Below are 222,348 nucleotides of genomic sequence, written 5' to 3'. Positions count from 1 at the left end.
ATCACGTCGATCGCGCGGACGTCGGCACCCTTGCCGCTGCCGAACGTCACGATGCGTCCCGCATACGGCGTCGCCGCGGCGATCAGCCGGTCGCGATGCGGGCTGTCGAACGGCACGATCGCGGTGCCGCCGGGCATCAGCCCGGTGAAGATCTCGCCCTTGGCATCGGCGATCGCCTCTTCGCCCGAGAAGAAGGCGGTGTGCGCCGGCGCGATCGCGGTGACGACGGCGATATGCGGGCAAACGAGCTTCGCCAGCGCGACCAGTTCGCCCGCGTGGTTCATCCCCATTTCGAACACGCCGAACCGCGTATCCGCCGGCATCCGCGCCAGCGACAGCGGAACGCCGGTGTGGTTGTTGTAGCTCTTCACCGACCAGTGCACCCGGCCCGGATCGGCACGGTTCAGGCAGGCGGCGATGGCCTCCTTCGTGCCGGTCTTGCCGACCGATCCGGTGACGCCGATCACGACTGCATCGGCGCGCGCACGGGCGGCGCGCGCCAAATCCTGCAGTGCCCGCGTGGTGTCGTCGACGGTGACGCTCGGATAGGTCGTCGGCACGCAGACGAGCGCCCCCGCCGCGCCATTCTCGTGCGCGCCGCCCAGAAACCGATGACCGTCGGTTTCCTCCCCAGTCAGCGCGACGAACAGGTCGCCGGGGCCGACTTCCCGCGAATCGAAGGTGACGCCGGTCGCCGCAAATTGGGCGTTGGCGACGCCGCCGGTCGCGGCGGCGATTTCCGCAGAGGTCCAAAGGGTCACGCGGCACACTCGCGCGCGACGGCCACGTCGTCGAAGGGCAGCACGCGGTCGCCGACGATCTGCCCGCCCTCGTGCCCCTTACCTGCGATCAGCACGATATCGTCCGGCCCGGCCAGTTCGATCGCATGGGCGATGGCGGCGCGCCGGTCGCCGATCTCGATCGCGCCCGGCGCGCCGCGCAGCACCGCGGCGCGGATCGCCGCCGGGTCTTCCGAACGGGGATTGTCGTCGGTGACGATCGACACGTCGGCACCCGCCGTCGCAGCCTGTCCCATCGGTTCGCGCTTGCCCATGTCACGGTCGCCGCCCGCACCGAACACGACGATCAGCCGGCCAGCGACATGCGGCCTTAGCGCGGCGATGGCAGCATCCAGCGCGTCGGGCGTATGGGCATAGTCGACATAGACCGGCGCACCGGAGCGCGCGATCGCCGCCCGCTCCAGGCGCCCGCGCACCGGCGCCAGCCGCGCGAGGTTCGCGATCGTCTGCGCGACATCGCCACCCGTCGCGATCACCAGCCCCGCCGCGGTCAGCGCGTTCGCCGCCTGATAGGCACCGATCAGCGGCAGGTTCACCTTGTGCGTGCGCCCGTCGGCCTCGATCGTCAGTCCCTGCCCCAGCAATGTCGGATGTCGGTCGACCAGGCGCAGCGTCTCGCCATGTTCGCCGACCGACAGCATCGTCAGCTTGCGCGCCTGCGCCAGCGCGAACACCGGGTCGGCATGCGGATCGTCCGCCCAGATCACCACCGTGCCGTCGTCGCGCACCACCTCGGCGAACAGCCGCAGCTTCGCGGTCAGATAGTTCGCCATGTCGCCGTGATAGTCGAGGTGATCGCGACTGAGGTTGGTGAAGGCGGCGGCGGTGACGGCCAGCCCCTCGGTACGATATTGCGACAAGCCGTGGCTCGACGCCTCGAACGCTAGATGGGTCACGCCCTCGCGCGCCAGTCCCGCGACGTTGGACAGAAAGGTGACGACATCCGGCGTCGTAAGCCCGGTCGACACGCTGTCGTCGGCGGTAGTGACGCCCAGCGTGCCGATCGAGGCGGCATGATGCCCCGCCATCCGCCACAGCTGGCGCGTCATCTCGACGGTCGAGGTCTTGCCGTTGGTGCCGGTGACGGCGACGCACGTCGCCGGAAATGGCGCGAAGAAGCGTGCGGCCAGATCGGCGAAGCACGCGCGCGGCGAATCGCTGGCGATCAGCGTTGCTCCCTCCACCGCCACGCCGGGCCGAGCGACGACGGCGATGGCCCCGGCGGCGACGGCGGCGGGGATGAAATCCTCGCCGTTGACCCGTGCCCCCTCGAACGCACCGAAGACCGTGCCCGGCGCGACCTTCCGGTGGTCGATCGCGAAGCCGGTGACGACCGCCGCCTCGCTACCGCCGGTCAGGGTGCCGAGCCTCATTCCGCCGCGCCCGTCTTTTCGCCCGGCGCATGCCAGATCAGCGGGGTGATGTCGGACAGGTCGACATCGCGGTGCAGGTCGGGGCGCACGCCAAGCAACGGGCCGGCGCGCATGATGACGCGGCTGACGACCGGGGCGGCCGTCCAGGCCGCGGTGGTCAGGCCGAAGCTTTCGGCATTTCCCTTGGGCGAATCGAGCATGGCGATCACGACATAGCGCGGGTTGTCCATCGGGAAAGCCGCGGCGAAGGTCGAAACGTTGACGCGCTTGTTATACCCGCCCGCCCCGGGCTTCTCCGCCGTGCCGGTTTTGCCGCCCACGCGGAAGCCCGGCGCCTCGGCCTTCTTGCCCGTCCCGTCGGTCACGATGAGCCGGAGCAGCTGGCGCATCCGCGCACTCGTTGCCTCCGAAATCACCCGCCGTCCGGCTGCAGCATGGCCCGGCGCGACCTTCATGATCGTCGTCGGCCGCCAGATGCCACCGTTGACCAGCGTCGCATAGGCGTTGGCGAGATGCAGCGGCGTCACCGCGATGCCGTGGCCATAGGCGGTCGTCATCGTCGTCGTGCGCGCCCAGTATTTCGGCCAGAGCGGACGTGCCTTCTCGATCTCGATGTCGGGGGCGGTGTCGAAGCCCAGCTTGCGGAACATCGCCGAGAGCTTTTCCTGCCCCATTTCGTCGGCGATCCGCGCGGTCGCGATGTTCGACGAATGGATCAGCGTTTCGGGAATATTCAGCCAACGGTTCTGCGCATGGTCGTCCTTGATCTTGAACCGACCGACCTGCAGCGGCTGAGTCGCGTCGAAGCGCCGCGCCATCGACGTCACCACGCCGCTGTCGATCGCCGCCGCCATCGCGATCGGCTTGAACGCGGAACCCAGTTCGTAGACGCTCTGCGTCACGTTGTTCAGGATGCCGCCCTCGCCGGACTGCACCTTGTTCGGGTTGAAGCTGGGCAGCGACGACATCGCCAGCACTTCACCGGTGTGGACGTCCAGCACGATGCCCGCCGCACCCGCCGCCTGGAAGCTCGCCATCGCACGGCCTAGCTCGTTTTCCAGTGCCCCCTGTACGCGCAGGTCGATCGACAGCGCCGCCGGGTCCTTGCGGAGCGCTGGGTCGGTCAGTCGTGCGTTCAGCACCTTCTCGGCTCCGCGCACGCCGCCGCGCTCGGCGTTCAGATAGCCGAGCAGCTGCGCGCCCAGCGTCGACTGCGGATACAATCGCTCGGGCTCACGCGCGAAGGTGATGCCGGGATCGCCCAGCGCGTTTACCGCCGCGACCAGCTCGGGCATCGCGCGATGCTTCAGATAGGTGAAGCGCACCGACGCGTTGAGCATGCGAAAATAATAGGCCGCATCCTGCTCGGGCATCAGCTCGGCCAGCTTCTGCGCCAGCACCGCCTTGTCGCCGATCACATTGTGCGGCTGCACGCCGATCGACCAGGCGTCGATCGTGCGCGCGAGCGGTGCGCCGTTGCGATCGACGATGTCGCCGCGCAACGGCACCAGCGCCGCCGCCCCGTCGCGCGTCGTCGCCGGCGTCGCATTGACCGCCATCCAGCCGAGCTTTCCCACCACCAGGAAATTGGCGAAGGCGAACAACAGCATGAGAACCATCAGCCGCTGGTGGGCGACACTGACGAGCGAATGCCGCCCGGCCTCGCGCCGGCGGTCGCCGGCCTGGGGGGCGACGAGAACGATCACCGCAACGCGACCCGTTCGGCACGGGCGCGCGACGCCAGATCGCCGAGCGTCGATTCGCTCAGCAGGCCGGCATCGAGCATCGCTACCTTCATCCGGCCGCGCGCGGCGGGGCTTGCCGCCGTCTGCATCGGCATGGCGGCGCGGGTGACAACTGGCGTCGCCACGGCGGGCGTCACCACCGCGCGGGTCTGCGCGGGCTCGGCCCCAGCGGGCACGACCGCGGCGACCACGGTCGGCGTCGTCACACCGGTCGGTACTACTAGCGCAGCGACGTTGGTGGCTCCGGCCTGCGTCGGGCGCAGCGCGGCAAGGCCGGTGTCGCTCGCCAGATACTGTTCGGGCCGCGGCGCCGACAGCGCCAGCACGTCGCCGTTCCAGCGCTCCAGCTGGTCGTGGTTGGCGCGCGTGTCGAACTCCGTCTCCAGCCGGCGGATGTCCATCTTCGCCTGCAGGATCGCGCGATCGACCGCCTCGACGCGGCCGCGCTCGGCCGCGACCTGCGACGACACCATGTAGCAGGCCGGCGACACCGTCGCGAAGCACAGCAGATATCCGAAGCCCTTGAAGCCAGTTACCGCCATCACGCCTACTCCTGATTACGCCACGCCGCGGCAACCGTCCGCCGCGCTACCCGCAAGGTCGCCGATCGCGCGCGCGGGTTGCGCGCGATCTCATCGTCACCGGCACGCACCGCGCGCGCCGGGGTCTCGAATGTCGGGTCGTTGGCCGCCGCCACCGCCGGGCGATGCCGCGACCCCGCCGGAGTGCTGCCGCTGCGTTCGCGGAAGAAGCGCTTGACGATGCGATCCTCCAGGCTGTGGAAGGTTACCACCGCCAGCCGCCCGCCCGGCTTCAGCACCCGCTCCGCCGCCGCCAGCCCGTCGGTCAGCTCGTCGAGCTCGCGGTTCAGGTGGATACGGATCGCCTGAAAGGTCCGGGTCGCCGGGTCCTTCTTGTCGTGCGGCTTGTGACCCAGCGCGCGACGCACGACCGCGGCCAGCTCGCCCGTCCGCGTCAGCGGCCGCGCATCGACGATCGCGCGCGCGACGCGGCGCGACCGCGGCTCCTCGCCATACAGGTACAGCACGTCGGCGATCGCGGCTTCGTCGGCGGTGTTCAGGAAGTCGGCGGCGCTCTCGCCCGCCTGGCTCATCCGCATGTCGAGCGGCCCGTCCGACTGGAACGAGAACCCCCGCTCCGCCCGGTCGAGCTGCATCGACGACACGCCGATATCCATCGTCACGCCGTCCACCGGCACGGCACCCCGCGCCGCCAGTTCGCCTTCCATCGCCGAGAACGGCGCGGCAATCAGCGTCAGCGCGCCGTCCGCTTCCTCGACCAGCGCCGCACCATCGCGAATCGCATCGGGATCGCGGTCGAACGCCAGCACGCGCGCGCCCGCCGCCAGCATCGCGCGCGTGTAGCCGCCCGCGCCGAAGGTCGCATCGACATGGGCTTCGCCGGGGGCGATGGCGAGCGCGTCGAGCACTTCGCTCAGCAGCACAGGGATGTGCGGGGCGGCAAGCGTGGTCATGCCCGCGCCTTCCGGTTGGCCATCAGATAGGCGCAGCGGCGACGCGTGACTGCGCTGACGCCGTCCTCCTGCGCCATCAGCACCTCGGGATTCCAGATGTTGAAGGTCTGCGCATCGCCCGCGAAGAAGGCCCAGCCGGGCGATTCGATCTTCGCTTCGCTGCGGAAGAATTCGTCGAGCACGAAGCGACCGCTAGGATCGAACGGGGCGCGATCGACATCGGCGAAGTCCGCGCTCCGCTTCTCGGCGATCGCGCGCACATCGGCATCGGGGCTCAGCAGATCGCGCTGAATCTGGCTGAAATTGATCTTGGACCAGGTCAGGTCATAGGCACGCAGGCAAGGCAGCAGCGGGTGGATGCCGATCACGATGGTGCGTGACGGCGAATTCTTCTCGAACACGGCGCGAAAGTCGGCGGGGATGGCGACGCGACCCTTCGCATCGACCCCCTGCAACGCGCTGCCCTCGTAGAGTTCGAAGTCGTCCACGCCACTGCCCCGTCGAGCGGACAAAGCTCCCCCGCTGTCGAAAACGGCCCCTGCCGTGATCGAATCCGTGCGCCTGCGGGAGAGTGCCCCTCTTGATCTTCGACGTACCGCAACGGGACTGGCCGATCAAGGGATCGAGCGCCTCAAACGGGGATTTTGCGCCTGAGTTCGACGATTGGCGTAATGTTTGCATTTTGTTCTGGAGTTGATCGGGATCAATCGCGCAGGCGGTGAAGCGGCGGGGCGGAATCAAAAGGGCGGCCCCGAAGGGCCGCCCCGATTGGTTCATGCTGATCGCTGCGGATCAGAACTTGAACGATGCACCCGCGCGATACTGGCGCCCGATCAGGCCGGCATAATGCCAGCTGGTCAGGAAGTTCGGCGCCGACGCATAGGCCGCCGGAGCGACCGGTGCGCGGGCATCAAGCGCGTTCTTCACGTTGAAGAAGAAGCTGAAACGGTCGCCCACCTTCTGTGTCGCGTTGAAATCGACGGTGATGAACGAGTTAATGTAGCAGAAGTTCTGATCGAACGGCGACGACGTCGAATAGATGTTGCCGCGGTCGCAATCGAGCTGGCGAACGGCCTGATCCGCCGCAACCGAGCGGAGCTTGCCGGTGTAATAGGCGGTCGCGCTGAACGCGAAGTCGTTCACCTCGATCGTGCTCTGCAGATTGCCGCGCCAGTCGGGCGTGCCGTTGCCCGACGACAGGTCGTACGGCCCAAGCGTACCGGCGTAGCGCAGCACGTCGGTCGCCGTGTGGACGTTGTAGTGGAAGACGTGCGTCACTTCCGCGCGGGTCGTGAAGCGCACATTCTCCGCCAGACGCAGGTTGACCGTCGCCGCGACGTCGATGCCCGACGTGAGTGCATAGTTGGCGTTCACATACGGCACGTTCAGGATCAGCAGGCGTGGCAAGGCGCTCGGGAACAGCGGATCGATCGAATCAACCGTGTTGACCGAGTAGCCGTTGCCGACCGCCGCCACGGCGGCCTGCGCCGCGGCCAGGTTCGCCGCGCCGTAATAGGCGGTGATCGCCGCGCCGGTCAGCGGACCCTGATAGACGAGGTTCGACTTCTTCACGTTGTAATAGTCGGCGGTGAGGCTGAGCCAGCGGGTCGGCTGGAAGATCACGCCGCCGGTGAAGCTGCGCGACTTCTCGGGCTGCAGGTCCGGGTTGCCCGCGTAACCGCGGCCCAGCGAGTAGGCGAGGTTATAGGGGTTGCCGTTCGCGCTGCACGAGGTGGTCGAGCCGGTGCCGCCATGCTGCAGGATGAAGTTGCACGGCGGCGTCGTGGTGACGAAGCCGGCGAACTGGCTGCGCGGGTTCGATTCCGCGAAGGTCGGCGCGCGGAAGCCCTGCGAATAGGTGCCACGGAACGCCAGCGCCCGGATGGGCGTGAACTTCACGCCGACCTTCGGCGAGAAGCGGCCGAAGCCTTCCGAGTAATGATCGTACCGGCCCGACACGTTGACGTCGAGGACGTCCAGCACCGGCGCACCGATCTCGAAATAAGCGGCCGAGACGGTGTGTTCGCCGAACGCCGACGAGGTGGTCAGCGCATAGGTGTCGAGTGCTGCGTTCTGGTTGTTGTTCTCCAGCTTCTCGCGGCGCACCTGACCGCCGATCGCGATCTGCAGCGGTCCGCCCGGCAGGTCGGCCAGACGCTTGGTGATCGACGCGTCGACGCCATACTGCTCCGAATAGGACGGCGTACGCTTGTCCGGAGACAGCGTGTCGCGCACCGACTGCGAATTCTGCGCCGGGTTCACGAAGTTGTACGAACCGGTGTTGATCGCCGTGCGCAGCGCCGCAATGTTGATGAGGCCGTGCTGCACGATCTCTAGGTTGTCGCGGGCATAGACGCCCTCGACACGCCACGACCAGTCGTTGCCGAACGATCCGTTCAGGCCGGCGGTGAAGCGATACACTTCGTTCGTGCGCTCGCTGCCCGCCGCGATGTCGCCGAACAGATAATAGATGCGCGCCGCGCCGTTGGCAGGCGTCGCGGCATTGGCAGCGGCGAACGGGTTATTCGGGTTCAGGCGACGATCGGCTGCGGTCGAGCAATTGATGCCCGCCGAGCAGATGTACACCGGCAGGACGATGCCCGGGTTGCTCGACGCCAGCGCCGGCGCGCCGCCATAGGGCTGGGTGTTGCGGATCGAGGACGGGATGCCGTTGATGCTGACGTAGCTGCGGCTGTAGCTGCCGGTGGCGTAGGCCTCGATATCGTCCGACACGCGGATGCTGACGCGGCCGTTGACCGAGTAGCGCTCCTGCAGCGGCTGGATCTGGCGATACAGGTCGGTCAGGTCGTACTTGCACCCCGTGCCGCGAGCGCCGCCCGACGTCACCGAGAACGTCTCGCGGGCGCAGTTGCCCAAGCCCAGCGCGGTGTAGTTCGAGTAAGGCGAACCGTTGGCCTGCAGCCCGTCGGCGAACAGCGTGGTGCCGCCCGACAGCGGGTTGTTCAGATCGTTCTGGACGACGCGGGCGACGTAGGCGGTCGGCGTGTTCTGCGTCAGCGAACCGTCGTCGGCATTGTTGTCGATGCCGCCGATCGGGGTCAGGTCGCGGGTGTTGTACGGGAAGCCGCGGCTGTGGTTGGTGACGCGACCGTCGCGCTGATACTCGCCGTTGATGTAGACGTTGAAGCCGGTGGCGGCATAGTCGCCGAAGCCGACCGTCAGGTTCGCGCGCTGATGCCCGGCATCGCCACGCTCCGCGACGCCGCCTTCGATCAGGCCGTCGATGCCCTTGTACTGCTTGCGCAGGATGATGTTGACCACGCCACCGATCGCGTCGGCGCCATAGGTCGACGATGCGCCGTCCTTCAGAACCTCGACCCGCTCGACAAGGCTGAACGGGATCGAGTTCAGATCGACATAGGCGTTGTGGCCGTCGTCGTTGATCGGGAAGTTGGTCGAGCGCAGGCCGTCGATCAGGACCAGCGTGGACGACACGCCCAGGCCGCGCAGCGAGACGGCCGAACCGCCCGCCGAGAAGCCGCTCTGGAAGCCGGTTCCGATCGAGCCGGCGCTGTCGGCCGAGATCGAACGCACGGCGTCGGAGATGTTGGTGATGCCGGCGGCGGCCAGCGATTCGGTGCTCAGCACGGTGACCGGCGACGGCGTCTCGGTATCCGTGCGGCGCAGCAGCGAACCAGTGACGACGATGTCCGCGGGTGCCTGCTCATCGGTCGCGGTGTCGCGAGTGGCGCTATCCTGCGGAACCGTGGCGCTGGTCGCCGGCTGCGCCTGTGCGAAGGCGGGTGCGGCGATGCCGGCGCTCGTCAGCAGAAGCGTGGATGCAAGCAGATATCGGCGGAAGTTTGCAGCTGTCATGTCGGTCCCCAATCGCGGCACGTGCGCGAATGGGGCGGATTACGTCGCAAAACTGAAACCTATCAATCCTCAAACCGTCACAGACATGCGTATTGGCACAGGCGTGTTGCTCGCCAGCAACACAAGCTTACAGTCCGTTAAAACTGACAATTGCGCTAAGCTTATATTGTATCTCGATTTTCCGCCGCAGTGCTTAGGACGGTCAAAATCGGCCCCGCCACCGCCGGCGAACAGATCAACAGGTCGGGCAGCCACGTATCAACGCGGTTGTAGACCAGCGGGCTGCCGTCGAGGCGCGAGACGTGCAGTCCGGCGGCGAGCGCGACCGCGGCGGGGGCGCAGTTGTCCCACACGTACTGGCCGCCGTCGTGGACGTAGATGTCGGCCTCCCCCAGTACAACCGCCATCGCCTTGGCGCCGGCCGATCCCATCGGCACCAGCTCGCCGGCGAACGCCTCGGCGAGCAGCTTGGCCTGCGCGGGTGGGCGGCTGCGACTGACGACGATGCGCGGGGGCACGCGTGCCGGCGGGGCCGCGCCGCAGCTTTCGGTCGACAGCACCAGTCCCCGCGCGGGCAGCGCGACCGCGCCGGCGGCGGGCACGCCATCGATGCTCAATCCGATGTGCACTGCCCAATCGGCGCGGCCCGCGGCATATTCGGATGTGCCGTCCAGCGGATCGACCACCCAGCACCGACTCGCGCCGCAGCGGGCGGGATCGTCCTCCGATTCCTCGGACAGGATGAATTCGCCCGGCCGCTCGGCACGCAGGCGATCGAGGATATAGGCGTTGGCGATGCGGTCACCCTCGTCGCCCAGCGCGCGTCCGGTCAGCCCGCCGTGCTGCAACTCGCGCAGGATGCGCCCCGCCCCTTCGGCGATCTCGCGTGCGAGCGCGGCATCACTCATATCGTCGGCATCCACATGCCGACGATGCGGTCGACGATCAGCTCGGCGGCGTCCTCAGGCGAGATGCGTTGCGTATCGATATGGATGTCGGGCGTCTCCGGCGGCTCATAGGGGCTGGAGATGCCGGTGAAGTTCGGGATCTCGCCGGTGCGTGCGCGGGCATAAAGCCCCTTGGGGTCGCGCGCCTCGGCCACCGTCAGCGGGGTGTCGACGAACACCTCGACGAACTCCCCCGCCGGCATCATCGCGCGCACCATGTCGCGCTCTGCCCGGAACGGCGAGATGAACGCGGTGAGCACGATCAGCCCCGCGTCGGTCATCAGCTTGGCGACCTCCCCCACGCGGCGAATGTTCTCGATCCGGTCGGCGACGCTGAACCCCAGATCGCGGTTGAGGCCATGGCGGACGTTGTCGCCGTCCAGCAGAAAGCTGTGCCGGCCGAGCGCGTGCAGCTTCTTCTCGACCAGATTGGCGATCGTCGACTTGCCCGATCCCGACAGGCCGGTAAACCACAGCAGCTTCGGCGCCTGCCCCTTCTGCGCGGCGTGCGCCTCGCGCGTGATCTCGATCGCCTGCCAGTGAATGTTCTGCGACCGGCGCAGCGCCCCCTCTATCAAGCCGGCGGCGACGGTGGCGTTGGTCAGCTTGTCGATCAGGATGAAACCGCCCAGCTCGCGGCTGTCGCGATAGGGGGCGAACGGGATCGGCCGGTCGGTGTGGATATGCGCGAGGCCGATGTCGTTCAGGCCCAGCGTTTTGACCGACAGGTGTTGCAGGCTGTTGACGTCGATCGCGTGCTCGGGCGGGCGGATCGTCGCGCTGACGGTCGTCGCCCCCGACTTCAGGATATAGGCGCGACCGGGGATCATCGCGGTTTCGTCCATCCACACGATCGTGGCGACGAACTGGTCGGCGACCTCGGCGGGGTCTTCCGCCGCGACGATCACGTCGCCGCGCGAACAGTCGATCTCGTCGCTCAGCGTCAGCGTCACCGCCTGCCCCGCAGTCGCCTGCGGTAGATCGCCGTCGAAGGTCACGATCCGCATGACGTGCGATGTGCGGCCCGACGGCAGCACGCGCACCCGGTCGCCCGCACTCACCTGTCCGCCCGCCACCGTGCCCGCGAAGCCGCGAAAGTCGAGGCTCGGGCGGTTGACCCACTGCACCGGCATCGCGAACGGCTGCGCCGCCGCCCGGTCGCGTTCGACCGGCACCGTTTCCAGATGCTCGAGCAGCGTCGGCCCGTCATACCAGGGGGTGTGCCCGGACGTGCTGGCGATATTGTCGCCGCCCAGCCCAGAGATCGGGATTGCGAGCGGCAGCACCATGTCGATCGACTGGGCGAACAGCCCGAAATCCTCGACGATCCGGTCGTAGACCGCGCGGTCCCAGCCGATCAGGTCCATCTTGTTCACCGCCAGCACGACGTTGCGGATGCCGAGCAGGTTGACGAGGAAGCCATGCCGCCGCGTCTGCGTGAGCACGCCCTTGCGCGCGTCGATCAGAATGACGGCGAGGTCCGCGGTCGATGCGCCGGTGACCATGTTGCGCGTATATTGTTCGTGACCGGGTGTGTCGGCGACGATGAACTTGCGCCGGTCGGTCGCGAAGAAGCGGTAGGCGACATCGATCGTGATGCCCTGCTCCCGCTCGGCGGCGAGGCCGTCGACCAGCAGCGCGAAATCGATGTTCTGCCCCTGCGTGCCCAGCCGCCTCGAATCCGCCTCGAGCGCCGACAGCTGGTCGTCGAAGATCGCGCGGCTGTCGTAGAGCAGCCGCCCGATCAGCGTCGACTTGCCGTCGTCGACCGACCCGCAGGTGAGAAAGCGCAGCAGCGACTTCGACTGGTGCCGCGCGAGATAGGCGTCGATGTCGGTCGCGATCAGCGCGTCGGGGGCGTAGGCGGGGCTCGTCATCAGAAATACCCCTCCGCCTTCTTCTTCTCCATGCTCGCCGACTGGTCGTGGTCGATCGCCCGGCCCTGCCGCTCCGATGTGGTGGTCAGCAGCATCTCCTGGATCACCTGCGGCAGCGTCGTGGCCGCGCTCTCGACCGCGCCGGTCAGCGGATAGCAGCCGAGCGTGCGGAAGCGGATCGAGCGATCGACGGGTACTTCGCCCGGCCGCAGGCGGAAGCGGTCGTCGTCGACCATCAGCAGCATGCCGTCACGCTCGACGGTCGGGCGCGGCGCGGCGAAATACAGCGGCACGATCTCGATCCCCTCGCGCAGGATGTACTGCCAGATGTCGAGTTCGGTCCAGTTGCTGATCGGGAAGGCGCGGATGCTTTCTCCCTTGGCCTTGCGTGCATTGTAGAGATGCCACAGCTCGGGCCGCTGCGCCTTGGGGTCCCAGCGGTGCGTGGCGGAGCGGAAGCTGAAGACACGTTCCTTGGCGCGGCTCTTCTCTTCGTCGCGCCGCGCGCCACCGAACGCCGCGTCGAAACCGTGCAGGTCAAGCGCCTGCTTCAGCCCTTCCGTCTTCCAAAGATCGGTGTGCAGGCCGCCGTGATCGAACGGATTGATGCCGCGCGCTTCCGCATCCGGATTGCGATAGACCAGTAGCTCCATGCCCGCCGCCGCCGCCGCGCGGTCGCGCAATTCGTACATCGCGCGGAATTTCCACGTCGTGTCGACATGCAGCAACGGAAACGGCGGCGGCGCGGGATAGAAGGCCTTGCGCGCCAGATGCAGCATCACCGCCGAATCCTTGCCGACCGAATACAGCATCACCGGGCGCTCGGCCTCCGTCACCACCTCGCGCAGGATGTGGATCGATTCGGCTTCCAGTCGGTCGAGGTGCGTAAGGTCGTGCATCGCCGCGCTATCTAAGGCGGATCGTCGCTCGCGCTGCAAACAAATGCTTGGGGAGCCGCTACCCGCGGTGGGGCGTATCGTCTGCGTGCGGCAGAACGGCCATGCATGATCCCCGTCGGGCACAGGTCTGTCACAGTCCTAGGCCATTGATCTTTATCGTAACTTGTCGACGTCAAGTTAGATGATGGTCTATAGCGGCGTCGGCGGGCGCGGTGCCGGATCGCATGCTTCGGCGTCGATGCCGCGACGATCGGTCATGGATCGCAACTCCGGATGCGGGTTATCGCTGGGTGATGTCGCCGGCCCGGACCGACGGCGACGACGAAGAGCCGGAATCTACATGATCCTTATCGACGACCGAGCGGCGGCATGAAGGCGGCTTTCGAACGCGCCCGTAATGCGATGGACTTTCTCGAACACCACCGGCTCGATCCGTCCCCGGCGAACTACGCGCTGGCGTTACGCTATCTGGCTGCGCCCGGCGCGCCGCTGGCACTGCGGATCGCCGAGCTGGTGGACGGCGGCCTGCGTCTGACGGCGGAACAGGCCGGCGAGCTGAACGCGCAGTTTCTGGGCATCACCGATCCCACCCACATCCCAGGCGTGCCCGCCGCAACCGCTGCCGCTGCCGTTGCCGCTACCCTGCCCGCCTCCCACGCGGCGGAGGTCGTGTCCCGCCAGAGCGCCGAACTCGGCGAGCTGACGACGGGGGCGCTCACGCTGACGAGCGAGCTCGGACGCGACGTCGGCGCCTTCGTCGCGGACCGCGAGGCCTGGCCCGTCTCCGCCGACAGTTTCGCGACGCGGCTGAGCGATGCCGAGCGCGAACTGGCCGAGATGCGCAGGGAAATCGCGGCGCTGCGCGGACGCATCACGTCCGGCGACGACACCCGCACGCCGGGCGATGCGTTCGCGCTGGACGACGGCGCCGCGATATCGGCCGCCATGCCGACACGGGGACCCGCCAAGTCGCTGGATCCCAATACCGATCCATTGACCGATGCGCTCAATCAGCGCGGTGCTCGCGCGATTCTGGCACAACTCGCGCACTATGACCGCGGCTTTGCGCTGGTGCTGGTGCGGCTCGACGACCTCGCCGGCCTGAACGAACGCTATGGCCGGGCCGTCGGCGACAATGTGCTGAACGCGTGTGCTACGACGCTGCGCGACGCCTTCGAGGATCAGGAGCTGATCCGCTGGAGCGGCAACGAATTCGTGGTCGTGCTGATGGACATCGCGCTGTCGATCGTCCGGGACGGCGTGCGCGACGCGCTGGACGCGCTGGCGACCCGCCGGCTGCGCCTGCGCGGCAGCGGCGAGCCGATCGGTGTCGTCACCGCCTCCGCCGCCATCATGATAGGCCGTCAGGAAGAGGGGCTGGCGATGATCGAACGCGCGCGCAAGAAGCTGGAAGACAGCATCGAGCGCGGTGTCAGCCGGATCGAGGTGTGATCCCGCGGCGCTGCTATTCGACGGTCACCGACTTGGCGAGATTGCGCGGCTGATCCACGTCCGTCCCCTTGGCGACCGCGACGTGATAGGCGAGCAACTGGACCGGCACGGCGTAGACCAACGGCGCGATCAGCGGGTGGACCTCGGGCATCTCGATCGTCGCGATGGTGTTCTCGCCCGCCTGCGCGATGCCGGCGGCGTCGCTGATGAGCACGACCTGCGCACCACGCGCCTGCGCCTCCTGCATGTTGCTCACCGTCTTGTCGAACAGCGGGCCTGACGGCGCCAGTACGATCAGCGGCACGGAGTCGTCGATCAGCGCGATCGGCCCGTGCTTCATCTCGCCCGACGCATAGCCCTCGGCATGGATGTAGCTGATTTCCTTGAGCTTTAGCGCGCCCTCCAGCGCCAGCGGATAATCCGGCCCGCGGCCCAGATACAGCACGTCGCGCGCGCCGGCGATCGTGCCGGCCATCGCCTTGATCTCGTCGTCGTGGCTCAGCGCGGCGTTTATCGCGGCTGGGCTCTCGGTCAGGTGCTGAACGATCTCCGCCTCTTCATCCGAGGTCAACTTGCCCTTCGCACGGGCGAGATTGACGCTCAGCGCGGCCATCACCGCCAGCTGGCAGGTGAAGGCCTTGGTCGAAGCGACGCCGATCTCCGGCCCGGCATGGGTCGACAGCAACAGGTCGACCTCGCGCGCCATGCTACTGGTGGGCACGTTGATGATGCCGGCGGTTGTGACTCCCGCACCCTTCATGTGACGCAGCGCAGCCAGCGTATCGGCCGTTTCGCCGGACTGGCTGACGACGACACCCAGCGTATTGGGCAACAGCACGGGATCGCGATAGCGATATTCGGAGGCGACATCGACCTCGACCGGCAGGCGTGCGAAGCGCTCGATCCAGTATTTGCCGATCATCCCGACATAGCTGGCCGTGCCGCAGGCGATGATGACGACGCGTTCAATGCTGCCCAGATCGAAGTCCATCTGCGGCATCGCCACCATCTGTTCGACCGGGCGGATGTACGATTGCAGCGTTTGCGCGACGACGACCGGCTGTTCGTAGATTTCCTTGAGCATAAAATGGGCGTGGTTGCCCTTTTCGATCGCAGCCGGCGACACGCCCGACGCGACGATCGCGCGCTCGACGGGGGCATTGTCGCGATCGAAGATCTCGATGCTCTCACGCGTCAGCACCGCCCAGTCGCCCTCGTCCAGATAGGCGATACGCTGCGTCAGGCCGGCGAGCGCATGTGCGTCCGACCCCAGATAGTTTTCGCCGTCGCCGTAGCCGACCGTCAGCGGCGCACCCAGGCGCGCAGCGATCAGCAGGTCCGGGTGCCCCGCGAACATCGCCGCCAGCGCGAACGCGCCATGCAGGCGCGGCAGCACCGCGGCGACAGCATCCTTGGGCGATGCACCGCGCTCGACCTCGCGCGCGACCAGATGCGCGACCACTTCGGTATCGGTCTGCGACAGGAAGGTGCGCCCCTCCGCGATCAGTTCGTCGCGCAGCGGTTTGAAGTTCTCGATGATGCCGTTGTGGACGATCGTCACGTCGCCGACGATGTGCGGATGCGCGTTGTCCTCGGTCGGCGCGCCGTGCGTCGCCCAGCGGGTGTGGGCGATGCCGATCGTGCCGGGCAGCGGGCTTTCGGCCAGCCGCGCGGCGAGATTGAGCAGCTTGCCCTCGGCGCGGCGGCGCTCGATGCGGCCGTCGACCAAGGTCGCGATGCCGGCCGAATCATAGCCGCGATATTCCAGCCGCTTCAGCCCCTCGAACAGGCGCTCGGCAACGGGCGACGTGCCCAGAATTCCGACGATGCCGCACATGTCTGCTAGTCTCCGTGCCCGTCAGTGCGGGAAATTGGTGTCGACGAAGGTCCGGACGAATTCGCCCGAATCGGGATCATGGCCGTTCGCCTCGACGAAACGGACCCGCCCCTTGTCCCAGACCTCGCGAACGGCGCCGGCCATGCCCGCGGGAAAGTTCATGCGGGTCACGACCATGTCGCGCCAGCCGCCGCGTTCGCCGAACAGTGTCGCGAACTCGCCCTCTCGCGCGGTCAGCGCGGCGGCGCGGTCGGCCGGCAGCGCTCCGATCGCGTCGAGCATCCAGGCATCGACCAGTTCCAGGAACGGCTTCGCCGCGTAGCGCTCGCTCATCGTGCCGCCTTCTTGATGCGCATCTGTTCGCGGAACCGCCGCGCCCAGCCGGTCAGCGACCGCTGCGGCTCACGCGCCACGGCCAGCGCGTCGGGATCGACATCGCGCGTTACCACCGATCCGGCACCGATGATCGCCCCCGCCCCGATAGCAATCGGCGCGACCAGCGCACTGTTCGATCCGACGAACGCGCCCTCACCGATGATCGTGCGGTATTTGAAGAAGCCGTCGTAGTTGCAGGTGATCGTACCCGCGCCGATATTCGCGCCCGCGCCGATGTCGGCGTCGCCCAGATAAGTCAGGTGGTTGGCCTTGGCCCCCACGCCCAGCGTCGCGTTCTTGATCTCGACGAAGTTGCCGACCTTCGCCCGCTCGCCCAGCACCGCGCCCGGACGCAGCCGCGCATAGGGACCGACGTGCGCGCCCGTGCCGATGGTCGCACCCTCGATGTGGCTGAAGGCGTGGATGGTGACGCCATCGCCGATCGTCACGCCGGGGCCGAAAACGACATTGGGCTCGATCGTTACGTCGCGACCGACCACCGTGTCGTGCGCGAACCAGACCGTCTCGGGCGCGATCAGCGTCGCGCCGTCCGCCATCGCCTGCGCGCGGCGCACCGCCTGCCAGCGCGCATCGACCGCGGCCAGTTCGGCGCGGCTGTTGATGCCGGCCACTTCGTCGGCCGCCGTCTCGATCACTGCGGAGGTGCGGCCGTCGGCGGCCGCCAGCATCACGATATCCGGCAGATAATATTCGCCCGCCGCATTGGCGTTGCCGACGCGTGCCAGCAGGCCGAACAGATCCTCGCCGCGCACCGCCATCAGCCCGGAATTGCACAGATCGACCGCGCGCGTTTCCTCGTCGGCGTCCTTGAACTCGACCATCTTGGTGATGCCGCCGTCCTCGGTCGCGACGATGCGGCCATAGGCGCCGGGATCGGCGGGGCGGAAGCCCAGCACGACGCTGGCCGGCGCATCCGCGGCATGCAGCCGCTCCAGCATCGCGCGCATCGTCTCGCTGCGCACCAGCGGTACGTCGCCGTACAGGATCAGCACGTCGCCCGCGAAGGAGCCGAGCGCGCTTTCCGCCTGCGCGACCGCGTGGCCCGTGCCAAGCTGCTCCGCCTGATGCACGATCTCCGCCCCCAGCGGCGTCACCGCCGCCTCGATCTGCTCGCGCCGCGCCCCGACGACGACCATCGTCCGCGCCGGCTCCAGAGCGGCGGTCGCGTCGAGCAGATGCAGCAGCATCGGCCGTCCGGCGACCGGATGCAGCACCTTGTGCGTGTCGGATTTCATGCGCGTGCCCTGACCAGCGGCCAGGACGATCGCAGCGAGCGGTCTTTGTATCGTCACGCCCAAGCCCTGCCACGGGCAGGTTTACATTTCCAGTAGCGCGGTTACCCCGGCGCCCATGCTAAAGCTCATCATCGGCAACAAGGCCTATTCCTCCTGGTCGCTGCGCGGCTGGCTTGCGTGCAAGCAGTCGGGCATTCCCTTCGAGGAAATGGTCGTCCCCCTGTACGACCAGGACTGGGAACAGCGGCGCGAGGGCGACGAATTCGCGCCGTCGTCGGGCAAGGTGCCGATCCTGTGGGACGGCGACTGCGTCGTCTGGGACAGCCTCGCCATCATCGAGCATCTTAACGAGGCGAGCGGCGGCGACCGGTTCTGGCCGAAGGACGTGGCCGCCCGCGCGATGGCTCGGTCGATGGCGGCGGAGATGCATTCGGGCTTCGCGGCGCTGCGGCGCAAGCACAGCATGAACATCCGCCACGTGTACGAACCGACGCGCCCCGACGACGACGTGGTCGCGGACCTGAGCCGCATCATGGAGCTTTGGGCAAAGGCCCGCGCGCGCTGGGGCGGCGACGGGCAATTCCTGTTCGGTAAATTCGGCGCGGCGGACATCATGTTCGCGCCGGTGGTGACACGGATCGTCACCTATTCGCTCCCCGTCGCCCGCTTCGCGCCCGCCTATATGAACGCGGTGCTGCAACATCCCTTCATGCAGGACTGGATCGCCGCGGCGAACGAAGAAGACTGGGTGATCGAGAAGTTCGAGCAGCCGGTGGCGGAGAAGTAGCGGTTCGGAGAAGGCACTAAGACGCGAAGGAAATTCGCGCAGAGGCGCGGGGGACGCGGAGAAAGTCTTACGCGCGTCAGCGCTCCGATATTGTCCCCGACTTCGATCAGCTGCCGTAGCCGCGAGCAACACCTCTCTTCGCCTCTGCACGACTAAAATCTTTGCGCCTTCTCTGAACCCACGCTTCCCCAAATCACACAAGCAACCGCGCAGCCTGAGCCCGCGCCTCATCCGTCACCTCGGCCCCGGACAGCATCCGCGCGATCTCTTCGCGCCGCTCCGCCGCACTCAGACGACGCACGCCGGTGCGGGTCACGGTGCCGTCGTGGCTCTTGGCGATCAGGAAATGCGCATCGCCCCGCGCCGCGACCTGCGGGCTGTGCGTCACCACCAGCAACTGCGCATCGCCCGCCAGCCGCGACAGCCGCTCGCCGATCGCGCTCGCCACCGCGCCGCCGACGCCGCGGTCGATCTCGTCGAAGATCAGCGTGCGTGCGCCGCCTTCCTCAGCCAGCGCGACCTTCAGCGCCAGGATGAGGCGCGACAATTCGCCGCCGCTGGCGATCTTGATGAGCGGCGCGAACGGCGCGCCGGGGTTGGTCGAGACGAGAAACTCGACGCGGTCGCGCCCGGACGGCGACCACGCCTCCGCCGGCAACGGCTCCACCGCGGTGCGCAGCCGCGCCGCATCCAGCTTCAGCGGCGCGAGCTCCGCCGCCACCGCCGCGTCCAGCCGCGCCGCCGCCGCGGTCCGCGCCTTCGAGAGCGCGGCGGCCTCCGCCTCGAACACCGCCGCCTTTGCCGCCACCTCGGCCTCCAGCGCACCGATCGACGCCTCGCCGCCGTCCAGCCGCTCCAGCCGCCCGCGCAGATCGTCGGCGAGCGCGGCGAGATCGTCGGGCTGAACGCGATGCTTGCGCGCCATGCCACGTAGCTCGAACAGCCGCGCCTCGTCGTCCTCCTGCGCGCGCGGATCGAAGGCGAGCGCGCGCGCCGATTCGGCCAGCTTGTCCTCGGCCAGCGCCCCCTCGATCACCGCGCGATCGACCGCCGCCAGCGCCTCGGCCAGCGCGGCATGATCGGGCGCGATGCGTTCGAGGTAACGGGCCGCCTGCCGCAACTTCGACAGGCCACCATCGCTGTCGCCCAGCAGCGAGGTGACGGTCGTGAGATCGTCCGAGATCTTCTCCGACCGCTGCATCAGGCGGCGGCGGTCGGCCAGCGTCTCCTCCTCGCCAGGCTCCGGCGCCAGCGCGTCGAGTTCGCCGACCGCATGCTCCAGCCAGTCGCGGTCGCGTGCCGCCGTTTCGATTTCCGCGCGCGCGGCGGCCAGCGCGTCCTCCGCCGCTCGCCACGCGCGATGCGCCGCAGCTACGCCAGCGATGTCGTTACGGCCATAGGTGTCGAGCAGCGCACGGTGGCCGGCCGGCGCCAGCAGGCCGCGATCGTCGTGCTGGCCGTGGATTTCGACCAGATGCTGGCCGATCTCGCGCAGCAATCCGGCGGACGCCGGCTGGTCGTTGACGAAGGCGCGACTGCCGCCGTCGGCCTTCACCTGGCGACGGATGATGAGCGGCTCACCGCGTTCCCATTCCATCGCGCTGCGTTCGAGGATCCCGGCGGCGGGATGGTCGGGGCCCAGCTCGAAACTGGCGGTCACCCCCGCCTGCGCGGCGCCGTGCCGGACGAGCCCGCTGTCCGCCCTTGCGCCCAGCGCCAGCCCCAGCGCGTCGAGCAGGATCGACTTGCCCGCCCCGGTCTCGCCGGTCAGCACGCCCAGTCCGGCTGCGAAGTCGAGGTCCAGCGCCTCGATCAGCACGACGTCGCGGATGGATAGCGCGGTCAGCATATGTTCCGCCTTTGACACAGCGAAGCGCCGGACGAAAGGCGTTACGCGCCGGACCGCGCAGCCCCATCGCTCCGCCGAAAACAACGGGCGGATCGCCGCAGAGCTATTGCCTAGTCCAGAAGTAGGAATATGTTGGTCGTCCAGAAAAGGAGCGTGACTCATGGCATCCTTCTTCGAACGACCGGCGCCGACGATCCTGACCGTGCCCGGCCTCGGCAATTCCGGCGATACCCATTGGCAGACTTTATGGGAACGCGCCCGGGCCGATACGGTACGCGCGGACCTCGGCATGTGGGACACGCCGCACCGCAACAGCTGGGTGACGAAGCTCGACCAGGCGATCCGAACCGCGCAGGCGCCGGTCGTGCTGGTGGCGCATTCGCTCGGGTGTCAGGCGGTCGCATGGTGGGCGGCGCTCTCGGGTCAGCCCTATGGCTGGCCGGTGGCGGGCGCGCTGCTGGTGGCGCCGGCCGATGTCGACCGCCACGATGCGCCGCCTGAACTGGCCGGCTTCGCGCCTGCACCGACCGCCGCCCTCCCCTTCCCCTCGCTGGTCGTCGCCAGCACCGACGATCCGTGGATCACGATCCCGCGGGCAAAGGCGCTGGCGAGCGGTTGGGGCAGCCACTTCGTCGATGCGGGCGCGCTCGGCCACATCAATGCGCTGAGCGGGATCGGTGACTGGAGCGAGGGGCAGGCGCTGCTCGCCGAACTGGTCGACGGGATCGGGCTGGCTCACACGCCGTCGCAAGGCCGTGCACTGCTGGCGGAGCGACTGTCGACAGTGCCGGAGGCTCGCATCGCCTGGTGAGCTGTGCCATCGTGCGGCGGTGACCATCGACCGCCGCACCCTGCTCGCCGCCTCGCTCGCGAGCCTTCCGCTCGCGCATGTCCACGCCGAGGCCGCCACGAGCGCGCCCGAGCGCCTGATGCTCTGGCCCGGCGGGGATGCGCCCGGCCTGACCAATCCCGCGCTGGCGGAGGTGGTCGAGGATCGCAGCAAGGATCCCGTCATCCGCGACCGCGCCATGCACGGCATCCGCCGCCCGCGCATCGATGTCTTTCGTGCGCCCCGCCCCAACGGTGCCGCGATGCTGGTGATCCCCGGCGGCGGCTACGCCCGCGTGGTAGTGGACAAGGAGGGGTATGAACTCGCCGCCTGGCTGAACGCACGCGGCATCACCGCCTTCGTCCTGTTCTACCGGCTGCCGGCGGAGGGCTGGCGCGATCCCGCCAATGCGCCGCTGGCGGATGCGCGGCGCGCGATGCGACTGATCCGCGCGAACGCAGCGCGCTACGGCGTCGATCCGGCGCGGGTCGGGGTGATGGGCTTTTCGGCGGGCGGGCATTTGTGCGCCGACCTCGCGGTCCGACATAGCCGCAACGTGTACACGCCAGTCGACGCCGCCGACCGCCTGAGCGCCCGCCCCGCCATCGCCGCACCGATCTATCCGGTCGTGTCGATGGAGCCAGACCTCGCCCACGCCGGCTCGCGCGCCAACCTGATCGGGGCAGAAACGACCGACACTATGGTCGCCGAACACTCCCCCGACCGACAAGTCGGCAAGGATACGCCCCCATTGTTCATCGTACATGCCCGTGACGACGCGACGGTCAAAGTGGAGAACAGCCTGACCCTTTACGCCGCCGCTCGCGCGGCGCAGGTGCCGGTGGAGATGCACCTGTTCGAAAAGGGCGGGCACGGCTTCGGCTGGGGCCGGCGAACACAGGGCTTGCCGGCGCATCTTTGGCCCGACCTGTTGGTGGCATGGGCAGGCACGCATGGGTTCATGGCGCCGGGAAAGGGTTCTCGATCGTAAGCCGGCCGTCGATGACGAGGCCGTGGTGCATGTCCTCCGAATAGAGGCGGTCGCATCCCGCCGTCAGCGCGGCGGCGACGATCATCGCGTCGTAGATCGAGAAGTTATGGCGCTTCGCCATATCCTTGCCCAGCGCGTGAACCACGGCATCAAGGGGCACGACGCTGTCGAACACCGCGTCGAAGCCGGCCAGCGCAAGATCGATTTTCGCCCAGTCCCACTGCAGCTTACGTCGGGCGACGTTCACGAACTCGTTCAGCGTCTGAACGCCGATGCTTCCACCGCGCTCAAGTAGGGACCGCGCGACTTCGCCCTTATCGGCATCTTGTGCATGGGCGTAGACGAGGATGTTGGTATCGAAGAACGCGCCCGTCACCGCGCGTTCGCTTCCTCACGATCGAACCTGTAATTCGCAGGCAGGGGTTGCGCCATCGTCCGCATCCGCTCGATCGCCGCCAACCTGATCTGCTGGCGTGTCAGGACAGCGACCTGCCCCGAGTCGAGTGCGCAGATGTCGATATCGTCGCCCTCCTTCAGCCCGAGCGTGCGGGCGACGTCGGCGGGGATGCGGACGGCGAGGCTGTTTCCCCATTTCGCAACTTGCATGACGATCTCCGGATATACGTTGGCAGAATGTATATCCGTCAATGAGTCGCGGCAAGAGCATCGCGTCGGCGCTGCATATGGAGCGCCAGATCCTCGACGGTCCGCAGGTCGGGAATGTGTTCCGGAACCTCCCGGATCGGTTCGGGCCGGCCGAGTGCCGTGAACAGCCTTTCCACGATCTCCTCCTGCTCTTCCGAAGAGATGCGCAGCACATCTGCCAGATCGTCGTCGGGCTGTGGTGCGAGATCGGCCATGTAGTAGTCGCCAAGGATGGAGCGCACCGCCTCCGTCACCTCGGGCGACACGCCCGCCGCCGCCATCGCCGAAGAGAAATCGGCCTCGCTCCACCCGCCCCTCGCAGCAGCGAGCGCGCGGTGGCGGAGCCAGAGGGAGGCGTTGAAACCGATGACCGCGACCGTCATCAGCACGACGATCGTGATGGCCGCCGCCCAGCCGCTCATGCGCCGAAGCTCAGGCGCTCACGCTTTCGCTGAGGCTCTCGCTGTTGTGGCGCAGCGCTTTCAGCACCGTGTCGACGATATGCTCGGCGTTCAGCCGCGCCTCGTCATATTGCACTTCGGGCTTGTCCTGGTCCTGGAATACGTCGGGCAGGCGCATCGTGCGCAGCTTCAGCCCCGCGTCGATCAGGCCGTCGTCGCTGGCATATGTCAGCACATGCGCGCCGAGACCGCCGACCGAGGATTCCTCGATCGTGACGGCGACCTCATGCGTGGTCAGCAGGCGGCGGATCAGCGCCTCGTCGAGCGGCTTGGCGAAGCGCAGGTCGGCGACCGAGGTCGACAGCCCCTTCGCCTCCAGCACGTCGGCGGCCTTCAGTGCTTCGCCGAGGCGGGTTCCGAGCGACAGGATGGCGACGGTCTTGCCCTCGCGCACCATGCGGCCCTTGCCGATCTCCAGCCGCTCGGGCGTCTCGGGCAGCGCGACACCGGTGCCGTTGCCGCGCGGATAGCGCAGCGCGATGGGCCCGCTGTCGTGCAGCGCGGCGGTGTGGGTCATGTGGACCAGTTCCGCCTCGTCCGCCGCGGCCATCACGACAAAATTGGGGAGCGTCGCGAGATAGGTGACGTCGAAGCTGCCCGCATGCGTCGCGCCGTCCGCGCCGACGAGGCCCGCGCGGTCGATCGCGAAGCGGACCGGCAGGTTCTGGATGGCGACGTCGTGGACGACCTGGTCATAGGCGCGCTGGAGGAAGGTCGAGTAGATCGCGCAGAACGGCCGCATCCCCTGCGCGGCGAGGCCGGCGGCGAAGGTCACGGCGTGCTGTTCGGCGATACCGACGTCGAAGGCGCGATCGGGGAACGCCTTGGCGAAGCGATCGACGCCGGTGCCCGACGGCATCGCCGCGGTGATGGCGACGATATTGGGGTCGCGCATGCCCTCCTTCACCAGCTGGTCGCCGAACACGTTCTGATACTGTGGCGGCCCCGGCGGCGCCTTCGCCTGCGTACCGGTGATGACGTCGAATTTCTGGACGCCGTGGTATTTGTCCGCCGCCGCCTCGGCCGGGGCATATCCCTTGCCCTTCTTGGTCACGACATGGACGAGGACCGGGCCCTCCTTCGCGTCGCGGACATTCTCCAGCACCGGGATCAGGTGTTCGAGATTGTGACCGTCGATCGGACCGACATAGTAGAAGCCGAGCTCCTCGAACAGCGTGCCGCCCGTCGCCATGCCGCGGGCATATTCCTCGACCTTGGCGGCGGTCTTGTGGACGCGGCGCGACAGCTTGGCGGCGAGCTTCGACGCGAGGCTGCGCAGGCCCATGTATTCGCTGCTCGATACCATGCGGGCGAGATAGGCGGACAGGCCACCTACCGGCGGGGCGATCGACATGTCGTTGTCGTTGAGGATGACGACGAGGCGGTTGCCCGCGGCCTCGGCGTTGTTCATCGCTTCATAGGCCATGCCGGCGGACATCGATCCGTCGCCGATCACCGCGATCGCCTTGCCGTCCGACCCCGACAGCTTGTTGGCGATGGCGAAGCCCAGAGCCGCCGAGATGGACGTTGACGAATGCGCCGCGCCGAAGGGATCGTATTCGCTCTCGCTGCGCTTGGTGAAGCCCGAGAGCCCCCCGCCCTGCCGCAGCGTGCGGATGCGCTCGCGCCGCCCGGTCAGGATCTTGTGCGGGTAGCATTGGTGGCCGACGTCCCACACCAGCCGGTCGCGCGGCGTGTCGAACACGTAATGGATCGCGGTCGTCAGCTCGACCACGCCGAGGCCGGAGCCGAGATGCCCACCGGTCGTGCCGACCGCGGAGATGGTTTCGGACCGCAGCTCATCGGCCAGCTGGCGCAACTGCTTCACGTCGAGTTTGCGCAGATCGTGGGGCGTCTTCACCGTGTCGAGCAACGGAGTCTCGAGCTGCGGCGTCTTGGAAGTATCGGACATCCGGCCTGATTACCCGAGACGGCGGGGCGTGTCGATTGCGGGCGGATCGGAGCAAGGGTCACGCATCCCATCGCTAGCAGGCGCAGCGGCAAAGTTTACCGCAACGCGCCGCATTCGTCCCCTGTTGTCACCTTTGTCACTTTTGCGCTGGGGGGTGTGGTCACTCGACCGGCTAAGCAGATTGGCGCGGTGTAGGACATCGATTTCACGCACTCGTGCTCCCGCGCAGGCGGGAGCACTGAGACTTCGCCAACTCACCGCCGGTGAACCCCGTGGCGCCTTGCCCCATTGCATCCCCGCCCCCGCTGCGCGATGCGGCGGCGATGGAGATCGACGTCGTCACCCTGGCCACCGCGCTGATCGGCGCGGAGAGCGTCACGCCCGCGCGCGGGGACGTGTTCGACGTGATGGAGGCGGCACTGGTGCCGCTGGGCTTCACCGTCGATCGCTTCGTGGCGGGGGAGGCGCCGGACGGGCCGGTCGAGAACCTGCTGGCGATGCGCGCCGGCACCCGGCCCGGCCACCTCGCCTTCGCTGGCCATGTCGATGTCGTTCCGCCGGGCGAGGGCTGGACCAGCGGGCCGTTCGCGCCGGAGGTGCGAGACGGCCTGCTCTACGGGCGCGGCGCGGTCGATATGAAGGGCGCGATCGCTGCGTTCGTCGCGGCCTGTGCCGTGGCAGGGGACGCACCGACGCTCAGCCTTATCATCACCGGCGATGAGGAAGGCCCGGCGACGTTCGGGACCAAGGCGCTGATCGAGCGCATGGCCGAGATGGGCATTCGCCCCGACTTCTGCCTTGTCGGTGAGCCGACCAGCGTCAACCGGCTGGGCGATATGATGAAGATCGGACGGCGCGGATCGGTCAACATCTGGATCGAGGTGCCGGGCCGCCAGGGGCATGTCGCCTATCCCCACCTCGCCGACAATCCGGTGCCGAAACTGATCGGCGCGCTCGCTGCGATCGATGCCATGCTGCTCGACGAAGGCACCGACTGGTTCCAGCCATCGAACATCGAAGTGACCGACATCACCGTCGGCAACCCGGCGACCAACGTCATCCCAGCGCAGGCATCGGCGCGGATCAGCATCCGCTTCAACGACCGGCACGACGGGGCCGGGCTGGTCGAGCGAATTCGCGAAGTGGTGATCGCCCATGCGCCAGAGGCGCGCGTGCGCGGCTTGGTGTCGGGTGAGGCATTTCTAACGCAGCCGGGGCCGCTATCGGCACTCGTCTCCACCGCGGTCGAGCGCGTCACCGGCTTGACCCCGGAGCCCTCCACCAGCGGCGGCACCTCCGACGCCCGCTTCCTGTCGCGGCTGTGCCCCACGGTCGAGTTCGGCCTGTTGAACGCGACGATGCACAAGCTGGACGAGGCGGTGGCGGTCGACGACCTGCACACGCTGACGACGATCTATGCGGAGGTCATCCGCGGCGTCGCGTAGATCGTGGCGTCAGGCTCGCAGTCGTCGGCGCTCGGCGCGCGCCCAGTCCAGGAACGCTGCTTCGGGCATCGGCGCGGCGACGGCATAGCCCTGCACCACGTCGCACCCGATCACGCGTAGCACCGCGATCTGCGCGGCGCTCTCGACGCCCTCGCCGACCGCTTCATAGCCCATGCCGTGGATGAGCCCCACGACCGACTGCACGACCGCGCGCGCGCCGGGGCAGGTCGCGATATTCTCGACGAGGCTGGGATCGAGCTTCACCCGGTCGACGGGCAGGTCGCGCAGGCGCGGCAGGTTCGAATAGCCGGTGCCGAAATCGTCGATCGCGATGGTCGCGCCATCGGCGCGCAACGCCGCGATCGCCGCGATCACCTCGTCCGAACAGTGCATCGCCAAAGTTTCGCTGATCTCCAGTTCCAGCAGGCGCGCGGGCGCCCCGGCGGCGTGGAGCGCATCGCGCAGGCGGCGGAAGAACAGCGCATGGTCGATCTGCCGCTGCGAGATGTTGACGGCCAGCCGCTGCTCGACGCCCGCCCGACTCCAGCGGCGGATGGTGGCGGCGACGGCGGCGACGACCCAGTCGCCGATCTCGACGATCAGCCCGCTCTCCTCGGCACGCGTGAGGAAGCTGCCCGGCAACCGCACGTCGCCCGACGAATGATGCCAGCGCAGCAGCGCCTCGGCGCCCACGATCCGGTCGTCGGACAGCGCGATCTGCGGCTGGAAGACCAGCGCGAAATCGTCGTCGTCGATCGCGGTGCGCAGGTCCGCCTCCAGCTGCGCGCGGTCGGCGATCTGCGCGGCCAGCCCGTCGCTGAACCGCTCGGCCCGGCCGCGCCCGCCGGCCTTGGCATGGTACATCGCGGCGTCGGCGGCGCGCATCAGGTCGGTCAGCGTGCGGCCGTGTTCGGGCCGCTGGGCGACGCCGACCGAGGCGCCGATCGATACCTGCTGATCCGCGACATCGAACGGCTCGCCGAGCGCCGCGAGCACGCCGCGAGCGATGCCATCCGCCGTGCCAAGCTGCGTGGCGGCGGGGATGAAGATGGTGAATTCGTCGCCGGCCAGCCGCCCGATCAGCGGCGCTGGCCCTTCCGGCCCGACGACGCCGGCGACGACCGCGCGCAGGCGGTCCGCCACCATCGCCAGTAGCGCGTCACCGCTGGCATGGCCCATCGTGTCGTTGACGTGCTTGAATCGGTCGAGGTCGATGAACAGCACCGCCGCCGCCGCGTCATCGGTCAGTTGCGCCAGCGCGCCTTCGACGGTGTGGCGAAAATTGGTGCGGTTGGGCAGACCGGTGACGGCATCGAACAGGGCGAGGCGCTGCACCGTGTCGAGCTGGCGGTGCATCTGGCCGAACAGCCCCTCCATCGCGGCCGAGAGCTGCGGCACGTGTTCGCCGACCGTCGGCGGGATCGGGCTCTCCAGGTCGCCGCGCGACGCGCTGGCCAGTCGGTCGATCGCCGCATCCAGTGCCGCTGCCGTGCCCGCCACCGCATGCTCGGCATAGGCCCAGCACATCGCCGCGCAGACGATCGCGGCGATCAGCGCGCGACCGGCCGCGTCCAGCCGCCCGCCCGACGTCGCCGCAAGCGCGAGGATGAACACCACCGCGCCCGCGCCGATCGAGAAGGTGACCGCCCGGCTCTTGAGTGAAACTGCGTCCATCGGCTCCCGCAAGTACGCATCGCGCCCCGCGCGGAAGGGCCGAGCGGAAACTAGCCAAAGGTCTAACGGATCGAGGTTAAGGAATTGACCGGTCGCGGCGCACGATAACGTACAAAGCGCCCGCCCCGCCGTGGCGCGGATGCGCGCCGCGCACCGCGGCGATGCGGTCGCCGTGGCGCGACGCGGCCAGCCAGTCGCCGATCGCAGCGCGGATCGCCCCGCGCGCATGGGGGCGTTCCGATTCGCGGCGTGGCGGCTTGCCGGTGACGAGCAGGATGACGCGCGCGCCGTCGCGGATCGCGCGCTCCAGCGCCTGGTCGAGCAGCGTGTGGGCGGAGTGCAACGTATGGCCGTGCAGGTCGATCGAGCGGTCGGGCGACACCAGTCCGCGCGACAGGCGGCGATCCCAGCCGGCGTCCAGCGTCACGCCGGGGCCGGCGCTGCGCGGGGCGGGCTTGGGCGGCGTGGCGGGCTGCGGCGGCGCCACTATGCGACCGGGCTTGGCCTTTGCGGCGGGCGTCGGACCGGCGGGCGGCGCGGGCAACGGAGCGCGGCCGGGAATCGGCCGCACGCTCGCCATCACGCGGCGCCAGAGCGCGGTCTCGTCAGCGCTGAGGCGGCGTTCCGGCACCCGTGCCCCCCGCTCCACCACCGGCGTTCAGGCGCGCCACTGTGCCGATCGGCAGCAGCAGGAACGCGGTGCCGCGCGCCGCCATGCCCCCCGCGATCGCGCGCGCCTCGTCCCCTGCGCCCCAGAAGGTGTCGAAGCGGTTGGCGCCCTTGATCGCGCCGCCGGTATCCTGCGCGATCCAGATGCCGTTGGCATCGGCGCGGTCCATCGACAGCAGCACGGGTGCGCCGAGCGGCACGAACTTCGTGTCGACCGCGACAGTGCCACCGCCGGTAACCGGATAGCCCATCGCGCCGAGCGGACCCGCCCCGGTCAGCTCGCGAAAGAACACGAAGCTCTTGTTCTCGCGCATGATGTCGCGGCCCTGTTCGGGGTTGGCGCGCAGCCACGCCATCAAGCCCTGCATCGACGTCTGCCCCGCCTGCAGCAGCCCGCGCTGCCGCATGAGCGCGCCGATGCCGGTATAGTCGCGCCCGTTCTGCGTGTCGTAGCCGATGCGCATCACCCCGCCGTCGGGCAGGCGCAGGCGACCCGAGCCCTGGATCTGGAGGAAGAAGATCTCGACCGGGTCCGCCGCCCAGGCGATCACCGGCGCGCGACCGTCGAGCGCGCCCTGCTCGATCGCGGTACGGTCGTCGTACTGGACGAACGACTGGCCCTGCACCTTGCCGCGGATGCGCTTGCCCTTCAGGTCAGTGGAGAACAGGCCGAGGTCGACCTCGATCAGGTCGCGCGGGCGGCCGTAGATCGGCGTCTGGTACGCGCCGCCGCGGCTGCGCGCGCCGGAAATCTCGGGTTCGTAATAGCCAGTGGCAAACGCGCGGCCGTCGCCGATCTGCACCGCCTCGAACCAGCGTGCGAAGAACGCCGCGGCATCGCCGTCCCCGGTCGCGCGCGCAGCGTCGCAGGCGCCCTGCCAGTCCGGACCGCGGGTCAACCCGGTGGTGTCGGCGCGGCGCACCAACCCGGGGCAGGAGATGCGGAAGGCGGCGAGCGCGACAGCGGCATCCTCGCGCGTCATCGGCAGCGTGGCGACTGCAGGGCCGGCGACGACACCGGCGCCGGCCGCGGTGGTCGCGCCGGGAACCGCAATGGCGAGGACCGGCGCGATCGGCGTCGCCGCGGTCGGGCGGCGCACCGCGACACTGGTGGAGGGGTGGACGACTCCGCCGCTGCGGGGCGGTTCGGTGCGCGGCGTCGGACGCGCCGGCGGCGCGGCGCGATTGCCCTCGCCGGGCGGCACCAGCCCGCCGGAGCAGCCCGCGAGCAGCGCGGCCAATGCCGCTATACCGATGATTCGCATGCTCGCTCCAAACTCCTGCCGCACTGTCGTTCGCGTACAGGCGCCGCCGCGCAGGGGCAACGCGGGTAGTGCGACGAACGGTTCGCCTGATGCGTCCGGCGGGCTCGACGATATTGCGAACGATCCGCAAAGTAACTTGCGATTAACTCGCACTAGCTATACATGATCGACAACGCCGAGGGGATTTCGACCATGGTTGTCTGCGTCTGCAATGCGATCCGCGAGCGCGACGTGCGCGATGCCGCCCGGGAGGGCGCACGCAGCGCATGTCAGGCGTATCGGGCGCTCGGATGCCAGGCCAAATGCGGCCAGTGCGTCCCGTTCGCGCGAGCCATTATCGATGCCGAGCGTGCGGCTGCGTAGCATTCGCAAGCATCGAAATCCGCAGAAATCCGCCATTTTTTGACTGTTCGAGATTGCCCTTCGCGGCTATAGCCGACCCGACATTCCAGAACGGGGACCGGCCATGAAGGGTGACGCGAAAGTCATCGACTACCTCAACGAATCGCTCAAGAACGAGCTGACGGCGATCAACCAGTATTGGTTGCATTACCGGCTGTTCGACCATTGGGGCGTCAAGAAGCTCGCGAAGTTCGAACGCGAGGAATCGATCGAGGAGATGAAGCACGCCGACTGGCTGGCGGAGCGTATCCTGTTCCTCGACGGCCTGCCCAATTTCCAGCTGCTCGGCCGCCTGCGCATCGGTGAAAGCGTGGAAGAGGCGCTGAAGAGCGACCTCGACATGGAATATGAGGCGGTCGCCCAGTTGCGCGACGCGGTCGAGCATTGCGAGCGCGTGCGCGACTACGTCAGCCGCGACCTCTTCCGCCGCATCCTCGAGAGTGAGGAAGAGCATGTCGACACGCTGGAACGCCAGTTCGAAATGATCGAACGCATGGGCCTACCCAACTATATCCAGCTGAACTCGACGAGCGAGGCCGACGAGCACTGACCTTTTAGCCGTTCGTGCTGAGCGCAGTCGAAGTACCTTTTGGAGAGGTGCTCTTCGACTTCGCTCAGAGCGAACGGAAGCAGGGGGTAGGCTATCCCTACCCCGCCGCCGCCTTGCGCAGCACGCCGGACAGCTGCTCGACCGAATAGGGCTTGTGCAGCAGGTCGAAGCCGTGCTGCCCGTTTGCCGCCAGCACATGGCTGTATCCGCTGGTCAGCACCACGGGCAGCGCGGGATAGCCGGCACGGATCGCGTTGCCGAGTTCGACGCCGTTCATCCCCGGCATGACGACGTCGGAGAAGACCACGTCGAAGCGCATCGCATCTTTCTCGAGTTCGTCGAGCGCCGCCCGCCCGGTCGATGCGTGGACGCTGTGATGGCCGAGTTCGCGTAGCGCGTCGGCGGCAAAGCGGCCGACCTCCTCATTGTCCTCGACCAGCAGCACGCACAGGCCGCCGCCAGCATCCGCACGGGCGTCCTCGACAACACCGACGATGTCGTCGGCACGCTCCTCCACCTGCGGCAGGTACAGCGCGAAGCTGGTGCCGCGCCCGACCTCGCTCTCCACCATGATGTCGCCGCCGGATTGCTTGGCAAAGCCGATCGCCTGGCTGAGCCCCAGCCCGGTGCCGCGACCGACCTCCTTGGTGGTGTAAAAGGGTTCGAAGATGCGCGCGAGATCGTCCGGGGCGATGCCGGCACCGCTGTCGGCGACGGTCACCGTAACGAACGCGCCGTCGACCGCGGGTTGGGCACGAGCCGATGGCAGGCGCGACACCGCGGCGACCGTGATCGACAGTGTCCCCTCCCCGTCCATCGCGTCGCGGGCGTTCACCGCCATGTTGACGATGGCGTTCTCCAGCTGGCCGCGATCGACTTCCGCCGTGCAGGCGACTTCCGGCAGGTCGAGGTCCAGCGCGATGCGCCCGCCGATCAATGTCCGGATCATCTCGGCGATGCCACGCACCGTGTCGGCTACGTCGATCCGCTCGGGCGTCAGCGCCTGACGCCGTGCGAAGGCGAGCAGTTGACCGGTCAGCTTCGCCGCACGCTCCGACGTCTCGCCGATCGCGGCGATGTAGCGATCGCGCTTGTCGTCAGGCAAGCCGGGCCGGCGCAGCATCTCCACCGAGCCGCGGATGATCGTCAGCAGATTGTTGAAATCATGCGCGACGCCACCGGTCAGCTGGCCGATCGCCTCCATCTTGTGCGCCTGCGCCAGCTGCGCCTCGGTCTCGCGCAGCATCGTTTCCGCTGCCTTCGCGTCCGAGATGTGGCGGCCGATCGCGAAGATGCGATCGGTTTCCGGCGCGCCGACCCATTGCAGCCAGCGATAGCTGCCGTCCTTGTGGCGATACCGGTTCTCGAAACTGGGCAGCGTGCCAGCCTGCGCGGTCTGCAGAGCGGCGATGGTGGCTTCCAGATCGTCGGGATGCGTCAGGTCGAACGCATGCTTGCCGATCACTTCGGACGGATCATAGCCCAGCACCGTCGTCCACGCCGGATTGACGTGGCGATAGATGCCGTCGGGCGACATCACCACCATCAGGTCGGGCGACGTGTTCCACATCATGTCGCGCTCTGCGGTGCGCTCGTCGATCTGGCGCTCGAGCGATTCGTTGAGCGCACGCAGTTGCGCCTGGCTGTCCGACAGCGCGCGGTCGGTCAGCACCCGCGCGGTGGTTTCGTTGGTGAAGATGAACAACCCGTCGACCGCCCCATCGGCGTCGAGGATGCGTGAATAGGAGAAGCTCCACCATGTCTCCGCCGCGCCGCGATCGGTATCGAGCTTCCACGGCAGGTCGACGAAACGCTGGCTGCGCCCCGCGAACGCTGCCTCTACGATCGGCATCGCCTGATCGAGGCCATCGGCCCACACCCGACGGAACGGCGCGCCCATCGCCCAGTCGAGCCGGGGGCCGAGCAGCGGAAAATACGTCTCGTTGAAGAAGAAAAACAGATCCTCGTGCCCCCAGCACAGGATCATCGATTCGGGCGAGTTGAGGACGAGGCTGAGCGCGGTCTTCAACGCGTCCGGCCATGCGGCGGGCTGGCCGAGCGGATGATCGCTCCAGTCGCGCGCCAGAATCAGTCGTGTCGCGGCCTTGCCGCCGGCGAGGAAACCCAGGCCGGGGGTGTCGCGCAAATTATCGGCAGGCTCCATGACCGGACCTGATACACATTAGTCTGGTCAGGACCAGTGGCTCTCCATTACAGCGCGCGACGGCCGAAGGCAGGGCGCCGCTCGACCAGCGGATTCGTCTCGCGCTCCAGCAGCGTCATCGAGTCGCGGAACAGCGCACGCAGCCCGACGACATGCTGCAGCGCCTCTTCGGGGCCGTCGTGACGTTCGACGCAGCCGCGCGCGATCACCTCGATCGCTTCTGCCGCCGTCGCCAGCGCCAGCGCACCGAACTGGTGCGATTCGCCCTTCAGCGTGTGGGCGGGCAGGACAAGCGCGGCGGCGTTGTTCGCGCGCATCGCCGATTCGATCTGTTCGACCGACTTCTCGCCGTCCTCGCGGAAATAGCCGAGAATGCGGACGAAGTTCGCGCCAAGCTCCAGGCGGGCGGCGGCCATCATCTGCCAGTCGATCAGGCTTACGTCAGGAGTTCCGACCGTCATTTCGTTTTCCCTGCCGGTGGCGCAGCGCCGGGGCTTTCACGGCCCCGCCTAACCCGGCATCGGTAAAGGAGATGTTGAGATGCGTTCAAAAACCGACGCGGAACCGTCCGGCTTCGTCACCGCCGGCAAACGCCAGTCCGCGCGCAGCGGCGACCGCGGCTAGCTCGCGAGGGGCAACCGGATCGTCGGCCAACACCTCCACCGGGCCACTCTCCTCGCGCAGCAGCCGCGCCAGCCGCAGCGCCGGCCACGGGCATTTCATCCCGCGCGTGTCGAGCACGCGCGCGGTCACGCGTTCTTGTCGTCGAACGGGTTCTTGGGCGCGCGCATCGTCAGGCGGACGGGCACCGCGCCGAAACCGAATTCCTTGCGCAGTCCGTTGACCAGATAGCGACGATAGCTTTCGGGCAGCATGTCGACGCGCGTGCCGAACAGCACGAAGCTGGGCGGGCGCGACTTTACCTGCGTGACGTAGCGCGCCTTGATGCGCTTGCCGCCGGGGGCGGGCGGCGGATTCGCCTCGATCGCGCGTTCGAACCAGCGGTTGAGCTGCCCGGTCGACACGCGTCGCGACCACGCCTCGCGCGTTTCGAAGGCGACGCGGATCAGTACGTCGATGCCCTTGCCCGTTGCGCCGGAAATGGTGAGCAGCGGGACGCCGCGCGCCTGCGCCAGCCCCTCTTCCAACGCGGCCTTCACGCCGTTGAACAGGCTGGAGGCATTGTCCGCGACGTCCCATTTGTTCAGCGCGATGACGATCGACCGGCCCTCCTGCAGCACGCGGTCGGCGATCTTCAGATCCTGGACCTCCAGCCCGCGGGTGGCGTCGATCAGCAGCACGACGACCTCGGCGAAATCGACCGCGCGCAGCGCGTCCATGACCGACAGCTTTTCGAGCTTCTCCTGCACGCGCGCCTTCTTGCGCATGCCGGCGGTGTCGATCAGGCGCACGGGCCGCACGCGCCCGTCCTCGTCGGTCCAGTCCCAGTCGATCGAAATCGAATCGCGGGTGATGCCGGCTTCCGGCCCCGTAATGAGCCGGTCCTGCCCCAGGATGCGGTTGATGAGCGTCGATTTGCCCGCGTTCGGGCGACCGACGATGGCGAGCTTCAGGATCGCGTTCTCGTCATCCTCGGGCTCGGCCTCGACCTCCTCCTCGTCCTCGCGGTCGACAAAGGGGCGCAACGCCTCGAACAGGTCGACGATGCCCTCGCCATGTTCGGCCGACATCGGGATGGGATCGCCGAAGCCCAGCGCCATCGCCTCGATCACGCCGGTCTCGCCGGCGCGCCCTTCCGCCTTGTTGGCAACGACCACCACCGGCGTCGTGGTGACGCGCAGCCAGCGGGCGATCTCCTCGTCCAGCGGCACGATGCCGGCGCGGGCGTCGACCATGAACAGCGCGACGTCGGCATCGTCGACCGCGGCCTCCGTTTGCGCACGCATCCGGCCCGGCAGGGTGGCGGCATCCTTATCCTCGAACCCGGCGGTATCGACGACGCGGAACGGCATGCCGAGCAGCGAGGCATCGCCTTCACGCCGGTCGCGGGTCACGCCCGGCTGGTCATCGACCAGCGCCAGCCGTTTGCCCACCAGACGATTGAATAGCGTGGATTTGCCGACGTTGGGACGTCCGATGATGGCGACGGTGGGTAGAGGCATGCGCGCGCGATAGCGCGGTATCGCGCGATTGTCGCGGGGTGTCTCACATTGCGCTCTCCCCTCCCTGTCAGGGAGGGGGATCAAATCACCGATAGGCCGAGATCACGCCCTCGTCGCTCATCACGTACAGCGTCGAATTGGCGACCACCGGCGGCAGGCCGAAGCTGCCCTTGGTATCTATCGTCGCGCCGACCGCACCGTCAGCCGGGCTGACCGGGGCGATTTGGCCCAGCGAGTTCACCAGCCACAGCTTGCCGCCGGCCAGCACCGGGCCGACCCAGCTGACCGGATCCTTCGGGTTCTTCTCGCGCTCGACGCGATATTTGCGCAGCTGGCTGATCCAGCGCACGCGACCGCTGGAGCGGGCGAGCGCGATCAGTCGCGAATCGTCGGTGACGACGAAAATCCACTCGCCTGCCACCCACGGCGTCGAGATGCCGGCGAGATTCTGTTCCCACAGCCGCTGGCCGGTCGACACGTCGAGTGCGACCATGCGGCCGCCCTCGCCGATCGCATAGACACGCCCCTGATCGATCACCGGTTCGGCATCAATGTCGGACAGGCTGGAGACCGACGCGACCGTGCTGGTACGCGACAGCGCATCAGCCCAGAGCGTGCGACCGTTCTCGTAGCGATAGGCGTTCAGCTCGCCGCTTGAGAAACCCGCGACGATCGTCTGGCTGGCGGCAGCGGGGGCCGCCACGCCGAACACGCCTTGCGTCTCGAGGCTGCCCGACTGGGTCCAGGTGACCTTGCCGTCAGCCTGGTTCAGAGCGAACAGCTGATTGTCCTGGCTGAGCACATAGAGTTGGCCGTCCGACAGCGTCGGTGCGCCGCGCAGCGGACCACCCGGCTTCGAGCGCCACACTTCCTTTCCGGTGGCCGCGTCGAACGCGACGACGTCGCCGATGCCGTTGGTGGCAAAGGCGCGACCGCCCTCGGCACTGACGCCGCCGCCGAAGCGGGCGCGGGCGTTGGCATCGTCGCTCTTGCTGGTTTCCGAGGTCCACAGCGCAGCGCCGGTGTTGGCGTCGTAGGCGTGGACGGCACCGTTGGAATCGCTGACGAACAGCTTGCCGCCATCGATCGCGGGGGCCGCGGCCAGCCGGACGCGCTTGTCACCGCCCGGAATGCGCGCAGTCCAGGCGAGCGACGGCGTCTCGCGCAGCGCGACATGGCCCATCGACTTGGCGGCATTGCCACCCGGCTGCGTCCAGGCATCGTTGGGCGCGGCCGGCGGCAGCGCGACCTCGACCCCGGCCAGCGCCGGATCGACCTGGATCGAATTCTCCGACATCAGGATCGGCACGCGATCGCCGAGCACCGGGGTCTTGGACGCCGAACCCTTGAAGATGCCGCATCCGCCGAGCGCCGTCGCCAGCGCGATTACGGCGACGGCCGTTCCGAATTTCCTCATCCCGACTTCTTTTCCCCAGTCTGATTCTGTTCGGCCGGACTCTGCCCGTTCGGCGCGCCCGGCTGGTCGACCGCATCGACGCCCAGAACACCCGCCATCTGAACTGCGCGTTGACGGATCGACGCCGGTACACCGTCGTCCTGTGCGATCTCGCCGAACAGCCGCCCGGCAAGGTCGCGGCGCCCGGTGCGCAGCAGCGCGATCGCCTTCATCTCTCCGGCCGACCCGAAATAGGGCTGGCCCTTCACGGCCAGCGGGCCGAGCCGATCGATCACCGCCTGCGGCTGCAACGTGTCGAATTCGGCCGAGGTCTGGCGGATCAGCGCCAGGTCGCGCAGCGGCTGCGCCACCGACGTGTCGGCCGCCACGCTCGCGAACTTAGCCGCAGCACCCTTCAGATCGTCCTTCTTCAGCAGCAGGTCCGCCTGCGCGAAGGTGGCGAGCGTGGCGTAGCCGGTGCTGCCGTCCTTCGCCAGATCGGCCAGGATCGGCTCGGCCGCCGCGGGCTGGTTCGCGGCCAGCGATTCGAGCGCGGTGTTGAACTGCTCGCCCTGCTCGCCGCGCACCTTTTCGCGATGCGACTGCCACCACAGGAACGCCGCCAGCGCGACGAGCGCGAGCACGACCGCGCCGATCGCGATCCGGCCCCAGCGCTTCCACAGCGCCACCGCCTGATCCTTGCGCAGTTCCTCGTCGACCTCACGCAGGAAGGCTTCGTTGTTTTGCGGGGTCAGCGCCAAGGGTCACACACTCCGAAATTCATTGATCGAGCGTCGCCTTACGGTCTGTCCCGACCCGCGGCAATGGTCAGGCCTTCGGGCGATACACCTGATCCGCCGACGGAAAGCTGCGCGCCCTGACCTCCTCGGCATACGTCGCGACCGCGGCGGAAATGCGGCCAGCCATGTCGTCATAGGTCTTCACGAACCGCGGCGTGCGCTCGAACAGGCCCATCATGTCCTCGGTCACCAGCACCTGCCCGTCGCAACGCGACGATGCGCCGATGCCGATCACCGGGCAGCGCACGGCCGCGACGATATCGTCGGCGATACCCTCCATCACACCTTCGACCACCATCGCGAAGGCGCCGGCCTCGTCGACCGCCTTGGCATCGGCGACGATCTTCGCCGCCTCCGCCGCGCTGCGCCCGCGCGCGCCGTAGCCGCCGAGCGCGTTGACCGCCTGTGGCGTCAGACCGACATGGCCGCATACCGGGATGCCCCGCTGCGTCAGAAATTGAATCGTCGACGCGATCGCCGCCCCGCCCTCCAGCTTCACCGCCGCCGCGCCGGTTTCGGCCATGATCCGCGCGGCGCTGGCGAACGCCTGTTCGGGCGAGCCTTCGTAGCTGCCGAACGGCATGTCGACGACGACGACGCTGTGATAGCTGCCCCGCACCACGGCGGCGCCATGCGCGCACATCATGTCGAGCGTGACCGACAGGGTGGAGGGCAGTCCGTAGATCACCTGCCCCAGGCTGTCGCCGACCAGCAGCAGGTCGCAGTGCGGATCGAGCAGCTGCGCCATCCGCGCCGTGTAGGCGGTCAGCATCACCACCGGCTCGGCCCCTTTGCGCGCCTGGATCGCCGGCACGGTCAGCCGCTTCATCGGCGCGGGCGTCGGCGTCGCGCGGCTGGTCGAGGTGTCGATGGTGAAGGTGGAGGACATGCGGTTCGCCTACGCCCGATCGCTCAGCCGATCCACCCCCGCCGCAGGGCGAGGCTGGCGAACCAGATCTGGAACAGCGCCACCGCGGCGATGAAGATCGGGAACGGCAGCGTCGCCCCGGCCCCGCGCACCGCGACGATATCGGTCGTCGCGAACAGCCACCCGAACTGGATCAGCACCGCGATCAGAGAAATGACGAACATCGTCCGCGCCGTCGCCCGGCGCAGCAGCAGCAGGATGGCGCCGCCCAGTCCCGCCAGCGTCGCGACGGCATAGACCCAGTTGTACCACACCGGCAGCGCCGCATAGAGCGCGCGGTAGTGATCGTCCGCCGGCCCCATCGCATCGGCGCCCAGCCGCAGCTGCTGCGCACAGGCAGCCACGCCGGCGAGACCCCAGAGCAGCAGCAGGATCGCGACCGCCCAATACCATAACGGGGGCCTGTTGCGTCCGAACGCCATCCCGTCCCTCCCCTTGATCGTGATTAATGAAACGGAAACTATGCCGGATCGCCACGCGACGCCAGTATCGGATGAAACCGGGGTCAGAAGGCCTCGTCGTAGGCTTCGGGCCGAAACCCCACCAGCACCGCGCCGCCATGCTCCACCACCGGCCGCTTGATGAGCGACGGTTGCGCGATCATCAGGTCCAGCGCCTTTTCGCGATCGATATCGGCGCGGTCCGCGTCGGACAGCTTGCGAAACGTCGTGCCGGCGCGGTTCAGCAGTACCTCCCACCCCACGGCGTCCGCCCATACAGCGAGCCGTTCGCGGTCGATGCCGGCGGTCTTGTAGTTGTGGAAGGTGTAAGCGACGCCGCGAGCGTCGAGCCAGGTGCGGGCCTTCTTGACGGTGTCGCAGTTGGGGATGCCGTAGAGGGTAGGTGTCATCTTGGTCTCGGGTTAAGTGAATGCGGGCGATAGCGGGGTGCAGGCGCAAAACCACGCCGTCCGCTTTCGCGCCAGTAGCGGACACTCCAAGAAACTAAGCGAGCTGGCCGTCAGTTTCTGCTCGGGCCGGATACGGCCCAGGCCGCCAGCGATGCTGGGCCAGGTGGGCCATCCCCGAAGCGGCGTCCCATTCTGGATCGGTCATCGATAGCTGTCCAATTTGGATAGCAAGGGTGTTGCGCAGGTCGAAGCCGTGGTTAGTCGAGGCCCCCTAACGCGACGGTGCACCGCCGAGCGAACGGGGCAATGATAATGAGCTTGAAGATAATTGCGCTGGCGCTGGCTGCCAGCACCGTCCTGGCAGGCGCGGCAGATGCCGCGGTCATCACAAAGACGTATCAGGTCACTTCGAAGTTCAGCTCGGGCCCCTACAGCAGCATCGTCACGACGTTCGACGCAACATATGATCCGGCGCCAATCTCGTCAGGCGGCAACGCGGTGACGCTGTCTAATTTCTCCACTACTGGTGGTGCATCGTTCGGGAACGAGGATGCCGGCTTTTATTACAATCCTGCCAAGGGGTCACGCCCCGAACAAAGGTTGTTGGTTATCGGAGGAGCAGGCCGCGCCAACAGCTTTAGCGAGAACGGCATCGACGACTTTGAGATCGATATTGCAGTCTCGTCTTCGGGGGAAGCTTTGGGAGTGTTGGGAGTCGCTTACACACTCGATTACGTCTTATACCAGGGCACTGGGGCGCTAACGGATGCCTCTATCTCTGCGGCAGTCCCCGAGCCCGCGACCTGGGCAATGATGCTGGTCGGCTTCGGCATGGTCGGTGCAGCATCGCGTTACCGTCGTCGGAGCACCGTCACGGCCTTTGCCTGACGCCCAGACCCCGTCCGGTTCGAGAGAGCCGTCAGCCAGAACGCTGGCGGCTTTTTCGTGTCCGCTTTCCACTCAGTAGCGGCCGTTCGGTCGAGCCGACCTTTGTCTGGCTGTGACCAGAGGACCACGCGCCGTACGTGTAAGCCTCTTCAGCCGTCGGCCTCGAGAAATCGGCCATACGTCGCGACCTTCTGCCGCTCCAGGCCGATCGCCTCATAGAAGGCGGCAGCGGTAGCGTTGTCGTCGCGGACCATCAGCTGGATCTTGGGGCAGCCGCGCGAGCGCAGCCAGTCTTGCGCCGCGGCCATGAGGGTGCGGCCGATCCCCCGCCGGCGGGCGCTGGGGAAGGTGGCGAGATAGTAGACCCAGCCGCGATGGCCGTCGTCGCCGATCATGACGCTGCCGATGATCGCTTCGCCTTCGCGAACAACGAGGATCGTCGATGCCTCGCCGCCCAGCGCGCGGTCGTAGTCGGCGTGCGGATCATTCCACGGGCGGGTCAGGCCGCAGGCGTGCCAGAGCGCGACGACGACTGCGCGGTCGGAGGCGGTGGCGACGTCGATCATTGGCTAAGCAACGCACACCCCACCGGCGGCTTTCAGCCGCCGAATGACCAGGCCGCGATCATGCCCCGCATGATCGTGAGTCTTGGTCATTCCCACTCGATCGTGCCCGGCGGCTTCGACGTATAGTCGTACGTCACGCGGTTCACGCCCTTCACTTCGTTGATGATGCGCGTCGTGACGCGGCAGAGGAAGCCGCCGGGGAATTCGAACGCCTGCGCGGTCATGCCGTCGGTCGAGGTGACCGCCCGCAGCGCGAGCACCGAATCATAGGTCCGCCCGTCGCCCATCACGCCGACGCTGCGCACGGGCAGCAGCACCGCGAACGCCTGCCAGATCGCGTCGTACAGCCCGGCGGCGCGGATTTCCTCAAGATAGATCGCGTCCGCCTTGCGCAGGATGTCGCAGCGTTCGCGCGTCACTTCGCCGGGGATGCGGATGGCGAGGCCAGGGCCGGGGAACGGGTGGCGGCCGACGAAGATGTCGGGCAGCCCCAGTTCGCGGCCGAGATCGCGGACCTCGTCCTTGAACAGTTCGCGCAAGGGCTCGACGAGCTGCATGTTCATGCGCTCGGGCAGGCCGCCGACATTGTGGTGGCTCTTGATGGTCACCGACGGGCCGCCGGTGAAGCTGACGCTCTCGATCACGTCCGGATACAGCGTGCCCTGCGCCAGGAAGTCGGCGCCGCCGATCTTGCGCGCCTCGTCCTCGAACACGTCGATGAAGGTCTTGCCGATGAACTTCCGCTTGGCCTCCGGATCGGTCACGCCGGCGAGGCCGTTCAGGAACAGCGTGGCGGCGTCCACATGGACCAGCGGGATGTTGTAGTGACTACGGAACAGGCTGACGACCTGATCGGCCTCGCCCGAGCGCATCAGCCCGTGGTCGACGAAAACGCAGGTCAGCTGGCTGCCGATCGCCTCATGGATCAGCACCGCCGCCACCGCCGAATCGACCCCGCCGGACAGGCCGCAGATGACGCGGCCCGTGCCGACCTGCTGGCGGATCTCCTCGATCTTGGTGTTGCGGAACTCCGCCATCGTCCAGTCGCCCGACAGCCCGGCGACATGGCGCGCGAAATTGGCGATCAGCTTGCCGCCGTCGGGCGTGTGGACGACCTCCGGATGGAACTGCATGGCGTAGATGCGCCGCGCCTCGTCGGCGATGATGGCGTAAGGTGCGCCGGGGCTGGAGGCGACCGCGCGGAAGCCGGGCGCCAGCTCGGTCACCTTGTCGCCGTGGCTCATCCAAACCTGGTGTCGCTCGTCCTCGGTCCACAGGCCGTTGAACAGCCCGCAGGATTCGGCGACCGTCACGATCGCCTCGCCGAACTCGCCCGAATTGCCCTTCTCGACCTTGCCGCCCAACTGCTTCGTCAGCGCCTGCTGGCTGTAGCAGATGCCGAGCATCGGCAGGCCGGCGTCGAGGATGACCTGCGGAATCAGCGGCGAGCCTTCGTCCACCACCGATGCCGGACCACCCGACAGGATCACCGCCTTGGGCTGCATCCGTTCGAACGCGGCTTCGGCGGCGTTGAAGGGGGCGATCTCGCTATAGACCCCCGCCTCGCGCACGCGGCGCGCGATCAGCTGGGTCACCTGGCTGCCGAAGTCGACGATCAGGATGGATTCTGGATGCTCTGCCATGCGCCCATCTAGCGGGATGGGCGCAGGGAGCAAGCCGCCACGGAATGATCCGCGGCGGCTCATTACGTCACTTCACCGGCTTCACCGTCATCCCCGTCCACTGCGCGCTGAACGCCCACAGGTCGGCGGCTTCCTCGATGATCTTGTCGGTCGGCTTGCCGGAGCCATGCCCGGCGCGCGTCTCGATGCGGACGAGGTGCGGCTTGGGACCGATGTCGGCAGCCTGGATCGCCGCGGTGTACTTGAACGTGTGGCCCGGCACGACGCGGTCGTCGGTGTCGGCGGTGGTCGCGAGGATCGCCGGGTAGGCCTTGCCGGACTGAACGTTGTGATAGGGCGAGTATTTGTACAGCGTGCGGAAATCGGCCTCCTTCGACGGATAGCCGTAGTCGTCGACCCAGTAGCGTCCCGCCGTCCAGCGATCGAAGCGAGTCATGTCCATCACGCCCACCGCCGGCAGCGCCGCGGCGAACAGGTCGGGGCGCTGGTTGACGACGGCACCGACCAGCAGGCCGCCGTTCGAACCGCCCTGGATCACCGTCTTCTGCGGCGATGAGATACCGGCCTTGTCGAGATACTCGGCCGCGGCGATCATGTCGTCAAACACGTTCTGCTTGTTCGCCAGGCGACCGGCATCATGCCACGCCTTGCCGTACTCGCCGCCGCCGCGCAGGTTCGGCTGGGCGATCACCCCGCCCTGCTCCATCCACGCGAGGCGCGTCGCCGAGAAGCTGGGCGTCAGCGAGACATTGAACCCGCCATAGCCATACAGGATCGTCGGCGCCGGACCCTTCAGCCCCTTCTTGTGGACGATGAACATCGGCACCTTCGTGCCGTCCTTCGACGGGTAGAAGACCTGCCGCACCTCGTACTGCGATGGGTCGAACGGCACCCTGGGCGCCGCCCACACGCTCGCCTGCCCCGTGCGAACATCGTAGCGGTAGATCGTCGATGGCGTCGCGAAGCTGGTGAAGGCGAAGAACGTCTCCGGATCCTCCGGATCGCCGCCGAAGCCCCCCGCCGTGCCGATCCCGGGCAACGCGACCTTGCCGATCATCTTGCCGTCGAGGCCGTAGCGGCGGACCTCGCTCTTCACGTCGACCATATATTGGGCGACCAGCACGCCGCCGACGATGCCGCTGCCGTCGAGCACCGCCTGATCCTCGGCCACGACCTGCACCGGCTGCGGGTTCGCCTGCGCGACGTCGAGCGTGACGATGCGATTGCGCGGCGCGTCCTTGTTGGTCTGAACGTAGAATTTGGTGCCGACGTTGCCGACCACCGACCATTCGTTGGTCAGCCCGGCGATCAGCTTGCGCGGCGCCCAGTCGGTTGAGCGCAGGTCTACCAACGTCAGTTCATTGACGTTGTCGGTGCCCTCGCTGGTGTAGATCAGCAGCCAGCGACCGTCGTCGGTGACGCTGGCGTAATGACCGCGCTTGGGCATGTCGGGTGTCGCATAGACCAGGCGGTCGGCCGACTGCGGCGTGCCGAGCTTGTGGAAATAGACCTTGGAGTTCAGCGTCAGCGCCTGAAACTTCTGGCCCGCCGGCGGCTCGGGATAGCGGGTATAGAAGAAGCCGGAGCCGTCCTTCATCCAGTTGCCCAGGCCCCGCACCCACTCCAGCTGGTCGCCGGTATCCTTGCCGGTCGCGACGTCGAGCACCTTCAGCGTGCGCCAGTCGGTGCCGCCATCCTGGATCGAATAGAGCACCTTCGTACCGTCGTCCGACGGCGCATAGCCGCCGAGCGCGGTCGCGCCGTCCTTCGCCCAGGCGTTGGGGTCGATCAGCACGCGTCCCGGACCATCGAGCGTGTCGCGGACGAACAGCACCGCCTGATTCTGAAGACCGGTGTTGCGCGAGTAGAAATACTTGCCGCCCTTCTTGGAGGGCAGGCCGAAGCGTTCGTAATTGTAGAGCTGCTTCATGCGATCGGCGAAGATCTGCCGCCCCGGCAGTGTCGAGAGATAGGCGTTGGTGACCCGGTTCTGCTCGGCGACCCATGCCGCGACCTTCGGGTCGGTGCGAACATCGTTCTCCAGCCAGCGATACGGATCGGCGACCTTTACACCGAACTGTTCGTCGACGGTATTGCCCCGCTCGGTGGTCGGGTAGGTCAGGTTCGGCATGGCATCCTGTGCGAAGGCGGCGACCGGGGCGGTCGCGATGAGAAGGGCGGCGAGGGTCGCGCGGGCGGCCATGAGGAATCTCCGGCGGAAATGAAAAGGAGGCCGCACCCTATCGGGCACGACCTCCTCCACAAGTCCGAAAAGCTGCGAACCGCTCAGGAGCCGCAGCGGGCGCCTCACGCGTCCTCGTAATCGCCCTCGACGTTGACCGGGCCCGAATCCTGCCCCTTGGCCGACACGTCGCGGTCGACGAATTCGATGATCGCCATCGGCGAGGCATCCGACGCGCGGATGCCGGCCTTGATGATGCGGGTGTAGCCGCCGTTACGGTCGGCGTAGCGCGCGCCCAGCGTATCGAACAGCTTCACCAGCTGCGTATCGTCGAGCAGGCGCGCATGCGCGAGACGACGGTTGGACAGGCCACCCTTCTTCGCCAGCGTGATGAGCTTCTCGACGTAGGGACGCAGTTCCTTCGCCTTGGCGACGGTGGTGGTGATCTGCTCATGCTTGATGAGCGCGGCCGACATGTTGCGGAACAGGGCCAGACGATGGGCCGAGGTGCGCTGAAGCTTACGACCGCCTACGCGATGACGCATGGGTATTTCCTTCGTTCGTTAAGGGGCCGTATCGGGCACCCATCAAAGTGCTACTTTGATGGGAACCCCTCGGAACCCCAGAGCTGGTGGCGTTTAGGGCCGCCACCTTCACCCTTTTGAACCGCGAGGGTTCGGTAACCACAGTCGCGCCGCGGCAAAGCCGCGTCGTCAGTCGGCATGAATGCCGCTGGCCGGGCCTGATTTCATCTCCGGCGCAAGCACGCTTGCGCCGGTGTGAAATCAGCCGAGGATCTCCTGCTCCAGCCGCTTGGCCATCTCTTCGATGTTCTCAGGCGGCCAGCCCGGAATTTCCATGCCGAGGCGCAGGCCCATCGACGACAGCACTTCCTTGATCTCGTTCAGGGACTTGCGACCGAAGTTCGGCGTGCGCAGCATCTCGGCCTCGGTCTTCTGGACCAGATCGCCGATGTAGATGATGTTGTCGTTTTTCAGGCAGTTCGCCGAACGCACCGACAGCTCCAACTCGTCCACCTTCTTGAGGAGGAAGCGGTTGATCGTGGCGGTGTCGCCCGTCTCCGCCGGAGCGGCCGACGGAGCCACCACGCCACCGGTCGGGGCCGCACGGGTCACGCTCGAATCGTCGAAGTGGACGAACAGCGCCAGCTGGTCCTGCAGGATGCGGCCGGCATAGGCCACCGCGTCCTCGGGCGTCACCGTGCCGTCGGTTTCGACGCTCAGCGTCAGCTTGTCATAGTCCAGGTCCTGACCGACGCGGGTCGGATCGACCTTGTACGAGACCTGACGCACCGGCGAATACAGCGCATCGACCGGAATCAGGCCAATCGGAGCATCGGCCGGACGGTTGCCGGCGGCGGGCACATAGCCCTTGCCGGTATCCGCGGTCAGTTCCATGTTCAGCGTCGCGCCGTCGTCGAGGTGGCAGATCACCAGATCCTTGTTCAGGATCTCGATATCGCCCGACACGGCGATGTCGCCGGCCTTCACTTCGGCGGGACCGGTGGCGGAGAGCTGGAGGCGCTTCGGCCCCTCGCCCTGCATACGGATCGCGATCTGCTTCACGTTAAGGACGATGTCGGTCACGTCCTCACGGACGCCGGCCAGCGACGAAAATTCGTGCAGCACGTTCTCGATCTTGATCGAGGTGACGGCGGCACCCTGCAGGCTGGACAGCAGCACGCGGCGCAGCGCGTTGCCGAGCGTCAGGCCGAAGCCACGCTCCAGCGGCTCGGCGACGAACGTCGACTTGCGCTTGCCGTCGCCGCCCTTCTTTTCCAGGCCGCTCGGCTTCTTGAGTTCCTGCCAATTCTTTGCGTTGACGGACACGGGCTACCCCTTGCTTTTGGGCAGCGGCCGATCGGAGCCGCTGCCGTTTCAGTTACGGTCCGCGCCGCGCGATCAACCGCGCGCGGACCCCGGTACGGATGTCAGACGCGGCGACGCTTCGACGGACGCACGCCATTGTGCGGGATCGACGTCACGTCGCGGATCGAGCTGATCTGGAAGCCGACCGCCTGCAGCGCACGAAGCGCCGACTCGCGGCCCGAACCCGGACCCTTGACTTCGACTTCCAGCGTGCGAACGCCGTGCTCGGCGGCCTTCTTGCCGGCGTCTTCGGCCGCGACCTGTGCCGCGTACGGGGTCGACTTGCGCGAACCCTTGAAGCCCATCATGCCCGCCGACGACCATGCGATGGTATTACCCTGCGCATCGGTGATCGTGATCATGGTGTTGTTGAAGCTGGCGTTCACGTGCGCGACGCCGGCGGTGATGTTCTTGCGCTCGCGACGGCGAAGACGCTGCGGTGCTTGTGCCATGTGGTATTCCTGACCTGATTTTCAATACGGCCGGCGCCGGGCTGTTTGCCCCATGCCTGCCTTCCGGCGGAGAAGAAGTGGCGCGGAAGTCCCCCTGGACTTCCGCTGCTACTTACTTCTTCTTACCCGCGATCGGCTTCGCCTTGCCCTTGCGGGTGCGCGCATTGGTGTGCGTGCGCTGGCCGCGGACCGGCAGGCCCTTGCGATGACGCAGGCCGCGGTAGCAGGCGAGATCCATCAGACGCTTGATGTTCATCGAGGTCTGGCGACGCAGGTCGCCCTCGACGCTGTAGCCGGCGTCGATGGTCTCGCGGATCTGCAGCACTTCCTGATCGGTCAGGTCCTGCACGCGGCGATCGGCGGCGATGCTCAGGCGATCGGTGATCTCCTTCGCCTTGGCCGGGCCGATACCGTGAATGTACTGAAGCGCGATGATTACGCGCTTGTTGGTCGGGATGTTGACGCCCGCAATACGTGCCATGAAAGATTTCTCCCAGCTCCACGGGTCCGGCATGGCTGCTCGAACCCATCTCATCGCGTTGACTTCCGAAACGCACGACAACGGCGAGCGCAAGCGAGCGCCGCCGGCAGCCGGGGTATTCGGAATGATGTCGCGTTAAGGTCCGGTTACACCTGAGTCAAGCGCCGCGGCACGCCGCCCGGCCCATTTCCGGAGCGCGACGCCCGCCCAGACCAGCTCGACCAGACCGAACGGCCAGGCGCCCTGCAGAAAGCCATAGGCCGATCCCAGTGCGCAGGCACCCGCGAACGCCAGCGTCCAAACAGGCGCCCGATCCTCCAGCATGTAGCAAACCAGCATCGCGGTAACCGCGAACAGGCCAAAGGCGGTCAGCGCGTCCATGCCGCGCCCAATCCCGTCAGCCCTGCGGCCGCAACCCGTCGAGGATCGCCTCGATCGCCGCGGTAACGTGCGCGATGTCGGCCATGCCGTCGACGCGGTGGACGATGCCGCGCGCGTCGTAGATCGGCAGGATCGGTGCGGTCTTCGCGCGATACTCGGCCATGCGCGTGCGCACGGTTTCGGCGTTGTCGTCGGGACGGCGCTTGAACTCGGTCGCACCGCAGACGTCGCAAACGCCCTCGACCGCGGGCAGCTTGTAGCGATCGTGATAGCCCGCGCCGCAATTGGCACAGGTGAAACGCCCGGTGATGCGATCGACCAGCGCCTCCTCATCGACGCCCAGCTCGATCACCGCGTCCAGCTGACGGTCACGCTCGTCCAGCAAGCCGTCGAGCGCCTCCGCCTGCGCGGCGGTGCGCGGATAGCCATCGAAGATCGCGCCACGCGCAGTATCCGGGCTGTCGAGCCGCTCGCCGATCAGCGCCGAAACGATCGCGTCGGACACCAGCTCGCCGGCCTCCATCACCGCCTTCGCCTGCAGCCCGACCGGCGTGCCGGCCTTCACCGCGGCGCGCAGCATGTCGCCGGTGGACAGCTGCACCATGCCGCGATCGGCTTCGAGCCGGCTGGCCTGCGTACCCTTGCCGGCCCCCGGAGGCCCTAGAAGAATGATGTTCACGGCGCGGCTCCCCTGTCGCGTCAATGGTTAGCGCGTCGATGTCTAGCGCAGGCGCCCGCCCTTGAGCTTCGCCTTCTTGATGAGATCGCCATACTGGTGCGCCAGCAGGTGCGACTGGATCTGCGTCACCGTGTCCATCGTCACGTTGACGACGATCAGCAGTGATGTGCCCCCCAGATAGAAGGGGATCGACAGCGCTGACACCAGATATTCCGGCACAACGCAGATGAAGGTGAGATACGCCGCACCGATCACGGTGATGCGCGTCAGCACATAGTCGAAGTAGTTCTCGGTGTTCTTGCCCGGACGAATGCCGGGGATGAAGCCGCCGTAGCGCTTCAGATTCTCGGCCGTCTCTTCCGGGTTGAACACGACGGCGGTGTAGAAGAACGAGAAGAAGATAATGCCCGCCGCGTACAGCCCCATGTACACAGGCGACCCGTGCTGGAGATACTGGTTCAGCGTGATGACAAAGTCGCCCCACTTGCTCTCGCCGACCGTCGCCTGACCGGCGAACTGCGTGATCGTCAGCGGCAGCAGCAGCAGCGAGGATGCGAAGATCGGCGGGATGACACCGGCGGTGTTGATCTTGAGCGGCAGGTGGCTGCGCTCGGCCTGCACGCCGCGCGCGGTCTGGCGCTTGGGATACTGGATCAGGATGCGGCGCTGCGCGCGCTCCATGAAGCAGATCAGCAGCACGAGACCCGCAACCGCGGCGATGATGAGCAGCAGCGACCCCGTGCCCATCGTGCCGGTACGGCCGCCCTCGAACAGCTGCACCAGTGTGGTCGGCAGATGGGCGACGATGCCCGCCATGATGATGAGTGAAATGCCGTTGCCGATGCCGCGGCTGGTGATCTGTTCGCCCAGCCACATCAGGAACATCGTGCCGCCGATCAGCGAGACGACCGCGGCGATGCGGAACGTCAGACCCGGCTCGATCACCGCCTGCATGCCCTGACTGGCGCCGAACGCCTCCAGGCCGACTGCGATGAACCAGCCCTGGATCGCGGTCAGCGCGACCGTTCCGTAGCGGGTGTACTGGTTCAGCTTCTTGCGACCGCTCTCGCCTTCCTTCTTGATGGCGGCAAGCTGCGGCGACAGCGAGGTCGCCAGCTGCACCACGATCGAGGCGGTGATGTAGGGCATGACGCCCAGCGCGATCAGGCTCATGCGCTGCAACGCGCCGCCCGAGAAGGTGTTGAAGAAGTCGAGAACGCCGCCCTGCGTCTGGTTGGCGAGCAGGTTCAGCGCGGTCGGATCGACACCCGGCAGCGGCACGTAGCTCAGCATGCGGAAGACGATCAGCGCGCCCAGCGTGAACCACAGGCGCTTCTTGAGGTCGGTCGCCTTGCTGAACTTCGAAAGGTTCAGGCCGGAGGCCATGGAGTCGGCGGCGGATGCCATGTGCTGTGTGTATCCCGGTAATCGGCGGGATAACCCGCCCCCGCCGCTCATATAGGGGGCCGGAGCGGCTTGTCTAACCCGTGCTCGACTCTGTCTGGCGGCGCAATACCGGGACGAGGCTCAAGCGAAACGCATCGGGGCCCCGGCATCCACCGGGGCCCCGATCCGGGCTCACTTCCTGGCGAACGACGCCTTCTTCTCGGCCTTTGCCTTTTGGACGACGCGGTGCTTGGCCTTGGCCTTGTCGGCTGCCGGGATCAGCTCGGGGATCGTCACCGAACCACCGGCCGCTTCGATCGCCTCGCGCGCGCCCTTCGACGCACCGGCGACCGTGATCGTCAGCTTCGACGTCAGCGTGCCCTTGCCCAGCACGCGCACGCCGTCCTTGCCGCCGCGGGTCAGGCCCATCGCGGTCAGGACCGACTGGTCGATCGGCTGCGACGCGTCGAGGGTGCCGGCGTCGATCGCCTTCTGGATCGCGCCCAGGTTTACCTCGGCATAATCCTTGGCGAAGATGTTGTTGAAGCCGCGCTTCGGGATCCGCATGTGGAGCGGCATCTGGCCACCCTCGAACCCGTTGATGGCGACGCCCTCACGGCTGCCCTGGCCCTTCTGGCCGCGGCCCGAGGTCTTGCCCTTGCCGGAACCGATACCACGGCCGACCCGCATCCTGCGGTGACGGGCGCCTTCGTTATCGCGGAGGTCGTTGAGCTTCATGTTATGCACTCGCTTTCGCTATGTTCGCGCTGGAAAATTAAACGGATGAAATAAGGAAGGGGGCCGTTAGCCCCCTCCCCCGAGTTTGTCACGTGATTCGAGGGAAACTAGTCCTCGACCACCTGCACCATGTGCGGCAGCTTGCGGATCATGCCCCGGACTTCCGGGGTATCTTCCAGCTCGCTCACCTTGTGCATCTTGTTGAGGCCAAGGCCGATCAGCGTCGCGCGCTGATCCTTCTTGCGGCGGATCGGCGAACCGGTCTGCTTGATCTTGATGGTCGCCATGTCAGTTACTCCGCGATCGCTGCGGCATCGGCCTCGGCGGTCTGCGAACCACCACGGCCGAGCAGGTCGGCGATCTTCTTGCCCCGGCGCTGCGCGACGCTCTTGGGCGAGGTCTGCTCGCCCAGCGCCTCGAAGGTCGCCCGAATCATATTGTACGGGTTCGACGTGCCGACCGACTTCGTCACGACGTCGTGGACGCCGAGCGATTCGAAGATCGCACGCATCGGACCGCCGGCGATGATGCCGGTGCCGGCCGGAGCCGAGCGCACCGTCACGCGACCGGCACCGAAGTGGCCGTTGCCGTCGTGATGCAACGTGCGGCCATCCTTCAGCGGCACGCGGACCATCGCCTTCTTCGCGGCCGCAGTGGCCTTGGAGATGGCTTCCGGCACTTCGCGCGCCTTGCCGTGACCGAAGCCGACACGGCCCTTGCCGTCGCCCACGACGACCAGCGCCGCGAAGCCGAAGCGCTTGCCGCCCTTCACCGTCTTCGAGACGCGGTTGATGTGGACCAGCTTCTCGATCAGCTCTTCGCCGCCGTCGTCGGCGCCGCGCGGGCCGCCGCGGTTGTCGCGACCGCGACCGCCGTCACGACCGCCGCGATTGCCGCCGGGGCCACCCGGACCACGACCGCGACCACCGCCGCCACCGCCACCCAGGCCGCCGCGACCGCGACCGCCACCACCACCGCCGGCATAGCCGCCCGACTGCTGCGGAGCGTCGTTGGTCGGAGCCGAAGCGTCGGCCGGCGCGCCCGCAGGCGTGTTGTTCTCGTCGGCCATCTTAGAACTCCAATCCGCTTTCGCGCGCGGCCTCGGCCAGCGCCTTGACCCGGCCATGGAACAGGAAGCCGCCGCGATCGAACACGACCTGCGTCACGCCTGCTGCCTTGGCCGCTTCCGCGACGCGCTGACCGACGGCCTTGGCGGCCTCGATCGTCGCGCCGGTCTTGTCGGCGTTGTCCTTGCCCAGCGTCGACGCGGCGGCGACCGTACGGCCCTCCGCATCGTCGATGACCTGCGCGTAGATGTGCTTGCCCGAGCGATGCACGCTCAGACGCGGGCGCCCACCGCCACGCGCACGCAACGCGGTACGGTTGCGGCGACGCCGCTTCTCGAAGAGGGAGAGACCCTTGGTCATTACTTCTTCTTCCCTTCCTTGCGGAAGATGAACTCGCCGTCGTACTTGATGCCCTTGCCCTTGTACGGCTCGGGCTTGCGCCAGCGACGGATTTCGGCGGCGAACTGGCCGACCGCCTGCTTGTCGTTGCCCGAGATTTCGACCGTGGTCTGATCCGGAGTCTTTACCTCGACGCCTTCCGGCACGTCCAGGTCGACGTCATGCGAATAGCCAAGCTGCAGCTTGAGCTTGCGACCCTGCGCGGCGGCGCGGTAGCCGACGCCGGTGATGAGCAGCTTCTTGGTGAAGCCCTCGGTCACCCCGGTCACCAGGTTCTGGACCAGCGTACGCTGCATGCCCCAGAACGCCCGTGCCTGCTTCGTCTCGTTGGCCGGCTGCACCGAGATGCCGCCGTCCTCGACCGTGTACGAGATCTCGTCACGCATCGCGAGCGTCAGCGCGCCCTTCGGACCCTTCACGCTCAGCGTCTTGCCCTCGATCGAGGCGCTCACGCCTGCCGGTACGGGGACCGGCTTCTTGCCGATGCGGCTCATCAGAACACCTCCGCGAGCACTTCGCCGCCGACGTTCTGTTCGCGCGCTTCCGCGTCGGACAGGACACCGCGGGGCGTCGAGACGATGGTGATGCCAAGGCCGTTGCGGACCCGCGGCAGCTCCTGGCTGCCCGAGTAGACGCGACGGCCCGGCTTCGAGATGCGCGCGACGTGCTTGATCGCGGGCTGGCCCTCGAAATACTTCAGCTCGATGCGGATGCCGGCCGCGGGGCCCATCTGCTCTTCGCTGTAGCCACGGATATAGCCTTCGCGCTGAAGCACGTCGAGCACGCGGGTCCGCAGCTTGCTGCCCGGCGTCAGGACGGAGTCCTTGCGCGCGCGCTGGCCGTTGCGGATGCGGGTGAGCATGTCACCCAGGGGATCGGTCAATGCCATGTCGTCAGACCCTTACCAGCTCGACTTGGTGAGGCCGGGGATCAGGCCCTTGTTGGCCAGATCGCGCAGCATCACGCGAGCGAGACGGAACTTGCGGTAGTAGGCGCGCGGACGGCCGGTCAGCTCGCAACGGTTGCGGATGCGCGTCGGGTTCCCGTTGCGGGGAATCTCGGCCATCTTCAAACGGGCGATCAGACGCTCGGACTCGTCCAGGGACTCGTCGTTCGCGGTTGCCTTGAGCTTCGCATATTTGCCGGCGTACTTCTTCACCAGCTGCTTGCGACGCTCGTTCTTGTTGATCGAACTCAGTTTCGCCATCGGACTTAAGCTCTCTTTCGCTTACGCTGCCTGGGCCTGCTCACCGGTCATGCCGATGAACGGGAAACCGAAGAGACGCAGGAGCTCACGAGCTTCCTCGTCGGTCTTCGCAGTGGTGGTGACGATGATGTCCATGCCGCGGATCTGGTCCACACTGTCGTAGCTGATCTCCGGGAAGATCAGCTGTTCCTTCAGGCCCATGGCATAGTTGCCACGGCCGTCGAACGACTTTGGGTTCAGCCCGCGAAAGTCGCGGACGCGCGGCAGAGCGATCGTGACGAGACGGTCGAGGAACTCGTACATGCGCTCGCGGCGAAGGGTCACCTTCGCACCGATCGGCATGCCCTCGCGCAGCTTGAACTGCGCGATCGACTTCTTCGCCTTCGTGACGACGGGCTTCTGCCCGGCGATGCGCTGCATTTCCGAAGCGGCCTGGTCGACCTTCTTCTTGTCCTGCGTCGCGTCACCCACGCCCATGTTGATGACGATCTTGTCGAGCCGCGGAACCTCCATGTGGTTCTTGTAGCCGAACTTGTCGCTCATCGCCTTGGCGATCGTGTCGTCGTACTGCTTGCGCAGACGCGGCGTATAATTGTCAGCCACTGATGGCCTCCCCGGTCTTGACGGCCACGCGGACCTTCTTGCCGTCCTTCGTCTCGAAACGGACGCGGGTCGGCTTGCCGTCCGCGGTCACGTGCGCGACCTTGGAAACGTGCATCGGCGCTTCCGAACGCTTCAGGCCACCCTGCGGGTCGCCCTGGCTCGGCTTCGTGTGGCGCACGGCGATGTTCACGCCGGACACCACGACCTTGCCGTCCTTCGGCAACGACTGGGTGACTTCACCGGTCTTGCCCTTGTCCTTGCCGGACAGGACGATGACGCGGTCACCCTTCTTGATCTTCGCGGCAGCCATCACAGCACCTCGGGAGCGAGCGAAATGATCTTCATATAGCCCTTCGAGCGCAGCTCGCGGACCACCGGGCCGAAGATACGGGTGCCGATCGGCTCCTCGTTCTTGTTGACCAGCACCGCGGCATTGCCGTCGAAGCGGATCACCGAGCCGTCGGCCCGGCGAATGTCCTTGGCGGTGCGGACGATGACGGCGCGATGCACGTCACCCTTCTTCACCTTGCCCCGGGGTACGGCTTCCTTGACGCTGACGACGATGACGTCGCCCACGCCGGCCACGCGGCGCTTCGAGCCGCCCAGCACCTTGATGCACTGCACCCGCTTCGCGCCGCTGTTGTCAGCGACGTCGAGATTGGACTGCATCTGGATCATCGATCCGGTTCCTTCTCATCTGGCCTGCCGGGACCAGAAGGCCCGGTGGTTCCGTTCAATCCATCCGGTCCGCGCGGGGCGAACCGGAACAGCTCAGGCGGCGGCGTCCACGTCGACGCGCTCGGGCGTCGCGTGGGTGTTCACCCGCTCGACCACCGTCCACGTCTTCAGCTTGGAGATCGGCGCGGTCTCTTCGATCCGCACGGTCTCGCCGGCCTTGTACTCGTTGCTCTCGTCGTGAGCATGATACTTCTTCGAGCGGCGGATGATCTTGCCGTAGAGCGGGTGCTTCACCTTGCGCTCGACGTTCACCACCACCGTCTTGTCGGTCTTGTCCGAGACGATCACCCCGGTCAGCACGCGCTTCGGCATGTCTCTCGTCCTTTACTTGGCATCCGAGCGCGTACGCTCGGACTGCAGCGTCTTGATGCGGGCGATGTCCTTGCGGACTTCCTTCACCCGGGTCGGCTTCTCCAGCTGGCTGGTCGCCGCCTGGAAGCGCAGGTTGAAAGCCTCGCGCTTCAGGTCGCCCAGCTGCGTCGTCAGCTCGTCGTCGCTCTTGGCGCGAAGATCGGTAGCCTTGGTCATCTTCAACCCTCCAGGTGCGACGTGTCGCCGAGACGCGCCACGACCTTGACCTTGATCGGCAGCTTCATCGCGGCGCGGCTGAACGCCTCCGCGGCGAGCGGCCCCTCGACACCGTCGAGCTCGAACAGGATTCGGCCCGGCTTGACGCGCGCGGCCCAATATTCCGGCGCGCCCTTGCCCGAACCCATGCGGACTTCCGCCGGCTTCGACGACACGGCGACGTCCGGGAAGATGCGGATCCACAAACGCCCCTGGCGCTTGATGTGACGCGTGATCGCGCGGCGAGCCGCCTCGATCTGGCGTGCGGTGATCCGCTCCGGCTCCATCGCCTTCAGCCCGTACGAGCCGAAGTTCAGCGTCGTGCCGCCCTTGGCGTCGCCATGGATGCGACCCTTGAACTGCTTGCGGAACTTGGTCTTCTTCGGTTGCAGCATGATTAGTTCCTGCGATCATCGCGCGCCGGGCGCACGCCGGAGGTCTGTGCCTCCATCATCAGCCGGTCCTGCGCCATCGGGTCGTGTCCGAGGATCTCGCCCTTGAACACCCAGACCTTCACGCCGCACACGCCGTAGGCGGTATGGGCTTCGGCATCGGCATAGTCGAGGTGCGCGCGCAGCGTGTGCAGCGGCACCCGGCCCTCGCGATAGCTCTCCGACCGGGCGATCTCGGCACCACCGAGACGACCGCCGCAGGCGACGCGGATGCCATCGGCACCCAGGCGCATCGCCGACTGCACCGCACGCTTCATGGCGCGGCGGAAGGCGATACGACGCTCGAGCTGGTCGGCAATGCCCTGCGCGATCAGTTTGGCATCGATCTCGGGCTTGCGGATCTCGACGATGTTCAGCGACACCTCGGACGACGTCATCGAGCCGATCTTCTTGCGAAGCTTCTCGATGTCGGTGCCCTTCTTGCCGATGATGACACCGGGGCGCGCCGCGTAGATCGAGATGCGGGCCAGCTTGGCCGGACGCTCGATCACCACCTTGGAAATCGCGGCCTGGGGCAGCGTTTTCACGATGAACTGGCGGATCTTCAGATCCTCCAGCAGCAGGCGGCCATAGTCCGCACCCTCGGCGAACCAGCGGCTGTCCCACGTCCGGTTGATCTGCAGGCGCAGGCCGATCGGGTTGCTCTTGTGACCCATTATGCTTCTTCCTGCTCGCGCACGACGATGCGCAGACGGCTGAACGGCTTCAGGATGCGGGTGGACTTGCCACGGCCGCGGGTCGCGAAGCGCTTCATGGTGATCGACTTGCCGACCGACGCCTCAGCGACGACGAGTGCGTCGACATCGAGGTTGTGGTTGTTCTCGGCGTTGGCGATGGCCGAAGCCAGCACCTTGCGCGCATCGACCGCCATGGCCTTCTTCGAGAAGGCCAGGATGTTCAGCGCCTTGCCGACCGGCTGGTTGCGGATCAGCGCCGCGACCAGATTGAGCTTCTGCGCCGAACCGCGGATCTGCGTGCCGACCGACAGGGCTTCCTTGTCGCCGACGCGACGCGGGGCTGCTTGCTTGGACATCAGCGCTTACCCTTCTTGTCGGCGGCATGGCCCGGGAAGAAGCGGGTCGGAGCGAATTCGCCCAGCTTCATGCCCACCATCTCCTCGTTCACGCTCACCGGCACGAACTTGCGGCCGTTGTACACGTTGAACGTCAGGCCGACGAACTGCGGCAGGATCGTCGAACGGCGCGACCAGGTCTTGATCGGCGCTGCACGGGTGGCGTCCTGCGCGGTCTCGGCCTTCTTCAGGAGGCTGAGGTCCACGAACGGGCCCTTCCAGACTGAACGAGCCATGGTTTAGCCCTTCCTCTTCGTCGAGTGACGCGACCGGATAATCATCTTGTCGGTCGACTTGTTGTGACGGGTGCGCGCACCCTTCGTCGGCTTGCCCCACGGGGTGACCGGATGACGGCCGCCCGAGGTTCGGCCTTCACCACCGCCGTGCGGATGGTCGACCGGGTTCTTCGCGACGCCGCGGGTCAGCGGGCGGATGCCCTTCCAGCGGTTGCGTCCGGCCTTGCCCAGGTTCTGGTTCTGGTTGTCGGGGTTCGACACCGCGCCCACCGTCGCCATGCAGGTCGCGTGGATGTAGCGCTGCTCGCCCGAGTTCAGGCGAACGATCACCATACCCTTGTCGCGACCGACGACCTGCACGTACGTGCCGGCCGAACGGGCGATCTGGCCACCCTTGCCCGGCTTCATCTCGACGTTGTGGACGATCGTGCCGACCGGCACCGAGCCCAGCTCCATCGCGTTGCCCGGCTTCACGTCGGTGCGCTTGCCCGCGATAACCTTGTCGCCGACCGCCAGACGCTGCGGCGCGATGATGTAGGCGACGTTCGCCTTGCCATCGGTATCGCCGTAATTGACCAGCGCGATGAACGCGGTGCGGTTGGGATCATATTCGATCCGCTCGACCGTGCCCTCGACATCCCAGGTGCGACGCTTGAAATCGACGATGCGATAGCGCTGCTTGTGACCGCCGGCGATGCCGCGCGAAGTCACGTGACCCTTGTTGTTGCGACCGCCGGTCTTGGTCTTGCCCTCGGTCAGCGCCTTGACCGGACGACCCTTGTACAGGGCCGAACGGTCGATCAGGATCAGGCCGCGGACGCCAGGCGACGTCGGGTTATAATTCTTGAGCGCCATGTCAGTTGACCCCCTGCGTGACGTCGATCGAGTCGCCGTCCTTCAGCGTCACGATCGCCTTCTTGACGTCCGAGCGGCTGTAGGGCGTGCCCTTCCAGCGCTTCGTCTTGCCCTTCTGGACCAGCGTGTTCACGCCGGTGACGGTGACGTTGAACAGCGCTTCGATCGCTGCCTTGATCTCGGGCTTCGACGCATCGTTCGAAACCTTGAACACGACGGCGTTGTGCTCCGACATCATCGTCGACTTCTCGGTGATGTGGGGAGCCACGATCACGTCGTAGTGACGATTGTCGATCGCCTTGCCTGCCTTAGCCATTGAAGCGCGCCTCCAGCTTCTCGATCGCGGCGCGCGTCAGCACCAGCGTGTCATGCTTCAGGATGTCGTAAACATTCGCACCCATCGCCGGCAGGACGTTGATCGTGTGGATGTTGCCCGCGGCCAGCGCGAAGCTCGTTTCCACCTGATCGCCGTCGATTACCAGCGCGGTCTTGCCGACGCCCAGACGCGCCCAATCCGCCAGCAGCGTCTTGGTCTTGTTCTCGGCGACGGTCAGGCTCTCCATGACCACCAGCGACCCTGCCTTGGCATGGGTCGACAGCGCCATCTTGAGACCCAGCGCGCGAATCTTCTTGTTCAGCGACGGGTTGAAGTCGCGGACGCGGGCGCCGTGCGCCTTACCACCGCCGATGAAGATCGGGGCACGGCGATCGCCGTGACGTGCCGTACCGCCGCCCTTCTGGCGACCGAACTTCTTGCCGGTGCGGGCGACATCCGACCGCTCGCGCGTGCCGCGGGCGGTGCCGCGACGCTTCTCGAGCTGCCAGGTGACGACACGGTGCAGGATGTCCGCGCGGGGCTCGACGCCGAAAATGGCATCGTCCAGCTCGGTATCCGCGCCATTCGCGGCGGCGTCGAAGGATTGAACCTTGACCTTCACGTTCAGCCCTCCTGGCCTTCGGTCGCTTCCGGCACGCTCGTCTCAGCGGGCGTGTCGGCGGCGGTGTTGGTATTGGCGGCCTGCTTCAGCCCGGCCGGACGCGGCGCGTCGGCGTTCGGGGCGAGCTTCACCGCATCCTTGACGAGCAGCCAGCCACCCTTCGAGCCGGGCACGGAGCCCTTCACGAAGATCAGGCCACGCTCGACATCGGTCGAGACGATCTCGAGATTCTGCTGCGTGCGGGTGCGGGCACCCATGTGGCCGGCCATCTTCTTGTTCTTGAAGACGCGGCCAGGATCCTGGCGGTTACCCGTCGAACCATGCGAACGGTGCGAGACCGAGACGCCGTGCGTCGCGCGCAGACCACCGAAGCCCCAGCGCTTCATGGCGCCGGCGAAGCCCTTGCCCTGCGTGGTGCCCTGCACGTCGACCATCTGGCCGGCGACATAGTGATCGGCAGCCAGCTCGGCGCCGACGTCGAGGAGGTTGTCCTCGGTCACGCGGAACTCGGCCAGGATCGCCTTGGGCTCGACTTCGGCCTTGCCGTACATGCCGCGCTGCGGCTTGGCGACGTTCTTGGCCTTGGCGCTGCCCGCGCCCAGCTGCACCGCGACATAACCGTCACGGTCCGATTCCTTGCGTGCGACGACCTGGAGCCCATCGAGCTGCAGGACGGTGACGGGCACGTGGCGCCCATCGTCCTGGAACAGCCGGGTCATACCCAGTTTCTTCGCGATCACGCCTGTGCGCATGATGCGTATTCCTTCCAAACAGAGGCTCCCGACCCAGTCAGGAGCGTGCCAACGAAAAGGCCCTCCAGCGTCACCGCCGAAGAGCCAGCCCAAGTACAAGTGCCCCCGTCAGGGCCATCTGGTTTCGCTTCGTCATAAAGCGAAAGACGGGGACTCAGGCGCCAGTGGAACTGGCCGGTATCCCTGCTCTCTCCGCGCCATCGTCACCGACTGCGCAAGCACGCGGGGAATCGCTTCCCCGCGGGAGAGGTGCCTTTAGGCGAGCTTGATCTCGACGTCAACGCCGGCGGCGAGGTCGAGCTTCATCAGCGCGTCGACCGTGTTGGCGGTCGGCTGCACGATGTCGAGCATACGCTTGTAGGTGCGAACCTCGAACTGCTCGCGGCTCTTCTTGTCGACGTGGGGACCACGGTTGACCGTGAACTTCTCGATGCGCGTCGGCAACGGGATGGGGCCACGGATGAGCGCGCCGGTGCGGCGGGCGGTGTCGGCGATCTCGCCGGTCGCGCTGTCGAGCACGCGGTGATCGAACGCCTTCAGGCGAATGCGGATATTCTGCGTTTCCATGACCCTACCGATGCGAAAGAGCGGGCCGCTGTAAGCGGCTCTTGCTGTCTGAAATCAAATCGAGGGGCGCCAATACAGAACGCCCTCATAAAAAGCAACCGCCCGACACCCCTTGTCGGGATGCCGGGCGGCGCCTCGTCTCAAAAAAGGAGACTTACTTCTCGATCGTCGCCACCACACCGGCGCCGACGGTACGACCGCCTTCACGGATCGTGAAGCGCTGGCCGATGTCCATCGCGATCGGAGCGATCAGCTTGATGCCCAGCGAGACGTTGTCGCCCGGCATCACCATCTCGGTGCCCTCGGGCAGCTCGATCGTGCCGGTCACGTCCGTGGTGCGGAAGTAGAACTGCGGGCGATAGTTGGCGAAGAACGGCGTGTGACGGCCGCCCTCGTCCTTCGACAGCACGTACACTTCCGACTGGAAGTCGGTGTGCGGCTTTATCGAACCCGGCTTGGCCAGAACTTGGCCGCGCTCGACTTCCTCACGACCCACGCCGCGGATCAGCGCGCCGATGTTGTCGCCGGCCTGGCCCTGGTCGAGCAGCTTGCGGAACATCTCGACGCCCGTGACCGTGGTCTTGCGGACTTCCGGATGGATGCCGACGATCTCGACTTCCTCGCCGACCTTGACGATGCCGGTCTCGACGCGGCCCGTGACGACCGTACCGCGACCCGAGATCGAGAACACGTCTTCGATCGGCATCATGAACGGCTTGTCCAGCGGACGCTCCGGCTGCGGGATCGACTCGTCGACGGCCTTCATCAGCTCCAGGATCGCTTCCTGGCCCAGCTTGGCGTCCGAACCCGACAGGGCGGCGGTCGCCGAACCACGGATGATCGGAATGTTGTCGCCGTCGAACTCACGCTTGCTGAGCTCTTCGCGGATTTCCATCTCGACCAGCTCGAGGATTTCCTCGTCGTCGACCAGATCGCACTTGTTCAGGAACACGACCATCGTCGGCACGCCGACCTGACGCGCGAGCAGGATGTGCTCCTTCGTCTGCGGCATCGGGCCGTCGGTCGCGGCGACGACCAGGATCGCGCCGTCCATCTGCGCAGCGCCGGTGATCATGTTCTTCACATAGTCGGCGTGGCCCGGGCAGTCGACGTGCGCATAGTGGCGCGCAGCCGTCTCGTACTCGACGTGCGCGGTCGAGATGGTGATGCCGCGCTCGCGCTCTTCGGGCGCCTTGTCGATGTTGGCGAAGTCGACGGCGACGCCGCCCGACGTTTCGGCCAGCACCTTGGTGATCGCGGCGGTCAGCGACGTCTTGCCATGGTCGACGTGACCGATGGTGCCGATGTTGAGATGCGGCTTGTTCCGCTCAAATTTTGCCTTGGCCATTGTTTCCTACCTTCTGGATCAATTTCGCGGCCGGTCAGGGCGCCACGCGAACGCGGCCCCTTACCGAGTGTTTTCATCGAACGCCAGCCCCTGCGAGGGACCGACGGCAGCCTGTCGGCGCCGCGGAGCCGGCCAAGCCGGCTCCACGCGCCTCCCGGCATCAGGCCATCTTGGCCTTCACTTCTTCGGCGACGTTCGACGGCACTTCGTCATAGTGCGAGAACTGCATCGAATATTGCGCGCGGCCCTGCGTGAACGACCGCAGCGCGTTGACGTAGCCGAACATATTGGCCAGCGGCACCATCGCATCGACGGTCTGCGCGTTGCCGCGGCTGTCGGTGCCCTGGATCTGGCCACGACGGCTGTTCATGTCGCCGATGACGTCGCCCAGATAATCCTCCGGGGTGACGACCTCGACCTTCATGATCGGCTCGAGCAGCTTGATGCCCGACTTTTGCGCCGCTTCGCGCATCGCGCCGCGGGCACAGATTTCGAACGCCAGCGCCGACGAATCGACGTCGTGGTAGGCGCCGTCGTACAGCAGCACTTCGAAATCGATGATCGGGAACCCGACCAGCGAACCCGTCGCCGCCGTCTCGCGGAAGCCCTTCTCGATCGCGGGGATATATTCCTTGGGAATATTACCGCCCTTGATCTCGTCCTTGAAGACGATGCCCGAACCGCGCTCGCCCGGCGTCAGCTTGACCTTGACGCGACCGAACTGGCCGGTGCCGCCCGACTGCTTCTTGTGCGTGTAGTCGATGTCGACCGGCTTGCCGAGATATTCGCGATACGCCACCTGCGGCGCGCCGACGTTGGCCTCGACCTTGAACTCACGCTTCATGCGGTCGACCAGGATCTCGAGGTGGAGCTCGCCCATCCCCTTGATGATGGTCTGGCCGCTCTCGGCATCCGAGGTCACGCGGAACGATGGATCCTCGCGCGCTAGGCGATTGAGCGCGACGCCCATCTTCTCCTGGTCGGCCTTGGTCTTCGGCTCCACCGACAGCTCGATGACGGGCTCGGGGAACTCCATCCGCTCGAGGATGATCGGGTCGTTGATCGCGCAGAGCGTGTCGCCCGTGGTCGTGTCCTTCAGGCCCGCCAAGGCGACGATGTCGCCGGCGAACGCTTCCTGGATGTCCTCGCGGCTGTTCGCATGCATCAACAGCATGCGACCGACCTTTTCCTTCTTGTCCTTGACCGAGTTCGTGACCTGCGACGCGGCTTCGAGCTTGCCCGAATAGATGCGCGCGAAGGTCAGCGTGCCGACGAACGGATCGTTCATGATCTTGAACGCCAGCGCCGAGAACGGCTCGCTGTCCGAGGACGGACGCTCGTCCGGCGTCACGCCGTCGAGCTTCAGACCCTGAATAGCGGGAACGTCGAGCGGCGACGGCAGATAGTCGACCACGGCGTCGAGCAGGGGCTGCACGCCCTTGTTCTTGAATGCCGAGCCGCACACGACCGGCACGAACGCCATGCTGAGCGTACCCTTGCGGATCAGCTTCTTCAGGTCGGCGACCGACGGCTCGTTGCCCTCGAGATACGCCTCCATCAGCGCATCGTCCTGCTCGACGGCCATCTCGATCAGCTCGCTGCGATACTTCGCAGCCTTCTCGACCATGTCCTCGGGAATGTCCTGATATTCGAACTTCGCGCCCAGCGACTCCTCGAGCCAGATGATCGCGCGATTCTCGACCAGATCGACCAGACCCTTGAAGCCGCCCTCGATGCCGATCGGCAGATACAGCACCGCCGGACGCGCGCCGAGACGCTCGATGATCGAATTCACGCAGAAATAGAAGTCGGCGCCTGTGCGGTCGAGCTTGTTGACGAAGCACATGCGCGGCACGCCGTACTTGTCGGCCTGGCGCCACACGGTCTCCGACTGCGGCTCCACGCCGGCGACGCCGTCGAAGCATGCGACCGCGCCGTCGAGCACGCGCAGCGAACGCTCGACCTCGATCGTGAAGTCGACGTGGCCCGGCGTGTCGATGATGTTGATGAGGTGCTCTTCGCCCTTGCCCTCTTCAGCCCGCCACTTGCAGGTCGTCGCGGCCGACGTGATCGTGATCCCGCGCTCCTGCTCCTGCTCCATCCAGTCCATCGTCGCGGTGCCTTCGTGCACTTCGCCGATCTTGTAGGACTTGCCGGTGTAATAGAGGATGCGCTCGGTCGTCGTCGTCTTGCCGGCGTCGATGTGCGCCATGATGCCGATATTGCGGTAACGCTCGAGCGGATGGCTGCGGGCCATGTCATGCTTCCTTGAAGATGTGGGGAGCGGGCTCAAGCCTGCTCCCCACGATATAGGTTAGATTACAGGGACTTGAAGACCTACCAGCGGTAGTGGCTGAACGCGCGGTTGGCTTCGGCCATGCGATGCGTGTCTTCGCGCTTCTTCACCGCGTTGCCGCGGTTGTTCGAAGCGTCCAGCAGCTCGCCCGACAGGCGCGCCGACATCGTGTGCTCGCTGCGGTTACGCGCCGCGGTGATGAGCCAGCGGATGGCCAGCGCCTGCGCACGCTCGGGACGCACCTCGACCGGAACCTGGTAGGTCGCACCGCCGACGCGGCGCGAACGGACCTCGATGCCCGGCTTGATGTTGTTCAGCGCGTCGTGAAACACGCCGACCGGATCCTTTTTCGCGCGCTGTTCGACGGTTTCCATCGCCGAATAGACGATGCCTTCCGCGACAGCCTTCTTGCCGTCCAGCATCACGCTGTTCATGAACTTCGACAGCACCTCATCACCGAACTTGGGATCAGGCAGAATTTCCCGCTTTTCGGGACGACGACGACGAGCCATTGATATTTCCTTCTAAACTTCAGCCATGCGAGGATCGGCTAAACAGCCGACCGGCTTACTTCGGACGCTTGGCGCCGTACTTGGAACGCGACTGGCGGCGGTCCTTCACACCCTGCGTATCGAGCACGCCGCGCAGGACGTGGTAGCGAACGCCGGGAAGATCGCGCACACGGCCGCCGCGGATGAGCACGACCGAGTGCTCCTGCAAGTTGTGGCCTTCGCCCGGAATGTAGCTGATGACTTCGCGGCTGTTCGTCAGGCGGACCTTGGCCACCTTGCGCAGCGCCGAGTTCGGCTTCTTCGGGGTCGTCGTATACACGCGGGTGCAAACGCCGCGCTTCTGCGGGTTCTGCTCCATCGCAGGGACCTTCGACTTGGCCTTCTGCGGGTCGCGGCCCTTGCGGACCAGCTGGTTGATCGTTGGCATGAAGCCCTTCACCTTTTCAGTGCCGGAATAGCCCGGCGGTTACTTTGCTGGATACTAAAGCCATGAAACGGCAGAAGGGCCGTGGAGAGGCATATCGCCCCTCCGGGCCCGTCGGTTTCCAGCAACGTTCAGCTCTTTGTCCCGCGTCAGGAGCGCCGGGCGAGACTCGCCGAACGGACCTACGGGACGCGCGGGCCTATACGTGCGGGGGGGTGCGCGGTCAATGGTGGGAGCGCCGGGCGCGGAAAGCCCCTATGCCTTCGACGGGTCGTGCCCCCAGTTCATCAGTGAGTAGCGCCAGTCGGTGTCTTTCACGTCGCCTTTCGGTCGCTGCTTCCCATGGCGGGCGACATAGCCGACCACCTTCTTCATCTGCGCGTAATCGGCATCCGTCAGATCGGCCTTCCTCGTCCGTTTGATTGCGACGATGCGCTTGCCCGATTTGTGGCCGACGCTTTCGCCCGCGCCCTCCCCGTCTTCGCCCTTCCAGCCGACGCGCTTGCTCTCCTCACTGTCGAGCCATTTTTCGAGGCGCGCGGGCGGCATGTTAACGGCCTCCCGGAACGCGGCGAAGGTTTCGGCGTGATCGTCCTTGTCGGCCATCGGTGATCTCCCGTATCTTCCGCGATCAACGCGAGTAACGACCGGAGGTGCCGATGGCGATGTCTAGGCCTGCTTTGCCGATCGAGGGAGGCTGCCGCTGCGACAGGGTGCGGTTTCGAATCATCGAGCCGCCGCTGGTGACAGGCGTCTGCCACTGCACTGGATGTCAGAAGATGACCGCCAGCGCCTTCTCGACGACGTTGACGCTGCCGATCGATGCGCTGCAGGTCGTCGCGGGAGAGACGGTCGTCGGCGGCCTTCATGGTGGCGAGGCTCAGCACCACCACTGCGACTGGTGCAAGAGCTGGGTCTTCACCCGCCTGCCGCCCGAATATGGCGCAGTGAACGTGCGCGCGACGATGCTCGACGACTCGACGTGGTTCGCGCCGTACATGGAAACCTGGACGGACGAGAAATTGCCGTGGGCCCAGACGGGTGCGGTGGAGAGCTTCCCCACCTTCCCCGACGCCGACGACTATCCCCGCATCATGCAGGCGTACGCCGCGCGCTGATTCGCGTCACATCGCGTTGGTGGCGGGGGTCGTCTCGTTCATCGTCATCATGTTGGCGTCCATGGCATTCATCTCGGCCATGTCGTTCGCGGACATCTCGCCATCGTTGGTGACGGCGAAGTTCGCCTGCGCGTCGTTCAACAAGACGTTGTTCTCGTTGGTGACGACGATGTCCTGCCCCCCGCCGCAAGCGGCGAGCAGGAGCGTGGCGGGAACGATGGCGAGGGTCAGGCGGCGCATGGTGTCATCCTTCGGCTATATCGCCGCGACAACCCCGTTTTGCCGCCTGCGTTCCCCCAGCAACACTTTGATTTCTAACGTACCACGATATCAGATGTGCAGCGCACGGCCGTATGCGGCCAGCACGCTCTCGTGCATCATTTCGCTAAGCGTGGGATGCGGGAACACCGTCTCCATCAGCTCGGCCTCGGTCGTCTCCAGCGTCTTGCCGACGGTATAGCCCTGGATCAGCTCGGTCACTTCGGCACCGACCATGTGCGCGCCCAGCAGTTCGCCGGTCTTCGCGTCGAACACCGTCTTGATGAAGCCTTCCGCCTCGCCCAGCGCGATCGCCTTGCCGTTGCCGATGAAGGGGAAGGTGCCGACCTTCAGCTCGTAGCCGGCCTCCTTCGCCTTAGCCTCGGTCAGGCCGACGGATGCGACCTGCGGGTGGCAATAGGTGCAGCCGGGGATGTTCTTCGGATCCATCGCGTGCGGATGCTTGCCCGCGATCGCCTCGGTCGCGATGACGCCCTCATGGCTCGCCTTGTGCGCCAGCCACGGCGGCGCGGTGATGTCGCCGATCGCCCAGATGCCGTCGACGTTGGTCTTGCACATCGCATCGGTTTTCAGGAAACCGCGGTCGTCCACCGCGACGCCCAGCTCCTTCAGACCGATGTCCGCGGTGTTCGGCACGATGCCGATCGCGACGATGACATGGCTGAACTCGGACGTGGTTTCCTTGCCCGCCTTGTCCTTGATCTTCGCCGAGACGCCGTTCGGCCCCGGCTTCACGTCGCTGACGCCGGCGCCGGTCAGTATGGTCATGCCCTGCTTCTTCAGCGCCTTTTCGAGGAACGCCGACACATCGGCATCCTCGACCGGCACGATGCGGTCCATCATCTCGACGACCGTCACGTCTGCGCCCATGTCGTTGTAGAAGCTGGCGAATTCGATCCCGATCGCGCCCGATCCGATGACCAGCAGCTTGGTCGGCATCTCGGTCGGCACCATCGCGTGGCGATAGGTCCAGATGCGCTTGCCGTCCGCCGGCGTACCGGGCAGGTCGCGGGCGCGCGCGCCGGTCGCGACGATGATGTTCTTCGCGGTCAGCTCGGTCGCCTTGCCGTCCTTGTCGGTGACGGTCAGCTTGCCGGGCGCGGTCAGCTTGCCGGTGCCCATGTGCACGGCGATCTTGTTTTTCTTCATCAGGTGCGTGACGCCCTGGTTCAGCTGCTTCGACACACCGCGTGAGCGCTTTACCACCGCGTCGAGATCAGCGCCGATCTTCTCGGCGACCAGCCCGTAATCCTTGGCATGCTGCATGTAATGGAAGATCTCCGCCGAGCGCAGCAGCGCCTTGGTCGGGATGCAGCCCCAGTTGAGGCAGATGCCGCCCAGCAGCTCGCGCTCGACGATCGCGACCTTCAGGCCGAGCTGGCTCGCCCGGATCGCCGCGACATAGCCGCCCGGACCGGACCCGAGCACGATGAGGTCATAGGTGTCAGCCAAGGTGAAACTCCTCAGGAAATGGGATTGCGCGGCAGCAGGCTGAGCCCGCCGGCGAGAATGGTCATGTCGGTCAGCGCGAAGAGCAGGACGGGTCCGGGCGAGACGGGGGCGGAGGTGCGGCCCATGCCGCCCCCGCCCCGCTGCGTCCAGGCGCACAGCGCGACGACGAGCACGCCGGCTGCCGCGATCGTGACGGTGTCCCCTGCCCCCGCCCCGACCAGCGCGACCCCGCGCCCGACCAGCAGCGCGACCAGATTGGCGACCACCGACACGAAGAAGACGAGCGGCACGAACAGGAACACCAGCGCCAGGAACACACTGTCCGCCGGATCCCCGTTCACAACTCTCGCATAGCCGACCCACAGCGCCAGCACCGCCAGCGTCGTCGGCAAAGCGGCGAACAGCGCGATCGGATAGGCGAGGAGGCTCATCCGGCGATCGGTCGCGGCTGGCGGTGTTCGTCGATCGCGACGAAGACAAACTGCGCCTGCGTCACGAGGCAGCTTTCCTCGACATGCCGTCCGCGCCGCCAGGCGGCGACGTCGATCGTCATCGACGTGCGGCCGACCTTCACCAGATTGGCGTAGACCGACACCTCGTCGCCGACCGCGACGGGGGCGTGGAACTTCATCCCCTCCACCGCGATCGTCACGGCGCGGCCATGCGCGTGGCGCGAGGCGACCAGGCCGGCGGCCATGTCCATCTGGCTCATCAGCCAGCCGCCGAAGATATCGCCGTACGGATTGGCGTCCGCCGGCATCGTCGTGACGCGGATCGCGGGCTGCTGGTCGGGCGGCTGTTGCGACGGTCGCTGGTCGGTCATTTGCGCAGGGTTTCCCGATCGATGCGATAGGCGGCGAGCAGCGGCCGGATGCCGAGCAGGACGATGATGACCGCGGCCACCCAACCGGTGGTCTCGATCTCGTGCCGCGCCAGTGGATAGGCCCATACGGCGGTCGCGACGATCAGGGCGGCGGCGGCAAGACCGATCGCGATGTGCAGAACCTCGACCAGGACGCGCATGGCCCGCCGCCGCTCCCGATCAGGCGATCATGCCGAGCGGCGATTCGACCAGCGCCTTGAACGCCTGCATCAGCTGCGCGCCGTCGGCGCCGTCGATCGCACGGTGATCGAAGCTGCCCGTCGCCGACATCACCGTCGCCACGCTCAGCGCGTCGTCGACGATGTATGGGCGCTTCTCGCCCGCGCCGATCGCCATGATCATGCCCTGCGGCGGGTTGATGACCGCCTCGAACTGCTTGATGCTGAACATGCCCATGTTGCTGAGCGACGCGGTGCCGCCCTGATATTCTTCCGGCTTCAGCTTGCCTTCCTTGGCACGGCCGGCGAGCTCCTTCATCTGCGTGGAGATGCTCGACGGCGACGCATTGGCGGCATCGCGGATGATCGGGGTGATGAGCCCGGTCGGCGTCGACACCGCGACCGACACGTCGGCGCGCGTGTAGCTGACCAGCGAATCGCCGGCGTAGGTGACGTTGCACTTCGGCGTAGCTTCGAGCGCCACGCCCAGCGCCTTGATGAGCAGGTCGTTGACCGACAGCTTCACGCCGCGCGCTTCCAGCGCCTTGTTCAGGTCACCGCGCAGCTTCAGCAGCGCATCCAGACGGATATCCACCGTCAGATAGATGTGCGGCACCGTCTGCTTCGATTCGGTCAGGCGGCGTGCGATCGTCTTGCGGATGTTGCTGAGCTTCTCGACCGAATGCGGAATGCTCTCGTCCCACCACACCTTGGCCGGTGCCGCAGGCGCGGCGGCGGGGGCCGGCGTGGCAGCAGCGGCGCCCGGCGCGGCATCGGCGGCCTTGGCGGCAGGCGCCGCCTTCGCGCCCTCGACGTCCGCCTTCACGATCCGGCCGTTCGGGCCCGACCCCGACAGCGCCGACAGCTCGACGCCCTTCTCCGACGCGATCCGGCGTGCGAGCGGCGAGGCCTTCACGCGGTCACCGGTCGCCTGCGGTGCAGCCGCAGCGGCAGCCTTGGGCGCTTCGGCAGGCTTCGCGTCTTCCGCCTTGAGCGCTTCGGCCTTGGCCGGCTCCACCTTGGGCGCCTCCGCCTTCGGAGCCTCCGCCGCCGACGCATCCTCGCCCTCGGCGGCGATCGTGGCGATCACGGTGCCGACCTTCACGCCGTCCGTCCCCTCGGCGACCAGGATCTTCGCGATCGTGCCTTCGTCGACCGCCTCGAACTCCATCGTCGCCTTGTCGGTCTCGATCTCGGCGAGCAGGTCGCCGGCCTTCACGACGTCGCCTTCCTTCACCAGCCACTTGGCGAGCGTGCCCTCCTCCATCGTCGGGGACAGCGCGGGCATCTTGAGGTCAATCGCCATGACGGTTCCTGTATTTCCTGAACGCCGGTTCTTCCTGAATGGCCTTCTCTCTCGCGCCCGCGCCCGTCCGGGTCAAGGCTGACGCTTGCGTCAAACGCACGCTTGCGTCACTCCACGGGGTTGAGGGGGATTTGCCATGCGCACCTATCTGGTGGTGGTCGACGACAGTCCTGAGGCCGAGAATGCGCTGCGCTTCGCCGCGCGCCGCGCTGTCCGCACCGGCGGCGGGATCGTTATCCTCGCGCTCATCGCGCCCGCCGAGTTCGTCCAGTGGGGCGGCGTGCAGGCGATGATCGAGGAGGAGGCGCGCGAACACGCGGACGCCATCGTGCTGCGCGCGGCCGGCAACCTGATTGCGGAATCGGGCATGACGCCCTCGATCGTCGTCCGCCAGGGCGATGGGCCGAAGATCGTCCGCGAGATGATCGCCGAAAACCCCGATGTCGCCGCACTGGTGCTCGGCGCCGCCGCCAGCGGCCCGCCCGGCCCCCTGGTCGCCCATTTCGCCGGCGCCGATGCGGGCAGCCTGACGGTGCCGATCATGATCGTCCCCGGCGCGCTGACGACGGAGGATATTGACCGGGTCAGCTAGGACGCATCGTCCTCGGAAAACGCAGATCCGGGCGGAACCGAAAAGGGAATAACGATCCCGCCCGAAAGTCGCGCCGCTGCGGCGGTGCACAGCGTCGATGCGGTCTCGCGTTTCCGTCGGCCCCCACCGATGCAGCGCTTAACCTGTCGACCTGCATAACCGCGTCGATCGGTAGCGGGAACGGTGAACGAAAGTTAACTCCGTCCCGATCCGGGATGCGCGCTCAATCCACCAGCCGCGGCGCCAGCAGCCGCATCATCGCCTCGCACCCCGCCGCGTCGCCGGCATCGAATCGTCCGGGTATCGGGCTATCGAGGTCGAGTACGCCGATCAGCCGCCCCTGCGTGACGATCGGCACCACCAGCTCCGCCGCGCTCGCCGCATCGCAGGCGATATGGCCCGGAAAGACGTGAACGTCGGCCACCAGCTGCGTCTCGCGCGTCGCCGCCGCCGTACCGCACACGCCCTTGCCAAGCGGAATGCGGATGCACGCGACCTTGCCCTGGAACGGCCCGAGCACCAGCCCGTCGCCGACCGCGCGGTAGAAGCCCGCCCAGTTCAGGTCGGGCAGATACTGCCACAACAGCGCTGCCGCGTTCGCCATGTTGGCGATACCATCGGGCTCGTCCGCGGTCAGCGCGTCGAGCGCGCCCGACAACTCGCGGTACAGCGCGGCCTTGTCGCTCGCCTCGATCGCAAAATCATACATGACATGGTCCTCAGGTCCGCGATCCGGTCGCGCTTTCGCCGTAAATAGGCGATCCGCCGCCGCGGTGACAGATGCCGCATCGGCGACGCTTGACGAAATGCCGACGATGTCGCCACCAGTCGCCGCGACCGGATCGAGGCCGATGCAGCATGACCCAATTTCATGACATATTGATCGTCGGCGGCGGCCACGCCGGCGCACAGGCAGCGATCGCCCTGCGCCATCGCAAGTTTGCCGGCTCGATCGCGATCGTCGGCGACGAACCCGATCCGCCCTACGAACGCCCCCCGCTGTCGAAGGAGTATCTGGCACGCGACAAGCCGTTTGAACGGATGCTGATCCGGCCGCTTGGCTTCTGGCAGGATCGCGACGTGGCGCTGTTGCTCGGCCGCGCGGTCACCGCGGTCGATCCGGCGGCGAAGCGCGTGTCGCTCGCCGATGGCGACCTGCTGGCCTATGGCACGCTGATCTGGGCGACCGGCGGTGCACCGCGACGGCTGACCTGCGCCGGGCACGACATCGCCGGGGTCCACGCGATCCGCGCCCGCGCCGATGTCGACCGGCTGATGGACGAACTGCCGCGCACTCGGCGCGTCGTGGTGATCGGCGGCGGCTATATCGGCCTCGAGGCGGCTGCCGTTCTCAGCAAGCTCGGCAAGCAGGTCGTCGTGGTCGAGACGCAGGACCGCGTGCTCGCGCGCGTCGCAGGTTCGGTCCTGTCGCGCTTCTACGAGGCGGAGCATCGCGCGCATGGCGTGGACATCAGACTCGGCACTGCGGTGGCATGCATCGAAGAAAGCAACGGCACCGTATCGGGAGTCCGCCTAGCCGACGGCGAGGTCCTGCCCTGCGACATGGTGATCGTCGGCATCGGCATCGTCCCCGCGGTCGCGCCGCTGCTTGCGGCCGGCGCCGCCGGCGACACCGGCGTTCTGGTCGATGCCTATGGCCGCACCAGCCTGACGGACGTGTTCGCGATCGGCGACTGCGCCGCCCATGCCAACGCCTATGCCGATGGCGCGACGATCCGCGTCGAATCGGTGCAAAACGCCAACGACCAGGCGACCACGGTCGCCCGCGTCCTGACCGGCGCGGCCGCCCCCTATGATGCGGTGCCGTGGTTCTGGTCGAACCAGTTCGACCTGAAGCTCCAGACCGTCGGACTATCGGCCGGCCACGATCACAGCGTCCTGCGCGGCGATCCCGCCACGCGCAGCTTCAGCATCGTCTATTACCGCGATGGCCGCATCGTCGCGCTCGACTGCGTCAACGCCGTGAAGGACTATGTCCAGGGCCGCGCCCTCGTACTCGCCCGCGCCGCGCTACCCCCCGAAGCCGTCGCCGACGCCGCCACACCGCTCAAGGAACTAGCCGCGCGGTCGCCCGAAGGCACCGAGAAATAGCCCGAAAACATAAAAACCCCGCCAGGCTATCGGCCGGGCGGGGTTTTTAATGGTGGGCGTGGCAAGGATTGAACTTGCGACCCCTGCGATGTCAACACAGTGCTCTACCACTGAGCTACACGCCCACGGCCCTTGCGGGAAGCGGGCCTTTAGCGGGCCGGTTCGGCTTCCGCAACCCGCTTCGTCGTAGCGGCTGTCAGTTGAGGCCGCTGGCGGTGCCGACTTCGAACATGCGGTCCACTTCCATCACCAGGTCGCGCAGGTGGAACGGCTTGGACAGCACGCGCGCCTGCGGCATCGCCTCGCCGGCCTTCAGCGTCACTGCGGCGAAGCCGGTGATGAACATCACGCGCGTGTGCGGCGCGATCTCGGCACAGCGCTGCGCCAGTTCGATGCCGTCCATCTCGGGCATCACGATGTCGGTCAGCAGCAGGTCGAACCGCTCCGCCTCCAGAAGCGGCAGCGCCTCGGTCCCCCGGTCCACCGCCGCGACGGCATAGCCCGAGCGCTCCAGCGCCCGCGTCAGATATTCGCGCATCACCGAATCGTCTTCGGCCAACAAAATCCGTATCATCGCATCCTCGCGCGCCCGCCTCTGCGGTATCCTTTATGCGACCGTCACTTAACAAATTCCAGCGAAGTCGCACGGCGTTGCCCGAAACCTGCGCGGGCGCTAGCGTCGAGGGCGTGGACACAGGTTTCGATCGCTTCGGCCCGGCCGCGCCCGAAACGCCGCTGATCCTGTCCGTTCCCCATGCCGGGCGCGCCTATGCCCCCGATCTGCTCCGGGCGTTGCGCGTGCCGCCCGCCGCGCTGCTGCCACTGGAGGACCGGCTGGTCGACACGCTGGCGCTGGCGGCGCGCGGAAACGAGACGATGATCGTCGCGCGCACGCCCCGCGCGTGGATCGACCTGAACCGCGCCGAGCGCGAGCGCGACGCGCGGGTCGACGACGGCGCGGTCGCCACCGCCACGCCGCATGCCTCGCCGAAGGTCCGCGCCGGGCTGGGTCTCGTGCCGCGGCGCGCCAGCGGCAATGCCGACATCTGGAACCGGCGCTTCACCGGCGCCGAGATCGCCGCGCGGATCGCACAGGATCACCGCCCCTATCACGAAGCGCTGGCGACGATGCTGGCGGCGGCGCGGGCGCGGTTCGGCATCGCGATCCTGCTCGATATCCACTCGATGCCGCCGGTCGCGATGCCGGAAGCGCCACGCATCGTTATCGGCGACCGGTTCGGGCGCAGCGCCGGCGCGCGCTTCTCCAGCCGGATCGAGGGCGTGGTACGCGGCGCGCAACTGCGATGCGCCGCCAACGCGCCCTATGCCGGCGGGCACATCCTCGAACGCCACGCCGCCCCCGCGCGCGGCATCCATGCGATCCAGCTGGAGATCGACCGCACGCTCTATCTCGATGCATCGGGGCAGGAGGCAGGGCCCGGTTTTGCCGCGACCGCCGCGCTGCTGCGGTCGATCATGGATGCGCTGATCGACGAAGCGCTGCCGATCGCCCTGGCTGCCGAATAATCGAACGTGGAATGAAAAAAACCACCCCGGGCGAATGCCCGAGGTGGCCAAGGTTCAGGGAGGAGACACACCCGAAGGCGTGTCATACCGCGCTACGAAAGGGGGGACATAGCGGCGGTACTCATCGAATATAGGGACCGGGCGAACGGGTTCAAGAGTGAAAATATACGGATTTTTGTAGAGCGTTTTCAGCGCCTTGGCGCGCGAACGATCGGCAGCATTCGCACCAACGTGTCGTCGCGCAGCAGGAAATGATGGCGCAGCGCCGCCGCCACATGGAGCAGGATCAACGCGATCATCGCGAACGCCAGCAGCTCGTGCGCATCATGCCCGAACCCGCCTAGGCCTTCCGACACCGGCAGGTACGGCAGCGGGAACAGACCGAACCAGTCGAGCGGTCGCCGGGTCGCGGTGCCCGACACCATCATCCACCCGGTCAGCGGGATCAGGATGGTCAGCGCATACAGTCCCCAGTGCGCGCCCGCCGCGGCCAGCCGCTCCCATGGCGGCGCGGTGACGGGCAGCGATGGCGGTCGATGCGTCAGCCGCCACGCCAGCCGCGCGATCGCCAGCACCAGGATCGTGATCCCCATCGCCTTGTGGACCGGCATCACCTTCCAGTCCTTCGGCAGGCTGTCGTTCGCGAGGCCCAGCCACAGGTTGAACAGTATCGCCGCGGCGATGATCCAGTGGAAGGCGATGGCGACGCGGGTGTAGCGGTCGGTACGGACGGTGCTGCGGGCCATGGGCATCCTCTTGGGTCGAGGTGCGAGCCTATGCGGGCGCGGTGCCGCCTTCAACCCGGGATCAGCTTGCCCGGATTGAACAGCCCCGCCGGGTCCAGCGCCGTCTTGATCGCACGCATCGCCGCCAGCCGGCCGGGCGATTCGAGGCGGGCGAGCTCGGCGATCTTCATCTGCCCGATGCCGTGTTCGGCGGAGATCGAGCCGCCCGCCGCAATCACTAAGTCGTTGACGAACCGGGTGATCGCCGCCGCCTGCTCGGCATAGAAAATTGCGGGATCGGTGCCGGGCGCGGCTCGGACGTGGAAATGGACGTTGCCGTCGCCCAGATGGCCGAAGGCGGTGGCGTGGGTGCCGGGGAACGCCGCCTCGGCGGCCGCCGCGCCGTCGATCATGAAGTCGGGCATCCGCGGCACGGGCACCGATATGTCGTGCTGCACCGCCGGCCCGCTGGCGCGCTCGGCCTCCGACAGCGAGTCGCGGATGCGCCAGAAGGCTTCGGCCTGCGCCTCGCTCGCCGCGATCACCGCATCTTCGACGCTGTCATTGGCCAGCGCCCGCGCCAGCAAACGTTCAAGCAGCGCGGCGGGCGGCTCCTGCGCCGCATCCGACGCGACCGCCTCGATCAGCACATGCCACACGTGGCGTCCGATCAGCGGATCGCGCGTGCCGGGAATGTGGCGCAGAACCTGCGCCAGGCTGTCGCCCGATACGATCTCGAAACTCTCGATCGTGTCGGTCACACCCTGCAGATGTCGCAACAGGGCCAGCGCCGCGTGTGGACTTGCAACGCCACACCACGCCACCGCGCGCGCCGCGATTGCTGGCGCCAGCCGCAGCGCCGCCGCCGTCACGATCCCCAACGTCCCCTCCGCCCCGATCAACAGCTGGTTGAGATCATAGCCGCGATTGTCCTTCTTCAGCGCGGCCGTCCCGTCGACAACGCTCCCGTCCGGCAACACCGCCTCGAGTCCCGCCACCAGCCCGCGCATCGTCCCCCAGCGTAGCACCTGCGTGCCCCCGGCATTGGTCGACACGAGCCCCCCGACCGTCGCCGACCCCCGCGCGCCGAGCGTCAAGGGAAAGCGCATGCCCTCGCCTTCCGACGCCGCATGCAGATCGGCCAGGATCACGCCCGCCTCCGGCACCGCCAGCCGGTCGCCCGCCGACACCGATCGCACCCGGTTCATCCGCCGCAGCGACAGGATCAGCGCCGATCCCTCCGCCGGCGGCGTCGCTCCCCCGACCATCGAGGTATTCCCGCCCTGCGGCACTAGCGGCACGCCCATCTCCCGCGCCCAGCCGACGGTCGCGGCGACCTCCGCCGTGGCCGCGGGCGACAGGATGCCGGGCGTGGTCCCATGAAACCGCCCGCGCCAGTCGGTGGTCCACGGCGCGATGTCTTCGGGCGCGGTCAGGGCGGCGCGCGGCCCGAAACGGGACCGGACCCGATCGATCAGCGCGGCCTGTGCTGGTGTCGTCATCGCGGCTCGACTAGCATGCCATCGTGATGACCGCGAATTCATCCGCCGTTCAAATCGTCTCGCCCATGCGGGCGGCACGATGATGGCCGGCCGCCTCTCCCTCCTCGCGCTGCTGGCGCTGACCCCCGCAGGGTCGGTGGATGCGCAGCGCACTGGCGCGTCCGCGGCCCGCCCACCGGTCCCCGGTGGCGCGCGGATCACTACCGTCACGATCGAACAGCGCATGGTCATCCGCGTGCCGCGCCTGCCGGTCGGCCGTACGCCGCTGGCGGCGAATGCGCAGACCCGGCTGCCGCCGATCCGCTGGGTGGAGAAGCGCGCGGATCGCTGCGTTCCGGCGGGTGATCTCGCGGCCGCCGCGATCGCCGGCGCCGATCGCGTCGATCTCGTGCTGAATGGCGGCAAGCGATTGCGCGCGCGGTTCGATGTCGCCTGCCCGGCGCTCGATTTCTATTCGGGTTTCTACGTCCGGATCCCGGCGGATGGAAAGATCTGCGCTGCGCGGGACTCGATCCGCTCGCGCGCCGGCGGCGAATGTCGCATCGATTCCTTCCGTGCGCTGGTTCCGGCGCGCTGAACACTGGTGCTGACGGGCCGTTTTACTTGACAATTCGGCCCCGATCGGCAACCGGCAAAGGGGCGTACGCGCGGCGGCGGACGCTTATCCTGATCTTCCGGAAATATCCTGCATGAGTTTTGCCGATCTCGGCCTGTCCGACGAGTTGCTGCGCGCGGTGGAAACATCGGGCTATACCGAGCCGACCGCGATCCAGGCGGCGGCGATCCCGTCCGTCCTGATGATGCGCGACCTGATCGGCATCGCCCAGACCGGCACCGGCAAGACCGCCAGCTTCGTCCTGCCGATGATCGACATCCTCGCCCATGGCCGCAGCCGCGCGCGCATGCCGCGCTCGCTGATCCTCGAGCCGACGCGCGAGCTCGCCGCCCAGGTCGCCGAGAATTTCGAGAAGTACGGCAAGAACCACAAGCTCTCGATGGCGCTGCTGATCGGCGGCGTTCAGATGGGCGATCAGGTGAAGGCGCTGGAAAAGGGCGTCGATGTCCTCATCGCCACACCCGGCCGCCTGATGGACCTGTTCCAGCGTGGCAAGATCCTGCTGACCGGGTGCGAACTGCTGGTGATCGACGAGGCGGATCGCATGCTCGACATGGGGTTCATCCCCGACATCGAGGAAATCTGCACGAAGCTCCCGAAGACGCGGCAGACGTTGCTGTTCTCCGCGACGATGCCACCGCCGATCAAGAAGCTGGCCGACAAGTTCCTGTCGAATCCCAAGACGATCGAGGTGTCGCGCCCGGCGTCGACCAACCTCAACATCGCGCAGCATCTCGTCCCCGCGACCTCGCGCGGCAAGCGCGACATCCTGACGACGCTGTTGCGACAGGAGGAGGTGACGAACGCGATCATCTTCTGCAACCGCAAGACGACGGTGCGCGACCTGAACAAGTCGTTGCGCCAGGCCGGCTTCCGTTCGGGGGAGATCCACGGCGACATGGAACAGCCGCAGCGCATCGCCGAGCTCGACCTGTTCAAGGCGGGCGAGATCAACATCCTGGTCGCCAGCGACGTCGCCGCGCGCGGGCTGGATATCAAGGGCGTGAGCCACGTCTTCAACTATGACGCGCCCTGGCATCCCGACGATTACGTCCACCGCATCGGCCGCACCGGCCGCGCGGGCGCGACCGGCGTCGCCTACACCCTCATCACCGATGAGGATGCCGAGAACGTCGCCAATATCGAAAAGCTGACCGGCCAGACTATCCCGCGCCTCGACGTCGCGGCGGAAGGCCGCGGACGCAGCGCGCCGTCACGTGAAGCTCCGGTCCGCGATGCCCCGGTCGAACGCCCCCGCCGCGGCCGCCGTCCGGCAGCGGAAGCCGCCGTCGTCGAAGCAGCACCGGCGCCCGTCGCCGAAGCCGCCCCCGCCCGCCCCCGCCGCGAGCGCGATGCCCCTCGTCCGGTCCGCACCGAAGAGCCGCGCGCCGAGCGTCCGCGCGAGGACCGCTCGCGCGATGCCGAAGCACCCCGTCGCGACGACGCCGTTCGAACAGAACGCCCCCGCGACGACATCCGCCCGCCCCGCCGCGACGACATCCGCCCGCCGCGTCGCGACGACGACCGCCGCCGCCGCGCGCCGGAGGACGATGGGCCCGACGACGGCTGGAACGGCCCGATGCCCTCGTTCCTGAACGTGAAGCTGGGCCGCTGACCGCGGCTCGCGGCGTCGATGGACGACGATCTGTTCGCCTATGAAGCGCCGATCCGGCTCGACAGTCCCTGCACCGGAGTCTGCCGGCTCGACACCGCCACCGGCTGGTGCCGTGGTTGCGGGCGGACCGGCGCGGAGATCGGCGCATGGACCACGCTCGGCGACGAGGGTCGTCATACCGTGCTCGCGAAGCTGCCGGCGCGGATGACGACGCTGGGGGAGTGCAAGGCATGACACTCGACCTGCCCGACCGCACCGGGCTGCCCGACACGATCGCCTATCTGCGCGCTGGCCATCCGCAACCGACGTGGCGCACCCACCGCAACTTCGGCGAACTCGCCGGCTTCTGGCTCCACATCCACGACACGTTGCGCGGCGAAGCCAGCATCCTCATGACGCTGCTGGAGGAGGTGCAGGCCGGTCGTGCCGACCTGTCTCAGGCCACCCCGCGCTTCGTGCCGGCGTTCAACGGCTTCCTCCAGCATCTCGACGCACATCACCGGATCGAGGACGGCGCCTATTTCCCGCGCTTCCGCGCGCTCGATCCGCGCATGGAGCGCGGCTTCGAACTGCTCGAGGCCGATCACGTCCTGATCGACCAGCGCCTCCACGCCACCATCGACACCGCCCGCGCGATGCTCGCCGCATCCGCCAGCGACGACCGCCGCCGTGCGATCGATGCCAGCGCGGCGGCCATTGCCGAGTTGCGCGCGCTACTTGGACGTCATCTCGCCGACGAGGAAGACATCGTCATTCCCGCCCTGCTCGAGCACGGCGAGCGCAGCATCGGCCACTGATCGAACGCGGGCAGCTGACCGCGCTACGACCGACAGTTTCGCGCCCGCGCGTCGGGATGCGCCGCCAGCACGGCGCGATTATACGCCGCCTTGTACGCCATCTCCGCGCGTTCGCAGGCGCAGTCCTCTGCATGGCCGTCACCCACGACATCGCCGCACCCGCTGAGCGTCGGATAACGATGATGCCCCTCCACATCGATCGGCGCGCACGACGCGATACCTGGGGCGATCTCCGTGACCGCCAGCCCGCCGGAGAAATGCGTCAGGAACAGCCGTTCGCCACGCGCCGCATCCGCCCGGCCCCGCGCCGCTCCGTCCTCCACGCGGACGAAGGTCGCGCAGCGCCGCCACTCGCTCTTGCGGCCCTCGACGACGTTGCGCTCCAGATCGACCAGCGCCGCCAGCGCGGCGTTGGCCGTCACCGCGTCAGGTGCAGCCGGGGGTGTCGGCGCCCCGCCGCAGCCGGACAGCAGCAGCAGACTTAGCGCCCCCGTCGCCCTCACCCGCGCTTCATCTCCGCGATCAGCGCGTCGTCGATCTCGCTCGCGCGGATCGCCGCCGGGCGGGCGTTTACGCGTTCCACGAAGGCGACGAAGGCATCGCGTTTCGGCAACGTCCCGAAGCCGAGTCCCCAGCCGAGATGCGCGCCGACATACAGATCAGCCGCGGTGAAGCGGTCGCCGGTCAGCCAGCCATCGCCCGCCGCCGTCACCGCCTCGTCCAGCGTATCGACCACGCGGTCGTAGTTGCCGAAGCCGACCATCCCCTCCTGCTCAGGGGTCGGCGTCCAGCCGAGCGAGCGGCTGGTCACTGCCTGCTCCAGCGGACCGGCGGCGAAGAACAGCCAGCGGTAGTAAGCGGCGCGGTCGCCGGTGTCGGGCGCGAGGCCGGCTGCCGGGAACGCGTCGGCCATATAGGCGCAGATCGCCGCCGCCTCGGTGACCGTCCGGTCGCCGTGGGTCAGCGTCGGCACCTTCGCCATCGGGTTCGCGGCGCGGATGGTGTCGTCACCGAACTGGACGATCACCGTCTCGTACGGCTCGCCCACCTCCTCCATCATCCACCGCGCGATGCGGCCGCGCGACATCGGGTTGGTGTAGAGCGTCAATCCGGTCATCGTCCCTCTCCCGTCATCTTCCCCGATCAGAGCGCGCGCTTGAACAGCGCGAGCTGCCGCGCCCAGGCCTTTTCCGCCTGCTCGGCATTGTAGACCCGGCTGTCGGGCGGGCACCAACCGTGCATCGCCGGATAGACCTCGATCTCGGCCGCCAGCTTTGCCGCGGCGAAGGCAGTGCGCAGCGTCTCCTTCTCCTGCGGATTGCGCTGATCGTCGTTCTGCGCGACCGCGATCAGGAAGCTCGCCTTCATCTTCGGGATCAGCAGGTGCGGGCTGTCGGGCTTGTCGGTCGCCATCCCGCCGCCGTGGAAGGTCGCGGCCGCACGGATGCGGTCCGGCCGCTCGCCTGCGGTGAAGAGGACCAGCGGTCCGCCCATGCAATAGCCGGTGCTGGCCATGCCCCGCTTCGTGTCGACCGATGGCTGGCGGTCGATCCACGTGGTGAACGCACGCGCATCGCTGGCAACGGCGGTCGGCGTCAGCAGCTCGCGCCACGGACTGATGCGCGCCCGCACCTCGGGCTGGTCGAAGCTCTCGCCCGCCTTGATGAACGGCGCCTTCGTCGAGCGGTAGAACTGGTTGACGACGAGCACGGCATAGCCCGATTGCGCCAGCCGATCGGCCATCTGCCGGAACGCCGGGCGCAGGCCATAGACGTCGGGCCATACCAGCACAGCCGGCGCCTTGCCCTTGGCGGGTGCCACGAAATAGGCCTGCGCCTGCCCGTCGGGCGTATCGATCACGACATCGCGGCCGGTGACCTTCTGCGCATCGGCGGGCTGCGGCAGGATCGCGATCACGCCGGCAGCGGCGGTAATCGCCCCGAACCGGCGACGGCTGACCGCGCCATCGGCCAGATAGCGTTCGTTGTCATCGGCGGTCAGTTCGTCGCACACGGGGCACTCTCCTCGACTCAGGTTGGGGAGAGCCTACACCGCCGGGTGCGGCAGGTCATGCGGTGGTTGACCGACATCACGCGCGCGCCGTCCGGGCACGGTCGCGTACAGTATCGTCCCGTCACCGTTCGGGCTGGATAGCCCCATCACCGTTCGGGCTGAGCCTGTCGAAGCCCTGCCCTTTTCTTCGGGCGACACGTGCGGCACGAAGAAGGGTAGCCCCCTTCGACTGCCTGCCTGCGGCAGTCGCTCAGGACAGGCTTCGACAAGCTCAGGGCGAACGGGTGGGGGACGGAGGGATCCAGTCCCCCACCCACCCAAAGCTCAGCTCTTGAACAGCGTCTCGGCGGTATGCTGCACCGGCCCGGTCTCGACCTCGCCGCCACCCTCGGCATCGCGCGCGGCCTGTTCACGCTCGGCGCGCAGCTGGGTCAACAGCGCCTCGCGGTCGCCGGCCAGCCGCTCGTCGGTCGGCGCCTCGATGCCCGCCGCCTTCGCCGCCTTGGCGACCAGCGCGTCCAGCTCGCGCTGCGACGTCAGGCCCAGCGTCACCGGATCCTTCGGCGTGATGTTGGCGATGTTCCAGTGGCTGCGGTCGCGGATCGCGGCGATGGTCGTGCGGGTGGTGCCGATCAGCTTGCCGATCGCGCCGTCCGAAATCTCGGGATGGTTGCGGATGATCCAGGCGATGCCGTCCGGCTTGTCCTGCCGCTTGCTGACCGGGGTGTAGCGCGGCCCCTTGGTGCGGCGGACCTGCTCCGGCCCCTTCAGCATCACCAGTCGATAGTCGGGATCGTCCTGCCCCTTCTCGATCTCTTCCATCGTCAGCTCGTGCGCGCGCACGGGGTCACGCCCGGTCAGCTTCGACGACGCGGTATCGTCGGCGATCGCCTGGATCTCCAGGATATGGAGGCCGCAGAAGTCGGCGATCTGCTCGAAGCTGAGCGCGGTATTGTCGACCAGCCAGGAGGCGGTCGCGTGCGGCATGAGCGGCTGGGCCACGGAAAAGTCTCCAGAAACGAATAGGGCCGCCCCATCGAAGGAGCGGCCACGTCGCCGACCGATCTAATGCGTGTGGCTCCGCGAGGCAATACGCCTCACGCCGCGGCGGCGAATGGCGCGGCCGATGCTTCGCCCTGCGTGGCCGGCGCCAGCGCGTCGAGGAACTGGCGGGCGCTTTCGGCCCAGGTGAAGGTGGCGCCGTGGGCGCCGCAGGCCGCGCGGTCGCGCGTCAGCGCGGCGGCGATGGCATCCTCCAGCCGGTCGGCCATCGCCCCCGTCGCGTCCGTCAGCACGTCGACCGGCCCGGTCACCGGATAGGCGGCGACCGGCGTGCCGCAGGCCAGCGCCTCTATCATCACCAGTCCGAAGGTGTCGGTGCGGCTGGGAAAGACCAGCACGTCGGCGGCGGCATAGGCCCCGGCCAGCGCGTCCCCGAACAGCGGCCCGAGGAAGATCGCTTGCGGGTGATCGCGCATCAGCGCGGCGCGCGCCGGTCCGTCGCCCACCACGACCTTCGTGCCCGGATGATCGCTCGACAGGAAGGCGGCGACGTTCTTCTCCACCGCGACGCGCCCGACATACAACTGGATCGGCCGCGGCAGATGCGCCAGCGCGTCGAGCGGCGTCACGCCGGCATGGAAGGCCGACAGGTCCACACCGCGCCCCCAGTGGCGGACATGATGCAGGCCGTGGTCGATCAGCGTCCGGCGGATCGACGGGGTGGAGGCGAGGATCGCCGACGACGGCGCATGGAACCAGCGGATATAGCGCCAGATCCACGCTGCCGGCACGCCGGTGCGCGCCGACACATAGTCGGGAAACTGCGTGTGATAGGCGGTGGTGAACGCCCGCCCCCGCGCCAGACACCAGCGCCGCGCCGCCAGGCACAACGGCCCCTCCGTCGCCAGATGGATCGCGTCCGCGCCGAACTCGTCGATCATCCGCGCGATCGTCGCAGTGCGCGCGAACGCCAGCCGTATCTCCGGATAGGTCGGGCACGGCACCGAGGCAAACTGGTCGGGCGAGATGACCAGCACGTCGTGCCCCATCGCCCGCAACGTCGTCCGCATCGCCGCCAGCGTCCGCACGACGCCGTTCACCTGCGGCGTCCAGGCATCGGTGACGATGGCTATGCGCATATCCGTCCTCTTGCGCTCCCGCGCAGGCGGGAGCCCAGGGCCACGATCGCTGCGCCTGACAACGCTGGGCTCCCGCCTGCGCGGGGGCACGAGGCGCTTGGAATGCTCACGCCGCCAGTACCGCCACCTCGGCCCCGCCCCGCGCTGCCATCTCGTCGGCCCAGTGCAGCAGCTCCATCCGCCCGTCGTGATGCTCGACCAGCGCGGTGCAGCCCTCCACCCAGTCGCCGTCGTTGTAATAGGCGATGCCGCCGATCTCGCGGATCTCGGCCGTATGAATGTGCCCGGCGACCACCCCGTCGATGCCGCGCGAGCCCGCCGCCTTCGCGACGATCTCCTCGAAGCGGGAGATGAACTCGACCGACTTCTTGACGCGGTGCTTGGCGTGTTTGCTCAGCGACCAATAGGGCAGCCCCGCCCAGCGGCGATAGGCGTTGACCCAGCGGTTCGCCCACAGCGCGAAGCCGTACGCTGCGTCGCCCAGATGCGCGAGCCAGCGGTGCGACAGCATGATCGCGTCGAACTCGTCGCCGTGCAGTACCAGCAGGCGGCGGCCGTCCGCGGTTTCGTGCACCGCCTGTCGCCGAATCTGGATGCCGCCGAAGTCGAGGCCGGTGAACTGGCGGAACATCTCGTCGTGATTGCCGGGGATGTAGACGACACGCGTGCCGCGCTTGGCGCGTTTCAGCAGGCGGCGGACGACGTCGTTGTGCGCAGGCGGCCAGTAGAATTTCTTCTTCAGCCGCCACCCGTCGATGATGTCGCCGACCAAGTACAGCGTGTCGCTGTCGACGTGGTCGAGGAAGTCGACCAGCATCCCGGCGTTGCACCCGCGCGTGCCCAGATGCACGTCGCTGATCCAGATCGTGCGGTAGCGGCGACGCTGCTCGGGCGCGGCGACGGCGACGGCGACCCGGCTCTCCTCGCGCGCAGCTACGAACTCGAACAGGTCGGTCACGTCCGCCCCGACCGGCAACCGCATGATATCGTCCATCCCGGCCTCGCTTCCACAGCCTCAGTCGGAATGGTGCGATGGCGCAAATTTGTGACAAGTCGGACGATGCGGCGTCACCGCAATGTAACGTCGCGCTCGCTCAGCGCGCTTCGGACGCGACCTCGTCCGGTTTCCGGGCCGGCGTCTCGACGCAGCGTGAGACCGCGGCGACGCCTCTCGCACCCTGCGCGACGCACGTCCTCACCAGGGCGCACACTCGGTACACCTCGGCCTCGTCCTGCCGGTCGTCCCGCGCTGCGCAAAACGTCACCCGCCAACCTTTTGTGCTGTAATCGATCTTCGACAGCCGCTGCCCGACCACGAGGATGTCCGGCGCCGCCGTGGCATCCTGCACCGGTGTCATCGCGAGGAGGAGCATCGCGAGCGGGATCACGCTCCCGTCACCCCACCGTCAGCACGATCTTGCCGACGTGATCGCCCGCTTCCATCCGCGCATGCGCCGCGGCGGCCTCGGTCAGCGGGAAGCTGCGGTCCATCACCGGGATCAGCCGCCCCGCCTCGACATGCGGCCACACGGTGCGCGACAGTTCGTCGGCGACCAGCCCCTTGAACGCGGTGTCGCGGTTGCGCAGCGTCGAGCCGGTCAGCGTCAGCCGGCGGCGCATGATATCGAAGATCGGGATGGTGGCGGTCGGCCCGCCCTGCACCGCGATCGAGACATGGCGGCCGTCCTCGCCCAGGCATTGCAGGTTGCGCGGCACGTAATCGCCACCGACCATGTCGAGCACCACGGCCACCCCCTTGCCGCTGGTAATGTCCTTCACCCGTGCGACGTAATCCTCGGCCTTGTAGTCGATCGCGTGATCCGCGCCGAGCGCCAGCGCCGCCGCGACCTTGTCCGCCGACCCCGCCGTTACGATGATCTCGACACCGAAGAGGTTGCACAGCGAAATCGCCATCGTGCCGATGCCGCTGGTGCCGCCATGGACCAGCACCGTGTCGCCCTCGCTCGCGAAGCCGCGCTCGAACAGGTTGGTCCACACGGTGAACAATGTCTCGGGCAGTGCGGCGGCCTGTTCCATCGACAGCGCCTCGGGCACCGGCAGGCACTGGACCCAGGGGGCCACGCAATATTCGGCATAGCCGCCACCCGACACCAAAGCGCACACGCTCTGCCCGATCATCTCGGGCACCACGTCGTCGCCGGTCGCGACGATCGTGCCGGAAATCTCCAGCCCCGGGATCGATGGTGCGCCCGGCGGCGGCGGATAGCCGCCCTTGCGCTGGAGCACGTCGGGGCGGTTCACCCCCGCCGCCGCCACGCGGATCAGCACCTCGTCCGGCCCCGGCACGGGTACGGGGCGCGTCACCGGCACCAGCACCTCGGGTCCGCCCGGTGCCTCGGGATCGATCGCGGTCATCGTCGCCGGTATCGTCACGCAGTCCCCCGTTCGTCGCACGCCGTTCATCTCGCATGGGACGCGACGTTATTGACACCCGCCCCTCCCGCGTCAACGATTGCCGCAATGGACGCCGATGACAGCCTGCCCCGCCGTGCGCGCGATCTGATCGCCGACCTGTCGCGACAGGATCTCGATCCGCTGTCGGTGGACGAGCTTCACGCGCGCATCGCAGCACTTGAGGCGGAGATCGCTCGCACCCGGGCGCGGCTGGATCGATCGGCCGGCGACCGGCTGAGCGCGGAATCCCTGTTCAGGTCATGACCGGCGCGCGCACCCTTCGCGCGACCCTCGCAAGCCCCCGCCTTGATGCGGACGCCTTTCGTTCCGACATATCGGTCACGGGGTCGGCCACCCGCGCCGGCCCGCTGGAGTAAACCATGCCCTCTTTCGCTTCCGCGCTCGAGAATACCCTGCACGAGGCCCTGAAGGCGGCATCCGCCCGCCGCCACGAATATGCGACGCTGGAGCATCTGCTGCTCGCGTTGATCGACGACGAACATGCCTCGAAGGTGATGGGCGCGTGCGGCGTGGACCTCGGCGATCTGAAGACCACCGTCGCGCATTATCTGGATACCGAGCTGGAGGCGCTGAAGGTCGCGACCGCGACCGACCCTTCGCCGACATCCGGTTTCCAGCGCGTCGTGCAGCGCGCGATCCTGCACGTCCAGTCGTCGGGCCGCGACGAGGTGACCGGCGCGAACGTGCTGGTCGCGCTGTTCAGCGAGCGCGAGAGCTATGCCGTCTATTTCCTGCAACAGCAGGACATGAGCCGCCTCGACGCCGTCAGCTTCATCAGCCACGGCGTCGGCAAGGGCGGCACCCCGACCGAAGCGCCGCCGCCCAAGGGCGCGGACGAGGAGAAGCCCGCCAAGGACGGCGGCAAGAAGACCGAGAGCGCGCTGAAGCAGTTCACGGTCGACCTGAACGAGAAGGCGAAGAACGGGAAGGTCGATCCGCTGATCGGTCGCGGCCCGGAGGTCGACCGCACCGTCCAGATCCTGTGCCGCCGCAGCAAGAACAACCCGCTCTACGTGGGCGACCCCGGCGTCGGCAAGACCGCGATCGCCGAAGGTCTCGCGCGCAAGATCGTCGAGGGTGACGTGCCCGAGGTGCTGAGGGAAGCCGTCATCTACTCGCTCGACATGGGCGCGCTGCTGGCTGGCACTCGCTATCGCGGCGATTTCGAGGAGCGGCTGAAGCAGGTCGTCAACGAGCTCGAAAAGCTGCCGCACGCGGTGCTCTTCATCGACGAGATCCACACCGTCATCGGTGCGGGTGCGACGTCGGGCGGCGCGATGGATGCGTCGAACCTGCTGAAGCCCGCGCTGTCGGGCGGCACCATCCGCTGCATCGGCTCGACCACCTACAAGGAATTCCGCAACCACTTCGAAAAGGATCGCGCGCTGCTGCGCCGGTTCCAGAAGATCGACGTCAACGAACCGACGATCGAGGACACGATCAAGATCATCACCGGCCTGCGCTCGGCGTTCGAGGGGCATCACGGCGTCAAATACACGCCCGATGCGATCAAGTCGGCGGTCGAGCTGTCGGCGCGCTACATCAACGACCGCAAGCTGCCCGACAAGGCGATCGACGTGATCGACGAGGTCGGCGCGATGCAGATGCTGGTCGCTCCGAACAAGCGCAAGAAGACGATCACTCCGAAGGAGATCGAACAGGTCATCGCGACGATGGCGCGCATCCCGCCGAAGACCGTGTCGACCGACGACACGCGCGCGCTCGCCAACCTCGACACCGACCTGAAGCGCGTCGTGTTCGGTCAGGACAAGGCGATCGAGGTGCTGTCCTCGGCGATCAAGCTCAGCCGTGCCGGCCTGCGCGATCCAGACAAGCCGATCGGCAACTATCTGTTTTCCGGCCCGACCGGCGTCGGCAAGACCGAGGTCGCGCGGCGGTTGGCCGATATCATGGGCATCCCGCTCCAGCGCTTCGACATGTCGGAATATATGGAGCGCCATTCGGTTAGCCGCCTGATCGGTGCGCCGCCGGGCTATGTCGGCTATGACCAGGGCGGGTTGCTGACCGACGCGGTCGACCAGCAGCCGCACAGCGTGCTCCTGCTCGACGAGATCGAGAAGGCGCATCCCGACCTGTTCAACATCCTGTTGCAGGTGATGGACAACGGCAAGCTGACCGACCACCACGGCAAGACCGTCGATTTCCGCAACGTCATCCTCATCATGACGACCAATGCCGGCGCCGCCGACATGGCGCGCGAATCGATCGGCTTCGGGCAGTTCACGCGGGAGGATGTGCAGGAGGACGCGGTGAAGAAGCTCTTCACCCCCGAATTCCGCAACCGCCTCGATGCGATCGTGCCGTTCGACTACCTGCCGACTGAGGTGGTGGGCCGCGTCGTCGAGAAGTTCATCCTCCAGCTCGAACTCCAGCTGGCCGACCGCGGCGTGCACATTGCCCTGTCGGACGAGGCGAAGGCGTGGCTGACCGAGCGCGGCTACGACAAGCTGTATGGCGCGCGCCCGATGGGTCGCCTGATCCAGGAAAAGGTGAAGCAGCCACTCGCCGAGGAACTGCTGTTCGGCAAGCTCGTCCACGGCGGCGAGGTCGACGTGAAGCTGAAGGACGGCGCGCTCGCCTTCCACATCACGCCCGCGCCGCCGAAGAAGGCAAAGCCCAAGGGCCGCAAGACCGCCGACGCACCGGCGAAGTGATCGCCTGCCGACCCGCCCCGGTGCGATGGGGCGGGTCGGTGAGGGACATCCCTGACGACAGCCGGCCCACCGCTCGTGCTCCCGCGAAGGCGGGAGCCCAGGGTCACAAGCGCCTCGGGCTGTTGTACTACGTAACCCTGGGTTCCCGCCTGCGCGGGAACACGGGCGGGTAGGGCAAGCCAAGCCTCAGCTTCGATCCGGCGCCACCCAGGGTCACCCCCGCACGACCCGTCCCGCATCCGCGCCCATGCGTCTCGAAATGCAGCGAATTTTAACACCTCGTTAGCCTCGCCGGCCTACAACCAAAGTATGAGATCGGCGAGGCTTCCGGCGGCATTGGCGTTGCTCGTCATCGCGTTCCTGACGGTGTTTCAGGCATCGCCGGCAAACGCGCAGGCCGGCCTCGCCGGCACGCCGCTGAAGGTCTGCATCGCGCGGGTCGCGGCCGGCGATACGCCCCGCGCGATGTTGCGCGCGCCGCGCCGTTTCGATTGCACCACGCCGCAGACCCGGTTCGGGTCCGGCGATTATTGGGCGATTTCGCACCCGCTGTCCGAAACACGCGCCGCCGGCACGGCCGATCGCGTGCGGATGTTGAGCCTGTGGCAGTCCGGGGTGACGCTCTACGCCGTGTACGGCGATGGCCGCATCGTCGCGATGCCCACGCTCAGCACCACGATCGGCCACAATCTTCAGCTCGGCGCTATCGTGGAGTTCGCGCCACCGACACGCGCCGCGCCGCTCGTGCGCCTGCTGTGGCGGGTGGACGGCGCCGCCAACGCCCGCGGCATCGTCGATGGCGCACGCCTGTCCGACGCGGAATCGAGCGCCTTCGCCAACGTCAAGATCGCCGCCTTCTACGCCGCCTTCGTCGGCATCGCCTTCGCGCTGATCGTCTATAATCTCGCGCTCTGGACGACGCTCCGGCACCGGTTCCAGCTGTTCTACTGCGCGATGACGGCGCTGTTGATCGCCTATGCCTTCACCTCTTCCGCCGCGATGGCGTGGGTATGGCCCGATCTCGACAACAACATTCGCATCTGCCTGAACTATGTCCTGCTCGGCTTCGCGGCGATGGCGGCGATGCTGTTCGCGCGCACCTTCTTCGAACGGCGGGTGTTCGACGGGTGGGTCGGTCGCTCCACCACCCTCGCCGCCGCAGCCTTCGGCTCGATCGGCCTGCTCTACGTCTCGCTGACCTTCGTCAGCCCGGCGCTGGCCGACCGCGCCGCCTCGGTCACCTTCCTGATCGGCATGCTCGGCACCGGCCCCATTCTGTGGAGCGCATGGCGGCGCGGCAGCCGCTATCTGCTGCTGTTCACCGTGACATGGGCCGTGCCCCTGATCGCTGGCGGTCTGCGCATTCTCTCCGGCCTGCGAGTCATCCCGACCACGTTCTGGATCGACAATTCGACGTTGCTGTCGCTCGCGATCGAGGCGTTGATGTCGGGCGTCGCCATCGCGTGGCGCGTGCAAAGGCTCAGCGTCGAACGCGACGAGGCCCGCGCGCGGGAAACCGCCGCCCGCCTGCTCGCCGACGAAGACCCGTTGACCGGCCTGTGGAACCGCCGCGCGCTGCTGGAACGCGTCGTCGGGCGGGAGGGCGTGCAGACGCTGCACATCATCGACATCGATCATTTCAAGTCGATCAACGACACGCTGGGCCATGACGGCGGCGACGAGGTGCTGCGCGTCTTCTCGCGCGCGCTGCGCGATGTCGCCCCGCCCGGCGCGGTGGTGGCGCGGATGGGTGGCGAGGAATTCGCGATCGTTCTGCCCGGCGACGCGACCGGCGAACCCGACACGATCCTCTCACGCCTGCGCCAGGCGCGCATGCCCTTCGACGTCCGCGTGACGGCCAGCATCGGCAGTTGCTCGGGCAAGCTGGCAACGGAGGCGCAGTGGCGCTCGCTCTATCGCCGCGCCGACCGCGCGCTGTTCGACGCCAAACAGGCCGGTCGCGACCGCGCCCGCCATGCCGGTACGCTGGCGACGGCGGCGTGAGCGACGGGGCGCACAAGCCCCACGCAACATTTCATTGCCGCCGACGCCCGCCCGCTTGTGGCGACGCCACGACTAACTTACACCAATGTCAATGACCGATCCCGAAGCCGTCTGGCGCACCGCCTATCGACACCCCGGCGACTGGGACCGGGCGTTTCCGCCGCGCTCGATGGTCGACCTGTTCGAGGAGAGCATGCGGCGGGATCCGGATGCCCCGCTGCTCGATTTCCTCGGTCGTCGCTACAGCTATGGCGAGACCTGGGACGGCGCCGCGCGGGTCGCCTGCGGGCTCGCCGCGATGGGCTATGGCCCCGGAGACCGCATCGGGCTCTTCCTGCCCAACGTTCCGCATTACGTCGCCGCCTATTACGGCATCCTCCGGCTGGGCGCGACGGTGGTGAACTTCTCGCCGCTCTACACGGTCGACGAACTGGCGCATCAGGTCGAGGATTCGGGCACCCGCCTGCTCTTCACCCTGTCCGCCACCGCCTTGCTGCCCAATGCCCTGAAAGTGCTCGAGGCGAGCCGGCTCGAGCGGCTGGTGGTCGGCTCGGTCGCGGGCGCGCTGCCGCCGGCCAAGTCGATGTTCTACCGCTGGTTCCGTGGGCGTGAGGTAACGCCGAAGCCCGACGACGCCCGCGTCACCGCCTTCTCCGCGCTGATCGCCAATGACGGCGCCTGCACCACCGCCACGGTCGATCCGACGCGCGACCTGGCGCTCATCCAGTACACCGGCGGCACCACCGGCACGCCCAAGGGGGCGATGCTGACGCACCAGAACCTGTCGGCGAACGCGCGTCAGGTCGCCGCGCTCAATCCGCATCCCGACCGACCGGATAGCGTCCTCGGCGCGCTCCCCTTCTTCCACGTCTTCGCCAACACCTGTGTCCTCAACCGCACCGTCGCGGCGGGCGGGGAGATCGTGATGCTGCCGCGCTTCGAGGCGGGGCAGGTGCTCGCCGCCATCGCCCGCGCCCGCCCGCGCGCGATGCCCGGCGTGCCGACCATGTATCAGGCGTTGCTCGACCATCCCCGCTGCGCACGCACCGACTTCTCGTCGCTCGATTTCTGCATCTCGGGCGGCGCGCCGCTGTCCGCCGAGTTGAAGGCGAAGTTCGAGGGCATGACCGGCGCGACGGTGATCGAGGGCTATGGCCTGTCGGAAAGCTCGGGCGTCGTCTCCTGCAACCCCTATGAGGGCGAACAGCGCACCGGCACCATCGGCCAGCCGATCGCCGCCACCCGCGTCGCGCTGGTCGACAAGGAAGACCCCTCGCGCTTCGTCTCCCCCGACACGCCGGGCGAGATCGTGCTGGCGGGGCCGCAGATCATGGCGGGTTACTGGCAGCGCCCCGATGCGGATGCGGAGGTGTTCGTCACCGACGACGCCGGCACCCGCTGGCTTCGCACCGGCGATGTCGGCACGATCGACGCGGACGGCTTCATCCGCATCGTCGACCGGCTGAAGGACATGATCGCGGTCGGCGGGTTCAAGGTCTTCCCGAGCCAGATCGAGGCGATCCTGCACCATCATCCCGCGATCAAGGAGGCGCTCGTCATCGGCCTGCCCGATCACTACCGCGGTGAGGTACCGCGCGCCTATGTCACGCTGATCGACGGTGCGACCGAGACCGGCGAGGCGCTGGCCGCATGGGTCAATCCGCAATTGGGCAAGCACGAACGCGTCGACCAGGTCGTCGTCCGCCTCAACCTGCCCAAGACGATGATCGGCAAGCTGAGCCGCAAGGACCTGCTCGCCGAGGTGATGGCGGAGTAGCGGCTCAGGTGAAGTCGAGATCGTCGATGTCGCGGGCGCCGTGCACAATCCGCCTGATGTCGACGGATTCTGCCGTAACGCGATAGACGATCAGTATGCGCCCTTCGAACGAGATCGAGCGCAGACCCTCGCCAAGATCCGATCGATTCGAACCGCGTTGTGGAAAGGTCGCCAGCTTTGCGATCACGCTACGAATGCGAGCGTCATACCGATCGGCGACGATGGCATCGGCGCGGTCCTCGATCCACCGCGAGATTGCGTGCAGATCGACGATGGCAGACGGAGTGATCGTGACCTGGAATGTCATGCGCCGCGTCGGCGGGCCTTCATCTCATCCAATTGGGCGAACGCTTCCTCGATCGGGATAGATGGCCGCGGATCGGCTAGAGCCTCCGCAAGTTTCGCCCGCACCGTCTGATTGAAAGATGCCTGCTGACGCTCCAGCGCATCGAATGCCGCGTCGACGACATCATCAATCGAATCGAAATTGCCGCTCGCCACGAAATGCTCCGCACGTTCGGAATAGGCACCCAGCCGGATATCGGGATCGCGTTCAGCCATGCGCCTTCATAGCCGATTTGCTAACGTTACAACACCGCCTTCAAATTCATGAACGCATGCAACCCCCACGGGCCAAGCTCGCGCCCGTGCCCCGACCGCTTCACCCCACCGAACGGCGCTTCCGGCGTCGAGGCGAGCATCGCGTTCACCGCGATCATCCCCGCCTCGACATCACGGACGAAGCGGTCGCGTTCGGCATCGTCGTTCGTCCACACGCTCGCCCCCAGCCCGAACGGCACGTCGTTGGCCAGCGCCACCGCATGGTCCAGATCGCTCGCGCGGAACAGCATCGCGACCGGGCCGAAGATCTCCTCGCGCGCCAGCCTGCCGTCGGGGTTCAGGTCGGCGAGCACGCCCGGCGTCATCCAGGCGCCCGCACGGTCGATCGCCCGTCCGCCGACCAGCAGCCGGGCGCCCTCGCCCTCCGCCGCCTTCACCTGTTCCAGCACGGTGTCGCGCGCCTCGACGCTCGACAGCGGCCCCATCGCGGTCGCCTCCGCCATCGGGTCGCCGATCGCCACGTCGCGCATGCCGGCGACGAAGGCGTCGGCGAACGCGTCATAGACGTCTGCGTGGACGATCATCCGCTTGGCGCAGATGCACGACTGGCCCGCGTTCTGCACCCGCGCCTTCACCGCGACCTGCGCGGCTTTCGCGATATCGGCGGAGGGCATGACGACGAACGGGTCCGATCCGCCCAGTTCCAGCACCACCGGCTTCAACGTGCGCCCGGCCGCCTCGCCGACCTTCACGCCCGCACCCTCGCTGCCGGTCAGCGTCACCGCGGCGATGCGATCGTCGGCTATCAGCGCGGCGACCTTGTCGGACGCGATGGCGAGGTTCTGGAACAGCCCGACCGGCGCCCCTGCCGAACGGATCACATCCTCCATCAGCGCGGCGCACCCCTGCGTCAGCGAGGCATGCTTCAGCAGCCCGACATTGCCCGCCATGATCGTCGGCGCGATGAAGCGCACCGCCTGCCAATAGGGGAAGTTCCACGGCATGATCGCCAGCACCGGCCCCAGCGGCTGCCAGCGCGCAACGCCCTTGCCGTCCGGCAGTTCGGTGTCGGCCAGCAGCGCCAGGCCATGCTCGGCATAGTATCGGAACGCCGACGCGCATTTCTCGACCTCGGCGATCGCGGACGACAGCGTCTTGCCCATCTCGCGCGTCGCCATCTCGGCCAGCGCCTGCTTCCGCGCATCGAAGCCATCGGCGATCGCCGCCAGCAACGCCGTCCGCTCGGCATGGGGAGTCAGCCGCCACCGACGATATTCTTCCGCCGCCGCGACGACCTTCGTCTCGATCTCGTCATCCGACAGGGCCGCGTACGTCGCGAAGGTTTCGCCGGTGGCGGGGTTCACAGACTTGAACATGCAATGCTCCTGATCTGGCCGACGCCAGCTTATCCTGCGCTATCCCCCTCCCCGTTCCCCCTGAGCTTGTCGAAGGGCTGCCCTTCTTCGTGCCGCGAGCGATGGCGTAGGAAGAAAGACAGTGCTTCGACAAGCTCAGCAGGAACGGTGATGGGGTGCGCCCTCTCTCAACCCCCCTTCCGCGCTTTCGGTTGCAAAGCCTGCCGCGCCTGCCGCATAGGTCGCCGCATGGCAGAGGACAGCACGATCGACACGCTCTCGTTCGAAGAGGCGCTGAAGGAACTCGAAACGATCGTGGCGCGGCTCGAAACCGGGCAGGCGCCGTTGCAGGAGGCGATCGACCTCTACGCGCGCGGCGACGCGCTGCGCAAGCAATGCGACGCCCGGCTGAACGCGGCGCAGGCGCGGATCGAGGCGATCCGGCTCGATGGCGACGGGCGCCCCGCCGGCACCACCCCCTTCGCCGCGTGACGGCGCCGATGCGCCTCCACACGCTGTCGCTGCACGACGCGCTGGCGGATGTCGGCGGGGAGGTCGATCGCCAGTTCGACGCGCTGCTGACCATCCCTGACGACGCCCGCGCCGCGCTGTACCGCGCGATGCGGCATTCGGCGATCGGCGGAGGCAAGCGGCTGCGCCCGCTGCTGACGATGGCGACCGCCGATCTGTTCGGCGTGGAGCGCGACTGCGCCGCCCGCGCCGGCACCGCGATCGAGTGCATCCATGTCTACAGCCTGGTCCACGACGACCTGCCCGCGATGGACGACGACGACCTGCGCCGCGGCAAGCCCACCGCGCACAAGGCGTTCGGGGAGGCGACCGCGATCCTCGCCGGCGATTCCCTCCATGCCCTCGCATTCGAGATGCTGGCCGATCCGGCCACGCACAGCGATCCCTTCGTCCGCGTCGAGCTGATCGCCGACCTCGCCCGCGCGTCCGGCCCGGCCGGCATGGCGGGTGGGCAGATGATGGACCTCGCCGCCGACGGCGCGCAGTTCGACCTCGCCACCGTCACCCGGTTGCAGGCGATGAAGACCGGCGCGCTGATCGCCTGCGCGGTGGAGGCGGGCGCCATCCTCGGCCGCGTACCGCCCGAGGCGCGGACGGGCCTGCGCGGCTACGCCCGCGACATCGGCCTCGCCTTCCAGATCGCCGACGACCTGCTCGATGCCGAGGGCGACGCGGAAAGCGTCGGCAAGGCCGTGCGCAAGGATGCCGACGCCGGCAAGGAAACCTTCCTCTCGCTGATGGGCACCGACCGCGCGCGCGAACAGGCGCAGCTGCTCGTCGACCAGGCGATCGGCCACCTCCACAGCTACGGCGCCGAAGCCGACCTGCTCCGCGCCATCGCCCGCTACATCACGGAGCGCGACCGGTGATGCGCATCGGCGTCTATCCCGGCACGTTCGATCCCGTCACGCTCGGGCATATGGACATCATCCGGCGCGGGGCGAAGCTGGTCGACCGGCTGGTCGTCGGCGTCACCACCAACCCGTCGAAGTCGCCGATGTTCTCGGTCGAGGAACGGCTGGCGGCGGTGCGGCGAGAGGTCGCGGACGTGGCCGGCGACGTCACCGTCACCAGCTTCGATTCGCTGCTGATGGACTTCGCCGAGCGGGAGGGCGCCAGCATCATCGTCCGCGGCCTGCGCGCCGTCGCGGATTTCGAGTACGAATATCAGATGGCCGGCATGAACCAGCAGCTGAACGCGCGGATCGAGACGGTCTTCCTGATGGCCGACGTCTCGCTGCAACCGATCGCGAGCCGGCTGGTGAAGGAAATCGCGCTCTACGGCGGCGACATCGGCCGGTTCGTGCCGCCGGCGGTGAAGGGCGAGGTCGACGCCCGCGTCGCCGTGCTGGGCCGCAAGGGCGATCGCTGACGCGCGCACCGTTCACTTTGCCGCAACCCGCGTTTTGATCTAAGCGCGCCGACATGCTCCGTTCGAGGTTCTCTCCCATGCGCCTATTCGCCGTCGCGACCGCCCTGCTCGCGACCGTCACTGCCCTGCCCGCCGCGGCCCAGCTGATCGAGGTCCCCGGCCGCGCGACCGCCCCCGCGACGACGGACAAGGAAAACCTCTGGCTGCTCGACCTGTCGGACGGCGGCCGAGTCACCATCTGGCTGCGCCCCGATGTCGCGCCCAAGATGGTCGAGCGGATCAAGACCCTGACCCGCCGGAAGTTCTACGACGGCCTCAATTTCCACCGCGTCATCGACGGCTTCATGGCGCAGGGCGGCGATCCGAAGGGCGACGGCACCGGCGATTCCGACCTGCCGAACGTGGATGCCGAGTTCAACTACCTCCCCCACGTCCGCGGCGCGGTGTCCGCGGCCCGCCCAGGCGCGCCCGAGGGGGCGACCGAGGAGCAGAAGACGAAGGCGAACAACGGCGCCAACAGCCAGTTCTTCATCGTCTTCGCGCCGCGCCTGTCGCTCGACAAGAAGTACACCGTGTTCGGCCGCGTCATCGACGGCATGCAGTATGTCGATGCGATCGAGCGCGGCGAGCCGCCGGCAAGCCCGACGAAGATCCTGCGCGCCTCGATCGCCGCCGACAATCCCCCGCCCTACGCCGCTGCTCCCGCCACGCCGCCGGCGACGATGGTCGCCCCGCTGACGCTGCCGCCGGGTCCGGGCCGCAAGGCGCCGCCGGCAAAGTAAAGGCACTCCCCTCTCCCCGTTCGGGCTGAGCTTGTCGAAGCCCTGCCCTTCTTCTTCGTGTCGGATTGTAGAAGGACAGCCCTTCGACAAGCTCAGGGCGAACGGGGTGAGGGAAGTTCACACAAATGAACGTCGACCTCTTCGATTTCACCCTCCCCCCGGAATCGATCGCGCTGCGCCCCGCCGCGCCGCGTGACGCCGCGCGCATGCTGGTCCTCGACGACAGCGGAACGCACGACCGCGTCGTCACCGACCTGCCCGCTGCGCTGCGCGCCGGCGACCTGCTGGTCTTCAACGACACGCGCGTCATCCCGGCCCGGCTGGAAGGCACGCGCGGCGACGCGCGCATCGGCGCGACGCTCCACAAGCGCGAGGGGCCGCGCCGCTGGCGTGCGTTCATCCGCAACGCGAAGCGCCTGCGTGACGGCGACACCATCGACTTCGGCCACGGCGTCACCGCCTCCGCCAGCGCGCACGGCGACGACGGCAGCTTCGCGCTCGACTTCGCGGGCGACGAGCCGGTCGAGCTGCTGCTGGAGCGCGCCGGCCATATGCCGCTGCCGCCCTATATCGCCGCGAAGCGCCCTACCGACGAACGCGACGCGGACGACTACCAGACCATGTTCGCGGCCGAGCCGGGCGCGGTCGCCGCCCCCACCGCCGCGCTGCACTTCACCCCCGGCCTGATGGCGGCGCTCGACGGTGCCGGGATCGGCCATGCGACGCTGACGCTGCACGTCGGCGCGGGCACCTTCCTGCCGGTGAAGGCCGACGACACCGACGACCACAGGATGCACGCCGAATGGGGCCGCATCGACGCCGCCACCGCCGATCGCCTGAACGCCGTCCGCGCCGCGGGCGGACGCGTCGTCGCGGTCGGCACCACCAGCCTGCGCCTGATCGAGAGCGCCGCCGGCGAAGACGGCATCATCCGCCCGTTCGAAGGGGATACGGCGATCTTCATCACGCCCGGTTATCGCTTCCGCGGCATCGACGGGCTCGTCACCAACTTCCACCTGCCGCGCTCGACGCTCTTCATGCTGGTCAGCGCGCTGATGGGGCGCGAACGCATGCAGGCCGCGTACGCGCACGCCATTGGCGAGGGCTATCGCTTCTACAGCTACGGCGATGCCTCGCTCCTGCTGCCTGGTTAACGGCTCGCCAAGATCGTCCGATCTTAGGACATACGCCAAATGGGGGATGGAGGCGCCCGCCGCCCCGGATACCCCGTCCCCTAGGGCGTTCATCAAGGGGGGAAATTGCCATGCGTTACGCGATCGGCTTCGCACTGGCGGCGGTGGCATCCACCGGTGCCTCTGCTCAGGTGACCAACAATGCCTATGGCTCGGCATCGCTCCAGACGGTGCGAAACTGCCCGACCGACGGCTCGACGCTCTGCAACGGTGTCGGCGCCGATCAGGCGGTGGTGAGCCGCAGTCAGACCGGCGGGACGGGCGTCGCCAATCAGGTCAGCTACGATGTCGGCACGAGCGGCCGCGCGAAGGCCAGCGTCGGCTTCGCCACCGGTCTCGGCCTGCCTGAGATCAAGCTCGACGCCTATTCGGGCGCATCCACGCGGATCGGCAACAACGTCTATGCGTGGCAAACCTACACCTACAACGGCGCGGACGAATTCGACATCCTGCTGAGCGGCAATTTCCACATCGTCGATTCCTCGACGAACGCGACAAATGGGGCACTGCCGGGCGGTGCCAACGCCGCCGCCGGCTTCGCGATCTGGAACAAGGCCGATTTCTTCTCCTATATGCCGGCCACTGCCACGGCCGCGCAGATCAATTCCCGCGCCTATCTCTTCGGGGGCTCGCCCTGTTCCGACTTCGAGGGCGGCCCCGGCCCGCGCGCCAGCAGTCTCAGTGCGATCTCGTTGACGGGCGGCGCCAACCAGAGCTTTTCGGTCGGTCAGCAGAATTGTGGAGAGCAGACGCTGACGCTCTACAAGGGCGACGAATTCGTCATCGCCAGCTTCGCACAGCTGACCGTGAACCGTGGCGGCTGGGCGGACGCGACCGGCACCTTCACCGTCGATCTCGATCCTTCGGTCGATGCCGCAACGCGTCAGGCGTTCGCCAGCAGCGTCACCTTCCAGACGCCGGGCGCGGTGCCCGAGCCGGCGACATGGGCGATGATGATCCTCGGCTTCGGCATGGTCGGCGGCACGATGCGGCGCCCGCGCAAGGCCGCGCTCGCTGCCTGACCACGGACGGGCGGCCTTCGCGGGCCGCCCGCTCTCCTACTCCGCCGCCAACTTCGCCACCCGCGCCTCATGCTCGCTGCGCCCGAACGGGAACCGCAGGAAGATCGTCGCGGCGACGATCGCCAGCGTGCCGTAGATCGCGATGAAGATCAGCGTCATCCGGTCGATCGTCGCTACGCCCACCGTTCCCGGCGTCGCCTGTTCGGGGAAGCCCGCGATCGACAGGATCGTGCCGGCGAGGAAGATGCCGATCCCCGACGTGCATTTCTGGATGAAGAAGCTGCCGGCGAAGAACACGCCCTCGGACCTCAGGCCCGTGCGCGTCTCCGATTCCTCGACGACATCGGCCATCATCGACGCGCCGACGATGAAGCCCGACACGCCCATCGCCGTCGCGATCGTGAAGAACACCAGCAGGACGTACAGCAGCGCCGGTTCCGGCGGCAGCACCCCCGCCAGCCGTAGCCAGTAGGGCGTCGTGTTGAACAGCGCGCCACCCACGACGAACAGCGCGGTCGCGCGCGGCTTGCCGATCAGGCGCGCGACGCGCGGCGCGACGAAGAAGGCGATCACCACCGCCACCAGCAGCACCGCCGGGATCAGCGCCATCGTCGCGCCCGAGAATTTCCAGACATAGCTGTAGAGATAGTTCGACAGGGCATAGCTGATGCCCTGGTTGGTATAGGCGCACACCCCGCCCAGCATCAGGATCGCGAACGCGCGGTTCTTCAGCGTCGCGCGCAACTCGCCCAGATTCTCCTTGAAGGTCGCGCGCCGGGCGGGCGGATGCGGCAGGTTCGGGATCTCGCGATGCGTGCCGATCGCCGAAGTCAGGATCGCCACCGCCATCAGGCCTGCGCCGGCCAGCGCGAACGCGCCATAGCCGGCACGGTTGAGCAGCCCGTTGGGAAACTCCGGCGTCGCGCGCAGGAACACGATGTACGCCGCGACCAGCATCGTCAGACCGCCGATCCAGCCGAACAGGTATCGATACGCCATGATCCGCGTGCGCTCGTCATAGTCCGACGTCAGCTCCGCCGTCATCGCGACCGACGGCACCTCGTAACAGGACACCGCGCTGCGCACGATCACCGCGGAGACGAACAGCCAGCCGAGCACCGCGCTCTGCTCCCATCCGACCGGCGGGTTCCACAGCGCGATCCATCCCAACGCGATCGGCAGCGCCGCACCATACATCCACGGATGCCGCCGCCCGAACCGGCTGCGCGTGCGATCGGACAGGAACCCGACTGCCGGATCGATGATCGCGTCGATGACCAGCGCGCACATGATGACGAAGCCGACCGCCGCCGACGGCAGGCCGACGACCTGGTTGTAGAACAGCAGCAGGAACGTGCCGAAGCTCGCATCCTTCACGCCGTACGCGACGGCGCCGAAGCCATAGGCGAGCATCGTCCCACGCCGCACGCGGCGGGCGGGCGGGACTTCGGTCTGATGACCGTGAACGGTGGTCACTTGGCGGCCATCCGATCGATCAGGTCGAAGATGCCCGGCGACTGCGGATCCCAGCTATGCCGCGGCCCGACCGTCACGCCGCCGTCGACGGTGATATGCGTGCCGGTGACGAAACTCGCGTCGTCGCTCAGCAGATAGGCGATGGCGGCGGCGATGTCCTGCGGTCGGCCGGCGCGGGCGATCGGCTGCCCTTTCGCCGCGATGCCGCCGATCGTCCCGTCGATCTGCGCGCGCCGGTCGCTCGCCATGTCGAAGCCGGCGGTGAAAATCCCTGTCGCGATGAAGCCCGGCACGACCGCGTTCACGCGGATATTGTGCCGCGCCAGCTCGGCGGCGGCGATCTTCGACAGGTGCAGCACCCCCGCCTTCGCCACCGAATAGGCGATCGGCGCGGCGCCGGCCTCCAGTGCCGACACCGACGACACGTTGACGATCGCCCCGCCCCCGCGCGCCGCCATCAGCGGTGCGGCGTAACGGATGCCCATCGCCACCGACCGCAGCAGCAGCGCCTGCGTGGCGTCCCAGTCGTCGGCGCTGATGGCGTCGATCGTCTCGCGCGCACCGCCCGCGCCGGCGTTGTTGACCAGACCGTCGATCCCGCCCGCCGCATTGGCCTCGGCGATCAGCGCCTCGATCTGCGCGGGATCGGTCACGTCGCAATGCCGATACGTCGCACCGATTTCTGCTGCGACAACATTCCCGAGGTCATCGACGATGTCCGACAGCCACACATCGGCACCTTGCGTTACAAGATGTTCCGCTGTCGCCCGCCCGATGCCCGCGGCACCGCCCGTCACCACCACCCGCTTGCCCGCAAATCGCATCATCGTCTCCAAGTCCCGGCCCTCTTAGGCGGCGGCAGCGCTGCGACCAAATCGAATATCGGGTATGGCTTGCATGAAAGATGCGCCGTCTTTAGCAAGGCTGCAAATCGAAAGGAGCGGATGAACGGCATGGCCATGGACGCGGACACCTTCGACGCGCTGATCGACCACATCCGCCGCTTCGTCACCGAACGGCTCCGCCCGCTGGAGGCGCAGGTCGAGGCCGACGACGCGATCCCCGCCGACGTGGTCGAGGAAATGAAGGCGATGGGCCTGTTCGGCCTCTCGATCGCCGAGGAGCACGGCGGCCTCGGCCTCACCATGTCGGAAGAGGTCCGCGTCGCGATCGAGCTCGGCCGCACCACGCCCGCGTTCCGCTCCGCCTTCGGCACCAACGTCGGCATCGGGTCGCAGGGGCTCGTCATGGCCGGCACGCCCGAGCAGAAGGCGGCATGGCTGCCGCGCATCGCCAGCGGAGAGGTCGTCACCAGCTTCGCGCTGACCGAACCCGATGTCGGCAGCGACAGCGGCGCCGTCCGCGCCCGTGCGGTCAGGGACGGTGACGTGTATCGCCTGTCGGGCACGAAGCGTTACATCACCAACGCCGACCGCGCCGACCTGTTCACTGTCATGGCGCGCACCGGCGACGATCCCGGCGCGCGCGGCGTCTCCGCCTTCCTCGTCCCGCGCGACTTGCCGGGCGTCTCGGTCGGCGAGCCGGAAAAGAAAATGGGGCAGAAGGGCGCGAAGGTCGCCGATGTCACCTTCGACGATGTCGCCGTCCCGGCTGCCAACCGGCTGGGAGCGGAGGGCGAAGGCTTCCGCATCGCGATGCGCGTGCTCGATCGCGGGCGGCTGCACATCGCCGCGGTTTGCGTCGGCGTCGCCGAGCGGCTGATCGCCGATTGCGTCGGCTATGCCACCGAACGCCGCCAGTTCGGCAAGCCGATCGCCGAGCATCAGCTCATCCAGGCGATGATCGCGGACTCTAAAACGGAAGCGCTCGCCGCCCGCGCGCTGGTGCTGGAAACGGCGCTATCGAAGGATCGGTATGCCGACGTCGTGCTCGAATCCGCGGCGGCCAAATATTACGCCTCGGAAATGGTCGGCCGCGTCGCCGATCGTGCGGTGCAGATCTACGGCGGCGCCGGCTACATCGCCGACTACGGCATCGAACGCCTGTACCGCGACGTCCGCCTGTTCCGCATCTACGAAGGCACCAGCCAGATTCAGCAACTCATCATCGCCCGCGAGACGCTGAAGCGGGGTGGATGACCAATCGCCCTCTTCCCCCCGGGGAGAGGGTTGGAAGAGGGGCAGTCGACAACCGCGAACGACAGGGTCGAAGGAGAGACTGCCCCTCTCCCCGACCCTCTCCCCCAAAGGGGAAGAGGGAGATTAGCATGGACACTACCGACCTGTTCCGTCTCGACGGCCGCACCGCCCTCGTCACCGGGGGATCGCGCGGCATCGGGCGGATGATCGCTGCGGGCTTCGTCGCACAGGGCGCAAAGGTCTACATCTCCTCGCGCAAGGCCGACGCCTGTTTCGCCACCGCCGAGGAACTGGGACCCAACTGCATCGCCCTGCCGCAGGACGTGTCGACCGTCGCCGGCTGCAAGGCGCTCGCCGCGCAGTACGCCGAGGTCGAGGACGGCCTCGACATTCTCGTCAACAACGCAGGGGCAGCGTGGGGCGTGCCGTTCGAGGAATTCCCTGAGGCCGGCTGGGACAAGGTCATGGACCTGAACGTCAAGTCGCCCTTCTTCCTGACGCAGGCGCTGCACGGCGCGCTGAAGGCGGCGGCGCGGCCCGACCGTCCGGCCAAGGTCATCAACATCACCTCGATCGACGGCCTGCGCCTGAACCCGTGGGACACCTACAGCTATCAGGCTTCGAAGGCCGCGCTGATCTACCTGACGAAGCGGCTGGCCGCGCGGCTGGTGACCGATGCGATCAACGTCACCTCGATCGCACCCGGCGCGTTCGCGAGCGAGATGAACCGTGCCGCGCGCGACCACGGCGACGCGGTGGCGAAGCGCATCCCAGCGGGACGCATCGGCGTGGATCAGGACATGGCCGGCACCGCGATCTTCCTCGCCAGTCGCGCCGGCGACTATGTGATCGGCGAGACGATCGCGGTCGACGGCGGGCTGGTCAACGCCTCGCTCGGCTCCTCGATCGAGGGGTAACCGATACGAAAAGGGCCGCACCCGCGGTGCGTCGTACGCACCACGAATGCGGCCCAGAGCGTGCCCGGCCGCCCCCTGCAACGCCAGCCTGACGGCTGACGGCAGAGCCGTTCACGCTATCCCGTCGCCGGGCCGCCGACCGACGGACCCGGCGTGAACCTCAGAAGCGAAAGCCGATGCCGAACTGCAGGATGGGATAGACCTTCACCTTGTCGATATCGTCCTGCAGCTCGACCCGCTCGCGCTCCAACGCGGCGCGGAAGCCCGAATCGGCCTGCGCCGTGCCCGTTGCGCGAAACTCGCGCAGGCGGGCGCTGCCCTGGAACAGAACGCCGGCCTCAGTCGCGAAGAAGAAACCCTTGCGCTTGCTGCCGCCCCAGCCGAGCGTGAGGGCCGGCGCGAACTTCTTCACATCGGCACCACCCGTCAGCGTACCGACCTGAGCGGCGGTGTAGACGTTGTCGCCGATCTCGATCGTGGTGCTGGCACCAGGCTGCAAGCGCACGTCGACGCGGTTGCGGTTGATGCGCGCGCCGGCCGACAGGCGGAAGGCGCCGCCGAACGGATGTACGTCGATCATGGCGCCATAGGACTTCAGGTGCAGGCCGCCGCGGTAGGTGTTCTCGTCGGAGTCGAAGTCCGCGCCGAAGCTGAGGAACGATGCGCTGGCGCGAATACCGACATGATCCGAAAAGCGGACACCGACTTCCGGACCGATCCCCAGGGTACCCGCCGTCACGGCCGCGGAGATGATGGCACCGTTGTCTTCCACCGGTGCTTCCTGTGCCAGCACGGGCGTGCTCGCCAGCGCTGCGGCAAGCAATGCGGCCGTCCGCGACAGTCTTGAAACCTTCATGAATCTAACCCCCCGTAGATGACCGACACCGTGCCGGCCTCCCTCCCGACCGCCCTGTTGCGCAAGCTAGCGAAATCCCGCATCCTCCATTTGGGGTAGTGGGGAAAAATCAGGAACATGGCGGATCTAATTCGCGGCGTGGTCGACCGATTTCGGGACGCCGCGCTGGGACTTGCCGAATGGGACGAGGCGCTGGCCGCGGTCGGCGCGGCGACCAACGCGACCATGATCCAGCTGACCGGCATCGCTGATGGCGGGCAGCTGCTCATCAACCGCACGCGCGGCATCTCGACCGACCAGATGGCCGCCTATTTCGACGCGCGCGGTTTCGATCCGCTCTTCAACCCGCGTACGCGCGGCATCCTCGACTACACGCCGATGCGCTGCTTCACCGACGACGATCTGCTGCAGGGCACCACCCGCTCGACCTTCGCGATCTACGACGATCTGTTCCACCCCACCGACGCGCATCATTCCGCCCAGATCCGGCTGAACACCACCGACGGCGTCGGGCTGGGGCTCACGCTGATGCGGTCGCGAACCCCCGGCACCTACGACCGGCGCACCCGCGATTTGGTCGAGCGGCTGGGGCCGGGGATCGCGGCGGCGTGCCACGCCGCGCTGGCGTTCGGCACCGCGCAGGACCGCACGATCGTGCAGACGGCGGAACTGCTGGCGGGGCAGGCGATCCTGCTCGGCGCCGATCGCACGATCGTGTCGCTGTCGCCGGCGGCGGAGCAGACGCTGCGCACCGGCCGCGCGCTGACCGTCCGGGCGGGGCGCCTCGTCGCCATCGATGCGGTCAGCGACCGCGACCTCGACCGCGCGTTCCGCTGCGCCGAATCCGACACGGGCCAGGCCCGAGTCTCGGTCCGCGCGCTGGGCGGCCCGTTGCATGTCGAACTCACGCCTCTCCCTCCCCGACTACCCGGCACCCTGTCTGTCGCGCGGGTGCTGTTGACGATGCGTCAGCCGTCGCAGGGCGAAGAGGCACTGGCGACCAGCGCACAAGCGCTGGGCCTGTCAGGCGCAGAGGGCGAGGTCGCCGTGCTGCTGGCCGCCGGGCTGACGCTAGCGCAGATCGCCGAGCGCCGGGGCAGCGCGGTCAGCACGGTGCGGACGCAGCTGAAGTCCGCCTTCAACAAGACGGGCACGCATCGCCAGACGGAGCTGGTGATGCTGCTGCGCCGCGGCGCCTGACGCCTCAGCTCAGCGCGCGATCCCGCCGGCCGCCAGCACCGCAAGTGTCATCAGCTCGCTGGCGGTCGAGGTCATCGGCGCGATCTGCACCGGCTTTTCCATGCCGATCAGCATCGGGCCGATCACCGCGTCGCCGCCCAGCTCCCGCAGCAGCTTTGCCGAGATGTTGGCGGATTGCAGGCCCGGCATGATAAGAATGTTCGCCGGTCCCGACAGGCGGATGAAGGGATAGTTGGCGAACTGCTTCGGGTTCAGCGCGACGTCCGGCGCCATCTCGCCTTCATATTCGAAGCCGACACCGCGTTCGTCCAGCACGCGTACTGCCTCGCGCAGGTTCTCCAGCCAGTGCCCCTCGGGGTTGCCGAAAGTCGAATAGCTCAGGAACGCCACGCGCGGCTCATGCCCCATGCGTCGCGCGACCGCTGCGGTCTGTTCCGCGATGTCGGCCAGTTCCTCGGCGGTCGGGCGTTCGTTGATCGTGGTGTCGGCCATGAACACGGTGTGGCTCTGTCCGACCAGCACATGGATGCCGAACGGCGTACGCCCCTCGGCCGGATCGATCACGCGGCGCACCTCGCGCATCGTCTGCGCATAGGTGCGGGTGATGCCGGTAATCATCGCATCCGCCTCGCCCAACTGGAGCATGACGGCGCCGAAGGTGTTGCGGTCCTGGTTGATCATCCGCTCCGCATCGCGGCGCAGATAACCGCGGCGCTGCAGGCGTTCGTACAGGAAATCGACCATGCGCGGCACCAGTGTCGAGGTGCGGCTATTGTGGACCTCATATTCCTCGGCATTGGCGACGCCCAGCGCGCGAAGACGGTCGTGGACATCGTCGCGGCCGACCAGCACGGGCGTGCCGTAGCCGCCTTCCTTGAATGCGATCGCCGCGCGCAGCACGACCTCCTCCTCGCCCTCGGCAAACAGCACGCGCTTCGGATGCGCGCGCGCGCCTTCATAGGCGAGCGTCAGCACCGAGGTGGTCGGGTTCAGCCGTGCGCGCAGCGAGTCGCGATACGCCGCCATGCTGGCGATCGGCTTGGTCGCGACGCCCGAGTCCATCGCCGCCTGCGCGACCGCGATCGAGACATTCTCCATCAGCCGCGGATCGAACGGCGCTGGGATGATGTAATCCGGCCCGAAGACATGGCGCACGCCATAAGCGGCGGCGACCTCCTCCGGCACGCGCTCGCGCGCCAGTTCGGCGATGGCGTTGGCCGCGGCGATCTTCATCGCATCGTTGATCCCAGTCGCCCGCACGTCGAGCGCACCGCGGAAGATGAAGGGGAAGCCGAGCACGTTGTTGACCTGGTTCGGATAGTCCGACCGGCCGGTGGCGATGATGCAGTCGGGCCGCGCGGCCTTCGCCAGTTCGGGGCGGATCTCCGGCTCCGGGTTGGCCATCGCGAAGATGATCGGCGCGGGCGCCATGTCCTTCACCATCTCGGGCTTCAGCGCACCCGCCGCGGACAGGCCCAGGAACACGTCGGCGCCGTGCAGCGCCTCGGTCAGCGTGCGGCGGTCGGTGGCAGCGGCATGTGCCGACTGCCACTGGTTCACGTCGTCGCGGCCCTGATAGATCACGCCCTTGCGGTCGCACATCAGCACATGGTCGGGGCGCACCCCCATCGCCTTCATCAATTCGGTGCAGGCGATCGCGGCCGCGCCGGCGCCGTTCACGACGACCTTCACGTCGGCCAGCGCGCGGCCGGTCAGTAGGCAGGCATTGATGAGCCCCGCCGCGCTGATGATCGCGGTGCCGTGCTGATCGTCATGGAAGACAGGGATGTTCATCCGCTCGCGCAGCGTCTGCTCAATGATGAAGCATTCCGGCGCCTTGATATCCTCTAGGTTGATGCCGCCGAACGTCGGCTCCATCAGCTCGACCGCGTCGATGAAGCGGTTCACGTCCTCGGTCTTTAGTTCGATGTCGATCGAATCGACGTCGGCGAAGCGCTTGAAGAGCACCGCCTTGCCCTCCATCACCGGCTTCGACGCCAGCGCGCCGAGATTGCCCATGCCCAGGATCGCGGTGCCGTTCGAGATGACGGCGACGAGGTTGCCCTTCGCGGTATAATCGTAGGCGGTGGCGGGATCGTCGGCGATCGCCTGCACCGGCACGGCGACGCCTGGCGAATAAGCCAGCGCCAGGTCGCGCTGCGTCGTCAGCGGCTTGGACGCGATGATCTCGATCTTGCCCGGCCGTCCCTCGGAATGGAACAGCAACGCCTCGCGCTCGGAAAACTGCACGCTCGCTTCGGCTTCGTCGGACATCCGCACCCTCTCTTCGCTATGCCGAGCGTCATAGAGGCGCGGCGGCACTTAGGGAACCGTCACCTTCCGCTGGGGAAGGCAAAGACGCGAGCACCCATTGGACACTTGCTGTGCGGATAATCGCACAATCCTTGCCCCTTCACCCCGCCCCTTCGCTCAGCTAACGCCGCTCGCGATGACCGCACCCACCCCGATGATGGCTCAGTATCTGTCGCTGAAGGCGGAGGCGCAGGACTGCCTGCTCTTCTACCGCATGGGGGATTTCTTCGAACTGTTCTTCGACGATGCGAAAGTGGCGAGCGGAGTGCTCGACATCGCGTTGACCGCGCGTGGTGAGCATGAGGGCGAGCGGATTCCGATGTGCGGCGTGCCAGTGCATGCCGCCACCGCCTACCTGCAGCGCCTCATCAAGGCCGGTCACCGCGTCGCCATCGCCGAGCAGACCGAGACGCCCGAGGCGGCCAAAAAGGCGCGCGGCAGCAAAGCGCTGGTCGCGCGCGCCATCGTCCGCGTTGTCACCGCCGGCACGCTGACCGAGGAGGCACTGCTCGACGCGCGATCCGCCAACTGGTGCGCGGCGGTGGGCGAAGCGGGCGGCGCGGTCGCCATCGCCGCCGCCGACGTATCGACGGGCCGGTTCGAGATCGTCGAAACCGACGCCGCCGGCCTGAACTCGCAGCTCGCCCGGCTCGCTGCGGTCGAACTGGTGGTGGCGGAGGGATCAGCTCTGGCTCCCGAGGCGGCGGAGCGCCCGCGCGCCGACTTCGACAGCGCGCGCGGCGAGGATCGGCTGAAGCGGCTGCACGGCGTCGCCACGCTGGACGGCTTCGGCACGATCGGACGCGCCGGGCTGGCGGCGGCGGGCGGGCTGATCGCCTACCTCGACCACACCGCCAAGGGCGCGCTGCCGTTTCTGCGCCCGCCGGTCGTCGTCCGGGCCGAGGGCGTGATGGCGATCGACGCGGCGACGCGCGACAGCCTGGAGATCTGCCAGTCGCAGGGCGGCACGCGCCCCGGCTCGCTGCTCGATGCGGTCGACCGGACGGTCACCGGCGCGGGCGCGCGGATGCTCGGTGCCGACCTCGCCGCACCGCTGATGGACCGCACCGCCATCGACGCGCGCCTGGCGCTCGTCGCGCGCTTCCACGACGATCCCGGTTTGCGCGAGGGCCTCCGCGCCGACCTGCGCGCATTGCCCGATATCGGCCGTGCGATCGGGCGGCTCGCGGCCGGACGCGGCAGCCCGCGCGATCTGGGGCAGCTGCGCGACGGCCTCGATGGCGCATGGCGGCTGGGCGAGCGGCTCGGCAAGCTGTCCGACGCCCCGCCCCTGCTCGCCGACCTCGCGCCCCGCCTGCGTGGGCACGGCGCGCTCATCGACCTGCTCACCCGTGCGCTGGTGCCGATGCCGCCGATCGACGCGATGCAGGGCGGCTACATCGCCGCGGGCTATGACGCCGCGCTCGACGACCTGCGCGATACCGGCGCGGGCGGGCGCCGCGCCATCGCTGCGCTGGAGGCGGACTATCGCACGCGTACCGGCACGGCGGCGCTGAAGATCCGCCACAACGGCGTGCTCGGCTATCATGTCGAGGTGCCGGCCCGCGCCGCCGACCCGCTGATGGCGGCGGACAGCGGCTTCACCCACCGCCAGACGCTGGCCGGCGTCGTGCGCTTCAACGCGCCCGAACTGCACGAACTCGCGATCAAGGTTTCGCAGGCCGGCGCCCACGCGCTCGCCGCCGAAGCCGCGCATCTGGAAGAACTGACCGCCGCCGCGCTGACGGTGCGCGAGGCGATCGCCACCACCGCCGACGCGCTCGCGCGGATCGACGTCGCCGCCGGCCTAGCCGAACGTGCCGCCGAGGGCGGGTGGAGCCGGCCTAGCCTCGTCGAACACGCCTGCTTCGAGGTCGAGGGCGGTCGCCACCCCGTCGTCGAGAGCGCGGTCGCGAAGAGCGGCGAGCGCTTCGTCGCCAACGACTGTTCGCTGTCCGAACACTCGCGGCTCTGGCTGGTGACCGGCCCGAACATGGGCGGCAAGTCGACCTTCCTGCGCCAGAACGCGATCATCGCCGTGCTCGCACAGGCCGGCAGCTTCGTCCCCGCCACCCGCGCCACACTGGGCGTCGTCGACCGCCTTTTCAGCCGCGTCGGCGCCTCCGACAACCTCGCGCGGGGGCGCTCCACCTTCATGGTCGAGATGGTCGAGACCGCCGCGATCCTGGCGCAGGCGACCCCGCGCAGCTTCCTCATCCTCGACGAGGTTGGGCGAGGCACCAGCACCTATGACGGCCTCGCCATCGCCTGGGCGGTGGTGGAGGCGATCCACGAGGACAATCGCTGCCGCTGCCTGTTCGCGACCCATTATCATGAACTCACGCGCCTCGCCGAACGCTGCGACGCGCTGACGCTGCACCACGTCCGCGCGCGCGAGTGGAAGGGCGATCTCGTGCTACTGCACGAGGTGGCGGAGGGACCTGCCGACCGCAGCTACGGTATCGCCGTCGCTCGCCTCGCCGGCCTGCCGCCGATCACGATTAAACGTGCGAAGTCGGTGCTCGACAAGCTTGAGGCTGGCCGCGCGAAGACCGGCGGGATCGCGGCGGGGCTGGACGACCTGCCCCTCTTCGCCGCCGCCGCGCAGGCCGAAGAACAGAGCGTCGATGCGCTTCGGGCGGAACTCGACCAGCTCGACATCGACGCGCTCAGCCCGCGCGATGCGCTCGATGCGCTTTATCGACTCAAGGCGCTGGCGGGCGAGGGGCAGGCGTAGCGGATAGCGCGGCCGCTCATGCCGCCATTTTGTGCAGCGAAGCGATCACGCGGTCCTGCCGATAGGGCTTCGGGAAGAACACGGTTTCGGCCGGTATAACCGTACGCGGTGGTAACGGCTTGCCCGACGTGATGATGATCTTGATCGGCGGCCAGCGATCGCGGATGCACGCCGCCAGCATGATGCCGTCCAGCCCGCCTGGCATGTCGATGTCGGTGAAGACGATCCGGATGTCCGGCCGGCCCTCCAGGATAGCGATGGCCTCGGCGGCATTCGCCGCTTCCAGCGGTTCGTAGCCGGCATCTTCGACCACCTGCGCCGCGAACAGCCGTAACAAAGGTTCGTCCTCGACGACTAGGACGATCGGCACCGGTGCGTGATGAGTAAAGGTCATCGAATTCCTGCTACGCCTGGGCCAGATTTTCGACGGGGGCGCGCAGGTCAGCCTCTAGTCCATCGACTTCATAACGAAGGTCGGTTCCGCCTGTTCCGGTCAGGCCGAGCCGTATCAGCCTGGAACCGAAGCCATTTCCGCTCGGCGCAACGACCGGCGGACCACCACGCTCGCGCCAGCGTACGATCAGCAATGCGGCCGGACCGCTACCTTCGATCGCCCAAGTCAATGTGACGTGCCCGCCCTCCGTACAGAGGGAGCCATATTTGCACGCATTCGTCATCAGTTCGTGAACGACAAGCGAAAAGGAGAGCGCCGCGCGGGCGCCCAGCAGAACCGGCGGGCCCTCGAGGGTGATGCGTTCGCCGAAGCCGACCGTCTCCACCACGGCTTCCGCCACGGTCCGCAGATCCGCATCCTTCCAGCTCTTTTGCAGCAGCACGTCATGTGCTGCACTCAGCGCGACCAGCCGACGCTCGAAACTTTCCACGGGCTCGCGCTCGGACACCGCGCGCAGCGTCTGACTGGCGATCGCCTGGACCATCGACAGCATGTTCTTCAGGCGATGGCTGATCTCGCCGTTGAGAAAGCGCTGCTGCTGCTCCGCGCGGAGGCGGGCGACACCGGCCTCGAGCCGGTCCGCGACGCTGCGCAGGAACAACAGTTCGTCGGGCGTCCATATGCGCGGCCGGGCTGTGTTGACGATGAAGATGGCAACCGTGCGGCCGCGCTCGCGCACCGGCATGTTCACCAGGGCGCCGATGTCGAGTGCGGACATGGCGGCGACATTGGCCGAGGTGCGGTGATCGGTCGCCACGTCCTCGATGACCAGCGCGTCGCCCGCCATCAGATCGGCGCGCAACACGCCGTAATCGGAGAAGCGGTGACGACCGGCGATGCTGGCAACGCCCGGTGCGGTCCAGTCCGCCTCCACATCGACGATCTCGATATCGGCATCGACCACGCCGAAGCTCGCTCGCTCCACTTTCAGGATTCGACCGACGACCGCCGCCGCTGCGGCGGTCATGTCGACCACGTCCTCGCTGGCGCGGATGCGCTCGCCGATTTCGATCAGCGCCGTATGCAGGTCCAGCAGACGCGCACTGACCTTCGCCGCGCGGCGAAGGTCGAGCTGATCGGACACCTGCCGCCCCAGCGCACGCAGCAGCGTCGTCTGTTCCTCCGTCAGACCCTCCGGGCGCGCTTGCGTATCGATGACGCACAGCCGTCCGACCACAGCCCCGGAACGGAGCACCAGCGGGGCACCGGCATAGAAACGGAACGCGCGATCGCCAGTCACCAGCGGATTCGTGGCGGTACGGGGATCGCGCGTCAGATCGGGAATTACCAGCATCCCGGCTTCGTCGACGTCGATCCGACAGACTGACTGGGCGATCTCGGTCTGGCGCACGTCGAGGCCGACACGCGCCTTCAACCACTGCCGGTCGTGATCGAGCAGACTGATGAGCGCGATCGGCGTGTCGCAGGTGCGTGACGCGATGAACACGATGTCGTCGAACGCCTGCTCTTCAGGGGTGTCGAGTATCGCCAACTCCGTCAGCGCGCCCGCACGACGCACAGCTTCAACCTGCGACAAACCCCGCCCTTTCAACAGCCTGATAGCCCCCCCGGACATCCTTGCGCAGCTAGCATTAGCGCGGTTCAGTGAGGGTTGATACGCCCGAGTTGCACAATGAACGCCACCGCGCCGTGTCGACCGCCCTCGAACGTTTTCGGCGTTCCTGCGTGTTCCGGCCACGCGAGCTCGCAGGTCGATCCGCTTCACGCCACGGCTGTCCTACACAAGACCCGACGGCTTACATGAGATAGCGCCGGCGAAGCTCAACCGATTGGTTGAGCTTCAGAGCCGTTTCACGAGGGAAAACGCACGTGTTTTTGTCTCAACATTCACGCTCAACATTGTGGTTGAATGTCGATGCCGACACGGCTGACGATCGCCGAAATCGATCAATAGGGCGGCGGCACTGTTTCGCGCTGAGTCCGTGCGGCCTGCGTCCACCATGCCAGATCATCGGCGAAGCGCGGGAAGCTGCGGTCCAGCGCCTTGCCACCATCGCCGATCGGCTGTGCGTCGGCGTCCAGCGCCTGGCCGATGCCGCCGACGGTAATGGTCGACGATATCACCGCCATGCCCATTTCGGACAGGATGCCGTGCCAGATCATGTTGCTGCGCGCACCGGCGATGCGGCCGGCGGAATAGCTGGCGATGGCGGCGGGGCGCCAGAACCATTCCTCGAGGAAATGGTCGGTCAGGTTCTTCAGCCCCGGCTGCGGTCCCCAGTTATATTCGCCGGTGACGAACACGAACGCATCCGCCGCGACGATCTTCGCGGCCAGTTCCGCCATCGCCGGCGGTGCCTCGCCGGGGGCGTATTCCTTGTACATGCGGTCGAGCATCGGCAGGTCGACCGCCTTCGCATCGATCAGTTCCGCCTCCGCGCCGCGCACGGCGAATTGCGCGACCAGCCACTGCGCCAGCCGGATGCCCATCCGGTCGCTGCGATAGGAGCCATAGAAGACGAGGATCTTGTCAGCCATGCGCGCATGATCGCATCCGCGGTGGGCGATGGAAAGCGGAACCCGCGCGCGCCCCTGATGTTCGGGTCATGTATCCCAGAATCGCAGAGGCTTGCCCACATGCTCGACGCCGAAACCACGCGCCGAACCTTCGTCGCCGCGACCGCCGCCATCGCCGCGGCGCCCGCCGTCGCGCAGGATGGGCCGAAGACGCCCCCCGCCCCGACGACTCCGCGCGCCGCCGAATACCCGAAGCCCCCCTTCCCCGTGCAGCGCCAGCCGTGGCCGGGCCTTGCGTCCAAGATGACGCCGCGCCCCGATCATGGCGAGGAGAGCTACAAGGGTTCGGGCAAGCTCACCGGCAAGCGCGCGCTCATCACCGGCGGCGACAGCGGCATCGGTCGCGCCGCGGCCATCGCTTATGCCCGCGAGGGCGCGGACGTCGCGATCAACTATCTGCCCGCCGAGGAGCCCGATGCGCGGGAAGTCGTCGCGCTGATCCGCGACGCCGGGCGCAAGGTCGTCGCCATCCCCGGCGACCTGCGCGACGAGGGCTTCTGCAAGAAGCTCGTGGCGGATGCTGCGCGCCAGCTGGGCGGGCTCGATATCCTCGTCAACAACGCCGCGCGCCAGCAGACGCGGCCGGACATCGCGTCCATCTCCAGCGAGGATTTCGACGCGACGATGAAGACGAACGTCTACGCGCCCTTCTGGCTGACCAAGGCGGCGGTAGCGATCATGGGTTCGGGCGCGGTGATCGTGAACACCTCGTCCGAACAGGCCGGCGATCCCTCGCCCGACATCGTCGACTATGCGCTGACCCGTGCCGCCGTGCTGAACTTCACCAAGGCGATGGCGAAGCAGCTGGCGGTAAAGGGCATCCGCGTGAACGCGGTGGCGCCGGGGCCGTTCTGGACGCCGCTGCAGGTGTCGGGCGGCGCGACGCCCGAGAAGCTGCAAAGCTTCGGCAAGAGCGGGCCGCTCGGTCGTCCGGGCCAGCCGGCGGAGATCGCCGCGCTGTATGTGGCGGCGGCCGATCCGGCGCTCAGCTTCTCGACAGGGCAGATTTTCGGGGCGACCGGTGGCGGCGGCCAACCCGCCTGAGCCCCGAAATGAAAGAGGCCGCCGGATCGTCTCCCGACGATCCGACGACCTCCGACATGGTCAGCGGCCGGAGAGCTCCAGCCCGGGAGACCATGCGGACCGCTTGAAGCACCTCTCAGGGAACGTTGTCTGGGGGAGGATACCCCCCGCTCCCCTCACGGACGACTAGGTGTCATCCGCCTGAAGTGTTCAGCGGCGCGTCTCCCGAACGAACTGAACCGACCCCCTTGCTGAACCATGAGACATCGGATCACCTCCTTTCGCTAGTGGATAACGAGTGTGCCGTTATTCGGCACGGGTGCAATGTGAAGCGTCGGAGACATGCTTTCAAGACTTGTAAATCGCGAAGATCACGTCAGAATCACGCGCCTTGCCTCAGCCCCGGCAGTCCTCCGCCACCCGCAAAATCTCCGGCCACGCCGGCACGACCAGCGGCGGGCGCCCGGCGCTCTCGATGACGAAGCGGCCGCGGCTGAAACCCATCGCGTCGATCAGTGGATCGGCCATCGGCAACGACACCGCTACCTGTCCGCCGCCGACCGGCTGCATCGTCAGCGTCCGTGCCGAGGTGCTGGTCCGCACCGTCACGCTTTCCGCCGCCGAGCCGGGCCGCGACAGGACGGTCGCCCGCCGCCCGTCGCAGCGGATCGTCAACTGCCCGGCGCCGAACGTCGCGCCGGCGCCGCCGTTGTACCGCCAGTCGCCCGGCGTCAGAGGCCAGTCCCGCCAGTCGCTCGACGCCGGTACGACCGGGATCGTCGGTGGCGGCACGGGGACCGGCACCGGTCGCGCCTGGCGGGTGTCCGGCGCGGGCGCCGGGATGCAGGCGGAGAGAGTGCCCAACAGGGCGAGGGTCGCAAGGTGAGTCAGGCGCATCCCCGTTCTATGCGGCACGCAAGCCCCGCGCTCAACCTAGGCGGCGCCGGGCCGACGATCCGCTGCGGGGAACCGTAAGGGATGCCGCCGGTTCCTCCGACACATATCCTATCCCACAGAAAGTGCCGCCCGATGACCACCGCCGCCGAAGCCCCCACCCTGCTGCTCGTCCAGGCGAACGTCGCCGGCACGCTGAAGCTGAAGAGCCGCGACGGCGAGACCATCGGCAGCGTCTTCGCGATGATGGTGCACAAGGGCACCGGGCGCACCACCCATGCCGTACTCAGCCTCGGCGGGTTCCTCGGCATGGGCAAGAGCTTCTACGCGGTGCCGTTCGAGCTGCTGGCCTATGACGTCGCCAACGACACCTATACCATCACCGTCGACCGCCGCCTGCTCGAGGGTGGGCCGAGCTGGTCGAACAATGCCCCCGCCTTCGACCAGGCCTATGCCGACCGCGTCGCGGGCTATTACGGCACGCGCGCCGAGGTGCTGGCGGAGGGCTGAGCCCTACCGCCCCTTGCGCTGCCCGCCCATCCGCATCTTCTGCTGCTTGCCGTAGCGGGTCTTGCGGGTGCCGGGCTTGCCCTCGTTCGACCGGCCCATGATCGGGGCGCGGTGCTCGTCGACGGGCAGCCCGAGCTCCTCCTGCTCCAGCTGTCGGATCTCGTCGCGGATGCGCCCCGCCTCCTCGAACTCCAGGTTCGCGGCGGCGTCACGCATCTTCTTTTCAAGACTCTCGATGTAGGCGCGCAGGTTGTGGCCGACCATGTGCGGCCGGTCCTCGTCGATCTCGACGGTGACCTGATCCTTCGATGCGACATGGGCGATGATGTCGCCGATATTGCGCTTGATCGTGGTCGGCGTGATGCCGTGCTCGGCGTTGTAGGCCTCCTGCTTCTCGCGACGACGGTTGGTTTCGTTGATCGCGCGTTCCATGCTGCCGGTCATGCGATCGGCGTAGAGGATCACGCGTCCTTCGACGTTGCGCGCGGCGCGGCCGATCGTCTGGATCAGCGAGGTTTCGGAGCGCAGGAACCCTTCCTTGTCGGCATCGAGGATCGCGACCAGCCCGCATTCGGGTATGTCGAGCCCCTCACGCAGCAGGTTGATGCCGATCAGCACGTCGTAGACGCCCATGCGCAGGTCGCGGATCAGCTCGATGCGCTCCAGCGTCTCGACATCCGAATGCATGTAGCGGACCTTCAGCCCCGCTTCGTGCATGAATTCGGTCAAATCCTCGGCCATCCGCTTGGTCAGCGTGGTGACGAGCGTGCGATAGCCCATCTCCGTGGTCTTCTTGCACTCCTGAATCAGGTCCTGCACCTGCTCCTCGACCGGGCGGATTTCGACGGGCGGATCGATCAGGCCAGTCGGACGGATGACCTGTTCGGCGAAGACGCCGCCGGTCTGCTCCATCTCCCAGTCGCCCGGCGTCGCCGAGACATAAGTCGTCTGCGGGCGCATCGCGTCCCATTCGTTGAAGCGCAGCGGGCGGTTGTCGATCGCCGACGGCAGGCGGAAGCCATATTCGGCGAGCGTCAGCTTCCGACGGTGATCGCCGCGCGACATGCCGTTGATCTGGCCGATGGTCTGGTGGCTCTCGTCGACGAACAGCAGCGCGTTCTCCGGCAGATATTCGAACAAGGTGGGCGGCGGCTCGCCGGGCAGCCGGCCGGTCAGGAAGCGGCTGTAGTTCTCGATCCCCGCGCAAGAGCCGGTCGCGGCGATCATCTCCAGATCGAAGTTCGTCCGCTGCTCCAGCCGCTGCGCCTCCAGCAGCTTGCCCTCGGTCACCAGCTCCTGCAGCCGGTCGGCCAGCTCGAACTTGATCGCCTCCGTCGCCTGTTTCAGCGTCGGGCCGGGCGTGACGTAATGACTGTTGGCGTAGATGCGCACCGAATTGAGCGACGCGATCTTCTTGCCCGTCAGCGGATCGAACTCGACGATATCCTCGATATCGTCGCCGAAGAACGACACCCGCCACGCCGAATCCTCGTAATGCGACGGGAAGATTTCCAGGTTGTCGCCGCGTACGCGGAAATTGCCGCGCTGGAAGGCGGCGTCGTTGCGCTTGTACTGGAGCGCGACCAGCTTGCGGACGATCTCGCGCTGATCGACGACCTGACCCTTCTTCAGGTCGAAGATCATCGCCGAATAGGTCTCGACCGATCCGATGCCGTAGAGGCAGGACACGGAGGCGACGATGATGACGTCGTCGCGCTCCAGCAACGACCGCGTCGCCGAATGGCGCATCCGGTCGATCGCCTCGTTGGTCGAGCTCTCCTTCTCGATGTAAGTGTCCGACCGGGCGACGTAGGCCTCAGGCTGGTAATAGTCGTAGTAGCTGACGAAATATTCGACCGCGTTGTTCGGGAAGAACGACTTCATTTCGCCGTAGAGCTGCGCGGCGAGGATCTTGTTCGGGGCGAGGATCAGCGCGGGGCGCTGTACGCGCTCGATGACCTGCGCCATCGTGAAGGTCTTGCCCGAGCCGGTGACGCCGAGCAGCACCTGGTCGCGTTCGCCCGCCTCGACCTGCCCGACCAGTTCGGCGATCGCGGTCGGCTGGTCGCCCGATGGTTCGTATTCGCTGACGATCTCGAACCGCCGGCCGCCCTCCGCCTTGGGCGGGCGGGCGGGCCGGTGGGGCACGAAGCTCTGGTCGGTTTCGGGCTCGTCGAGGCTCTTGCGGATCTGGATGGCCATGCGGGCAATATGGGCCGGGTTGCAGTTTTGTTCCAGAGGTCAGCGAAGCGCCCTGACCGCCGGCGTGTCGAGACAGCGGAGCAACGCCTCACGCGACATCGGAGGCCCGACCGGTTGCGGCGCGTAGACCGGGACGTTGAACGGAGCGCCGATCAATCGCATGTCGAAACCGGAATATTCATCCCTCGGCGGCGGATGATCGACACCGCGGATCTCCGGCACCCGTCGCATCAATCCAGCGCAGCGCATCGCCGCGTCCAGGAGCAGCGGTGGCGTGTCCCAAGCCTCGTAGCTTAGCCGGAACGTGCCCCAGTGAATTGGGATCGCGCGCGACGCCCCCAGCCGCCGAAACACCTCCACGGCATCGACCGGGCCGATGTGACTGCCCGTCCCCATCTGGCCGGGCGCGAAGCGGAATGCGCCGATCGGGATCAACGCCAACCGGACCGGGCCCAGCGCCACGGCCTCCGCCGGCCACTTACCGTCGCCCATGCCGGTGTCGCCGGCAAAGAACAGGTTTCCGCCGGGCAGCGTGACGACGAAGCTGGACCACAAGGCGCGGTTGCGATCCGTGAACCAGCGGCTGCCCCAATGATGGTTGCGGGTGACGTGGACGGCGATGGTCGGCCGGCCGGCCTGGCCGCGGATCGGCACCGCCTGTCCCCAATCGACCGCCGTCGCGCCGATCCCGGCCGAGCGCAGGATCGCGTCGTTGCCGAGCGGAGTCACGATCAGTGGCCGATCCCGGTCCAACAACCACTTCAGCGTCTTCAGGTCCATATGGTCGTAGTGATTGTGGCTGACGAGGATAACGTCGATCTTCGGCAGATCGTCCAGCGCGACGCCCGGTGCCGTCACCCGTTTCGGTCCGAAGCCGAACGGCCCGGCGCGATCGGCGTAGATCGGGTCGGTCAGGATGTTCAGCCCGCTGGTCTGCACCAGCACGGTCGCATGGCCGATCCACGTTGCCACCATCGCAGTGCCGTCGACCCGCGCGGCAGGCTTCGACGTCGTGACCGGCAGCGTGACATTCCATTCCGGTCGCCCGTCGCGTTCCGTCATCTGCCGCCAGAGGAAGGCGGCGCGGCCCCCACCGCCTGGACCACCCGGCGGCGCGGCGGTGTCCTCACCATCGGGATTGAAGAAGCGTGCGCCGTCGAAATGGTCGCTAACCACCCCCTCATAATAGATGCGGTCGAGAAACCGCGGGACGATGGTGATCGCCAGACCGACGGCGATCATGACCCACACAATGGTCCAAACGACGAAACGAAACGCGCTGACGATCATCGACATCCGCCTAACTGATGCACGCTTGTCGACAAGCGCCTTTCCGTCGCCAGTGGTTCGCCGCACCCTTGCCGCGAAGCTGCCGCGGTTCGTTCATCGAAGCGACAGTAACCGTGTCCATTGCGCAACAGTCGCGCTTTTCCGCCGATTTTTCGCGTGTGCACTGCAACAATATCCAATCCGTCGGGTTCAGCCGGTCCCCGCTACCGCGAGCCTGGGTGTGAATTTGGGCGGCGCATGGGGCGCGATTTTGAACTGAACGAGGCCAGATAACTATGCGTACCATCTTCACCGCCGCCCTGCTCGCAACCTCGGCCGTGGCCGCTCCCGCGTTTGCGCAGGACATGCCCGCCGACACCACGACGACCAGCACCACGACGACCGCCGAAGCGCCCGACGGCAGCCCGGCATTCGGCTTCGAGCCGTATTTCGCGATCCGCGGCGGCTGGGAGCAGTTCGACGCCGAGGCCAACCGCGCCGGCGTCCCCGCCCCGATCCGCAGCAACAAGCTGAACGGCAGCCTGGTCGAAGGCATCGTCGGTTTCAACGTGCCGCTGGGTCCGGTGTTCGTCGGCGCCGAGGGTAACGTCGCCAAGGGCGTGTCGGGCGACATCGACTGGCAGTATGGCGCCGCCGGCCGCTTCGGCCTGCGCGCCGGTGACTCGGGCCTGATCTACGGCAAGGTCGGCTATCAGTGGGTCAACTTCGCCAAGCGCGTGCCCACCAACCGCGACTATAACGACGTCACCTATGGCGCCGGTTTCGAAGTCGGCCCGAAGGACATCGGTCTGGGCGGCATCACCGGCAATTCGGGCCTGCGCCTGCGCGGCGAAGTCTCGACCTTCGGCGACTTCCACAGCTTCCGCCCGACGCTGGGCGTGGTCGCACACTTCTGATCGGCACGGGGGCCTCTGCCCCCGGCCCTGTGCAGCGTACTGACGGGTCGTCCGAAAGGGCGGCCCGTTTTCGCATGCGCGACACGCGAAGCTCAACCGGTCGGTTGAGCGTGAATGTTGAGAAAGTTGAGACGTGCGGCGCATCGCGGGGTAGCAGAAATGGCGGAAATCCGTCGGTTTCGTATCGATGCTCAACAGGTTGGTTGAGCATGATCGCCGCGAATGTTGAGACGTCGCGGGCGCGACCTGCCTCGGGTAGATATGCGGAGTTTGGAGCCGTCGTCGCATCGACGCAGTGTGCCAAAGATGATGCCGTGTAGGACAGCGGCAATGCGGTGCGGCTGGCATTCTGCGGTGCACCTTGAGACGATATCAAGGTTTGTCAGTTTCGAGGGGCCGCCCATGTTCGACGTTCGTATCGACGATCTTTCCGGCGAACAGACCCGCAGCCTGCTGGCGCTGCATCTGGCGGGGATGCAGGCGAACTCGCCCGCCGAAAGCGTCTTCGCGCTCGATCTTTCGGGTCTGCAGCATCCGGCCGTCACGGTCTGGACGGCACGGTCGGGCGACCGCATCGCCGCGGTCGGCGCGCTCAAGATGCTGCCGAACGGAACCGCCGAGGTGAAGTCGATGCGGACCCACCCCGGTTTCCTGCGGACAGGTGCCGGCGGCGCCGTGCTGGAAACGATCATCGCCGCTGCCGTGGAACGGGGCGTTCGTCGCCTGAGTCTCGAAACTGGCAGCGGTGCGGCGTTCGAGCCGGCGCTGGCGCTGTATCGGCGGCGGGGGTTCATCGATGGTCCGGCGTTCGGCGACTATGTGCGCAGCGACTTCAATCAGTTCCTGCACCTCGATCTGGACCCGGACGGAGCTTAGGAACGCGTGACCCGCTCGTGCCGTTGTTGCGGGCATGGATACGAAGATTTGCGCTACGATCGCGGTGTCGCTGATGCTCGCCGCCTGTGGTCCGTCGGGTGACGGCAACGCGCCGGCTGAGGTGCCGGTGGCGCCCGAGACGATCGCGACCGACGATAGAGTGGAGACGCCGGTTGCTCCGGCTTCAACGCCCCCGGCACCCATAGCGACGCCAACGCCTCCGACGCTGACACCGGAGGCCGAGCGCGGCGTCAAAGGCGCTCGCAATTTGCTGCTCGATTTCGCCCGGATGATCGAGCGCAAGGATTTCGACGGTGCCCGCGCCCTGCTCAGCGCAACCGACCAGCAGAGGTGGAGCCGGTCGGCCTTCGCCGCGCTGTTCGACGGCCTCGGCACCGTCACCGTCGCCGTCCCGACCGGAACCATGGAGGGCGCGGCTGGATCGAGCTACTACACCGCGCCGGTGACGATCACGGGTGATGCTCCCGGCGCTGGCACCATCAGGGGTGAAGCGGTGTTGCGGCGCGTGAACGACGTCGATGGCGCAACGCCCGCGCAGTTGCGGTGGCATTTCGAGACGCTGACGCTGAGTCCTGCGACGCGAGATCAGTGAAAGAGCGCGTCGATGGACGGATTGCGATGTAACTCCGCAGCGACGCGGCGACGCGCGTCGAAGTAGAAAAGCGCCTTGCTCGACGGGTCCGTGCGGCGGAGTTGCCCGGCCTGTGCGGCGCTCAGCGTACTTTCCTGTGCGACGTGGTCGGCGAAGCCCTCCCACTTCCAGCCGGGCTGCACCATGGCTGCGAACTCGCCGATCCGTCGCGCGGCCAGCAGATGCGCCGTCTCGTGCGCGACCACGCCGGAAAGCGAGCGGACGTTGCCGACCGCTCGGTTGCTGTAAATGCGGTCGGCGGCGACATCGCTGCAGTTGAAAACCAGGGTGGCCGAAAACGGACGGCGCAGGCCGAACGCATCATGGGATTGCAGCGACAGCAGTCGCCAGCGCCAGCCGCCGTCGGTCAGCACCAAGGTGCGGGACACCCCTGCCCCCTCCAATCCCGCCGCCGAAACCAGTGCGTCGGCGCGCGCCAGACGCGCGCCAAGCGCGTGATTGATCGGCGTGTCCGACAGTATCTGCGTGGCGCCGATCGACGCCCGATAGGGAAAAGCGAGGGCCGCCGGGACCCGTGTTATCAGGATGAGCGACGCCCCGATGACGATCGCGATAGCAGCTAGAACCCGCTTCATGCCGGTAGCAACCGCTCCTTCGCGATTCGGTCGCGCCACACCAGCGGGGCCAGCGTGTGGACGTTCGCGCCGTCGCTATCCACCGCGACCGTGACGGGGAAGTTCTCCACCTCGAACTCGTAAATCGCCTCCATGCCCAGGTCTTCGAAGCCGACGACCTTCGACCCCTTGATCGCGCGGGCCACGAGATAGGCGGCACCACCCACCGCCATCAGATAGGCCGACCTGTACTCTCGGATCGCCTCGGTCGCGTCTGGACCGCGTTCGGCCTTACCGACCATCGCCAGCAGGCCCTGGTCGAGCATCATTCGCGTGAACTTGTCCATGCGCGTCGCGGTGGTCGGGCCGGCGGGGCCGACGACCTCCTCGCCCACCGGATCGACCGGACCAACATAGTAGATCACGCGGCCCCGGAACTCGACGGGCAGCGGCTCGCCCTTCGCCAGCATGTCGGCGATGCGCTTGTGCGCGGCGTCGCGGCCGGTGAGCATCTTCCCGTTCAGCAGCAGGCGGTCACCGTGCTTCCACCCCTGCACCACTTCCGGCGTCAGCGTGTCGAGATCGACGCGCTTGGCCGCCGCATCGGGTTGCCAGTCGACCTTTGGCCATTCCTCCAGCTTCGGCGTCTCCAGATACGCCGGGCCCGATCCGTCCAGCGTGAAATGCGCGTGGCGGGTGGCGGCGCAGTTGGGGATCATCGCCACCGGCTTGCCGGCGGCGTGGCAGGGCGCGTCCTTGATCTTCACGTCGAGGATGGTCGACAGCCCCCCCAGACCCTGCGCGCCGATGCCGAGCGCGTTGACGCGATCGAAGATCTCGATCCGCAACGCCTCGATATCGTTCTGCGGCCCGCGGCGTTTAAGCGGCCCCATGTCGATAGGCTCCATCAGCGCCTGCTTGGCGAGCAGCACGCAATGTTCCGCCGTGCCGCCAATGCCGATGCCGAGCATACCCGGCGGGCACCAGCCCGCGCCCATCTGCGGCAGCATCTCCACCACCCAGTCGACGATCGAATCGCTGGGGTTCATCATCTTGAACTTCGACTTGTTCTCGGAGCCGCCGCCCTTGGCCGCGACATCGATCGTCACCTTCGACCCCGGCACCATCGTCACGTGAAGGACGCAGGGCGTATTGTCCTTCGTGTTGCGGCGGGTGAAGGCGGGGTCGGCGAGGACCGAGGCGCGCAGCTTGTTCTCCGGGTGGAGGTAAGCGCGGCGCACACCCTCATCGACCACGTCCTGCATCGAGCGTGACGTATCGTCGAGCACGCAGTCCATGCCCCATTCGACGAAGACGTTGACGATGCCGGTGTCCTGGCAGATCGGCCGATGGCCTTCCGCACACATGCGCGAATTGGTCAGGATCTGCGCGATCGCATCCTTCGCCGCGGGGGAGACTTCGGCCTCATACGCCGTGCCCAGCGCACGAATATAGTCCATTGGGTGGTAATAGCTGATGAACTGCAGGGCATCGGCCACGCTGTCGATCAGGTCGGCGGTCTTGATGATGACGGTCATGGGCCACGCGGATAATCGCGGCGGGCGTGGCCGCCAAGCGCGAACGTCTCGCAAACAGCGCGCCGCTTGATCCGGCGCGCAGCGCTTCGTACCGACCGGACATGACCGACGCGCTGCCCGCCACGCCAGACAACGCCGCCGCCGAACTGGCGACGCTCGCGGAAGCGATCGCCCACCACAACGGCCGCTATCACACCGACGACGCGCCCGAGATCAGCGACGCGGACTATGATGCGTTGGTGCGGCGCAATGCGGCGATCGAGGCGCACTACCCCGAACTGGTCCGCGACGATTCACCGAGCCGTCAGGTCGGGGCGGCGCCCGCCGCGCATCTGGCCAAGGTGGCACATGCGCGGCCGATGATGAGCCTCGACAACGGCTTTTCGGACGAGGAGGTGCGCGACTTCGTCGGCCGGGTGCGGCGATTCCTGAAGCTCGGCGAAGACGAGCCCGTCGCGCTGACTGCCGAGCCCAAGATCGACGGCCTGTCCTGTTCGCTGCGCTACGAGGACCGCCGGCTGGTCCGCGCGCTGACCCGCGGCGATGGCGCGGTGGGCGAGGACGTGACCGCCAACGTCCTGACGATCGACGACATACCTCGCACGCTGCCCGCCGCCGCGCCGGACGTGTTCGAGGTGCGCGGCGAGGTCTATATGGCAAAGGCCGACTTCCTCGCGCTCAACGCGCGCCTGCTGGCAGAGGCCGAGGGCACGGGCAAGGAGGCGCGCCAGTTCGCCAATCCGCGCAACGCGGCGGCCGGATCGCTGCGGCAGAAGGACGCCGCCGTCACGGCGAGCCGGCCGTTGCGCTTCCTGATGCACGGTTGGGGCGAGACGAGCGCGCTGCCCGGCGAGACGCAGGCCGAGGTCGTCGCGGCGCTGGCCGGCTGGGGCTTTCCGCTGGCCCGAGGTTTCGCGCTGTGCCCGGACACCGATGCCGCGCTGGCCGTCTATGCCGGGATCGAGGCGCAGCGCGCCGACCTGCCGTTCGATATCGATGGCGTCGTCTACAAGGTCGACCGGCTCGACTGGCAGGCGCGACTGGGCAGCGTCGGCCGCGCGCCACGCTGGGCGCTAGCCCACAAGTTCCCCGCCGAGCGCGCGCAGACGACGCTGGAGCGGATCGAGATCCAGGTCGGGCGAACTGGCAAGCTGACCCCGGTCGCCAAGCTGGAGCCGGTGACGGTCGGCGGGGTCGTGGTGCGCAACGCGACACTGCACAACGCACATGAGATCGCGCGGCTGGGCGTGCGGCCCGGCGACCGCGTCGTCCTGCAGCGCGCCGGCGACGTCATCCCGCAAATCGTCGAGAACCTGACCCCGGACGTCGATCGCGATGCCTATACCTTCCCCGACCACTGCCCCGAATGCGGCAGCGAGGCGGTGGCGGAGGAGGGCGAGGTCGATATCCGCTGCACCGGCGGGCTGATCTGCCCAGCGCAGCGGCTGGAGCGGCTGAAGCATTTCGTGTCGCGCGGCGCGCTCGACATCGACGGGTTGGGCGAGAAGACGCTGGTCGAATTTCTGGGGCTCGGCTGGATCACCGAGCCCGCCGACATCTTCCGACTGGCGCGCCACCGCGACGAACTGATCGGACGCGAGGGCTGGCAGGCAAAGTCGGTCGATGCGCTGCTCGCCGCGATCGCGGCGAAGCGCGAGCCCGATGCCGCGCGCCTGCTGTTCGGCCTCGGCATCCGTCACGTCGGCATCGTCACCGCGCGCGACCTGATGAAGATGTTCGTCACCCTGCCCGAATTGCGCACCACGGCAGAGGCCGCGCAGGCGGGCGATGCGGATTCGCTCCACCGCTTCTCGCTGATCGAGGGCGTCGGCCCCGCCGTCGTCGCTGCGCTCGGCGCCTTCTTCCACGAGGAGCACAACAAGGCGGCGTGGGACGATCTGCTCCGGGAGGTGACGCCCCCGCCCTTCGTCGTCGAAACCCGCGCCTCGCGCATCAACGGCAAGACGGTGGTCTTCACCGGCACGCTGGAGACGATGAGCCGCGACGAGGCGAAGGCGCAGGCCGAAGCGCTCGGCGCGCGCGTCGCCGGATCGGTGTCGGCGAAGACCGACCTGCTGGTGGCCGGACCCGGAGCGGGCTCGAAACTGAAGAAGGCGGCGGAGCTGGGCATCGAGACGACCGACGAGGCCGGCTGGGCCGAAATCGTCGCGCAGGCTAATGGTTCAGCAGCGCCGGAGTGATGCTTTTTTGCAACGCAGCATGACCATCTGATCCCCCGACTCGACGACTCGGCCACGCGTCATTTATTGGTCACAAATCGGGGGCAGGGCGCAGCGCAGATCGGCGCGGGTGCCGTGTTCCGAGCGCTATGCTCTTGGGGGATCATTGAAATGCGTATGAAACTGTTTGCCGGCGTCGCCTTCGCCGCGCTCACGCTGCCGGGCGCCGCGTTTGCGCAGTCGACCGGCTCGATCGATTTCGAGAACGAGGGCGAGATCGTCGTCACCGGCGCGCGCAGCAACGACGCGGGCGGCATCTCGGTGCCCGACACGGCGAAGGCCAAGGCCGTGCTGAACCAGGAGTTCATCAGCCGCCAGGTGCCGGGCCAGACGATCAACGACACGATCAACAACCTGCCGGGCGTCAGCTTCCAGAACAACGATCCGTTCGGTTCGGCCGGCGGCACCCTGACGATCCGCGGTTTCGATTCGTCGCGCATCAGCCAGACGTTCGACGGCGTTCCGCTGAACGACTCGGGCAACTACGCCATCTATTCGAACCAGCAGCTCGACCCCGAGCTGATCGAGCAGGTCAACGTGAACCTCGGTTCGACCGACGTCGATTCGCCGACCGCAGGCGCCACCGGTTCGACCGTTAACTATCGCACGATCGTGCCGCTCAAGGACTTCTCGGTGAAGGTCGTCGGCAGCGCCGGCGACTTCGACTATTTCCGCACCTTCGGCGTGATCCACACCGGTGAGATCGTCGCCGGCGGCCCGCGCATGTTCTTCGCCGCCAGCCAGGCGCGCAACAACGTCGTGTTCAACAACGTCGGCAAGATCCGCAAGCAGCAGTACAACGCGCGCATCTGGCAGGATCTGGGCTCGAACGGCGACTTCGTGTCGGTGTCGGGCAACTACAACGTCAACCGCAACAACTTCCAGGGTTCGCTGCCGCTGCGCTACGACACGGTCCAGCGCTCGGTGAGCGGCACGTCGCCGAACCAGACGGTCGCGACGACGCCGCGCGTGCTCGGCTCGGGCACCGCCAACCGCTTCCTGATCGGCGACGAGGATCCGCGCTATTCGGTCGGCGTGGGCGATGCGGTCTACACCAATGGCCGCTGCCTCACCAACCAGGTCGCGCGCGCCGGCGTCGCCGATGCGGCCAACACCTGCGGCTCTACCTTCGACGAGCGCTACAACCCGTCGAACACCGGCAACTTCCGCGGCGCATCGCGCTTCACGCTGGCCGATGGCCTCGTCTTCACCTTCGACCCGAGCTATCAGTTCGTGAAGGCGAACGGCGGCGGCACCGTTGTCGGTCAGGAAGGCCGTCGTGACGTCAATCCTGCGCTGCAGAACCCGGCGTTGCCGTCGTCGACGACCAATCCGGTGAATTCGAACTGCGCGACCGTTCCCAACGGTGCGACCGTCAGCTGCCAGATCGGCTACATCGGCGGCACGCCGTACTTCGGTCGCGATCTGAACGGCGACGGCGATCTGCTCGACACCGTCCGCGTCCTCGCGCCCAGCCAGACCGGCACGAAGCGCTACGGCGTCATCAGCGGCATCCGCTGGGACGTGAACGACGAGAACACGATCCGCGTCAACTACACCTGGGACAGCGCGCGCCATCGCCAGACCGGCGAAGTCGGGTTCCTCCAGGCGAACGGCGTGCCGTTCGACGTCTTCCCGATCAACGATCAGGTGAAGGACGGCACCGGCGCCGTGCTCCAGAAGCGCGACCGCCTGTCCTACGCCATCCTGCACCAGGTGTCTGGTGAGTATCGCGGCGAATTCTTCGACGGCAACATGATCGTGACGGCTGGCGTTCGCGCGCCGTTCTTCAAGCGCAACCTGACCAACTACTGCGCCACGTCGAGCGCCGCCGGCTTCGTGGAATGCTTCGGCAGCAACACCGCCGGGCTGCAGGCGTACCTCGCCACCAACCCGACCGTGACGATCTCGGGTGTCGGCGCCAGCGCCGTTTCGGCCCCGACCCAGGGCCCGCAGCAGCGGATCTTCAAGTACAGCCGCGTGCTGCCGAACGTCGGCTACACGTACAACTTCACGCCGGCGGTTTCGCTCGCCGTGAATTACTCGAAGGGTCTGCAGGTTCCGAGCACGGACAATCTGTACAACTCGTTCTTCTTCCCGACCACGACCGAGCAGGCGCGTCCGCGTCCGGAAACCTCGGACAACTTCGACCTCAGCCTGCGCTATCGCTCGTCGAAGGTTCAGGCGCAGCTGACCGGTTGGTTCACGGACTATCGTGATCGTCTGGCCCAGTCGTACGACCCCGATCTGGATCGCACGGTCTATCGCAACCTTGGTCGGGTGAAGAAGTTCGGCGTCGACGGGTCGATCGCCTATCAGCCGATCCGCGAGATCAGCGTGTTCGCCTATGGCTCGTACCTGGACTCGGAGATCCAGCAGAACGTTGTGATCGGTCGCCTGTCGAACAACACGGCCGTGTTCGCCAATACCGCCGGCAAGCGTGAAGCCGGGTCGCCGGTCTATACTTTTGGTGGCGGCGCCAACGCGATCCTCGGCCCGGTCGAGCTGGGCTTCACCGCCAAGCGTACCGGCCCGCGCTACATCTACGACACCAACGAAGCGATCTTCCAGCTGCTGACCGTCAACGGTGCGGTTCAGCGCTTCCAGATCTATGACAACAAGACACCGGCCTACACGCTGGTCGATGCGAATGCGCGCATCGGTCTGGAATGGGCAGGCCTGAACCGGGATACCTATTTCCAGTTCAACGTCATCAACGTGCTGAAGGAGCGCTATGTCGGCGGCTTCACCGGCAACCTGAACCAAGGCCCGACAATCAACGGCACCACCGGCGCGATCACCGCCGTCGGCAACGCGCCGAACGCGCAGCTGGGCAACCCGCGCACGTTCATCGGTTCGCTGATCGTCGGCTTCTAAGCCTTCGAACCCGAGACGCCTGAGAGGGCCGTCGTTCCTCCCCGGAACGGCGGCCCTTTTCTTGTGGCGCAGCCGCCTTTGCCCTCCGGGCATCGCGCCGCTACACCGCACACGTGACGCCAGCGATCTTCACCCGCCCCTTCTTCGAGGACAAGAGCCGCGCCTTCTGGATGCTCCAGGCGGCGGGATGGACGGGGTATCTGCTGCTGCGCATGGTCGTCGGCGTGTCGAACGGCATCAGCGTCGAGCGCGTGCTGGCCGTCATCATCGAATCGATCGTCGGCTATTGCATCACGCTGCTGCTCTCGACGCTCTACGGCTATTACCGCCGCCTGCCGCGGTGGAGCGCGATCGCGATGACGCTCGGCACACTCGTCGCCGGCACACTGATTTATGCGGTCATCCAGGCGTTCAACCTCAGCTTCATCCGGCCGGTCGACACGCCGATCACCTGGGCGCTGGTCATCGGCCTCTCGTTCCTGCCGCTCACCGTGCTCGGCGGGTGGACGGCGCTCTATTTCGGAATCAACTGGTATCTGATCGTCGAGGACCAGACCGACCGGATGCGCCTGCTGGAAAGCGAGGCGTCGTCGGCGCAGCTGGCGATGTTGCGCTATCAGCTCAACCCGCATTTCCTGTTCAACACGCTCAACTCGATCTCGACGCTGGTGCTGCTGAAGCAGACCGAGCGGGCGAACGCGATGCTCAGCCGGCTTGCCGCCTTCCTGCGCTATACGCTCGCCAACGAGCCGACCGCGCATGTTACCGTGGTGCAGGAGGTGGAGACGCTGAAGCTGTATCTCGAGATCGAGAAGATGCGGTTCGAGAAGCGGCTGCGTACCGAATTCGAGATCGATCCGCGCGTCGAGAAGGCGCGCCTGCCCTCGCTGCTGCTGCAACCCCTGGTCGAGAATGCGATCAAATATGCGGTGACGCCGCAGGAAGAGGGCGCCGACATCGCCGTCAGCGCTCGGCTCATCGGTGAGCGGGTGCAGATCACCGTGTCGGACACCGGCCCCGGGTTGATCGGCGCGTCGACCCGACCGACGCTGTCGACCGGGGTCGGGCTTGCCAATATCCGGGAACGTCTGGCGCAGGCTTACGGCCCCGATCACCGGTTCGAGACGCGCGCTCGGCCGGGCACGGGTTTTGCGGTGGAGATAGAGATACCATATCAACTGGACGACGCGACGCGACAGATCGCGTGACAGGTCGCCGCCGATGCGCGCCGGGGAAGCGCGGCATCGGCCGGGGGGGCGACGGAAATTCAGGGGGGCGACGGGATTTTGACGCTTTGAAAGAACGAACATCATGACCATCCGCACCATCCTGGTCGACGACGAACCGCTGGCCATCCAGGGTCTCGAACTGCGCCTGCAGGGGCATGACGACGTCGAGATCATCGACAAGTGCCAGAACGGGCGCGAGGCGATCAGCGCGATCAAGACGCACAAGCCCGACCTGGTCTTCCTCGATATCCAGATGCCGGGCTTCGACGGATTTTCAGTGATCCAGGGGCTGATGGAGGTGGAACCGCCGCTGTTCGTCTTCGTCACCGCGTACGGCGACCATGCGCTGAAGGCGTTCGAGGCGCAGGCGGTCGACTATCTGATGAAGCCGGTGGACGAGGCGCGGCTGGCCGACACGCTGGACCGCGTGCGCCAGCGACTGACCGAGAAGCGCGGCGCGGACGAGGTCGAAAAGCTGAAGGAAGTGCTGGCCGAGGTCGCGCCGGATTCGGTCGATGCGCTGTCGGACGGCGGCAGCAGCGAGCCCGCCTCCAACCGATTCGAGAAGCTCATCAACATCAAGGACCGCGGCAAGATCTTCCGCGTCGACGTCGACACGATCGAGGTGGTCGAGGCGGCCGGCGATTACATGTGCATCAAGACCGGCGACAACACGCTGATTTTGCGCCAGACGATGAAGGATCTGGAAAAGCGCCTCGACCCGCGCCGCTTCCAGCGGGTGCATCGCTCGACGATCGTCAACCTCGACCTCGTCCGGCAGGTGAAGCCGCACACCAACGGCGAATGCTTCCTGGTGCTGGATTCGGGCGGGCAGGTGAAAGTGTCGCGCAGTTACCGCGACGTGGTGGCGCGCTTCGTTCATTGAGATGGCAGCGGCGAACTGGCTACCGTCACCACTCGTCGAGGCGTTGGTCGAAGCGGCCAGCCTTGCCGCGGAAGCCGTCGATCCGTGGTGGATCATCGGCAGCGCCGCGGTCGTACTGCATGGCGTGGAGACGCCGGTCGCCGACATCGATCTGCTGACCAGCGCGCGGGATGCCGACTCGATCCTTGCCGCTGCCGGTCGTCGGCCCGACACCGAGAGCGACCGGTCGCGGTTCCGATCTGTCTATGGCACACTGCCCTCCCCCGGTGTCTCGATCGAAGTGATGGGCGGGCTGGAGGTGCTGAGTGCCGGCGCGTGGCATCGCGTGCTGCCCGCGACGCGGCAGGCGGTAAGTGTCTGTGCCGCGACGCTGTACGTTCCCGATCGCGCAGAGTTGGCCGCCATCATGCGATCGTTCGGTCGCGCCAAGGATATTATCCGCGCTGCGCTGCTCGACTGAGGGCAAGCGGTACGACACCGTTCGTTACGGAGCCCACCGGAACCAACGACGATATCTTCGGTTCGGACGGCAACTCCATGCCAAACCCAAGGATGCTGCCGTCTTGCGAACCCTCGCCCTGCTGCCCGTCGCGCTGATAGCCCTTCCCGCTGTCGCTCAGACCGGCGCGACCACGCCGAAACAGGATGCGCCCTACGCCACCGCGTCGGTGGTCAATCATCCGGTGACGATCGGCTGGCCTGAGGGCAAGGCGCCACGCGCGCCGGCAGGGTATCGCGTGACGAAATTCGCCGGCGGGCTCGACTATCCGCGACAGGCGCTGCTGCTCGATAATGGCGACGTGCTGGTGTCCGAGGCCCGGACCAAGCCCAAGCTGGACGCCGAGCCCGAGGTGCAGCGCGGCCAGGCACTGTCGAAGACCACCGGCTACAGCGCCAACCGCATCACCTTGCTGCGCGACGCGGATGGCGATGGCGTGGCGGAGACGCGCTTCGTGCTGATCGATGGACTGTCGCAGCCGTTCGGCATGGCGCTCATCGGCGACCGGCTATTCATCGGCGAAACCGACGGCGTCATCAGCGTGCCGTTCAAGCCCGGCCAGACCAGCGTCACCGGCAGCCGCCGCAAGCTGATCGACCTGCCCGCGGGCGGGTACAACAATCACTGGACGCGCAACCTGAAGGCGTCGGCCGACGGGCGGACGCTTTACGTCGCCGTGGGGTCTGCCTCCAACGTCGGCGAATTCGGCATGGCGGAGGAAGTCCGTCGCGCCAACATTCTCGCCGTCGATCCGCAGACCGGCGCGGAACGCGTCCACGCGAGCGGCCTGCGCAACCCGGTCGGCATGGACTTCGAACCCACCACCGCCACACTGTGGACCGCGGTCAATGAGCGCGACCAGCTGGGCGACGATATCTCGCCCGACTATATTGTCGGCGTGAAGCCAGGCGGCTTCTACGGCTGGCCGTACAGCTATTGGGGGAAGCAGGACCCGCGCCTGCCCAACGAAAAGCGTGAACTGCTCGGGGCCACGCTGATGCCCGACATGGGCGTCGGCCCGCATGCCGCCGCGCTGGGACTCGCGTTTTCGCCGGCACAGAACGGCGCGGCGACCGCCTATGTCGCGCGCCACGGGTCGTGGAACCGGTCGAGCTTCCTCGGTTACGATGTGCAGGCCATCCCGTTCTCCAACGGTCGCCCGAGCGGTGCGGCCAGGCCGTTCCTGACCGGCTTCGTCGCGGACGAGGGAAAGAAGACGGTCTATGGTCGCCCGGTCAGCGTGCAGACCCGCACGCGCGACGGCGCGGTGTTCGTGGTCGACGACGCCGGCGATACCGTGTGGCTGGTAACGCCGACGCGGTGAGGCGACGCGACAGGTAGCGAAACCGTGCTGCATCTGCTAACGGCGCGCGCATGCTCAACCTCAACGGCATCACCGTGCGCCTTGGCGGGCGCACGATCCTCGACGGCGCGACCGCGGCGCTGCCGCCCGGGAGCCGCGTCGGGCTGATCGGGCGCAACGGCGCCGGCAAGTCGACGCTGGTACGCGTGATCGCGGGCCAGCTGGAGCCAGACGGCGGCTCCGCCGACATGCCGCGCGGCGCGCGCATCGGCTATATCGCGCAAGAGGCGCCGTCGGGCGAGAAGACGCCGTTCGACACGGTGCTGGAGGCCGATGTCGAGCGCGCGAAGCTGATGGCGCTGGTCGAGACCGACCTCGATCCCGACATATTGGGCGATGCGTACGAACGGCTGATCGCGATCGACGCCTATACCGCGCCCGCCCGCGCCGCCCGCATCCTGCTCGGCCTCGGCTTCGACGAGGCGATGCAGAACCAGCCGCTCGACAGCTTCTCGGGCGGATGGAAGATGCGCGTCGCGCTCGCCGCGCTGCTGTTCTCGCAGCCGGACCTGCTGCTGCTCGATGAGCCGTCGAACCACCTCGATCTCGAAGCGGTGATGTGGCTGGAGGACTTCCTGCGTGACTATCGTGCGACGATCGTCGTCGTCAGCCACGAGCGCGACTTCCTCAACAACGTCGTCGATCACATCCTGCACCTGCAGAACGGCAAGATCACGCTCTATGCCGGCGGCTACGATGCGTTCGAAAAGCAGCGCGCCGAACGCATGGCGCAACTGGCCGCGGCCAAGGCCAACCAGGATACGCAGCGCGCCAAGCTGCGGGACTATGTCGCGCGCAATTCCGCCCGCGCCTCGACCGCCAAGCAGGCGCAGAGCCGGCTGAAGCTGCTGGCGAAGATGCAGCCGATCGCCGAACTGGCCAACGATCCGACGCTGAGCTTCGACTTCCCCGATCCCAGCGAACTGCGCCCGCCGCTTATCACGCTGGACATGGCCGAGGTCGGCTATGGCGACACGCCGATCCTGAAGCGGCTCAATCTGCGTATCGATCCCGACGACCGCATCGCGCTGCTCGGCCGCAACGGCAACGGCAAGACGACGCTGGCACGGCTGCTGGCGGCGCAGCTCGCGCCGATGGCGGGCGCGATGAACGCGTCGGGCAAGATGAACGTCGGATACTTCACTCAGTATCAGGTCGAGGAACTCGACACCGACGATACGCCGCTCGAACACATGACTCGTACGATGAAGGGCGCCAGCCCCGCCGCGGTGCGCGGACAGCTGGGGCGGTTCGGCTTTTCGGGCGACAAGGCGACGACGAAGGTCGGCAAGCTGTCGGGCGGCGAACGCGCGCGCCTGGCGCTGGCGATCATCACGCGCGACGCGCCGCACCTGCTGATCCTCGACGAGCCGACCAACCATCTGGACGTCGATGCGCGCGAGGCGCTGGTGCAGGCGCTGAACGCCTATTCGGGCGCGGTCATCCTCGTCAGCCACGATCGGCACATGGTCGAGCTGACCGCCGACCGGCTGGTGCTGGTCGATCAGGGCGCGGCGCGCGATTTCGACGGGAGCCTCGACGACTATATCGCGATGGTGCTGTCGGGCGGCGACACGCCCAAGGCCGAGAAGGGCAAGAAGAAGGGCAAGGCCTCCGCCGCCGCGCGCGACGCCGAGAAGGCGCTGCGCCAGAATGCGAAGGAAGCGGAAGCCGAGATGGCGAAGCTGGAGGCGGAACGCTCGGCCGTCGATCGGGCGATGTTCGATCCGGCGGGCGCCGCCGAGCCGCGCTTTGCCAAGCTGACGATGGGCGACCTGTCGCAGCGCCGCGCCGACCTGACCAGGCAAATCGACGACGCCGAGGCGCGGTGGATCGAGGCGAGCGAAAAGCTGGAGCGCGAAGCGGCGTAGTTCCTAACGGGCACGAGGTGGAGGGGGCGGGCCGCTAGCGCATCGCTTGCGGATGCCCCCCCTCCGTCATCGCTTCGCGATGCCACCTCCCCGTACCGGGGAGGATCGGTTATTCGGCGTCGCCCTCGACGGCGTCGTCACCCTCGGCGGGACGCTCGAACCACGCCTCGACCGGGCCGGACAGCTTGATGGTCAGCGGCTGGCCGCGGCGGTCGACCTTCTTGCCGAGCTGGACGCGGATCCAGCCTTCGGACACCGAATATTCCTCGACATCACGGCGCTCGACGCCCTTGAAGCGGATGCCGATGCCTCGGCTCAGCGCGGCCTCGTCGAAATGGGGGCTGCGCGGGTTGATCGACAGATGGTCGGGGGGAGTATCGCTCATGGCGTGAGCCTCTGCCTCAGCGCGCGTCAAAAGAAAAGGCGGCGCCGTTGCCGACGCCGCCCTTCGCACTCAATAGCCGTCGCAGTAGCGCACGCGCATCATGCGATCGATGTATGGATCGTACACCCGCCGCGTGTAGCAATCGTCGTAGCCGCGGTTCCGGCTGTAGTAGTTGCGGGCGTAATAGCCGTCGTTCGGGAAATAGCCGCGACGGTCGTAATAGTTGTAGTCGTAGCTGTAGCGCCGGTCATAGCGGTCGCGCGACGTGAGCGCGGCACCGATCGCCAGCCCGGCGATGCCGGCGACGATTGCGGTGCCGGTATTGTCGCGGCCGCGGTCGTAGCGGTCGTAACGACCCCAACGCTGTGCCTCGGCCGGTGCCGACGCGACGAGTGCCGAAGCACCCAGTGCGACGCCAAGCGTCGCCTTTTTCAACAGGTTACGCATGTACTTGCCTCCTCAAACTCGCAAGGTCGGGTGGAGAGACAACGCCGATTCGACCGTGCTTGTTTCATTTGATACGGGCAGGCGGCTGAACTGCGCGGGAACGGCGCGTTTAGCGGCTATTCAGGGAGATGTTGCGGTCATGGCCTATTGGTTGCTCCGGTCGGAACCCGATGCGTACAGCTGGGACGATCTGGTGCGCGATGGCGGGACCGAGTGGAACGGCGTGCGCAACGCGACGGCGCGCATCCACCTGAAAGCGATGCAGCCCGGCGACCAGGCGATCTTCTACCATTCGAACACGCAAAAGGCGTGCATCGGCGTGATGGAGATCACCCGCGCGTGGCAGCCGGACGGCGACGACGGCAAATGGGCGAGCGTCGCGGTGAAGCCGGTGAAGCCCCTGGCCCGCCCGGTCACGCTGGCGGAGATCAAGGCCGAGCCGCGGCTGGCCGACATGATGATGCTGCGCCTGTCGCGCCTGTCATGCAGCAAGGTCGAGCCGGACGAATGGGCGGTATTGATGGAGATGGCGGGGGCGTGATGAACCCTACCCATCCGTTCGTGCTGAGCTTGTCGAAGCACCGCCTTTCTTTCGGCGCTGGCGCTTGCTGCACGAAGAAGGGCAGCCCTTCGACAAGCTCAGGGCCAACGGGTGTTGGGGTGAATGTGCAGGCATGATCGACGCCGCCGAAGCCGTCCACGCCAAGTTCGTCGCCGCCGTCCGCGCCGGCGCGCTCCCCTTGGTCGGCACCGATCGCGCCGGCCTGACCCGCGCCGCGATCGCGCAACTCTTCCACAGTCAGGTCATGAGCCGCCAGCTCGACCGCCTGTCGCGCCGCCTGCAGGCACGCGGCGAGGGTTTCTATACGATCGGCAGTTCGGGGCATGAGGGCAACGCCGCGCTGGCGCACGCCGCGCGTGTCACCGACATGGCGTTCCTCCATTACCGCTCCGCCGCGTTCCAGATCGAACGCAGCCATCAGGTGGACGGCGAAACACCGGCATGGGACATGTTGCTGAGCTTCGTCGCCTCAAGCGAAGACCCGATCGCCGCCGGGCGCCACAAGGTCATCGGGTCGAAGCGGCTCACTATTCCGCCGCAGACCTCGACCATCGCCTCGCACCTGCCCAAGGCGGTCGGCGCGGCGTTCGCGCTGGGCCTCGCGCGGCGCAACGGGGTCGCGACCGAGATCCCGCTCGATTCGGTCATCATCGCCAGCTTCGGCGATGCGTCGGCCAATCACTCGACGGCACAGGGCGCGTTCAACACGGCGGGCTGGGCGGCGCATCAGGGTGCGCCGATGCCGATCGTGTTCTGTTGCGAAGACAATGGCATCGGCATCTCGACGAAGACGCCGCGCGGCTGGATCGAGACGCAGTTCCGCCACCGCGCCGGGCTGCACTATATCGCCTGCGACGGCAGCGACCTGATCGACGCCTATCGCGGTGCCAAAGCAGCGGTGGACTATGCCCGCCGCACCCGCCGCCCGGTGTTCCTCCACATGTCGACCGTGCGCCTCTACGGCCATGCCGGCAGCGACGTGCAGGGCGTATACCGCCCGCGTTCCGAGATCGAGGCGGAGGAGGCGCGCGATCCGCTGCTGACCACCGCCGCGCTGCTGATCGCGGACGGGGTGCCGACGGACGCGGTGCTGGCGAACTACGACGACATGGAGGCGACGCTAGCGCGTGTCGCCGAAGCGGCGATCGGTCGGCCGAAGCTGGCGACGAGCGCCGACGTGATGGCGAGCATCGTGCCGCCCCGCGCGGACATCGGCGCCCTGCCCGCCCCCACGCCGGACGCCCGTACCGCGCTGTTCGCGAAAGACGCCGGGCAGCTCGATAAGCCGCAGCATATGGCGCGGCTGCTCAGTTGGACGCTGGCGGACCTGTTGCTGACCTATCCCAACGCCATCGTCGCGGGCGAAGATGTCGGGCCGAAGGGCGGCGTCTACAACGTCACCGCGCGGCTGCATGAGCGGTTCGGCCCGGCGCGGGTGGTCAACACATTGCTCGACGAACAGTCGATCCTCGGCCTCGCGATCGGTGCGGCGCAGATCGGACTGCTACCGATCCCGGAAATTCAGTTCCTCGCCTATGTTCACAATGCCGAGGACCAGATCCGCGGCGAGGCGGCGACGCTCAGCTTCTTCTCCAACGGGCGCTACACCAACCCGATGGTGATCCGCATCGCCGGTCTGCCGTACCAGAAGGGGTTCGGCGGGCATTTCCATAATGATAATTCGCTCGCCGTCTTCCGCGACATTCCCGGCGTCGTGCTCGCGGTCCCGTCGAACGGCGCGGATGGGGTGGCGATGCTGCGCGAATGCGTGAGGCTTGCGCATGAGGAAGGCCGAGTCGTCGTGTTCGTCGAGCCGATCGCGCTGTACATGACCCGCGACCTCCATGCCGAAGGCGACGGCCTGATGACCGCCACCTACACCGCGCCTGCCGACACCGCGCCGATCTGTCTAGGAGAGGTCGGCGTGCATGGCAACGGCGGCGACATCGCGATCGTGACCTATGGCAACGGCGCGTTCCTGTCGCGGCAGGCGCTGCCACTGCTGGCGGCGGCGGGGGTCGCGGCGCGGGTGATCGACCTGCGCTGGCTGGCGCCGCTGCCGGACGACGCCTTGCTGGCCGCAGTGGGCGACACGGCGCGCGTGCTGATCGTCGATGAGTGCCGCATCACGGGGTCGCAGAGCGAGGCGCTGATGGCGTTCTTCACGGAGCGGACGCCGGACAAGCACGTCGCGCGGATCGCGGCGGAGGACAGCTTCATCCCGCTCGGCAAGGGCGCGACGCTGACGCTGCCAAGCCGGGACGATATCGTGGCGGCGGCTTTAGCCCTCTCTCCTGCGGGGAGAGGGAGGGAATGACCCGCCAGACCGCCCTCGTCATCTGCCCGGGCCGCGGCAGCTATGGCAAGGCCGAGCTCGGCTCGCTCCGCCACGTCGATCTCGCCCCGTACGACGCGATCCGCGCCGCTGCGGGCAAGCCGACGCTGACCGAGCTCGACCGCGCCGAGCGCTTCAGCCCGTCGGTGCACCTCGCCGGCCCCAATGCCGCGCCGCTGATCTACGCCGGATCGATGGCCGACATGGCAAGCATCGACCGCGACCGGTTCGATGTCGTGGCGGTCACAGGCAATTCGATGGGCTGGTACACCGCGCTCGCCGCCGCCGGCGCGGTCAGCCGACAAGAGGGTTTCCGCATCGCCGATGCGATGGGGGTCAACTCCGGCCGGCATGGTCCGGGCGGGCAGCTGATCGTCGGCACGCTGGGCGAAGACTGGCGGCCCGTGCCCGGCCGGCGCGACGCGCTGCTGGCGCTCGCCGCCGATACCGGTTGCGCGATCTCGATCGACCTCGGCGGCACGCTGGTGCTGGCGGGCGAGGATGCGGCGCTGAAGGCGTTCGCCGCCGCCAGCCCTGTCGAGACGACGCGCCTCGCCGGCAACGGCCCGTTCCACACGCCGCTGATGGCCGACAGCAGCGCCGCGGCGTTCGATCAGTTGCCGGGGACGCTGTTCGGCGATGCGGCGCTGCCGATGATCGACGGGCGCGGGCGCATCTGGCGGCGCTGGGCGAGCGACCGGCATGAACTGTGGCGCTATACCTTCGGCCACCAGATCCTCGCCGCCTACGACTTCGCGCTCGCGCTGCGCGTGGCGATCCGCGAATTCGCGCCCGACCGGCTGATCCTGCTGGGCCCGGGCAATCAGCTGGGCGGTGCGATCGGGCAGGTGCTGGTCGGGATGGGCTGGCTGGGGATGACCGACAAGGCGGCGTTCGCGCGGCGGCAGGCGGAGGATGCGTTCCTGCTGGCGATGGGACGACCGGATCAACGTGCAGTGATTACGGCATAAAGCCTTGAAACCAGGCGTTGGTCGCGCCGCGTTACTTTCCAACTTTTGGCGCCATCGGACACCAACGGGCGTCCGCTGGCGTATCGCGCAGAGGCGCGCGCCCTGGCAGACCCGTGGGACCCGTCAGCGGGCGTCGGCCTCGTGACGGCTTGGATCGTAGCGCATAAGATAAACGGAGTCGTGGAGACTGTCTAGCAACGCATCGACTTTGGTCTAACCGCCGGATCGTCAAAGACTTGTCGGCATGTCGAGCGACACGGGCCGCAGCCGGTAACGGGTCCGCGTACCGCCGTGCGGTCGCGGACCCGTCCTATCGAGATCAGGCGTCTTCGGCCTTGCGGGCCGGCTTCTTCGGCGCGGCGCCGGCGGGGCGCTTCATGCCGGGCTTGCGGCCCAGACCGATCTTCTTCGCCATGTCGCGGCGGGCGGTCGAATAGGTCTCGGACACCATCGGATAGTCCGACTTCAGGCCATAGCGCTCGCGATACTGTTCCGGCGTCATGCCATGACGCGACAGGTGGCGGCGCAGCGTCTTGTACGGCTTGCCGTCGATCATCGAGATGATGTGATCCTTCGACGCCAGCGACTTGCGCACCGAGACGGCAGGCGTGTGCGTCGCTGCAGGCTCGGCCGCGCCATCTACTTCGCCGTCGCTGCCAAGAGCGCCGACAGCCTCATGCATCGCCTTGAGAAACGAGGGAACTTCCTCCGCCGACGCGCGCGTGTTCGGGTTGGACAGCCAGGCGATCGTCAGTTCGGTGGCAAGCTCGACCACATTCGACGTCGCGATATCTTCATTCATCTTGGATAACTCCTTCGGGGCGCATTCCAGCTATCATCTGGACACTGCACGTCAAGCTATCGGCGACGAATTGATTTATTTCGATCAATATATTTGCGGAACCGGTGCGGAATTAACCATCAAAGTCGTCCGAAAATCTTGGGCTACGATGAGCTTGCGGTCCGTTGCTGCAACGGTCGCGGTTGCCTCCTTCCGGACGACCGACTAGCGTGGCGCACGATGGAACGAACCAGCGAAATTCTGTGGATGGCACCATTCGCGGCACTGGCTGCCGGCTATCTCCTCGGATCGATTCCCTTCGGCGTCCTGCTGACCCGCGCCGCCGGCGCCGGCGATCTGCGCACGATCGGATCGGGCAACATCGGCGCGACCAACGTGCTGCGCACCGGGCGCAAGGGGCTGGCTGCTGCGACGCTGTTCCTCGACGGGTTCAAGGGGTGGCTGGCGGTCGCGCTGGTCGCCTGGCTGCTGCCGGGGCAGGAACAGCTGGCCGCGGCGGCCGCCTTCATCGGCCATTGCTATCCGGTCTGGCTGCGCTTCCGCGGTGGCAAGGGCGTGGCGACGCTGATGGGCATCGCGCTGGCGCTGCACTGGCCGGTCGGGCTGGTCTATGCCGCGGTGTGGCTGTCGATGCTGGCGTTGACGCGCGTGTCTTCGCTGGCGGGGATCAGCGCGGCGATCGGCGCGCCGGTGGCGGCGGCGGTGTTCGACCGGTTCGATCTGGTCGTGTTGCTGCTCACGCTCGCGCTGCTGGTCATCTGGAAGCATCGGGCGAACATCGACCGGCTGTTGTCGGGGACGGAACCGCGCATCGGTGCCGCCTCCCGGGGTGGCTGACGCCACGACGGTCGCCCGGCTGCGCCTGATCCGCACCGGGGGCGTCGGCCCAGTGACCTACCGCCAGCTGATCGCCCGCTTCGGCACTGCCGCAGCCGCGCTCGACGCCCTGCCGATGCTCAGCCGGCGGGGCGGCGGCGGGCCACCGCGCATTCCCGACGTCGCGCGGATCGAGCAGGAGATCGCCGCGGTCGAGCGGCTAGGCGCGCGCTACTGGTTCCTCGGCGATGCCGACTACCCCACACTACTGGCCGAAACCGACACCGCCCCGCCGGTGATGACCGTGCGCGGCGATACGGCGCTGGCGCACCGCCACGTCGTCGCGATCGTCGGCGCGCGCAATGCGTCCGCCGCCGCCTGCCGCTTCGCGCGGATGCTGGCGGGCGATCTCGGCGCCGCGGGGGTCACGGTCGTCTCGGGCCTTGCGCGCGGTATCGACACGCAGGCGCACGTCGCCAGCCTCGCCACCGGCACGATTGGGGTGATAGCCAGCGGTATCGACATCGCCTTCCCGCCCGAGAACGCCGCCCTGCAGGAGGAGGTCGCGACCCGCGGCCTGCTGATCGCCGAGCAGCCGCCCGGCGGCGAGCCGCGCGCGCGCCAGTTCCCCTACCGCAACCGCATCATCGCGGGGCTGGCGATCGGCACCGTCGTGGTCGAGGCGGCGCCCAAGTCCGGCTCGCTCATCTCCGCGCGGCTGGCCGGCGAGGCGGGGCGCGAGGTGATGGCGGTGCCCGGCAGCCCGCTCGATCCGCGCGCGCAGGGGTGCAATGGCCTGATCCGCGACGGCGCGACGCTGGTGCAGAGCGCCGACGACATATTGGAAGCGATCCGCCCGATCGACGCGCGTGCAGTACGGGCCCAGACGATGGGCTTCGACGGCCCGCCGCCCGACGACGCCAGCGATGCCGAGCGCGCGCGGATCACACAGCTGCTCGGCCCGGTGCCGGTGGGCGTCGACGAACTGATCCGCCAGTCGGGGTGTTCACCCTCAGCCGCGCAGATGGTGCTGCTGGAACTGGAACTGGCCGGGCGGCTGGAGCGGCATGCGGGTGGGAGGGTCGCGCTGATCCTGTAGCCGCCCTTACTGATCGAAGTCGTTGCCGTCCGGCGCGGTGCCGTGCAGCTCCGACCACAGCCGCTGCGTCCCCGCCTCCTGCGCGCGGTTCACGAACTGCGACGCGACGAGCCAGCCCTTGATCGGGCGGAGCGGCAGCAGCGTACCGATCGTCATGAACGGCACCGACGTCAGCAGATGGACCCAGCCGGGCGGGTCGAACGCGACTTCGATCCAGACGACGAAGGCGATGAGCGGCAGCGCGATGATACACAGCGAGAAGAACGCCGGCCCGTCGTCGGGCGCGGCGAACCGGTAATCCAGGTCGCATGTCTCGCAGCGATCGACGATCTTCAGCCAGGAGGCGAACATGCGCCCCTTGCCGCAGCGCGGGCACAGCCCCTTCCACCCGCAGCGCATGATCCATCGGAAGGTGCGACCCTTCCCGGCCTGTATCTCCGACACGTCCAGACGGTGTTCCATGATCGCTACGTAGCGCGATCACGCCACGGGACGATTGGACATATTGTCCATACCCTTGGGGCTCAGCCGCCGGACGCAGCTGTCCCGTAATCGATCCGGAACAGCCGGAGCGGCGAGCCCTTCGGCATCGGCACCGGCACCAGCCAGCCGGGCACCCTCCCCTTCGCCAGCTGGCCGTAGAAGCCGTCACGCGCCTTCGCGCGGTACACCGTCGTCTCCGCCATGTTCGGGCAGATCAGCAGCAGCCGTGCGCCATGCGCCTTCGCGATCGCGCGGAAATTCTCCGGGCTGCCGGTAAAGGCGTGGTGGACGTCAAGGATCGCGCCGCCGTTGCGGTGATACGGCCCCGCGATCGCATAGTGGTGCGTCAGCGTGATGAGCCGCGGCCCGAGATCGACATGGGTGAAGATCACGCTCGGCCGCAGACGGTTCAGCGGACGCATCGCCGGGATCGTCGGGCAGCGGCCGTTGGCGCGATTGACGATCTGCGTGCGCTTGTCCGGCCGGTCGATCGGCAGCCAGCGGATGGCAAGACCCGCGAACATGCCGGAGACCACCACGAACGCGGTGACCGAGCCGAGCACGCGGACGACGACCGAACGATGCCCCAGGCACCACGGGACGAGGATCCACGCCAGCGCCGTGGCGCCGGGCACCGCCAGCAGCTGCGCCGCCGGGCCGGCGCGCACCTGCCACAACAGCATCAGCACGGCGAAGGCAGTGAACAGCGCGACCGGCAGCCACGCCGCGAACAGCGCGCTGCGCCGCACCCGCCACGTCGCCCAGATCGCACCGAGCAGTCCCGCGATCGGCAGGGCGGCGATCGGCAGGGCGGTACGCAGCGCGGTTTCGTAGATCGGCTTGGCCTCCCGCACATGGTCGAGCCAGGTCCGCTGGAGTTCGGGCGACACGCCCTCCGGCCGACCGAGACACTGCGGGAAGACGAGTGCGAACCCCACGGCGACGATCGCCCCCGCGACCGCCGCCATGCCGAGGCGGACGCCGCGCTGCGACGGGCTGACGCGCGCCATCACGAACAGCTTCGCGCCCGCCAGCACCAGCACGCTCAGCCACACCGGCGTCAGCGCGTCGCAGCGCATGGCGTAGTTGGCGTTCGACGCGAACACCGCGAACCCGCCCGCGCTCGCCCCGCCGAGCGACAGCGCATACGCCGTCAGCCGCGGCGCCTCAGCCCGGTCCCAGACCCAGCGCAACGTGATGATCGCGCCGGCCATCGCGCAATAGGGCAGCATCTCCAGCCCGATGTTGAGCGACATCGCGCTCGCCAGTCCGACGAGCAGCCCGCCGCGCACCATCCGCGCATCGGCGAGACCGGCGACCGTCACCGCCAGGCACGCCAGCTGCCAGTTATGATGATCGATGCGCAACGGCATGAACATCAGCATCGCCGGGGTAGCGCCCAGCAGGATGACGATGCCGATCGGATAGGCGGTCGCGCCGACGAGCCGCCGGATCGTGAAGCTGAGCGCCGCCAGCGTGACGCCCAGCGGCAGCATCGGCGCGATCCCGCACGCCAGCCGCTCTGCCGTCGCGGTGGTGGTGAACAGTTTGAAGAACAGGATCAGCCCGGCGATCGGCAGGTCGACGATCCGGCTCCAGTGGACGTTGAAGCCGCCCGGCGGGTTGAGCCGATACTGGGTCAGGTCGTACCAGCCCTGCCCGGCCAGCAGCCCGCGCACCTGCATCAGGCGCATGTTGTCATCGGTATCGCCCAGCGCCAGCCAGTGGATCGCGCCCCAGCGCGTGTAGAGCCAGAACGCGGCGACCGCGACCCACGCGAGCAACGTCCAGCGCAGCCAGTTGCGGTCGAGCTCGGTTTCGATCCGGGTGGGTAGATGGTCGTTCAAATCGGCGGGTCCTTCCGGAATGAGCGGGAACCCCTCCCCGTTCGTCCTGAGCTTGTCGAAGGAGTGCATAGGTGAATCGTGCCCCGCACGATTCAGGATTGCCCGGGGGGCAATCCGCCCTATGCACTCCTTCTTTTACCGCGGTTAGAAGAAAGTGCGGTCCTTCGACAAGCTCAGGACGAACGGTAGAAGGATTCCCGCAGTGTTTGCCCGCGCGCTTCACCACCTGAATTCCGGCGGCATGCTGGGCCAGCTGATCCGCTATGCCATCACGGGCGGCGGCGTCACGCTGGTGGGGGCTGGGCTGTACACCGGACTGGTTCTCACCACGCCGATCCATCCACAGGCGGCGATGGCGGCCGCCTATGTCGTGTGCGTCGCGATCGGCTATGTCATCCACAGCCGTTGGAGCTTTCGCGGGCACGGGAACCGCGACAATCCCGGACGCACCACCTTTCGCTTCTTCGTCGCCAGCCTCATCAGCTATGCGATGAATGCGTTCTGGACCTGGGCGTGTATCCAGGGACTTGGGTGGCCGGAATGGACGCCGGTGCTGCCGCTGCTTTTCATCACGCCGCTCGCGATGTTCGCGATCAACCGCAACTGGGTATTCAACTGAAGGGTCCAAACTCGATCATAGCGGGGTCGTGACGGAGCCGATTTTGGTGTTGGGCAAGGAGAGAGGAGCGGAGCGATGCATATGCATCGTGACCGACGAGCGACGCCGCCCGGCGCCGAAATCGGTCCGCCGCGGAGCGGCCGCCCGCAGGAAGACGCTGGACAGCGTCGCTTGCTTGCGCGTAGCCCGGCTACGCGACTGCGCTGCGCTTCTTGCCAGCGTCTTCCTGCGGGCGATCACCATCCCCGCTATGATCGAGTTTGGACCCTGCATGGATCGCATCGTCTACGACCGCATGGCCGCGCATGATTCCACCCATTGGTGGTATCGCGCCCGCCGCGACATCCTGGCCGACTATGTCACGCGCTATGCCGGGCTGCCCGAGCACGCGCGGGTGCTGGAGATCGGCTGCGGCACCGGCCACAACCTGCCGATGCTCGCCAGTTTTGGCGAGGTCGACGCGATCGAGATCGACGAGGCCGCGCGCGATATTGCCAGCCAGCGGCTGGGCAAGCCGGTCGGCACCGCTCCCCTGCCCGAGCTCGACGGGGTCGATCGCGGTGCGTACGACATGGTCGCGGTGCTCGACGTGATCGAGCATATCGACGACGACGTCGCGGCGCTGAAGGCGATGGCGGAGGCGCTGAAGCCCGGCGGCAAGATCCTGATCGCGGTGCCCGCGCACCAGTGGATGTGGAGCGCGCACGACGAGGTGAACCACCACAAGCGCCGCTATTCGAAAGCGACGCTGGACAAGGCGATCCGCGACGCCGGGCTGACCCACAATGGCCTGCGCTGGTTCAATTCGCTGCTGTTCCCCGCCGCCGTCGCGGCGCGCGTTGCAGGAAAGATCACCGGCAAGGAGGACAGCGACGATTCGCCGCCGCCCAAGCCGCTCAACGCGCTGTTCGAGGCGATCTTCCGCGTGGAGCGGCACCTTCTGGGGCGCGTCCCGCTGACGCCGGGGTTATCGATCATCACGCTGGTGTCGAAGCCCTGATCTCCCCTCCCTTCCAGGAAGGGGCTTTAAGCGTTCACCCCTCCGCCTCCGGCGAGGCCACCATCAGCCCCTCGTTCGGCTCCGGCCGCACCGGGCGCGGGCCGTCGCCGGCGCGGTAGCCGAGCGAGGCGCGGCCCAGCACCGGGCCGGCGACGTCGGCAACGAGGTAGAGCGGCCGGCGCTTCGATTCGACGTACAGCCGCCCGAGATACTCGCCGATCATGCCGAGCACGAACATCTGCACGCTGCCGAGGAACAGCACGACCAGCATCGTCGACGTCCAGCCCTGCACCGTCCGCCCGAGCACGAAGCTGCCCATCACATAGAGGAACAGCAGCACCGTCGCGCCGGTGAGCGCCAAACCGACGTGGCTGGCGAAGCGCAGGGGTGCGGTCGAGAAACCGGTGACGGCGTCGAGCGCGAAGCGGATCATCTTCGCCAGCGGATATTTGCTGTCGCCCGCCAGCCGTTCGTGCCGGTCATAGGCGAAGGGCACCTGACGGAAGCCGACCCACGCCACCATCCCGCGGATGAAGCGCGCCTGTTCGGGCAGGCTGAGGAAGGCGTCCAATGCCCGCCGCGTCATCAGGCGGAAGTCGCCGGTGTCGAGCGGGATCGGCGTGTCGGTGACGCGGTCGAGCACGCGGTAGAAGGCGGCGGCGGTGATCTTCTTGAAGATCGTCTCGCCCTCGCGCTTGCGGCGCACGGCATAGACGACGTCGGCCTCCTCGCGCACCAGCGTCGCGCGCATCTCGGTCAGCAGTTCGGGCGGATCCTGCAAATCGGCGTCGATGATGAGGATCTGGTCGCCCGCGCACAGGTCGAGGCCCGCCGTCAGCGCCAGCTGGTGGCCGTGGTTGCGCGAGAGGTTGATCGCCACCAGCCGCGGGTCGGCGGCGGCGAGACGCTGCATCACCGCCCAGCTGCCGTCGCGCGAGCCGTCGTTGACCAGAACGATCTCGTGATCGTCGCCGACTGCGGCATGGGCGGCGGCGGAGACGCGCGCGTGCAGCGCCTCCAGGCAGCCTTCTTCGTTATAGCAGGGGATGACGACGGATAGGGCCGGACGGTGCATCACCCGGCCTTATCGCGATCCGCCGCCGCTATCCAGTGACCACCATCTTCACGAGCATACCCGGGCGCAAGGTGGCGCCGGCCTCCAGCGCGTTGAGCGTGAGGAAGCGGTCGCGCTGCAGCGTCTGGAACGCCATCTGGCGCGACAGGCTGTCGATCGTGTCGCCCGACTTCACCGTGACGATGCGGATGCGCTTGCCGCGGATCGAGCCGGCCTCCTGCGCGGACAGCGGCACGAAGCTGGCGAGCATCGGCTCGAACGGGCCGATGCCGGAGCCGGCCGGGGTCAGCACGGTCCAGCTATAGGCGGTGTCGCCCAGCGCCATCGCGATCACCGTCGCATCGACGCGGGTGTTGCCCGACGCCGCCGTCGTCGACGCGACCGCGGCGCGGCGGCCGCCAATGGTCACGTCGCGGATCTGGCCGGGGTCGATCCGGCCGCCCAGCGTCTGGAATCGCCGCGCGACGACGCCCGACAGGTCGCTCGCCGTTCCGCCCGCCATCAGTTGCGCCTGTCCGCGCTGACCCTGCACGGTCACCGCATCGGTGCCGTTGGCGATCGTATAGCCCGTGGGTGCAGTGAAGCGGAAGCGCATTGCCGGATGGCGGAAGTTCTGGCCGTCGATCACGCCCTGCGCGGGATCGTCGTCGTAGCGCAGGCCATCGAGCATGCGCAGGAAGGCGACGTCCTGCGCCGCCGCCGGGGCGCCGCGCCCGGTCTGCTGCGCGAGTTGTCGCGCGCGGGCGACGCGCTGCGCGTTCGACGGGTGGGTGCTTAGCCATGTCGGCGTCCCGCCCGCCTCACGCCCCGCCGCGCGGGCATCGAGCGCGGTCTCGGCGCCGAGCTGGTTGAGGATCAGCGGCGCGGCGAAGGGGTTGTAACCCGCGCCTGCGACGTAGCGGACGCCCAGCGTATCGGCCTGATACTCCTGATCGCGCCCGTATTTCAGCGTGTAGAGCCCGGCCACCTGCTGCGCACCCGATCCGACCAGTTGGCCCAGCGTCGAGTTGCCGGCGACCGCGCCGACTACGCCGGCCAGCACGCTACCGATCGTCGAGGTGCGCTGCCGTCCCGCGGAATGGCGCGCGGCGACATGGCCGACCTCATGCCCCATCACGAACGCCAGTTCGTCCTCGCTGTTCATCAGCGCGAGCAGCTGGCGGGTGACGTAGACATAGCCGCCGGGGATGGCGAAGGCGTTCTCGACCGGCGAGTTCAGCAACTGCACGGTGAAGTCGTTCTGCGAATTGCTAAGGCCCGATTGCAGCGCGACGCGCTTGCCGACCCGCTCGACGAACGCAGCCTGCGGTCCGTCGTAGCGTCCGCCGAATTGGGCGACGAGTTCCGGGTTCGCCTGCGATCCCTGCGCCCGGTCGGTCTGCGAGATCGATCGCGTCTGGGCGGGCGCGGCGATCGGCACGGCGACGATGGCGGCGGCGGCAGCAAGACAGTGCAGGCGGTTCACGACATTCTCCCCATTCGATGGGCAGGAAAATCGTTTCGGCAGCGAACGGTTCCCGCCGCGGCGGCGTTCAGGCGAGCGCGGCGACCAGCGTGGCGCGCAGGCCGCCCCGGCTCGAGTCGTAATCGACCCGCGACTGCAGGCTCTGCGCCATCGACCGGACGACCTTCGTGCCCAGACCCGTGCCCTTCGGCGCCGCGCCCTCGGCCATGCCGACGCCGTCGTCCTCGACCGCCAGCTCGAACCGATCGTCGCCCTGCCGCGTCAGCGCGACGCGGATCTCCCCGCCGCAGGCATCGGCATAGGCGTATTTGCAGGCGTTGCTCACCAGTTCGGTCACGATCACGCCGACCGATACCGCGCGGTCGGTGGCGAGGCGGATCTGGTCGCTGCGCACATGAATGCGGCGATCGGGCGAGATCGACCAGGTCTGGCCCAGTTCGTCGACCAGCGCCTCCAGATACTCCGCCATCTCCACCCCCTCGACATCGTCGGAGGTGTAGAGGCGGCGGTGGACCTGGCCGATCGCGGCGATCCGGCTCTGCGTGTCCTGCAGCGCGGCGCGCGCGGCCTCGTCCTTTATCGCGTTCGATTGCAGCTGCACGAACGCGCTGACGAGTTGCAGCGAGTTGGCGACGCGGTGGTTCACCTCACGCAGCAACGTCTCCAGCCGAGCGTTGGAAGTGCGCAGCTCCTGCTCCGCGCCTTCCTTCGCGCGTTGCAGCGCGACCTTCGCCAGCACGTTCTCGATGGTGGAGGACAGCAGGTCGAAGAAGTCGTCGCCGACCGTCTTCACGACATAGTCCGCCGCGCCGGCCTGCATCGCCGCGACCGCGATCCGCGCCTCTTCCGATCCCGAGACATAGACCACCGGCGGTGCACCCGGCAGCAGCCGCAGCCGCCTCAGCGTCTCCAGCCCGTCCATCCCCGGCATATAATGATCGACCGTGACCAGATCGAACCGCTGCTCCGCCGCCAGCGCCACCCCCTCTTCGCCGCCTTCGGCCAACACGACCAAATAACCCCGCCGCGCGAGCCCGCGCTGCGCCAGCCGCCGCAGTCCCGCGTCGTCGTCGATATAGAGTATGGAGGCGGACGTGCCGGTCATTCAGTCGGCCTGGTCCGGTACCTGGATGACCGACAGGAACAGGCCGAGCTGGCGGATCGCCTGCGCGAAATTCTCGTAATTCACCGGCTTGGTGATGTAGACGTTGCAGCCGAGATCGTAGCAGCGCTGGATTTCGACCTTGTCGTCGGTGGTTGTCAGCACAACGACGGGCGTACGACGCACCGGCGATCCTTCCGCCTTCACCTTGGCGAGGATGTCGGTGCCGCTCATGTCCGGCAGGTTCAGGTCGAGCAGGATCAGTGCCGGACCGCCACCTTCATTGAACAGATAGTCGAGCGCGGTGCCGCCGTCGGTGAAGTGGCGGATGTCGTTCATGATGCCGGCGCGCCGGATGTTCTTCTCGATGAGGCGGGCATGGCCCTCGTCATCCTCGATCATGACAATGGTGACGGATTGATGCGCGTTCATTGCGTGGTTCCCGATGCGTCCAGCCGAAGCGGGAGATTGATGCCGAACGTCGCGCCCTCGCCCAGCGCGGACGTGACGTCGATGGTGCCGCCCAGACGGTACGTCAGCGCACGCACATGCGCCAGCCCGATGCCCTCGCCCGGCTGATCCTGCGTGCCCGAGCGGCGGAACAGGTCGAACACGCGGGCATGGTCGGTGGCGGCGATGCCGCGCCCGTTGTCGGCGACGGCGAAGGTCGCCCGCCCCGCCGCGACGCGACCCGACACCGCGATGCGCAGCGGCCGGTCGGGCGCGCGATACTTCACGGCATTCTCGATGACGTTGCCGAATACCTGCTCGATCGCCAGGCGATCGCTGACGATGTCGGGCAGCGTTCCGTCGATCGCGATCGTGCCGCCCACCTCGTCCAGCCGGTGCTGCAACGTGGCGCGGACGCCGTCGATGACGGCCGCCATCGCGATCGGCTCGGGCGCGATCGTGCGGCGACCCTCGCGCGACAGCTTCAGGATCGCGTTGATGAGCCGGTCCATCTTCGCGGTCGACGTGCGGATGAAGCCGATCGCCTCGGGCAAATCCTCGCGCGCGGCAAGGCGCGCGTCCTCGTCGACGACACCCGGCGCCTCGGCCTCGGCGCGGTCGACCATCGCCGCGATCGCCTTCGTCCCCGCTTCCATCTCGGCGGTGAAGCCCATGACGTTTACCAGCGGGGAGCGCAGGTCGTGGCTGACGATATAGGCGAAGCGCTGGATCTCGTCGTTGGCGCGCGCCAGATCGGCGGTGCGGTCGGCGACCTGATCCTCCAGCGTCTCGTTCAAAGCACGCAGCTTCTCGTGCGATTGGCCGAGATCGTTCGCGAAGCGGCGCATGGTGACGAACGACACTGCCGCCACGACGACCAGCAAGATGCCGGCCCCGCCCAGCAGCGCGAGAAACGAGCGAACCCCCGCAGCCTGTTCGTTTGCGCGCTCGGTCAGCAGCAGCGCCTCGGCCGCGTCCATCGCGCGTAACCGCATGCGGATCGCGCGCATCATGATGACGGTCGTGCCGCGCGCGAAATCGTCGCGGGCATAATCGGTCAGGCCATTGCGCACCGCCTCGACCGAGCGATCACGGTCATACGCAGCCCGGTCCAGCAGCACGCGCACCCGCTCGATTCGCCGCGTCTGATCCGGATTGTCGAGCGTCAGCGTGCGCAATTCCGCCAGCTCGCCTTCCAGCGCGGCGCTGTTCGAACGGTAGAGTTCGAGGAACAACGGTCGCGGCGTCAGCAGGTAACCGCGCCGGGCGGTTTCCGATTGCTCCAGCGTGACCTGGAAGCGCGCGATCTTCTGGCGCACGTCAACGCTGTGTTCGACCCGCTCTGTATAACGGCGATTGCGATCGGTGGAGGACCAGACGGACCAGGCGGCACCCAGCAGCGCCAGGAATCCCAGCACCATCGCCGTCAGCAGCAGCCGGCGAAACGCGCGATCGTCGTCGCGAATGACTTCCAAGCTACGCGGCACCGGGACGTGTCATAGGTGAAACGACCGGCAATGCAACGACGCAGCCTTGCAGCCTCAGTCGTCCTCGTCCTCGAACCCCACCAGATCGAGCGCGCGCGCCTTGATCTGGCGCATCGCGCACCAGTGGACCAGCGCGTCCTCGCGCCCATGCGTCACCCACACTTCGCGCGGGGCGAGTTCGCGGATCGTCGCGGTCAGCTCGTCCCAGTCGGCGTGGTCGGACAGGATCAGGGGCAGTTCGACGTTCTTCTGCCGCGCGCGCTGGCGCACCGTCATCCACCCGCTGGCGACCGCGGTGATCGGATCGGGCAGCCGCCGCGACCAGCGGTCATTGAGCGCACCCGGCGGGGCGATGACGACGCGGCCCGCCATCTCCGCCTTCGCGACGCCGGTGGCGGGGCGCAGCTCGCCCAGGTCGACGCCGTGCGCGACGTACAGGTCACACAATCGCTGCAACGCGCCGTGGATGTAGATCGGATCGTCGAACCCCATCACACGCAACTCGCGGATCACCCGCTGCGCCTTGCCCAGCGCATAGGCACCGACCAGCACGCAGCGATCGGGATTGGCGCGCAGCGTGGTCAGCAGCTTGTCCATCTCGTCATGCGTCTCGGGATGGCGGAAGACGGGCAGGCCGAACGTTGCCTCAGTCACGAACACGTCACACTTCACCGGCTCGAACCGCGCGCAGGTCGGGTCCTCGCGCCGTTTGTAGTCGCCCGACACGACGATCCGCTCGCCGCGATGGTCGAGCACGATCTGCGCCGATCCCAGCACATGGCCGGCGGGCACGAAGCTGACCTCGACATCGCCCATCGTCAGCGACTGGCCATAGGCCACCGGATGCCCGTTCTGCGCGCCGTACCGCACGTCCATGATCGCGAGCGTCTCGGGCGTCGCCCACACCGCGCCATGCCCGCCGCAGGCGTGATCGGCATGGCCATGCGTCACCAGCGCGCGCGGCACCGGCTGCGATGGATCGATCCACGCGTCGGCGCCCGGCAGATAGATTCCGTGCGGGTGCGGCTCCACCCAGTCGCCGAGACGTGGCATGCGGATAATATGGGTCGGCGGCGGGAAGGTTCCACCGGTCGGGGCGCGTGTAGCAGTGGCCAGCATCGGTGGCGTTTGTTAATCCGCGACACAGGGGGATCTATGAGCGCGTTCGAGGCCTTGTTCGCATTCTACGGGTTGCTGCTTGGATTGGCAGTTGCAGCAGTAGCGACCGGTTTCGGCGAGCAATGGCGGCGGCGGCGGCATCGACCGATCGGGTGGCTCGCTCCTATGCTTGGCATATACGTCTTGCTGGCGGCGACGCGCCAATGGCAGAATTTCTACGCCGCTCGCGACGCCCTCACCATGACGCCGGCCACGTTGTTCATGTGCCTTGCGATGGCCTTGCCTTACACCTTCGTGGCTCAGGTGATGTTTCCCGCGGCGGATGATGCGGTCGTCAGCGGCGATGCCCATTATCTGGCGGATCGTCGCATCCTGCTGGGTGTGCTGATGATTCCGCCGGCAATCAGCTTCGCCTTCAACCTGATCGCCAATCCGACGTTTCTGACGACGGATATGGCGAATGACCTTCTCGCCCAGCCCGTTCCCCTGATCGTTCTCACGGCGCTGATCCCGCTCGGTCGGCGGTGGTGGCAGATCACGGGCCTGCTGGCGCTGATCGTCAATCGACTTTTCGTGATCGTCGCCTGAGGGAGGTACGAAAGCTTTGCCGTCGCTGGATTGATCGGTCGCCTACCCCCATATCCGACGCGTTGACCGAGCCGCAGCACCTCCCCCCACCCCTCGCGAACTGGTTCGCCAAGCGCGGCTGGGCGCCCCGCCGCCACCAGCTCGACATGCTCGCCGCCGCGCGGGCGGGGGATCATGCACTGCTGGTGGCGCCCACCGGGGCCGGCAAGACGCTGGCCGGGTTCCTGCCGACCTTGGTCGATCTGATCGAGCATCCACACGACGGGCTGCATTCGCTCTACGTCTCGCCGCTGAAGGCGCTGGCGGTCGATGTGCAGCGCAACCTGATGACGCCGATCGGCGAGATGGGCCTCGACATCACGGTCGAGGCGCGCAGCGGCGACACGCCGTCCGACCGCAAGGCGCGGCAACGCGCGAAACCGCCCCACATGCTGCTGACCACGCCCGAGTCGCTCAGCCTGCTGGTCAGCTATCCTGATGCCGACACGCTGTTCGCCGGCCTCAAGACCATCGTGATCGACGAGGTCCACGCCTTCGCCACCGGCAAGCGCGGCGACCTGCTGGCGCTGTGCCTCGCGCGGTTGCAGCGGATCGCGCCGGGACTGCGGCGCGTCGCGCTGTCGGCGACGGTGGCCGATCCGGACGGCTATCGCGCATGGCTGGCGCCATGGGGCGACATCGACCGCGTCCGGCTGGTACAGGGGGAGAAGGGCGCGGAACCCGACATCGCCATCCTGCTGCCCGAGGGGCGCGTGCCATGGTCGGGCCATTCGGGCCGCTATGCCGCGCCGCAGGTGATGGCGGAGATCGAGACGCATCGCACGACGCTCGTCTTCTGCAACACCCGCAGCCTCGCCGAGCTGATCTTCCAGGACCTGTGGAAGGTGAACGCCCTCGCCCTTCCCATCGGCATCCACCACGGCAGCCTGGCGCGGGAGGCGCGGCGCAAGGTCGAGCAAGCGATGGCCGACGGCAAGCTGCGCGCGCTGGTCGCGACCGCCAGCCTCGATCTGGGCGTCGACTGGGGCGACGTCGACTGCGTGGTGCAGATGGGCGCGCCCAAGGGGTCGTCGCGCATGCTCCAGCGTATCGGCCGCGCCAACCACCGGCTGGACGAGGCGTCGGAAGCGGTGCTCGTGCCGGGCAACCGCTTCGAATATCTGGAAGCGCAGGCGGCGCTCGACGCGGTGCGGGCGGGCGAGCTCGATCCCGACATCTTCCGCCCCGGTGCCCTCGACGTGCTGGCGCAGCATGTGATGGCGGTCGCCTGTTCCGCGCCCTTCGCGGCCGACGACCTGCTCGCCGAGATCCGCGGCGCGTTGCCCTATTCGGCGCTGGAGGCGGAGACGTTCGAGCGCGTGCTGAGCTTCATCGCCGACGGCGGCTATGCGCTGCGCGCCTATGACCGGTTCAAGCGACTGACCAAGGATGACGACGGGCTGTGGCGGGTCAGCCATCCGCGCTTCGTGACGCAGCACCGGCTGAACGCCGGCATCATCGTCGACGCCGTCACGCTCGACGTGCGATTCAAGAACGGGCGCAAACTCGGCACGGTGGAGGAATATTTCGCCTCCACGCTGACGGTCGGCGACACCTTCTTCTTCTCCGGCCTCAGCCTGGAGGTCGAACGGATCGACATCGCCGACCTCGTCGTCCGCGCGACGACGCGGCCGGCGCGCATCCCGACCTATGTCGGCACACGCATGGCGCTGTCGACCAACCTCGCCCACCGCGTCCGCAGCTTCCTGCACGACCGCAGCGAGTGGCACCGCTTCCCCGACGACGTGCGCGAATGGCTGGAGATGCAGGACCGGCGCTCGGTCCTCCCCGCGCCCGACCAGCTGCTGGTCGAGACGTTCGAGCGCGAGGGGCGGCATTATATGGTCGCCTACAGCTTCGAGGGGTGGAACGCACACCAGTCGCTGGGCATGCTCATCACGCGGCGGATGGAGGCGCTGGGGCTCAAGCCCATCGGCTTCGTGTCGAACGACTATGCGCTCGCCTGCTACGGGCTGGAGCCGATCGACGACCCTGCCGCGCTGTTCTCGCCAGACATCCTCGAACATGAGTTCGTCGAATGGGTGCAGGGCTCGGCCCTGCTGAAGCGCGCGTTCCGCGAGGTCGCGGTGATCGGCGGCCTCGTCGAGCGGCAGCATCCGGGCAAGCGCAAGACCGGCAAGCAGGTCACCTTCTCGACCGACCTGATCTACGACGTGCTGCGCAAATACGAACCCTCGCACTTGCTGCTGCAGGCCGCGTGGGATGACGCCCGCGCGCGGATGACCGATGTCGGGCGGCTCGCGCACCTGCTCGACCGCGCGGCGGAGACGATGGTCCACGCCCGGCTTGACCGCATCAGCCCGCTCGCCGTCCCGGTGCTGGTGCTGATCGGGCGGGAGAGCGTTGCGCAGTCGGGCTCGGACGACACGCTGCTAGCCGAGGCCGAGGCGCTGGCAGCGGAGGCGATGCAGCCGGACTGACGCGCCTTGTCGGCACGTCGGCTCAGGCATAGGCTCGCGGCATGTCGCACGGGTCTTGCCTGTTCCTGTTCGCGATGCTGCTCCAGACCCCTGCCGCGGCACCACAGGACGTGCCACCCCCCGACGCCGAGCAGGCCGACGCGACGCAGGTCATGCTGACCCAGTTCGAGGACCGCATGACGGTGCCGGTCCGCATCGCCGGGTCGGAGCCGTTCCGCTTCGTGATCGACACCGGCGCCGAACGCACCGTTATCTCGCGCCAGCTCGCCACGCGGCTCGGCCTGCCCGCCGGGCGCGAGGTGACGGTGGTGGCGATGAGCGGATCGTCGCGCGTCGGCACGGTCACCATCCCCTCGCTCCGCCTGTCGAGCGTGCCCGACATCGGCGCGATCGAGGCGCCGGCGCTGGACGCGGTGCATCTGGGCGCGATGGGCCTGCTCGGCATCGACACGCTGCGCGATCACAAGGTCGTGATCGATTTCGACGCGAACACGATGGCCGTCACCCCGTCCGTCCGCCGCCGCCGCACCGAGCGCGCCGCGCCCGGCGAGATCGTCGTGCGGGCGAAGAGCCTGTTCGGTCAGTTGATCGTGACGGATGCGGAGGTCGAGGGGCGGCAGGTGCGCATCGTGCTCGACACCGGATCGCCGGTCAGCATCGGCAACACCGCACTGCGCCGGCTGATGGCGCGCCATGCGGGGCGCTTCACGCCGATGACGATGACGAGCGCGACCGGCGGCATCGTGCAGACCGACTATACGCTGGCGGACAAGCTGCGGCTGGGCGGCATCGAGTTCCGGCAGATGCCGATCGCCTTCGCCGACGTGCCGCCGTTCGCGAAGTTCGGCTTGTCGAAACGGCCGGCGATGCTGCTCGGAATGAACGCGCTCAAATATTTCCGCCGGGTGCAGATCGACTTCCCGAACCGCGAGGTCCGCTTCCTGATGCCGCGCGACGAGCGGCTGTCGCACCGCTGTCCGACGATGGTGAACGGCCGTTGCGCGGGGTGAAAATCCCTCTACGCTTGTGGAAGAGACTATAGCGGGGGACGGGTCATGCGGTCGAAATTCTTGGGGGCGGCGCTCGCCGCGATGGTGGCGACGATACCGGCGGCCGCGCAAGACCGCCCCGACCAGAAACCGTTCCTCGATCTCTATCGCGAGATGGTCGAGACCAACACCGTTGTGAACGTCGGCAGCTGCACCCAGGCGGCGGCGCAGGTCGCGACGCGGATGAAGGCGGCGGGCTTCGCCGATGCCGAGCTGATCCCCTTCTCCGTCCCCGAGCATCCGAAGGACGGCGGGCTGGTCGCGATCATGAAGGGCAGCGATCCCGCCACCAAGCCGATGCTGCTGCTCGCCCATCTCGACGTCGTCGCGGCGAAGCGCGAGGACTGGGTGCGCGATCCGTTCAAGCTGATCGATGAGGACGGCTATTACTATGGCCGCGGGACGGTGGACGACAAGGCGCAGGCGGCGATCTGGGTCGACACGCTCAACCGCCTGAAACAACAGGGGTTCAAGCCGAAGCGCACGATCAAGCTCGCGCTGACCTGCGGCGAGGAGACGACCTTCGCGTGGAACGGCGCCGAATGGCTGGCGAAGAACAAGCCCGATCTGATCGCCGCCGAATTCGCCTTCAACGAAGGCGGCGGCGGACGGCTGGACGAGAGTGGGAAGCGCCAGCTGCTGTCGTTGCAGGTCGGTGAGAAGGCCGCGCAGAACTACACCTTCCTCGCGACCAATCCCGGCGGGCACAGTTCGCAGCCGGTGCCCGACAACGCGATCTACGAACTGCTCGACGCGGTCGACAAGGTCCGCGACCACCGCTTCCCGGTGAAGTTCAACGACACCACGCGCGCCTTCTTCACGAAGCTCGCGGCGACGCTGCCCGCCGAGCAGGGGGCGGCGGTCCGGCGCCTGCTGGTCGACCCGACCGACGCCGCGGCGGCGGCGATCGTGTCGCGCGACAAGGCGGCGAACTCGACGCTGCGCACCACCTGCGTCGCGACGCTGCTGGCCGCCGGCCATGCCGAAAACGCCCTGCCCCAGCGTGCGACCGCGAACGTCAATTGCCGCATCTTCCCCGGCGAAAGCGTGGATGCGACGCTTGCCACGTTGCAGCAACTCACCGGCCCGAAGATAAAGGTGACGACGAACCAGCCGGTGCGCCCGACCGGCCAGCCGGTGCCGCTGAACCCGAAGATCGTGAAACCGATCGAGGCGTTGGCGGCGAAGCACTTCCCCGGCGTGCCGGTGCTGCCGACGATGTCGACGGGTGCCACCGACGGCATCTTTCTGGAAGCGATCGGCATTCCCGTCTACGGCGTGCCTGGAACCTTCGTCGAACCGAACACCAGCGGCGTCCACGGCCTGAACGAGCGCATCCTGAAGGCCTCGCTCTACGCATCCCGTGACTATCTGTTCGATCTGGTGAAGCTGTTCGCGAACACGAAATAGGATTTGGGTGTATGAAGGTCGTTGGCGTCATCGGAGCGGGTCAGATGGGCGCGGGGATCGCGCAGGTGTCGGCGGCGGCGGGGTACCGCGTGCTGCTGTCCGACGTCGACCTGTCGCGCGCCGAGGCGGGCAAGGCGGGCATCGCGAAACAGCTCGAGCGGCTGGTCGCGAAGGAGAAGATCGACGCGGCCGCGCGTGACACGACGCTGGGCAACATCGAACCCGTCGGCGACGTCGCCGCGATGGGCGAATGCGACCTCGTGATCGAGGCTGCGACCGAGCGCGAGGAGATCAAGCGCCGCATCTTCGAAAGCGTCGGCAAGGCGATGGGCGATCACGCGATCCTCGCCAGCAACACCTCATCGATTCCCATCACGCGCCTGGCGCAGGCGTCGCCCGATCCGGCGCGCTTCGTCGGCGTCCACTTCTTCAACCCTGTGCCGGTGATGGGCCTGATCGAGCTGATCCGCGGCCTCGCCACCAGCGACGCGACGGTCGCGGCGGTCGAGGCGTACGGCAAGACGCTGAACAAGGCGATCGTGCACGCGAACGATGCCCCCGGCTTCATCGTCAACCGCGTGCTGATGCCGATGCTGAACGAAGCGTGCTTCGCGCTGGGCGAAGGCGTGGCGACGATCCGCGACGTCGACACGGCGATCACGCTCGGGCTCAACCACCCGATGGGGCCGTTCACGCTGGCCGACTTCATCGGGCTCGACACGTGTCTGGAGATCACCCGCGTGCTGTTCGAAGGCACCGGCGACCCCAAGTTCCGCCCCGCACCCCTGCTGATGAAGTATGTCGAGGCGGGCTGGTACGGCCGCAAGACCGGTCGCGGCTTCTACGACTATTCGGGCACCGAGCCCGTGCCCACGCGTTGATGCGGCCATGAGCCTCGACGACACCATCGTGCAGACGCCGGACGGGCCGATGACCTACGCCGCGTGGAAAAAGAAGAACCCGGTGCAGCTGCCGTCGCGCCGGACGAAGGGCAGGGATCTGCCCAACAAGGTGAAGATGCGGACGGACGAATAGGCGTTTTGGGGTGCGGGGTGTTTTGGCCCGCCCCGCCCCAGCCGCTTGGTTACACCCAAATCCGTTCGCCCTGAGCATAGTCGAAGGGCACCTCTTCCCAGGTCCTTCGACTGCGCTCAGCACGAACGGTAGGTAGCCGCTCGATCAGTGCCCCGCCTGCGGCCCACGCTCCAGCCCGCTCGCCGCCAGCTGCGCGTCGATCATCGACATCAGCCGGTCGAGCCCGGCCTGATCCTTCGCTTCGGCGCGTGCGACCAGCACGTCCTGCGTGTTCGACGCGCGCAGCAGCCACCAGCCGTCGGGCGTGTTCACCCGCGCGCCATCGGTGCGGTTCACGTCGGCGCCCTCGGCCTCCAGCCGGTCGAGCACTTCGTCGACGACCGCGAACTTGCGCGATTCGTCGACTTGGAAGCGCATTTCCGGCGTGTTGACGAATGCCGGCATGGCGCCGCGGATCTCGGTCATCGACTGGCCGATGACATGCACCGCGTTGATGAGCTGCACTGCGGCGTACTGCGCGTCGTCGAAGCCGTAATAGTCCTGCGCGAAGAAGATGTGCCCACTCATCTCGCCGGCCAGCGGCGCGCCGGTTTCCTTCATCTTGGTCTTGATGAGGCTGTGCCCGGTCTTCCACATCAGCGGCTCGCCGCCCAGTTCGGCGATGCGGTCGTACAGCATCTGCGACGCCTTCACGTCGGCGATGATCGTCGCGCCGGGCGCCTTCTTCAGCACCGGCACCGCCAAGATCGACAGCAGCTGGTCGCCCCACACCACGCGACCCTCGCCGTCGATCGCGCCGACGCGGTCGCCATCGCCGTCGAACGCCAGGCCGAAGTCGAGCCCCTCGTCGGCAACCAGCGCCTTCAGATCGGCGAGGTTCTTTTCCTCGGTGGGGTCGGGATGATGGTTGGGGAAGGTGCCGTCGATGTCGGTGAAGATCGTGTGGTGCTCGCCCGGCAGCAGCTTCACCAGCTTTTCGATGACGCGGCCCGCCGCGCCATTGCCGGCATCCCAGCCGATGCGGAACGTGCCACCCGCATAGCCCGCGAATAGACGCCCGACGTAGTTATCCTCGATGTCGGCGTCGGTGACGGTGCCTTCGCCCTCTTCCCAGTCGCCGTCGGCGGCCATCTGGCCCAGCGCCTGGATCTGCTCGCCGAAGAACGGTTTGTGCTGCAACACCATCTTGAAGCCGTTGTAGTCGGCCGGATTGTGGCTGCCGGTGATCTGGATGCCGCCGTCCACTTCCAGCGTCGCCTCGGCATAGTAGAGCATCGGCGTCGGCCCCAGCCCGACGCGCACCACGTCGACGCCGCTGCCGTTCAGCCCCTCGACCAGCGCGGCCTCTAGCATCTCCGACGACACGCGCCCGTCGCGGCCGACCGCGACGCGAGTGCCGCCCGCACGGCGCACCATCGTCGCGAAACCGCGCCCGATCGCGCGCGCATCGTCGGGCCCGAGCGTCTTACCGACGATACCGCGGATGTCGTATTCGCGCAGGGACGTGGGGTCGAAACGATGGGTCATTGGGCCTCCTGAAGGGTCTGTAAGTCTCGTTCGGGCCAAGCCCCTGCCCGTCTTCCGCGCAACCTGTGTGACGAAGAAGAAAGACGGCCCTTCGACAAGCTCGGGGCGAACGGCGGTCGTGGTGATCGTTACGCCCAAAGCACGGGCGCGCGCTTGGTTGCAATCCTATCCCCCCAGCCGCCGCAGCAGCACGTCGCGCGCGGCGTTGATCTGCTTGGTCAGCTCGGCCGATCCGCCGCGATCGGGGTGGACGCCGGACAGCAGGTGGCGGTGCGCGGCGCGCACGTCCTCGACGGTCGCCTCCGCGCCCAGCCCCAGGATATCGCGCGCCTTGGCGACATCGGGCAGCGTCTTCGGACGCGGCTTCACCATCCACCAGATCGCGGCCATCAGAACGAGCGCGAGGACCAGCTTCGCCATCAGGCGGCCTCGCCCTTGAACAGAGACGGCGCAGCGTCCGGCAGGGCCAAGCCCGCCATCATCTCGCGCAGTTCCTGCCGTGCGGCGACGTGGCTCAGGCCCATGCCGCCGAATTCCTTCGAATCGAGCATCGTCAGGCCGGAGGGGAACAGCTCGCGATAGATCACACGCTCTGACAGGCCCGGGATGACGCGGAAGCCGACACGCTTGGACAACTGGTCGATCGCCTCCGACACGCGCTTCATGTTCTTCGCCTCGACATATTGCAGGCGGTTGCGCAGCACGACCCAGTCGATCGTCGCGCCGTCGGCCCGCGCGCGAGTCTTGCGCGCATCCCAGATCAGTTCGGAATAGAAGCTGGGGCGGGTCACCTTGAACGTGTCGGGATCGACCTGTCCGATCAGGTCGAAATCGACGAAGCTGTCGTTCATCGGCGTGACCAGCGTATCCGCATTGGTCGCCGCGATCCGCGCGAACTTGTCGTCGCGGCCCGGCGTGTCGATGATGAGATAGTCGGCGTCCGCCCCCAGCCGGTCGAGCGTCTCGGCAAAGAAGGCGTCGCTTTCCCCGTCGTGCGTCGCATGCACCGGCGTGACCAGCCCGCGTCCGCTGCGCTTGGCGGTCGCGGCGCGGTTGTCGAGATACCGCCCCATCGTCCGCTGGCGATGGTCGAGGTCGAACGCCGCCACGCGATGGCCGCGCGTCGCCAGAGCGATCGCGACGTGGACCGCGGTGGTCGATTTGCCGGTCCCGCCCTTTTCATTGGCGAAGACGATGACGTGCAGCTTGTGTCCCGAGTCTGACAAGGCAGCGATGATCCCCATGTTGATCGCTGAAATTCCGGCCCGTAAAGGCTGCCGTCCGCTGTATCGAAGGGCTGTTCCGCGTGCAAACCATCCGTCGTCTCTCCGATCTCCGCGCCGCGCTGGCGGCTTACCGTTCGGAGGGGGACGATATCGCGCTGGTGCCGACGATGGGCGCGCTGCACGCGGGGCACATGGCGCTGGTGGCAGAGGCGCGGCGCGCGGCCCGCCGTGTGGTCGTCTCGATCTTCGTGAACCCGAAACAGTTTGGCGCGAACGAGGATCTGTCGCGCTATCCGCGGCGTGAGGCCGCCGACGCGCGCATGCTGGCCGACGCCGGCGTCGACATCCTGTGGATGCCGCCGGTGGAGGAGGTCTATCCGGCGGGTTTCGCGACCAACGTCTCCGTCGGCGGGGTGAGCGAGGGTCTGGACGGTGCAGCGCGGCCGGGTCACTTCGACGGGGTGGCGACGGTGGTCGCCAAGCTGTTCAACCAGGTCGCACCGAAGGTCGCGCTGTTCGGCGAAAAGGATTTCCAGCAACTCGCCGTGATCCGGCGGATGGTCGCCGATCTCGATTTCGACATCGACATCCGCGGCGTGGTCACGCAGCGCGAGGATGACGGCCTCGCCCGCTCGTCGCGCAACGTCTATCTGGACGCGGCCGACCGCGACAAAGCGGTCGCCCTACCGCGCGCGCTGGGCGTCGCCGCCGCCGCCATCGCGAAGGGGAACGATGTCGCCGAAGCGCTGAACACCGCGCGCCAGTCGCTGATCGGCGCGGGGTTCGAGGTCGATTACGTCGAGCTGGTCGATGCCCTCACCCTGGGCGCGCCGGGCCCGTCGCGCCCCCGCCGCCTGCTCGCCGCCGCGCGGATTTCCGGCACCCGCCTGATCGACAATGTCGCGGTGGAAAACATCGCTAACGCATAGAGTTAACCGCGTTAACCCTTTCGATACGCCTGCGCGTCCATGGTGAGTCTACCACGAACAGGGGTGGCCCGATGGCAAGCAGTCTCAAGAGCGCGACGTTTCTTCTGGAAAGCCGAATGCGTGACGCAGCGTGCGGCAATCCGAACGCCTATTACGATCTCGGAATCGTCTATTCGTCGGGGGCCGAAGGCATCGACGTCGACCTGATCGAGGCGCACAAATGGTTCAACCTCGCCGCGATCGCCGGCAACACCCGCGCGCAGGAATGCCGCGCCGAGATCGCCGACGAAATGTCCGCCCGCGAGATCGTCGAGGCGCAGAAGGCCGCACGGGCTTGGTTGCAGGTGGCTAGCGGACGGATGGCGGCGTAAGTCGAGGCGAGGAGCGTCGGCGCAGCGACGGCTCCGATCCGCGTAGCGGACGTCGACGACCGGACGGCGGGCGCGGCCTTACGAACACACCGTTCGCACTGAGCTTGTCGAAGTGCTGCCCTCCTTCCTACCGGATCGAGCGCGGCACAAAGGAAGGGCAGGGCTTCGACAAGCTCAGCCCGAACGGAGTGAGGTTCAGCCTTCCGCCGCCACCTTCTTCTTCGCCGCCACCTTCTTCACCGCTGCCTTCTTCGCGGGCGCCTTCTTCGCCGCAGCCTTCTTCGGCGCCGCCTTCTTCTTACCCTTTTTCGCCGGAGCCGCCGCCGCGCGTGCGTCGATCAGCAGCGCGGCTTCCTCCAGCGTCAGCGCGTCCTGCGCCACCGACTTCGGCAGCGTCGCGTTCGTCTCGCCGTCGGTGACATAGGCGCCGTAACGACCCTCCATCAGCTTGATCTCGGCCTCGGTGCGCGGATGCTTGCCGAGTATCTTCAACGGCTCACGCGCTGCGCCGCGCGCCGGGCGCCCGCCGCCCGCCGCCGCTTCGGCCAGCTTCACTACGGCAGCGTTCATGCCTGTTTCGAACACGTCGGCGGTCGAGGTCAGCCGCGCATATTTGCCGTCGTGCGCAAGATAGGGGCCGTAGCGGCCGATCGACGCGGTGATCGGCTTGCCCGACTCGGGATGCATGCCGATCTCGCGCGGCAGGCTCAGCAGCTTCAGCGCCCAGTCGAGGTCGAGTTCGCCGATGTCCTTCGGGATCGACGCGCGCTTCGCCTCCTTGCCCTCGCCCAGCTGGATGTACGGGCCGAAGCGTCCCGATTTGCGCTCGACCGGCAGGCCGGTAGCGGGATCCTCGCCGAGCTTCTCCGGGCCGCTATCCTCACCGTCCGCACCGCCGCCCGGCTGGGCAAAGCGGCGCGTGAACTTGCAGTCGGGGTAGTTGGAGCAGGCGACGAACGCCCCATAGCGCCCGCCGCGCAGGGACAGCCGGCCCTCGCCGCAGTTCGGGCACAGCCGCGGATCGCTACCGTCTTCCTTCGGCGGGAACAGATAGTCGGACAGGAATTCGTCGAGCGCGGCGGTGACCTCGCTCGGCTGGCGTTCCTTCACCTCGTCGGTGCGCGGCTTGAAATCGCGCCAGAACGCGTCGAGCACGGCCTGCCATTCGGCGCGTCCGCCCGAGACCTCATCGAGCTCGTTTTCCAGCCCCGCAGTAAAGTCGTAACTGACGTATTTCTCGAAGAAGCGCTCGAGGAAGGCGGTCAGCAGCCGCCCACTCTCCTCGGCGTGGAAGCGGTTCTTCTCCAGCCGGACGTAGCCGCGGTCCTTCAGCACATCGATGATCGAGGCGTAGGTCGACGGACGCCCGATGCCCAGTTCCTCGAGCCGCTTGATGAGCGACGCGTCGGAGAAGCGGGGCGGCGGCTGGGTGAAATGCTGTTCGGCCTTCACCCCGGTCTTCGCCGGCGAATCGCCCGATTTCAGCTGCGGCAGGCGGCGCGAATCATCGTCGTCCTCGGTGCCAGCGGCGGCACCGCGATCGTCGCGGCCCTCCTCGTACAGCGCCAGATAGCCCGGGAAGATCACGACCTGGCCGGTGGCGCGCAGCACCGCCTTGCCGGTGCCGTCCTCCAGCGTGATCGCGGTCCGCTCCATCCGCGCCGCCGACATCTGGCTGGCCAGTGCGCGCTTCCAGATAAGGTCGTACAGTCGCGCATGGTCGCCGCCGCCGACACGGTCCTTGCCGAAATCGGTCGGGCGGATCGCCTCGTGCGCTTCCTGCGCGTTCTTCGCCTTGGTCTGGTACTGGCGCGGCTTGTCGGGGACGTAGCCGCCGTCGTAGCGCTCGATCACCGCCTTGCGCGCGGCATCGATGGCGCTGCCGTCCATCTGCACGCCGTCGGTTCGCATATAGGTGATCGCGCCGTCCTCGTAGAGTCCCTGCGCGATCCGCATCGTGTGGCTGGCCGAGAAGCCGAGCTTGCGCGCGGCCTCCTGCTGCAGGGTCGAGGTAGTGAAGGGCGGCGGCGGGTTGCGCGTCGCCGGCTTCGTCTCGACGGTGCTGACAGTGAAGCGCCCGGCCTCGACATCGGCCTTGGCGCGGGTCGCGCTGCCCTCGTCGCCGATCGACAGGCGGTCGAGCTTCTTACCCTCCCACTGCGTCAGTCGCGCGGTGAAGGGGGTGCCGTCCTGCTCGAAGCTCGCCTCGACCGACCAATATTCCTGCGCGCGGAAGCTTTCGATCTCGCGCTCGCGTTCCACCACGAGCCGCAGCGCGACCGACTGCACGCGGCCAGCCGACTTGGCGCCGGGCAGCTTGCGCCAGAGGATGGGGGACAGGGTGAAGCCGACCAGATAATCGAGTGCCCGGCGGGCGCGATAGGCGTCGATCAGGTCTGTATCGAGCTGCCGCGGCGCCTTCATCGCGGCGAGGATCGCGGGCTTGGTGATCGCGTTGAAGGTGACGCGCTCGACCTCGGCGGGCAGCGCCTTGCGGCCCCGCAGTACCTCCTGCACGTGCCAGCTGATCGCCTCGCCCTCGCGGTCGGGATCGGTGGCGAGGATCAGGCGGTCGGCGGTCTTGGCCGCATCGGTGATCGCCTTGAGCTGGCGCGCCTTGTCGCCGTAATTCTCCCACTCCATCGCGAACCCGTCGTCCGGATCGACCGAGCCGTCCTTCGCGGGCAGGTCGCGGACGTGACCGTAGGAGGCCAGGACATGATAGTCCCCGCCCAGGTACTTTTCGATGGTCTTGGCCTTGGCAGGCGATTCTACGATGACGAGTTGCATGATTGCCTAGCTAGGAAGCCTTGTGTGTACGCGCGAGGGTGGCGGGGTCGATTGACCTGCGTCAAGCTTCCGATTCTCAGGAGGTGAAACTCGCCTTCAGTCCGTCGATCACGAATTGCGCGGCCAGCGCCGCCAGCAGCACGCCGAGCAGGCGGGTGATGACCGCCTCGATCTTCGCGCCCAGCACCCGCATGATCGGCCCGGCCGCCAGCAGCGCCAGTAGCGTCAGCGCGAGGATGGTCAGCATCGCGCCCAGCACGACGAGCGATGCCGACAGGCCGCTGGTGCGCGACATCATCAGCATGACGCTGGCGATCGATCCGGGACCGGCGATCATCGGCATCGCCATCGGGAAGATCGAGACGTCCTCGACTTCGGGCGTTTCCTTGATCTTCTCGGCGCGTTCCTCGCGGCGTTGGGTGCGGCGTTCGAACACCATGTCCATCGCGATGACGAAGAGCATGATGCCGCCCGCGATCCGAAAGGCGTCGAGCCCGATGCCGAGCGCGTGCAGCAAACCTTCGCCGAACAGCGCGAAGACCAGCAGGATCGCGGTCGCGACGCCGACCGCGCGGACCGCCATCGCCCGCGTGTGCGCCGCCGACGCGCCCGCGGTCAGCCCGGCATAGATGGGCGCGCAGCCGGGTGGATCGATCACCACGAAGAAGGTGATGAGCGCGGAGATATACAGTTCGAGCATCTCAGATCGCATCCGCCGACAGGGTGATGCCGGCGTTGCGATGCGCGGCGACGACCGTGTTGCGCAGCAGGCAGGCGATGGTCATCGGCCCGACGCCGCCCGGCACCGGCGTGATCGCGCCAGCGACCGAAACGGCGCCGGCGAAATCGACGTCGCCGACCAGCCCGCTCTCCGTCCGGTTAATGCCGACGTCGATGACCGTCGCACCGGGCTTCAGCCACTCGCCCTTTACAAAACCTGCGATGCCGACCGCCGCGACGACGATGTCGGCGCGCCCGACATGCCCGGCTAGGTCGCGCGTCCGCGAATGCGCGAGCGTCACCGTCGCCGACGCCTTCGTCAACAGCGCCGCCATCGGCTTGCCGACGATATTCGACCGGCCAATCACCACCGCCTCCTTGCCCGACAGGTCGCCGAGTTCGGCGGTCAGCAGCTTCAGGCAGCCGAGCGGCGTGCAGGGTACGAACCCGTCAAGCCCTGTCGCCAGCCGTCCCGCATTGACCGGGTGAAAGCCATCGACATCCTTGTCCGGATCGATCCGCACCAGCACGACGTCCTCGCGGATGTGCTTCGGAAGCGGCAGCTGGACGAGGATGCCGTCGACGCGATCGTCGGCGTTCAGCGTATCGACCAGCGCCAGCAACTCGGCCTCGGTCGTCTCGGCGGGCAGGCGATGCTCGAAGCTCTCCATGCCCGCCGCGCGCGTCGCCTTGCCCTTGGACCCGACATAGACGGCGGACGCGGGATCGTCGCCGATCAGGACGACGGCTAGCCCCGCCTTGCGCCCGGCGGTGGCTTCGAAGGCCGCGGCGATTTCGCCGACCTGCTCACGCAACCGCGCGGCGGCGGCCTTACCATCGATGATCTTCGCGCTCACAACCTACCCCGTTCGTGCTGAGCTTGTCGGGGGCCATTAGGTGGGCAGGCGGCAATACGCCACCCTACACCGGATAAACGGGCTGCATCAGCGAGGGGATGACGATGTTCATCAGGATGTAAAGGATCAGCAGCACGACCATCGGCGACAGGTCGAGCGCGCCGAAGTCGGGCATGATGCGGCGGATCGGGCGGTACAGCGGCTCCGTCATCTGACCGAGCGCGTTCCAGACGTTGCGGACGGGGTCGTTCTGCGTGTTGATGACGTTGAAGGCGATCAGCCACGACAGGATCGCCTGCACGACGATGATCCACCACACGACGGTCAGCAGCAACTGGATGATCTGGAGAATGGCGTTCACGTGACTTCGACCTCGGGGGAGTGTGTTGCGTCTATATAGCGCGTGGTCAGCGCCGTACCAGCGTACCGATGCCGCGTTCGGTGAAGATCTCCAGCAGCATGCCGTGCGGAATGCGCCCGTCGAGAATGACGGCAGCGTCCACGCCGCGCTGCACCGCCTGTACGCAGGTCTCCAGCTTCGGGATCATGCCGCCCGTGATCGTGCCGTCGGCGCGCAGCGCCTCGACCGCCGCCGGGGTCAGGTCGCTCAGCAGGTTCTTCTGCTTGTCGAGCACGCCCGGCACGTCGGTCAGCAGGAAGAAGCGCGACGCGCCCGTCGCCGCCGCGATCGCGCCGGCCATCGTGTCGGCGTTGACGTTGTACGTATGACCGTCGTCGCCCAGCGCGATCGGCGCGACGACGGGGATGAACCCCTCGCGCGACAGCGTCTCGAGGATGCCGGGGCGCACCGCCGCCGGCTCGCCGACGAAGCCCAGGTCGACGTGCCGCTCGATCCCCTGCAGCGGATCGGCTTCGCGCCCCGTCACCCGCTCGGCGCGGACCAGCCCGGCGTCCTTGCCCGAAATGCCGACCGCCTTGCCGCCAGCCGCCGCGATCCAGCTAACGATTTCCTTGTTGATCGATCCGGCCAGGACCATCTCGGCGATCTTCGCGGTTTCCGCATCGGTGATGCGCAGGCCGTCATGGAAGCGCGACTCGACGCCCAGCCGCTTCAGCATCGCGCCGATCTGCGGCCCCCCGCCGTGGACGACGACGACGTTGATGCCCACCATCTTCAACAGCACGACGTCCTCGGCGAAGTCGCGCGCCAGCTCGACGTCGCCCATCGCGTGGCCGCCGTATTTCACGACGAAGGTCTTGCCGGCATAGCGCTGCAGATACGGCAGCGCTTCCGTCAGCGTCTCCGCCTTGGCGAGGGTGGCCGGATCGGGCGCGTGATCGGGGAAGTCTGTCATCGTCGGCGCGATTACGCGCGCGCGACCGTGCCGTCCAGTTTGCGACCCATTGCCACGAACAGGTAGATCAGCGGCGGCACCAGCAGCGCCGACAGCACGACCTTCGCCAGCATCTGGCCCAGCAGCAGCTCGCCGATCGGGAACACGCCGTAGAAGGCGATGGTGACGAACAGCAACGTATCGACGATCTGGCTGAGCACGCCCGCGATCGCCGAGCGCAGCCACAGCAGCCGCGCGCCCTCGCGCCCCTTCAGCCAGGAAAAGATCGTGACGTTTAGCGTCTGCGAGATGCCATAGGCGATGATCCCGCCTAGCCAGATCCGCCACGTGCCGCCCAGCACCAGCTGGATCGCGTCGCGATTCGCCGGCTGCATCTCGGGCGAAGCGGGCAGCGCGTGGACGATCCACGACAGCACGATCGACGCGATCAGCGGCACGAAACCGATCCGCACCAGCCGGTTGGCGACCTCGCGCCCCTGGATTTCCGCCACTGCGCTCGACGTCACGACCAGCAGCAGGAAGGCGAAGATGCCCGCCTCCACCGCGAGCGGCCCCAGCGCCACCTGCTTGTTGCCGAGCACGCCGGCGATGCAGACCATGCCGCCGTAAAAGATCGAAAAGGCGAAGAGCGAGCGCGGGATCGCGTTGGGTGCAGTGTCCATCGCGCCGACGCTAGCCGAAATTTTCGGCGGTGGAAGGGGGGGATCGCCGTCCGCCGCCGCGCACAAACCCCTGTCGCGGCGCGCGAACCTCTGCCATGCTCAGGCGCTGTGGGTTCCCGGGGGACGGTTTTTTACACGTGCAGCATAATCTGATCGGTCTCGCCGGCATCGCCATCATCCTCGCGCTCGCGGTCGCGCTGTCGTCGAACCGCCGCGCGATCCGGCTGCGGGTCGTGGCGCCGGCGTTCGCGCTTCAGGCCGGCTTCGCGGTGCTGGTGCTCGCGACCAGCTGGGGCAAGAACCTGATCGCGGCAATGAGCCACGGCGTCGCCAACCTGCTCGGCTATGCGAAGGCGGGCACCGACTTCATCTTCGGGCCGCTCGCCGGGCCCACGATGGGCGCGAACAGCTTCGCGATCGCCGCGCTGCCGGTCATCATCTTCTTCGCCTCGCTGATCTCGATCCTCTACTACCTCGGCGTCATGCAGCTCATCATCAAGTGGGTGGGCGGCGCGATCCAGCTGGTGACGGGCATCACCAAGGTCGAATCGCTGGGGTCGGCGGCGAACATCTTCGTCGGCCAGTCGGAAAGCCCGCTGGTCATCCGACCCTATCTGGCGAGCCTTACGCCGCCGCAGCTGTTCACGGTGATGACGGTCGGCATGGCAGGCGTCGCCGGCACGATCCTGGGCGCCTATGCCAGCATGATCGGGGCGCAATTGCTCCCCTATCTGCTCGCCGCCAGCTTCATGTCGGCGCCGGGCGGCATCCTGATGTCGAAGATCATCATGCCCGACGTGCCCGAGCGTCAGGGCGAGCTGCCGCTGGGCGACACCGCGCTCAGCGACGCCGCGATCCACCCGGCCGAAACGCGGATAAGCGCGCAGGGCCCTGCCGCGCTGCTGCCGGAGGGCGGTCACGAACCGATCGCGGAAGCCAGCCACGACGAGGAAAAGCCCGCCAACATCATCATGGCGGCCGCACAGGGTGCGCAGACCGGCGTGAAGCTGGCGGTCGCAGTCGGCGCGATGGTGCTGGCCTTCGTTGCGCTGGTCGCGCTCGCCAACGGGCTGCTGGCCGGGATCGGCGGCTGGTTCGGCTATACCGACTGGAGCTTCCAGGCGCTGCTGGGCGTCGTCTTCAAGCCGGTGATGTTCATGCTCGGCGTGCCGTGGAACGAGGCCGGGGTGGCCGGCGGGCTGTTCGGCAGCAAGATCGTGCTGAACGAGTTCGTTGCCTTCATCGAACTCAGCAAGCTGCAGGGCGGGCTTTCGCCGGCCACGGTCGCCATCGTCACCTTCTCGCTGTGCGGCTTCGCCAATTTCTCGTCGATCGCGATCCAGATGGCGGTGACCGGCAACCTGGCGCCTAACCAGCGCCCGGTAATCGCGAAGCTGGGTATCAAGGCGCTGGTCGCCGGCAGCCTCGCGAACCTGATGTCGGCCGCGCTGGCGGGTCTCTTGATCGGCTGAGGCGGTTTCGGCCTCAGCGCCCTCCTTCCTTCTTGCCCCGCGCATCCCCATAATGGCAGCAATGCGCCCCACCCCCAGCATCGTCCGCGTCATCGACCTGGAAACCACCGGCAACGCCCCGCCCACCCATGCGGTCGTCGAGATCGGCTGGCAGGACGTAGCGCTGGGCGCGGACGGGCGGTGGGAGCTGGAGGGCGAAGGCGGGCATATGCTCGTCAATCCAGGCCGCCCGATCCCTCCGGTCACGATGGCGGTGCACCATATCCGCGACGAGGATGTCGCCGATGCACGCTGGTGGCACGATGTCGCACGGCCGATCCTCGACCCGTGGCCGCGGCGGGTCGCACTGGCGGCGCATCGCGCGAGTTTCGAGGAGCAGTTCTGCACGCCGGCGTTGACGCACGGCAACGACTGGATCTGCACGTGGAAGTGCGCGCTTCGCCTCTGGCCGGATTCGCCGGGCTTCTCGAACCAGATGCTGCGTTACTGGCGCAAGCCAGCAGGCATGGTGCATGAGCGCGGCCTGCCGGCACATCGCGCCTTCCCCGACGCCTATGTGACCGCGCACCATGTGCGCGACCAGCTGAACGAGGCGAGCGTCGCCCAGTTGATCGAGTGGTCTAAGGCGCCGGGCCTGCTGCCGCGCGTCCGCTACGGCCCCGATCGCGGCAAGGAATGGCGCGAGATCGACAACGAGGTGCTGCACGGCTTCCTGTCGGACCGCGATGTCGACATCCGCTTCACCGCCGAAACCGAACTGGCACGGCGTCGCGGCGGCGGCGAAATCGGGCGGGCGTCGGCGCAGGAGTTGCTGCTGTAGGAAGCGGTTATGCCGCCGCGACGTCATCCGCGGGTGACAGCACCCAGGCCTCGGCCTTGGCATAATCGTCGAACACGCGAGCGCCGCGGCTGCCGATCGCGCGGAGCAGTTGCGGCCGCGCGAGCGTCGGTGCGGTGACGAACGCTAGCCGCCGCGAGCGATAGCCCGGGTCCGCCAGCATCTGCTGGAACGTCTGCACCATATCCTGGGTCTGGATGGCCATGCCACGTACGTCGGTGATCGTGCAGTGCGTGTTGGGTGGGCACGTCAGCTGCGCATGCGCCGCTGCGCGCGCCGCGAGAAAGCGATCGATCGTCGAGGCGTCGAAGAATCCCGACAGGCTCATCCGGATCAGACTGCGCAGACCATCGACCTCGATGGAAAATTCAGGTGCCATGATGATGGTAATGCAACGAGATCGTTGAGGAATCGTGACCGTGCGGCCGGACCTCAGCCGACGCCCTCCAACGTCTTCTGCCGCCGGCGCTGGACGCTGCTGCCGATTCCCATGGCCTCGCGATATTTGGCCACCGTGCGCCGCGCGATGTCGAAGCCCTTGCCCTGCAAGAGGTCGACGAGCGTGTCGTCGGACAGGATCGCCTTGGGCGTTTCGGCCGCGATCAGCGCGCGGATCGCGCTCTTGACCGCCTGCGCCGACACCGCCTCGCCACCATCGGCCGCCTGGATCGCGCTGGTGAAGAAGTATTTCAGCTCGAACACGCCGCGCGCGCAGCTGAGATATTTGTTGCTGGTGACGCGGCTGACGGTGGATTCGTGCATCTCGATCGCTCCCGCCACGCGCGCCAGCGTCAGCGGGCGCAGGTGCGAGACGCCGTGGCGGAAGAAGCCGTCCTGCTGCTTCACGATCTCGGCCGCGACCTTCATGATCGTGCGCTGGCGCTGGTCGAGCGCCTTCACCAGCCAGTTGGCGCTGGCGAGGCAGTCGCTGAGCCAGGCGCGTGACGCCTTGTCCTTGCCCTGCACGCCTGAGAGCTCGGCATAGTAGCGGCGGTTGACGAGCACGCGTGGCAGGGTGGCGGCATTGATCTCGATCCCCCAGCCCGCACCGACCGCGGCGACGAACAGGTCGGGCACCACAGACGCCACCGCCTCGCCGCCATAGCGGCAGCCGGGTTTGGGGTCGTAGGCGCGCAACTCGCGGATCATGTCGGCCATGTCCTCGTCGTCGACGCGGCAAATCCGCTTCAACCGGGCAATTTCGCCGCGCGCCAGCAGGTCGAGGTTCCCGATCAGCGATGCCATGCACGGGTCGTAGCGATCGGCCTCCTTCGCCTGGATAGCGAGGCATTCGGCGAGATCGCGCGCGCCGACGCCGGTCGGATCGAAGGTCTGCACCATCGCCAGCACCGATTCGACCCGTACCAGCGGCACACCCAGCCGGTTGGCGATGTCGAGCAGCGATGCGGTCAGGTATCCGGCCTCGTCGATCTGGTCGATCAGGTGGGCGGCGACGAACATGTCGGCAGCGGCCACCACTTCCCCGGCCTGCGCGAGCAGATGGTCGGCCAGGCTGATGTCGGGATTGGCGAAGGCGTCGAGATCGGGCGCGTCCTCGCCGATACCCCCACCGCTGCCGGTGCCCGCCATGCCGAGACCGCCGTCGAGCACGCCGCCGTCGCTCGGCGAATCCTCAGAGAAGGCCGCGCCCGCATCGATATCGAGCGCGCCGTCGCCCTGCGCGGTATCGGCCTCGGCGGGCTCGACCGTCACCGGCTCGGGGCGATCGACGACGTCGGTGGCGCCGGCCTCCAGCAGCGGGTTCTTCTCGATCTCCTCGGCGATGAACCCCTCGATCTCCAGGTTCGACAGCGCCAGCAGCTTGATCGCCTGCTGCAACTGCGGCGTCATCACCAGCGATTGCGACTGGCGCAGGTCGAGGCGTGGCGCGAGGCTCATGGCGGTTAGAGCGAGAAGCCCTCGCCCAGATACAGGCGGCGGACGTTCTCGTCGGCGACCAGCGCCTCCGGGCTGCCGGTGAAGAGCACGCGGCCGTCGTAGATGATGTAGGCGCGGTCGACGATGTCGAGCGTTTCGCGCACATTGTGGTCGGTGATGAGCACGCCGATACCGCGCGTCTTCAATGTCTTCACCAGATCGCGGATGTCGGCGATCGACAGCGGATCGATGCCGGCGAACGGCTCGTCGAGCAGCATGATCTTGGGGTCGGCGGCCAGCGCGCGGGCGATCTCGGCCCGGCGACGCTCGCCGCCCGACAGCGCCATCGCCGGCGCGTCGCGCAGCCGCGTCAGGCCGAATTCATCGAGCAGCCGGTCGAGCTTCGCCGTCCGCGCCGCCTTGTCGGGTTCGGCGAGTTCGAGCACGGCGAGGATATTCTTCTCGACCGACAGACCGCGGAAGATCGACGTCTCCTGCGGAAGGTAGCCGAGGCCCAGGATCGCGCGGCGGTACATCGGCAGCGACGTGATATCCTCGCCGTCCAGCATGATCCGGCCGGCGTCGGGCTTCACCAGCCCCATCACCGAATAGAAGCTGGTCGTCTTGCCCGCGCCATTGGGGCCGAGCAGTCCGACGACCTCGCCATGCCCGATCGTGAACGACACATCGGACAGGACCACGCGCTTGTCATAGGCCTTCGCGATCGAAACGACGGCCAGCCCGTCGCGGGTGGTGACCGGCACGACGGGTGCGGCCTCCAGCGGAGCGGGATCGAGGGTGGCGGTATCGGTCATGCTGCGGCCTTCACTTGCGCCCGTCATGGTTACCGGATGGTTACCGTAACGGCATCTGGCAGGATTCATGCATGATAGCGGCGTTGCCGCAAGCCGCAAAGCGGCGAACGGCCGGTTTTTACGGTGTCAGTCGCCGTGCCGGCATCGATACTCAACCGATATGTTGAGCGTGAATGTTGAGACGAAAACACGTGCGATTCCTCTCGTAAAACGGGCTTGAAGCTCAACCGGTCGGTTGAGCTTTGTTGGCGCTGTTTCGGAGGTAGCGGGCGGAAGCCATGTAGGACAGGCAGTCTGCGTACTGGCGATCGTTCCGGCGACCGGATGGGACCTGCCGCGTGCTCCCGCGCAGGCGGAGCCCCAGAGTTCCAGAGGGACGACGCTTTTGGCCCTGGGCTCCCGCCTGCGCGGAAGCACGGGCCCGCCTCAGTTCCGGTTCGGCACCGAGAAGCGCCCCGTCACCCGCCCGCCGCTGCGCGTCACCGTGCTGCCGTCCGGCGCCGCCACCGTGCCACCGGCGGCCGAGCCGTCGATCGTCGCGCGGCCGGTGTCGAGATTGATCGTCATCCGTCCGCCGTTCACGACGTTCGTCCCCTGCGTCAGTGACACGCCGCCCAGCATCGTGATGATGCGGCGGTTGAGGTCGTAGACGGCATATTGCGACCGCGCACGCTGGTCCGGCCGGGTCACGGTGACGCCGCCCGACGCGTCGAGGCGCGAGACCTGCGGCGATCCGTCGACGACCTGCCCGGTATAGGCGACGGTCATGCGCGCCGCCGCCAGCGTCATCTCCGCCTGCCGCACGGTGACGTTGCCCGACAGGACGGCGCGATTCGCCTTGTCCTGCAGTTCGATATAGCCGGCGCTGAAATCGATCGGCGCGTTGGTGTTGTGGCGCGTCTGCGCGACCGCGGGCACCGCGGCCAGCAGCGCGATGGGTAGCAGGACAGGAATCGCGCGGCAGATCACGGCGCTCTCTTCGCGCGGGCGGGCACGATCCGCAAGCGGGCATTTCCGGTGAGGCGCACGGTGCGCTGCTCCAGATCGGCGTTCAGCCGGTCGCCCGAGAAGGTTCCCATCGGCGTCGTGCCCGATACCGCCCCGCCGCTGGCAAGCGTGCGCGTCTTCAGGTCGACGACGGCGTCGCGGGTGCCGAGCACATAGTCGTTGGGCGCAGTGAAGCGGATCGGGCCGTCGATCGCGACCTTGTCCGCCGCCATGTCGTAACGGCCGCTGTTCGCGCGAAGCTCCGCCGGGCCGTCGGGCATCTGGAGCTGCGCGTCGAGATCCTTCATCCGCACGACCGGCTCGGCCGAGCTCTTCTGCACCGCGCTGCCCGCAGTCAGGCTGAAGGCGCGACCGCGGTCGTCGGCACCCTGATAGCGCGCCGACTCGATCTTCAGCCGCTCGCCGGCGACATCGACCTTGTTCTTGTCGAGCAGGAAGCTGGTCTCGCCCCCCGCAAACAGCGGCGCGGTGACGAGGAAGGCGGCGAGCACGCCGATGCCGCTGGGCAGCGCGACCTGCAGGATCGCGATCAGCCGGTCGTGGCTGCTGCCCGGCGCCGCCCAGATCTGGCGGCGGGTGCGCTCGAGGTTCGCCTCCTCGCTCATCAGGCGTGGGCGAAGATGTCGGTTTCGGGCCAGCCGGCGATGTCGAGGGCGGCGCGATGCGGCAGGAAGTCGAAGCAGGCCTGCGCCAGCTCGGTCCGCCCCTCGCGCGCCAGCCGCCGGTCGAGTTCGGCGCGCAGCCGGTGCAGATAGCGCACGTCGGACGCCGCATATTCCTTCTGCGCGTCGGACAGTTCGGGGCTGCCCCAGTCGGACGACTGCTGCGCCTTCGAAAGCTCCTGCCCGAGCAGTTCGCGCACCAGTTCCTTCAGCCCGTGGCGGTCGGTGTAGGTGCGGATCAGGCGCGAGGCGATCTTCGTGCAATAGACCGGCGCGGCGACGATGCCGAGGTAGTATTGCAGCGCGGCGATGTCGAAACGGCCGAAGTGATACAGCTTCGTGCGGGCCGGATCGGCCAGCAGCGCCTTCAGATTGGGCGCGGCATAATCGCTGCCGGCGGCGAAGCGGACGAGATGCTCGTCTGGGCCGCCGTCCGACAGTTGGACCACGCACAGCCGGTCGCGCGGGGTGAGCAGGCCCATCGTCTCGGTATCGACGGCGATCGCGGCGCCGGGCGCGAACAGGCCGGCGGGGATGTCTTCTTCGTGCAGATGGACGGTCATGGCCCGGCACATAGGCGGGGACGGCTGAACCGACAACAACGCGCGGCGCCGAAATGTTACGCCACCCGCTTCACGCTCGCCGGCCGGCCGGGGCGCCTGTGCGCGTCCGACGACGATCAAATCGTCACGCAGCCACCTTCCGCGCCTTACGACGCCGCGCGAAGATGTTTAGCGTCTCGACTCCGGCCGAAAACGCCATCGCGGTGTAGATATACCCCTTGGGCACATGCGCGCCGAAGCCCTCGGCGATCAGCACCATGCCGATCATCAGCAGGAAGCCGAGTGCAAGCATCACCACGGTCGGGTTGCGGCCGATGAAGTTGGCGAGCGGATCGGCGGCGATCAGCATCGTCACCACCGCGACGATGACGGCGATGTACATGATGACGATCTCTTCCGTCATGCCGACCGCGGTCAGGATCGAATCGATCGAGAACACCATGTCGAGCAGCAGGATCTGCACGATCGCCGCGCCGAAGGTGATGCCGGCCTTCGCCGCGACGCCGCCCGCATCGCTCCCCGCTTCGCCCCCCGCTTCACCTTTGTCGAGCAAGTCGCCGCTGTCGTCGTGGTCGATCGTATGGTGGATTTCCTTCGTCGCCTTCCACATCAGGAACAGGCCGCCGACGATCAGGATGATGTCGCGCCACGAAAAGGCGGTGTCGTAAAGGACGTTGCCGGACGCATCACGCGCGCTCAGCCCCAGGTCGAACACCGGCGCGGTCAGGCCGACGATCCACGCGATCATCGACAGCAGCACGAGGCGCATGACGAGCGCCAGGCCGATGCCGATCCGCCGCGCCTTCTGCTGCTGCCCCGCCGGCAGCTTGTTCGACAGGATCGAGATGAAGATGAGATTGTCGATGCCAAGCACCACCTCCATCACGATCAGCGTGACGAGCGCGGCCCAGGCGGAAGGATCGGCGGCGAGGGTGGCGATACTGTCCATGGCGCCGATCTGTGCCGAAAGCGCCACAGCGGCGCAAGGATCGGTGCGAACCGTGCCACATTTATGTCGAAATCGTTCGCCGCGCAGTTGTTTTTAAGGTAAGCCTGTGAGTCCATAGTACGCATACGTGCGTGCGAAGACCTGCGCCAGTCGTCCGGCGCGTCGGTCTCAGACGACAATGGACGGCCCGGGAAGACGAACAGGGTTATGAGTTTTGACAAGGGACGCCGCGGCGAGCGCGGTGGGCGTGGGCGCGACAAGCGTGACGGTTTCGGCGGCGATGAAGGCGGCGGCTTCGGCGGCGGCGGCTTCGGCGGTGGTGATCGTGGCGGCTTCGGCGGTGGCGGCTTTGGCGGCGGCGGCAACTACGGCGGCGGCGGTGGTGGCTTCGGTGGCGGCGGCTTCGGCGGCGGCGATCGTGGCGGCTTCGGCGGCGGCGGCGGCGGTTTCCGTGGCGGCGGCGGCGGTGGCGGCTTCGGTGGTGGTGGCGGCGGCGGTGGCCGCGGCATGCCCCCGCAGGTCGTCGGCGAAGGCACCGGCGTGGTCAAGTTCTTCAACGGGCAGAAGGGCTTCGGCTTCGTCGTGCGCGATGACGGCGGCGAGGACGTGTTCGTTCACATCAGCGCGGTCGAGCAGGCCGGCCTGAGCGGTCTGGCCGAGGGCCAGCCGCTCGGCTTCACCCTCGTCGATCGCGGCGGCCGCATCTCGGCGACCGACCTGAAGATCGAAGGCGAGCCGATGCCGGTGACCGATCGCGCGCCTCCGCGCGAGGATCGCGGCGACCGCGGTGGTGATCGCGGCGGCTTCGGCGGCGGCGCGGGCGGTGGTGCACCCCAGCGCCAGCTGACCGGCGAGAAGGCGACCGGCACGGTCAAGTTCTTCAACGCGATGAAGGGCTTCGGCTTCATCCAGCGCGACGACGGACAGCCCGATGCGTTCGTCCACATCTCGGCCGTCGAGCGCGCCGGCATGCCGACGCTGAACGAGGGCGACCGCCTGTCGTTCGAACTGGAAGTCGATCGTCGCGGCAAGCATGCCGCGGTGAACCTGGCGCCGAACCAGTAAGATCGTCCGCCCGGTCCGCCGGGTGACACGAACCGGATACGGGCGGTGCCGCACGCGGCGCCGCCCGTTTTCGTTTTTTGTGAGGGCGCCGTCCGGGTGGCCGCCTGCTGCCCAGGGTCGAGCGCTGTTGAGAGCTCAGCTTTCCTCGGCGGAGGCCGGGGTTTAGTTGCGGGAGGCTTGCAAGGGTACGGACATCGCTTGCAGCTGGGCCCCGGCCTTCGCCGGGGAACCCGTGATGATGCGGGAAAGGCGGTGTGAATTAGCCTCCGCCGTGTTCTCGCGCAGGCGGGAACCCAGCGTTACGCGGACCCACAGCTGTATCGCTTGACGCCCTGGGCTCCCGCCTGAGCGGGAGCACGGTTCGGGTTGCAACCGCTCCGCCCTCAATGGAGGTCGCAACCGTCGCACGACGCCCCCGTGATTCTCGTCACCCGATGCGCTAAACTCACCCGATGCGTCGTCTCACCCCCCTCGTCGCGCTCGCCCTGCTCGGCGCCGCTCCTCTCCCCCAGGCGGCGCCGGCGCCGCAGGCGGCGACACCCGCCGCGCCGGTCGCGCGCTATACGGTCGAGGTGGTCGCGCGGCATCCGCACGACGCGCGGGCGTTCACGCAGGGGCTGCTGGCGCACGACGGGCGCTTCTACGAAAGCACGGGCCGCGAGGGGCAGTCGGAGGTGCGCCGCGTGACGATCGCCGACGGGCGGGTCGAGGCGCGCCGCGCGATCCCCAGTGCCGAGTTCGGCGAGGGGCTGGCGCTGCACGGCGACATTCTGACCAGCCTGACGTGGAAGGACGGCATCGCGCACCGCTGGGACCGCACGACGCTGAAGGCGAAGGGCACGCGGCGCTACACCGGCGAAGGCTGGGGGCTGACGACCGCGGGCAGTATGCTGGTGTTGTCGGACGGCACGCCGAACCTGCGCTTCCTTGATCCCGAAACCTTCGCCGAGCGCCGCCGCATCGCCGTCTCGCTGCGCGGTCGCCCGATCGACCAGCTGAACGAGCTGGAGATGGTCGACGGCGAAGTCTTCGCGAACGTCTGGCAGACCGATTACATCGTCGCGATCGACCCCGCCGACGGGCACGTCACCAAGATCATCGACGCCTCCGCGCTCGCCCGCCAGGTCACCGTGACCGACCCCGACGCGGTGCTGAACGGCATCGCCTGGGACGCCGCGGCGAAGAAGCTGTACCTGACCGGTAAGCTGTGGCCGGCCGTGTTCGAGGTGCGGCTGGTGCCGGTCGCGGGGTGATGGAGCGCGACGCGCGCGATGGCCGGCTGACGGCGCGATGGGCGACCGAGCGCGACATTCCCGTACTGACGACGCTGATGGCGGCCGCCATCGACCGGCTGCAGGACGGATTCCTGTCGCCGGCACAGGTCGTCGCCAGCCGTCAGGTGATGGGCCTCGACAGCCAGTTGATCCGCGACGGCACCTATCTGGTGATCGAAGAGGATGGCGCCGCGGTCGGCTGCGGCGGGTGGAGCCGCCGCGCGACGCTGTACGGCGGCGATCACAGCACCGATCTGCGCGATCCGGCCCTGCTCGATCCGGCAACCGATCCTGCGCGGATCCGCGCGATGTACACGCACCCCGATCACGCGCGCCGCGGTATCGGGCGGATGATCCTGGGTCGCTGCGAAGGCGCGGCGGCCGACGCGGGATTTCGCACTGCCGAGCTGATGAGCACGTTGAGCGGCCGGCCGCTCTATCTGCGCTGCGGCTATCGCGCAGTCGAGGATTGCGACGCGAGCGTAGACGGCGTGATCGTCCCGCTTATCCGCATGCGCAAGGCGCTGAATCTCAATCGAGTCCGTACGGCACGGTCAAGCATCGGCGGGTCGCCGGCTGATTCGAGATCGGTCGAGCCGCGATGACAACGATCGACTTTCGAAACGAGCAGCGACGCGTCGCCTGGCGTATGGGCAGCGCGCTTGTCTTGACGATCGTCGTGTTGGTCGCCGCCTTCATCGTCGGGAGCAGCCAGCCGGCCATTCCGCTGGCCGATCGATTGCAGTTCGCGCTGCGCACCGACACCTTGGTCGTCGGCTGGCTGCTCGCCGCGATCGCCAATGTGGCACGCCTCCGTTTCTTCTCCGAAGACGACATCGCTGGCAGCGGCGCGGGCGGCGGCACCACGCGCGTCCGCAACGCCGCGGCCATCCTTCAAAACACGCTCGAACAGGTCGTGCTGGCGGTCGTCACCCACATGATTGTCGCGACGACGTTCGGTCATCCGCAGCCGATTCTCGTGGCCCTCACGTGCCTGTTCTCGGTGGGACGCCTGTCGTTCTGGGCCGGCTATGGGCGCGGCGCGCACGGTCGCGCCTTCGGTTTCGCACTCACCTTCTACCCGTCCGCCATCATGCTGGTGACGGCTGGCAGTCTCATCGCCCTGGGCAAGGCCGGCTGAACGAACCCTCTCACGTCATCAACCGCTCCAGCCCCGCGATCGTGTCGGCCTCGCTCGCCGGCTTGTCGGTGCGGATGCGGGCGATGCGGGGGAAGCGCATGGCGACGCCCGATTTGTGGCGTTTCGACGCGTGGATCGAATCGAACGCGACCTCCAGAACCAGCGTCTTCTCGACTTCGCGCACCGGGCCGAAGCGGGCGACGGTGTGGTTGCGCACGAAGCGGTCGAGGCCCTTCAGTTCCTCGTCGGTGAAGCCCGAATAGGCCTTCCCCACGGGGAGCAACTGGCCGTCCTCGGTCCAGCAGCCGAAGGTATAGTCGGAATAGAAGGACGATCGCTTGCCGCTGCCGCGCTGCGCATACATCATCACGCAGTCGGCGGTCAGCGGATCGCGCTTCCATTTGTACCACAGCCCGGCGCGGCGGCCGGGGATATAGGCCGAGTCGCGGCGTTTCAGCATCACGCCCTCGATCGCGGCATCGCGGCTGGCGGCGCGGATTTCGCCCAGCGCCTCGAAATCCGTCGCGTCGATCAGCGTCGACAGGTCGAAGCTGTCGGCAGACAGTCGCGGGACGAACGCTTCGAGTCGGGCGCGACGCTCGATCCACGGCAGCGGCCGCAGATCCTCTGTCCCGTCGAACAATATGTCGTAAAGACGGACGAAGGCGGGATAATCGGCCAGCATCTTCGCCGACACCTGCTTGCGCCCCAGCCGCTGCTGCAGCGCGTTGAAGCTGGCGGTGGCGTCGTCGCGCCCCGCCCCCTGCGTTTCCCCGCGCACCAGCAGTTCGCCGTCGAGCGCGCCCGGCACCGTGAAGGCGGCGGCGACTTCGGGAAAGCTGGCAGTGATGTCGTCGCCGGCGCGGCTGTAGAGGCGGGTCTGGCCACCGTCGGCAGTGGCGACGTGGACCAGCTGCACGCGGATGCCGTCCCACTTCCACTCCGCGGCATAATCGGCGAGGTCGACGACGCCGTCCTCCAGCGGGTGGGCGAGCATGAAGGTGCGGAACGTCGGGATATCGGCGGCGGTCGGCTGGGGCGCGCGGCCCTCGACCCAGTCGAACAGCTCGGTGTAGGGCGGCGACAGGCCGTGCCACACTTCTTCCACCGCATCGACATCCACCGCGAACGCCTGCGCCAGCGCGGTCTTGGCGAGCCGGGCGGAGACGCCGACGCGCAGCGCCCCGCTGGCGAGCTTCAGCAGGGCATAGCGCTCGTCCGCCTCCAGCCGGTCGAGCATTGCGGCGAGCACAAGCGGCGTCTCGGTGCGGGTCAAGCTGGAGAGGCGGTCGACGACCTTGCCGAGCCGCAAATCGTCCTCCCCGTCCGATGGCAAGGGCGGTACGTCGGGCTCCGGCCACATCAGCGCGATCGTCTCCGCCGAATCGCCCACGAAGTCGCGGCTCATGCGGTAGAGTACGGGATCGACCCGCGCCTCCACCATCGCGCGGATGACGGCGGGCTTCACCGCGTTCAGATCGAGATCGCCGGTCAGCGCCGCCATCGCCCAGCCGCGGTCCGGGTCGGGCGTGGCGCGCAGATAGTCCGCGATCAGCCGCAGCTTCGCATTGCGCGACCGCGTGTAGATCAGGGCATCCAGCAGATCGGCGAAAGCGCGCATCCATGCGCAACCGGGATGACGGGCGGCGGTTCCGTCGTGGAGGTTGCGACGTCGATAGAAGCACGTGCTCCCACGTAGGCGGGAGCCCAAGGATGATCGACCGTGCGGCGCTTGGCTCTGGGCTCCCGCCTGAGCGGGAGCACGGTGATTCATGTCGCCGGCAGTCGATCCCGCTGAAATGACTGGCTAAGGTCGTATGATGCTTCTGCGTCGCCTCGCCCTGCTCGTCCTTCTTGTGATCGCCCTCGTCGTGCTCGCAGGCGCGGCGATGTTCGCCAACGCGCGCGCCGATCCGGTCGTACGGCGCGCGGATATCACCCTGCCCGGCTGGCCGGACGATACGCATCCGGTGACGCTGGCGCTGGTCAGCGACATCCATATCGGCAGCCCGGCGATGGACGCCGCGCGGCTGGCGCGGATCGTCGCGCGACTGAACGCGCTGCATCCCGACATGGTGGTGATCGCGGGCGACTTCATCGCCGGGCACGACCCCCATGCCGCGGCGCGGGTGGCACCGGAACTGACCGCGCCGCTGTCACGCCTGCGCGCGCCGCTCGGCACGATCGCGGTGCTCGGCAATCACGATCACTGGACCGGCGCGACTGCGGTGCTGGCCGCACTGCGCCGGGCGGGGGTGACGGTGCTGGAAAATGCCGCGGTGCGCCGCGGGCCGCTGAGCGTCGGCGGGATCGGCGACCGTTTCACCGGTCACGACCGCATCGCGCCGACGCTGGCGGCGATGCGGTCGCTGGGCGGCGCCCGCGTCGTACTGACGCATGGCCCCGACCTCGTTCCGGATCTGCCGCGCGACATGCGGCTGGTACTCGCGGGCCACACCCACTGCGGCCAGGGTGTGATCTTCGGCCACGCAGTCGGGTCGCAACCCTATGCGCCGCGCTATCGCTGCGGCTTGATCCGCGAGGGTGGGCGGGCCGTCGTCGTCACCGCAGGTCTCGGCACCAGCGTGGTGCCGCTGCGGCTCAATGCCCCGCCCGACGTCTGGCTGCTGACCCTGCGCGGCTAGAGGGCCTTCTTGCCCGCCATCAGGCCGAGCACCAGCAGGATCACGAAGATCCCGATCGCGACAAAGAACAGGATCTTGGCGATGCCGACGAAGGCGCCACCGATGCCGCCGAAGCCCAGCGCCCCGAGGACGAGGCCGGCGATGAGGAAGAGGAAGGCGGTCTTGAGCATGGCAGTCACTCCACAGGAATATCGGGTCGGGCGGGCGGGTCAGCCCTTGCGGCTGGCCTCGAACAGGAACCAGGCGCGCTCCTCGGCCTGATCGGTCCATTCGTCGACGATGCCGGAGGTAGCATTATCCTTCGCTTCGTCCGCCGCGTCCTTCACGACGCGGAAGCTCTCGACGAGCTTCAAATTGTCCTCGCGCAGCTCGGCCAGCATGTCGGCGGCGCTGACGAACTCGGCGTCGTTGTCCTTCAGCGTCTGGCGCCGGGCGATGTCGCCGATCGAGCGCAGCGTCAGATTGCCGGTCTTGCGCACGCGTTCGGCGATGGCGTCGGTCACGCCCAGGATCTGTGCGGCCTGATCGTCGAGCAGCAGATGATAGTCGCGGAAATGCGGGCCGGAGACGTGCCAGTGGAAGTTCTTGGTCTTCAGGTACAGCGCATAGCAGTCGGCGAGCGAGCTGTTCAGCGCATCGCCCACCGTCTTCGTATCGTTGCGGTTGAGATCGGTCGGGGTCGCGAGCGGCGCGGGATTGGCCATGTCGATGGGTCCGTCATACTAGGTGGTTTCGTGTGAGAAACGACCGGCATGGGGATTGGCTCCCGCACCATCATCGATAACGGTGATCGACCGCGTCAGCCGTTCAGCCGCACCGTGCAAGCCGCGGCAAAGGTGTCGCACGTCCGCGCATCGCCGGGGCCGCAGCCGACCGCGTCGCGCAGGATATCGAGCCAGGTATGGACCAGTGGCCCCCGCTCGCCCCGCGACAGCGCGCCGTCGAGCGCATGCACGACGGTGACGGCCGGCATCATGCCGTGCCGCGCGGCAATGCGGCGGATCGCCTCCAGCTCTGCCGCGACCTCACCCGCGCGCAGTGCGTCGCAGCGGCGGTCCACCGCATCGATTCGCGCGACCAGATCGTCCAGCACCACCGCCCCGGCTTCCCGCCACGCCGTCGTCATCGCATCCGCTCCAGAACCTTGTTATCGTTGGCGGCAGGCTGCGCTTCCAGCGGTTAAGGGGGCGTCAACGACGGTCCGGCGGTTGACAAAGCCCGCGTCAGGCGGCATGCGCCCCACCCTGACGGCGGCGGCCCTTCGTCCGGGCCTGCCGCCTTATATCGTTTTCGACAGACTGGAAGTTTCGGGCCATGGCCAAGCCAACCACCGTCAAGATCAAGCTCGTCAGCACCGCCGACACGGGCTTCTTCTACGTCACCAAGAAGAACCCGCGTACGCAGACCGAGAAGTTCTCGTTCCGCAAGTACGACCCGGTCGTGCGCAAGCACGTCGAGTTCAAGGAAGCCAAGATCAAGTAATCCGCGGGGCGCTCCGGCGCCTCGGATTCGCGTGAGCCCGGTGGCGAGCTGGGCCGAAAGCCGCGGGCGATTCGCCGGCGGCTTTTTTGCGTGTCGTGCGAGTCGATTGCGACAGCGTCCCTCCGATTGCAGCGCGTCGTGATTCCTGCGCCGCGGAAATGACCGTTGGGATGGGAACGCGCCCCCTCCTAAACCACCACGTCCGGCACCAGCCCACGCACTTCCTCGACGAACCGCATCACCGAGATCGGCTTGGAAACATAGGCGTTCGCGCCCGCGCCGCGGATGCGGTCCTCGTCGTCGCGGCCGGCATAGGCGGTAACCGCCATGATCGGCACGCTGCGCAGGCGGGGATCACGCTTCATCTGGCCGATCAGCTCGAAGCCGCTGACATGGGGCAGCTGGATGTCCATCACCACCAGGTCCGGCGCGAAGGCCTTCGCCCGCGCCACCGCCTCGCGCCCGTCGCGCACCGGCTCCACGTCGAAGTCGTGCGCCCTCAGCAGGTCGCAGAAGAGCTTGAGATTGAGTTCGTTGTCCTCGACAACGAGCACCCTTTTTGCCACGCGCGTCTGACCCGATCGCTGTCGATGGGTGCAGGAGTAAGCCATGCCGGCCCGCGATACAAACGACGAAACGATGGCGTTGCACGCGCTGGCCTGGACGCTGTCCGACGAAGCGCGCGCCGGCCGCCTGATCGACACCACCGGGCTCGACCCGGACGACCTGCGCGCGCGTGCCGCCGACCCGGCGATCCTGGTCGCCGTGCTGACGTTCCTCGAGGCGCACGAGCCCGATCTGATCGCCGCCGCGGAAGGGGTCGGAACGACGCCCGCCGCGTTGGTGACGTTGCGCGAACGGCTGGAACGCGCATGAAGCCGCTGCTGATTTGCGACTGCGACGAGGTGCTGCTGCACATGGTGCGGCACTTCGGCGTGTGGCTGGGCGATGCGCATGCGATCGATTTCGCGCTGGAGGGCGGCGATTTCGCCACGTCGATGACGCGCCGGTCGGACGGATCGACCGTTGCGCACGCGGATATGTGGGCGCTGCTCGATGGCTTCTTCCCCGCCGAGATGGGGCGCCAGACGCTGGTGCCGCATGCGCGCGAGGCGTTGGAGGACATCGCCCGTGCCGCCAACATCGTGATCCTGACCAACCTTCACGACCATTGCCGCGACCCGCGTATCGCCCAGCTGGCCGAACACGGCATCGCCCACCGCGTCGAATGTAATCAGGGCGGCAAGGGTGCGCCGGTCGCACGGCTGGTCGCGGAATATGGCAACCCCGTCACCGTCTTCGTCGACGATCTGGCGGTGCATCACGAATCGGTCGCGAAGCACGCGCCCTACGTCCACCGGCTGCACATGGTGTCGGAGCCGGCACTCGCACCCAACGTCCCCAAGGCGCCGCACGCCCATGTCCGCATCGACGACTGGCGCGATGCGGTGATGTGGATCGAGACGATTTTCGCAGAGGGGCGCCCCGCCGCCCGAGACACTGGAGCAACCGCATGACCACGCATATCGATCGCAAGCTGGAAGAGCTCGGCCTGACCTTGCCGGAGGCCGCCGCCCCGGTCGCCTCCTACGTCCCCACGGTGGAAGCCGGCGGGCTGCTGCACGTGTCGGGGCAGATCCCGTTCGACGCCGACGGCGCGCTGATGCTCGGTCGCGTCGGCGAAGGCGATTGCGACCTGACCTATGGGCAGGAAGCCGCGAAGCGTTGCGCGCTGATGGTCGTCGCGCAGGCGAAGGCGGCTCTTGGCGGGCTGGAGCGCGTCGAGCGTATCGTGAAGCTGGGCGTGTTCGTGAACTCGGCGGGCGATTTCACCGACCAGCCGCTGGTCGCCAACGGCGCGTCGGACCTGATGGTCGCGCTGTTCGGCGATGCCGGCAAGCACGCCCGCGCCGCCGTGGGTGTCGCCGCCCTGCCGCGCGGCGTGGCGGTGGAGGTGGATGCGATCATCGCGTTGCGGTGATCGTCGTCCCCAACAACCCTAACCCGTTCGTGCTGAGTAGGGGCTGAGCTGGTCGAGGCCCCGTATCGAAGCACCCGCGGCGGTCCTTCGATACGCCATTTCGACAGGCTCAATGGCTACTCAGCACGAACGGTTATGTTCGGTGTCGTCGCGCTGGTTTGATCCCCCCCTTACCCCGCCGCCGCCGTCCGGCGCGCGATGAAGACGAAGTAGATCACCAGCCCGATCACGTTCCATCCCAGGAACCACAGCTGCGTCGTGCCCGGCAGGCTGGCGAACAGGTAGAAGCAGCCGACGATCGCGCCGATGCCGACCAGCCAAGCCGCCGGCGTGCGGAACGGGCGCGCCATGTCGGGGGCGCGGCGCCGCATGACGAGCATGCACAGCGCGACCGCGGCGAAAGCGGTCAGCGTCCCCGCGTTCGCCAGCGCGGCGATGGCGTCGATCGGCAACACGCCTGCGAACAGCATCACGACGGCAGCGGTGAACAGCGTGATGCGCACCGGCGTTCCGCGCGACGACACCTTCGCCAACCCCTCCGGGAGCAGCCGGTCGCGCGCCATCACGAAGAAGATGCGGCTCTGCCCATAGAGGAAGGCGAGAATGACGGTCGGTAGCGCGATCACCGCCGATGCGGCGAGGAAGGCCGCCGCCCCGCCCTGCCCGATCTCGCGCAGGATCAGCGCCAGCGGTTCCGGGCTATCGGCGAAGCGCGTGTAGCTGAGCGCGCCGACCGCGGCGACCGCGACGACCATGTAGATGACGATGCAGGCCACCATCGACCCGACGATGCCGATCGCCAGGTCGCGGCCCGGGTTCTTCGTCTCCTCCGCCGCGGTGGAGATCGCGTCGAAGCCGTAGAAGGCGAAGAAGATGATCGCCGCCGCCGCCATCACGCCGCGCTCCACGCCGTCTGCCGACATGTGCTTGGCGAAGCCGAACGGTGAGAAGGGCTGCATCCGCGCCGCATCGAAATACGGGAGCGTGAACGCGACGAAGACGATCAGCGCGACGATCTTCACCACCACCAGCACCGCGTTCAGCGTCGCGCTCTCCTTGGTGCCGAGCATCAGCAGCGCGGAGACGACCGCGACGATGAACAGCGCCGGCACGTTGATGCCCCAGTTCGCCACTGTGCCGTTGACGATCGTCGGCCCGTGCGTCAGCGCATCGGGCAGCGTGATGCCGACACCGGCGAGGAAGCCGGTGGCATAGCCCGACCAGCCGACCGCGACCGTCGCCACCACCAAGGTATATTCGGCGAGCAGGCTCCACCCGACGACCCAGGCGAACACCTCCCCCAACACGGCATAGCTGTAGGTATAGGCGCTGCCCGATACCGGCATCATCGTCGACATCTCGGCATAGGCGAGCGCGGCGCAGGCGCAGATCAGCCCGGCGATGGCGAAAGAGACGATGACCGCGGGGCCGGCACGGTCCGCGCCGACGCCGATCAGCGTCAGGATGCCGGTGCCGACGATCGCGCCGACACCCAGCGCCATGAGGTGCGGCCACGACAGGGTCCGCGCCAGCTGATGCTCCGCCGCCATTTCGGACGGCGGCACGATCGTCTTGCGCCGGAAAATCCCCTCAGCCATCGCTCGCTCCCAATTCGCTATGGCGGCGATCAAAGCGCGTCGCGGCGGCTTTGGGAAGGGCTGTCGTAACAAATGTGACGATCTACCATCGCCGGTCGCGCTGGTTAACTCGCCCTTTACCCTGTGCCCCGTAGCGTCGGAGATCAACGAGGGAACACGCGCGCTGCCGATGCTGCCACACGCCAACCTGATGCCGACCGTCCGGGACGATGAAGCGATCCGCGCCGTCGCCCGCAACTGCGGCCGGCTGGCGGTCGGCTGCAGCGACGCGGCCGGCTATGTCGCCGACGTGTCAACCGACATCGCCGCGCAGCTGAGCGCGCTCGGCGATCTGGAGGGCGTCACCTCCGCGCTGGTCGCCGATCAGCATGCCGTCGCTGTCTCCACCAGCGAGGCGCGTCGGCTGTCCGAACAGGCCCGCGCGACGCTGGCGCGCGAATCCGCGCAGATCGCGACGTCGATCGGCGACTTCGCACTGCTGACCGCGCTCATCACGCGTCTCGGCACGCGCATGACCGACTTCGCCGCGGCGATGGAGCAGGTGCAGCGCGTCTCGTCCGCGATCGACGACATCGCGCGCAAGACCAATTTGCTCGCGCTGAACGCCACGATCGAGGCGCAGCGCGCGGGCGAGGCCGGACGCACCTTCGCCGTCGTCGCGGCCGAGGTGAAGAAGCTCGCGTCCGACACGCGCCAGGCGACCGACGAGATCACGCGGACAATGGAGAGCTTCACGCGCGAGGCGGGCACGGTCATCCGCGAGATCGACGAAGGCGTCGGCAAGAGCGTGTCCGCCCAGCGCGGCGTCGAGCAGATCAGCCAGACGGTAGGCGAGGTCGCCGGCATCGTCGCGCGGGTCGATGCGATCACCGACGACATCGAACGATCGACCGAGGTGACCACCGGCAGCGTCGCACGCGTGCGCGATACGCTGACGTTGTTCGGGACGCAGGCGCGCAAGGGCGGCTCGGGCCTGGAGAATGCGCACGAACGCATGCGGCGGCTAGAAACGCTGTCGAATTCGATGCTCGACAGCCTCGCCCATTCGGGCGTCCGCCTCGACGACAGCCGCTTCGTCGATCTGGCGACGACCGGCATGTCCGACGTGCAGGCCATCGTCGACGCCGCCATCCGCGACGGTCGCATCACCGAGCACGACGTCTTCGACACCGACTATATCGTCATGCCCGGCACCGATCCGGTGCAGTGGACCACGCGCTTCAACGCCTTCGCCGACGCGCATATCCAGCCGATCCTCGACCGCACCGCGCGCGCGCTGCCCGATCATATCCTGGGGTCGGCGGTGACCGACATCAACGGCTATCTGCCCACCCATTTGTCGTGGAAGTCGCTGCCGCAGCGCGCCGGCGACCCCGCCTGGAACGCAGAGAACTGCCGTAACCGCCGCAACTTCTTCGACGACGCGACCAGGGCCGCGGTGGCGTTCGACGGCGATTTCATGCTGGTGACCTATCGCCAGGATCTGGGCCAGGGTCGCTATCGCGCGGTCAAGAGCGTGTTCGTGCCGCTGCGCTTCGTCGGCCGGCGCTGGGGCAATTTCGAGATCGCCTTCGTCGACTGAGGCGGCTCCAGCTCAATCCATCACGCGGTGGACGACCTCCAGCGCACGACCCTCTATCCGCAGTTCGTTGAACGACGGCCGCGTCTCGCGCGTGCGGGTCGACAGCGTGCCCGCCCCGATCAGCCGCACCGTACGCCCGCCGATCTCGCGCGTCAGGTCGAACGGATCGTGGACATGACCCGACAGCACCGCATCCGCCCCGGCCGCGACCAGCGCTTCCAGCGCACCGCGCCCGTTGTGCGTGCGCGCCGATGCCTGCGTCCCCGCCTCGATCAGCGGGTGATGGCACGCGACCAGCGTCAGCCCGGCGGGGTCGGCGCCCGACACCCCCGCCACGGCACGGGCGAGCGAGCCGTCACTGACGCTCCCCTTGGACCAGTTGCGCAACTGGAACCGCGTGGTCGTCTTCATCGGGATCACGCTCAGGCCGCCGATCTCCAGCGGCCGCTCGATCATGCCCTCCAGCTTCAGGAAGCGGCGGTAGGGGCGGAACAGTCGCGCGAAGATGTTGAACAGCGGGAGGTCGTGATTGCCGACCTCGACCGTCACCGGCCGCCCCAGCCCTTCCAGCCACGCGCTGGCGGCGGCGAACTCCTCCTTCTTCGCGCGCATCGTCAGGTCGCCGGTCATGATGATGGCATCGGGCTGCTCGGCGTGGACGAGCGCGTCGAACCAGGCGACGGCGGCCTTGTCCTCCCGGCCGAAGTGGACGTCGCTGACGTGAAAGAGTCGGATCATGCGCGCGCCAACGCGCGGGATCGCGCCTCGGGTCAATCAGCGGGTGATGCGGCGGCGCTACTCCAGCGTGCGGAGCCAGATGGTGATGTCCTCCACCGAGAACGGCCGGGCGAACACGCAGCCCGACTGGCCGCTGGTGCTCCACAGGATCTTGCCGGCGACGGGGCCGAGGCCGGACAGGTCGACCGAAGCCGGCCCGAGGACGAGGTCGCGGCCGACGATCAGCCGGACACCGTGCGTCGATATGTCGGCGGTGAACCCGTCGATCATGCCCTGCTCGTCGGTGATCGTCGCAGGCGCGGTGACGATGACGCGCGGCAGGCGGCGGTTGGCGATGCCCTCCGGCGCGACCACCCGGTCCAGCAACCACGACACCGATGTCTCCGTGTCGAAAGTGATTCCGCCGAATCCGTCCTGCACCCATCGGATATGGCCGGCGACGGCGCGGCTCGACGACATCGTCAGCGTGACCGGCGAATCGATATGCAATTCCATCCGCGTGTGGATCATCGCGCCGCCGGCGGACAGGTTCTTGACGACGCACAGGCCGGATCGACCGCCGACCGTCAGCGCCGCCTCGCGGAAGACGGTGGTCGTCCGGAACTGCCGACGGTCGCTGTCATCGGACGGGCAGCCGGCGGTTGTTTGGAGAACATGAGCGGCGTTGCGCGCGTCCGTCACGCTCCTGCGCCCGCGGCCGCAGCCGTCATGCGCGCGATCATGTGATCGAGGCGCACGACGGCCGCCAGATCGGTGCCGTCCCGGCAGGTTCGGAGCGCGCGGGCGACCTCTCGGACCATCTGCGTCACCAGATCGAACCGCTGGAGCGCCTCCGCATGCCGGTCGAACACGACGCTGTCGAGGCAGAGCGTGACGCCCAGATCCTCCAGCAGGCCGCCGGCGTAATCGAGTTCGGTGGCGAGCCTTTCGCCGAGATCGTCGCGCGCCCCCTCAACCACGGCACAGGCCCAGCACGGTCGTGGCGACGTCGCCCGGCTTGACCGGCTGGGTCGCCATGCCGCGCCCCATCTCGAGTTGTCCCGAACCGTCCTCGGCCGGCGCGATCGCATAGCCGCGCGCGGACCGCAGCGCGGCGACGCCCTGCCCGCCGTCCTCGCCCCCGGCCAGCTGTACGCCGATCGTCTGATCCGCCGCGGTCTTGGCGGCGGTCGCCATCAGCAGCGAGATCGACGGGCGCTCCCCGGCGAACGGCGGCTTGTCGAGCAGGCGGATCGAACCGCCCGGCCATTGATCGACATAGATGTGGTGGCTGCCCGGCCGCGCGAACACGACCATGCCCTGTTCCATCTTCATGCCGTCGGTCGCCTCCACCACCTTGGGCGCGATCGCCGCCGACAGCTTGGCGATCATGCCGTCGGCCAGTTCGGGGCGCAGATGCTGGATGACGATCACCGGCGGGCCGTCGGCGGGCCAGCGCTCGAGCAGGTCGAACAGCGGCTTGGTGCTGCCGACGTCGGCGCCGATCGCGACGAACTTGCCGTTCCAGACGAACGGCTCCGCCGACACCGTCTTCGCCGCCTTTGGCGATCCACCGGCGTGCAGCGTCGCGAAGCGCTTCGGCGCTTCCTTGACGGTCTTGGCCAGCTTGCCGATCGCCAACTGGACCTCGTCCGCGGTCGCGCGGGTGGGCTTGGGATAGCAGTCTATCGTTTTCTCCAAAAGCGTTTTTCGTCGTAAACCTTTGATTTCTATACCGTTCAACCGAAAATAGTCCAAAAGCGTACCGACGGTCCGCATTTTTCTCGAAGCTGGCGTTTGGAAGGCGGTGCGAGTCGCAGGTTTGGTCCCGTCGACAGCGTTGAGTGGACAGTCGCAGGTTTGCGGATTAGAAACACAGCGTTCGAGGCGTGACTTCCTACGGGCAACGCAAGCTATGCGTCGAAACGAGAGCACCCGCTATGTCGGGCGGCTCACGGAATATAACACCCTCACGGGGAATACGTGGGGGCGCGTGCTCTCGTTCGCGCAAGTCAACCGTCCCGGCGCCAGCCGGGCGCGATGAATGCGAGGCGAAAATGCGTCTTTTCTATCTGATATTGGTTACGATATTTACGGTCGCCGCCACCCCTCAAAAGGGTTCGCCGACGTCCCCGACGCTGTGGAACGGCATCACAAAAGGAATGTCCGTAGCGCAGATCGTCGCAGAACACCCCGGTGCGATCATCAAAGACGGAAAAGTATTTCTTCCGCAAATCGCTGTTGACGGCACTGTCTACCGTCCTGAAATCAAGATATCCGACGGAAGGGCAATGATGGTGACCCTCAGACCTGAGCGCTGGACCAGCCGTGAACTTATTACAGCGCTTTCTAGCAAATACGGCCAACCGGTAAACCAGTGGGAATGCACGAACCGCAATGGTGCGGAAGATTGTCAAGCGGCTTGGCGAGGTCGTCGCGGTCTACGAATTACTCTGACGTATCTCGGGCTTTTCGGTCAGGGCGCGATCGAAATCACCTACATAATAGTAAGCGGAGAAGGCCTGTAAGACTTACTTTGATGTAATAGAATTGCAGTGAAGAGCTTTTTGTTACTATCTACTCCGTAACATCTCCCTACGGTCGTAGCGGGTTGTTACGAAAGAAAGCAACATGATTTCCAGCAGGTTCATTTCCTACTATCGTGTATCCACACAGAAACAGGGACAGTCCGGGCTTGGGTTGGAAGCGCAGAAGCGAGCGGTGGCAGACTATCTCAGCGGCAGCAACTGCGACTTGCTGGACGAGTTCGTTGAAATAGAAAGTGGTCGTAGGAAGGATCGACCACAATTACGAGCTGCCCTTTATATGTGCCGGCGAAAGAAGGCGACACTGGTGATCGCTAAGCTGGATCGGCTCGCCCGTAACGTCGCGTTTGTCGCGACTTTGCTCGAGGGCAGAATCAAGTTTGTATGCTGTGACATGCCCGAGGCAGACAGCACCATGCTTCAGATCTACTCCGCCATTGCCGAACGTGAAGCCCTGAAAATAAGCGAGCGCACGAAGGTTGCTCTGGCAGCGGCAAAGGCCCGCGGCACATTGCTTGGCTGGTCAATTCCTTCTCGCACCCACGAGCAAAAACTTGCCGCGCAATTAGGCGCTGCCGCTAATCGTGATCAAGCCTACCAATTCGCTAGCAATGTGTTGCCGATCATCGAGAGCGTGCGCGCCGCAGGCGTGCAATCACTCGCGGCGATCGCGGATGCACTAAATGCACGTGGAGTTGCTACAGCGCGTGGCGGCCGTTGGCACGCGGCGACGGTACGCAGACTCATCGAAAATGCGGTCCGACAACGTTATCGGGAAAGCGATTTAAGCGCCCTCAGTACGCCGTTTGCGGCCCCGCTCACCGGTCGCTAAACGACCGAAATTAATGGAAACCTGAACGGCCGCTTTTTCCACCATGTTCACGGCAATCAGCCGATCGTTCACGATGTTGAGAAAGGCAGGCCCCTACCGCTTCTAACTAGGCCATCCCACCGTGGCCGGCGCGAATTTTTCGTCAAAACGGATCGTCGTCGTCGTCGTCGTCGTCAAATCCGCCGAGGTCATGGCTGCCAAAAAGCGACCAAATTGACTCTTCATTTCCGTAATTCTCACCAAGTTTTTGATAACGTCGGGGGCGCTGTGGCGTTCGTGCTTCGATGAAGATGGCGCCTCGCAACACCGCTGAGCGACGCCCGGCGAGACTCGCCTCCATCAGGTTGTCAATCGTCGGTAGTTCAAGCGCTATATTTGTCGCGGCATTGTCGAAAAACGAGATGCCGAGGTCGCGGAGTACGCGAAAATGGGGGTCAGCATCTATGGCTGCTTCTGCGCCTGGCAAGGCCCAACTCCGACGAAACCCAGCCTCATATACAAGCATCCAATGCTCGCCGCGCAGATCGTCTGCGGAGACAGTGCCGATCCAGTCTGAGACTGCTCCACGGCCGGTGAGCAGGGTCCGGCTGCGAAGCATATAAACAAGACAGCCGCAAAGGCTGTTTTCAATCTGCGCCACGAGTTGCGTTGCGCGCTGGCTAAGGCGGATCAAAAGGGATCGGCAGAGCCAGAGCGTCCAGACCACTTCGTAGTGATGATTATACGGAGCGTGATCCTCCAGCATCCGCTCAGCAAAGTCATTCACGCTGGAGCTGATTGGGTAACCTGCAGCAGCATAAGTGCAAATTATTTTGACAACAGAATCTAGGCAATTCGAGTTTTCGCGCGCCATACGCAGCAAAAACGATTCGTAAATATCCCAATTTTCCCGATGAACAAGAGTTCTGGAAGATTTTCGTACTGCGAACGAAGCGATGCTTTCATCTGGAAGTGATTTCGACAGCTCAATAACTTCGGTGAAAAAGCGCATAATTTCACGGCGCTGATCATCGCCGTCATGACTGAGCCGTAGTTGCGCGATCTCCCCTGGCCACCGTTCTTCATTAAAGCTCAGTGCATCAATAATGTGAGTTTTTGCAGCGTTTAGCTGAAGGTCAAACCCTAATACAGCCTCACGTAGCGCGGCGAGAAAACCCTCCGCATCGACATGTGACGCGAAGCACAGGAAGAAATCGTCCATATAACGGTAACCGCCGGTGAGTCGTCCAAAGTGTGTCTCGCCAACCTGCTCCTCTATCGCACACAAGATCAGCTCCGAAACAATTCGCGAGGTATCAGGACCGACCGGAATGCCTATTGTTTGCCCGTCTTGGCAGCCGCGCAGAAGTGCATCAATTTGGTTTCCATAGAATGCTGGATCGGCTTGGTTCCGGTTGCGCTTAGCAAGCTTCTTACCGTGTAGGGCCCAGGGAACCGAATGGGTATAGATGGCATGATAGAAGCTCAGGACATCTGTCTGAAGAATGGCGCGAGCAGTCGCGTAAGCTTTAATTCGTGCCTCGCCCAGAACCGACAGTTTTGTCATCGGCACCGCGCGTTGTCCTGTCTCGCTGATAGCCGCTGATGTTAGGCTGATTGGAGAGCGCGCGGAGATCGTCTCGAAAGCATCCTGGTGGTCTGCAATCGCGCTTGTCAGATAATACTGGTTCACCGGGTTCGGGACGCCGAGCATCCGGCGAGAGTGACCCTTTCGCGCCATGTCGAATCGTGCATAGCTGCTAGGCGGCGGATAGGTTCGACGTTGGCGCTCAGGCAGACCGCCTTCATGAGCCCCCCATGCTGGGACCACGTTCGCAATCCCGCCAGCAAATGCCGATGTTGTGAACGGTGGGGGCAGCTCTTTCGGAAAGTAGCCGCGCGCTAACAGCGCCTGAATTCGTTCATCGCGAGTCATCATTGAAAGCCTCATCCGCCGTTCGCGATGTTGGGTTAGCCGCGCACTTGAAGCAAGCCCGCAAAGATGAACGAGAGTCCGAATTAGGATATAGGCGAAGCGGCGCTAAAAGAGTGAAATTGGTCGTAATCGGCCTATCCGCTTTTCGGATGAACTGAGGCGCGCAGTAGCGTCAGGTAAGCGCCAGGAGAGGAACGGTCGCTTGTCAGCCGTCGAGCCCAAGAGCCCTATCGTATCTGCGCGATAGTGCCGAAAAGTGCCCAGCATCGCCCAAGGCCTTCGAAAGCGAGTGGCAACGTTATCGGATAGGGTTCCTGGTAGGCTGAGGTGTCCCTCTTCGCACAAGCTTCGGCGGGTCGCATGCGATAAGACCGCGAAAGACGTCGGAGAGGCATTGGTAGCCGGTGCTATCCCTGCCATGAACCTGCCCGACAAAATCGATGCTGCCTCTAAGCCATTGAACGAATGCCTCCTCAGACTTCCCCGGATGGCATCTATCGGCAGCATCGCCAATCCCGTCTCTGGACCAGCGGTGAAGAGCGGCACGGACGTTGTCTCGGAACTTTTGTGGAACGCTCACCCGATCCCCGACAACCAAGCCAGTAGCTCGCAGACCAGTCTGCCTAGTCTGAAATCTTACCTTCTCCCAGTTAACGTTGAAGCCACGCTCCTCAACTATCGAGACGAGCCGCTGACCAAGCTCAACCTTGCCGTTACAAATTTTGGCAATCTCTTGAGGAAAGGCGGCGGCGGTGGTGGATATCCCAATATCGTCCGAGTACCTACCCACCGAGCATCCCGCACACCGTACCAGATCTGTAAGCTGCGCATCCAGCGGATGGCATACCAAGTTAGATATTACCGGAGATGCAGGAGAACCTTGAGGGAGACTACCGTCTCGGCAACAAAGGTCGGCGATAACGGCGACAATCTCGGATGAAAGACCGCCGAGCACGCCGCGAAGCGCATTAACAACCATTGGCTGCTTGATGGAGGCGAAGAACGCTACAAGATCGACGTGGAGGAGCGTCTTTGCACCCAGATGGGTCTGCGCGTTCGTAATGATGCTCCTGTGCCGAGTATATGCATGGGCAATCGGGTGAGGATAGAAGCTGTCTGCAATCACCCGACTTATTGCCAGCTGAATTTTTTTAAGGCCTTCGCAAGGTGCAAACACTTGGCGCACCTTAGAAGCGTTGCGCTTCCTACGAACCCCCACGTTACTCGGTCGAACCCACACTACGTCGTACCGTTCAGTGGAGCTGAGCGCCATAATCGGCGCGATCGATCCAGGAGACAAGTCAAGTATTTGTTCAAGTATTTGATAGGTCATTTTTTCTTCTTAGATGGGTGCCGTCGAGCTTCTTGCGCACAAACGATCAATATTTCATAATAGATTTTTACTGTCCGGCACCTCCACAGTGCCAGTATCGTAATCTATCAGACCAGTGTGAAACACACTGAATACAAGCTCGACGACTCAGCTATTATGTATGAGAAACATAATTACGCAAGACGCTGACCGTTTTCGCAAACGGCAACGCTATAGTTTTTGCCCTCAGCAGTAAGAAGATATCATTTGGTTGGATGTTATGTGCTATATTTTGAAGTAACATATACCAAACGCGGCCAGCTCAAGATGTATAATCGAGTGGTTGCCAGCAGTTTCTCGCTACCCCACGCGGAGCGAAGTGTGCTCCTCTTCGTCCTCCAACGCACCGTTGGCTGGCAAAAAGCCTGGGAGGCGATCTCGGTTAGGGAATTTGTTGTCGGCGTCGTCCGGCGGCGTGAGGGCAGGCGACATGTGATCGTCCACGGGACAGCGCTGCCTACCGACCAAGTCATCCGAGCGATCACAGTTCTACGTGAGATGGGCGCGATAGAGAGACAGGAGCTTGGATCGCGAACCGTCTACCGTATCATCCCAGAATGGCTTCGCCCTGACCTACGTGGTGGAGCGGCTTATACGATCTGGTCGGTTGCCGAGACCGATTACATATATCAAGAGGAGTGAGCATCGGTCGCCAAGGGCGGACCGAGCCAACGGCCCAACTCCGCCTCCATTACCATTTGGCACTTCCGATAACGTTATCGGAAAGATGCAGGCGACTGGGCTGCGGTCGCAGCGATCGGCGCCGATATCCGAGATGGCGACAGGTTGGCCCTGCGGTAATAACATTGCCGCCGCATTAGCTAATACAGGCTCGATCCATTAGCGCAGCGAGACGCGTGAAAAATGATATAAAAATCAGTACCTTGTTCTAGCGAAGCCCTGATATCAAAACCGTTACTGATAGTGCAGCGGGGCAATGCTAAGCACCGATATATGTAACGTCCCTAAAAAATCGTCTCACTTATAGAGGGTCGGTTAAATCTTATGATGTAAAAATTTGCGAAAAATTCCGGAAAACAACTTAAGAGCTGCGGTCAGAACGTAATGCATCAGTCATAGATATAGGTGTAATGTCGATATTCCGATAATGTTATCGTAACGTTCACTTTCTGCTTATAGCGTAAAAAAGACCGTGGACTTATTATAAGCGTCTTTACTGGAGAAGGCGCTATGACTTATATTTTGCGGTGTACGCACCGTCAGCAAAAAAACAACTGCAGGACTCATCATCAGTACAATCATATATTGCGCGCCAATGCGCTTACTCAGTTTTGTCAAAACTTCCACTGACAGTGGCCCGCGCTCCTGTCCTCTTCAAAAAAACCGACGTGGGGAGGTTGGTAGAAGCCGTGCGTGCTGCCGGACTAAACGTGACGGGCGTGGAGGTCACGCCGGACGGTACGCTAAGGGTGATAGAGGCCGGCCCGTCACGAAGTTCTCAGAACGATTTTGATCGGCACGAAGCGGAGCTCTGACGTTGGCAGTGCAGTACATAAAGCGTGCGCGCCCGGGCAAACCAATCGTCTGGTATGTCTATGCCTTTAAGGGTGGTCCCCTTGTCATGAGGGCTGTCCAACCAAAGAAGCCTACGCTTTCCCCCGACGCTCACATCAAAATCGCAGGAGCGTTCAAAGCCGCAAACAGCCCTGACCCTTCAACGCTGCACTCTCTCATTCATGGCTGGCGAGCTTCGCCAGAGTGGAAAGCCCTTGCTGACGGTACACGGCGCGTCTGGGGCGGTCATCTGGATCTGATTGAGGCGCGCTGGGGAACAAAGCCAATCTCTGTTTGGGATGATCATCGGATGGTCGCCAAGGTGATGAAGTGGCGGGACGAACGCGCGGCGACGCCTCGCTCCGCGGATATGGGCATAACTGTCCTGCGGGAACTGCTTAAATTCGGACGGCTTCGGGGCCGCGTACGGGTCAATGTCGCCGAAGGTATCCCGCACCTTTACAAAGGCGGCGACCGCGCGGACATTATCTGGACTTCAGAGGATATGGAGGCATTCCGGCTCGCCGCTACCGAAGCGAGGCGACCCGCCCTTTACGACGGGCTACGGCTCGCCGCTTTTACCGGCTTACGCTTGTCCGATCTAGTGTCCCTCACATGGGAACATCTGGGGGAGGTCGCCATCGTCAAGACGGCGCTTAAAAAGAGCCGGGGCAAACGCCGCAAGGCAATCGTACCGGTGACAGATGCGCTGGAGAAACTGCTGGCGGAACTACGCACTCGGAAGCGCAAGGAAGGTGTCAATACGGTGCTAGTGAACGAACGCGGCGCGTCATGGACGGCAGCCGGGTTCGGCGGCAGCGGTAGCTTTGGTAAGGTCCGGGACGCCGCCAACATCGTACATATCGAGGAAGGGGACGACGGACTGCCGATGGAGCGGCGGAAGCACCTTCACGACGTGCGTGGTACGTTCTGTACGCTCCTACTGACGGAGTGCGAACTGACGGATGAGGATGCGGCGCGAATAATGGCCTGGTCGCCGGGGCGCGTCGCGAAAATTCGCAACACTTACGTCGACTCTGCCGCCGTCGTGATTTCGCTCGCCGAACGGATGCGAGCAAAACACGAAGCAAAACAATCTAGCGCTCGCAGGTAAAAACGGCGGAAATACGTGGAGCGGGTGAAGGGAATCGAACCCTCGTCGTAAGCTTGGGAAGCTTCTGCTCTACCATTGAGCTACACCCGCGCGAGGCGGCGGCACAGGTGGCACTTCTGGTTTCACGGGTCAACGGCATTTGAGGCGCGTGGAGGATCGGGTAAGGCTGGAATCATGAGGCTCTTCGCTATCGCCGTCGCGCTGTGCACTGCCATCCCCGCCGGTGCAGAGACGGTGCGGGTGGCCGATGCCGCGGCGCTGGCGCAGGCGGCGGTGCGGGCGGCGCCGGGCGACACGATCGTATTAGCGAACGGAGTGTGGCGCGACCAGCCTTTGGTCGTCGCGGTGCAGGGGGCGGCGGGGCGGCCGGTGACGGTCATGGCGGAGACGCCGGGCGGGGTCGTGCTTTCGGGGCGGACCGGGCTGACGATCGGCGGCAGTCATAGCGTCGTCAGCGGCATCGTCTTTCGCGACGCGCGATCGGCGGGACCGGCGCTGGTCGCGGTGGGCGACGACACCACCGGCATCGTGCTGCGCGAGATCGTCGTGGAGCGCGCATCGCGGCCCGACCGACGCGACGGCGACGTGTGGCTGGCGCTGGGCGGTCGCGGCAGTGCGGTGGAGGCGAGCCGCTTCGTCGGCAAGGCCAATAGTGGCGCGACGATTTCGGTGACCGGGCAGGATGCGCGGATCGTGGGAAATCACTTCGCGGGGCGCCCGATGCTGGGCATGGCGGGCGGCGAGACGATCCGGGTTGCGCCCTCGGCGCGCGGTGCCGTCATCGACCGCAACCTGATCGAGGACTGCGATGGCGGCCCGGCAACGATGCTGATCGCCGGCGATGGCGCGGTGGTGCGCGGCAATCTGGTGCTGCGATCGCAGGGAGCGATCGTCGTGACGGGAAGCGGCGCGCGGGTCGAGCGCAATGTGGTGCGCGGCTCTGGCGAAGCGCACAGCGGCGGCATCGTGTTGTCGGGCGCCGGCGGAATCGTGCGCGACAATTATCTGGAGCGGCTGGCGGCACCCGCGATCGCGGTCACAGCCGGCGGCGCGGGCGAGATCGCCCATAATTCGGTCATCGATTCCGCGCGGATCGCGGTTGCCGGAGACGGCGCGGTGCGCTTTGCCGACAATCTGATCCGCACGACGCTGGACCCGTTCCGCTTAGCCGGCGCTGGCGGGCGCGTCGTCTATACCGGCAACCGGTCGAGCTTCGATCCGCCCGCCGCGGTGGACGGCGGAGTGGTACGCGATACGCGGGATTTCGTCGCGAGCCCGACCGGACTGCTGCGTTTGCCCGATGGCGACGCGGGCACCGCCGTCGATCTGGCCCCGCTCGACCGGGCGACGGTCGGCCCGCGCTGGCATAGTCTCGCGCCACGGCCGCGCGGGTTCGGCAGCGGGCAACTCGTGGAGGTGCCGCGCGGCGGCGATCTCGGCGCGGCGGTGAAGGCTGCGGCGGCGGGGGATACGCTGCATCTGGCGGACGCGACCTACCGGGCGAGCGCGTCGATCGTCGTCGATCGCCCGCTGACGATCACCGGCCCGGCGCGGATCGAGACCAACACGGCCACGCTGTTCCAGATCGTCGCAGGCGGCAGCCTGAAGCTCGATAGCCTGACGATCAACGGTATCGGTGCGCCGCGACAGCCGGGCAACGCGATCGTGCGTTCGCCCGTAAGCGACGGCGGCACCAACTATGCCGTGATGCTGGATAATGTCACGGTCGGCGGCCTGACCGCCCCGGCCTTCGACGTGATCGCGACGACGCCGGGGAGCTTCGCGACGCGCATCGACATTCGCGGATCGCGCTTCACGAACGTCAGCGGCGCGATCGTCGCAGCGGCGGCGACCGAGCCGGGCTATCGCGCGGCGCTGGTGCGAATTGATGACACGCGGTTCGTTCGGGTTGGCCGCGTCGCCGATGTCGCGCGGGTCGGCGGCGATGGCTTCGGCCCGGCAGTCGAGATCACCGACAACCGAATCGAGCGCGCGGGCACGCCGTCGCTGCGGCTGGCGGGCGTCGATACGGCAGTGGTCGCCGGCAACGATGTCGGGGCGCCGAGCGGGATCGCCATCACGGGGCATGACCTGTCCGCAACGATCACGGTGCGCTGCAACCGTGGCGCGGGCGCCGTCTCCATCGTGCCGCCCGTCGCCACGCCGCGGGTCGCGCCCGACTGGCGATCCGCCGTGCCGTGCGACTGGCCGCGCTGACCGCCCGTTCGCGTCAGATTCCGCCGATGGTCACCGTGTGCCCCGCGGCTTCCAACTCCGCGGTCAGCGCGGCGATACACGCCTGCGCGATCCCCGCATCGGTCGCGCGCACCACGAAATTGGCGCCGACGCGTCCGTCGCGGAAGAACGGATAGCTGCCGATCGACACGCCCTCCGTCCCCTTCTCCACCCGGCGCAGCAGATCGGCGACCTCGCTTTCCGCCACCCAGCAGCCGATCGTTTCAGATACCACCGGGCGCCCACCCTCCAGCGTACCGGTCAGCGTGTCGAGCATGCCCGCGGTGATGTGCGGCACGCCCGCCATCACGAACCAGGTGCCGCAGCGAATGCCGGGCGCCCCCGACACGCGGTTCTCGATCAGCGTCGCGCCGTCCGGCACCCGCGCCATGCGCAGCCGCGCCTCGGTCAGGCCGCCGCGCGTTTGGTAATAACGTTCCAGGATGGCGCGGGCGTCCGGGTGGATCGTCACCGCCACGCCCAGCGCCTTCGCCACCGCATCGACGGTGATGTCGTCGTGCGTCGGCCCGATCCCGCCGGTGGTGAACAGATAGTCGTTGCGCGCATCCAGTTCGCGCAGCGCCGCGACGATCGCATCCTCGACATCCGGCACGATCCGCACCTCGGCCAGGCGGATGCCCTGCACGTTCAGCCACGTCGCCAGCTGCGCCACGTTGCGATCCTGCGTGCGCCCCGACAGGATTTCGTCGCCGATGACGAGGAGAGCGGCGGTCCAGATGCGTTCGGTCATGCGCGCAGGCATAGCGAAGGCGCGTCCGATCATCTATATCGCACGCCATGACCGACTATGTTTCCGCCGACGCGCCGCTGACCCGCACGGGCGCCATCCGCCTGCACGGGCCACAGGGTTTCGAAGGGATGCGCCGCGCCGGGCGGCTGGGCGCCGAAGCGCTCGACGCGCTGGTGCCGCATGTGAAGCCGGGCGTGACCACCGCCGAGCTGGACGCGATCGCATACCAGACGATCACGGCAGGCGGCGGCGTGCCGGCGACGCTAGGGTATCGCGGCTATGGGTACAGCAGCTGCATCTCGATCAACCATGTCGTCTGCCACGGCATCCCGTCGGATCGCACGCTGAAGGACGGCGACATCGTCAACATCGACGTGACCGCGATCCTTGATGGCTGGCACGGCGACAACAGCCGCATGTATCTGGTCGGCGATGTCGGCATCAAGGCGCGGCGGCTGGTCGACATCACATACGACTGCATGATGCTCGGCATCGAGCAGGCACGGCCGGGCAATCACATGGGCGACGTCGCGCATGCCATCCAGCAACATGCCGAGAAGCATCGCTACGGCGTGGTCCGCGATTTCTGCGGGCATGGTCTGGGCCAGCTGTTCCACGACGCGCCCGAGGTCGTCCACGTCGGCCGCCCCGGCACCGGCCCCGAGCTGAAGCCCGGCATGTTCTTCACGATCGAGCCGATGATAAACATCGGCCGTCCGGACGTGAAGCTGCTCGACGACGGCTGGACGGCGGTGACGCGCGACCGGTCGCTGTCGGCGCAGTTCGAACACTCGATCGGCATCACCGAGGACGGCTGCGAGATCTTCACGCTGTCCCCCGGCGGGTTCGACCGACCGCCGTATTGAGAGCAGAGGGGTCGGACACGCCCCCCTTCCCCGTCAGCGTTGGTCTTTCGCCCTACGGCACGATCCTGAAATTATACGTGTAGTTCGTGGCCGACCCGCGCACGATCACGTTCGCGATCGTCACCGTATAGCTGACGTTCTGCTGCAGACCCGTCACCGCGAACTGGATGTTGTTCGGAACGCCGTAGCCGACATTGTCGTAGCTGATGTTCGATACCGTCATCGCGGTCGTCCCCGCCGTCACGGTCACGCGCGCGTTCGCATAATTCACGTCGGCATTGGCGCTCGACGACGTCGCACTCGGCAATGCGGTGAACGACAGCAGGGCGCGCGTGTCGAAGAAGCGGATCGGATAATCACCGTAGGGATAGGCAACGAAGCTCGGCAGCGGGCTCGGCGTCGCGTCGCGTGTCGAGAACCCGAACACCTTCAGCGACGAAGCATCGACATAGCGGTTCCCGGTCGCCTGGATCGTCCGGCCGTAGGAAATGCGCGTCGCGAACGGATCGAGCATCCAGCGCCGGTGACCGACGTTGTTGGCGACGATGTTGTTCACCTCGTCCAGCCAGCCGCCCATGATCGCTTCGTTGCTGGCGTAATTCGTGCCGCCGCCCGATCCCAGATACAGGTTGCTGCTGCTGGCACCCGTGTAACCGGTGGCGGTGTAGCAGGTCCAGGTCGCCGGCGGCGTATGGTTCAGGGCGTTGTTCGCCGCCATCATCAACGCGGCTTCGGCCGCCTGCTGCTCGTCCGCGACGGCGTAGGTGACGGGGGGCAGGCGGTGCAGCGCGCGGATCGTGTTGACCGACGCCAGCACGCTGTCGCGCGTCGCCTGCGTGATCGTGCCCGCCCGGCAGGAGGCGATGTCGGGGACGACAGAATACATCGCCAGCGGGCCGATGCCCGCGGTCGGGCTGGGCGACGGCGACGGGGTCGGCGCAGGAGTTGCGGTCGGCGATGCGCTGGGCGTCGGGGTGGGCGCTGGCACGGTGACCGTTCCGCCGCCCGACGTCCCGCCCACACTGCCGCCGCCGCATCCGCCCAGCAGCAGCGCGAGCCCCGTACCGAGCGCCAGCCTGCGCATACCCGTTGCCATGTTCGATTCCCTCGCCCGTGTTCGCGCGCGACGATACGGCCGGAAAGGTTAACGGCGTATGTCGAGGATGGGAATTTCGGTGCCGCTATTACAGGCACTTGGGCGCCCTCTGCCGCATTAACGGGCAGACTTTCCTAACGCGACGGCCCCGCCCCCTTCGACGGCGCGCACGTTTCGACTGGCACGCTTGCTGCAACACTTGCCGCATACGGCGCGATCATCGACAAGGGTCTTCGTCGGTGACCACAGGGGCGGGTGAAGTGAAAAAGATCGAGGCGATCATCAAGCCGTTCAAGCTGGATGAGGTGAAGGAGGCGCTGCACGAAGTCGGCGTGAGCGGGATCACGGTGACGGAGGCGAAGGGCTTCGGCCGGCAGAAGGGGCATACCGAACTGTATCGCGGTGCCGAGTACGTCGTCGATTTCCTGCCCAAGGTGAAGCTGGAGGTCGTCGTCGAGGACGCGCTGGCCGACCGGGTGGTCGAGGCGATCGCGGGCGCGGCGCAGACGGGCCGCATCGGCGACGGCAAGATCTTCGTGATCCCGGTCGAGACCGCGCTGCGCATCCGCACCGGCGAACGCGACGACGATGCGATTTGACCCTGAAGATTTGACGGGGCGCAACTTTCGGTGAAATGACCGCGCTGCGGCGCAACATGATTCTGTCGCCCCGGGGGGCGGCTTCCTAAAGACGAAGGGCGATTTGAAATGGCGACGACAGCCGGCGACATCCTGAAGAAGATCAAGGACGAGGAGATCGAATGGGTCGACCTCCGCTTCACCGATCCCAAGGGCAAGTGGCAGCACCTGACCATGGTCGCCTCGCTGCTGGGCGAAGACGAGTTTACCGACGGTCTGATGTTCGACGGAAGCTCGATCGAGGGCTGGAAGGCGATCAACGAATCCGACATGACGCTGAAGCCGGATCTGGACGCGGTCTACACCGACCCGTTCTCCGCAACGCCGATGCTGATCGTGTTCTGCGACATCCTCGAGCCCGAAACCGGCGAAGGCTACAGCCGCGATCCGCGCACGACCGCCAAGCGCGCAGAGGCGTACGTCAAGACGCTGGGCATCGGCGACACCGTCTATGTCGGTCCGGAAGCCGAGTTCTTCATGTTCGACGACGTGCGGTTCGAGAACAGCTACTCGACCAGCTACTACAAAATCGACGACATCGAGCTGCCGGGCAATTCGGGCCGCGAATATGAGGGCGGCAACATGGGGCATCGTCCCCGTGCGAAGGGCGGCTATTTCCCCGTCGCGCCGGTCGACTCGGCCGTCGACATTCGCGGCGAGATGGTGTCGACCATGCTCGAGATGGGCCTGCCCTGCGACAAGCATCACCACGAGGTCGCGGCCGCACAGCACGAGCTGGGCCTGACCTTCGGCACGCTGACGACGACCGCGGATCGCATGCAGATCTACAAGTACGTCGTCCATCAGGTCGCGCACGCCTATGGCAAGTCGGCGACGTTCATGCCCAAGCCGATCAAGGAAGATAACGGCTCGGGCATGCACACCCACTTCTCGATCTGGGAAGGCAAGACGCCGCTGTTCGCCGGCAACGGCTATGCCGGCCTCAGCGACATGTGCCTCTATTTCATCGGCGGCATCATCAAGCATGCGAAGGCGGTCAACGCCTTCACCAACCCGACGACCAACAGCTACAAGCGGCTGGTGCCGGGCTACGAAGCGCCGGTGCTGCTCGCCTATTCGAGCCGCAACCGTTCGGCATCGTGCCGCATCCCGTACGGCACGGGCGCCAAGGCAAAGCGCGTCGAAGTGCGCTTCCCCGACGCGCTGGCGAACCCCTACCTCGCCTATGCCGCGCTGCTGATGGCGGGCCTGGACGGCATCCAGAACAAGATCCATCCGGGCGAGGCGATGGACAAGAACCTGTACGACCTGCCCCCGGCCGAGCTGGCCGAGGTGCCGACCGTCGCCGGTTCGCTGCGCGAGGCGCTCGACAGCCTGGAGGCCGATCAGGACTTCCTGCTGAAGGGCGACGTCTTCACCGCCGACCAGATCGCGGCCTATGTCGAGATCAAGCGGGCGGACGTGGCGCGCTGGGAAATGACGCCGAGCCCGGTCGAGTACGACATGTACTACAGCGGTTGACCCTGCCGCACGGCTACGCCGCGGCGCTGACTGAAGAGGGGGCGCTGGACTCGGTCCGGCGCCCCTTTTCGCTGTCCGAACACCCGATTTCGCGCTGTGCGAAGGTATGGCTTCGGCCTTCATCCCGTCGCCCACGGACACAACTTCTGACGTAATTCATACGGACGACGTGGACCCCGGCAGCGAGCCCCGACCGCGATGACGAGATGATGACCCAAATGTCACAATCCTGTCTAAACCGACGCTAACCGTTTCAATCCGAGACAGAAATTGGCCTCCACGCGGATGGGTAGCTTGACAGGGTTAACCCTCTCCTTAAGCAAAGGTTAACGAATTCGGAGACGTCATTCACCAACCTGGGGGTGGCGCCGAAGACGGGGCATATATTCATCGAGGGGGGACTATGAAGACGTTCAAGCTTTTCGCGTGCGCCACAGTCGCGGTTGCCGCGCTTTCAGCCGCCGCGCCGCAGGCGCAGGCCGTGACTTTCGTTCTGAATAGCCTCAATGCCGGCACCGCCGCCGGAACGAACGCCCGCAAGGGCTTCGAGATCGCCGCCGCCTATTGGTCGTCGGTCCTTACCAACAACTCGACCGTCACGCTGAACATCGGCTTCTCCGCGCTGGGCACCGGCATTCTCGGTTCGACGAGCAGCGGCACGAACATCCAGATCAATCAGGACTATTACAGCGCGCTGGCGGCCAACGCGTCGTCGACGGTCGATGCATCGGCGGTGGCGACCTTGCGGCCGCTGACGACCGATATTTTCGGTGACACCAGCGCGGTGACCGCACGCACGAACGCGCTGAATGCGACGAACAACGGCTATCTGGATACCGCAACCCGTATCGACAGCGACGGATCGCAGAACAGCTCGACCATCTCGATGAACTCGTCGCTGGGCAAGGCGATGGGCTTCACGTCCGATGTGTTCGGGAACCCCCTGACCGCCGTCGATGGTAGCGTTCAGTTCAGCACCGGCTTCGCGTTCGATTTCGATCCGACCGACGGCATCGACAGCGACAAATTCGATTTCATCGGCGTCGCGATCCATGAAATCGGTCACGCACTCGGCTTCCGCAGCGGTGTCGATGTCGTCGATTCTTACACCTCGCCGGGCGGCACCGCACGGTTCGCGGGCACGGCGCTTCAGCCCGCGCTGGAAGGTCAGACCATCATGACCCAGCTCGACCTGTTCCGCTACGGTGAGGCGGGTCTGCTCGACTGGACGACGCAAGGCCAGGCGTATTTCTCGATCGACGGCGGCGTCAGCCAGCTGTACGGCGATTCTCGCATGGAAATGGGCCGTCTGAACGGTGGCCGTGGCCGTCAGGCGTCGCACTTCTACGACAGCGCCGCCAACGTGCCGCAGATCGGCGTGATGGATCCGACCTCGGGCTATGGCCAGATGCAGGAAATCACCGCGCTCGACATCGCGGCGTTCGATGCGATCGGCTGGCGCACGTCGTTCGATGCGAACCTGAACCAGGGCTATCGCTACACGACTGCCGAGGCCTACCGCCAGTTCGCCGCACAGGCGACGCCGGTGGTGCCTGAGCCGTCGACCTGGATGATGATGATCCTGGGCTTCGGCGCGGTCGGCTTCGCGATGCGCTCGAAGCGTCGCACCACCACGGTGCGCTTCGCCTGATCGGTAACGGCGGGGCATCGCTCCGCCGACATCGTCGAAAACGCGACGGCGGGGGGGCAACCTCCGCCGTCGTCGTTTGTGGACCTTAGGGGAGCAGCAACGTGCTGCCCCGCGTTTCGCCCGCTTCCAGCGCGCGGTGCGCGTCGGCGGCATCCTCCAGCGCAAAGGTCTGGCCGATCTCGGGCCGGATCGCGCCCGAGCGCAACATCGCGAACACCGAGTCGAAGCCGGCGCGCCGCTCCTCGACGCTGCGATAATAATCGAACATCGTCGGGCGCGTGACGAACAGCGAGCCGTGGCTCGCCAGCGCCCCTAGGCCGATGCCATCGACCGCGCCCGATGCATTGCCGAAGCTGACGATCAGCCCCCGCCGCCGCGTCGCCGCCAGCGACGCCGCCCAGCTCGCCTTGCCGACGCCGTCGAACACCACGTCGACCCCTTCGCCACCCGTCAGCTCGCGCACGCGCGCGGCGATATCGTCGCTGCGATGGTCGAGCACGTGGTCGGCGCCCGCCGCGCGGACGGCTGCGCCCTTTTCCGCCCCACCGGCGATACCGATCACGACGGCATCGCGCGCTTTCAGCCAACCGACCAGCAGATGTCCGACGCCCCCGGCCGCTGCCCACACCAGTGCGCTCTGCCCCGCCGTTACCTCCGCACAGCGATCGACGAGAAATTCGGTCGTCCCGCCCTTCAGCAGGATCGCCGCCGCGGTGTGATCGTCGATGTCGTCGGGGAGCGCGATCAGTTCATCGACCGGCACGATCCGCGCGGTCGCATAGGCGCCGCGGGTCGGGCCGAAGGTGCCGACCCGCGCGCCGACAGCCAGCTCGACGCCCGTGCCCACCGCTTCGACCACGCCGACGCTTTCCGACCCCAGTCCGGCGGGCATCGCGCTCGGGTAGAGCCCGCTGCGGAAATAGGTGTCGATGTAGTTCAGTCCGACTGCGGTAGTGCGCAGCAGCACCTCGCCCGGCCCCGGCGGCGGCAGGTCGACATCGACCCACTCGATCACCTCTGGCCCACCGGTTCGCTCGATCCGCGCTGTCCGTGCCTTCACGTCGCCGTCTCCCTCAATAATCCTTCGACACGCGCACGTTCGCGCTCTGCCGCCCGATCGTGCTGATCGACGACAGCAGCGACAGCCAGCGCGTAACCTGGAACTCGACGCGCGTCGCCGAATAGCCCTGCCCGTCCGAGATGATCTCCGCATACACGCGCCGCGTCAGATACTTGCCGGCGGCGATGGAGGTCCCCGCGCCGGTCTGCGGATCGGCTGGCAGGATGCGCAGCCGGTCGAGTCTTGCGGCACGCCGCACCGCATTGATCGGATTCAGCCCGCCGCCGCCGTCGCGCAGCGCGGAGACGGCGGCCGCCAGCTGCAACGCCTCCGGCGCGGACAGGCTGGTGATCGACGTGCCGAACAACAGGCGCGAGAGCAGCTCGTCTTCCGGCAGCGCAGGAATGCTGCTGAAACCTATTTCCGGCCGCTCCGCCGTACCGGTCACGCGGATGGTGGCGTTCAGCCCCTGCGCATCGGCCCGCGCGGCGATGTCGAGCACCGGGTTTGCCGGCACCGACCCGTCGAAGCGGATGATGCCGCGCTCGATCTCGAACTCCCGGCCGGCGAATTCGTAATCGCCGCGGACCAGGTCGAGCCGTCCGGTGATGCGCGGATTGGTCGGCTCGCCGCCGATCTTCAGATTGCCGGCCCAGACGCTGTCGAGGCCGAGGCCGCGCACCACGAAGCCCTCGCCGATGCGCGCATCCAGATCGAGCCGCCAGGGCGCGCGCGGCGCATCGTCCTCGTCGCCGCCGGGCACGTTCACCTCGCGGATGTTGAGCCGGGGGACGGGGGCGGCCTGCGCCGCCTGCCCCAGCCGATAGCGTCCGCTGCCGACCGTGACCTGCCCCGAGATGACGCCGCCCGACCCGTCCGAGCGAAAGCGCAACGGACCCGTCACGGTGGCGGCAATGTCATCGCGGCCGATCAGCTTCGCGGCCTGCGCCTGCACCGACAGGTCGATGCCGATGCCGTGCGAGGCGGCGAACTCGAACGCGCCGCTGCCCGACACGCGACCGGTGCCGGCGTCCTGCGCCGTGAAGCTGTCGATGACGAGCCGCGACCCGCCGAACCGTCCGGTGGCGGCGACGTTGCGCAGCACGGTGCCGGTCGTCGCGCTCTCGATCCGCGCGTTCTGCGTCCGAAGCGACCCCTGGATGCGTGGCGAGGCCAGCGTCCCCGACACGTCCGCGCCGATCGCCACCGGACCCGACAGGTCGAACAGCTCGACCCCCGTCAGCCGCCACAGCGTGTCCGCCGGCCCGCCATAGCGGATCTGCGCGACCAGCGGCGCGGCGGCGAGACGCTCCGCCAGCCCGCCCGACCCGAGCGGCGTCAGCAGCATCTGCGCGCGCCCGATCGTCTGTCCGCCCGACGCCATCACCGCGCGGAACCCCGCCTTCGACGCATCCAGCACGCCGGCCACGCCGACATCGATGGGCTTGGACGACAGGATCAGGCCCGATCGCGTCAGGCCACGCACCGTCATGTCGATCCGCCCGGTCGGCGCGCCACCGGCGGTCGCGACATAGCGCAGCGTGCCGGTCGCACTGCCGCCCAGCCCCATGCCCGGATAGCCGATGTCGAGCACCGACAGCGGCATCCGCGCGAGGCGTGCATCGACCTCGGTCTGCGCCGCCGAGGTGCGCCCCGACAGCTGCGCCTCGCCGCCCGCGAAGCTCAGCCGCGCGTCCTGCAACCGCCAGCCGTCGCCGTCGCGGACGATCGTCGCGGGCTGCGACAGTGCGATCGGCCGGCGGTCGACCGTGCCCTGTGCCTGCACGACGTAGCGGTCCGGGCTGATCCCGATCACCGACTGGATCGCGAACGCCCGCCCGCGGCTGCCGGCGATAGAGGCGCGCGCCTCGCCCACCCCGTCGACCAGCTTCACGTTCGCCGCCAGCCGCGCGAGCGACAGCGCACCGCGCCGCAGCCCCTGCGCGGTCAGCGTGGCCTCGATCGTCGTGCCGGCGGGGTCGAGCAGCACATCGGCCTCGACATGCCCGCGCCGGACGGTCAGCGCATCGGCCAGCCGCGCCGCGCGCGCGTCGAGCGAGATACCGATGCCCTGCACGCCCCCGCGCGGCGCGAACTGGATCGCGCCCGACAGACCGCCACCCGATACGTCGAGCCTGCCCGCAAAGCCGTCGTCGACGATATCGATCGCGCCGCTCGCCCGCGTACCCGCAACATCCAGTCGATCGACCTGCACCCGCGCCTCCCCCCCGCGCGGCAGCAGGATCGCGCCCGCCGCATCGAACCGCCCCAGCGTCGATCCGCCGGCGGCGGTGAAAGCGAAGCCCTGCGGCGTCGGGTCGAGGTGCGCGGTGACGCCGCGCAGGCCCAGCGCGTCCGCGGGGCGCTGGAACGTCAGGTCGAGTGTCGGTCGCTCGATCCGCCCGTCGAGCCGGATGGTCAGCGGGCCGTAGCGTACCTGCGTGCCCGCGCCCTCGAAATGGAAACTGCCGTCGCGGCGGCGATAACCGTTGCCGGTCAGCCGCAGGCCGGGCGACACCAGCTGGAGCCCGCGGAAGTACAGGACTCCGTCATTGCCACGCTCCAGCCCGGTGACGATGCGCGGCAGGCCGTTGGTGAGCGATTGGAAAGAGCCGTTGTCCAGCCGCACCATCTGCGCCGCACCGCGCCCGACGACGCGCGTGCCGCGCCCGTTCGCGCCGGGCACCACCGACAGCCGCGAAGTGACGTCGACGACCCCGAGGCCAGGAATTAGATAGCGCCGGAGGCCACCCGTCAGCGAGACCTCGTACCGCCCGGTACGCAGGTCGAGGAACAGCCCGATGCTGCCGTTCAGCTTGTCCGACAGAAGCCGCAGGTCGTCTCCGGTGATCTCGGTCGCCGTCACGCGCAGCTTGCCCGCCACCGACAGATTGCCGAGGATCCCGCCCGCGACCTCGCCCACCCCGGTCACGCGCCGCGCGGTGAAGGCGACCGGCAGCGTGACGGGCGCCGGCGAGAGCCGCCCCTGACCGGCGGCGCGCACGCCCTCGAACCCGGTGTTATCGAAGGCGAAGCGATCGGCGGTCAGGCGATAGTCGAACGCGGCGGTGGCGAACGGCCCGTCGAGGATCGCGCGCAACGCGACGTTGCGACCCGTCATATTGGGGAACAGCGCGCTCGGGCGGAGCAGGCGCGCGGCGACGCGGACGTTGCGATAGACGCTCTTCGCCAGATCGAGCTCGCCCGTGGTGTCGATCGCCAGCGCGCTCGACCGCAGCGACAGCGACCCGTCGATGCGGCGCGCGGCATAGGTCGCCGCGCCGTTCACCAGCACGCGCGGGGCCGACAGCCGCTGCAACTTGCCGGTCACGATCGCCGAGGGCGCGACCACCCCGGACAGGCCGTAGCGACCGGCATCGTTGGTGAGGCGCAGGTCGACGATCCGCGCCGCCCCCGCATCGGCGCGCAGGCTGCCGCGCCACGCGGCCCAGCGTCCGTCGCCGTCCAGTTCCAGCGCCAGCGGCCGGCGGATGCCGGTCAGCGCCGCCAGCACGCCCTCCGCCGCCCCGCGCGCGGTCACGTCCACGTCGAACCGGTCGCGGTCGGGCTCCGCATCCAGCCGCAGCCGCAGCCGGTCGGTCCCGGCAACGGCGACGGCGAGGTCGATCATCGCCCTTCCCGCGCGGATGTCGGCGCGCGCGGCGATGGTGGCGACGCGCCGCTGACCCGACACTGGGGGCAGCAGCGTCAGGCGGTCGATCCGCAACCGTCCGATCCGGATGTCGAATCCGGGCAGGATCGGCCCGCGTTTGCCGGTCGGCAGCAGACGAACGCGCTTCAGCAACGTCGCCTGTGACACATCGAGGCTCTCGATACGTAACCGGTTGTTGAGCCAGTCGAACGGTCGCCAGTCGAGCAGCGCGCGCGGTGCCTGGAACACCAAGCCATCGGCGTCGCGCACGCGCACGTCGATCAGCACCGCCTTGCCATAGAGCGACCCGTCGATCCTCCCGACCGAATAGCGCAGGCCGTTGGCGGGGCGCAGCGCGCCGATGCGGTCGGCGACGAAGCGGTGTCCTATCTGCGTATCCAGCAGCCCCGCCGCCGCGACCAGCAGCGCCACGGCCAGCAGCAGCGCAATTCCGACCCACGCGAGCCAGCGCCGCCGCCGTGGCGCCGGTGGCGGCAGAGTCTCCGCGGTTTGGCTCAAAACGCCTGCCCCAGTGAGACGTAGACGCCGATCTTCGGATCGCCCCGCTGTGGATTGAGCGGGGTGCCGACGTCGATGCGGATCGGCCCGAAGTTCGAATAATAGCGGACGCCCAGCCCCGCGCCGTAGCGGAAGCCGGCGAATTTCGGCAGCGGTGTGGTGTAGATGTTGCCGCCGTCGATGAACGGCACGATCCCGAAATTGCCGAACGCCTTCACCCGCGCCTCGATCGAGAATTCGGTGATGCTGCGCCCGCCGATGGGGTCGTTGTTCAGGTCGCGCGGCCCGATCGACTGATAGCCGTAACCACGCACCGATGCGCCGCCGCCGGCGTAGAACCGCCGCGACGGGGCGATGGCATCACGCGGCGCGCCAGCGATCGTGCCGAGGCGGATGCGACCCGCCGCGACGACGCGCGACGTGACCGGGCGGTAATAGCTCGCATCCAGCTGCATCCGCGCATAGCCGAACGCGCTGCCGACCAGGGACAGTTCAGGACTGAACCGCCCGCCGAGACGAAAGCCGCGCGTCGGGTTCAGCAAATCGTCCGACCCGTCGTAGATCAGGCTGGTCGGCAACGCGCCGATGAAATACGTCCGCCGCCGCGGCGCGCCCGTCGACAGGATGACGTCGCGCTCGTCGGTCGCGACCAGCTCCGCGCCCAGCGACCACGTCCACGCCTTCTGGAAGAAGATGTTGGTCTGCCGCTCCAGCGTACCGGCCAGCTGTACGGTATCGGCCTCATAGGCGTCGCGCTCGGTATGTGCGGCGGACAGCTGCAGCGTCAGCACGCGGTCGCGGCCGTGGAAATTGTTGCGGCGGAAGACGATCGAGCCGAGCTGCTCGCGCGTGCCGAGCACCCCGCGCAGCGTCACCGCGCCCTCGGGCGGAAAGAAGTTGCGATGCGTCCAGCTGACCTCCGCGCGCGCACCTTCGCCGGTGCCGTATCCCAGCTCACCCGCGATCGTGCGCGGCGGCGCGGGCTCCAGCGCCACGGCGATATCGACGGTCGCGGGATCGCCGGTCTCGACCGGATCGACGCGGACGGAGGAGACGAGCCCGGTCTGGACGAGCGCGCGGCGCAGGTCGATCAGCGCAGACGCGTCGTATTCCTGACCGGGTTTGAACCGGGCGATGTCCTGCACATGGCCGGGGCCGAAGATGCGCGTGTCATCCATGCGGATGCGGCCGAAGCGGCGCTCGGTGCCCGGCGTCACGCTCATCGACAGCGTCGCGGTGCGGGTCGCGCGATCGACGACGATCGCCGGTTCGCCGACGCGTGCAAAAGCGAAGCCCTCCTCGCCCACCGCGGTGCGCAGCCGGTCCTCGGCGGCGGCGATGGTGTCGCTGTTCACCGGCGCATCGCGGGCGATGCCGAAGGCGTCGCGCAGCGTGTCGGCCTTCGCCCCCGCCGCCTGCACACCTGCCAGCTCGACGTCGGCGAAGCGGTACAGCGCGCCCGGCTCCGCCTCCAGCGTCACCACCAGCGCACCCGCCTGCGGCTCGACCCGCGTCGTCACCCGCGCGTCGTAATAGCCCTCGGCGCGCAGCAGCGTCTCGAGCAGCCCGGCATCCTCGCGCGCGCGGCGATCGACCTGTGCCGACAGCGCCTTGTCGTCGCGATTGGCGCGCAGCGAGGATTCGGCGTCGAAGCGCTGACGCAACAGGGCGCTGGCGACGCCGTCGATCCCGATGAGCTTGTACGAATAGCGCGTTTCCGGCGCGATCTGCGCGCGCTCGGTCGATACCGCATCCTGATCGGCGGGTGCGCTCGTCAGATCGGGCCAGTCCACGCCGATGCCGGGCAAGGGCGCCATCGGCGACGCCGGGTCCAGCCCGCCACCGTCCGCCGGCGCGGGCGGCGGCGTGGCCGGTGCGTCCTGCGCATGGGCGGTGAACGGCGCGAACGCGAGCCACGCAGCGGCGATCGCGCAGGGCCGGCGAGCGGGGCCGAACATGGCCCGACCTAGCGCGCAGCCCGCTGCTACGACAATGATTTAATGCCGCGTGCCCTGCGCTTCGTCGCTCGCCAGGAACATGATGAGCCGTTCGACCGACCGCCACCGCGCGAAGCCGACCGCATTGCCGAGGTCGCGGCTGCGTTCGGCGCGGTTGGCGGCCTCGAAACCGGCGTCGCTGCCAAAGCCCGCGATCAGCGTGGCGGCGGTATCGACTTCGCTGCGGTCGGTCAGGCAGGGGGCGGCAGGCGGGGGGAGGCGTTCGATCATCGAAGCCCCTACACTCAAGCCGCGTGCCAGAACGTCGCCGATGCCGGACAGCGCGCGACACGAAGGTAAACGGCCCCGGCGCCCTGCCCTGCCGACCGTCCCGGGCGTGCCGATACGGGACGGTGGCGTCTCGCATCGGGACATGGCAAGGCGTCGCCGACCATGACCACCGACGATCCCGCCCCGACCCCGACTCCCGAACCCACCGGCGCCGGCGGCCCGATCATGCTGGCGATCGTCGCCGGCCTCGTGATCGGCTTTCTGCTGGGCCAGCCGACGGTAGGATTTCTTGTCGGCGTGGTCAGTGGGATCGTCATCGCCACGCTGCTGTGGATGCGCGACAACCGGCGGTGACCTAACGGTGCTCTCTCGCGGTTGGGAGCCCAGAGCCACAAAAACTGTCGCTGATAACCCTGGGCTCCCGCCTTCCCGGAAGTGCGGAAAACTTCACATCGCCCGCGACAGCAGCGCCACCCGCCCCAGCACCTCCACGTCGCGCTTCGCCCGCACGATATCGTCCGCATTGTCGCTGACGATCCGCCAGTCGTCGCCATCGTCGACCAGCCGCTTGACGTGCAGCGCGTCGTCGATGCGGATCACCCAGATCGCGCCATTCCGTCCTGCCACACGCTGCGCCCGGTCGACCAGGATGCGATCGCCGTCATGGATGGTCGGGAACATCGAATCGCCAGCGACGGTCAGCACCGCCGCCGATCCCGCGGCGATGCCCAGCCGATCGAGATCGGCGCGCGCATAGCCCGCGCTCGCCACCGCCGCCTCGTCGGTGGCGAAGCGGCCCGGTCCGGCCGATACGGTCACCGCCAGCTGCGGCACCCGCACGATATCGCCCCCGCCCGCCGCCACGCCGCCCAGCACCGCTTCATCCGCCCCTAAGAACCGCGCGAGCAGGCCGCGCTCGCGCTCGGGCAACAGCCGCGGCGATCCGCGGCGCAAATACTGCTGCATCCACGCCGCGTTGCGCCCGGCTACGCGCGACAACGTGGCGAGGCTGGCACCGCTGCGGTCGATCAGCGCCGACAGCGCGGCGCGCTGGGCGTCCGGTTCCATAGCGAAAGCATAACCGTAGGAAATTCCCTAGACAAGTTGGAAATCGGAAAAGAGAACAGACAAGGAACAAATGATTCGAATCGGAGGTCTGAAGCCATGTCTGTCCTTGTCGTCATCAACCGCTACCTGCGCGATTCGGGGATGCCGCCGACGCTGTTCGGTCGCCACGTCGCCAACGACCCGCGCCTGGTCGGCGATCTGGAGCGGGGGCGCGAACCGGGACCGGGCATGTGCGCCCGGATCGAGGCGTATATCGCCGCAAACTCGGGCAAGCGCGCATGAGCCGCCGCCCGGATGCCGGCGCGCTGCTGGAACGCGCGCTGATCGAATCGGCGGCGCGCTCGGCGGTCAGCCTCACGATCGAATCACTCGGCTCGCGCGCCTGGGCGAGCGCCACCTTCTCGGGCGCGCGCCACACGCTGACGCTGCGGGCAGCGCGGTCGCTCGATACGGACAGCTGGATCGGCGAACTGGAGGAGGCCGAACTGTCGGTGCGGGGTCATCTGGTCGCGGATGTCGCGGTCACCACGATCGAGCGTTCGGGCGGCGATGTCTTGGCGCATGTAGAGGTGCTGACGCTGGAGGATGGGTAAACCCCCTGCCGTTCGTGCTGAGCCTGTCGAAGCACCGTTCTTCGATCCACACACGATACCCCTTGGGCACGAAGGACGGTCCTTCGACTTCGCTCCGGACGAACGGAAAAGGGAATGAGCCCCTTCAAGCCGCCGGCAGGCGCAACCGCACCAGCAGCCCGCCCAGATCATCGCTCTCCTCCAGACTCACCGTACCCTCGTAGATCTCCGCCACATCGCGCACGATGGCGAGCCCGAGGCCCGTCCCCGGCTTCCCCGAATCGAGCCGCACCCCGCGATCGAAGATGCGGATGCGGTCGGCTTCGGGGATGCCGACGCCGTCGTCCTCGACCAGCATCTCGACGAAGCCGGCCTGCGCGCCCACCGTCACGAACACGCTGCCGCCGCCGTATTTCGCGGCATTCTCGACCAGATTGCCGAGAATTTCATCCAGATCCTGCCGCTCGATATGCGCGACCAGATCCTTCACCCCGTCCACGTCGATGCGGACGTTGGGATAGAGCCGCGCGACCGCACGCTCGACCGCCTGAATGCTCGGCCACACCTCCGCACGGCTATGCGCGGAGCCGCGCCGCCCGACCGCGCGCGCGCGGGCCAGGTGGTGATCGACCTGCCGCCGCATCGTCCGCGCCTCGCGCACCACGGTTTCGGCAAGGTCGGCCTGCCCCGCCGCGGCGGCGTTCATGATGACGGTCAGCGGCGTCTTCAGCGCATGCGCCAGATTGCCGGCATGCCGCCGCGCCTCCTCGGCCTGCCGATCGTTGTGCGCGACCAGCGCATTCAGTTCCTCAACCATCGGCGCGACTTCGGCGGGCATCGCGCCCTCGACCCGCGTCGACTTGCCCGCGCGCATCCGCTGAATCTCCAGCCGCACCTCGCGCAAGGGGAGCAGGCCGTAGCCCGTCTGCAACGCCACCATGATGATGAGCCCCGCGCCGAGCAGCAGGAAGCTGCGGATCAGCACGCGGCGCAACGCCTCGATCTGTTCGTCGAGCGCGATGCGGCTCTGCGCCACCTGGAATTTCCAGCGCACCGGCGATCCGGGCAGCGTCACGTCGCGCTCCATCACGCGCAGTTTCTCGTCGCCGAATTGCTTGCTGTCGTAGGTATGGACCTGGTTGTCGGCGCGCGCGGCGGTGACGCGCAGCGTGCGATCCCACAGCGATTGCGAGGGAAACGTCTCGAACCCCGCGCCGCTGACCTGATAGTAGAGCCCCGATCCGGGTTCGAGGAAGCGGTGGTCGGCCAGCTCGCGGCTGAAGCGCACCTCGCCCTCCGGCCCGATCTCTGCGGACACCAGCATGGTGTTCAGCAGGAAGTCGAGCTGGTTGTCGAAATTCGCCTCGATCGACGACGACAGCACCCGGTCGAGCGCGAAGCCGCCGCCGGTCAGCAACACCATGATCCACGCCGCCGCGATCAGGATCATGCGCCGCGACAGCGATCCCGTGACGCGCACATAGGGTCGCGGGGCGGGTTCGCCCGGCATGGCGGGCGCTGCCGCCGCCGGCTCGGGCACGGGGTCGTCCTCGCCCGAGAACAATATCCACCCCAGCCGCGCGGCGGCGAAGGTGCCGACGATGAACAGCGCCCTGCCCGCCCACGCCACCGAATCGTAAAGGATGAACCCGCCGGTCAGGCCGCAGACGACGCCCACGACCATGAGCGCGATCTCGCTCTCACGCCGCATCGCGTCGCCCCGTCACCGCCGCGTGCGCGGTCACTCGGTCGGCCGGCGCTCGTCCGGCTCGTCGAGGCTGTAGCCGAGCCCCCGGATCGTCGTCAGCACGTCCTGCCCCAGCTTCTTGCGGATGCGCGTCACGAACACTTCGATCGTGTTCGAATCGCGATCGAAATCCTGGTCGTAGATATGCTCGATCAATTCGGTGCGGCTGACGACCTTGCCCTTGTGATGCAGCAGGTAGCTCAGCAGCTTGTATTCCTGCGCGGTCAGCTTCACCGGCTCGCCGGCCTTGGTCACCTTGCCCGAGCGCGTGTCGAGCCGGATGTCGCCCGCGGTCAGCTCGGCCGAGGCGTTGCCCGAGGCGCGGCGGATCAGCGCGCGCAGGCGGGCGATCAGTTCCTCGGTCTGGAACGGCTTGGCGACATAGTCGTCGGCGCCCGCGTCCAGCCCGGCGACCTTGTCGGACCAGCTGTCGCGTGCGGTCAGCACCAGCACGGGGGCGCTGCGCCCCTCCTTGCGCCAGCGATCGAGCACGGTCAGCCCGTCCACCTCGGGCAGGCCGAGGTCGAGGATGATCGCGTCATACTGTTCGGTGGAGCCGAGAAAATGCCCCTCCTCCCCGTCGGTCGCGAGGTCGACGGCATAGCCCGCCCCCTCCAGCGTCGAGCGCAGCTGCTGGCCCAGATTGGGCTCGTCCTCGACGATCAGGACGCGCATAGGCCTCTCCTTCCCTGTGTGAATGTATCGATCAACCGCCGGCGCGGCCCAGCACCGCGCCCGACCGGCCGTCGACCAGTATCCAGATGACGTTCCCATCGCGCAGGAACTTCAGTGTGTAAACGGCGCTGTCCGAATCGAAGACGAAGCCGATGTACTGCGCGCCGCGCATCGACGGCACGATCTTCTTCTCGATCTCGGCCAGCGACAGCATGCGGCCCTGCTTGTGCGCGGTGGCCGCCGCCCCGGCGTCACCACGACGGTTCTGCCCGGATTCGCTCCCGGCATCGGTCGTCGCGCCCACGACGGGCATCGCGGCGAGCAGGCCGGTAAAGGCGATGGCGGTCAACATCTTCATGCCGGCTTTGCATAGAGGCGGCGGATTGAACAGCCTGTGAATAGGTCGGAAAGCCTGTCGCAATGTACCGAAGCGCGGCAGCAGACTTGCTGACTCGCGCAAGGTGGGCCGGCGGGCAAAGCCCATCCGACGACACGGCATTCACTTCCGTGTCGGTCCTGCCCGCATGGAAAGGCAGCACTCCCCTCCCTGACAAGGGAGGGGAGGATTTAAACCCGGCGCTTATGCCTCGATTTAGCGTCGCTAAACCGCTAGG

The 222,348-nt window shown here is 67.2% G+C and carries 228 protein-coding genes and 2 tRNA genes (1 of these 230 running past the window's edge); 80 read left to right on the top strand and 150 right to left on the bottom strand.

The annotated features are described in order from the left end of the window. The 10 genes from ACX40P_RS04805 to cysD all read right to left on the bottom strand — a co-directional run. A protein-coding gene (locus tag ACX40P_RS04805) for a UDP-N-acetylmuramoyl-tripeptide--D-alanyl-D-alanine ligase (RefSeq protein WP_459125132.1) crosses the window boundary here: on the bottom strand, positions 1-761 show its 5' portion. It extends 619 nt beyond the left edge of the window; the window shows 761 of its 1,380 coding nt (coding positions 1-761); it begins with the start codon at positions 759-761; the stop codon falls past the left edge of the window. Then, a complete protein-coding gene (locus ACX40P_RS04800) occupies positions 758-2,173 on the bottom strand; it encodes a UDP-N-acetylmuramoyl-L-alanyl-D-glutamate--2,6-diaminopimelate ligase (RefSeq protein WP_459125131.1) in 1,416 nt (471 codons plus the stop codon). The genes ACX40P_RS04805 and ACX40P_RS04800 overlap by 4 nt, the downstream gene beginning before the upstream one ends. Continuing rightward, entirely contained in the window at positions 2,170-3,879 is a 1,710-nt protein-coding gene (locus tag ACX40P_RS04795; protein ID WP_459125130.1) for a peptidoglycan D,D-transpeptidase FtsI family protein, read from the bottom strand. The genes ACX40P_RS04800 and ACX40P_RS04795 overlap by 4 nt, the downstream gene beginning before the upstream one ends. Further along, a complete protein-coding gene (locus ACX40P_RS04790; protein WP_459125129.1) occupies positions 3,876-4,460 on the bottom strand; it encodes a hypothetical protein in 585 nt (194 codons plus the stop codon). The genes ACX40P_RS04795 and ACX40P_RS04790 overlap by 4 nt, the downstream gene beginning before the upstream one ends. A 5-nt stretch (positions 4,461-4,465) precedes the next feature. Further along, positions 4,466-5,413, bottom strand: coding sequence for a 16S rRNA (cytosine(1402)-N(4))-methyltransferase RsmH (rsmH, locus tag ACX40P_RS04785; protein WP_459125128.1), 948 nt, complete (start codon positions 5,411-5,413; stop codon positions 4,466-4,468). Continuing rightward, entirely contained in the window at positions 5,410-5,901 is a 492-nt protein-coding gene (locus ACX40P_RS04780; protein ID WP_459125127.1) for a division/cell wall cluster transcriptional repressor MraZ, read from the bottom strand. Before ACX40P_RS04780 ends, rsmH begins: the two co-directional genes overlap by 4 nt. Positions 5,902-6,205: 304 nt before the next feature. After that, complete coding sequence (locus tag ACX40P_RS04775; protein ID WP_459125126.1) at positions 6,206-9,250, bottom strand: TonB-dependent receptor domain-containing protein; 3,045 nt, start codon at positions 9,248-9,250, stop codon at positions 6,206-6,208. Between the two features lie 161 nt (positions 9,251-9,411). Then, positions 9,412-10,158: a 3'(2'),5'-bisphosphate nucleotidase CysQ gene (locus tag ACX40P_RS04770; protein ID WP_459125125.1), complete on the bottom strand. Its 747-nt coding sequence runs from the start codon at positions 10,156-10,158 to the stop codon at positions 9,412-9,414. Then, positions 10,155-12,074 (bottom strand): sulfate adenylyltransferase subunit CysN, encoded by a 1,920-nt coding sequence (gene cysN / locus ACX40P_RS04765; protein WP_459125124.1) that lies wholly within the window; start codon positions 12,072-12,074, stop codon positions 10,155-10,157. Before cysN ends, ACX40P_RS04770 begins: the two co-directional genes overlap by 4 nt. Further along, positions 12,074-13,012: a sulfate adenylyltransferase subunit CysD gene (gene cysD, locus ACX40P_RS04760; RefSeq protein ID WP_459125123.1), complete on the bottom strand. Its 939-nt coding sequence runs from the start codon at positions 13,010-13,012 to the stop codon at positions 12,074-12,076. Before cysD ends, cysN begins: the two co-directional genes overlap by 1 nt. A gap of 330 nt (positions 13,013-13,342) precedes the next feature. On the opposite strand from cysD, the gene ACX40P_RS04755 reads away from it, so the two are divergent. Next, the gene (locus ACX40P_RS04755; protein WP_459125122.1) at positions 13,343-14,425 is read left to right on the top strand and encodes a GGDEF domain-containing protein; all 1,083 of its coding nucleotides are present in this window, start codon (positions 13,343-13,345) and stop codon (positions 14,423-14,425) included. Between the two features lie 13 nt (positions 14,426-14,438). Here ACX40P_RS04755 and glmS read toward each other — a convergent pair whose 3' ends face one another. The 3 genes from glmS to glmU are packed head-to-tail and all read right to left on the bottom strand — an operon-like array spanning position 14,439 to position 17,944. Continuing rightward, positions 14,439-16,262 (bottom strand): glutamine--fructose-6-phosphate transaminase (isomerizing), encoded by a 1,824-nt coding sequence (glmS, locus tag ACX40P_RS04750; RefSeq protein ID WP_459125121.1) that lies wholly within the window; start codon positions 16,260-16,262, stop codon positions 14,439-14,441. Between the two features lie 21 nt (positions 16,263-16,283). Continuing rightward, on the bottom strand, positions 16,284-16,595 hold the full coding sequence (locus ACX40P_RS04745; protein ID WP_459125120.1) for a hypothetical protein: 312 nt from the start codon (positions 16,593-16,595) through the stop codon (positions 16,284-16,286). Beyond that, a complete protein-coding gene (gene glmU / locus ACX40P_RS04740) occupies positions 16,592-17,944 on the bottom strand; it encodes a bifunctional UDP-N-acetylglucosamine diphosphorylase/glucosamine-1-phosphate N-acetyltransferase GlmU (RefSeq protein ID WP_459125244.1) in 1,353 nt (450 codons plus the stop codon). The genes ACX40P_RS04745 and glmU overlap by 4 nt, the downstream gene beginning before the upstream one ends. A gap of 64 nt (positions 17,945-18,008) precedes the next feature. On the opposite strand from glmU, the gene ACX40P_RS04735 reads away from it, so the two are divergent. Beyond that, the gene (locus ACX40P_RS04735) at positions 18,009-18,680 is read left to right on the top strand and encodes a glutathione S-transferase family protein (RefSeq protein WP_459125119.1); all 672 of its coding nucleotides are present in this window, start codon (positions 18,009-18,011) and stop codon (positions 18,678-18,680) included. A gap of 193 nt (positions 18,681-18,873) precedes the next feature. Here ACX40P_RS04735 and recN read toward each other — a convergent pair whose 3' ends face one another. Beyond that, complete coding sequence (recN, locus tag ACX40P_RS04730) at positions 18,874-20,529, bottom strand: DNA repair protein RecN (protein WP_459125118.1); 1,656 nt, start codon at positions 20,527-20,529, stop codon at positions 18,874-18,876. Between the two features lie 160 nt (positions 20,530-20,689). Between recN and ACX40P_RS04725 the strand changes: the two genes are divergently transcribed. Both ACX40P_RS04725 and ACX40P_RS04720 read left to right on the top strand, forming a co-directional pair. After that, complete coding sequence (locus ACX40P_RS04725) at positions 20,690-21,340, top strand: RBBP9/YdeN family alpha/beta hydrolase (RefSeq protein ID WP_459125117.1); 651 nt, start codon at positions 20,690-20,692, stop codon at positions 21,338-21,340. Between the two features lie 19 nt (positions 21,341-21,359). After that, positions 21,360-22,349, top strand: a complete 990-nt coding sequence (locus ACX40P_RS04720) for an alpha/beta hydrolase (RefSeq protein ID WP_459125116.1) — start codon at positions 21,360-21,362, stop codon at positions 22,347-22,349. Here the strand turns inward: ACX40P_RS04720 and ACX40P_RS04715 are convergent. From ACX40P_RS04715 to dxs, 4 genes are read right to left on the bottom strand one after another with little or no spacing between them, the layout of a single operon-like run. Beyond that, complete coding sequence (locus tag ACX40P_RS04715; protein WP_459125115.1) at positions 22,318-22,725, bottom strand: PIN domain-containing protein; 408 nt, start codon at positions 22,723-22,725, stop codon at positions 22,318-22,320. The two genes, ACX40P_RS04720 and ACX40P_RS04715, sit on opposite strands and share 32 nt — an antisense overlap. Beyond that, complete coding sequence (locus ACX40P_RS04710) at positions 22,722-22,955, bottom strand: AbrB/MazE/SpoVT family DNA-binding domain-containing protein (protein ID WP_459125114.1); 234 nt, start codon at positions 22,953-22,955, stop codon at positions 22,722-22,724. Before ACX40P_RS04710 ends, ACX40P_RS04715 begins: the two co-directional genes overlap by 4 nt. A gap of 38 nt (positions 22,956-22,993) precedes the next feature. Then, entirely contained in the window at positions 22,994-23,416 is a 423-nt protein-coding gene (locus ACX40P_RS04705; protein WP_459125113.1) for a hypothetical protein, read from the bottom strand. Between the two features lie 10 nt (positions 23,417-23,426). Next, positions 23,427-25,367, bottom strand: coding sequence for a 1-deoxy-D-xylulose-5-phosphate synthase (dxs, locus tag ACX40P_RS04700; RefSeq protein WP_459125112.1), 1,941 nt, complete (start codon positions 25,365-25,367; stop codon positions 23,427-23,429). 323 nt (positions 25,368-25,690) lie between these two features. Between dxs and dapE the strand changes: the two genes are divergently transcribed. After that, positions 25,691-26,812 carry a succinyl-diaminopimelate desuccinylase gene (gene dapE, locus ACX40P_RS04695; RefSeq protein WP_459125111.1) on the top strand — a complete coding sequence of 374 codons (1,122 nt, stop codon included), beginning with the start codon at positions 25,691-25,693 and terminating at the stop codon, positions 26,810-26,812. 9 nt (positions 26,813-26,821) lie between these two features. Here dapE and ACX40P_RS04690 read toward each other — a convergent pair whose 3' ends face one another. From ACX40P_RS04690 to mltA, 3 genes are all read right to left on the bottom strand, one after another. After that, the gene (locus ACX40P_RS04690) at positions 26,822-28,486 is read right to left on the bottom strand and encodes a putative bifunctional diguanylate cyclase/phosphodiesterase (RefSeq protein WP_459125110.1); all 1,665 of its coding nucleotides are present in this window, start codon (positions 28,484-28,486) and stop codon (positions 26,822-26,824) included. 76 nt (positions 28,487-28,562) lie between these two features. After that, positions 28,563-29,066, bottom strand: coding sequence for a Smr/MutS family protein (locus ACX40P_RS04685; RefSeq protein ID WP_459125243.1), 504 nt, complete (start codon positions 29,064-29,066; stop codon positions 28,563-28,565). 25 nt (positions 29,067-29,091) lie between these two features. Continuing rightward, complete coding sequence (gene mltA, locus ACX40P_RS04680; RefSeq protein ID WP_459125109.1) at positions 29,092-30,420, bottom strand: murein transglycosylase A; 1,329 nt, start codon at positions 30,418-30,420, stop codon at positions 29,092-29,094. A 192-nt stretch (positions 30,421-30,612) separates the two neighbouring features. Between mltA and ACX40P_RS04675 the strand changes: the two genes are divergently transcribed. Both ACX40P_RS04675 and bfr read left to right on the top strand, forming a co-directional pair. Next, positions 30,613-30,783, top strand: a complete 171-nt coding sequence (locus ACX40P_RS04675) for a (2Fe-2S)-binding protein (protein ID WP_459125242.1) — start codon at positions 30,613-30,615, stop codon at positions 30,781-30,783. Between the two features lie 103 nt (positions 30,784-30,886). After that, positions 30,887-31,372 carry a bacterioferritin gene (bfr, locus tag ACX40P_RS04670; RefSeq protein WP_459125108.1) on the top strand — a complete coding sequence of 162 codons (486 nt, stop codon included), beginning with the start codon at positions 30,887-30,889 and terminating at the stop codon, positions 31,370-31,372. Positions 31,373-31,469: 97 nt separating this feature from the next. Here the strand turns inward: bfr and ACX40P_RS04665 are convergent, their stop codons facing one another. The 9 genes from ACX40P_RS04665 to ACX40P_RS04625 all read right to left on the bottom strand — a co-directional run bounded on the left by ACX40P_RS04665 (position 31,470) and on the right by ACX40P_RS04625 (position 39,633). Next, positions 31,470-33,536 (bottom strand): hybrid sensor histidine kinase/response regulator, encoded by a 2,067-nt coding sequence (locus ACX40P_RS04665; protein ID WP_459125107.1) that lies wholly within the window; start codon positions 33,534-33,536, stop codon positions 31,470-31,472. Positions 33,537-33,583: 47 nt separating this feature from the next. After that, on the bottom strand, positions 33,584-33,997 hold the full coding sequence (locus ACX40P_RS04660) for an Hpt domain-containing protein (RefSeq protein WP_459125106.1): 414 nt from the start codon (positions 33,995-33,997) through the stop codon (positions 33,584-33,586). An 85-nt stretch (positions 33,998-34,082) separates the two neighbouring features. After that, positions 34,083-34,289, bottom strand: coding sequence for a sulfurtransferase TusA family protein (locus tag ACX40P_RS04655; RefSeq protein WP_459125105.1), 207 nt, complete (start codon positions 34,287-34,289; stop codon positions 34,083-34,085). Further along, the gene (gene der / locus ACX40P_RS04650) at positions 34,286-35,659 is read right to left on the bottom strand and encodes a ribosome biogenesis GTPase Der (protein ID WP_459125104.1); all 1,374 of its coding nucleotides are present in this window, start codon (positions 35,657-35,659) and stop codon (positions 34,286-34,288) included. The genes ACX40P_RS04655 and der overlap by 4 nt, the downstream gene beginning before the upstream one ends. Positions 35,660-35,744: 85 nt before the next feature. Beyond that, a complete protein-coding gene (locus ACX40P_RS04645; protein ID WP_459125103.1) occupies positions 35,745-37,076 on the bottom strand; it encodes an outer membrane protein assembly factor BamB family protein in 1,332 nt (443 codons plus the stop codon). Continuing rightward, positions 37,073-37,816: a tetratricopeptide repeat protein gene (locus ACX40P_RS04640; RefSeq protein ID WP_459125102.1), complete on the bottom strand. Its 744-nt coding sequence runs from the start codon at positions 37,814-37,816 to the stop codon at positions 37,073-37,075. The genes ACX40P_RS04645 and ACX40P_RS04640 overlap by 4 nt, the downstream gene beginning before the upstream one ends. A 67-nt stretch (positions 37,817-37,883) precedes the next feature. After that, complete coding sequence (gene panB / locus ACX40P_RS04635) at positions 37,884-38,744, bottom strand: 3-methyl-2-oxobutanoate hydroxymethyltransferase (protein WP_459125101.1); 861 nt, start codon at positions 38,742-38,744, stop codon at positions 37,884-37,886. A gap of 23 nt (positions 38,745-38,767) precedes the next feature. Beyond that, positions 38,768-39,205, bottom strand: a complete 438-nt coding sequence (locus ACX40P_RS04630) for a hypothetical protein (RefSeq protein WP_459125100.1) — start codon at positions 39,203-39,205, stop codon at positions 38,768-38,770. 83 nt (positions 39,206-39,288) lie between these two features. After that, positions 39,289-39,633, bottom strand: coding sequence for an ArsC family reductase (locus ACX40P_RS04625; RefSeq protein ID WP_459125099.1), 345 nt, complete (start codon positions 39,631-39,633; stop codon positions 39,289-39,291). Between the two features lie 306 nt (positions 39,634-39,939). Between ACX40P_RS04625 and ACX40P_RS04620 the strand changes: the two genes are divergently transcribed. Beyond that, a complete protein-coding gene (locus ACX40P_RS04620) occupies positions 39,940-40,521 on the top strand; it encodes a PEPxxWA-CTERM sorting domain-containing protein (RefSeq protein ID WP_459125098.1) in 582 nt (193 codons plus the stop codon). A gap of 149 nt (positions 40,522-40,670) precedes the next feature. Here the strand turns inward: ACX40P_RS04620 and ACX40P_RS04615 are convergent, their stop codons facing one another. From ACX40P_RS04615 to ACX40P_RS04440, 36 genes are all read right to left on the bottom strand, one after another. Then, a complete protein-coding gene (locus ACX40P_RS04615; protein ID WP_459125097.1) occupies positions 40,671-41,087 on the bottom strand; it encodes a GNAT family acetyltransferase in 417 nt (138 codons plus the stop codon). A gap of 86 nt (positions 41,088-41,173) precedes the next feature. Next, positions 41,174-42,730: a glutamine-hydrolyzing GMP synthase gene (gene guaA / locus ACX40P_RS04610; protein ID WP_459125096.1), complete on the bottom strand. Its 1,557-nt coding sequence runs from the start codon at positions 42,728-42,730 to the stop codon at positions 41,174-41,176. 67 nt (positions 42,731-42,797) lie between these two features. Continuing rightward, entirely contained in the window at positions 42,798-44,933 is a 2,136-nt protein-coding gene (locus ACX40P_RS04605) for a prolyl oligopeptidase family serine peptidase (RefSeq protein ID WP_459125095.1), read from the bottom strand. Positions 44,934-45,037: 104 nt separating this feature from the next. Then, complete coding sequence (gene rplQ, locus ACX40P_RS04600) at positions 45,038-45,457, bottom strand: 50S ribosomal protein L17 (protein ID WP_459125094.1); 420 nt, start codon at positions 45,455-45,457, stop codon at positions 45,038-45,040. Between the two features lie 240 nt (positions 45,458-45,697). After that, on the bottom strand, positions 45,698-46,762 hold the full coding sequence (locus tag ACX40P_RS04595; protein WP_459125093.1) for a DNA-directed RNA polymerase subunit alpha: 1,065 nt from the start codon (positions 46,760-46,762) through the stop codon (positions 45,698-45,700). Positions 46,763-46,863: 101 nt separating this feature from the next. Next, complete coding sequence (gene rpsK, locus ACX40P_RS04590; RefSeq protein ID WP_459125092.1) at positions 46,864-47,253, bottom strand: 30S ribosomal protein S11; 390 nt, start codon at positions 47,251-47,253, stop codon at positions 46,864-46,866. Positions 47,254-47,365: 112 nt separating this feature from the next. Continuing rightward, a complete protein-coding gene (rpsM, locus tag ACX40P_RS04585) occupies positions 47,366-47,734 on the bottom strand; it encodes a 30S ribosomal protein S13 (RefSeq protein WP_459125091.1) in 369 nt (122 codons plus the stop codon). Between the two features lie 135 nt (positions 47,735-47,869). Then, positions 47,870-48,115 (bottom strand): hypothetical protein, encoded by a 246-nt coding sequence (locus ACX40P_RS04580; protein ID WP_459125090.1) that lies wholly within the window; start codon positions 48,113-48,115, stop codon positions 47,870-47,872. A gap of 16 nt (positions 48,116-48,131) precedes the next feature. Next, the gene (locus ACX40P_RS04575; RefSeq protein ID WP_459125089.1) at positions 48,132-48,794 is read right to left on the bottom strand and encodes an adenylate kinase; all 663 of its coding nucleotides are present in this window, start codon (positions 48,792-48,794) and stop codon (positions 48,132-48,134) included. Between the two features lie 42 nt (positions 48,795-48,836). Next, positions 48,837-50,201 carry a preprotein translocase subunit SecY gene (gene secY / locus ACX40P_RS04570; protein ID WP_459125088.1) on the bottom strand — a complete coding sequence of 455 codons (1,365 nt, stop codon included), beginning with the start codon at positions 50,199-50,201 and terminating at the stop codon, positions 48,837-48,839. Between the two features lie 171 nt (positions 50,202-50,372). After that, positions 50,373-50,918, bottom strand: coding sequence for a 50S ribosomal protein L15 (gene rplO, locus ACX40P_RS04565; RefSeq protein WP_459125087.1), 546 nt, complete (start codon positions 50,916-50,918; stop codon positions 50,373-50,375). A gap of 107 nt (positions 50,919-51,025) precedes the next feature. Then, positions 51,026-51,205, bottom strand: coding sequence for a 50S ribosomal protein L30 (rpmD, locus tag ACX40P_RS04560; protein ID WP_459125086.1), 180 nt, complete (start codon positions 51,203-51,205; stop codon positions 51,026-51,028). A 5-nt stretch (positions 51,206-51,210) separates the two neighbouring features. Further along, on the bottom strand, positions 51,211-51,987 hold the full coding sequence (gene rpsE / locus ACX40P_RS04555; RefSeq protein ID WP_459125085.1) for a 30S ribosomal protein S5: 777 nt from the start codon (positions 51,985-51,987) through the stop codon (positions 51,211-51,213). A 1-nt stretch (position 51,988) separates the two neighbouring features. Further along, positions 51,989-52,345 (bottom strand): 50S ribosomal protein L18, encoded by a 357-nt coding sequence (rplR, locus tag ACX40P_RS04550; protein ID WP_459125084.1) that lies wholly within the window; start codon positions 52,343-52,345, stop codon positions 51,989-51,991. Continuing rightward, a complete protein-coding gene (rplF, locus tag ACX40P_RS04545; RefSeq protein ID WP_459125083.1) occupies positions 52,345-52,878 on the bottom strand; it encodes a 50S ribosomal protein L6 in 534 nt (177 codons plus the stop codon). The genes rplR and rplF overlap by 1 nt, the downstream gene beginning before the upstream one ends. Next, positions 52,878-53,273 (bottom strand): 30S ribosomal protein S8, encoded by a 396-nt coding sequence (gene rpsH / locus ACX40P_RS04540; protein ID WP_459125082.1) that lies wholly within the window; start codon positions 53,271-53,273, stop codon positions 52,878-52,880. Before rpsH ends, rplF begins: the two co-directional genes overlap by 1 nt. Positions 53,274-53,285: 12 nt before the next feature. Beyond that, the gene (gene rpsN / locus ACX40P_RS04535; protein ID WP_459125081.1) at positions 53,286-53,591 is read right to left on the bottom strand and encodes a 30S ribosomal protein S14; all 306 of its coding nucleotides are present in this window, start codon (positions 53,589-53,591) and stop codon (positions 53,286-53,288) included. Between the two features lie 21 nt (positions 53,592-53,612). Continuing rightward, entirely contained in the window at positions 53,613-54,194 is a 582-nt protein-coding gene (gene rplE / locus ACX40P_RS04530; protein WP_459125080.1) for a 50S ribosomal protein L5, read from the bottom strand. Then, complete coding sequence (gene rplX, locus ACX40P_RS04525; protein ID WP_459125079.1) at positions 54,187-54,504, bottom strand: 50S ribosomal protein L24; 318 nt, start codon at positions 54,502-54,504, stop codon at positions 54,187-54,189. The genes rplE and rplX overlap by 8 nt, the downstream gene beginning before the upstream one ends. Next, entirely contained in the window at positions 54,504-54,872 is a 369-nt protein-coding gene (rplN, locus tag ACX40P_RS04520) for a 50S ribosomal protein L14 (protein WP_459125078.1), read from the bottom strand. The genes rplX and rplN overlap by 1 nt, the downstream gene beginning before the upstream one ends. Positions 54,873-54,965: 93 nt before the next feature. Beyond that, positions 54,966-55,244 (bottom strand): 30S ribosomal protein S17, encoded by a 279-nt coding sequence (gene rpsQ / locus ACX40P_RS04515; protein ID WP_459125077.1) that lies wholly within the window; start codon positions 55,242-55,244, stop codon positions 54,966-54,968. A 12-nt stretch (positions 55,245-55,256) separates the two neighbouring features. Then, positions 55,257-55,460 carry a 50S ribosomal protein L29 gene (gene rpmC, locus ACX40P_RS04510; protein ID WP_459125076.1) on the bottom strand — a complete coding sequence of 68 codons (204 nt, stop codon included), beginning with the start codon at positions 55,458-55,460 and terminating at the stop codon, positions 55,257-55,259. Between the two features lie 2 nt (positions 55,461-55,462). Then, entirely contained in the window at positions 55,463-55,894 is a 432-nt protein-coding gene (rplP, locus tag ACX40P_RS04505) for a 50S ribosomal protein L16 (protein ID WP_250753024.1), read from the bottom strand. 2 nt (positions 55,895-55,896) lie between these two features. Further along, positions 55,897-56,607, bottom strand: coding sequence for a 30S ribosomal protein S3 (gene rpsC / locus ACX40P_RS04500; protein ID WP_459125075.1), 711 nt, complete (start codon positions 56,605-56,607; stop codon positions 55,897-55,899). After that, entirely contained in the window at positions 56,607-56,984 is a 378-nt protein-coding gene (gene rplV / locus ACX40P_RS04495; RefSeq protein ID WP_459125074.1) for a 50S ribosomal protein L22, read from the bottom strand. Before rplV ends, rpsC begins: the two co-directional genes overlap by 1 nt. Next, entirely contained in the window at positions 56,984-57,259 is a 276-nt protein-coding gene (gene rpsS / locus ACX40P_RS04490) for a 30S ribosomal protein S19 (RefSeq protein ID WP_459125073.1), read from the bottom strand. The genes rplV and rpsS overlap by 1 nt, the downstream gene beginning before the upstream one ends. Before the next feature lie 3 nt (positions 57,260-57,262). Then, the gene (rplB, locus tag ACX40P_RS04485) at positions 57,263-58,114 is read right to left on the bottom strand and encodes a 50S ribosomal protein L2 (RefSeq protein WP_459125072.1); all 852 of its coding nucleotides are present in this window, start codon (positions 58,112-58,114) and stop codon (positions 57,263-57,265) included. Position 58,115: 1 nt separating this feature from the next. Beyond that, entirely contained in the window at positions 58,116-58,430 is a 315-nt protein-coding gene (locus tag ACX40P_RS04480) for a 50S ribosomal protein L23 (protein WP_459125071.1), read from the bottom strand. Further along, positions 58,423-59,052, bottom strand: coding sequence for a 50S ribosomal protein L4 (gene rplD, locus ACX40P_RS04475; protein WP_459125070.1), 630 nt, complete (start codon positions 59,050-59,052; stop codon positions 58,423-58,425). Before rplD ends, ACX40P_RS04480 begins: the two co-directional genes overlap by 8 nt. Before the next feature lie 2 nt (positions 59,053-59,054). Continuing rightward, positions 59,055-59,804, bottom strand: a complete 750-nt coding sequence (gene rplC / locus ACX40P_RS04470) for a 50S ribosomal protein L3 (RefSeq protein WP_459125069.1) — start codon at positions 59,802-59,804, stop codon at positions 59,055-59,057. 255 nt (positions 59,805-60,059) lie between these two features. Beyond that, positions 60,060-60,371, bottom strand: a complete 312-nt coding sequence (rpsJ, locus tag ACX40P_RS04465) for a 30S ribosomal protein S10 (protein WP_459125068.1) — start codon at positions 60,369-60,371, stop codon at positions 60,060-60,062. A gap of 154 nt (positions 60,372-60,525) precedes the next feature. Then, complete coding sequence (gene tuf, locus ACX40P_RS04460; protein ID WP_459125067.1) at positions 60,526-61,719, bottom strand: elongation factor Tu; 1,194 nt, start codon at positions 61,717-61,719, stop codon at positions 60,526-60,528. Positions 61,720-61,879: 160 nt separating this feature from the next. Continuing rightward, positions 61,880-63,976, bottom strand: a complete 2,097-nt coding sequence (gene fusA, locus ACX40P_RS04455) for an elongation factor G (protein WP_459125066.1) — start codon at positions 63,974-63,976, stop codon at positions 61,880-61,882. Between the two features lie 80 nt (positions 63,977-64,056). After that, complete coding sequence (gene rpsG / locus ACX40P_RS04450; protein ID WP_380938332.1) at positions 64,057-64,527, bottom strand: 30S ribosomal protein S7; 471 nt, start codon at positions 64,525-64,527, stop codon at positions 64,057-64,059. Between the two features lie 55 nt (positions 64,528-64,582). Continuing rightward, entirely contained in the window at positions 64,583-64,954 is a 372-nt protein-coding gene (gene rpsL / locus ACX40P_RS04445) for a 30S ribosomal protein S12 (RefSeq protein WP_010185487.1), read from the bottom strand. A gap of 252 nt (positions 64,955-65,206) precedes the next feature. Beyond that, positions 65,207-65,557 (bottom strand): DUF3140 domain-containing protein, encoded by a 351-nt coding sequence (locus ACX40P_RS04440; protein ID WP_459125065.1) that lies wholly within the window; start codon positions 65,555-65,557, stop codon positions 65,207-65,209. Positions 65,558-65,610: 53 nt separating this feature from the next. Here ACX40P_RS04440 and ACX40P_RS04435 point away from each other — a divergent pair, with 53 nt between their 5' ends. Next, positions 65,611-66,069 carry a GFA family protein gene (locus tag ACX40P_RS04435; protein WP_459125064.1) on the top strand — a complete coding sequence of 153 codons (459 nt, stop codon included), beginning with the start codon at positions 65,611-65,613 and terminating at the stop codon, positions 66,067-66,069. Between the two features lie 6 nt (positions 66,070-66,075). Here the strand turns inward: ACX40P_RS04435 and ACX40P_RS04430 are convergent, their stop codons facing one another. The 6 genes from ACX40P_RS04430 to ACX40P_RS04405 all read right to left on the bottom strand — a co-directional run bounded on the left by ACX40P_RS04430 (position 66,076) and on the right by ACX40P_RS04405 (position 70,147). Beyond that, positions 66,076-66,309, bottom strand: a complete 234-nt coding sequence (locus tag ACX40P_RS04430; protein WP_459125063.1) for a hypothetical protein — start codon at positions 66,307-66,309, stop codon at positions 66,076-66,078. Positions 66,310-66,399: 90 nt separating this feature from the next. Then, a complete protein-coding gene (gene lpdA, locus ACX40P_RS04425; protein WP_459125062.1) occupies positions 66,400-67,800 on the bottom strand; it encodes a dihydrolipoyl dehydrogenase in 1,401 nt (466 codons plus the stop codon). A gap of 11 nt (positions 67,801-67,811) precedes the next feature. Continuing rightward, on the bottom strand, positions 67,812-68,231 hold the full coding sequence (locus tag ACX40P_RS04420) for a hypothetical protein (protein ID WP_459125061.1): 420 nt from the start codon (positions 68,229-68,231) through the stop codon (positions 67,812-67,814). Then, the gene (locus tag ACX40P_RS04415; protein ID WP_459125060.1) at positions 68,228-68,623 is read right to left on the bottom strand and encodes an acyl-CoA thioesterase; all 396 of its coding nucleotides are present in this window, start codon (positions 68,621-68,623) and stop codon (positions 68,228-68,230) included. The genes ACX40P_RS04420 and ACX40P_RS04415 overlap by 4 nt, the downstream gene beginning before the upstream one ends. After that, a complete protein-coding gene (locus ACX40P_RS04410; protein WP_459125059.1) occupies positions 68,620-68,823 on the bottom strand; it encodes a hypothetical protein in 204 nt (67 codons plus the stop codon). Before ACX40P_RS04410 ends, ACX40P_RS04415 begins: the two co-directional genes overlap by 4 nt. Positions 68,824-68,842: 19 nt before the next feature. Then, positions 68,843-70,147: a pyruvate dehydrogenase complex dihydrolipoamide acetyltransferase gene (locus tag ACX40P_RS04405; protein ID WP_459125058.1), complete on the bottom strand. Its 1,305-nt coding sequence runs from the start codon at positions 70,145-70,147 to the stop codon at positions 68,843-68,845. A 136-nt stretch (positions 70,148-70,283) separates the two neighbouring features. Between ACX40P_RS04405 and ACX40P_RS04400 the strand changes: the two genes are divergently transcribed. Beyond that, positions 70,284-70,739, top strand: a complete 456-nt coding sequence (locus ACX40P_RS04400) for a universal stress protein (RefSeq protein WP_459125057.1) — start codon at positions 70,284-70,286, stop codon at positions 70,737-70,739. Positions 70,740-70,962: 223 nt separating this feature from the next. Here ACX40P_RS04400 and ACX40P_RS04395 read toward each other — a convergent pair whose 3' ends face one another. Continuing rightward, a complete protein-coding gene (locus ACX40P_RS04395) occupies positions 70,963-71,448 on the bottom strand; it encodes a GAF domain-containing protein (protein WP_459125056.1) in 486 nt (161 codons plus the stop codon). Between the two features lie 149 nt (positions 71,449-71,597). Between ACX40P_RS04395 and ACX40P_RS04390 the strand changes: the two genes are divergently transcribed. Further along, positions 71,598-72,851 carry an NAD(P)/FAD-dependent oxidoreductase gene (locus ACX40P_RS04390; protein WP_459125055.1) on the top strand — a complete coding sequence of 418 codons (1,254 nt, stop codon included), beginning with the start codon at positions 71,598-71,600 and terminating at the stop codon, positions 72,849-72,851. Positions 72,852-72,901: 50 nt separating this feature from the next. Here ACX40P_RS04390 and ACX40P_RS04385 read toward each other — a convergent pair. Both ACX40P_RS04385 and cpdR read right to left on the bottom strand, forming a co-directional pair. Continuing rightward, a tRNA-Val gene (locus ACX40P_RS04385) sits at positions 72,902-72,976 on the bottom strand. A gap of 71 nt (positions 72,977-73,047) precedes the next feature. After that, positions 73,048-73,425, bottom strand: coding sequence for a cell cycle two-component system response regulator CpdR (cpdR, locus tag ACX40P_RS04380; RefSeq protein ID WP_459125054.1), 378 nt, complete (start codon positions 73,423-73,425; stop codon positions 73,048-73,050). A gap of 113 nt (positions 73,426-73,538) precedes the next feature. On the opposite strand from cpdR, the gene ACX40P_RS04375 reads away from it, so the two are divergent. Then, a complete protein-coding gene (locus ACX40P_RS04375; protein ID WP_459125053.1) occupies positions 73,539-74,378 on the top strand; it encodes an N-formylglutamate amidohydrolase in 840 nt (279 codons plus the stop codon). 188 nt (positions 74,379-74,566) lie between these two features. On the opposite strand, the gene ACX40P_RS04370 is transcribed toward ACX40P_RS04375, so the two are convergent. Together ACX40P_RS04370 and ACX40P_RS04365 are read right to left on the bottom strand one after the other, a co-directional pair. Next, positions 74,567-75,124 carry a cytochrome b gene (locus tag ACX40P_RS04370; RefSeq protein WP_459125052.1) on the bottom strand — a complete coding sequence of 186 codons (558 nt, stop codon included), beginning with the start codon at positions 75,122-75,124 and terminating at the stop codon, positions 74,567-74,569. Positions 75,125-75,174: 50 nt separating this feature from the next. Then, positions 75,175-76,605, bottom strand: coding sequence for an FAD-binding oxidoreductase (locus ACX40P_RS04365; RefSeq protein ID WP_459125051.1), 1,431 nt, complete (start codon positions 76,603-76,605; stop codon positions 75,175-75,177). Positions 76,606-76,687: 82 nt separating this feature from the next. On the opposite strand from ACX40P_RS04365, the gene ACX40P_RS04360 reads away from it, so the two are divergent. The 4 genes from ACX40P_RS04360 (at position 76,688) to ACX40P_RS04345 (ending at position 79,633) form a co-directional block, all read left to right on the top strand. Further along, positions 76,688-77,182: a hypothetical protein gene (locus tag ACX40P_RS04360; RefSeq protein WP_459125050.1), complete on the top strand. Its 495-nt coding sequence runs from the start codon at positions 76,688-76,690 to the stop codon at positions 77,180-77,182. Between the two features lie 112 nt (positions 77,183-77,294). Continuing rightward, positions 77,295-78,836 (top strand): DEAD/DEAH box helicase, encoded by a 1,542-nt coding sequence (locus ACX40P_RS04355; protein WP_459125049.1) that lies wholly within the window; start codon positions 77,295-77,297, stop codon positions 78,834-78,836. Positions 78,837-78,854: 18 nt separating this feature from the next. Continuing rightward, positions 78,855-79,070, top strand: coding sequence for a DUF1289 domain-containing protein (locus tag ACX40P_RS04350; protein ID WP_459125048.1), 216 nt, complete (start codon positions 78,855-78,857; stop codon positions 79,068-79,070). Beyond that, entirely contained in the window at positions 79,067-79,633 is a 567-nt protein-coding gene (locus ACX40P_RS04345; protein ID WP_459125047.1) for a hemerythrin domain-containing protein, read from the top strand. Before ACX40P_RS04350 ends, ACX40P_RS04345 begins: the two co-directional genes overlap by 4 nt. Before the next feature lie 23 nt (positions 79,634-79,656). Here the strand turns inward: ACX40P_RS04345 and ACX40P_RS04340 are convergent, their stop codons facing one another. The 8 genes from ACX40P_RS04340 to ACX40P_RS04305 form a co-directional block, all read right to left on the bottom strand. After that, positions 79,657-80,055, bottom strand: a complete 399-nt coding sequence (locus tag ACX40P_RS04340; protein ID WP_459125046.1) for a hypothetical protein — start codon at positions 80,053-80,055, stop codon at positions 79,657-79,659. A gap of 77 nt (positions 80,056-80,132) precedes the next feature. Next, complete coding sequence (locus tag ACX40P_RS04335) at positions 80,133-80,750, bottom strand: glutathione S-transferase family protein (protein WP_459125045.1); 618 nt, start codon at positions 80,748-80,750, stop codon at positions 80,133-80,135. A 26-nt stretch (positions 80,751-80,776) separates the two neighbouring features. Continuing rightward, positions 80,777-81,646, bottom strand: a complete 870-nt coding sequence (locus tag ACX40P_RS04330; RefSeq protein WP_459125044.1) for a dienelactone hydrolase family protein — start codon at positions 81,644-81,646, stop codon at positions 80,777-80,779. Positions 81,647-81,970: 324 nt separating this feature from the next. Further along, positions 81,971-82,648 (bottom strand): DUF1013 domain-containing protein, encoded by a 678-nt coding sequence (locus tag ACX40P_RS04325; RefSeq protein WP_459125043.1) that lies wholly within the window; start codon positions 82,646-82,648, stop codon positions 81,971-81,973. A 95-nt stretch (positions 82,649-82,743) separates the two neighbouring features. After that, positions 82,744-83,787 (bottom strand): glycosyltransferase family 4 protein, encoded by a 1,044-nt coding sequence (locus tag ACX40P_RS04320; protein ID WP_459125042.1) that lies wholly within the window; start codon positions 83,785-83,787, stop codon positions 82,744-82,746. 106 nt (positions 83,788-83,893) lie between these two features. Further along, the gene (locus tag ACX40P_RS04315; RefSeq protein WP_459125041.1) at positions 83,894-84,781 is read right to left on the bottom strand and encodes a UDP-2,3-diacylglucosamine diphosphatase; all 888 of its coding nucleotides are present in this window, start codon (positions 84,779-84,781) and stop codon (positions 83,894-83,896) included. Positions 84,782-84,881: 100 nt separating this feature from the next. Then, complete coding sequence (locus ACX40P_RS04310) at positions 84,882-85,175, bottom strand: hypothetical protein (protein WP_459125040.1); 294 nt, start codon at positions 85,173-85,175, stop codon at positions 84,882-84,884. Positions 85,176-85,182: 7 nt separating this feature from the next. After that, entirely contained in the window at positions 85,183-86,163 is a 981-nt protein-coding gene (locus ACX40P_RS04305; protein WP_459125241.1) for an NAD(P)H-quinone oxidoreductase, read from the bottom strand. A 105-nt stretch (positions 86,164-86,268) separates the two neighbouring features. Between ACX40P_RS04305 and ACX40P_RS04300 the strand changes: the two genes are divergently transcribed. From ACX40P_RS04300 to ACX40P_RS04285, 4 genes are all read left to right on the top strand, one after another. Beyond that, a complete protein-coding gene (locus tag ACX40P_RS04300) occupies positions 86,269-86,466 on the top strand; it encodes a DUF1192 family protein (protein ID WP_459125039.1) in 198 nt (65 codons plus the stop codon). Positions 86,467-86,582: 116 nt separating this feature from the next. After that, the gene (gene clpA, locus ACX40P_RS04295) at positions 86,583-88,898 is read left to right on the top strand and encodes an ATP-dependent Clp protease ATP-binding subunit ClpA (RefSeq protein ID WP_459125038.1); all 2,316 of its coding nucleotides are present in this window, start codon (positions 86,583-86,585) and stop codon (positions 88,896-88,898) included. A gap of 309 nt (positions 88,899-89,207) precedes the next feature. Beyond that, positions 89,208-90,902, top strand: coding sequence for a GGDEF domain-containing protein (locus ACX40P_RS04290; RefSeq protein WP_459125037.1), 1,695 nt, complete (start codon positions 89,208-89,210; stop codon positions 90,900-90,902). 91 nt (positions 90,903-90,993) lie between these two features. Beyond that, entirely contained in the window at positions 90,994-92,679 is a 1,686-nt protein-coding gene (locus tag ACX40P_RS04285; protein ID WP_459125036.1) for an AMP-binding protein, read from the top strand. Positions 92,680-92,683: 4 nt separating this feature from the next. On the opposite strand, the gene ACX40P_RS04280 is transcribed toward ACX40P_RS04285, so the two are convergent. Genes ACX40P_RS04280 through ACX40P_RS04270 form a run of 3 tightly spaced genes read right to left on the bottom strand, consistent with a single transcriptional unit; the run spans position 92,684 to position 94,649 of the window. Further along, positions 92,684-92,986 (bottom strand): type II toxin-antitoxin system RelE/ParE family toxin, encoded by a 303-nt coding sequence (locus tag ACX40P_RS04280; protein WP_459125035.1) that lies wholly within the window; start codon positions 92,984-92,986, stop codon positions 92,684-92,686. Next, positions 92,983-93,240: an antitoxin PaaA2 family protein gene (locus tag ACX40P_RS04275; RefSeq protein ID WP_459125034.1), complete on the bottom strand. Its 258-nt coding sequence runs from the start codon at positions 93,238-93,240 to the stop codon at positions 92,983-92,985. The genes ACX40P_RS04280 and ACX40P_RS04275 overlap by 4 nt, the downstream gene beginning before the upstream one ends. A 26-nt stretch (positions 93,241-93,266) precedes the next feature. Further along, entirely contained in the window at positions 93,267-94,649 is a 1,383-nt protein-coding gene (locus ACX40P_RS04270; RefSeq protein ID WP_459125240.1) for an NAD-dependent succinate-semialdehyde dehydrogenase, read from the bottom strand. Positions 94,650-94,844: 195 nt separating this feature from the next. On the opposite strand from ACX40P_RS04270, the gene ACX40P_RS04265 reads away from it, so the two are divergent. From ACX40P_RS04265 to ACX40P_RS04240, 6 genes are all read left to right on the top strand, one after another. Continuing rightward, a complete protein-coding gene (locus ACX40P_RS04265; protein WP_459125033.1) occupies positions 94,845-95,087 on the top strand; it encodes an exodeoxyribonuclease VII small subunit in 243 nt (80 codons plus the stop codon). A gap of 8 nt (positions 95,088-95,095) precedes the next feature. Then, complete coding sequence (locus ACX40P_RS04260) at positions 95,096-95,995, top strand: polyprenyl synthetase family protein (protein ID WP_459125032.1); 900 nt, start codon at positions 95,096-95,098, stop codon at positions 95,993-95,995. Then, complete coding sequence (coaD, locus tag ACX40P_RS04255) at positions 95,995-96,498, top strand: pantetheine-phosphate adenylyltransferase (protein WP_459125239.1); 504 nt, start codon at positions 95,995-95,997, stop codon at positions 96,496-96,498. The genes ACX40P_RS04260 and coaD overlap by 1 nt, the downstream gene beginning before the upstream one ends. A 77-nt stretch (positions 96,499-96,575) precedes the next feature. After that, positions 96,576-97,280 (top strand): peptidylprolyl isomerase, encoded by a 705-nt coding sequence (locus tag ACX40P_RS04250; protein WP_459125031.1) that lies wholly within the window; start codon positions 96,576-96,578, stop codon positions 97,278-97,280. Positions 97,281-97,405: 125 nt separating this feature from the next. After that, positions 97,406-98,434, top strand: coding sequence for a tRNA preQ1(34) S-adenosylmethionine ribosyltransferase-isomerase QueA (queA, locus tag ACX40P_RS04245; protein ID WP_459125030.1), 1,029 nt, complete (start codon positions 97,406-97,408; stop codon positions 98,432-98,434). Between the two features lie 110 nt (positions 98,435-98,544). Next, the gene (locus ACX40P_RS04240) at positions 98,545-99,495 is read left to right on the top strand and encodes a PEPxxWA-CTERM sorting domain-containing protein (protein ID WP_459125029.1); all 951 of its coding nucleotides are present in this window, start codon (positions 98,545-98,547) and stop codon (positions 99,493-99,495) included. A gap of 36 nt (positions 99,496-99,531) precedes the next feature. Here the strand turns inward: ACX40P_RS04240 and ACX40P_RS04235 are convergent, their stop codons facing one another. Together ACX40P_RS04235 and ACX40P_RS04230 are read right to left on the bottom strand one after the other, a co-directional pair. Beyond that, on the bottom strand, positions 99,532-100,971 hold the full coding sequence (locus tag ACX40P_RS04235; protein WP_459125028.1) for an MFS transporter: 1,440 nt from the start codon (positions 100,969-100,971) through the stop codon (positions 99,532-99,534). Beyond that, the gene (locus ACX40P_RS04230) at positions 100,968-101,795 is read right to left on the bottom strand and encodes an SDR family NAD(P)-dependent oxidoreductase (RefSeq protein WP_459125027.1); all 828 of its coding nucleotides are present in this window, start codon (positions 101,793-101,795) and stop codon (positions 100,968-100,970) included. The genes ACX40P_RS04235 and ACX40P_RS04230 overlap by 4 nt, the downstream gene beginning before the upstream one ends. A 129-nt stretch (positions 101,796-101,924) precedes the next feature. On the opposite strand from ACX40P_RS04230, the gene ACX40P_RS04225 reads away from it, so the two are divergent. Then, entirely contained in the window at positions 101,925-103,070 is a 1,146-nt protein-coding gene (locus tag ACX40P_RS04225) for an acyl-CoA dehydrogenase family protein (protein ID WP_459125026.1), read from the top strand. A gap of 128 nt (positions 103,071-103,198) precedes the next feature. Next, the gene (locus ACX40P_RS04220) at positions 103,199-103,987 is read left to right on the top strand and encodes an SDR family oxidoreductase (RefSeq protein WP_459125025.1); all 789 of its coding nucleotides are present in this window, start codon (positions 103,199-103,201) and stop codon (positions 103,985-103,987) included. A gap of 160 nt (positions 103,988-104,147) precedes the next feature. Here the strand turns inward: ACX40P_RS04220 and ACX40P_RS04215 are convergent, their stop codons facing one another. Continuing rightward, positions 104,148-104,843 carry a hypothetical protein gene (locus tag ACX40P_RS04215; RefSeq protein ID WP_459125024.1) on the bottom strand — a complete coding sequence of 232 codons (696 nt, stop codon included), beginning with the start codon at positions 104,841-104,843 and terminating at the stop codon, positions 104,148-104,150. Between the two features lie 117 nt (positions 104,844-104,960). Between ACX40P_RS04215 and ACX40P_RS04210 the strand changes: the two genes are divergently transcribed. Further along, on the top strand, positions 104,961-106,043 hold the full coding sequence (locus ACX40P_RS04210) for a helix-turn-helix transcriptional regulator (RefSeq protein ID WP_459125023.1): 1,083 nt from the start codon (positions 104,961-104,963) through the stop codon (positions 106,041-106,043). Between the two features lie 9 nt (positions 106,044-106,052). Here ACX40P_RS04210 and ACX40P_RS04205 read toward each other — a convergent pair whose 3' ends face one another. Next, positions 106,053-108,317: an NADP-dependent malic enzyme gene (locus ACX40P_RS04205; RefSeq protein ID WP_459125022.1), complete on the bottom strand. Its 2,265-nt coding sequence runs from the start codon at positions 108,315-108,317 to the stop codon at positions 106,053-106,055. A 193-nt stretch (positions 108,318-108,510) separates the two neighbouring features. Here ACX40P_RS04205 and mutS point away from each other — a divergent pair, with 193 nt between their 5' ends. Further along, on the top strand, positions 108,511-111,093 hold the full coding sequence (gene mutS / locus ACX40P_RS04200) for a DNA mismatch repair protein MutS (RefSeq protein WP_459125238.1): 2,583 nt from the start codon (positions 108,511-108,513) through the stop codon (positions 111,091-111,093). A 16-nt stretch (positions 111,094-111,109) separates the two neighbouring features. Here mutS and ACX40P_RS04195 read toward each other — a convergent pair whose 3' ends face one another. From ACX40P_RS04195 to ACX40P_RS04185, 3 genes are all read right to left on the bottom strand, one after another. Then, positions 111,110-111,487: a response regulator gene (locus tag ACX40P_RS04195; protein WP_459125021.1), complete on the bottom strand. Its 378-nt coding sequence runs from the start codon at positions 111,485-111,487 to the stop codon at positions 111,110-111,112. 10 nt (positions 111,488-111,497) lie between these two features. Further along, positions 111,498-113,273: a sensor histidine kinase gene (locus ACX40P_RS04190; protein ID WP_459125020.1), complete on the bottom strand. Its 1,776-nt coding sequence runs from the start codon at positions 113,271-113,273 to the stop codon at positions 111,498-111,500. A gap of 182 nt (positions 113,274-113,455) precedes the next feature. Next, a complete protein-coding gene (locus ACX40P_RS04185; protein WP_459125019.1) occupies positions 113,456-114,046 on the bottom strand; it encodes an NADPH-dependent FMN reductase in 591 nt (196 codons plus the stop codon). Positions 114,047-114,145: 99 nt separating this feature from the next. On the opposite strand from ACX40P_RS04185, the gene ACX40P_RS04180 reads away from it, so the two are divergent. Beyond that, a complete protein-coding gene (locus ACX40P_RS04180; protein ID WP_459125018.1) occupies positions 114,146-115,129 on the top strand; it encodes an SDR family oxidoreductase in 984 nt (327 codons plus the stop codon). 375 nt (positions 115,130-115,504) lie between these two features. Here ACX40P_RS04180 and ACX40P_RS04175 read toward each other — a convergent pair whose 3' ends face one another. Continuing rightward, the gene (locus tag ACX40P_RS04175) at positions 115,505-116,005 is read right to left on the bottom strand and encodes a hypothetical protein (protein ID WP_459125017.1); all 501 of its coding nucleotides are present in this window, start codon (positions 116,003-116,005) and stop codon (positions 115,505-115,507) included. A 132-nt stretch (positions 116,006-116,137) separates the two neighbouring features. Here ACX40P_RS04175 and ACX40P_RS04170 point away from each other — a divergent pair, with 132 nt between their 5' ends. Further along, on the top strand, positions 116,138-116,512 hold the full coding sequence (locus ACX40P_RS04170; protein WP_459125016.1) for a PRC-barrel domain-containing protein: 375 nt from the start codon (positions 116,138-116,140) through the stop codon (positions 116,510-116,512). Between the two features lie 3 nt (positions 116,513-116,515). Here the strand turns inward: ACX40P_RS04170 and uvrB are convergent, their stop codons facing one another. Both uvrB and ACX40P_RS04160 read right to left on the bottom strand, forming a co-directional pair. Beyond that, positions 116,516-118,714, bottom strand: coding sequence for an excinuclease ABC subunit UvrB (gene uvrB, locus ACX40P_RS04165; RefSeq protein WP_459125015.1), 2,199 nt, complete (start codon positions 118,712-118,714; stop codon positions 116,516-116,518). 39 nt (positions 118,715-118,753) lie between these two features. Next, entirely contained in the window at positions 118,754-120,004 is a 1,251-nt protein-coding gene (locus ACX40P_RS04160; protein WP_459125014.1) for an MBL fold metallo-hydrolase, read from the bottom strand. A gap of 275 nt (positions 120,005-120,279) precedes the next feature. Between ACX40P_RS04160 and ACX40P_RS04155 the strand changes: the two genes are divergently transcribed. From ACX40P_RS04155 to ACX40P_RS04145, 3 genes are all read left to right on the top strand, one after another. Further along, positions 120,280-120,900 carry an opacity protein gene (locus ACX40P_RS04155; protein ID WP_459125013.1) on the top strand — a complete coding sequence of 207 codons (621 nt, stop codon included), beginning with the start codon at positions 120,280-120,282 and terminating at the stop codon, positions 120,898-120,900. 402 nt (positions 120,901-121,302) lie between these two features. Next, positions 121,303-121,776 carry a GNAT family N-acetyltransferase gene (locus tag ACX40P_RS04150; RefSeq protein ID WP_459125012.1) on the top strand — a complete coding sequence of 158 codons (474 nt, stop codon included), beginning with the start codon at positions 121,303-121,305 and terminating at the stop codon, positions 121,774-121,776. A 34-nt stretch (positions 121,777-121,810) separates the two neighbouring features. Further along, on the top strand, positions 121,811-122,389 hold the full coding sequence (locus ACX40P_RS04145; RefSeq protein WP_459125011.1) for a hypothetical protein: 579 nt from the start codon (positions 121,811-121,813) through the stop codon (positions 122,387-122,389). Here the strand turns inward: ACX40P_RS04145 and ACX40P_RS04140 are convergent. Both ACX40P_RS04140 and ACX40P_RS04135 read right to left on the bottom strand, forming a co-directional pair. Continuing rightward, positions 122,383-123,024, bottom strand: a complete 642-nt coding sequence (locus tag ACX40P_RS04140; protein ID WP_459125010.1) for a hypothetical protein — start codon at positions 123,022-123,024, stop codon at positions 122,383-122,385. The two genes, ACX40P_RS04145 and ACX40P_RS04140, sit on opposite strands and share 7 nt — an antisense overlap. After that, positions 123,021-124,541 carry a fumarate hydratase gene (locus ACX40P_RS04135; RefSeq protein WP_459125009.1) on the bottom strand — a complete coding sequence of 507 codons (1,521 nt, stop codon included), beginning with the start codon at positions 124,539-124,541 and terminating at the stop codon, positions 123,021-123,023. The genes ACX40P_RS04140 and ACX40P_RS04135 overlap by 4 nt, the downstream gene beginning before the upstream one ends. Before the next feature lie 101 nt (positions 124,542-124,642). On the opposite strand from ACX40P_RS04135, the gene ligA reads away from it, so the two are divergent. From ligA to ACX40P_RS04100, 7 genes are all read left to right on the top strand, one after another. Beyond that, positions 124,643-126,742, top strand: a complete 2,100-nt coding sequence (ligA, locus tag ACX40P_RS04130) for an NAD-dependent DNA ligase LigA (RefSeq protein WP_459125008.1) — start codon at positions 124,643-124,645, stop codon at positions 126,740-126,742. Positions 126,743-126,892: 150 nt separating this feature from the next. After that, complete coding sequence (locus tag ACX40P_RS04125; protein ID WP_459125007.1) at positions 126,893-129,658, top strand: TonB-dependent receptor; 2,766 nt, start codon at positions 126,893-126,895, stop codon at positions 129,656-129,658. Positions 129,659-129,828: 170 nt separating this feature from the next. Beyond that, positions 129,829-130,866: a sensor histidine kinase gene (locus tag ACX40P_RS04120; RefSeq protein ID WP_459125237.1), complete on the top strand. Its 1,038-nt coding sequence runs from the start codon at positions 129,829-129,831 to the stop codon at positions 130,864-130,866. 103 nt (positions 130,867-130,969) lie between these two features. Continuing rightward, positions 130,970-131,773, top strand: coding sequence for a LytR/AlgR family response regulator transcription factor (locus ACX40P_RS04115; RefSeq protein ID WP_459125006.1), 804 nt, complete (start codon positions 130,970-130,972; stop codon positions 131,771-131,773). Position 131,774: 1 nt separating this feature from the next. Then, complete coding sequence (locus ACX40P_RS04110; protein WP_459125005.1) at positions 131,775-132,233, top strand: hypothetical protein; 459 nt, start codon at positions 131,775-131,777, stop codon at positions 132,231-132,233. Positions 132,234-132,336: 103 nt separating this feature from the next. After that, positions 132,337-133,596 carry a PQQ-dependent sugar dehydrogenase gene (locus ACX40P_RS04105; protein ID WP_459125004.1) on the top strand — a complete coding sequence of 420 codons (1,260 nt, stop codon included), beginning with the start codon at positions 132,337-132,339 and terminating at the stop codon, positions 133,594-133,596. Between the two features lie 50 nt (positions 133,597-133,646). Continuing rightward, positions 133,647-135,506, top strand: a complete 1,860-nt coding sequence (locus tag ACX40P_RS04100; protein ID WP_459125003.1) for an ABC-F family ATP-binding cassette domain-containing protein — start codon at positions 133,647-133,649, stop codon at positions 135,504-135,506. Positions 135,507-135,615: 109 nt separating this feature from the next. Here ACX40P_RS04100 and ACX40P_RS04095 read toward each other — a convergent pair whose 3' ends face one another. Both ACX40P_RS04095 and ACX40P_RS04090 read right to left on the bottom strand, forming a co-directional pair. Next, entirely contained in the window at positions 135,616-135,891 is a 276-nt protein-coding gene (locus ACX40P_RS04095) for a DUF3297 family protein (RefSeq protein WP_459125002.1), read from the bottom strand. Positions 135,892-135,960: 69 nt separating this feature from the next. Further along, on the bottom strand, positions 135,961-136,338 hold the full coding sequence (locus ACX40P_RS04090) for a hypothetical protein (protein ID WP_459125001.1): 378 nt from the start codon (positions 136,336-136,338) through the stop codon (positions 135,961-135,963). Positions 136,339-136,477: 139 nt separating this feature from the next. Between ACX40P_RS04090 and ACX40P_RS04085 the strand changes: the two genes are divergently transcribed. The 3 genes from ACX40P_RS04085 (at position 136,478) to ACX40P_RS04075 (ending at position 140,206) form a co-directional block, all read left to right on the top strand. After that, entirely contained in the window at positions 136,478-136,879 is a 402-nt protein-coding gene (locus ACX40P_RS04085; protein ID WP_459125000.1) for an EVE domain-containing protein, read from the top strand. A gap of 133 nt (positions 136,880-137,012) precedes the next feature. Next, positions 137,013-139,217, top strand: coding sequence for a dehydrogenase E1 component subunit alpha/beta (locus ACX40P_RS04080; RefSeq protein WP_459124999.1), 2,205 nt, complete (start codon positions 137,013-137,015; stop codon positions 139,215-139,217). Beyond that, entirely contained in the window at positions 139,214-140,206 is a 993-nt protein-coding gene (locus ACX40P_RS04075; protein ID WP_459124998.1) for an ACP S-malonyltransferase, read from the top strand. Before ACX40P_RS04080 ends, ACX40P_RS04075 begins: the two co-directional genes overlap by 4 nt. Before the next feature lie 319 nt (positions 140,207-140,525). Here ACX40P_RS04075 and ACX40P_RS04070 read toward each other — a convergent pair whose 3' ends face one another. Then, the gene (locus tag ACX40P_RS04070) at positions 140,526-141,008 is read right to left on the bottom strand and encodes a Ros/MucR family transcriptional regulator (protein ID WP_459124997.1); all 483 of its coding nucleotides are present in this window, start codon (positions 141,006-141,008) and stop codon (positions 140,526-140,528) included. A 246-nt stretch (positions 141,009-141,254) separates the two neighbouring features. Between ACX40P_RS04070 and plsY the strand changes: the two genes are divergently transcribed. Both plsY and dprA read left to right on the top strand, forming a co-directional pair. Further along, positions 141,255-141,845 carry a glycerol-3-phosphate 1-O-acyltransferase PlsY gene (gene plsY, locus ACX40P_RS04065; RefSeq protein ID WP_459124996.1) on the top strand — a complete coding sequence of 197 codons (591 nt, stop codon included), beginning with the start codon at positions 141,255-141,257 and terminating at the stop codon, positions 141,843-141,845. Further along, entirely contained in the window at positions 141,838-142,923 is a 1,086-nt protein-coding gene (gene dprA / locus ACX40P_RS04060) for a DNA-processing protein DprA (protein WP_459124995.1), read from the top strand. Before plsY ends, dprA begins: the two co-directional genes overlap by 8 nt. A gap of 6 nt (positions 142,924-142,929) precedes the next feature. On the opposite strand, the gene ACX40P_RS04055 is transcribed toward dprA, so the two are convergent. Together ACX40P_RS04055 and ACX40P_RS04050 are read right to left on the bottom strand one after the other, a co-directional pair. Then, positions 142,930-143,385 carry a DUF983 domain-containing protein gene (locus ACX40P_RS04055; protein WP_459124994.1) on the bottom strand — a complete coding sequence of 152 codons (456 nt, stop codon included), beginning with the start codon at positions 143,383-143,385 and terminating at the stop codon, positions 142,930-142,932. A gap of 62 nt (positions 143,386-143,447) precedes the next feature. Continuing rightward, on the bottom strand, positions 143,448-145,253 hold the full coding sequence (locus ACX40P_RS04050) for an AcrB/AcrD/AcrF family protein (protein ID WP_459124993.1): 1,806 nt from the start codon (positions 145,251-145,253) through the stop codon (positions 143,448-143,450). 202 nt (positions 145,254-145,455) lie between these two features. Here ACX40P_RS04050 and ACX40P_RS04045 point away from each other — a divergent pair, with 202 nt between their 5' ends. Both ACX40P_RS04045 and ACX40P_RS04040 read left to right on the top strand, forming a co-directional pair. Further along, the gene (locus ACX40P_RS04045) at positions 145,456-145,872 is read left to right on the top strand and encodes a GtrA family protein (RefSeq protein ID WP_459124992.1); all 417 of its coding nucleotides are present in this window, start codon (positions 145,456-145,458) and stop codon (positions 145,870-145,872) included. A 271-nt stretch (positions 145,873-146,143) separates the two neighbouring features. Continuing rightward, a complete protein-coding gene (locus tag ACX40P_RS04040) occupies positions 146,144-146,872 on the top strand; it encodes a class I SAM-dependent methyltransferase (RefSeq protein WP_459124991.1) in 729 nt (242 codons plus the stop codon). Between the two features lie 34 nt (positions 146,873-146,906). Here the strand turns inward: ACX40P_RS04040 and ACX40P_RS04035 are convergent, their stop codons facing one another. From ACX40P_RS04035 to ACX40P_RS04010, 6 genes are all read right to left on the bottom strand, one after another. Next, positions 146,907-147,947, bottom strand: a complete 1,041-nt coding sequence (locus tag ACX40P_RS04035; protein ID WP_459124990.1) for a glycosyltransferase family 2 protein — start codon at positions 147,945-147,947, stop codon at positions 146,907-146,909. Between the two features lie 28 nt (positions 147,948-147,975). Continuing rightward, on the bottom strand, positions 147,976-149,412 hold the full coding sequence (locus ACX40P_RS04030; RefSeq protein WP_459124989.1) for a M48 family metalloprotease: 1,437 nt from the start codon (positions 149,410-149,412) through the stop codon (positions 147,976-147,978). Between the two features lie 67 nt (positions 149,413-149,479). Continuing rightward, entirely contained in the window at positions 149,480-150,517 is a 1,038-nt protein-coding gene (locus ACX40P_RS04025) for a sensor histidine kinase (RefSeq protein ID WP_459124988.1), read from the bottom strand. Further along, positions 150,518-150,946, bottom strand: a complete 429-nt coding sequence (locus ACX40P_RS04020) for a response regulator (RefSeq protein ID WP_459124987.1) — start codon at positions 150,944-150,946, stop codon at positions 150,518-150,520. Further along, positions 150,943-152,451 carry a sensor histidine kinase gene (locus ACX40P_RS04015; RefSeq protein WP_459124986.1) on the bottom strand — a complete coding sequence of 503 codons (1,509 nt, stop codon included), beginning with the start codon at positions 152,449-152,451 and terminating at the stop codon, positions 150,943-150,945. Before ACX40P_RS04015 ends, ACX40P_RS04020 begins: the two co-directional genes overlap by 4 nt. 54 nt (positions 152,452-152,505) lie before the next feature. After that, positions 152,506-153,504, bottom strand: a complete 999-nt coding sequence (locus ACX40P_RS04010; RefSeq protein WP_459124985.1) for a ligase-associated DNA damage response exonuclease — start codon at positions 153,502-153,504, stop codon at positions 152,506-152,508. A gap of 102 nt (positions 153,505-153,606) precedes the next feature. Here ACX40P_RS04010 and ACX40P_RS04005 point away from each other — a divergent pair, with 102 nt between their 5' ends. The 6 genes from ACX40P_RS04005 (at position 153,607) to ACX40P_RS03980 (ending at position 160,132) form a co-directional block, all read left to right on the top strand. After that, positions 153,607-154,158 carry a hypothetical protein gene (locus ACX40P_RS04005; RefSeq protein ID WP_459124984.1) on the top strand — a complete coding sequence of 184 codons (552 nt, stop codon included), beginning with the start codon at positions 153,607-153,609 and terminating at the stop codon, positions 154,156-154,158. Positions 154,159-154,220: 62 nt separating this feature from the next. Then, a complete protein-coding gene (locus tag ACX40P_RS04000) occupies positions 154,221-156,638 on the top strand; it encodes a ligase-associated DNA damage response DEXH box helicase (protein ID WP_459124983.1) in 2,418 nt (805 codons plus the stop codon). A 41-nt stretch (positions 156,639-156,679) separates the two neighbouring features. Further along, the gene (locus ACX40P_RS03995; protein ID WP_459124982.1) at positions 156,680-157,648 is read left to right on the top strand and encodes an aspartyl protease family protein; all 969 of its coding nucleotides are present in this window, start codon (positions 156,680-156,682) and stop codon (positions 157,646-157,648) included. 45 nt (positions 157,649-157,693) lie between these two features. Next, positions 157,694-159,097: a M20/M25/M40 family metallo-hydrolase gene (locus ACX40P_RS03990; protein WP_459124981.1), complete on the top strand. Its 1,404-nt coding sequence runs from the start codon at positions 157,694-157,696 to the stop codon at positions 159,095-159,097. 11 nt (positions 159,098-159,108) lie between these two features. After that, positions 159,109-159,978 carry a 3-hydroxyacyl-CoA dehydrogenase NAD-binding domain-containing protein gene (locus tag ACX40P_RS03985; RefSeq protein WP_459124980.1) on the top strand — a complete coding sequence of 290 codons (870 nt, stop codon included), beginning with the start codon at positions 159,109-159,111 and terminating at the stop codon, positions 159,976-159,978. A gap of 7 nt (positions 159,979-159,985) precedes the next feature. Beyond that, on the top strand, positions 159,986-160,132 hold the full coding sequence (locus tag ACX40P_RS03980; protein WP_459124979.1) for a hypothetical protein: 147 nt from the start codon (positions 159,986-159,988) through the stop codon (positions 160,130-160,132). Between the two features lie 144 nt (positions 160,133-160,276). Here ACX40P_RS03980 and pgmG read toward each other — a convergent pair whose 3' ends face one another. The 3 genes from pgmG to ACX40P_RS03965 all read right to left on the bottom strand — a co-directional run bounded on the left by pgmG (position 160,277) and on the right by ACX40P_RS03965 (position 162,903). Next, positions 160,277-161,659: a phosphoglucomutase/phosphomannomutase PgmG gene (gene pgmG, locus ACX40P_RS03975; protein ID WP_459124978.1), complete on the bottom strand. Its 1,383-nt coding sequence runs from the start codon at positions 161,657-161,659 to the stop codon at positions 160,277-160,279. Positions 161,660-161,824: 165 nt separating this feature from the next. Next, positions 161,825-162,079, bottom strand: coding sequence for a J domain-containing protein (locus tag ACX40P_RS03970; protein ID WP_459124977.1), 255 nt, complete (start codon positions 162,077-162,079; stop codon positions 161,825-161,827). Continuing rightward, positions 162,079-162,903 (bottom strand): division plane positioning ATPase MipZ, encoded by an 825-nt coding sequence (locus tag ACX40P_RS03965; RefSeq protein ID WP_459124976.1) that lies wholly within the window; start codon positions 162,901-162,903, stop codon positions 162,079-162,081. Before ACX40P_RS03965 ends, ACX40P_RS03970 begins: the two co-directional genes overlap by 1 nt. Before the next feature lie 62 nt (positions 162,904-162,965). On the opposite strand from ACX40P_RS03965, the gene panC reads away from it, so the two are divergent. Next, a complete protein-coding gene (panC, locus tag ACX40P_RS03960; protein ID WP_459124975.1) occupies positions 162,966-163,814 on the top strand; it encodes a pantoate--beta-alanine ligase in 849 nt (282 codons plus the stop codon). A 71-nt stretch (positions 163,815-163,885) separates the two neighbouring features. Then, the gene (locus ACX40P_RS03955; protein WP_459124974.1) at positions 163,886-164,185 is read left to right on the top strand and encodes a hypothetical protein; all 300 of its coding nucleotides are present in this window, start codon (positions 163,886-163,888) and stop codon (positions 164,183-164,185) included. A gap of 195 nt (positions 164,186-164,380) precedes the next feature. On the opposite strand, the gene topA is transcribed toward ACX40P_RS03955, so the two are convergent. From topA to ACX40P_RS03925, 6 genes are all read right to left on the bottom strand, one after another. After that, a complete protein-coding gene (gene topA / locus ACX40P_RS03950) occupies positions 164,381-166,975 on the bottom strand; it encodes a type I DNA topoisomerase (protein ID WP_459124973.1) in 2,595 nt (864 codons plus the stop codon). 76 nt (positions 166,976-167,051) lie between these two features. Further along, positions 167,052-167,675: a MarC family protein gene (locus ACX40P_RS03945; protein ID WP_459124972.1), complete on the bottom strand. Its 624-nt coding sequence runs from the start codon at positions 167,673-167,675 to the stop codon at positions 167,052-167,054. Position 167,676: 1 nt separating this feature from the next. Then, the gene (gene folD, locus ACX40P_RS03940) at positions 167,677-168,552 is read right to left on the bottom strand and encodes a bifunctional methylenetetrahydrofolate dehydrogenase/methenyltetrahydrofolate cyclohydrolase FolD (RefSeq protein ID WP_459124971.1); all 876 of its coding nucleotides are present in this window, start codon (positions 168,550-168,552) and stop codon (positions 167,677-167,679) included. 64 nt (positions 168,553-168,616) lie between these two features. Then, the gene (locus ACX40P_RS03935) at positions 168,617-168,913 is read right to left on the bottom strand and encodes a YggT family protein (RefSeq protein WP_459124970.1); all 297 of its coding nucleotides are present in this window, start codon (positions 168,911-168,913) and stop codon (positions 168,617-168,619) included. Positions 168,914-168,959: 46 nt separating this feature from the next. Beyond that, positions 168,960-169,868, bottom strand: coding sequence for an acetylglutamate kinase (gene argB / locus ACX40P_RS03930; protein ID WP_459124969.1), 909 nt, complete (start codon positions 169,866-169,868; stop codon positions 168,960-168,962). 11 nt (positions 169,869-169,879) lie between these two features. Then, positions 169,880-170,530 carry a queuosine precursor transporter gene (locus tag ACX40P_RS03925; protein ID WP_459124968.1) on the bottom strand — a complete coding sequence of 217 codons (651 nt, stop codon included), beginning with the start codon at positions 170,528-170,530 and terminating at the stop codon, positions 169,880-169,882. A 137-nt stretch (positions 170,531-170,667) separates the two neighbouring features. Here ACX40P_RS03925 and ACX40P_RS03920 point away from each other — a divergent pair, with 137 nt between their 5' ends. Together ACX40P_RS03920 and ACX40P_RS03915 are read left to right on the top strand one after the other, a co-directional pair. Beyond that, complete coding sequence (locus ACX40P_RS03920; RefSeq protein ID WP_459124967.1) at positions 170,668-172,002, top strand: NupC/NupG family nucleoside CNT transporter; 1,335 nt, start codon at positions 170,668-170,670, stop codon at positions 172,000-172,002. Positions 172,003-172,063: 61 nt separating this feature from the next. Then, positions 172,064-172,822, top strand: a complete 759-nt coding sequence (locus ACX40P_RS03915; protein ID WP_459124966.1) for a 3'-5' exonuclease — start codon at positions 172,064-172,066, stop codon at positions 172,820-172,822. Positions 172,823-172,829: 7 nt separating this feature from the next. Here ACX40P_RS03915 and ACX40P_RS03910 read toward each other — a convergent pair whose 3' ends face one another. The 7 genes from ACX40P_RS03910 to ACX40P_RS03880 form a co-directional block, all read right to left on the bottom strand. Further along, positions 172,830-173,219 (bottom strand): hypothetical protein, encoded by a 390-nt coding sequence (locus ACX40P_RS03910; RefSeq protein ID WP_459124965.1) that lies wholly within the window; start codon positions 173,217-173,219, stop codon positions 172,830-172,832. Between the two features lie 53 nt (positions 173,220-173,272). Further along, entirely contained in the window at positions 173,273-174,739 is a 1,467-nt protein-coding gene (gene rpoN / locus ACX40P_RS03905) for an RNA polymerase factor sigma-54 (protein WP_459124964.1), read from the bottom strand. A gap of 5 nt (positions 174,740-174,744) precedes the next feature. After that, positions 174,745-175,533: an LPS export ABC transporter ATP-binding protein gene (lptB, locus tag ACX40P_RS03900; protein WP_459124963.1), complete on the bottom strand. Its 789-nt coding sequence runs from the start codon at positions 175,531-175,533 to the stop codon at positions 174,745-174,747. A gap of 426 nt (positions 175,534-175,959) precedes the next feature. After that, complete coding sequence (locus ACX40P_RS03895; protein WP_459124962.1) at positions 175,960-176,502, bottom strand: LptA/OstA family protein; 543 nt, start codon at positions 176,500-176,502, stop codon at positions 175,960-175,962. After that, positions 176,499-177,146: an LPS export ABC transporter periplasmic protein LptC gene (gene lptC / locus ACX40P_RS03890; RefSeq protein WP_459124961.1), complete on the bottom strand. Its 648-nt coding sequence runs from the start codon at positions 177,144-177,146 to the stop codon at positions 176,499-176,501. Before lptC ends, ACX40P_RS03895 begins: the two co-directional genes overlap by 4 nt. Further along, on the bottom strand, positions 177,146-177,766 hold the full coding sequence (locus ACX40P_RS03885) for a ribonuclease D (protein WP_459124960.1): 621 nt from the start codon (positions 177,764-177,766) through the stop codon (positions 177,146-177,148). Before ACX40P_RS03885 ends, lptC begins: the two co-directional genes overlap by 1 nt. Positions 177,767-177,890: 124 nt before the next feature. Then, positions 177,891-178,715 carry a TerC family protein gene (locus tag ACX40P_RS03880; RefSeq protein ID WP_459124959.1) on the bottom strand — a complete coding sequence of 275 codons (825 nt, stop codon included), beginning with the start codon at positions 178,713-178,715 and terminating at the stop codon, positions 177,891-177,893. A 207-nt stretch (positions 178,716-178,922) separates the two neighbouring features. Between ACX40P_RS03880 and ACX40P_RS03875 the strand changes: the two genes are divergently transcribed. From ACX40P_RS03875 to ACX40P_RS03860, 4 genes are all read left to right on the top strand, one after another. Next, entirely contained in the window at positions 178,923-179,780 is an 858-nt protein-coding gene (locus tag ACX40P_RS03875) for a cold-shock protein (RefSeq protein WP_459124958.1), read from the top strand. Between the two features lie 452 nt (positions 179,781-180,232). Further along, a complete protein-coding gene (locus ACX40P_RS03870) occupies positions 180,233-181,033 on the top strand; it encodes a glutaminyl-peptide cyclotransferase (protein ID WP_459124957.1) in 801 nt (266 codons plus the stop codon). Next, complete coding sequence (locus ACX40P_RS03865) at positions 181,033-181,659, top strand: GNAT family N-acetyltransferase (protein WP_459124956.1); 627 nt, start codon at positions 181,033-181,035, stop codon at positions 181,657-181,659. The genes ACX40P_RS03870 and ACX40P_RS03865 overlap by 1 nt, the downstream gene beginning before the upstream one ends. Next, on the top strand, positions 181,656-182,195 hold the full coding sequence (locus ACX40P_RS03860; RefSeq protein WP_459124955.1) for an MAPEG family protein: 540 nt from the start codon (positions 181,656-181,658) through the stop codon (positions 182,193-182,195). The genes ACX40P_RS03865 and ACX40P_RS03860 overlap by 4 nt, the downstream gene beginning before the upstream one ends. Positions 182,196-182,205: 10 nt before the next feature. On the opposite strand, the gene ACX40P_RS03855 is transcribed toward ACX40P_RS03860, so the two are convergent. Then, complete coding sequence (locus tag ACX40P_RS03855; RefSeq protein WP_459124954.1) at positions 182,206-183,816, bottom strand: cisplatin damage response ATP-dependent DNA ligase; 1,611 nt, start codon at positions 183,814-183,816, stop codon at positions 182,206-182,208. Between the two features lie 199 nt (positions 183,817-184,015). On the opposite strand from ACX40P_RS03855, the gene ACX40P_RS03850 reads away from it, so the two are divergent. Continuing rightward, complete coding sequence (locus ACX40P_RS03850; protein WP_459124953.1) at positions 184,016-184,840, top strand: metallophosphoesterase; 825 nt, start codon at positions 184,016-184,018, stop codon at positions 184,838-184,840. Here the strand turns inward: ACX40P_RS03850 and ACX40P_RS03845 are convergent. From ACX40P_RS03845 to ACX40P_RS03835, 3 genes are all read right to left on the bottom strand, one after another. Continuing rightward, positions 184,837-185,010 carry a DUF1328 family protein gene (locus ACX40P_RS03845; protein ID WP_459124952.1) on the bottom strand — a complete coding sequence of 58 codons (174 nt, stop codon included), beginning with the start codon at positions 185,008-185,010 and terminating at the stop codon, positions 184,837-184,839. The two genes, ACX40P_RS03850 and ACX40P_RS03845, sit on opposite strands and share 4 nt — an antisense overlap. Before the next feature lie 39 nt (positions 185,011-185,049). After that, positions 185,050-185,544, bottom strand: a complete 495-nt coding sequence (locus ACX40P_RS03840) for a Dps family protein (protein ID WP_459124951.1) — start codon at positions 185,542-185,544, stop codon at positions 185,050-185,052. A 95-nt stretch (positions 185,545-185,639) separates the two neighbouring features. Further along, entirely contained in the window at positions 185,640-185,966 is a 327-nt protein-coding gene (locus ACX40P_RS03835) for a hypothetical protein (protein ID WP_459124950.1), read from the bottom strand. Positions 185,967-186,154: 188 nt separating this feature from the next. Between ACX40P_RS03835 and rpmG the strand changes: the two genes are divergently transcribed. Beyond that, entirely contained in the window at positions 186,155-186,322 is a 168-nt protein-coding gene (gene rpmG / locus ACX40P_RS03830) for a 50S ribosomal protein L33 (RefSeq protein ID WP_025560997.1), read from the top strand. 188 nt (positions 186,323-186,510) lie between these two features. Here rpmG and ACX40P_RS03825 read toward each other — a convergent pair whose 3' ends face one another. Further along, complete coding sequence (locus ACX40P_RS03825; protein ID WP_459124949.1) at positions 186,511-186,888, bottom strand: response regulator; 378 nt, start codon at positions 186,886-186,888, stop codon at positions 186,511-186,513. Positions 186,889-186,931: 43 nt separating this feature from the next. Between ACX40P_RS03825 and ACX40P_RS03820 the strand changes: the two genes are divergently transcribed. Genes ACX40P_RS03820 through ACX40P_RS03810 form a run of 3 tightly spaced genes read left to right on the top strand, consistent with a single transcriptional unit; the run spans position 186,932 to position 188,303 of the window. After that, the gene (locus ACX40P_RS03820; RefSeq protein WP_459124948.1) at positions 186,932-187,198 is read left to right on the top strand and encodes a DUF3572 family protein; all 267 of its coding nucleotides are present in this window, start codon (positions 186,932-186,934) and stop codon (positions 187,196-187,198) included. Further along, positions 187,195-187,839, top strand: coding sequence for an HAD family hydrolase (locus ACX40P_RS03815; RefSeq protein WP_459124947.1), 645 nt, complete (start codon positions 187,195-187,197; stop codon positions 187,837-187,839). Before ACX40P_RS03820 ends, ACX40P_RS03815 begins: the two co-directional genes overlap by 4 nt. Further along, the gene (locus ACX40P_RS03810) at positions 187,836-188,303 is read left to right on the top strand and encodes a RidA family protein (protein WP_459124946.1); all 468 of its coding nucleotides are present in this window, start codon (positions 187,836-187,838) and stop codon (positions 188,301-188,303) included. Before ACX40P_RS03815 ends, ACX40P_RS03810 begins: the two co-directional genes overlap by 4 nt. Before the next feature lie 170 nt (positions 188,304-188,473). Here the strand turns inward: ACX40P_RS03810 and ACX40P_RS03805 are convergent, their stop codons facing one another. Continuing rightward, positions 188,474-189,901, bottom strand: coding sequence for an amino acid permease (locus ACX40P_RS03805; RefSeq protein WP_459124945.1), 1,428 nt, complete (start codon positions 189,899-189,901; stop codon positions 188,474-188,476). Positions 189,902-190,070: 169 nt separating this feature from the next. Between ACX40P_RS03805 and ACX40P_RS03800 the strand changes: the two genes are divergently transcribed. Beyond that, the gene (locus tag ACX40P_RS03800) at positions 190,071-191,483 is read left to right on the top strand and encodes a methyl-accepting chemotaxis protein (RefSeq protein WP_459124944.1); all 1,413 of its coding nucleotides are present in this window, start codon (positions 190,071-190,073) and stop codon (positions 191,481-191,483) included. A gap of 12 nt (positions 191,484-191,495) precedes the next feature. Here ACX40P_RS03800 and ACX40P_RS03795 read toward each other — a convergent pair whose 3' ends face one another. Genes ACX40P_RS03795 through ACX40P_RS03780 form a run of 4 tightly spaced genes read right to left on the bottom strand, consistent with a single transcriptional unit; the run spans position 191,496 to position 193,901 of the window. Next, positions 191,496-192,221, bottom strand: a complete 726-nt coding sequence (locus tag ACX40P_RS03795; RefSeq protein ID WP_459124943.1) for a metallophosphoesterase family protein — start codon at positions 192,219-192,221, stop codon at positions 191,496-191,498. 57 nt (positions 192,222-192,278) lie between these two features. Next, positions 192,279-192,902 (bottom strand): PilZ domain-containing protein, encoded by a 624-nt coding sequence (locus ACX40P_RS03790; protein ID WP_459124942.1) that lies wholly within the window; start codon positions 192,900-192,902, stop codon positions 192,279-192,281. Beyond that, the gene (locus ACX40P_RS03785; protein WP_459124941.1) at positions 192,899-193,180 is read right to left on the bottom strand and encodes a hypothetical protein; all 282 of its coding nucleotides are present in this window, start codon (positions 193,178-193,180) and stop codon (positions 192,899-192,901) included. The genes ACX40P_RS03790 and ACX40P_RS03785 overlap by 4 nt, the downstream gene beginning before the upstream one ends. Further along, entirely contained in the window at positions 193,173-193,901 is a 729-nt protein-coding gene (locus ACX40P_RS03780) for a chemotaxis protein CheB (protein WP_459124940.1), read from the bottom strand. Before ACX40P_RS03780 ends, ACX40P_RS03785 begins: the two co-directional genes overlap by 8 nt. A gap of 356 nt (positions 193,902-194,257) precedes the next feature. On the opposite strand from ACX40P_RS03780, the gene ACX40P_RS03775 reads away from it, so the two are divergent. Both ACX40P_RS03775 and ACX40P_RS03770 read left to right on the top strand, forming a co-directional pair. Beyond that, complete coding sequence (locus ACX40P_RS03775) at positions 194,258-194,728, top strand: hypothetical protein (RefSeq protein WP_459124939.1); 471 nt, start codon at positions 194,258-194,260, stop codon at positions 194,726-194,728. Between the two features lie 103 nt (positions 194,729-194,831). Continuing rightward, on the top strand, positions 194,832-195,578 hold the full coding sequence (locus ACX40P_RS03770; RefSeq protein WP_459124938.1) for a recombinase family protein: 747 nt from the start codon (positions 194,832-194,834) through the stop codon (positions 195,576-195,578). Positions 195,579-195,720: 142 nt separating this feature from the next. Here the strand turns inward: ACX40P_RS03770 and ACX40P_RS03765 are convergent, their stop codons facing one another. Together ACX40P_RS03765 and ACX40P_RS03760 are read right to left on the bottom strand one after the other, a co-directional pair. Next, entirely contained in the window at positions 195,721-197,496 is a 1,776-nt protein-coding gene (locus ACX40P_RS03765) for an RNA-directed DNA polymerase (protein ID WP_459124937.1), read from the bottom strand. Between the two features lie 295 nt (positions 197,497-197,791). Then, positions 197,792-198,766: a reverse transcriptase family protein gene (locus tag ACX40P_RS03760; RefSeq protein ID WP_459125236.1), complete on the bottom strand. Its 975-nt coding sequence runs from the start codon at positions 198,764-198,766 to the stop codon at positions 197,792-197,794. Positions 198,767-200,369: 1,603 nt separating this feature from the next. Here ACX40P_RS03760 and ACX40P_RS03755 point away from each other — a divergent pair. Next, positions 200,370-201,494, top strand: coding sequence for a tyrosine-type recombinase/integrase (locus tag ACX40P_RS03755; protein WP_459125235.1), 1,125 nt, complete (start codon positions 200,370-200,372; stop codon positions 201,492-201,494). Positions 201,495-201,510: 16 nt separating this feature from the next. On the opposite strand, the gene ACX40P_RS03750 is transcribed toward ACX40P_RS03755, so the two are convergent. After that, positions 201,511-201,584, bottom strand: a tRNA-Gly gene (locus tag ACX40P_RS03750). 84 nt (positions 201,585-201,668) lie between these two features. Here ACX40P_RS03750 and ACX40P_RS03745 point away from each other — a divergent pair. Next, on the top strand, positions 201,669-203,711 hold the full coding sequence (locus ACX40P_RS03745; RefSeq protein ID WP_459124936.1) for a chondroitinase-B domain-containing protein: 2,043 nt from the start codon (positions 201,669-201,671) through the stop codon (positions 203,709-203,711). 13 nt (positions 203,712-203,724) lie between these two features. Here ACX40P_RS03745 and ACX40P_RS03740 read toward each other — a convergent pair whose 3' ends face one another. Further along, positions 203,725-204,480, bottom strand: coding sequence for a competence/damage-inducible protein A (locus ACX40P_RS03740; RefSeq protein WP_459124935.1), 756 nt, complete (start codon positions 204,478-204,480; stop codon positions 203,725-203,727). A gap of 47 nt (positions 204,481-204,527) precedes the next feature. Here ACX40P_RS03740 and map point away from each other — a divergent pair, with 47 nt between their 5' ends. After that, positions 204,528-205,346: a type I methionyl aminopeptidase gene (map, locus tag ACX40P_RS03735; protein WP_459124934.1), complete on the top strand. Its 819-nt coding sequence runs from the start codon at positions 204,528-204,530 to the stop codon at positions 205,344-205,346. A gap of 52 nt (positions 205,347-205,398) precedes the next feature. On the opposite strand, the gene ACX40P_RS03730 is transcribed toward map, so the two are convergent. Then, the gene (locus ACX40P_RS03730) at positions 205,399-206,442 is read right to left on the bottom strand and encodes a CAP domain-containing protein (RefSeq protein WP_459124933.1); all 1,044 of its coding nucleotides are present in this window, start codon (positions 206,440-206,442) and stop codon (positions 205,399-205,401) included. A 260-nt stretch (positions 206,443-206,702) separates the two neighbouring features. Between ACX40P_RS03730 and ACX40P_RS03725 the strand changes: the two genes are divergently transcribed. The 3 genes from ACX40P_RS03725 (at position 206,703) to ACX40P_RS03715 (ending at position 210,213) form a co-directional block, all read left to right on the top strand. Beyond that, the gene (locus ACX40P_RS03725; protein WP_459124932.1) at positions 206,703-207,041 is read left to right on the top strand and encodes a P-II family nitrogen regulator; all 339 of its coding nucleotides are present in this window, start codon (positions 206,703-206,705) and stop codon (positions 207,039-207,041) included. Positions 207,042-207,149: 108 nt separating this feature from the next. Continuing rightward, complete coding sequence (gene glnA / locus ACX40P_RS03720) at positions 207,150-208,562, top strand: type I glutamate--ammonia ligase (protein WP_459124931.1); 1,413 nt, start codon at positions 207,150-207,152, stop codon at positions 208,560-208,562. Between the two features lie 403 nt (positions 208,563-208,965). Further along, a complete protein-coding gene (locus ACX40P_RS03715; RefSeq protein WP_459124930.1) occupies positions 208,966-210,213 on the top strand; it encodes an NF038122 family metalloprotease in 1,248 nt (415 codons plus the stop codon). A gap of 85 nt (positions 210,214-210,298) precedes the next feature. Here the strand turns inward: ACX40P_RS03715 and ACX40P_RS03710 are convergent, their stop codons facing one another. From ACX40P_RS03710 to ACX40P_RS03695, 4 genes are read right to left on the bottom strand one after another with little or no spacing between them, the layout of a single operon-like run. Then, positions 210,299-211,273, bottom strand: a complete 975-nt coding sequence (locus ACX40P_RS03710; protein WP_459124929.1) for a quinone oxidoreductase family protein — start codon at positions 211,271-211,273, stop codon at positions 210,299-210,301. 13 nt (positions 211,274-211,286) lie between these two features. After that, positions 211,287-215,444, bottom strand: a complete 4,158-nt coding sequence (locus ACX40P_RS03705) for a translocation/assembly module TamB domain-containing protein (RefSeq protein ID WP_459124928.1) — start codon at positions 215,442-215,444, stop codon at positions 211,287-211,289. Beyond that, a complete protein-coding gene (locus ACX40P_RS03700) occupies positions 215,441-217,402 on the bottom strand; it encodes an autotransporter assembly complex protein TamA (RefSeq protein ID WP_459124927.1) in 1,962 nt (653 codons plus the stop codon). The genes ACX40P_RS03705 and ACX40P_RS03700 overlap by 4 nt, the downstream gene beginning before the upstream one ends. Before the next feature lie 39 nt (positions 217,403-217,441). Beyond that, complete coding sequence (locus tag ACX40P_RS03695) at positions 217,442-217,672, bottom strand: hypothetical protein (RefSeq protein ID WP_459124926.1); 231 nt, start codon at positions 217,670-217,672, stop codon at positions 217,442-217,444. Between the two features lie 162 nt (positions 217,673-217,834). Here ACX40P_RS03695 and ACX40P_RS03690 point away from each other — a divergent pair, with 162 nt between their 5' ends. Then, positions 217,835-218,026: a hypothetical protein gene (locus ACX40P_RS03690; RefSeq protein WP_459124925.1), complete on the top strand. Its 192-nt coding sequence runs from the start codon at positions 217,835-217,837 to the stop codon at positions 218,024-218,026. Between the two features lie 93 nt (positions 218,027-218,119). Here ACX40P_RS03690 and ACX40P_RS03685 read toward each other — a convergent pair whose 3' ends face one another. After that, positions 218,120-218,740: a S24 family peptidase gene (locus ACX40P_RS03685; protein ID WP_459124924.1), complete on the bottom strand. Its 621-nt coding sequence runs from the start codon at positions 218,738-218,740 to the stop codon at positions 218,120-218,122. A gap of 96 nt (positions 218,741-218,836) precedes the next feature. Between ACX40P_RS03685 and ACX40P_RS03680 the strand changes: the two genes are divergently transcribed. Next, positions 218,837-219,022, top strand: coding sequence for a hypothetical protein (locus tag ACX40P_RS03680; RefSeq protein ID WP_459124923.1), 186 nt, complete (start codon positions 218,837-218,839; stop codon positions 219,020-219,022). Next, a complete protein-coding gene (locus ACX40P_RS03675) occupies positions 219,019-219,333 on the top strand; it encodes a hypothetical protein (protein ID WP_459124922.1) in 315 nt (104 codons plus the stop codon). Before ACX40P_RS03680 ends, ACX40P_RS03675 begins: the two co-directional genes overlap by 4 nt. A 124-nt stretch (positions 219,334-219,457) precedes the next feature. On the opposite strand, the gene ACX40P_RS03670 is transcribed toward ACX40P_RS03675, so the two are convergent. The 3 genes from ACX40P_RS03670 to ACX40P_RS03660 all read right to left on the bottom strand — a co-directional run bounded on the left by ACX40P_RS03670 (position 219,458) and on the right by ACX40P_RS03660 (position 222,092). Beyond that, on the bottom strand, positions 219,458-220,822 hold the full coding sequence (locus ACX40P_RS03670) for a sensor histidine kinase (RefSeq protein WP_459125234.1): 1,365 nt from the start codon (positions 220,820-220,822) through the stop codon (positions 219,458-219,460). 231 nt (positions 220,823-221,053) lie between these two features. After that, the gene (locus ACX40P_RS03665) at positions 221,054-221,734 is read right to left on the bottom strand and encodes a response regulator transcription factor (RefSeq protein WP_459124921.1); all 681 of its coding nucleotides are present in this window, start codon (positions 221,732-221,734) and stop codon (positions 221,054-221,056) included. Between the two features lie 31 nt (positions 221,735-221,765). Next, positions 221,766-222,092: a hypothetical protein gene (locus ACX40P_RS03660; protein WP_459124920.1), complete on the bottom strand. Its 327-nt coding sequence runs from the start codon at positions 222,090-222,092 to the stop codon at positions 221,766-221,768. Positions 222,093-222,348: the final 256 nt, after the last annotated feature.

This window comes from Sphingomonas sp. RS2018, from assembly GCF_054489605.1.
This window is presented reverse-complemented; position numbering and strand designations above follow the sequence as displayed.

Bases quoted from the DNA above. Each gene is read 5' to 3' on its own strand.
- rpsL (WP_010185487.1), bottom strand. From the start codon at position 64,954: ATGCCAACGATCAACCAGCTGGTCCGCAAGGGCCGCGACCCGCAGAAG.
- ACX40P_RS04710 (WP_459125114.1), bottom strand. From the start codon at position 22,955: ATGCAAGTTGCGAAATGGGGAAACAGCCTCGCCGTCCGCATCCCCGCC.
- ACX40P_RS04290 (WP_459125037.1), top strand. From the start codon at position 89,208: ATGAGATCGGCGAGGCTTCCGGCGGCATTGGCGTTGCTCGTCATCGCG.
- ACX40P_RS03670 (WP_459125234.1), bottom strand. From the start codon at position 220,822: ATGCCGGGCGAACCCGCCCCGCGACCCTATGTGCGCGTCACGGGATCG.
- ACX40P_RS04005 (WP_459124984.1), top strand. From the start codon at position 153,607: ATGAGCGCGTTCGAGGCCTTGTTCGCATTCTACGGGTTGCTGCTTGGA.
- ACX40P_RS03870 (WP_459124957.1), top strand. From the start codon at position 180,233: ATGCGTCGTCTCACCCCCCTCGTCGCGCTCGCCCTGCTCGGCGCCGCT.
- ACX40P_RS03810 (WP_459124946.1), top strand. From the start codon at position 187,836: ATGACCACGCATATCGATCGCAAGCTGGAAGAGCTCGGCCTGACCTTG.
- ACX40P_RS04175 (WP_459125017.1), bottom strand. From the start codon at position 116,005: ATGCGCCTGACTCACCTTGCGACCCTCGCCCTGTTGGGCACTCTCTCC.
- ACX40P_RS04010 (WP_459124985.1), bottom strand. From the start codon at position 153,504: ATGCCACGTCTCGGCGACTGGGTGGAGCCGCACCCGCACGGAATCTAT.
- ACX40P_RS04300 (WP_459125039.1), top strand. From the start codon at position 86,269: ATGGACGCCGATGACAGCCTGCCCCGCCGTGCGCGCGATCTGATCGCC.
- rpmC (WP_459125076.1), bottom strand. From the start codon at position 55,460: ATGACCAAGGCTACCGATCTTCGCGCCAAGAGCGACGACGAGCTGACG.
- ACX40P_RS03855 (WP_459124954.1), bottom strand. From the start codon at position 183,816: ATGCGCGCTTTCGCCGATCTGCTGGATGCCCTGATCTACACGCGGTCG.
- rplO (WP_459125087.1), bottom strand. From the start codon at position 50,918: ATGAAGCTCAACGACCTCCGCGATAACGAAGGCGCCCGTCACCGCAGG.
- ACX40P_RS03990 (WP_459124981.1), top strand. From the start codon at position 157,694: ATGCGGTCGAAATTCTTGGGGGCGGCGCTCGCCGCGATGGTGGCGACG.
- ACX40P_RS03695 (WP_459124926.1), bottom strand. From the start codon at position 217,672: ATGATCGAACGCCTCCCCCCGCCTGCCGCCCCCTGCCTGACCGACCGC.
- ACX40P_RS04660 (WP_459125106.1), bottom strand. From the start codon at position 33,997: ATGACGGTCGGAACTCCTGACGTAAGCCTGATCGACTGGCAGATGATG.
- ACX40P_RS04360 (WP_459125050.1), top strand. From the start codon at position 76,688: ATGGCCGGCCGCCTCTCCCTCCTCGCGCTGCTGGCGCTGACCCCCGCA.
- ACX40P_RS03925 (WP_459124968.1), bottom strand. From the start codon at position 170,530: ATGGACACTGCACCCAACGCGATCCCGCGCTCGCTCTTCGCCTTTTCG.
- panB (WP_459125101.1), bottom strand. From the start codon at position 38,744: ATGTCCTCCACCTTCACCATCGACACCTCGACCAGCCGCGCGACGCCG.
- coaD (WP_459125239.1), top strand. From the start codon at position 95,995: ATGCGCATCGGCGTCTATCCCGGCACGTTCGATCCCGTCACGCTCGGG.
- ACX40P_RS03845 (WP_459124952.1), bottom strand. From the start codon at position 185,010: ATGCTCAAGACCGCCTTCCTCTTCCTCATCGCCGGCCTCGTCCTCGGG.
- ACX40P_RS04100 (WP_459125003.1), top strand. From the start codon at position 133,647: ATGCTCAACCTCAACGGCATCACCGTGCGCCTTGGCGGGCGCACGATC.
- ACX40P_RS03800 (WP_459124944.1), top strand. From the start codon at position 190,071: ATGCTGCCACACGCCAACCTGATGCCGACCGTCCGGGACGATGAAGCG.
- ACX40P_RS03675 (WP_459124922.1), top strand. From the start codon at position 219,019: ATGAGCCGCCGCCCGGATGCCGGCGCGCTGCTGGAACGCGCGCTGATC.
- argB (WP_459124969.1), bottom strand. From the start codon at position 169,868: ATGACAGACTTCCCCGATCACGCGCCCGATCCGGCCACCCTCGCCAAG.
- ACX40P_RS04280 (WP_459125035.1), bottom strand. From the start codon at position 92,986: ATGACATTCCAGGTCACGATCACTCCGTCTGCCATCGTCGATCTGCAC.
- rplF (WP_459125083.1), bottom strand. From the start codon at position 52,878: ATGAGCCGCATCGGCAAGAAGCCGGTCCCCGTACCGGCAGGCGTGAGC.
- ACX40P_RS04230 (WP_459125027.1), bottom strand. From the start codon at position 101,795: ATGCGATTTGCGGGCAAGCGGGTGGTGGTGACGGGCGGTGCCGCGGGC.
- ACX40P_RS04155 (WP_459125013.1), top strand. From the start codon at position 120,280: ATGCGTACCATCTTCACCGCCGCCCTGCTCGCAACCTCGGCCGTGGCC.
- ACX40P_RS04315 (WP_459125041.1), bottom strand. From the start codon at position 84,781: ATGGACGATATCATGCGGTTGCCGGTCGGGGCGGACGTGACCGACCTG.
- ACX40P_RS03910 (WP_459124965.1), bottom strand. From the start codon at position 173,219: ATGGCACCTGAATTTTCCATCGAGGTCGATGGTCTGCGCAGTCTGATC.
- rplB (WP_459125072.1), bottom strand. From the start codon at position 58,114: ATGGCGCTCAAGAATTATAACCCGACGTCGCCTGGCGTCCGCGGCCTG.
- ACX40P_RS04755 (WP_459125122.1), top strand. From the start codon at position 13,343: ATGAAGGCGGCTTTCGAACGCGCCCGTAATGCGATGGACTTTCTCGAA.
- rpsE (WP_459125085.1), bottom strand. From the start codon at position 51,987: ATGGCCGACGAGAACAACACGCCTGCGGGCGCGCCGGCCGACGCTTCG.
- map (WP_459124934.1), top strand. From the start codon at position 204,528: ATGACCGACTATGTTTCCGCCGACGCGCCGCTGACCCGCACGGGCGCC.
- cysN (WP_459125124.1), bottom strand. From the start codon at position 12,074: ATGACGAGCCCCGCCTACGCCCCCGACGCGCTGATCGCGACCGACATC.
- ACX40P_RS04615 (WP_459125097.1), bottom strand. From the start codon at position 41,087: ATGATCGACGTCGCCACCGCCTCCGACCGCGCAGTCGTCGTCGCGCTC.
- ACX40P_RS03995 (WP_459124982.1), top strand. From the start codon at position 156,680: ATGTCGCACGGGTCTTGCCTGTTCCTGTTCGCGATGCTGCTCCAGACC.
- ACX40P_RS04790 (WP_459125129.1), bottom strand. From the start codon at position 4,460: ATGGCGGTAACTGGCTTCAAGGGCTTCGGATATCTGCTGTGCTTCGCG.
- ACX40P_RS04630 (WP_459125100.1), bottom strand. From the start codon at position 39,205: ATGGCGTTCGGACGCAACAGGCCCCCGTTATGGTATTGGGCGGTCGCG.
- plsY (WP_459124996.1), top strand. From the start codon at position 141,255: ATGGCACCATTCGCGGCACTGGCTGCCGGCTATCTCCTCGGATCGATT.
- ACX40P_RS04430 (WP_459125063.1), bottom strand. From the start codon at position 66,309: ATGCGCCGCCTGACCCTCGCCATCGTTCCCGCCACGCTCCTGCTCGCC.
- ACX40P_RS03775 (WP_459124939.1), top strand. From the start codon at position 194,258: ATGCGTCTTTTCTATCTGATATTGGTTACGATATTTACGGTCGCCGCC.
- ACX40P_RS03955 (WP_459124974.1), top strand. From the start codon at position 163,886: ATGGCAAGCAGTCTCAAGAGCGCGACGTTTCTTCTGGAAAGCCGAATG.
- ACX40P_RS04085 (WP_459125000.1), top strand. From the start codon at position 136,478: ATGGCCTATTGGTTGCTCCGGTCGGAACCCGATGCGTACAGCTGGGAC.
- ACX40P_RS04620 (WP_459125098.1), top strand. From the start codon at position 39,940: ATGATAATGAGCTTGAAGATAATTGCGCTGGCGCTGGCTGCCAGCACC.
- ACX40P_RS03745 (WP_459124936.1), top strand. From the start codon at position 201,669: ATGAGGCTCTTCGCTATCGCCGTCGCGCTGTGCACTGCCATCCCCGCC.
- ACX40P_RS04210 (WP_459125023.1), top strand. From the start codon at position 104,961: ATGGCGGATCTAATTCGCGGCGTGGTCGACCGATTTCGGGACGCCGCG.
- rpsQ (WP_459125077.1), bottom strand. From the start codon at position 55,244: ATGCCGAAGCGCGTGCTGACCGGGGTGATCGTCTCGGACAAGACCGAC.
- ACX40P_RS04170 (WP_459125016.1), top strand. From the start codon at position 116,138: ATGACCACCGCCGCCGAAGCCCCCACCCTGCTGCTCGTCCAGGCGAAC.
- ACX40P_RS04345 (WP_459125047.1), top strand. From the start codon at position 79,067: ATGACACTCGACCTGCCCGACCGCACCGGGCTGCCCGACACGATCGCC.
- ACX40P_RS04400 (WP_459125057.1), top strand. From the start codon at position 70,284: ATGCGCACCTATCTGGTGGTGGTCGACGACAGTCCTGAGGCCGAGAAT.
- rpsM (WP_459125091.1), bottom strand. From the start codon at position 47,734: ATGGCACGTATTGCGGGCGTCAACATCCCGACCAACAAGCGCGTAATC.
- rpsJ (WP_459125068.1), bottom strand. From the start codon at position 60,371: ATGGAAACGCAGAATATCCGCATTCGCCTGAAGGCGTTCGATCACCGC.
- ACX40P_RS04285 (WP_459125036.1), top strand. From the start codon at position 90,994: ATGACCGATCCCGAAGCCGTCTGGCGCACCGCCTATCGACACCCCGGC.
- ACX40P_RS04260 (WP_459125032.1), top strand. From the start codon at position 95,096: ATGCGCCTCCACACGCTGTCGCTGCACGACGCGCTGGCGGATGTCGGC.
- ACX40P_RS04605 (WP_459125095.1), bottom strand. From the start codon at position 44,933: ATGGCCGCCCGCGCGACCCTCGCCGCCCTTCTCATCGCGACCGCCCCG.
- ACX40P_RS04440 (WP_459125065.1), bottom strand. From the start codon at position 65,557: ATGGCCGACAAGGACGATCACGCCGAAACCTTCGCCGCGTTCCGGGAG.
- ACX40P_RS04405 (WP_459125058.1), bottom strand. From the start codon at position 70,147: ATGGCGATTGACCTCAAGATGCCCGCGCTGTCCCCGACGATGGAGGAG.
- ACX40P_RS03760 (WP_459125236.1), bottom strand. From the start codon at position 198,766: ATGGCGCTCAGCTCCACTGAACGGTACGACGTAGTGTGGGTTCGACCG.
- ACX40P_RS03715 (WP_459124930.1), top strand. From the start codon at position 208,966: ATGAAGACGTTCAAGCTTTTCGCGTGCGCCACAGTCGCGGTTGCCGCG.
- topA (WP_459124973.1), bottom strand. From the start codon at position 166,975: ATGCAACTCGTCATCGTAGAATCGCCTGCCAAGGCCAAGACCATCGAA.
- mutS (WP_459125238.1), top strand. From the start codon at position 108,511: ATGATGGCTCAGTATCTGTCGCTGAAGGCGGAGGCGCAGGACTGCCTG.
- ACX40P_RS03915 (WP_459124966.1), top strand. From the start codon at position 172,064: ATGCGCCCCACCCCCAGCATCGTCCGCGTCATCGACCTGGAAACCACC.
- rplC (WP_459125069.1), bottom strand. From the start codon at position 59,804: ATGCGCACAGGCGTGATCGCGAAGAAACTGGGTATGACCCGGCTGTTC.
- ACX40P_RS04110 (WP_459125005.1), top strand. From the start codon at position 131,775: ATGGCAGCGGCGAACTGGCTACCGTCACCACTCGTCGAGGCGTTGGTC.
- ACX40P_RS04180 (WP_459125018.1), top strand. From the start codon at position 114,146: ATGCTCGACGCCGAAACCACGCGCCGAACCTTCGTCGCCGCGACCGCC.
- ACX40P_RS04580 (WP_459125090.1), bottom strand. From the start codon at position 48,115: ATGGACGCGCTGACCGCCTTTGGCCTGTTCGCGGTTACCGCGATGCTG.
- glmS (WP_459125121.1), bottom strand. From the start codon at position 16,262: ATGTGCGGCATCGTCGGAATTCTGGGCACGTCGCCCGTTGCCGAGCGC.
- rpsC (WP_459125075.1), bottom strand. From the start codon at position 56,607: ATGGGTCACAAGAGCAACCCGATCGGCCTGCGCCTGCAGATCAACCGG.
- ACX40P_RS03660 (WP_459124920.1), bottom strand. From the start codon at position 222,092: ATGAAGATGTTGACCGCCATCGCCTTTACCGGCCTGCTCGCCGCGATG.
- ACX40P_RS04125 (WP_459125007.1), top strand. From the start codon at position 126,893: ATGCGTATGAAACTGTTTGCCGGCGTCGCCTTCGCCGCGCTCACGCTG.
- bfr (WP_459125108.1), top strand. From the start codon at position 30,887: ATGAAGGGTGACGCGAAAGTCATCGACTACCTCAACGAATCGCTCAAG.
- ACX40P_RS04685 (WP_459125243.1), bottom strand. From the start codon at position 29,066: ATGGCGAGCGTGCGGCCGATTCCCGGCCGCGCTCCGTTGCCCGCGCCG.
- ACX40P_RS04770 (WP_459125125.1), bottom strand. From the start codon at position 10,158: ATGAGTGATGCCGCGCTCGCACGCGAGATCGCCGAAGGGGCGGGGCGC.
- ACX40P_RS04675 (WP_459125242.1), top strand. From the start codon at position 30,613: ATGGTTGTCTGCGTCTGCAATGCGATCCGCGAGCGCGACGTGCGCGAT.
- ACX40P_RS04240 (WP_459125029.1), top strand. From the start codon at position 98,545: ATGCGTTACGCGATCGGCTTCGCACTGGCGGCGGTGGCATCCACCGGT.
- ACX40P_RS03815 (WP_459124947.1), top strand. From the start codon at position 187,195: ATGAAGCCGCTGCTGATTTGCGACTGCGACGAGGTGCTGCTGCACATG.
- guaA (WP_459125096.1), bottom strand. From the start codon at position 42,730: ATGGCAGAGCATCCAGAATCCATCCTGATCGTCGACTTCGGCAGCCAG.
- ACX40P_RS03795 (WP_459124943.1), bottom strand. From the start codon at position 192,221: ATGATCCGACTCTTTCACGTCAGCGACGTCCACTTCGGCCGGGAGGAC.
- ACX40P_RS04135 (WP_459125009.1), bottom strand. From the start codon at position 124,541: ATGACCGTCATCATCAAGACCGCCGACCTGATCGACAGCGTGGCCGAT.
- ACX40P_RS04080 (WP_459124999.1), top strand. From the start codon at position 137,013: ATGATCGACGCCGCCGAAGCCGTCCACGCCAAGTTCGTCGCCGCCGTC.
- ACX40P_RS04365 (WP_459125051.1), bottom strand. From the start codon at position 76,605: ATGACGACACCAGCACAGGCCGCGCTGATCGATCGGGTCCGGTCCCGT.
- rplN (WP_459125078.1), bottom strand. From the start codon at position 54,872: ATGATCCAGATGCAGTCCAATCTCGACGTCGCTGACAACAGCGGCGCG.
- ACX40P_RS04145 (WP_459125011.1), top strand. From the start codon at position 121,811: ATGGATACGAAGATTTGCGCTACGATCGCGGTGTCGCTGATGCTCGCC.
- ACX40P_RS03685 (WP_459124924.1), bottom strand. From the start codon at position 218,740: ATGGAACCGGACGCCCAGCGCGCCGCGCTGTCGGCGCTGATCGACCGC.
- ligA (WP_459125008.1), top strand. From the start codon at position 124,643: ATGACCGACGCGCTGCCCGCCACGCCAGACAACGCCGCCGCCGAACTG.
- rsmH (WP_459125128.1), bottom strand. From the start codon at position 5,413: ATGACCACGCTTGCCGCCCCGCACATCCCTGTGCTGCTGAGCGAAGTG.
- ACX40P_RS03980 (WP_459124979.1), top strand. From the start codon at position 159,986: ATGAGCCTCGACGACACCATCGTGCAGACGCCGGACGGGCCGATGACC.
- ACX40P_RS03985 (WP_459124980.1), top strand. From the start codon at position 159,109: ATGAAGGTCGTTGGCGTCATCGGAGCGGGTCAGATGGGCGCGGGGATC.
- ACX40P_RS04225 (WP_459125026.1), top strand. From the start codon at position 101,925: ATGGCCATGGACGCGGACACCTTCGACGCGCTGATCGACCACATCCGC.
- ACX40P_RS04120 (WP_459125237.1), top strand. From the start codon at position 129,829: ATGCTCCAGGCGGCGGGATGGACGGGGTATCTGCTGCTGCGCATGGTC.
- ACX40P_RS03885 (WP_459124960.1), bottom strand. From the start codon at position 177,766: ATGACCGTCCATCTGCACGAAGAAGACATCCCCGCCGGCCTGTTCGCG.
- rpsH (WP_459125082.1), bottom strand. From the start codon at position 53,273: ATGGCATTGACCGATCCCCTGGGTGACATGCTCACCCGCATCCGCAAC.
- ACX40P_RS04115 (WP_459125006.1), top strand. From the start codon at position 130,970: ATGACCATCCGCACCATCCTGGTCGACGACGAACCGCTGGCCATCCAG.
- ACX40P_RS04390 (WP_459125055.1), top strand. From the start codon at position 71,598: ATGACCCAATTTCATGACATATTGATCGTCGGCGGCGGCCACGCCGGC.
- ACX40P_RS04320 (WP_459125042.1), bottom strand. From the start codon at position 83,787: ATGCGCATAGCCATCGTCACCGATGCCTGGACGCCGCAGGTGAACGGC.
- rplP (WP_250753024.1), bottom strand. From the start codon at position 55,894: ATGCTGCAACCGAAGAAGACCAAGTTCCGCAAGCAGTTCAAGGGTCGC.
- ACX40P_RS04250 (WP_459125031.1), top strand. From the start codon at position 96,576: ATGCGCCTATTCGCCGTCGCGACCGCCCTGCTCGCGACCGTCACTGCC.
- ACX40P_RS04435 (WP_459125064.1), top strand. From the start codon at position 65,611: ATGGCGATGTCTAGGCCTGCTTTGCCGATCGAGGGAGGCTGCCGCTGC.
- ACX40P_RS03970 (WP_459124977.1), bottom strand. From the start codon at position 162,079: ATGGCGAAGCTGGTCCTCGCGCTCGTTCTGATGGCCGCGATCTGGTGG.
- ACX40P_RS04800 (WP_459125131.1), bottom strand. From the start codon at position 2,173: ATGAGGCTCGGCACCCTGACCGGCGGTAGCGAGGCGGCGGTCGTCACC.
- rpsK (WP_459125092.1), bottom strand. From the start codon at position 47,253: ATGGCACAAGCACCGCAGCGTCTTCGCCGTCGCGAGCGCAAGAACATC.
- ACX40P_RS03770 (WP_459124938.1), top strand. From the start codon at position 194,832: ATGATTTCCAGCAGGTTCATTTCCTACTATCGTGTATCCACACAGAAA.
- ACX40P_RS03740 (WP_459124935.1), bottom strand. From the start codon at position 204,480: ATGACCGAACGCATCTGGACCGCCGCTCTCCTCGTCATCGGCGACGAA.
- glnA (WP_459124931.1), top strand. From the start codon at position 207,150: ATGGCGACGACAGCCGGCGACATCCTGAAGAAGATCAAGGACGAGGAG.
- fusA (WP_459125066.1), bottom strand. From the start codon at position 63,976: ATGGCCCGCAGCCATCCGCTCGAGCGTTACCGCAATATCGGCATCATG.
- ACX40P_RS04075 (WP_459124998.1), top strand. From the start codon at position 139,214: ATGACCCGCCAGACCGCCCTCGTCATCTGCCCGGGCCGCGGCAGCTAT.
- ACX40P_RS04040 (WP_459124991.1), top strand. From the start codon at position 146,144: ATGGATCGCATCGTCTACGACCGCATGGCCGCGCATGATTCCACCCAT.
- lptC (WP_459124961.1), bottom strand. From the start codon at position 177,146: ATGAGCGAGGAGGCGAACCTCGAGCGCACCCGCCGCCAGATCTGGGCG.
- pgmG (WP_459124978.1), bottom strand. From the start codon at position 161,659: ATGACCCATCGTTTCGACCCCACGTCCCTGCGCGAATACGACATCCGC.
- cpdR (WP_459125054.1), bottom strand. From the start codon at position 73,425: ATGATACGGATTTTGTTGGCCGAAGACGATTCGGTGATGCGCGAATAT.
- ACX40P_RS04070 (WP_459124997.1), bottom strand. From the start codon at position 141,008: ATGAATGAAGATATCGCGACGTCGAATGTGGTCGAGCTTGCCACCGAA.
- ACX40P_RS04335 (WP_459125045.1), bottom strand. From the start codon at position 80,750: ATGACCGGATTGACGCTCTACACCAACCCGATGTCGCGCGGCCGCATC.
- ACX40P_RS04355 (WP_459125049.1), top strand. From the start codon at position 77,295: ATGAGTTTTGCCGATCTCGGCCTGTCCGACGAGTTGCTGCGCGCGGTG.
- rplR (WP_459125084.1), bottom strand. From the start codon at position 52,345: ATGACCAAGGGTCTCTCCCTCTTCGAGAAGCGGCGTCGCCGCAACCGT.
- ACX40P_RS04095 (WP_459125002.1), bottom strand. From the start codon at position 135,891: ATGAGCGATACTCCCCCCGACCATCTGTCGATCAACCCGCGCAGCCCC.
- der (WP_459125104.1), bottom strand. From the start codon at position 35,659: ATGCCTCTACCCACCGTCGCCATCATCGGACGTCCCAACGTCGGCAAA.
- ACX40P_RS04025 (WP_459124988.1), bottom strand. From the start codon at position 150,517: ATGACCGGCACGTCCGCCTCCATACTCTATATCGACGACGACGCGGGA.
- ACX40P_RS04625 (WP_459125099.1), bottom strand. From the start codon at position 39,633: ATGACACCTACCCTCTACGGCATCCCCAACTGCGACACCGTCAAGAAG.
- rplX (WP_459125079.1), bottom strand. From the start codon at position 54,504: ATGGCTGCCGCGAAGATCAAGAAGGGTGACCGCGTCATCGTCCTGTCC.
- recN (WP_459125118.1), bottom strand. From the start codon at position 20,529: ATGCTGACCGCGCTATCCATCCGCGACGTCGTGCTGATCGAGGCGCTG.
- ACX40P_RS04745 (WP_459125120.1), bottom strand. From the start codon at position 16,595: ATGAGCGAGCGCTACGCGGCGAAGCCGTTCCTGGAACTGGTCGATGCC.
- ACX40P_RS04350 (WP_459125048.1), top strand. From the start codon at position 78,855: ATGGACGACGATCTGTTCGCCTATGAAGCGCCGATCCGGCTCGACAGT.
- ACX40P_RS04205 (WP_459125022.1), bottom strand. From the start codon at position 108,317: ATGTCCGACGAAGCCGAAGCGAGCGTGCAGTTTTCCGAGCGCGAGGCG.
- ACX40P_RS04055 (WP_459124994.1), bottom strand. From the start codon at position 143,385: ATGGAACACCGTCTGGACGTGTCGGAGATACAGGCCGGGAAGGGTCGC.
- ACX40P_RS04090 (WP_459125001.1), bottom strand. From the start codon at position 136,338: ATGCGTAACCTGTTGAAAAAGGCGACGCTTGGCGTCGCACTGGGTGCT.
- dapE (WP_459125111.1), top strand. From the start codon at position 25,691: ATGGAGATCGACGTCGTCACCCTGGCCACCGCGCTGATCGGCGCGGAG.
- clpA (WP_459125038.1), top strand. From the start codon at position 86,583: ATGCCCTCTTTCGCTTCCGCGCTCGAGAATACCCTGCACGAGGCCCTG.
- ACX40P_RS04275 (WP_459125034.1), bottom strand. From the start codon at position 93,240: ATGGCTGAACGCGATCCCGATATCCGGCTGGGTGCCTATTCCGAACGT.
- ACX40P_RS03865 (WP_459124956.1), top strand. From the start codon at position 181,033: ATGGAGCGCGACGCGCGCGATGGCCGGCTGACGGCGCGATGGGCGACC.
- ACX40P_RS04305 (WP_459125241.1), bottom strand. From the start codon at position 86,163: ATGACCGCGATCGATCCCGAGGCACCGGGCGGACCCGAGGTGCTGGTG.
- rplV (WP_459125074.1), bottom strand. From the start codon at position 56,984: ATGTCCAAGCAAGCAGCCCCGCGTCGCGTCGGCGACAAGGAAGCCCTG.
- rplQ (WP_459125094.1), bottom strand. From the start codon at position 45,457: ATGCGTCATCGCGTAGGCGGTCGTAAGCTTCAGCGCACCTCGGCCCAT.
- mltA (WP_459125109.1), bottom strand. From the start codon at position 30,420: ATGCGAATCATCGGTATAGCGGCATTGGCCGCGCTGCTCGCGGGCTGC.
- ACX40P_RS04735 (WP_459125119.1), top strand. From the start codon at position 18,009: ATGCTAAAGCTCATCATCGGCAACAAGGCCTATTCCTCCTGGTCGCTG.
- ACX40P_RS04035 (WP_459124990.1), bottom strand. From the start codon at position 147,947: ATGCACCGTCCGGCCCTATCCGTCGTCATCCCCTGCTATAACGAAGAA.
- ACX40P_RS04415 (WP_459125060.1), bottom strand. From the start codon at position 68,623: ATGACCGACCAGCGACCGTCGCAACAGCCGCCCGACCAGCAGCCCGCG.
- rpsN (WP_459125081.1), bottom strand. From the start codon at position 53,591: ATGGCGAAACTGAGTTCGATCAACAAGAACGAGCGTCGCAAGCAGCTG.
- ACX40P_RS04410 (WP_459125059.1), bottom strand. From the start codon at position 68,823: ATGCGCGTCCTGGTCGAGGTTCTGCACATCGCGATCGGTCTTGCCGCC.
- rpsG (WP_380938332.1), bottom strand. From the start codon at position 64,527: ATGGCTCGTCGTCGTCGTCCCGAAAAGCGGGAAATTCTGCCTGATCCC.
- rpsS (WP_459125073.1), bottom strand. From the start codon at position 57,259: ATGGCTCGTTCAGTCTGGAAGGGCCCGTTCGTGGACCTCAGCCTCCTG.
- ACX40P_RS04020 (WP_459124987.1), bottom strand. From the start codon at position 150,946: ATGAACGCGCATCAATCCGTCACCATTGTCATGATCGAGGATGACGAG.
- ACX40P_RS03665 (WP_459124921.1), bottom strand. From the start codon at position 221,734: ATGCGCGTCCTGATCGTCGAGGACGAGCCCAATCTGGGCCAGCAGCTG.
- ACX40P_RS04370 (WP_459125052.1), bottom strand. From the start codon at position 75,124: ATGGCCCGCAGCACCGTCCGTACCGACCGCTACACCCGCGTCGCCATC.
- ACX40P_RS03690 (WP_459124925.1), top strand. From the start codon at position 217,835: ATGACCACCGACGATCCCGCCCCGACCCCGACTCCCGAACCCACCGGC.
- ACX40P_RS03945 (WP_459124972.1), bottom strand. From the start codon at position 167,675: ATGCTCGAACTGTATATCTCCGCGCTCATCACCTTCTTCGTGGTGATC.
- ACX40P_RS03730 (WP_459124933.1), bottom strand. From the start codon at position 206,442: ATGGCAACGGGTATGCGCAGGCTGGCGCTCGGTACGGGGCTCGCGCTG.
- ACX40P_RS03700 (WP_459124927.1), bottom strand. From the start codon at position 217,402: ATGTTCGGCCCCGCTCGCCGGCCCTGCGCGATCGCCGCTGCGTGGCTC.
- ACX40P_RS04645 (WP_459125103.1), bottom strand. From the start codon at position 37,076: ATGAGGAAATTCGGAACGGCCGTCGCCGTAATCGCGCTGGCGACGGCG.
- ACX40P_RS03860 (WP_459124955.1), top strand. From the start codon at position 181,656: ATGACAACGATCGACTTTCGAAACGAGCAGCGACGCGTCGCCTGGCGT.
- ACX40P_RS04185 (WP_459125019.1), bottom strand. From the start codon at position 114,046: ATGGCTGACAAGATCCTCGTCTTCTATGGCTCCTATCGCAGCGACCGG.
- ACX40P_RS03680 (WP_459124923.1), top strand. From the start codon at position 218,837: ATGTCTGTCCTTGTCGTCATCAACCGCTACCTGCGCGATTCGGGGATG.
- ACX40P_RS04160 (WP_459125014.1), bottom strand. From the start codon at position 120,004: ATGATCGTCAGCGCGTTTCGTTTCGTCGTTTGGACCATTGTGTGGGTC.
- ACX40P_RS03965 (WP_459124976.1), bottom strand. From the start codon at position 162,903: ATGGGGATCATCGCTGCCTTGTCAGACTCGGGACACAAGCTGCACGTC.
- ACX40P_RS03880 (WP_459124959.1), bottom strand. From the start codon at position 178,715: ATGGACAGTATCGCCACCCTCGCCGCCGATCCTTCCGCCTGGGCCGCG.
- ACX40P_RS04215 (WP_459125024.1), bottom strand. From the start codon at position 104,843: ATGAAGGTTTCAAGACTGTCGCGGACGGCCGCATTGCTTGCCGCAGCG.
- ACX40P_RS03840 (WP_459124951.1), bottom strand. From the start codon at position 185,544: ATGGCCAATCCCGCGCCGCTCGCGACCCCGACCGATCTCAACCGCAAC.
- queA (WP_459125030.1), top strand. From the start codon at position 97,406: ATGAACGTCGACCTCTTCGATTTCACCCTCCCCCCGGAATCGATCGCG.
- ACX40P_RS03765 (WP_459124937.1), bottom strand. From the start codon at position 197,496: ATGATGACTCGCGATGAACGAATTCAGGCGCTGTTAGCGCGCGGCTAC.
- ACX40P_RS04725 (WP_459125117.1), top strand. From the start codon at position 20,690: ATGGCATCCTTCTTCGAACGACCGGCGCCGACGATCCTGACCGTGCCC.
- ACX40P_RS03835 (WP_459124950.1), bottom strand. From the start codon at position 185,966: ATGACGACGGCGTGGCGGGAAGCCGGGGCGGTGGTGCTGGACGATCTG.
- ACX40P_RS04420 (WP_459125061.1), bottom strand. From the start codon at position 68,231: ATGAGCCTCCTCGCCTATCCGATCGCGCTGTTCGCCGCTTTGCCGACG.
- ACX40P_RS04395 (WP_459125056.1), bottom strand. From the start codon at position 71,448: ATGTATGATTTTGCGATCGAGGCGAGCGACAAGGCCGCGCTGTACCGC.
- rpmD (WP_459125086.1), bottom strand. From the start codon at position 51,205: ATGGCGACCATCAAGATCAAGCAGACCGGTTCGCCGATCCGCCGCAAG.
- ACX40P_RS04690 (WP_459125110.1), bottom strand. From the start codon at position 28,486: ATGGACGCAGTTTCACTCAAGAGCCGGGCGGTCACCTTCTCGATCGGC.
- secY (WP_459125088.1), bottom strand. From the start codon at position 50,201: ATGGCATCCGCCGCCGACTCCATGGCCTCCGGCCTGAACCTTTCGAAG.
- ACX40P_RS03805 (WP_459124945.1), bottom strand. From the start codon at position 189,901: ATGGCTGAGGGGATTTTCCGGCGCAAGACGATCGTGCCGCCGTCCGAA.
- ACX40P_RS04265 (WP_459125033.1), top strand. From the start codon at position 94,845: ATGGCAGAGGACAGCACGATCGACACGCTCTCGTTCGAAGAGGCGCTG.
- ACX40P_RS04220 (WP_459125025.1), top strand. From the start codon at position 103,199: ATGGACACTACCGACCTGTTCCGTCTCGACGGCCGCACCGCCCTCGTC.
- ACX40P_RS04665 (WP_459125107.1), bottom strand. From the start codon at position 33,536: ATGGAGCCTGCCGATAATTTGCGCGACACCCCCGGCCTGGGTTTCCTC.
- ACX40P_RS04140 (WP_459125010.1), bottom strand. From the start codon at position 123,024: ATGAAGCGGGTTCTAGCTGCTATCGCGATCGTCATCGGGGCGTCGCTC.
- ACX40P_RS03820 (WP_459124948.1), top strand. From the start codon at position 186,932: ATGCCGGCCCGCGATACAAACGACGAAACGATGGCGTTGCACGCGCTG.
- rpmG (WP_025560997.1), top strand. From the start codon at position 186,155: ATGGCCAAGCCAACCACCGTCAAGATCAAGCTCGTCAGCACCGCCGAC.
- rpoN (WP_459124964.1), bottom strand. From the start codon at position 174,739: ATGAGCCTCGCGCCACGCCTCGACCTGCGCCAGTCGCAATCGCTGGTG.
- dxs (WP_459125112.1), bottom strand. From the start codon at position 25,367: ATGTCCGATACTTCCAAGACGCCGCAGCTCGAGACTCCGTTGCTCGAC.
- ACX40P_RS04775 (WP_459125126.1), bottom strand. From the start codon at position 9,250: ATGACAGCTGCAAACTTCCGCCGATATCTGCTTGCATCCACGCTTCTG.
- uvrB (WP_459125015.1), bottom strand. From the start codon at position 118,714: ATGGCCATCCAGATCCGCAAGAGCCTCGACGAGCCCGAAACCGACCAG.
- ACX40P_RS04195 (WP_459125021.1), bottom strand. From the start codon at position 111,487: ATGACCTTTACTCATCACGCACCGGTGCCGATCGTCCTAGTCGTCGAG.
- ACX40P_RS04480 (WP_459125071.1), bottom strand. From the start codon at position 58,430: ATGGCTAAGGCAGGCAAGGCGATCGACAATCGTCACTACGACGTGATC.
- ACX40P_RS04705 (WP_459125113.1), bottom strand. From the start codon at position 23,416: ATGAGCGGCTGGGCGGCGGCCATCACGATCGTCGTGCTGATGACGGTC.
- ACX40P_RS04150 (WP_459125012.1), top strand. From the start codon at position 121,303: ATGTTCGACGTTCGTATCGACGATCTTTCCGGCGAACAGACCCGCAGC.
- ACX40P_RS03850 (WP_459124953.1), top strand. From the start codon at position 184,016: ATGCTTCTGCGTCGCCTCGCCCTGCTCGTCCTTCTTGTGATCGCCCTC.
- tuf (WP_459125067.1), bottom strand. From the start codon at position 61,719: ATGGCCAAGGCAAAATTTGAGCGGAACAAGCCGCATCTCAACATCGGC.
- ACX40P_RS03875 (WP_459124958.1), top strand. From the start codon at position 178,923: ATGAGTTTTGACAAGGGACGCCGCGGCGAGCGCGGTGGGCGTGGGCGC.
- lptB (WP_459124963.1), bottom strand. From the start codon at position 175,533: ATGACCGATACCGCCACCCTCGATCCCGCTCCGCTGGAGGCCGCACCC.